This is a genomic window from Nostoc sp. C057, assembly GCF_013393925.1.
GTDB lineage: Bacteria > Cyanobacteriota > Cyanobacteriia > Cyanobacteriales > Nostocaceae > Nostoc > Nostoc muscorum_A.
On sequence record NZ_CP040281.1, the window covers coordinates 1,345,589 to 1,576,274 of the forward strand.

General features: G+C 42.4%; 250 protein-coding genes and 11 pseudogenes (1 of these 261 only partly in view). 137 read left to right on the plus strand and 124 right to left on the minus strand.

Annotation, left to right across the window (positions count from 1 at the left end):
• Positions 1-492: 492 nt before the first annotated feature.
• Positions 493-771, minus strand: coding sequence for a hypothetical protein (locus tag FD724_RS05795; protein WP_179071899.1), 279 nt, complete (start codon positions 769-771; stop codon positions 493-495).
• A 659-nt stretch (positions 772-1,430) separates the two neighbouring features.
• Between FD724_RS05795 and FD724_RS05800 the strand changes: the two genes are divergently transcribed.
• The 4 genes from FD724_RS05800 to FD724_RS05815 all read left to right on the plus strand — a co-directional run bounded on the left by FD724_RS05800 (position 1,431) and on the right by FD724_RS05815 (position 9,567).
• Positions 1,431-3,983, plus strand: a complete 2,553-nt coding sequence (locus FD724_RS05800; RefSeq protein WP_179071900.1) for a CHAT domain-containing protein — start codon at positions 1,431-1,433, stop codon at positions 3,981-3,983.
• Between the two features lie 263 nt (positions 3,984-4,246).
• On the plus strand, positions 4,247-5,299 hold the full coding sequence (locus FD724_RS05805) for a DUF928 domain-containing protein (RefSeq protein ID WP_179071901.1): 1,053 nt from the start codon (positions 4,247-4,249) through the stop codon (positions 5,297-5,299).
• 75 nt (positions 5,300-5,374) lie between these two features.
• The gene (locus tag FD724_RS05810; RefSeq protein WP_179071902.1) at positions 5,375-8,227 is read left to right on the plus strand and encodes a CHASE2 domain-containing protein; all 2,853 of its coding nucleotides are present in this window, start codon (positions 5,375-5,377) and stop codon (positions 8,225-8,227) included.
• Complete coding sequence (locus FD724_RS05815; protein ID WP_179071903.1) at positions 8,224-9,567, plus strand: response regulator; 1,344 nt, start codon at positions 8,224-8,226, stop codon at positions 9,565-9,567. The genes FD724_RS05810 and FD724_RS05815 overlap by 4 nt, the downstream gene beginning before the upstream one ends.
• A gap of 159 nt (positions 9,568-9,726) precedes the next feature.
• Here FD724_RS05815 and FD724_RS05820 read toward each other — a convergent pair whose 3' ends face one another.
• Entirely contained in the window at positions 9,727-10,182 is a 456-nt protein-coding gene (locus FD724_RS05820) for a DUF1499 domain-containing protein (protein ID WP_228038297.1), read from the minus strand.
• A 515-nt stretch (positions 10,183-10,697) separates the two neighbouring features.
• On the opposite strand from FD724_RS05820, the pseudogene FD724_RS41685 reads away from it, so the two are divergent.
• The 3 genes and pseudogenes from FD724_RS41685 to FD724_RS05830 form a co-directional block, all read left to right on the plus strand.
• Positions 10,698-10,780 (plus strand): annotated as a pseudogene (locus FD724_RS41685) (bidirectional hydrogenase complex protein HoxU); the annotation flags it as partial.
• A 124-nt stretch (positions 10,781-10,904) separates the two neighbouring features.
• Positions 10,905-11,357: a hypothetical protein gene (locus FD724_RS05825; RefSeq protein ID WP_179075420.1), complete on the plus strand. Its 453-nt coding sequence runs from the start codon at positions 10,905-10,907 to the stop codon at positions 11,355-11,357.
• 229 nt (positions 11,358-11,586) lie between these two features.
• Positions 11,587-12,447 (plus strand): sulfurtransferase, encoded by an 861-nt coding sequence (locus FD724_RS05830; RefSeq protein WP_179071904.1) that lies wholly within the window; start codon positions 11,587-11,589, stop codon positions 12,445-12,447.
• Positions 12,448-12,584: 137 nt separating this feature from the next.
• On the opposite strand, the gene FD724_RS05835 is transcribed toward FD724_RS05830, so the two are convergent.
• Positions 12,585-12,758: a hypothetical protein gene (locus tag FD724_RS05835; RefSeq protein ID WP_179071905.1), complete on the minus strand. Its 174-nt coding sequence runs from the start codon at positions 12,756-12,758 to the stop codon at positions 12,585-12,587.
• 40 nt (positions 12,759-12,798) lie between these two features.
• On the opposite strand from FD724_RS05835, the gene FD724_RS05840 reads away from it, so the two are divergent.
• The 7 genes and pseudogenes from FD724_RS05840 to FD724_RS05870 all read left to right on the plus strand — a co-directional run.
• Positions 12,799-13,194 carry a hypothetical protein gene (locus FD724_RS05840; RefSeq protein ID WP_179071906.1) on the plus strand — a complete coding sequence of 132 codons (396 nt, stop codon included), beginning with the start codon at positions 12,799-12,801 and terminating at the stop codon, positions 13,192-13,194.
• Positions 13,195-13,606: 412 nt separating this feature from the next.
• Positions 13,607-15,370, plus strand: a complete 1,764-nt coding sequence (locus FD724_RS05845) for a WD40 repeat domain-containing protein (protein WP_179071907.1) — start codon at positions 13,607-13,609, stop codon at positions 15,368-15,370.
• Between the two features lie 66 nt (positions 15,371-15,436).
• Positions 15,437-17,332 carry a response regulator gene (locus tag FD724_RS05850; RefSeq protein WP_179071908.1) on the plus strand — a complete coding sequence of 632 codons (1,896 nt, stop codon included), beginning with the start codon at positions 15,437-15,439 and terminating at the stop codon, positions 17,330-17,332.
• Positions 17,333-17,489: 157 nt separating this feature from the next.
• Complete coding sequence (locus FD724_RS05855) at positions 17,490-20,111, plus strand: PAS domain S-box protein (RefSeq protein WP_179071909.1); 2,622 nt, start codon at positions 17,490-17,492, stop codon at positions 20,109-20,111.
• A gap of 52 nt (positions 20,112-20,163) precedes the next feature.
• A complete protein-coding gene (locus FD724_RS05860) occupies positions 20,164-20,541 on the plus strand; it encodes a response regulator (RefSeq protein ID WP_174710419.1) in 378 nt (125 codons plus the stop codon).
• Positions 20,542-20,693: 152 nt separating this feature from the next.
• Positions 20,694-20,903: a hypothetical protein gene (locus tag FD724_RS05865; protein WP_256874459.1), complete on the plus strand. Its 210-nt coding sequence runs from the start codon at positions 20,694-20,696 to the stop codon at positions 20,901-20,903.
• 328 nt (positions 20,904-21,231) lie between these two features.
• Positions 21,232-22,488 (plus strand): annotated as a pseudogene (locus tag FD724_RS05870) (pyruvate:ferredoxin (flavodoxin) oxidoreductase); the annotation flags it as partial.
• 177 nt (positions 22,489-22,665) lie between these two features.
• Here the strand turns inward: FD724_RS05870 and FD724_RS05875 are convergent.
• Entirely contained in the window at positions 22,666-23,151 is a 486-nt protein-coding gene (locus tag FD724_RS05875) for a phycocyanin subunit alpha (protein WP_114080581.1), read from the minus strand.
• 60 nt (positions 23,152-23,211) lie between these two features.
• Positions 23,212-23,730 (minus strand): phycocyanin subunit beta, encoded by a 519-nt coding sequence (locus tag FD724_RS05880; protein ID WP_114080582.1) that lies wholly within the window; start codon positions 23,728-23,730, stop codon positions 23,212-23,214.
• A 558-nt stretch (positions 23,731-24,288) separates the two neighbouring features.
• On the opposite strand from FD724_RS05880, the gene FD724_RS05885 reads away from it, so the two are divergent.
• The 6 genes from FD724_RS05885 to FD724_RS05905 all read left to right on the plus strand — a co-directional run bounded on the left by FD724_RS05885 (position 24,289) and on the right by FD724_RS05905 (position 29,328).
• The gene (locus FD724_RS05885) at positions 24,289-24,522 is read left to right on the plus strand and encodes a response regulator (RefSeq protein WP_179071910.1); all 234 of its coding nucleotides are present in this window, start codon (positions 24,289-24,291) and stop codon (positions 24,520-24,522) included.
• Positions 24,523-24,711: 189 nt separating this feature from the next.
• Positions 24,712-24,846, plus strand: coding sequence for a hypothetical protein (locus FD724_RS40625; protein WP_256874460.1), 135 nt, complete (start codon positions 24,712-24,714; stop codon positions 24,844-24,846).
• Between the two features lie 724 nt (positions 24,847-25,570).
• On the plus strand, positions 25,571-25,780 hold the full coding sequence (locus FD724_RS05890; RefSeq protein WP_114080584.1) for a hypothetical protein: 210 nt from the start codon (positions 25,571-25,573) through the stop codon (positions 25,778-25,780).
• Positions 25,781-25,844: 64 nt separating this feature from the next.
• Positions 25,845-27,509, plus strand: coding sequence for an FAD-dependent oxidoreductase (locus FD724_RS05895; protein WP_179071911.1), 1,665 nt, complete (start codon positions 25,845-25,847; stop codon positions 27,507-27,509).
• A gap of 31 nt (positions 27,510-27,540) precedes the next feature.
• The gene (locus tag FD724_RS05900) at positions 27,541-28,947 is read left to right on the plus strand and encodes an ATP-binding protein (protein ID WP_179071912.1); all 1,407 of its coding nucleotides are present in this window, start codon (positions 27,541-27,543) and stop codon (positions 28,945-28,947) included.
• 228 nt (positions 28,948-29,175) lie between these two features.
• Complete coding sequence (locus FD724_RS05905; protein ID WP_179071913.1) at positions 29,176-29,328, plus strand: hypothetical protein; 153 nt, start codon at positions 29,176-29,178, stop codon at positions 29,326-29,328.
• A 492-nt stretch (positions 29,329-29,820) separates the two neighbouring features.
• On the opposite strand, the pseudogene FD724_RS41940 reads toward FD724_RS05905, so the two are convergent.
• From FD724_RS41940 to yidD, 4 genes and pseudogenes are all read right to left on the minus strand, one after another.
• Positions 29,821-30,163: pseudogene (locus FD724_RS41940) on the minus strand (transposase); the annotation flags it as partial.
• Positions 30,164-30,397: 234 nt separating this feature from the next.
• On the minus strand, positions 30,398-31,489 hold the full coding sequence (ychF, locus tag FD724_RS05915; RefSeq protein ID WP_114082439.1) for a redox-regulated ATPase YchF: 1,092 nt from the start codon (positions 31,487-31,489) through the stop codon (positions 30,398-30,400).
• Between the two features lie 45 nt (positions 31,490-31,534).
• The gene (locus tag FD724_RS05920) at positions 31,535-31,762 is read right to left on the minus strand and encodes a hypothetical protein (protein WP_179071914.1); all 228 of its coding nucleotides are present in this window, start codon (positions 31,760-31,762) and stop codon (positions 31,535-31,537) included.
• A 187-nt stretch (positions 31,763-31,949) separates the two neighbouring features.
• Positions 31,950-32,186: a membrane protein insertion efficiency factor YidD gene (gene yidD / locus FD724_RS05925; RefSeq protein WP_179071915.1), complete on the minus strand. Its 237-nt coding sequence runs from the start codon at positions 32,184-32,186 to the stop codon at positions 31,950-31,952.
• Positions 32,187-32,247: 61 nt separating this feature from the next.
• Here yidD and FD724_RS05930 point away from each other — a divergent pair, with 61 nt between their 5' ends.
• Together FD724_RS05930 and FD724_RS05935 are read left to right on the plus strand one after the other, a co-directional pair.
• Entirely contained in the window at positions 32,248-32,949 is a 702-nt protein-coding gene (locus tag FD724_RS05930) for a diacylglycerol/polyprenol kinase family protein (protein ID WP_179071916.1), read from the plus strand.
• 112 nt (positions 32,950-33,061) lie between these two features.
• Positions 33,062-33,748, plus strand: coding sequence for a Uma2 family endonuclease (locus FD724_RS05935; protein WP_179071917.1), 687 nt, complete (start codon positions 33,062-33,064; stop codon positions 33,746-33,748).
• 52 nt (positions 33,749-33,800) lie between these two features.
• Here the strand turns inward: FD724_RS05935 and miaA are convergent, their stop codons facing one another.
• Positions 33,801-34,709 (minus strand): tRNA (adenosine(37)-N6)-dimethylallyltransferase MiaA, encoded by a 909-nt coding sequence (miaA, locus tag FD724_RS05940; protein WP_179071918.1) that lies wholly within the window; start codon positions 34,707-34,709, stop codon positions 33,801-33,803.
• A gap of 197 nt (positions 34,710-34,906) precedes the next feature.
• Between miaA and gyrB the strand changes: the two genes are divergently transcribed.
• Together gyrB and rpoD are read left to right on the plus strand one after the other, a co-directional pair.
• Positions 34,907-36,844: a DNA topoisomerase (ATP-hydrolyzing) subunit B gene (gene gyrB, locus FD724_RS05945; RefSeq protein ID WP_114082444.1), complete on the plus strand. Its 1,938-nt coding sequence runs from the start codon at positions 34,907-34,909 to the stop codon at positions 36,842-36,844.
• 1,618 nt (positions 36,845-38,462) lie between these two features.
• Positions 38,463-39,632 carry an RNA polymerase sigma factor RpoD gene (gene rpoD / locus FD724_RS05950; protein ID WP_012412585.1) on the plus strand — a complete coding sequence of 390 codons (1,170 nt, stop codon included), beginning with the start codon at positions 38,463-38,465 and terminating at the stop codon, positions 39,630-39,632.
• A 148-nt stretch (positions 39,633-39,780) separates the two neighbouring features.
• Here rpoD and FD724_RS05955 read toward each other — a convergent pair whose 3' ends face one another.
• Together FD724_RS05955 and gyrA are read right to left on the minus strand one after the other, a co-directional pair.
• Positions 39,781-39,966 (minus strand): chlorophyll a/b-binding protein, encoded by a 186-nt coding sequence (locus FD724_RS05955; RefSeq protein WP_069073374.1) that lies wholly within the window; start codon positions 39,964-39,966, stop codon positions 39,781-39,783.
• A 731-nt stretch (positions 39,967-40,697) separates the two neighbouring features.
• Positions 40,698-43,202 (minus strand): DNA gyrase subunit A, encoded by a 2,505-nt coding sequence (gene gyrA / locus FD724_RS05960; RefSeq protein WP_179071919.1) that lies wholly within the window; start codon positions 43,200-43,202, stop codon positions 40,698-40,700.
• 326 nt (positions 43,203-43,528) lie between these two features.
• On the opposite strand from gyrA, the gene FD724_RS05965 reads away from it, so the two are divergent.
• Complete coding sequence (locus FD724_RS05965; protein WP_012412589.1) at positions 43,529-43,936, plus strand: response regulator; 408 nt, start codon at positions 43,529-43,531, stop codon at positions 43,934-43,936.
• A gap of 247 nt (positions 43,937-44,183) precedes the next feature.
• Here the strand turns inward: FD724_RS05965 and FD724_RS05970 are convergent, their stop codons facing one another.
• Complete coding sequence (locus FD724_RS05970) at positions 44,184-45,071, minus strand: tetratricopeptide repeat protein (protein ID WP_179071920.1); 888 nt, start codon at positions 45,069-45,071, stop codon at positions 44,184-44,186.
• A gap of 145 nt (positions 45,072-45,216) precedes the next feature.
• On the opposite strand from FD724_RS05970, the gene FD724_RS05975 reads away from it, so the two are divergent.
• The 6 genes from FD724_RS05975 to FD724_RS06000 all read left to right on the plus strand — a co-directional run bounded on the left by FD724_RS05975 (position 45,217) and on the right by FD724_RS06000 (position 52,247).
• Positions 45,217-45,855, plus strand: a complete 639-nt coding sequence (locus tag FD724_RS05975) for a TetR/AcrR family transcriptional regulator (RefSeq protein ID WP_179071921.1) — start codon at positions 45,217-45,219, stop codon at positions 45,853-45,855.
• A gap of 268 nt (positions 45,856-46,123) precedes the next feature.
• Positions 46,124-46,681, plus strand: coding sequence for a hypothetical protein (locus tag FD724_RS05980; protein WP_179071922.1), 558 nt, complete (start codon positions 46,124-46,126; stop codon positions 46,679-46,681).
• A 100-nt stretch (positions 46,682-46,781) separates the two neighbouring features.
• The gene (locus FD724_RS05985) at positions 46,782-48,377 is read left to right on the plus strand and encodes an efflux RND transporter periplasmic adaptor subunit (RefSeq protein WP_179071923.1); all 1,596 of its coding nucleotides are present in this window, start codon (positions 46,782-46,784) and stop codon (positions 48,375-48,377) included.
• A gap of 155 nt (positions 48,378-48,532) precedes the next feature.
• Complete coding sequence (locus FD724_RS05990; protein WP_199346161.1) at positions 48,533-49,813, plus strand: ABC transporter permease; 1,281 nt, start codon at positions 48,533-48,535, stop codon at positions 49,811-49,813.
• Positions 49,814-49,836: 23 nt separating this feature from the next.
• Positions 49,837-50,508 carry an ABC transporter ATP-binding protein gene (locus FD724_RS05995; RefSeq protein ID WP_306297081.1) on the plus strand — a complete coding sequence of 224 codons (672 nt, stop codon included), beginning with the start codon at positions 49,837-49,839 and terminating at the stop codon, positions 50,506-50,508.
• Between the two features lie 326 nt (positions 50,509-50,834).
• Complete coding sequence (locus tag FD724_RS06000) at positions 50,835-52,247, plus strand: TolC family protein (RefSeq protein ID WP_179071924.1); 1,413 nt, start codon at positions 50,835-50,837, stop codon at positions 52,245-52,247.
• A gap of 235 nt (positions 52,248-52,482) precedes the next feature.
• Here FD724_RS06000 and FD724_RS06005 read toward each other — a convergent pair whose 3' ends face one another.
• From FD724_RS06005 to FD724_RS06015, 3 genes are all read right to left on the minus strand, one after another.
• Positions 52,483-53,115: a cupin domain-containing protein gene (locus FD724_RS06005; protein WP_256874461.1), complete on the minus strand. Its 633-nt coding sequence runs from the start codon at positions 53,113-53,115 to the stop codon at positions 52,483-52,485.
• Positions 53,116-53,324: 209 nt separating this feature from the next.
• Positions 53,325-55,586: a cation:proton antiporter gene (locus tag FD724_RS06010; protein ID WP_179071925.1), complete on the minus strand. Its 2,262-nt coding sequence runs from the start codon at positions 55,584-55,586 to the stop codon at positions 53,325-53,327.
• A 172-nt stretch (positions 55,587-55,758) separates the two neighbouring features.
• Positions 55,759-56,577 carry a class I SAM-dependent methyltransferase gene (locus tag FD724_RS06015; RefSeq protein ID WP_306297082.1) on the minus strand — a complete coding sequence of 273 codons (819 nt, stop codon included), beginning with the start codon at positions 56,575-56,577 and terminating at the stop codon, positions 55,759-55,761.
• A gap of 6 nt (positions 56,578-56,583) precedes the next feature.
• Here FD724_RS06015 and FD724_RS06020 point away from each other — a divergent pair, with 6 nt between their 5' ends.
• Together FD724_RS06020 and FD724_RS06025 are read left to right on the plus strand one after the other, a co-directional pair.
• Positions 56,584-57,333 carry a class I SAM-dependent methyltransferase gene (locus FD724_RS06020; protein ID WP_179071926.1) on the plus strand — a complete coding sequence of 250 codons (750 nt, stop codon included), beginning with the start codon at positions 56,584-56,586 and terminating at the stop codon, positions 57,331-57,333.
• 91 nt (positions 57,334-57,424) lie between these two features.
• Positions 57,425-58,096, plus strand: coding sequence for a Uma2 family endonuclease (locus tag FD724_RS06025; RefSeq protein WP_179071927.1), 672 nt, complete (start codon positions 57,425-57,427; stop codon positions 58,094-58,096).
• A 45-nt stretch (positions 58,097-58,141) separates the two neighbouring features.
• Here the strand turns inward: FD724_RS06025 and FD724_RS06030 are convergent, their stop codons facing one another.
• Both FD724_RS06030 and FD724_RS06035 read right to left on the minus strand, forming a co-directional pair.
• Positions 58,142-58,438 carry a hypothetical protein gene (locus FD724_RS06030; RefSeq protein WP_256874462.1) on the minus strand — a complete coding sequence of 99 codons (297 nt, stop codon included), beginning with the start codon at positions 58,436-58,438 and terminating at the stop codon, positions 58,142-58,144.
• A gap of 28 nt (positions 58,439-58,466) precedes the next feature.
• The gene (locus FD724_RS06035) at positions 58,467-58,934 is read right to left on the minus strand and encodes a VOC family protein (protein ID WP_114084012.1); all 468 of its coding nucleotides are present in this window, start codon (positions 58,932-58,934) and stop codon (positions 58,467-58,469) included.
• A 77-nt stretch (positions 58,935-59,011) separates the two neighbouring features.
• Between FD724_RS06035 and FD724_RS06040 the strand changes: the two genes are divergently transcribed.
• The 5 genes from FD724_RS06040 to FD724_RS06060 all read left to right on the plus strand — a co-directional run bounded on the left by FD724_RS06040 (position 59,012) and on the right by FD724_RS06060 (position 65,527).
• Entirely contained in the window at positions 59,012-59,494 is a 483-nt protein-coding gene (locus FD724_RS06040) for a DUF4385 domain-containing protein (protein WP_179071928.1), read from the plus strand.
• A gap of 664 nt (positions 59,495-60,158) precedes the next feature.
• Positions 60,159-60,692, plus strand: coding sequence for a translation initiation factor IF-3 (gene infC, locus FD724_RS06045; RefSeq protein ID WP_012412604.1), 534 nt, complete (start codon positions 60,159-60,161; stop codon positions 60,690-60,692).
• Positions 60,693-61,100: 408 nt separating this feature from the next.
• Positions 61,101-64,124 carry an MFS transporter gene (locus FD724_RS06050; RefSeq protein ID WP_179071929.1) on the plus strand — a complete coding sequence of 1,008 codons (3,024 nt, stop codon included), beginning with the start codon at positions 61,101-61,103 and terminating at the stop codon, positions 64,122-64,124.
• A 92-nt stretch (positions 64,125-64,216) separates the two neighbouring features.
• Positions 64,217-64,894: a TrkA family potassium uptake protein gene (locus FD724_RS06055; RefSeq protein WP_114084009.1), complete on the plus strand. Its 678-nt coding sequence runs from the start codon at positions 64,217-64,219 to the stop codon at positions 64,892-64,894.
• A gap of 75 nt (positions 64,895-64,969) precedes the next feature.
• Positions 64,970-65,527 carry a DUF3124 domain-containing protein gene (locus FD724_RS06060; RefSeq protein ID WP_179071930.1) on the plus strand — a complete coding sequence of 186 codons (558 nt, stop codon included), beginning with the start codon at positions 64,970-64,972 and terminating at the stop codon, positions 65,525-65,527.
• 219 nt (positions 65,528-65,746) lie between these two features.
• Here FD724_RS06060 and FD724_RS06065 read toward each other — a convergent pair whose 3' ends face one another.
• Positions 65,747-67,300, minus strand: coding sequence for a sodium:proton antiporter (locus FD724_RS06065; protein WP_179071931.1), 1,554 nt, complete (start codon positions 67,298-67,300; stop codon positions 65,747-65,749).
• Between the two features lie 70 nt (positions 67,301-67,370).
• Positions 67,371-68,372: a DUF389 domain-containing protein gene (locus FD724_RS06070; protein WP_179071932.1), complete on the minus strand. Its 1,002-nt coding sequence runs from the start codon at positions 68,370-68,372 to the stop codon at positions 67,371-67,373.
• A gap of 274 nt (positions 68,373-68,646) precedes the next feature.
• Between FD724_RS06070 and FD724_RS06075 the strand changes: the two are divergent.
• Positions 68,647-68,871 (plus strand): annotated as a pseudogene (locus FD724_RS06075) (sodium:proton antiporter); the annotation flags it as partial.
• A 54-nt stretch (positions 68,872-68,925) separates the two neighbouring features.
• Here FD724_RS06075 and FD724_RS06080 read toward each other — a convergent pair.
• Both FD724_RS06080 and FD724_RS06085 read right to left on the minus strand, forming a co-directional pair.
• Positions 68,926-69,942: pseudogene (locus FD724_RS06080) on the minus strand (transposase).
• Positions 69,943-70,388: 446 nt separating this feature from the next.
• Entirely contained in the window at positions 70,389-71,306 is a 918-nt protein-coding gene (locus tag FD724_RS06085; protein WP_256874463.1) for a polysaccharide deacetylase family protein, read from the minus strand.
• Between the two features lie 623 nt (positions 71,307-71,929).
• Here FD724_RS06085 and FD724_RS06090 point away from each other — a divergent pair.
• Complete coding sequence (locus tag FD724_RS06090; protein ID WP_256874464.1) at positions 71,930-72,442, plus strand: DUF3122 domain-containing protein; 513 nt, start codon at positions 71,930-71,932, stop codon at positions 72,440-72,442.
• A 132-nt stretch (positions 72,443-72,574) separates the two neighbouring features.
• Here the strand turns inward: FD724_RS06090 and FD724_RS06095 are convergent, their stop codons facing one another.
• Together FD724_RS06095 and FD724_RS06100 are read right to left on the minus strand one after the other, a co-directional pair.
• Positions 72,575-72,868, minus strand: a complete 294-nt coding sequence (locus FD724_RS06095; RefSeq protein ID WP_179071934.1) for a hypothetical protein — start codon at positions 72,866-72,868, stop codon at positions 72,575-72,577.
• A gap of 294 nt (positions 72,869-73,162) precedes the next feature.
• Positions 73,163-74,002 (minus strand): prephenate/arogenate dehydrogenase, encoded by an 840-nt coding sequence (locus FD724_RS06100; protein WP_179075426.1) that lies wholly within the window; start codon positions 74,000-74,002, stop codon positions 73,163-73,165.
• 69 nt (positions 74,003-74,071) lie between these two features.
• Here FD724_RS06100 and FD724_RS06105 point away from each other — a divergent pair, with 69 nt between their 5' ends.
• The 3 genes from FD724_RS06105 (at position 74,072) to FD724_RS06115 (ending at position 77,281) form a co-directional block, all read left to right on the plus strand.
• On the plus strand, positions 74,072-75,640 hold the full coding sequence (locus FD724_RS06105) for a pentapeptide repeat-containing protein (protein ID WP_179075427.1): 1,569 nt from the start codon (positions 74,072-74,074) through the stop codon (positions 75,638-75,640).
• Positions 75,641-75,735: 95 nt separating this feature from the next.
• Complete coding sequence (locus tag FD724_RS06110) at positions 75,736-76,326, plus strand: DUF1517 domain-containing protein (protein WP_179071935.1); 591 nt, start codon at positions 75,736-75,738, stop codon at positions 76,324-76,326.
• Positions 76,327-76,396: 70 nt separating this feature from the next.
• Entirely contained in the window at positions 76,397-77,281 is an 885-nt protein-coding gene (locus tag FD724_RS06115) for a hypothetical protein (RefSeq protein ID WP_179071936.1), read from the plus strand.
• A 669-nt stretch (positions 77,282-77,950) separates the two neighbouring features.
• Here the strand turns inward: FD724_RS06115 and FD724_RS06120 are convergent.
• The 5 genes from FD724_RS06120 to FD724_RS06140 all read right to left on the minus strand — a co-directional run bounded on the left by FD724_RS06120 (position 77,951) and on the right by FD724_RS06140 (position 82,012).
• The gene (locus tag FD724_RS06120; protein WP_179071937.1) at positions 77,951-78,724 is read right to left on the minus strand and encodes a hypothetical protein; all 774 of its coding nucleotides are present in this window, start codon (positions 78,722-78,724) and stop codon (positions 77,951-77,953) included.
• A gap of 417 nt (positions 78,725-79,141) precedes the next feature.
• Positions 79,142-79,549 (minus strand): hypothetical protein, encoded by a 408-nt coding sequence (locus tag FD724_RS06125; RefSeq protein WP_179075428.1) that lies wholly within the window; start codon positions 79,547-79,549, stop codon positions 79,142-79,144.
• A 180-nt stretch (positions 79,550-79,729) separates the two neighbouring features.
• On the minus strand, positions 79,730-80,350 hold the full coding sequence (locus tag FD724_RS06130) for a J domain-containing protein (RefSeq protein WP_179071938.1): 621 nt from the start codon (positions 80,348-80,350) through the stop codon (positions 79,730-79,732).
• A gap of 262 nt (positions 80,351-80,612) precedes the next feature.
• Positions 80,613-81,224 carry an ATP-dependent Clp protease proteolytic subunit gene (locus FD724_RS06135; RefSeq protein ID WP_012407740.1) on the minus strand — a complete coding sequence of 204 codons (612 nt, stop codon included), beginning with the start codon at positions 81,222-81,224 and terminating at the stop codon, positions 80,613-80,615.
• Positions 81,225-81,349: 125 nt separating this feature from the next.
• A complete protein-coding gene (locus FD724_RS06140; protein WP_114080125.1) occupies positions 81,350-82,012 on the minus strand; it encodes an ATP-dependent Clp protease proteolytic subunit in 663 nt (220 codons plus the stop codon).
• A 238-nt stretch (positions 82,013-82,250) separates the two neighbouring features.
• On the opposite strand from FD724_RS06140, the gene FD724_RS06145 reads away from it, so the two are divergent.
• The 4 genes and pseudogenes from FD724_RS06145 (at position 82,251) to FD724_RS06160 (ending at position 85,443) form a co-directional block, all read left to right on the plus strand.
• Positions 82,251-83,507 carry a VWA domain-containing protein gene (locus FD724_RS06145; RefSeq protein ID WP_179071939.1) on the plus strand — a complete coding sequence of 419 codons (1,257 nt, stop codon included), beginning with the start codon at positions 82,251-82,253 and terminating at the stop codon, positions 83,505-83,507.
• Positions 83,504-84,784: a VWA domain-containing protein gene (locus tag FD724_RS06150; RefSeq protein ID WP_179071940.1), complete on the plus strand. Its 1,281-nt coding sequence runs from the start codon at positions 83,504-83,506 to the stop codon at positions 84,782-84,784. The genes FD724_RS06145 and FD724_RS06150 overlap by 4 nt, the downstream gene beginning before the upstream one ends.
• A 143-nt stretch (positions 84,785-84,927) precedes the next feature.
• Positions 84,928-85,157, plus strand: a pseudogene (locus FD724_RS06155) (hypothetical protein).
• Positions 85,150-85,443, plus strand: a complete 294-nt coding sequence (locus FD724_RS06160) for a S1 RNA-binding domain-containing protein (protein ID WP_179071941.1) — start codon at positions 85,150-85,152, stop codon at positions 85,441-85,443. Before FD724_RS06155 ends, FD724_RS06160 begins: the two are co-directional and overlap by 8 nt.
• Positions 85,444-85,721: 278 nt before the next feature.
• Here the strand turns inward: FD724_RS06160 and FD724_RS06165 are convergent, their stop codons facing one another.
• Positions 85,722-87,104, minus strand: coding sequence for an esterase-like activity of phytase family protein (locus FD724_RS06165; protein ID WP_256874467.1), 1,383 nt, complete (start codon positions 87,102-87,104; stop codon positions 85,722-85,724).
• 348 nt (positions 87,105-87,452) lie between these two features.
• Between FD724_RS06165 and FD724_RS06170 the strand changes: the two genes are divergently transcribed.
• The 6 genes and pseudogenes from FD724_RS06170 to FD724_RS06195 all read left to right on the plus strand — a co-directional run.
• Positions 87,453-90,476, plus strand: coding sequence for a bifunctional YncE family protein/alkaline phosphatase family protein (locus FD724_RS06170; RefSeq protein ID WP_179071942.1), 3,024 nt, complete (start codon positions 87,453-87,455; stop codon positions 90,474-90,476).
• 122 nt (positions 90,477-90,598) lie between these two features.
• On the plus strand, positions 90,599-92,263 hold the full coding sequence (locus FD724_RS06175; RefSeq protein WP_179071943.1) for an iron uptake porin: 1,665 nt from the start codon (positions 90,599-90,601) through the stop codon (positions 92,261-92,263).
• Between the two features lie 41 nt (positions 92,264-92,304).
• Positions 92,305-92,763 (plus strand): hypothetical protein, encoded by a 459-nt coding sequence (locus FD724_RS06180; protein ID WP_179071944.1) that lies wholly within the window; start codon positions 92,305-92,307, stop codon positions 92,761-92,763.
• A gap of 57 nt (positions 92,764-92,820) precedes the next feature.
• Positions 92,821-93,348 (plus strand): PEP-CTERM sorting domain-containing protein, encoded by a 528-nt coding sequence (locus FD724_RS06185; protein WP_179071945.1) that lies wholly within the window; start codon positions 92,821-92,823, stop codon positions 93,346-93,348.
• 81 nt (positions 93,349-93,429) lie between these two features.
• On the plus strand, positions 93,430-93,816 hold the full coding sequence (locus tag FD724_RS06190; protein ID WP_179071946.1) for a VOC family protein: 387 nt from the start codon (positions 93,430-93,432) through the stop codon (positions 93,814-93,816).
• 72 nt (positions 93,817-93,888) lie between these two features.
• Positions 93,889-94,455: pseudogene (locus FD724_RS06195) on the plus strand (Rpn family recombination-promoting nuclease/putative transposase); the annotation flags it as partial.
• 255 nt (positions 94,456-94,710) lie between these two features.
• Here FD724_RS06195 and FD724_RS06200 read toward each other — a convergent pair.
• Together FD724_RS06200 and FD724_RS06205 are read right to left on the minus strand one after the other, a co-directional pair.
• A pseudogene (locus FD724_RS06200) lies at positions 94,711-95,845 on the minus strand (ISAs1 family transposase).
• A 432-nt stretch (positions 95,846-96,277) separates the two neighbouring features.
• Positions 96,278-97,573: pseudogene (locus FD724_RS06205) on the minus strand (IS4 family transposase); the annotation flags it as partial.
• 347 nt (positions 97,574-97,920) lie between these two features.
• Here FD724_RS06205 and FD724_RS06210 point away from each other — a divergent pair.
• Entirely contained in the window at positions 97,921-98,160 is a 240-nt protein-coding gene (locus FD724_RS06210) for a hypothetical protein (protein ID WP_256874468.1), read from the plus strand.
• A 64-nt stretch (positions 98,161-98,224) separates the two neighbouring features.
• On the opposite strand, the gene FD724_RS06215 is transcribed toward FD724_RS06210, so the two are convergent.
• A complete protein-coding gene (locus tag FD724_RS06215) occupies positions 98,225-99,301 on the minus strand; it encodes a PIN/TRAM domain-containing protein (RefSeq protein ID WP_114080131.1) in 1,077 nt (358 codons plus the stop codon).
• A gap of 405 nt (positions 99,302-99,706) precedes the next feature.
• Here FD724_RS06215 and hemW point away from each other — a divergent pair, with 405 nt between their 5' ends.
• The 5 genes from hemW to FD724_RS06240 all read left to right on the plus strand — a co-directional run bounded on the left by hemW (position 99,707) and on the right by FD724_RS06240 (position 105,139).
• Positions 99,707-100,888: a radical SAM family heme chaperone HemW gene (gene hemW / locus FD724_RS06220; RefSeq protein ID WP_179071948.1), complete on the plus strand. Its 1,182-nt coding sequence runs from the start codon at positions 99,707-99,709 to the stop codon at positions 100,886-100,888.
• Positions 100,889-100,933: 45 nt separating this feature from the next.
• Positions 100,934-101,821: a UTP--glucose-1-phosphate uridylyltransferase gene (locus tag FD724_RS06225; protein WP_179071949.1), complete on the plus strand. Its 888-nt coding sequence runs from the start codon at positions 100,934-100,936 to the stop codon at positions 101,819-101,821.
• A 94-nt stretch (positions 101,822-101,915) separates the two neighbouring features.
• Positions 101,916-103,037: a class I SAM-dependent RNA methyltransferase gene (locus FD724_RS06230; RefSeq protein WP_179071950.1), complete on the plus strand. Its 1,122-nt coding sequence runs from the start codon at positions 101,916-101,918 to the stop codon at positions 103,035-103,037.
• A 312-nt stretch (positions 103,038-103,349) separates the two neighbouring features.
• Positions 103,350-103,616, plus strand: a complete 267-nt coding sequence (locus FD724_RS06235; RefSeq protein WP_179071951.1) for a hypothetical protein — start codon at positions 103,350-103,352, stop codon at positions 103,614-103,616.
• 425 nt (positions 103,617-104,041) lie between these two features.
• Positions 104,042-105,139, plus strand: coding sequence for an alkene reductase (locus FD724_RS06240; RefSeq protein ID WP_179075430.1), 1,098 nt, complete (start codon positions 104,042-104,044; stop codon positions 105,137-105,139).
• A 42-nt stretch (positions 105,140-105,181) separates the two neighbouring features.
• On the opposite strand, the gene FD724_RS06245 is transcribed toward FD724_RS06240, so the two are convergent.
• From FD724_RS06245 to FD724_RS06290, 10 genes are all read right to left on the minus strand, one after another.
• A complete protein-coding gene (locus FD724_RS06245; protein WP_179071952.1) occupies positions 105,182-106,795 on the minus strand; it encodes an NAD(P)/FAD-dependent oxidoreductase in 1,614 nt (537 codons plus the stop codon).
• A 64-nt stretch (positions 106,796-106,859) separates the two neighbouring features.
• The gene (locus FD724_RS06250; RefSeq protein WP_179071953.1) at positions 106,860-107,885 is read right to left on the minus strand and encodes an LD-carboxypeptidase; all 1,026 of its coding nucleotides are present in this window, start codon (positions 107,883-107,885) and stop codon (positions 106,860-106,862) included.
• 244 nt (positions 107,886-108,129) lie between these two features.
• Positions 108,130-109,614 (minus strand): CIA30 family protein, encoded by a 1,485-nt coding sequence (locus FD724_RS06255; protein ID WP_179071954.1) that lies wholly within the window; start codon positions 109,612-109,614, stop codon positions 108,130-108,132.
• Between the two features lie 254 nt (positions 109,615-109,868).
• On the minus strand, positions 109,869-111,170 hold the full coding sequence (locus FD724_RS06260; RefSeq protein WP_179071955.1) for a response regulator: 1,302 nt from the start codon (positions 111,168-111,170) through the stop codon (positions 109,869-109,871).
• Between the two features lie 81 nt (positions 111,171-111,251).
• A complete protein-coding gene (locus FD724_RS06265) occupies positions 111,252-113,777 on the minus strand; it encodes an S-layer family protein (protein ID WP_179071956.1) in 2,526 nt (841 codons plus the stop codon).
• Positions 113,778-113,992: 215 nt separating this feature from the next.
• The gene (locus tag FD724_RS06270; RefSeq protein ID WP_179071957.1) at positions 113,993-115,786 is read right to left on the minus strand and encodes a ShlB/FhaC/HecB family hemolysin secretion/activation protein; all 1,794 of its coding nucleotides are present in this window, start codon (positions 115,784-115,786) and stop codon (positions 113,993-113,995) included.
• Between the two features lie 1,301 nt (positions 115,787-117,087).
• Positions 117,088-118,764 (minus strand): alpha/beta hydrolase, encoded by a 1,677-nt coding sequence (locus FD724_RS06275; RefSeq protein WP_179071958.1) that lies wholly within the window; start codon positions 118,762-118,764, stop codon positions 117,088-117,090.
• A gap of 27 nt (positions 118,765-118,791) precedes the next feature.
• Positions 118,792-119,376 carry a hypothetical protein gene (locus FD724_RS06280; protein WP_179071959.1) on the minus strand — a complete coding sequence of 195 codons (585 nt, stop codon included), beginning with the start codon at positions 119,374-119,376 and terminating at the stop codon, positions 118,792-118,794.
• Between the two features lie 199 nt (positions 119,377-119,575).
• A complete protein-coding gene (locus FD724_RS06285) occupies positions 119,576-120,925 on the minus strand; it encodes a cytochrome P450 (protein WP_179071960.1) in 1,350 nt (449 codons plus the stop codon).
• 58 nt (positions 120,926-120,983) lie between these two features.
• Positions 120,984-122,876 (minus strand): lipoxygenase family protein, encoded by a 1,893-nt coding sequence (locus FD724_RS06290; RefSeq protein WP_179071961.1) that lies wholly within the window; start codon positions 122,874-122,876, stop codon positions 120,984-120,986.
• Between the two features lie 662 nt (positions 122,877-123,538).
• Between FD724_RS06290 and FD724_RS06295 the strand changes: the two genes are divergently transcribed.
• A complete protein-coding gene (locus FD724_RS06295) occupies positions 123,539-124,576 on the plus strand; it encodes an aldo/keto reductase (RefSeq protein WP_114085828.1) in 1,038 nt (345 codons plus the stop codon).
• Between the two features lie 129 nt (positions 124,577-124,705).
• On the opposite strand, the gene FD724_RS06300 is transcribed toward FD724_RS06295, so the two are convergent.
• A complete protein-coding gene (locus tag FD724_RS06300; protein ID WP_179071962.1) occupies positions 124,706-124,849 on the minus strand; it encodes a hypothetical protein in 144 nt (47 codons plus the stop codon).
• Between the two features lie 13 nt (positions 124,850-124,862).
• Positions 124,863-125,621, minus strand: a complete 759-nt coding sequence (locus FD724_RS06305) for an SDR family NAD(P)-dependent oxidoreductase (RefSeq protein WP_179071963.1) — start codon at positions 125,619-125,621, stop codon at positions 124,863-124,865.
• 434 nt (positions 125,622-126,055) lie between these two features.
• On the opposite strand from FD724_RS06305, the gene FD724_RS06310 reads away from it, so the two are divergent.
• On the plus strand, positions 126,056-131,518 hold the full coding sequence (locus tag FD724_RS06310; RefSeq protein WP_179071964.1) for an ATP-binding sensor histidine kinase: 5,463 nt from the start codon (positions 126,056-126,058) through the stop codon (positions 131,516-131,518).
• A gap of 83 nt (positions 131,519-131,601) precedes the next feature.
• On the opposite strand, the gene FD724_RS06315 is transcribed toward FD724_RS06310, so the two are convergent.
• Positions 131,602-132,678 (minus strand): AI-2E family transporter, encoded by a 1,077-nt coding sequence (locus tag FD724_RS06315; RefSeq protein WP_179071965.1) that lies wholly within the window; start codon positions 132,676-132,678, stop codon positions 131,602-131,604.
• A gap of 252 nt (positions 132,679-132,930) precedes the next feature.
• Here FD724_RS06315 and FD724_RS06320 point away from each other — a divergent pair, with 252 nt between their 5' ends.
• The 3 genes from FD724_RS06320 (at position 132,931) to FD724_RS06330 (ending at position 135,164) form a co-directional block, all read left to right on the plus strand.
• Complete coding sequence (locus FD724_RS06320) at positions 132,931-133,170, plus strand: hypothetical protein (RefSeq protein WP_179071966.1); 240 nt, start codon at positions 132,931-132,933, stop codon at positions 133,168-133,170.
• A 581-nt stretch (positions 133,171-133,751) separates the two neighbouring features.
• Positions 133,752-134,555: a peroxiredoxin-like family protein gene (locus tag FD724_RS06325; protein ID WP_179071967.1), complete on the plus strand. Its 804-nt coding sequence runs from the start codon at positions 133,752-133,754 to the stop codon at positions 134,553-134,555.
• A 243-nt stretch (positions 134,556-134,798) separates the two neighbouring features.
• The gene (locus FD724_RS06330) at positions 134,799-135,164 is read left to right on the plus strand and encodes a hypothetical protein (protein ID WP_179071968.1); all 366 of its coding nucleotides are present in this window, start codon (positions 134,799-134,801) and stop codon (positions 135,162-135,164) included.
• A gap of 103 nt (positions 135,165-135,267) precedes the next feature.
• Here FD724_RS06330 and FD724_RS06335 read toward each other — a convergent pair whose 3' ends face one another.
• A complete protein-coding gene (locus tag FD724_RS06335; protein ID WP_114085823.1) occupies positions 135,268-136,260 on the minus strand; it encodes a pentapeptide repeat-containing protein in 993 nt (330 codons plus the stop codon).
• Positions 136,261-136,327: 67 nt separating this feature from the next.
• On the minus strand, positions 136,328-137,197 hold the full coding sequence (locus tag FD724_RS06340) for a hypothetical protein (RefSeq protein ID WP_179071969.1): 870 nt from the start codon (positions 137,195-137,197) through the stop codon (positions 136,328-136,330).
• 315 nt (positions 137,198-137,512) lie between these two features.
• Between FD724_RS06340 and FD724_RS06345 the strand changes: the two genes are divergently transcribed.
• Positions 137,513-137,677, plus strand: coding sequence for a hypothetical protein (locus FD724_RS06345; RefSeq protein WP_179071970.1), 165 nt, complete (start codon positions 137,513-137,515; stop codon positions 137,675-137,677).
• A 158-nt stretch (positions 137,678-137,835) separates the two neighbouring features.
• Here the strand turns inward: FD724_RS06345 and FD724_RS06350 are convergent, their stop codons facing one another.
• Together FD724_RS06350 and FD724_RS06355 are read right to left on the minus strand one after the other, a co-directional pair.
• The gene (locus FD724_RS06350) at positions 137,836-138,828 is read right to left on the minus strand and encodes a hypothetical protein (protein ID WP_179071971.1); all 993 of its coding nucleotides are present in this window, start codon (positions 138,826-138,828) and stop codon (positions 137,836-137,838) included.
• Between the two features lie 234 nt (positions 138,829-139,062).
• The gene (locus tag FD724_RS06355; RefSeq protein WP_179071972.1) at positions 139,063-140,028 is read right to left on the minus strand and encodes an aldo/keto reductase; all 966 of its coding nucleotides are present in this window, start codon (positions 140,026-140,028) and stop codon (positions 139,063-139,065) included.
• 465 nt (positions 140,029-140,493) lie between these two features.
• On the opposite strand from FD724_RS06355, the gene FD724_RS06360 reads away from it, so the two are divergent.
• Together FD724_RS06360 and FD724_RS06365 are read left to right on the plus strand one after the other, a co-directional pair.
• Positions 140,494-140,997: a HugZ family protein gene (locus FD724_RS06360; RefSeq protein WP_179071973.1), complete on the plus strand. Its 504-nt coding sequence runs from the start codon at positions 140,494-140,496 to the stop codon at positions 140,995-140,997.
• A gap of 377 nt (positions 140,998-141,374) precedes the next feature.
• Positions 141,375-142,262 (plus strand): alpha/beta fold hydrolase, encoded by an 888-nt coding sequence (locus FD724_RS06365; protein ID WP_179071974.1) that lies wholly within the window; start codon positions 141,375-141,377, stop codon positions 142,260-142,262.
• An 84-nt stretch (positions 142,263-142,346) separates the two neighbouring features.
• Here FD724_RS06365 and FD724_RS06370 read toward each other — a convergent pair whose 3' ends face one another.
• Positions 142,347-145,064, minus strand: a complete 2,718-nt coding sequence (locus tag FD724_RS06370; protein ID WP_179071975.1) for a zinc-dependent metalloprotease — start codon at positions 145,062-145,064, stop codon at positions 142,347-142,349.
• A gap of 497 nt (positions 145,065-145,561) precedes the next feature.
• Positions 145,562-145,900, minus strand: coding sequence for a hypothetical protein (locus FD724_RS06375; RefSeq protein WP_179071976.1), 339 nt, complete (start codon positions 145,898-145,900; stop codon positions 145,562-145,564).
• A gap of 581 nt (positions 145,901-146,481) precedes the next feature.
• Between FD724_RS06375 and FD724_RS06380 the strand changes: the two genes are divergently transcribed.
• Positions 146,482-146,883, plus strand: a complete 402-nt coding sequence (locus tag FD724_RS06380; protein WP_179071977.1) for a hypothetical protein — start codon at positions 146,482-146,484, stop codon at positions 146,881-146,883.
• Between the two features lie 669 nt (positions 146,884-147,552).
• Entirely contained in the window at positions 147,553-149,001 is a 1,449-nt protein-coding gene (locus tag FD724_RS06385) for an AAA-like domain-containing protein (protein ID WP_179071978.1), read from the plus strand.
• A gap of 169 nt (positions 149,002-149,170) precedes the next feature.
• On the opposite strand, the gene FD724_RS06390 is transcribed toward FD724_RS06385, so the two are convergent.
• The 4 genes from FD724_RS06390 to FD724_RS06400 all read right to left on the minus strand — a co-directional run bounded on the left by FD724_RS06390 (position 149,171) and on the right by FD724_RS06400 (position 153,152).
• Positions 149,171-149,548: a hypothetical protein gene (locus tag FD724_RS06390; protein ID WP_114085814.1), complete on the minus strand. Its 378-nt coding sequence runs from the start codon at positions 149,546-149,548 to the stop codon at positions 149,171-149,173.
• A gap of 262 nt (positions 149,549-149,810) precedes the next feature.
• Entirely contained in the window at positions 149,811-149,942 is a 132-nt protein-coding gene (locus tag FD724_RS40635; RefSeq protein WP_256874469.1) for a hypothetical protein, read from the minus strand.
• 24 nt (positions 149,943-149,966) lie between these two features.
• A complete protein-coding gene (locus tag FD724_RS06395) occupies positions 149,967-152,720 on the minus strand; it encodes a CHAT domain-containing protein (protein ID WP_179071979.1) in 2,754 nt (917 codons plus the stop codon).
• A 129-nt stretch (positions 152,721-152,849) separates the two neighbouring features.
• A complete protein-coding gene (locus FD724_RS06400) occupies positions 152,850-153,152 on the minus strand; it encodes an acylphosphatase (protein WP_114085812.1) in 303 nt (100 codons plus the stop codon).
• A gap of 215 nt (positions 153,153-153,367) precedes the next feature.
• Between FD724_RS06400 and FD724_RS06405 the strand changes: the two genes are divergently transcribed.
• From FD724_RS06405 to FD724_RS06420, 4 genes are all read left to right on the plus strand, one after another.
• A complete protein-coding gene (locus tag FD724_RS06405; protein WP_114085811.1) occupies positions 153,368-153,745 on the plus strand; it encodes a DUF1823 family protein in 378 nt (125 codons plus the stop codon).
• A 325-nt stretch (positions 153,746-154,070) separates the two neighbouring features.
• Positions 154,071-155,729 carry an alpha-amylase family glycosyl hydrolase gene (locus tag FD724_RS06410; RefSeq protein WP_179071980.1) on the plus strand — a complete coding sequence of 553 codons (1,659 nt, stop codon included), beginning with the start codon at positions 154,071-154,073 and terminating at the stop codon, positions 155,727-155,729.
• Positions 155,730-155,929: 200 nt separating this feature from the next.
• On the plus strand, positions 155,930-156,985 hold the full coding sequence (locus FD724_RS06415; protein ID WP_114085808.1) for a 3-deoxy-7-phosphoheptulonate synthase: 1,056 nt from the start codon (positions 155,930-155,932) through the stop codon (positions 156,983-156,985).
• A 734-nt stretch (positions 156,986-157,719) separates the two neighbouring features.
• Entirely contained in the window at positions 157,720-158,610 is an 891-nt protein-coding gene (locus FD724_RS06420) for a hypothetical protein (RefSeq protein WP_179071981.1), read from the plus strand.
• Between the two features lie 510 nt (positions 158,611-159,120).
• Here FD724_RS06420 and FD724_RS06425 read toward each other — a convergent pair.
• Positions 159,121-159,597, minus strand: coding sequence for a MerR family transcriptional regulator (locus FD724_RS06425; RefSeq protein WP_179071982.1), 477 nt, complete (start codon positions 159,595-159,597; stop codon positions 159,121-159,123).
• 395 nt (positions 159,598-159,992) lie between these two features.
• On the opposite strand from FD724_RS06425, the gene FD724_RS06430 reads away from it, so the two are divergent.
• Positions 159,993-160,187: a hypothetical protein gene (locus FD724_RS06430; RefSeq protein WP_179071983.1), complete on the plus strand. Its 195-nt coding sequence runs from the start codon at positions 159,993-159,995 to the stop codon at positions 160,185-160,187.
• An 87-nt stretch (positions 160,188-160,274) separates the two neighbouring features.
• On the opposite strand, the gene FD724_RS40640 is transcribed toward FD724_RS06430, so the two are convergent.
• From FD724_RS40640 to FD724_RS06445, 3 genes are all read right to left on the minus strand, one after another.
• Positions 160,275-161,360 (minus strand): ERF family protein, encoded by a 1,086-nt coding sequence (locus tag FD724_RS40640; RefSeq protein WP_256874470.1) that lies wholly within the window; start codon positions 161,358-161,360, stop codon positions 160,275-160,277.
• Positions 161,336-161,467 carry a hypothetical protein gene (locus tag FD724_RS40645; protein WP_256874471.1) on the minus strand — a complete coding sequence of 44 codons (132 nt, stop codon included), beginning with the start codon at positions 161,465-161,467 and terminating at the stop codon, positions 161,336-161,338. Before FD724_RS40645 ends, FD724_RS40640 begins: the two co-directional genes overlap by 25 nt.
• Positions 161,468-161,544: 77 nt before the next feature.
• Positions 161,545-162,375: a hypothetical protein gene (locus tag FD724_RS06445; RefSeq protein WP_179071985.1), complete on the minus strand. Its 831-nt coding sequence runs from the start codon at positions 162,373-162,375 to the stop codon at positions 161,545-161,547.
• A gap of 211 nt (positions 162,376-162,586) precedes the next feature.
• On the opposite strand from FD724_RS06445, the gene FD724_RS06450 reads away from it, so the two are divergent.
• Complete coding sequence (locus FD724_RS06450; RefSeq protein WP_179071986.1) at positions 162,587-162,895, plus strand: hypothetical protein; 309 nt, start codon at positions 162,587-162,589, stop codon at positions 162,893-162,895.
• A gap of 90 nt (positions 162,896-162,985) precedes the next feature.
• On the opposite strand, the gene FD724_RS06455 is transcribed toward FD724_RS06450, so the two are convergent.
• From FD724_RS06455 to FD724_RS06465, 3 genes are all read right to left on the minus strand, one after another.
• Positions 162,986-163,180, minus strand: coding sequence for a hypothetical protein (locus FD724_RS06455; protein ID WP_179071987.1), 195 nt, complete (start codon positions 163,178-163,180; stop codon positions 162,986-162,988).
• A gap of 262 nt (positions 163,181-163,442) precedes the next feature.
• Positions 163,443-163,667, minus strand: coding sequence for a hypothetical protein (locus FD724_RS06460; RefSeq protein WP_179071988.1), 225 nt, complete (start codon positions 163,665-163,667; stop codon positions 163,443-163,445).
• A 207-nt stretch (positions 163,668-163,874) separates the two neighbouring features.
• Positions 163,875-164,333: a hypothetical protein gene (locus tag FD724_RS06465; RefSeq protein ID WP_179071989.1), complete on the minus strand. Its 459-nt coding sequence runs from the start codon at positions 164,331-164,333 to the stop codon at positions 163,875-163,877.
• Between the two features lie 298 nt (positions 164,334-164,631).
• On the opposite strand from FD724_RS06465, the gene FD724_RS06470 reads away from it, so the two are divergent.
• Positions 164,632-164,862, plus strand: a complete 231-nt coding sequence (locus FD724_RS06470; protein ID WP_179071990.1) for a hypothetical protein — start codon at positions 164,632-164,634, stop codon at positions 164,860-164,862.
• Positions 164,863-165,180: 318 nt separating this feature from the next.
• Here FD724_RS06470 and FD724_RS06475 read toward each other — a convergent pair whose 3' ends face one another.
• Positions 165,181-165,537 (minus strand): helix-turn-helix domain-containing protein, encoded by a 357-nt coding sequence (locus FD724_RS06475; protein WP_179071991.1) that lies wholly within the window; start codon positions 165,535-165,537, stop codon positions 165,181-165,183.
• 357 nt (positions 165,538-165,894) lie between these two features.
• Here FD724_RS06475 and FD724_RS06480 point away from each other — a divergent pair, with 357 nt between their 5' ends.
• The 12 genes from FD724_RS06480 to FD724_RS06535 all read left to right on the plus strand — a co-directional run bounded on the left by FD724_RS06480 (position 165,895) and on the right by FD724_RS06535 (position 172,912).
• Positions 165,895-166,257, plus strand: coding sequence for a hypothetical protein (locus FD724_RS06480; protein WP_179071992.1), 363 nt, complete (start codon positions 165,895-165,897; stop codon positions 166,255-166,257).
• Between the two features lie 57 nt (positions 166,258-166,314).
• Positions 166,315-167,673 carry a hypothetical protein gene (locus tag FD724_RS06485; RefSeq protein ID WP_179071993.1) on the plus strand — a complete coding sequence of 453 codons (1,359 nt, stop codon included), beginning with the start codon at positions 166,315-166,317 and terminating at the stop codon, positions 167,671-167,673.
• Positions 167,670-167,870 (plus strand): hypothetical protein, encoded by a 201-nt coding sequence (locus FD724_RS06490; RefSeq protein WP_179071994.1) that lies wholly within the window; start codon positions 167,670-167,672, stop codon positions 167,868-167,870. Before FD724_RS06485 ends, FD724_RS06490 begins: the two co-directional genes overlap by 4 nt.
• Positions 167,870-168,469, plus strand: coding sequence for an alpha-ketoglutarate-dependent dioxygenase AlkB (locus FD724_RS06495; RefSeq protein ID WP_179071995.1), 600 nt, complete (start codon positions 167,870-167,872; stop codon positions 168,467-168,469). The genes FD724_RS06490 and FD724_RS06495 overlap by 1 nt, the downstream gene beginning before the upstream one ends.
• Before the next feature lie 21 nt (positions 168,470-168,490).
• Positions 168,491-168,919: a hypothetical protein gene (locus FD724_RS06500; protein WP_179071996.1), complete on the plus strand. Its 429-nt coding sequence runs from the start codon at positions 168,491-168,493 to the stop codon at positions 168,917-168,919.
• A 97-nt stretch (positions 168,920-169,016) separates the two neighbouring features.
• Positions 169,017-170,120, plus strand: a complete 1,104-nt coding sequence (locus tag FD724_RS06505) for a hypothetical protein (RefSeq protein ID WP_179071997.1) — start codon at positions 169,017-169,019, stop codon at positions 170,118-170,120.
• Positions 170,121-170,122: 2 nt separating this feature from the next.
• Positions 170,123-170,611: a hypothetical protein gene (locus FD724_RS06510; RefSeq protein WP_179071998.1), complete on the plus strand. Its 489-nt coding sequence runs from the start codon at positions 170,123-170,125 to the stop codon at positions 170,609-170,611.
• Positions 170,611-171,198 carry a hypothetical protein gene (locus tag FD724_RS06515; RefSeq protein ID WP_179071999.1) on the plus strand — a complete coding sequence of 196 codons (588 nt, stop codon included), beginning with the start codon at positions 170,611-170,613 and terminating at the stop codon, positions 171,196-171,198. The genes FD724_RS06510 and FD724_RS06515 overlap by 1 nt, the downstream gene beginning before the upstream one ends.
• On the plus strand, positions 171,195-171,620 hold the full coding sequence (locus FD724_RS06520; protein WP_179072000.1) for a hypothetical protein: 426 nt from the start codon (positions 171,195-171,197) through the stop codon (positions 171,618-171,620). The genes FD724_RS06515 and FD724_RS06520 overlap by 4 nt, the downstream gene beginning before the upstream one ends.
• Entirely contained in the window at positions 171,610-171,777 is a 168-nt protein-coding gene (locus tag FD724_RS06525; protein ID WP_179072001.1) for a hypothetical protein, read from the plus strand. The genes FD724_RS06520 and FD724_RS06525 overlap by 11 nt, the downstream gene beginning before the upstream one ends.
• Positions 171,774-171,989 carry a hypothetical protein gene (locus FD724_RS06530; RefSeq protein WP_179072002.1) on the plus strand — a complete coding sequence of 72 codons (216 nt, stop codon included), beginning with the start codon at positions 171,774-171,776 and terminating at the stop codon, positions 171,987-171,989. The genes FD724_RS06525 and FD724_RS06530 overlap by 4 nt, the downstream gene beginning before the upstream one ends.
• Positions 171,986-172,912: a hypothetical protein gene (locus FD724_RS06535; RefSeq protein WP_179072003.1), complete on the plus strand. Its 927-nt coding sequence runs from the start codon at positions 171,986-171,988 to the stop codon at positions 172,910-172,912. Before FD724_RS06530 ends, FD724_RS06535 begins: the two co-directional genes overlap by 4 nt.
• A 104-nt stretch (positions 172,913-173,016) precedes the next feature.
• Here the strand turns inward: FD724_RS06535 and FD724_RS41945 are convergent, their stop codons facing one another.
• Positions 173,017-173,163, minus strand: a complete 147-nt coding sequence (locus FD724_RS41945; RefSeq protein ID WP_179072004.1) for a hypothetical protein — start codon at positions 173,161-173,163, stop codon at positions 173,017-173,019.
• 548 nt (positions 173,164-173,711) lie between these two features.
• On the opposite strand from FD724_RS41945, the gene FD724_RS41950 reads away from it, so the two are divergent.
• From FD724_RS41950 to FD724_RS06555, 3 genes are all read left to right on the plus strand, one after another.
• Positions 173,712-174,260, plus strand: coding sequence for a DNA cytosine methyltransferase (locus FD724_RS41950; RefSeq protein ID WP_179072005.1), 549 nt, complete (start codon positions 173,712-173,714; stop codon positions 174,258-174,260).
• Complete coding sequence (locus FD724_RS41955; RefSeq protein ID WP_179072006.1) at positions 174,217-174,669, plus strand: hypothetical protein; 453 nt, start codon at positions 174,217-174,219, stop codon at positions 174,667-174,669. The genes FD724_RS41950 and FD724_RS41955 overlap by 44 nt, the downstream gene beginning before the upstream one ends.
• A gap of 111 nt (positions 174,670-174,780) precedes the next feature.
• Positions 174,781-175,041: a hypothetical protein gene (locus FD724_RS06555; protein WP_179072007.1), complete on the plus strand. Its 261-nt coding sequence runs from the start codon at positions 174,781-174,783 to the stop codon at positions 175,039-175,041.
• Here FD724_RS06555 and FD724_RS06560 read toward each other — a convergent pair.
• From FD724_RS06560 to FD724_RS06635, 17 genes are all read right to left on the minus strand, one after another.
• Positions 175,038-175,571: a hypothetical protein gene (locus FD724_RS06560; RefSeq protein WP_179072008.1), complete on the minus strand. Its 534-nt coding sequence runs from the start codon at positions 175,569-175,571 to the stop codon at positions 175,038-175,040. The two genes, FD724_RS06555 and FD724_RS06560, sit on opposite strands and share 4 nt — an antisense overlap.
• 7 nt (positions 175,572-175,578) lie before the next feature.
• Entirely contained in the window at positions 175,579-176,367 is a 789-nt protein-coding gene (locus tag FD724_RS06565) for a hypothetical protein (protein WP_179072009.1), read from the minus strand.
• Positions 176,346-176,480 carry a hypothetical protein gene (locus FD724_RS40655; RefSeq protein ID WP_256874473.1) on the minus strand — a complete coding sequence of 45 codons (135 nt, stop codon included), beginning with the start codon at positions 176,478-176,480 and terminating at the stop codon, positions 176,346-176,348. The genes FD724_RS06565 and FD724_RS40655 overlap by 22 nt, the downstream gene beginning before the upstream one ends.
• 50 nt (positions 176,481-176,530) lie before the next feature.
• A complete protein-coding gene (locus FD724_RS06570) occupies positions 176,531-176,737 on the minus strand; it encodes a hypothetical protein (protein ID WP_179072010.1) in 207 nt (68 codons plus the stop codon).
• 90 nt (positions 176,738-176,827) lie between these two features.
• Positions 176,828-177,169 (minus strand): hypothetical protein, encoded by a 342-nt coding sequence (locus FD724_RS06575; protein ID WP_179072011.1) that lies wholly within the window; start codon positions 177,167-177,169, stop codon positions 176,828-176,830.
• Between the two features lie 118 nt (positions 177,170-177,287).
• Complete coding sequence (locus FD724_RS06580) at positions 177,288-177,476, minus strand: hypothetical protein (RefSeq protein WP_179072012.1); 189 nt, start codon at positions 177,474-177,476, stop codon at positions 177,288-177,290.
• A 311-nt stretch (positions 177,477-177,787) separates the two neighbouring features.
• The gene (locus FD724_RS06585) at positions 177,788-177,976 is read right to left on the minus strand and encodes a hypothetical protein (protein ID WP_179072013.1); all 189 of its coding nucleotides are present in this window, start codon (positions 177,974-177,976) and stop codon (positions 177,788-177,790) included.
• Between the two features lie 665 nt (positions 177,977-178,641).
• Positions 178,642-179,010 carry a hypothetical protein gene (locus tag FD724_RS06590; protein WP_179072014.1) on the minus strand — a complete coding sequence of 123 codons (369 nt, stop codon included), beginning with the start codon at positions 179,008-179,010 and terminating at the stop codon, positions 178,642-178,644.
• A 7-nt stretch (positions 179,011-179,017) separates the two neighbouring features.
• Complete coding sequence (locus tag FD724_RS06595; protein ID WP_179072015.1) at positions 179,018-179,719, minus strand: hypothetical protein; 702 nt, start codon at positions 179,717-179,719, stop codon at positions 179,018-179,020.
• A 144-nt stretch (positions 179,720-179,863) separates the two neighbouring features.
• Complete coding sequence (locus FD724_RS06600; protein WP_179072016.1) at positions 179,864-180,295, minus strand: hypothetical protein; 432 nt, start codon at positions 180,293-180,295, stop codon at positions 179,864-179,866.
• A gap of 12 nt (positions 180,296-180,307) precedes the next feature.
• A complete protein-coding gene (locus FD724_RS06605; protein ID WP_179072017.1) occupies positions 180,308-180,457 on the minus strand; it encodes a hypothetical protein in 150 nt (49 codons plus the stop codon).
• A gap of 21 nt (positions 180,458-180,478) precedes the next feature.
• Positions 180,479-180,757 (minus strand): hypothetical protein, encoded by a 279-nt coding sequence (locus FD724_RS06610; protein ID WP_179072018.1) that lies wholly within the window; start codon positions 180,755-180,757, stop codon positions 180,479-180,481.
• Between the two features lie 143 nt (positions 180,758-180,900).
• Positions 180,901-181,770, minus strand: a complete 870-nt coding sequence (locus tag FD724_RS06615; protein ID WP_179072019.1) for a hypothetical protein — start codon at positions 181,768-181,770, stop codon at positions 180,901-180,903.
• The gene (locus FD724_RS06620; RefSeq protein ID WP_179072020.1) at positions 181,736-181,951 is read right to left on the minus strand and encodes a hypothetical protein; all 216 of its coding nucleotides are present in this window, start codon (positions 181,949-181,951) and stop codon (positions 181,736-181,738) included. The genes FD724_RS06615 and FD724_RS06620 overlap by 35 nt, the downstream gene beginning before the upstream one ends.
• Positions 181,935-182,795, minus strand: coding sequence for a hypothetical protein (locus FD724_RS06625; RefSeq protein WP_179072021.1), 861 nt, complete (start codon positions 182,793-182,795; stop codon positions 181,935-181,937). The genes FD724_RS06620 and FD724_RS06625 overlap by 17 nt, the downstream gene beginning before the upstream one ends.
• Positions 182,777-185,212 (minus strand): hypothetical protein, encoded by a 2,436-nt coding sequence (locus FD724_RS06630; protein ID WP_179072022.1) that lies wholly within the window; start codon positions 185,210-185,212, stop codon positions 182,777-182,779. The genes FD724_RS06625 and FD724_RS06630 overlap by 19 nt, the downstream gene beginning before the upstream one ends.
• A 48-nt stretch (positions 185,213-185,260) precedes the next feature.
• Complete coding sequence (locus FD724_RS06635) at positions 185,261-185,743, minus strand: lysozyme (RefSeq protein ID WP_179072023.1); 483 nt, start codon at positions 185,741-185,743, stop codon at positions 185,261-185,263.
• Positions 185,744-185,893: 150 nt separating this feature from the next.
• On the opposite strand from FD724_RS06635, the gene FD724_RS06640 reads away from it, so the two are divergent.
• Positions 185,894-186,172, plus strand: a complete 279-nt coding sequence (locus FD724_RS06640; RefSeq protein ID WP_179072024.1) for a hypothetical protein — start codon at positions 185,894-185,896, stop codon at positions 186,170-186,172.
• 482 nt (positions 186,173-186,654) lie between these two features.
• Here FD724_RS06640 and FD724_RS06645 read toward each other — a convergent pair whose 3' ends face one another.
• From FD724_RS06645 to FD724_RS06695, 12 genes are all read right to left on the minus strand, one after another.
• On the minus strand, positions 186,655-186,840 hold the full coding sequence (locus tag FD724_RS06645) for a hypothetical protein (RefSeq protein ID WP_179072025.1): 186 nt from the start codon (positions 186,838-186,840) through the stop codon (positions 186,655-186,657).
• A gap of 738 nt (positions 186,841-187,578) precedes the next feature.
• A complete protein-coding gene (locus FD724_RS40275) occupies positions 187,579-187,782 on the minus strand; it encodes a hypothetical protein (RefSeq protein WP_218651500.1) in 204 nt (67 codons plus the stop codon).
• Between the two features lie 1,630 nt (positions 187,783-189,412).
• The gene (locus FD724_RS06655; protein WP_179072026.1) at positions 189,413-189,619 is read right to left on the minus strand and encodes a hypothetical protein; all 207 of its coding nucleotides are present in this window, start codon (positions 189,617-189,619) and stop codon (positions 189,413-189,415) included.
• Between the two features lie 379 nt (positions 189,620-189,998).
• Positions 189,999-190,232 (minus strand): hypothetical protein, encoded by a 234-nt coding sequence (locus tag FD724_RS06660; RefSeq protein WP_179072027.1) that lies wholly within the window; start codon positions 190,230-190,232, stop codon positions 189,999-190,001.
• A 79-nt stretch (positions 190,233-190,311) separates the two neighbouring features.
• Entirely contained in the window at positions 190,312-190,458 is a 147-nt protein-coding gene (locus FD724_RS41960; protein WP_372726503.1) for a hypothetical protein, read from the minus strand.
• Positions 190,459-190,892: 434 nt separating this feature from the next.
• A complete protein-coding gene (locus FD724_RS41965) occupies positions 190,893-191,084 on the minus strand; it encodes a hypothetical protein (protein WP_372726521.1) in 192 nt (63 codons plus the stop codon).
• 211 nt (positions 191,085-191,295) lie between these two features.
• Complete coding sequence (locus FD724_RS06665; RefSeq protein WP_179072028.1) at positions 191,296-191,445, minus strand: hypothetical protein; 150 nt, start codon at positions 191,443-191,445, stop codon at positions 191,296-191,298.
• Positions 191,446-191,535: 90 nt separating this feature from the next.
• Positions 191,536-191,715 carry a hypothetical protein gene (locus FD724_RS06670; protein WP_179072029.1) on the minus strand — a complete coding sequence of 60 codons (180 nt, stop codon included), beginning with the start codon at positions 191,713-191,715 and terminating at the stop codon, positions 191,536-191,538.
• A 6-nt stretch (positions 191,716-191,721) separates the two neighbouring features.
• Complete coding sequence (locus FD724_RS06675; RefSeq protein ID WP_179072030.1) at positions 191,722-191,874, minus strand: hypothetical protein; 153 nt, start codon at positions 191,872-191,874, stop codon at positions 191,722-191,724.
• A complete protein-coding gene (locus FD724_RS06680) occupies positions 191,871-192,206 on the minus strand; it encodes a hypothetical protein (RefSeq protein ID WP_179072031.1) in 336 nt (111 codons plus the stop codon). The genes FD724_RS06675 and FD724_RS06680 overlap by 4 nt, the downstream gene beginning before the upstream one ends.
• A 319-nt stretch (positions 192,207-192,525) precedes the next feature.
• Positions 192,526-192,684 carry an HNH endonuclease gene (locus tag FD724_RS41970; protein WP_179072033.1) on the minus strand — a complete coding sequence of 53 codons (159 nt, stop codon included), beginning with the start codon at positions 192,682-192,684 and terminating at the stop codon, positions 192,526-192,528.
• A 638-nt stretch (positions 192,685-193,322) separates the two neighbouring features.
• Positions 193,323-193,610, minus strand: coding sequence for a hypothetical protein (locus FD724_RS06695; RefSeq protein WP_179072034.1), 288 nt, complete (start codon positions 193,608-193,610; stop codon positions 193,323-193,325).
• A gap of 546 nt (positions 193,611-194,156) precedes the next feature.
• On the opposite strand from FD724_RS06695, the gene FD724_RS40660 reads away from it, so the two are divergent.
• The gene (locus FD724_RS40660; RefSeq protein WP_179072035.1) at positions 194,157-194,357 is read left to right on the plus strand and encodes a hypothetical protein; all 201 of its coding nucleotides are present in this window, start codon (positions 194,157-194,159) and stop codon (positions 194,355-194,357) included.
• A 1,045-nt stretch (positions 194,358-195,402) separates the two neighbouring features.
• Here FD724_RS40660 and FD724_RS06705 read toward each other — a convergent pair.
• Positions 195,403-195,804: a hypothetical protein gene (locus FD724_RS06705; RefSeq protein ID WP_179072036.1), complete on the minus strand. Its 402-nt coding sequence runs from the start codon at positions 195,802-195,804 to the stop codon at positions 195,403-195,405.
• Between the two features lie 51 nt (positions 195,805-195,855).
• Here FD724_RS06705 and FD724_RS06710 point away from each other — a divergent pair, with 51 nt between their 5' ends.
• From FD724_RS06710 to FD724_RS06720, 3 genes are all read left to right on the plus strand, one after another.
• Positions 195,856-196,059 carry a hypothetical protein gene (locus FD724_RS06710; RefSeq protein ID WP_179072037.1) on the plus strand — a complete coding sequence of 68 codons (204 nt, stop codon included), beginning with the start codon at positions 195,856-195,858 and terminating at the stop codon, positions 196,057-196,059.
• Between the two features lie 178 nt (positions 196,060-196,237).
• Positions 196,238-196,465 (plus strand): hypothetical protein, encoded by a 228-nt coding sequence (locus FD724_RS06715; RefSeq protein WP_179072038.1) that lies wholly within the window; start codon positions 196,238-196,240, stop codon positions 196,463-196,465.
• Positions 196,466-196,926: 461 nt separating this feature from the next.
• The gene (locus tag FD724_RS06720) at positions 196,927-197,070 is read left to right on the plus strand and encodes a hypothetical protein (protein ID WP_179072039.1); all 144 of its coding nucleotides are present in this window, start codon (positions 196,927-196,929) and stop codon (positions 197,068-197,070) included.
• 664 nt (positions 197,071-197,734) lie between these two features.
• Here FD724_RS06720 and FD724_RS06725 read toward each other — a convergent pair.
• The 6 genes from FD724_RS06725 to FD724_RS06750 form a co-directional block, all read right to left on the minus strand.
• Complete coding sequence (locus FD724_RS06725) at positions 197,735-198,016, minus strand: hypothetical protein (protein ID WP_179072040.1); 282 nt, start codon at positions 198,014-198,016, stop codon at positions 197,735-197,737.
• Positions 198,017-198,076: 60 nt separating this feature from the next.
• The gene (locus FD724_RS06730; protein ID WP_179072041.1) at positions 198,077-198,241 is read right to left on the minus strand and encodes a hypothetical protein; all 165 of its coding nucleotides are present in this window, start codon (positions 198,239-198,241) and stop codon (positions 198,077-198,079) included.
• A 32-nt stretch (positions 198,242-198,273) separates the two neighbouring features.
• The gene (locus tag FD724_RS06735) at positions 198,274-198,555 is read right to left on the minus strand and encodes a tape measure protein (protein WP_218651501.1); all 282 of its coding nucleotides are present in this window, start codon (positions 198,553-198,555) and stop codon (positions 198,274-198,276) included.
• A gap of 182 nt (positions 198,556-198,737) precedes the next feature.
• Positions 198,738-198,890 (minus strand): hypothetical protein, encoded by a 153-nt coding sequence (locus tag FD724_RS06740; RefSeq protein ID WP_179072043.1) that lies wholly within the window; start codon positions 198,888-198,890, stop codon positions 198,738-198,740.
• 612 nt (positions 198,891-199,502) lie between these two features.
• Entirely contained in the window at positions 199,503-199,766 is a 264-nt protein-coding gene (locus FD724_RS06745; RefSeq protein ID WP_179072044.1) for a hypothetical protein, read from the minus strand.
• A 170-nt stretch (positions 199,767-199,936) separates the two neighbouring features.
• Positions 199,937-200,182: a hypothetical protein gene (locus FD724_RS06750; RefSeq protein WP_179072045.1), complete on the minus strand. Its 246-nt coding sequence runs from the start codon at positions 200,180-200,182 to the stop codon at positions 199,937-199,939.
• Between the two features lie 1,233 nt (positions 200,183-201,415).
• Between FD724_RS06750 and FD724_RS06755 the strand changes: the two genes are divergently transcribed.
• Positions 201,416-201,628 carry a hypothetical protein gene (locus FD724_RS06755; RefSeq protein ID WP_179072046.1) on the plus strand — a complete coding sequence of 71 codons (213 nt, stop codon included), beginning with the start codon at positions 201,416-201,418 and terminating at the stop codon, positions 201,626-201,628.
• A gap of 360 nt (positions 201,629-201,988) precedes the next feature.
• Here the strand turns inward: FD724_RS06755 and FD724_RS40285 are convergent, their stop codons facing one another.
• The 9 genes from FD724_RS40285 to FD724_RS41975 form a co-directional block, all read right to left on the minus strand.
• Positions 201,989-202,186, minus strand: a complete 198-nt coding sequence (locus FD724_RS40285) for a hypothetical protein (protein WP_218651502.1) — start codon at positions 202,184-202,186, stop codon at positions 201,989-201,991.
• 450 nt (positions 202,187-202,636) lie between these two features.
• Positions 202,637-202,774 carry a hypothetical protein gene (locus FD724_RS06760; RefSeq protein WP_179072047.1) on the minus strand — a complete coding sequence of 46 codons (138 nt, stop codon included), beginning with the start codon at positions 202,772-202,774 and terminating at the stop codon, positions 202,637-202,639.
• Positions 202,775-202,879: 105 nt separating this feature from the next.
• A complete protein-coding gene (locus tag FD724_RS06765; RefSeq protein WP_179072048.1) occupies positions 202,880-203,098 on the minus strand; it encodes a hypothetical protein in 219 nt (72 codons plus the stop codon).
• A 751-nt stretch (positions 203,099-203,849) separates the two neighbouring features.
• Positions 203,850-204,077: a hypothetical protein gene (locus FD724_RS06770; RefSeq protein ID WP_218651503.1), complete on the minus strand. Its 228-nt coding sequence runs from the start codon at positions 204,075-204,077 to the stop codon at positions 203,850-203,852.
• A gap of 263 nt (positions 204,078-204,340) precedes the next feature.
• On the minus strand, positions 204,341-204,481 hold the full coding sequence (locus tag FD724_RS06775) for a hypothetical protein (RefSeq protein WP_179072050.1): 141 nt from the start codon (positions 204,479-204,481) through the stop codon (positions 204,341-204,343).
• A 311-nt stretch (positions 204,482-204,792) separates the two neighbouring features.
• Positions 204,793-205,050 (minus strand): phage terminase large subunit, encoded by a 258-nt coding sequence (gene terL / locus FD724_RS06780; protein ID WP_179072051.1) that lies wholly within the window; start codon positions 205,048-205,050, stop codon positions 204,793-204,795.
• Positions 205,051-205,083: 33 nt separating this feature from the next.
• Positions 205,084-205,251 carry a hypothetical protein gene (locus FD724_RS06785; RefSeq protein ID WP_179072052.1) on the minus strand — a complete coding sequence of 56 codons (168 nt, stop codon included), beginning with the start codon at positions 205,249-205,251 and terminating at the stop codon, positions 205,084-205,086.
• Between the two features lie 772 nt (positions 205,252-206,023).
• The gene (locus FD724_RS06790; protein ID WP_179072053.1) at positions 206,024-206,257 is read right to left on the minus strand and encodes a hypothetical protein; all 234 of its coding nucleotides are present in this window, start codon (positions 206,255-206,257) and stop codon (positions 206,024-206,026) included.
• 364 nt (positions 206,258-206,621) lie between these two features.
• Entirely contained in the window at positions 206,622-206,762 is a 141-nt protein-coding gene (locus tag FD724_RS41975) for a helix-turn-helix domain-containing protein (RefSeq protein ID WP_179075431.1), read from the minus strand.
• Between the two features lie 388 nt (positions 206,763-207,150).
• Between FD724_RS41975 and FD724_RS06800 the strand changes: the two genes are divergently transcribed.
• Entirely contained in the window at positions 207,151-207,381 is a 231-nt protein-coding gene (locus FD724_RS06800) for a hypothetical protein (protein ID WP_179072054.1), read from the plus strand.
• A gap of 915 nt (positions 207,382-208,296) precedes the next feature.
• Here FD724_RS06800 and FD724_RS06805 read toward each other — a convergent pair.
• The gene (locus FD724_RS06805) at positions 208,297-208,485 is read right to left on the minus strand and encodes a hypothetical protein (RefSeq protein WP_179072055.1); all 189 of its coding nucleotides are present in this window, start codon (positions 208,483-208,485) and stop codon (positions 208,297-208,299) included.
• 98 nt (positions 208,486-208,583) lie between these two features.
• Here FD724_RS06805 and FD724_RS41980 point away from each other — a divergent pair, with 98 nt between their 5' ends.
• The 4 genes and pseudogenes from FD724_RS41980 (at position 208,584) to FD724_RS40665 (ending at position 209,248) form a co-directional block, all read left to right on the plus strand.
• The gene (locus FD724_RS41980; RefSeq protein WP_372726504.1) at positions 208,584-208,733 is read left to right on the plus strand and encodes a DUF6464 family protein; all 150 of its coding nucleotides are present in this window, start codon (positions 208,584-208,586) and stop codon (positions 208,731-208,733) included.
• A 35-nt stretch (positions 208,734-208,768) separates the two neighbouring features.
• Complete coding sequence (locus FD724_RS06810; protein WP_179072056.1) at positions 208,769-208,972, plus strand: hypothetical protein; 204 nt, start codon at positions 208,769-208,771, stop codon at positions 208,970-208,972.
• A 38-nt stretch (positions 208,973-209,010) separates the two neighbouring features.
• Positions 209,011-209,112, plus strand: a pseudogene (locus tag FD724_RS06815) (DUF6464 family protein); the annotation flags it as partial.
• 4 nt (positions 209,113-209,116) lie between these two features.
• Complete coding sequence (locus FD724_RS40665; protein WP_256874474.1) at positions 209,117-209,248, plus strand: hypothetical protein; 132 nt, start codon at positions 209,117-209,119, stop codon at positions 209,246-209,248.
• Here FD724_RS40665 and FD724_RS06820 read toward each other — a convergent pair.
• From FD724_RS06820 to FD724_RS06835, 4 genes and pseudogenes are all read right to left on the minus strand, one after another.
• A complete protein-coding gene (locus FD724_RS06820) occupies positions 209,245-209,499 on the minus strand; it encodes a hypothetical protein (RefSeq protein ID WP_179072058.1) in 255 nt (84 codons plus the stop codon). The two genes, FD724_RS40665 and FD724_RS06820, sit on opposite strands and share 4 nt — an antisense overlap.
• Before the next feature lie 337 nt (positions 209,500-209,836).
• Entirely contained in the window at positions 209,837-210,268 is a 432-nt protein-coding gene (locus tag FD724_RS41985; RefSeq protein ID WP_179072059.1) for a tyrosine-type recombinase/integrase, read from the minus strand.
• A 446-nt stretch (positions 210,269-210,714) separates the two neighbouring features.
• The gene (locus FD724_RS06830; RefSeq protein ID WP_179071152.1) at positions 210,715-210,918 is read right to left on the minus strand and encodes a hypothetical protein; all 204 of its coding nucleotides are present in this window, start codon (positions 210,916-210,918) and stop codon (positions 210,715-210,717) included.
• Between the two features lie 55 nt (positions 210,919-210,973).
• A pseudogene (locus tag FD724_RS06835) lies at positions 210,974-211,245 on the minus strand (HU family DNA-binding protein); the annotation flags it as partial.
• Positions 211,246-213,010: 1,765 nt separating this feature from the next.
• Between FD724_RS06835 and FD724_RS06840 the strand changes: the two are divergent.
• The 3 genes from FD724_RS06840 to FD724_RS06850 are packed head-to-tail and all read left to right on the plus strand — an operon-like array spanning position 213,011 to position 213,757.
• Positions 213,011-213,193 carry a hypothetical protein gene (locus tag FD724_RS06840; RefSeq protein WP_179072060.1) on the plus strand — a complete coding sequence of 61 codons (183 nt, stop codon included), beginning with the start codon at positions 213,011-213,013 and terminating at the stop codon, positions 213,191-213,193.
• A gap of 13 nt (positions 213,194-213,206) precedes the next feature.
• Positions 213,207-213,503, plus strand: a complete 297-nt coding sequence (locus FD724_RS06845; RefSeq protein ID WP_179072061.1) for a hypothetical protein — start codon at positions 213,207-213,209, stop codon at positions 213,501-213,503.
• Positions 213,504-213,541: 38 nt separating this feature from the next.
• Positions 213,542-213,757, plus strand: a complete 216-nt coding sequence (locus tag FD724_RS06850) for a hypothetical protein (RefSeq protein WP_179072062.1) — start codon at positions 213,542-213,544, stop codon at positions 213,755-213,757.
• A gap of 11 nt (positions 213,758-213,768) precedes the next feature.
• On the opposite strand, the gene FD724_RS06855 is transcribed toward FD724_RS06850, so the two are convergent.
• Complete coding sequence (locus FD724_RS06855; RefSeq protein ID WP_179072063.1) at positions 213,769-213,915, minus strand: hypothetical protein; 147 nt, start codon at positions 213,913-213,915, stop codon at positions 213,769-213,771.
• 54 nt (positions 213,916-213,969) lie between these two features.
• On the opposite strand from FD724_RS06855, the gene FD724_RS06860 reads away from it, so the two are divergent.
• The 7 genes from FD724_RS06860 (at position 213,970) to FD724_RS06890 (ending at position 215,842) form a co-directional block, all read left to right on the plus strand.
• Positions 213,970-214,194 (plus strand): hypothetical protein, encoded by a 225-nt coding sequence (locus tag FD724_RS06860; RefSeq protein ID WP_179072064.1) that lies wholly within the window; start codon positions 213,970-213,972, stop codon positions 214,192-214,194.
• Positions 214,178-214,372 carry a hypothetical protein gene (locus FD724_RS06865; RefSeq protein ID WP_179072065.1) on the plus strand — a complete coding sequence of 65 codons (195 nt, stop codon included), beginning with the start codon at positions 214,178-214,180 and terminating at the stop codon, positions 214,370-214,372. The genes FD724_RS06860 and FD724_RS06865 overlap by 17 nt, the downstream gene beginning before the upstream one ends.
• Before the next feature lie 220 nt (positions 214,373-214,592).
• The gene (locus tag FD724_RS06870; RefSeq protein ID WP_179072066.1) at positions 214,593-214,853 is read left to right on the plus strand and encodes a hypothetical protein; all 261 of its coding nucleotides are present in this window, start codon (positions 214,593-214,595) and stop codon (positions 214,851-214,853) included.
• A 74-nt stretch (positions 214,854-214,927) separates the two neighbouring features.
• On the plus strand, positions 214,928-215,113 hold the full coding sequence (locus FD724_RS06875; protein ID WP_179072067.1) for a hypothetical protein: 186 nt from the start codon (positions 214,928-214,930) through the stop codon (positions 215,111-215,113).
• Entirely contained in the window at positions 215,110-215,256 is a 147-nt protein-coding gene (locus FD724_RS06880) for a hypothetical protein (RefSeq protein ID WP_179072068.1), read from the plus strand. The genes FD724_RS06875 and FD724_RS06880 overlap by 4 nt, the downstream gene beginning before the upstream one ends.
• A 132-nt stretch (positions 215,257-215,388) precedes the next feature.
• Positions 215,389-215,565: a hypothetical protein gene (locus FD724_RS06885; protein ID WP_179072069.1), complete on the plus strand. Its 177-nt coding sequence runs from the start codon at positions 215,389-215,391 to the stop codon at positions 215,563-215,565.
• Between the two features lie 13 nt (positions 215,566-215,578).
• Positions 215,579-215,842, plus strand: a complete 264-nt coding sequence (locus FD724_RS06890) for a hypothetical protein (protein WP_179072070.1) — start codon at positions 215,579-215,581, stop codon at positions 215,840-215,842.
• A 33-nt stretch (positions 215,843-215,875) separates the two neighbouring features.
• Here FD724_RS06890 and FD724_RS06895 read toward each other — a convergent pair whose 3' ends face one another.
• Positions 215,876-216,169, minus strand: a complete 294-nt coding sequence (locus FD724_RS06895) for a hypothetical protein (protein WP_179072071.1) — start codon at positions 216,167-216,169, stop codon at positions 215,876-215,878.
• A 45-nt stretch (positions 216,170-216,214) separates the two neighbouring features.
• Between FD724_RS06895 and FD724_RS06900 the strand changes: the two genes are divergently transcribed.
• The 9 genes from FD724_RS06900 to FD724_RS06940 all read left to right on the plus strand — a co-directional run bounded on the left by FD724_RS06900 (position 216,215) and on the right by FD724_RS06940 (position 220,279).
• Positions 216,215-217,018 carry a hypothetical protein gene (locus FD724_RS06900; RefSeq protein ID WP_179072072.1) on the plus strand — a complete coding sequence of 268 codons (804 nt, stop codon included), beginning with the start codon at positions 216,215-216,217 and terminating at the stop codon, positions 217,016-217,018.
• Positions 217,018-217,293: a hypothetical protein gene (locus FD724_RS06905; RefSeq protein ID WP_179072073.1), complete on the plus strand. Its 276-nt coding sequence runs from the start codon at positions 217,018-217,020 to the stop codon at positions 217,291-217,293. Before FD724_RS06900 ends, FD724_RS06905 begins: the two co-directional genes overlap by 1 nt.
• A gap of 32 nt (positions 217,294-217,325) precedes the next feature.
• Positions 217,326-217,709: a hypothetical protein gene (locus tag FD724_RS06910; RefSeq protein WP_179072074.1), complete on the plus strand. Its 384-nt coding sequence runs from the start codon at positions 217,326-217,328 to the stop codon at positions 217,707-217,709.
• 11 nt (positions 217,710-217,720) lie between these two features.
• Positions 217,721-217,969: a hypothetical protein gene (locus tag FD724_RS06915; RefSeq protein ID WP_179072075.1), complete on the plus strand. Its 249-nt coding sequence runs from the start codon at positions 217,721-217,723 to the stop codon at positions 217,967-217,969.
• A gap of 3 nt (positions 217,970-217,972) precedes the next feature.
• Positions 217,973-218,260, plus strand: coding sequence for a hypothetical protein (locus FD724_RS06920; protein WP_179072076.1), 288 nt, complete (start codon positions 217,973-217,975; stop codon positions 218,258-218,260).
• Positions 218,257-218,868, plus strand: a complete 612-nt coding sequence (locus FD724_RS06925) for a hypothetical protein (protein ID WP_179072077.1) — start codon at positions 218,257-218,259, stop codon at positions 218,866-218,868. The genes FD724_RS06920 and FD724_RS06925 overlap by 4 nt, the downstream gene beginning before the upstream one ends.
• A gap of 231 nt (positions 218,869-219,099) precedes the next feature.
• Positions 219,100-219,402 (plus strand): UPF0175 family protein, encoded by a 303-nt coding sequence (locus tag FD724_RS06930; RefSeq protein ID WP_179072078.1) that lies wholly within the window; start codon positions 219,100-219,102, stop codon positions 219,400-219,402.
• Positions 219,395-219,784 (plus strand): hypothetical protein, encoded by a 390-nt coding sequence (locus FD724_RS06935; protein ID WP_179072079.1) that lies wholly within the window; start codon positions 219,395-219,397, stop codon positions 219,782-219,784. The genes FD724_RS06930 and FD724_RS06935 overlap by 8 nt, the downstream gene beginning before the upstream one ends.
• 195 nt (positions 219,785-219,979) lie before the next feature.
• Complete coding sequence (locus tag FD724_RS06940; protein WP_179072080.1) at positions 219,980-220,279, plus strand: hypothetical protein; 300 nt, start codon at positions 219,980-219,982, stop codon at positions 220,277-220,279.
• An 18-nt stretch (positions 220,280-220,297) separates the two neighbouring features.
• Here the strand turns inward: FD724_RS06940 and FD724_RS06945 are convergent, their stop codons facing one another.
• Positions 220,298-220,483, minus strand: coding sequence for a hypothetical protein (locus tag FD724_RS06945; RefSeq protein WP_179072081.1), 186 nt, complete (start codon positions 220,481-220,483; stop codon positions 220,298-220,300).
• Between the two features lie 15 nt (positions 220,484-220,498).
• Between FD724_RS06945 and FD724_RS06950 the strand changes: the two genes are divergently transcribed.
• The 4 genes from FD724_RS06950 to FD724_RS06965 all read left to right on the plus strand — a co-directional run bounded on the left by FD724_RS06950 (position 220,499) and on the right by FD724_RS06965 (position 222,650).
• Complete coding sequence (locus FD724_RS06950; protein ID WP_179072082.1) at positions 220,499-220,921, plus strand: hypothetical protein; 423 nt, start codon at positions 220,499-220,501, stop codon at positions 220,919-220,921.
• 28 nt (positions 220,922-220,949) lie between these two features.
• Entirely contained in the window at positions 220,950-221,648 is a 699-nt protein-coding gene (locus tag FD724_RS06955) for a hypothetical protein (protein WP_179072083.1), read from the plus strand.
• A gap of 248 nt (positions 221,649-221,896) precedes the next feature.
• Positions 221,897-222,037 carry a hypothetical protein gene (locus FD724_RS06960; protein ID WP_179072084.1) on the plus strand — a complete coding sequence of 47 codons (141 nt, stop codon included), beginning with the start codon at positions 221,897-221,899 and terminating at the stop codon, positions 222,035-222,037.
• 1 nt (position 222,038) lies between these two features.
• Positions 222,039-222,650, plus strand: coding sequence for a hypothetical protein (locus FD724_RS06965; protein WP_179072085.1), 612 nt, complete (start codon positions 222,039-222,041; stop codon positions 222,648-222,650).
• 25 nt (positions 222,651-222,675) lie between these two features.
• Here the strand turns inward: FD724_RS06965 and FD724_RS06970 are convergent, their stop codons facing one another.
• Positions 222,676-222,957, minus strand: a complete 282-nt coding sequence (locus FD724_RS06970) for a hypothetical protein (RefSeq protein ID WP_179072086.1) — start codon at positions 222,955-222,957, stop codon at positions 222,676-222,678.
• A gap of 63 nt (positions 222,958-223,020) precedes the next feature.
• Complete coding sequence (locus FD724_RS06975) at positions 223,021-223,179, minus strand: hypothetical protein (RefSeq protein WP_179072087.1); 159 nt, start codon at positions 223,177-223,179, stop codon at positions 223,021-223,023.
• Positions 223,180-223,623: 444 nt separating this feature from the next.
• On the opposite strand from FD724_RS06975, the gene FD724_RS06980 reads away from it, so the two are divergent.
• Positions 223,624-223,935 carry a hypothetical protein gene (locus FD724_RS06980; RefSeq protein WP_256874475.1) on the plus strand — a complete coding sequence of 104 codons (312 nt, stop codon included), beginning with the start codon at positions 223,624-223,626 and terminating at the stop codon, positions 223,933-223,935.
• A gap of 70 nt (positions 223,936-224,005) precedes the next feature.
• Here FD724_RS06980 and FD724_RS06985 read toward each other — a convergent pair whose 3' ends face one another.
• The 4 genes from FD724_RS06985 to FD724_RS07000 form a co-directional block, all read right to left on the minus strand.
• Positions 224,006-224,257, minus strand: coding sequence for a hypothetical protein (locus tag FD724_RS06985; protein WP_218651504.1), 252 nt, complete (start codon positions 224,255-224,257; stop codon positions 224,006-224,008).
• Positions 224,258-224,319: 62 nt separating this feature from the next.
• Positions 224,320-224,649 (minus strand): hypothetical protein, encoded by a 330-nt coding sequence (locus FD724_RS06990; RefSeq protein WP_179072089.1) that lies wholly within the window; start codon positions 224,647-224,649, stop codon positions 224,320-224,322.
• 6 nt (positions 224,650-224,655) lie between these two features.
• Positions 224,656-225,171 (minus strand): transposase, encoded by a 516-nt coding sequence (locus tag FD724_RS06995; protein WP_179072090.1) that lies wholly within the window; start codon positions 225,169-225,171, stop codon positions 224,656-224,658.
• Positions 225,171-225,377, minus strand: coding sequence for a hypothetical protein (locus FD724_RS07000; RefSeq protein ID WP_179072091.1), 207 nt, complete (start codon positions 225,375-225,377; stop codon positions 225,171-225,173). The genes FD724_RS06995 and FD724_RS07000 overlap by 1 nt, the downstream gene beginning before the upstream one ends.
• Between FD724_RS07000 and FD724_RS07005 the strand changes: the two genes are divergently transcribed.
• From FD724_RS07005 to FD724_RS07055, 11 genes are all read left to right on the plus strand, one after another.
• A complete protein-coding gene (locus FD724_RS07005) occupies positions 225,368-225,682 on the plus strand; it encodes a hypothetical protein (protein ID WP_179072092.1) in 315 nt (104 codons plus the stop codon). The genes FD724_RS07000 and FD724_RS07005 overlap by 10 nt on opposite strands.
• Before the next feature lie 81 nt (positions 225,683-225,763).
• Positions 225,764-226,126, plus strand: coding sequence for a hypothetical protein (locus tag FD724_RS07010; protein WP_179072093.1), 363 nt, complete (start codon positions 225,764-225,766; stop codon positions 226,124-226,126).
• Positions 226,095-226,439: a hypothetical protein gene (locus FD724_RS07015; protein ID WP_179072094.1), complete on the plus strand. Its 345-nt coding sequence runs from the start codon at positions 226,095-226,097 to the stop codon at positions 226,437-226,439. The genes FD724_RS07010 and FD724_RS07015 overlap by 32 nt, the downstream gene beginning before the upstream one ends.
• 11 nt (positions 226,440-226,450) lie before the next feature.
• On the plus strand, positions 226,451-226,690 hold the full coding sequence (locus FD724_RS07020; protein WP_179072095.1) for a hypothetical protein: 240 nt from the start codon (positions 226,451-226,453) through the stop codon (positions 226,688-226,690).
• 80 nt (positions 226,691-226,770) lie between these two features.
• On the plus strand, positions 226,771-227,589 hold the full coding sequence (locus tag FD724_RS07025) for a hypothetical protein (RefSeq protein WP_179072096.1): 819 nt from the start codon (positions 226,771-226,773) through the stop codon (positions 227,587-227,589).
• Positions 227,590-227,592: 3 nt separating this feature from the next.
• Entirely contained in the window at positions 227,593-227,979 is a 387-nt protein-coding gene (locus tag FD724_RS07030) for a hypothetical protein (protein WP_179072097.1), read from the plus strand.
• Between the two features lie 5 nt (positions 227,980-227,984).
• Positions 227,985-228,266, plus strand: coding sequence for a hypothetical protein (locus tag FD724_RS07035; protein WP_179072098.1), 282 nt, complete (start codon positions 227,985-227,987; stop codon positions 228,264-228,266).
• Positions 228,256-229,728: a hypothetical protein gene (locus FD724_RS07040; RefSeq protein WP_179072099.1), complete on the plus strand. Its 1,473-nt coding sequence runs from the start codon at positions 228,256-228,258 to the stop codon at positions 229,726-229,728. The genes FD724_RS07035 and FD724_RS07040 overlap by 11 nt, the downstream gene beginning before the upstream one ends.
• Positions 229,725-230,162, plus strand: a complete 438-nt coding sequence (locus tag FD724_RS07045) for a hypothetical protein (protein ID WP_179072100.1) — start codon at positions 229,725-229,727, stop codon at positions 230,160-230,162. The genes FD724_RS07040 and FD724_RS07045 overlap by 4 nt, the downstream gene beginning before the upstream one ends.
• A complete protein-coding gene (locus FD724_RS07050) occupies positions 230,159-230,560 on the plus strand; it encodes a hypothetical protein (protein WP_179072101.1) in 402 nt (133 codons plus the stop codon). Before FD724_RS07045 ends, FD724_RS07050 begins: the two co-directional genes overlap by 4 nt.
• Positions 230,557-230,686: the beginning of a hypothetical protein gene (locus tag FD724_RS07055; RefSeq protein ID WP_179072102.1), read on the plus strand. The gene runs 227 nt beyond the window's last position; only the first 130 of its 357 coding nucleotides appear in the window; the start codon lies at positions 230,557-230,559; its stop codon lies off the right edge, out of view. The genes FD724_RS07050 and FD724_RS07055 overlap by 4 nt, the downstream gene beginning before the upstream one ends.

A 230,686-nucleotide genomic window follows, 5' to 3' on the forward strand; every position in this document is an offset into this window, starting at 1 on the left:
ATAAAATATCGACGCAGCTACAGTGCCAAGTTGCAAAACCTGGGATTATAGCTGCGTCAATATGTTGATAAGTAGAATTGTATAAACTATGTTACGTGGAAAAAGAGTAGCCCTAAGCAGTTGCAGATTGGTTTTCGAGGGGAAAATCTGGCTTTTAAATATAATTGCAACAATTTCGAGCAATTGTCATTCTAGATAAACCTTTAGAATGCGTTCACCATTTCGACAATTTTGTAAAGATACCCGATAGAGTTGATTTGTCCATGAGTTTTAGGGATTCCCAACTGGCTAGTTTTTTTATGGTTCTTCCAGCGTCGGCTTTATTGTATGTTTGGAAAAGTTACAGTTTAGCTGAGATAGCGTACTAAATAACCATAATTCTGCTTAATGATTAGGACTTACGCACACTCTACAAATTATTCTCTTCTCTGCGAGAAATTCAGCTTTTTGGCAATTTTTGCGTAAGTCCTAAATCTTAAATTGCTGAGTCCGTTATGAATACTGAATTTTTAATGCAATAATCCCAATTAATACAGCAAGACCTAACGCTCTACGGAAATAATTAACGCCTTGAAATAATTCTAGCCACGCCCAAGTAAATAAAGAGCCATTTGCTAGTACGTCTAAAACTGTATTGATTTTACCACTTGTAAAAATTAGAGCGAGTAAACTGGTTACTATCCAAACAATCAGTGGTAGGTTTGGCATCTGAACTAAAACAATTTTGCCATCGCTATCACGAAAGGTTTTATCAATTAATGTATTTTCCATTATTTAAAACTGCTACCTAGTTACAAATGATTAACTTACAGAAACTATTGGAAGGTCTATTGAGAATAGGATTACATTGAGTTGTAAATTCCTTAATGTTATTAAATCATGTGGGGAAATATTTTTCCAAGCATCTAACTGCTGAGATTCTGACTATGCTAATAGACATAATCACATAACAATATATCTGTCGTAAGAATGAATGCAATTTAGAGCAGTGAAGATTAGGGATGCTCACATCATGATTATTTGGAAGTAGGAGATGCCGCAGGCAAGGGTGACGATTAAACAGATTACTGAGTCGTTGAATTAGCGTGGTTACTAGCTCATTGCTAGCGATCGCAAAATAAGATTAGTCGAAGATTTCGATCTCAGATAAAAACACAGAAATTGCAAAGTAGGAGCAATGCATTAATCGCCCCTACTTGTCTAGTTAATTGACATGATCGCTGAATTTATGCTAGCTATTACAGCACGGCTTTTTTAGGGCTTAAGATCGCGGCAATTTCCGTCCAGAATAATACAGTACAGTATTTAAGTTTTATGCTATCGCTCAACAAATAACATTCCGTGAAAGCTAGAAGTGATAGATTGCACGATCAGTTGGGCAATATTTAAGTAAGTGGTGTGACTATCCTTTAAGGTATTAGTAATTATTTATGGCTTTCCCAATCAAAGAACGTCGTTGGCTATATATTGGTCTGAGTATTTTGAGCTTGTGTTTGGCAGTTACTATTACTCCTGTTAAAGCATCTGTGCAAGTATCAGCAAAATCTACTCTGAATACCCCAGCATCTACTAACCAGATAGAACAGGGACGAAACCTCTACCGTTCAGGACACTTTGCAGAAGCCGTAATGATTTGGCAAACGGCAGCACAAGGCTACCATACTCAAGGCGATCGCCTTAACGAAGCCCTAAGCTTAAGTTACCTTTCACTGGCACAACAAGAACTTAACCAATGGAAAGCAGCCGAAGAGTCTATTGAGCAAAGCTTAAAACTCTTACAAACCTCTATTCCCTCTGCTGATGCGATTCTCTGGGCACAGGCACTCAATACCAAAGCAAATTTGCAATTGCACAATGGCAAAGCCGAAACTGCTCTCGAAAGTTGGCAACAAGCTCAAAAATATTATGATCTAGCAGGCGATAAAATGGGCAGCTTGGGTAGTCAAATTAACCAGGCACAAGCTTTACAAAGTTTGGGATTTTATCGTCGTTCTAAACAGCAGTTGGAGGAGCTAAATCAAAAGCTAGGAGCAATGCCAGATTCGGAAATTAAAGTTAGTGGGCTAAGATCGCTTGGTTTAGCTCTGTTGATGATTGGCGACTCTGGCAAGAGCCAACAGGTGTTAGAGCAAAGTTTAGCGATCGCTCGTAAAATTGAAACTACACCTCAGTTGAGTTCCATCCTACTAAGCTTAGGAAAAACCGCCGCAGACTTAAAAGATCCAAAGGCGGCATTAGATTACTTTGAACAAGCAGAACAGGTAGCGACAAATCCAGGCGATCGCTTACAGGCACGTTTAGGGCATTTTAAACTTTTCCTCGACTATGACAAGCCTGAATTGGCTACCCCACTCGCGCCTCAATTACTAAAACAACTCACAGAGCTGCCCCCGAGTCATACCTCTCTCTACGCGGCTATTAATTTTGTTGCCTCACTGAATCGGCAGTCAAATTCTAGCCAAATCATACCGATGAAAGACCTGGCGCAACTCATGGCAGTCACAGTCAAGTCTGCACAGCAGATCCAGGATGCTCAAGCAGAAGCTTATGCACTGCATCAGTGGGGAAAACTTTATCGTCGTACACAGCAGTTATCACAAGCGCAGGAGTTAACTCAGAAATCCCTCAACATTGCACGTCAACTCCAAGCTGAGGATATCATTGCTCAATCTGCATGGCAGGTGGGACAGTTGTATAAAGAACAGGGCGATCGCCCCGAAGCAATTACTGCTTATACTGAAGCAGTCAAAGCTTTAAAGTCAATCAGGGGAGATTTAGTTTCAGTCAACCCCGATGTTCAGTTCTCCTTCCGTGAAAGTGTGGAGCCTGTTTACCGAGAACTTGTAGGTTTACTCCTAGATCAGCAACCCAGTCAAGCAGAACTAATGGAAGCTCGTGACTTGATTGAGGCACTGCAAGTTGCAGAACTCGATAACTTTTTCCGGGAAGCTTGCTTAGATATATCTCAGCAGATTGACCAAATTGACCCCAATGCAACCGTTGTTTATCCGATTATCTTGCCAGATCGCCTAGCGGTAATCCTTTCCAAAACCGGACAACCGTTGCGTTACTATGTCACACAAAAATCTCAAGCCGACATCGAACAAACTCTAGAAAAATTATTAGTTGCCCTAAATCCTGTCTCCAACTCCAAAGAGCGCGATCGCTTGTCCCAAGAAATTTATAGTTGGTTAATTCGTCCTGCCGAAATGGATCAAGCTTTTAAAGATACCCAAACACTAGTATTTGTTTTGGATGGTCGATTACGTAATATTCCCATATCAGCTTTGTATGACGGGAAGCAATATCTGATCGAAAAGTATGCTGTTGCCCTCTCACCGGGAATGCAATTGATGAGTGCGCGATCGCTCCAAGCAAATCACATTAATGCGATCGTCGGCGGTATCAGCCAATCTCGTAATGGCTTCAGTGCTTTGCCTGCTGTAGAATTGGAAGTTAAGCAAATCTCGAAGGCAGTCCGATCTTCGATGTTGCTCAACCAACAATTCACTAGTCAAGCTCTTGCCAGTCGCGTCAAATCTAGTAGTGCCGATATTGTCCATCTGGCAACCCACGGACAGTTTAGCTCCCGCCTTGAAGATACCTTCCTACTGACTTGGGATGGAGAAGTCAACGTTAAGGAATTGTCAGAACTTCTCAAAAATCGGGGTGGTGAATCATCAAAAGCAATTGAGTTGTTAGTCCTGAGTGCCTGCGATACAGCAGCAGGTGACGATCGCGCCGTTCTTGGACTAGCAGGCTTGGCTGTAAAATCTGGTGCCCGCTCAACCATTGCCACTCTCTGGCCCGTCAAAGATAAAGCAGCCGAGATGCTGATGACGCGCTTCTATGAGCAATTGCGACAGCCCAAAATTACCAAAGCCGAAGCACTGCGACAAGCCCAAATCAACTTAATCCGTCAAACTGATTTCCGCGATCCTTTCTTTTGGTCTGCCTTTGTTTTGGTTGGTAACTGGCTGTAAAGAAGGTAGCAGGAAAAAGATTTAGTGAGGGATTTAAACCGCAAGCTTCGCTCTACTTTCTGCATCTCTTTTTTACTAAGTAAAATTACTTAGTAAAATTTTAGTAATTTGTACAAACTTTTACGGTATAAAAGTCAGGTTTCGTTTATATTTTTAGTAGGTATTGAAGCCTTTGACTCTCAGCCAAAAAGATTTATCCAGCTTTTTCCCACAATCAGAATCAATGTATTTAGTATTAATTTTCTCAAATGAGGTGCTACATCATGAAACGTCGATATTTAGCTAGTACATTAAGCGTCATCGCTCTATTCACCAGTACTACATTGAATAGTGCCAATGCTGTTACATTTACCCCACCAATCAACAATGGCGCTCCCAACCAAGCAACCGGAGGAGCTTCCCGTGGTAATTTCTTTATCCCTGCTTCTAGCAAAAGCGCTCCCAGCCAAGCAACTGGAGGAGCTTCCCGTGGTAGTCTTTTTACACCCAGTGCCGGCAAAAGCGCTCCTAGACAAGCAACTGGAGGAGCTTCCCGTGGTAGTCTTTTTACACCCAGTGTCGGCAAAAGCGCTCCCAGACAAGCAACTGGAGGAGCTTCCAGAGGCGACCTCTTTACACCTAACGCTGGTAAAGGCGCTCCCAGGCAAGCAACCGGAGGAGCTTCTAGAGGCGAACTCTTTACACCTAGCGCAGAGAAAAACGCTCCTCAACAGGCAAGTGGAGGAGCTTCTCGGGTTGGTACTTACTACTTAAATCCTTCAACTGTAGGTGCAGCAGGCCCAGCGGCCCTAATTGCACTCCTACCCGAAAGCTTCTATGGCACAACAGTGTCTGAACGTCCCACAATTCTGGTATATCTTCCTGCTTCTAATGCAGAAGAAGCCGTGTTCAGCCTCAAGGATGAAGCTGGCAATACACAGTATCAAATGACCATTCCTGTTGCTCTCAAAGCTGGAGTAGTTGCTGTCAAATTACCAGCCGAAGCACCCGCTTTAGCAGTTGGAAAAAACTACCATTGGTTTCTAGCTGTCAAACTTGATGGACAGCTCGGCCCAAATACGCCTTATGTCGATGGTTGGATTCAACGCATCCAGCCGAATGCTGAACTGACAACAGCAATGGAGCAAAAAGATGCTCTGAAGCGAGCGGCGGCTTTTGGTAAACATGGCGTTTGGTATGACTGCGTAGAAACACTTGCAGCCCTACATAGCACTCAACCTAGCAATGTAACTCTTAACAAGCAATGGGAAGAACTACTCTCCTCAGTTAGCTTGAAGGAGATTGTCACAGCTCCGTTATTAGTATCTACGAAGTAATTTTAGGCATGGGGCATCGGTTATTTTCACCCTGCTCCTTGCTCCCTACTCACTACTCCCTAATCCCCAGTCCCCATGTGGCGTAGATTCCAAACCTTTATCCAACATACTCGTAGTGTTTTGATTATTACTCCCACTGTTGCCCTGACTGTCATTGTCGGGCAATCGTTGGGATTTTTCAATTTGCCTGAATGGAAAATTCGTGATGAATGGGTTCGTCAGCGATGCCAACGGCCGGCTACGCCAACGCAAGAGACGATAGCGGATGAGATTGTGGTTGTCACAATCGATGAACGCGATATTCAATCGGTGCGTAAATGGCCAATTCCAGATTGGGCATTAGCAAAATTACTAGAAAAAATTCGGGCGCAGCAACCCAGAGCCATCGGACTGGATCTCTATCGAGATTTACCAGAGGGAAGCGGACATGAAGAACTTGTAAAAATCTTTCGTAGCACTCCTAATTTAATCGGTGTTGAGAAAATCACCGGGGAGCGCGTCAATCCAGCACCAGAGTTGAAAAAACTTAATCAAGTAGGGTTAGCAGATTTAGTGTTGGATGGCGATCGCTTTGTCCGTCGCGCCCTCCTGACGGCAGTTGATGCCAAAGAGCAAAACACGCTTAAAGCTGGGCTAGCAACTCTTGTAGCCCTCAAGTACCTAGAAGCTGACAAAATTACCTTAGAAAGCATTGACCCCAAGCAGCAAAAGTTTCAGTTGGGTAAAGCAATTTACCTACCACTAGACAATCAAGAAGCAGGCTACTCCGATGCTGATTTAGGCGGCTATCAAATTCTGCTCAATTGGCATGGTTCAGAAGCGGCATTTCGGACAGTTGCCATGCGCGATGTCTTAGCAGGGAGAATTCCAGCCAACCTAATGCGCGATCGTATGGTGTTTATTGGATCAGCCGCCGCTAGTACCAATGACTTCTTCAACACACCCTTCAGTTCCTCCTGGGTCTCTGCCCAAAAAACGATGCCTGGGGTTGTTGTCCATGCCAATATTGCCCATCAACTGGTGCAAGGGGCAAAAACAGGGAAGACAAACCTGTACGGCTTTTCTGGCGGTGCTGTGTCGCTCTGGATTATTTTTTGGTCTGCGATCGGCTCTAGTGGTAGTTGGTTCTTATCCAGTCGCAGGATGCGGATTCCTGGTGGCAAAATTCTCTGGGCAACTATAGGCATCTGTGGACTGTTTGTGGGGGGTGGCTATGGGATGTTTTTACATGGCATTCTGATTCCAGTTACACCTGCTTTAGCCGCATTCATAAGCAGTGTAATTGCAACAACAAATGCCTATAAACAGAGGCGTTTAGAAGAAGCAAATCAGCAACTAGAAATTGCCAATGCTCAACTATTAGATTATTCCAAAACTCTGGAGTTCAAAGTTGAAGAGCGAACTCATGAACTGCTTGAGGCCAAGCAAGCTGCTGATGCTGCTAACGAAGCAAAGAGCGAGTTTTTGGCAAATATGAGCCACGAACTACGCACACCGCTTAATGGCATCCTTGGTTTTGCTCAGGTGCTAGAAGTATCGCCAAACATGACAGAGAAAAATCTGGAAGGTGTCAGCATTATCTATCAATGTGGGACACACCTACTGATGCTAATCAATGATATTCTCGACCTTTCAAAAATTGAAGCTCGTAAATTAGAATTGGTTACGACTAATGTACATCTGCACACTTTTTTACATGGTGTCACCGAGATTTGCAGTATCCGAGCAAAGCAGAAAGGGATTTCATTTAATATTTTAATCAGCGATCGCCTACCAGTTGCCATTGAAGTGGATGAAAAGCGACTAAGGCAAGTTTTGATCAACTTACTAGGTAATGCTATCAAATTCACAGACACCGGTAGCGTCACCTTCAAAGTAGATGTCATGAGTCATTCGTCATTGGTCATTGATCAAGAGTTGAAACCAATGAGAAATGACAATGGACAAATGACACATCAGAAGATTCGCTTCCAGATTGAAGATACAGGTATTGGGATGTCACCAGACCAATTAGAGAAAATCTTTTTGGCTTTTGAGCAAGTAGGTGAAGCAGGGCGGAAATCTGAAGGTACTGGCTTGGGATTAGCAATCAGTCAAAGAATTGCGGCATTGATGGGCAGCCAAATTCAAGTACAGAGTCATCTGGGTGAAGGTAGTCTCTTTTGGCTAGATTTAATCGTACCAGTACCAGTTTCCCATGACTGGCAAATAGAAGCGATATCTACGACGAGCGTAGCAGCAGCTCTAACCCATCAAAAAATCACTGGGATTAGGGGTACTGCACCTCAAATTCTCATTGTCGATGATGATACTAACCACTGTTCTATGTTGATCAGTTTGCTCCAAGAAATTGGCTGTCGAACCTTGGAAGCAAGTGATGGCAAATATGCACTACAGATGGTAACTGAACATCACCCAGATGTGATTCTCCTTGATTTAGCTATGCCTAACATGGATGGCTTTGAGCTAATGGTTCATTTACAAGAAAATCCACAAACTCGTTTTATTCCAATTATTGTCTCTAGTGCCAGTGTCTTCGAGGAAAATCGGCAACGAAGTTTTCAGGCAGGGGCCACAGCATTCTTGCCGAAACCTCTGCAAATTGATGAACTATTTAATGCACTGAAATCGCTGCTAAAAGTGGAGTGGATTTACGATCAATCCATACCTCAAAAGTCATTTTACCAGTCTGAGCAGAAAGCTGATGCTGAATTGGTTCTGCCATCACCAGATGTTTTGCAACAACTTTATCATCTGGCAATGATGGGAGATATTCCAGCAATTGAGGAAATCATAAAAGAGTTAACTAAGCAAGATAGTCAGCTAACTCCTTTCGTACATGAGTTGAGCAAATTTACTGCCAACTTCCAAACCGGAAAAATCCGTAAATTCCTTAAATCTTTTGTAACCACTGAGTCACGTCAATGATGATCGAATCTCTCTTAAAACCAATGCATATCCTTTTGGTAGATGACAATCCCAACAATCTTAAAGTGCTATCAGAAGCGATTCAGGGATGTGGTTGGAAAACACTCATGGCAACCGATGGAGAATCCGCCATCGAACAAACAGAATACTCTGCTCCCGATCTCATTCTCCTAGATGTCATGATGCCGGGTATTGATGGATTTGAAACTTGCCGCAGGTTGAAAGCCAATTCCATCACTCAGAATATTCCGATCATTTTTATGACTGCCTTGGCCGATGCCACAGACAAAGTGAAAGGACTAGAAATTGGTGCAGTTGATTATATTACCAAACCCTTCCAGCAAGAAGAAGTCATTGCTCGATTAAAATTACATTTGAAAATTTCCTATCTTACCCGTACCCTCGAACAAAGAGTGCAAGAACGCACCGCAGAATTAACCCAATCTCTCCAACAGTTACAAAACACCCAACTACAACTAATCCAGAGTGAGAAAATGTCCACCCTTGGACAACTTATTGCAGGGATAGGTCATGAGATTAATAATCCGATTGGTTTTATTAGTGGAAATTGCTCCCATATTGAGGAATATGTCAAGGATCTCCTGCGTTTGGTGAATCTCCAACAGCAAAAGCTACCACATCCAGACCCAGAAATTGAAGAACTTGTTGAAGAAATTGACTTAGAGTATCTAGTTGAAGATTTACCAAAAATTCTGGGATCAATGGATCAGGGAATTGGTCGTCTGAAGGATATCAGCCTTTCTCTAAGAACCTTTGCTCGATCTGATATCTCATCTATGGTGGAGTTTCAAATTCACGAAGGAATTGATAGTACCTTAATGCTATTAAAACATCGACTCAAAGACCAAGGAGAACGCTCTGTAATCGAGGTTGTTAAGCAATATGGTGAGTTACCTCCAATCACTTGCTATCCTGGACAACTGAATCAGGTATTTATGAATATTATCGCCAATGCCATTGATGCATTTGATGACCTCTATCAAAACCGCTCAGTTGAGGAGATAGCTGCTGCTAGCCCTCACACTATCACGATCGCTACATCAATCCAGCATGAGCAACAAACCGTGACAATTTGCATCGAAGATAACGCTCTTGGTATGCCTCCTGAAGTGCAAGCGAGAGTTTTTGAGCCATCTTTTACAACTAAGCCCGTGGGAAAAGGAACTGGGCTAGGATTAGCTATTAGCTACCAAATTATTATCGATAAACATAATGGACAAATCAACTGCTCGTCAACCTCTGGTCAGGGAACGAAGTTCATTATTACTCTAGCAACTTCAGTTGCCCGAAAGAAAATTTCTGCGATCGCTTTAGGCTAGTGTTCCAAGTACCATCTTGACTTTAATACTGAAGAACATTGGTAAAAAGGCAAAGACTAAAAATTTTTAATATGACACATGGGTAAATGCTTAATGGCTGATAATAAGAACTTTAGTTCTTGGCTTTCAAGTACTAAAGTCCTTAGTAGAAAACACAAATTAAATTTTTAAATCGCGTAGTGCTAGACGAATTTGCTCCAAGCGCCTACGGTTTACACCAAAATCTGAGTCTCCAAGACGTGATGCGGAACGCAGATGAATTACTGATTCATTAGCAGGGAAATAAAACTCGACATCATCCACAAATTGGAATATCCGACTCTTAGAAAGAGCATGGATGTAATTATCTGTCTGTTGGATAACCTCTGTACGTGGAACAACACTAAGAACTTTGAGTAAAGTTGCTCGTGCTGTCTGGAGGTCTACATGGTAGGCGATCGGGTCAATGCTATGTTTGGAATCAGCATCTTGACTGACAGCACAGTTCGGAGAAGGCGGACAGGGAGCAAGATGGATATTGTCAACTCCCAAGCCAGAAGTGGCAGCCCAAGTAGCAGCAGGAAGTATGAAGCTGCTAGTCAGGCTGAAGAATATTACAAAGATAATACTCCACATAAGTCGCTGCACGTACCTCATTTCCCCGTTCACGGAGCGTTCCGTAGGAAAGGGGTATGTTTTTAGCAGACGGAACATGATCTATTTACTCCTTGTTAAGAAACATAAATATACCTGAAACACTCACCAATGACAAACAATAAATGACCAATGGATCTTCACAAGTTCCTCAAACTCTTTATATGTAATTGAAAGCACAGCGCATTCCAGAAGCTAAAAACTAATTCTGATACCAATCCTGTATGAAGATGCGCTAAACCATATTTAAGTACAAGACAGAAGAAAGAGAAACGAACCGCATACTCCTACGAAGAAGCAAGCTACGCGCAGCGTCTCGTTAGAGAAGAACGCAAAGGACACAAAGAAAGAAAGAAGTTAAAAAGGTTTGGCGCAGCATCACAAAGAAATGGTATGAGGACTTACGCAAGTTTCATTTTTTCGCCAAAATCGTCCAAAGTCAAAAATCCGAAAAGCTTGACTTTTGACCCTTGACGCGAAGATATGTAGCATAGCGAAGCGATCGCCTGCAAAAATACCGCCGCACAATTATAGAAATGCTGTTTGCTCGGTCTGCGTCGCTAATGCTAACTGTGAATTGTAAGCCTTGAACCACAAGAAGGACGCGAATTTTTTAAGTTCGCTTAACTTCACAAGTTCCTCAAATTCTTTATATAAGTTGAAAGTGAGACAATTACACAATAATTTTAGAATCAATTATGGTTATGGCAATTAATTATCGGGAAAGAATCATTACTCTTTGGGCAGTATTTCTACTAGGAACCTTGTTTCATACACAACTGGGGTTAATGCCGCTTTTTCACGGTTTATCAGTTATTGAATCTCAAAAAGCTACAACTATCAACGATATTTCTGGAATTATGTGGTTGATGTTAGGCTTTTTTGTGCTACCAATGCTGGCAATTATTCTCACTATTTTTACCGATTCAAAGCGTTATCGAATCATTCATTTTGGCTTAACTGTCTTTTACAGCATCATGAACTTACTACACGTGATTTTAGATTTATTTGTCCAGCCAGTTCTCTGGTATCAGATAGCCTTGATGGTGTTGTTATTTTTTGTGGGTTTATTATTAAATATCACTGCTTTTAAATGGATGCAAATACATAACAGGTCTAATAAATCACAAATACAATTAGAAAGTTCACATTTGTAGATTTTATTAAACCCGTATTCTAAGCTTTATTATAAATTTGATTTTGAAGAATTTTTGAATGAATATTCAATATCCATATTTTTTAACTTGATTTAATCAGTTTTAAAACAACCAGCGACAAAAGTTATTTTGTAACATTCAACATTCATTCTTCTGTAATTTCCATTCCAAAATGCAAATCTACCGAGCGCGATAATGCTTAATGGTAGGATAACAGAAGCATGAAATTGTGAATACAAAAGCCCTCATTTCTCCTCAAGAACTCACGTCCATATTAGCAGAAAAGTCATCACAGGCTGTCATTATCGATACACGAACTCCCGAAGATTATGCTATTTCTCATATTCCTGAATCCATAAATATTAGAGATTTTTTCACCTATCTTTTAGAGAGTTCCTATCCAGCAGGATTAAAGGAATTACAAGAGTATTTTGCAGAAATTATGAGCAAGCTGGGAATATCGGGTGCGGAACGGTTAATTGTGTACGAAGATGCCTTAAATAAAGGTTATGGTCAATCTTGTCGAGCAGCTTTTTTACTGAAGTATTTGGGTTGCGCTGAGGTATCTATCTTACACGGAGGATATAGAGCATGGCTGACAGAGGGATTACCTACAACCGATGAAGTACCATTATGTGAAAGTAGCATATTTAGATTGCATCCCAACACTGACATGATGGTGACTACCGCCGAGATGTTGCAAGCAATTAATAATCCAGCAATTATTAAATTAGATGTGCGCGATCGCAACGAATGGCTTGGGCTGAGTTCTTCTCCCTATAATCCTGACTTTTGCCCTCGCAAAGGTCGAATCCCTAATGCTGTATGGTTAGAATGGCATCATCTGATGAATTCCGAATCGGAAATCCCCACATTCCGATCGCCAGATGAAATCCGAGAGATTTGTCAGTCAGTAGGTATTACTCCAGAGTCCATTGTGTATATTTACTGCTTTAAAGGTTCAAGGGCTGCTAATACATTAATAGCCCTTGAACAAGTAGGAATTTCTGCTAGAAATTATTTTGGCTCTTGGAATGAATGGTCTCGTGATTTTTCGCTACCCATTGATAGCAGAGTCATCAGCGTGTAGGCATCGCAGGCTCGGTTTCTTGCTGTTACATAATTGACGTTGGGTTTTCGAGACGCGATAAATCGCCGTCTCTACAAGTGTTTTGGTCTTATCTGAACTGTATTGCTTTATAACTCGGAATCTGTTTTGGGAAAAGGTTACTGGATTTGGGTTAAAGGTTTTTTCTTTACCATTACCCCCAGAGGACGACACCACCTTCCCCTTTTCCGCAAAATCCAAGAAGTATTGCCTGTTTGGAAAAAAGCATGAACTGCGATCGCTAGCAGAGCAATTATACTTAACCCAATTGTAGGAAGTATTTTGGTGGGCAATTGTGCCAATCTAGCAAATAACTTTTGTTTGGATAGACTTATGGCTAAAAAATCTCAACCAAATGTAGAACAATACCAAGATGTCAGATTATCTGCCACTACAAGAATTTGGGTAATTACAGTCGCCATTCTCGGAGTTTGCGTCCCACTCTCAGCCGTTACTAGAAGTGGCGCTATTCTTCCTTTAGTTGCTATTGGTGGTGCAGCAGTTGGTACAGTTGCTGTTTGGCGTTCTGATGAGCAAAAATCAAAAACTAACTATTTGCAACAGCAGCAAATAGAACTGTTAGAGCGGAGATTAGCGAATTTAGAAACAATTGTTAGCAGTGATGACTTGAACTTGCAAATGAAAATTAAACAGATTGAGGCAAGATATACTTTTGGTGACTCGTCTGATGTAAGTACTATACCCAGACAACCAAAACGCAAAGGTTAAAATTAGCTAATATTCACCATTTATGCCAATTTCAGATGATATACCCGAAAATCATCGTTACTAAGTCATTTTAGTGGGGATATTTGTTGACTTAACGTTGCCGCAACCTTTAAAATGCCTTTCACATTAAACTTTCCTTTGCATCTAGAAGTGTTTCCTTAGAAACAGTATCTTGTTGTCCATCTTCGTTAGAATTGACTGACATCATTTAATTCTATATACTTCAACTGCATCAGTTCATGAAATGTCTAAGTGCTATCCATCTCTATTTTTCCCGGAAACATCTGCCAATGGCTGTGTTTTATTAGACTGCTAACATTACTGAATTTTTAATTAACTAAGGTTATAAACTTGAGTAATTGCATTGGTATAGCTTACCGTAGGTATGCAATAGTTTGCCGCAGGAATGCAGATGGATTGGATTAGCTTACTTAAATTTCAACAAGCTGACTTCCTTCAACGTGTGAAGAAACCTAAAACTTATGACTTATCTTTATTGGAAAGTCAAGTCAAGGGTTGTCACACTGAAATGATGGCTTTTTGGGGCGAACCATTGGCTAGACTCCAAGAATTTTCTCGCCAACAAGCAGAAGTTCTTGCCAAAAATCCACCGCCTACGCCACCAGAATATCCTGAGCCTCCCGACTGGACGATACCTTTTCCCAAATACTTCCAGCGCCAAGCGGAAGATTATCTTTTGCGGGAAAAAATCGTTGACCTGGTGATAGCTGAACGTTTGGGGAAGTTGGTAAAAAAGGTATCACAAGATACTTTGCAAAATATGATTTTAGATGATGAGGGAAATTTGTGTGGCGAAAGCAAATTTTCTTATGTACTAAAAGATAATCCTCAGCTAAGTGTTCAAGTTTATGTTGCTGATGGAGAAAGTTTTAATGGTATTAAGAAAGACAAAATTAAATGGTCGGTTACTCAAGAAGATTTAAAAAATCACCAAGTATTAATTTTTCTCTGTTTGTTTTATCCATCAACAGGTCAGTTAGGATACGAAAGACAGAGTATAATTACAGGATTTTTACCTGCAAATCAAATTGAACTTACTGAACCAAAACTGTATATAAGTCCGAGTAACTTGTTGTATGCCGGTGGTCTGAGTTGGTATTTAGAATCACTTATTGGCAAAAAAGACACGTCGCCAGTAATTAATGAGAAAGCGATCGCAGATACAATACAGACTCTACCACCAGAGCATTGTCTTAAGGGTATAGTTGGTGACTGGGAATGCTGGCAAACTTTACAAGGGCACAATAGAGGTATTAATTGCCTAGCTTTCAGTTTTGCGTGCAAGAATGGTAAAGCCTTACCCATATTGGCAAGTGGTAGTCGTGGAGAAACGAAACTCTGGGATTTAAGCAAGGGTGAATTAATAGATACATTATCAGAATATCCTTGGGTGATACCTGGGCTAGTGGATGAAGTGAATTCCCTGGCTTTTAGTTCAGATGGACAGACTTTAGTGAGTTGCGGTGCTGATTCCACAATTAAACTTTGGCACGTAGGTGCTTTAGACTTGATAGATATTTTGCATAAACATAATGGGATAGTGCGGTGTGCTGCCTTTACTCCAGATGGCAGAATGTTAGCTACAGGCGGAGATGACAGAAAAATTTTGTTTTGGGATTTGATGCATCGTCAGGTTACGATCGCACTTTCTTTAGATGATACAGCTGCTCATTCTCTGGTTTTGAGCCGAGACGGGGAAACTATAGTTACAGGTAGCTACCGTAAAATCAAAGTCTGGCGAACTTCACCCCAGACCGGGATCAAAAGTTTAAAGGATGCACAACCTCTGCATACCCTTATGGGTCATTCTCACATCGTTCGTTCGTTAGCAATCAGTGCAGATGCTAAACTGCTCGTGAGTGGTAGCTGGGATCAAACAATAAAAATTTGGCAATTGGAAACTGGAGAATTACTTCATACACTTAAAGGACATAGAGATAGAGTATATGCGATCGCCTTAAGTCCTGATGGACAAATTATCGCCAGTGGTAGTGCTGATAAAACCATCAAATTATGGCATCTACAAACCGGAGAGTTACTGGGTACGTTTACAGGTCATGGAAATATAGTCACAGCATTAGCCTTCACAGCTTCTGGCGAGATGTTGGTTAGCGGAAGTTTAGATAAGACAATTAAAATTTGGCAACGGAGTTAAGAATTTAAAATTAGAGGCTGATTGCGATCACGAAGGTGTCATAAGCATCTTCTTTGGATGCAACTTATGAAAATTTTGTTGGTAGAGGATGATGTATTACTTAGTGCGGCATTGGCAGAGTTGTTAAGTGCAAATCGTTATACTATCGACGTAGCAAGCAATGGACAAACTGGGCTAGACCTAGCAATATCGGTTGAATATGACTTGATTTTGCTGGACTGGTTAATTCCTAAGCTGGATGGGATTAACTTGTGTCGGCAACTAAGAAGGCAAGGCTACCGTAAATCTATTCTGTTATTAACAGGCAAAAATTCTAATGCAGATATTGTAGCGGGTTTAGATGCGGGAGCAGATGATTACGTCATTAAGCCCTTTGACCAGGAAGCATTACTAGCAAGAATTCGGTCTTTGTTGCGGCGGAGTGGAGTGAGTGATTCATCTACGTTAACCTGGGGAAATATCTGTTTAGATTTAAGTGCCGGCAGAGTGACTTGTAATGAGCAAGAAATTTTGCTTACGGTAACAGAATACAAACTGCTGGAGTTATTTTTGCAAAACCCAGATCGCATCTTTAGTCGTGCAGTGATTCTAGATCGGCTTTGGGGATTTGATGATGCACCGACTGAAAATGCGGTTACGACTCATATTAAAGACTTACGAAAGAAACTGAAAACAGGAGGTCTAACAGAAGAATTTTTAGAAACAGTATATGGCATGGGCTATCGCATCAAGCCTGTACCTAATCCTTCTATCGCTGTTGGGGAAACAAATCAAGATGGGCAGAAGAAACCCGGCCCCAAAGATATAACTTCTGTGAATCGAGTGCTGGAAAGATTTCGTAATTCCTTTGGCGCACAGGTTGTAGTACTAGAGCAGGCAAAAATTGCACTCTTAGCAGGGAATCTAAATAAAGAGTTATATCAGCAAGCATTGCACGAAGCCCATAAGCTAGCAGGTTCGATGGGAACGTTCGGTTATGCAGAAGGTTCCCGGCTAGCACGGAAAATAGAGCATTTGCTGCTTGCAAATTTCCCCCTCTTAACAGATAAAATCTCTGATTTTTCGCAATTGCTAGCAACATTACAGCAAGAATTAACTAAGCCTGCTGTCACTTCCACCGCTCAAAGCGTCCCGATGAAGCAAACTTATCGGCTGTTAGTAATTGATGATGATGCGACGTTGACGGAGCAGTTGCAAGCAGAAGCCGACTCATGGGGGATCAGGATGAAGGTTGCACCCAACTTAGCAGAGGCCCGATCGCGTCTAGCTTTAAAAACTCCTGACGCAGTTTTACTCGATTTGAGTTTTCCGGGAACAGAGGAAGACGGATTAATATTATTGAGCGAGATTGCACAGCGATCGCCAAATATCCCAGTGATTGTCTTTACAGGACGAGATACCTTGGCAGATCGATTGGCAGTATCGCGTTTAAGAGCTAGACAATTTTTGCATAAGCCTGCGACAACCGAGGAGATTTTTCAGGCGATCGCTCGTGTCCTACCTCAACCGAAAATTTCTGAAGCTAAAGTCTTAATCGTAGATGATGACCCTGTAATCCTGGCTGGACTATCGGCGTTGCTAACCCCTTGGGGAGTGGAAGTAACAACCCTCTCCCAATCACAGCAATTTTGGAAGGTTTTGATGGCAACATCTCCAGATTTGGTAGTACTAGATTTAGAAATGCCAATAGTTAATGGATTAGAGTTGTGCCAAGTCGTGCGGCAGGATGCCCATTGGGGAGATTTACCTGTTTTGGTAGTAACAGCCCATACTGAAGCAGAATCCCTTCAGCAAGCCTTTGCTGCTGGAGCCGATGATTTTATTAGCAAGCCAGTGCTAGGGCCTGAACTTGTAACAAGGGTACTGAGCCGCATTCAAAGAACGCGCTGGCGCTCTCAGGTAGGGAGAATTAAGGAGGCAGGAGGGGGAAGGCAGGAGGCAGGAGGTAATCTCCATAAATAGATTTATAATAGACGCTGTATTTTTTGCGCTGCGCGTCTCAAAATACACTTTTTATCTTTATTCATAAATAAATTTAGGGGCTTTAAACCCCCGTTTGGCAGAGAACAAAAAATATATTTTCTTCCTCCTGCCCTCTGCCTTTCTTCGGTAAAAAATAATGAGAAATTATCAGCGATTATTAGTCTATGGTGTCGCTATTGGCTCAACTGCGATCGCCCTAATGCTATCGCTCTGGCTAGAACCGTTTATATCTCCAACTATTGGTGCTTTTTTTTATATAGCTATCATCGCCAGTACTTGGTATGGTGGCTTTCGACCAGGAATCGTTACAGTTGTGCTTTCGACACTGGCGATTGATTATTTTTTTATCCTTCCACGATATCAACTGGGGATTAATCAACCAGAAGATATATTGCGCCTAAGTCTTTTCCTAGTGGTTGCCTTGATAATTAACCTGATAACAGGCAATCTTAAGTACAGCACAAAGAAGATTCAACAACTCAACCAACAATTGTCTCAGGAAAATGCCGAGCAATTGCGGATGACTCTTGACGATCGCAAGCTGGCACAAGCAAAGCTGCAACAGCAATTTGAGCAACAACGCTTAGTGATGGAGATGAGCCAGCGCATCCGGCGATCGCTCAAGTTACAAGATATCTTGCAAACCACCGTCGATGAAGTGCGGCAGTTTCTTAAGTGCGATCGCGTCATTATCTTCCAATTTTATCCAGGTTGGGGTGGAACAGTCGTGGTTGAGTCTGTTGTACCGGAATGGATGGCGATTTTACCACTCCAAATTTACGACCCTTGCATTGGCGAAGAGAACGTTGAACCCTTTAAACAAGGCTTAGTTACTGCGAAAGCTGATATTTATACTGCCGGAATTAGTCCGTGTCATGTTGAATTTTTGGCAAGTCTCCAGGTAAGGGCAAATCTGGTTGTTCCTGTTTCATTAGGAGATGAATTGTGGGGATTACTAGCAGCTCATCACTGTGCAGCTCCTCGTGAGTGGCAATCTTCAGAAATTGTCCTGTTGCGACAGTTAGGAGCGCAGGTAAGCATTGCTATCCAGCAAGCAGCTTTATTTGAACAGTTACAAACAGAACTGATGGAGCGTAAACAGGCACAAGTTGCCCTGCAACAGCTTAATACCGAACTTGAGCAACGGGTACTAGAGCGCACTGCACAACTAACAGAGACAAACGATCGTCTGCAAGAAACAGTGCGAGATCAGCAACAAACCCAACTCATACTTTTAGAACAGGCGCATAAGCTAGAGCTTCAAGCTGTAATCACCCGAAATATGGGGGAAGGGATTTGCTTAGTTAGAATCGATAATGGAATCATTGTCTATGCCAATCCGAAATTTGAGCAGATGTTTGGCTATGACTCTGGTGAACTCAACGGTCAGGACGTTTCGATTGTGAACTATACCAGTGAATCGTTAACTGGTGAAAATGTAAATCAAGCCATTGTATCTGCCGTCTTACAAAATAGTGAAGCCACTTATGAAGTCCATAATCTTAAAAAAGATGGGACACCATTTTGGTGTAGTGCGACGACTTCTATATTCAATCATCCCGACTACGGCGATGTTCTAGTTGCAGTTCATCAAGATATCACTATTCGCAAACAAACTGAAGAAGCTTTACGCCAAAGTGAAGAAAAGTTTCGTCAGTTGGCAGAAAACATCCAAGCAGTATTTTGGATGACCGATATTCAAAATCAGCAAGTTCTCTATGTGAGCAGTGCATACCAAACCATCTGGCAAAGCAGTTGTGAAAGTCTTTACCAAAATTATTCAGATTGGTTCGATGCAATTCACCCAGAAGATCGCCAGAGCGTCGAATTTGAAATCGTTGAACAGATGAGAACAGGGCAATACGATAAAAAATATCGAATTATCCGTCCTGATGGCTCAATCCGTTGGATTCGCGATCGCGCATTTCCGATCAAAAATGAACTAGGAGAGTTAGTTCGGATTGCTGGGATTGCCGAAGATATCAGTGAACTACAGCAAATTGATCTGATCAAAAGTGAGTTTATTGGCATCGTTAGTCACGAACTCCGCACCCCCTTAACTGCAATTCGCGCAGCACTGGGTTTACTACAAAGTGGGATCTACGACAAAAAACCAGACAAGTTTAAGCGGATGATTGAGATTGCAGCCATCGACAGCGATCGCTTAGTGCGTCTTGTCAACGATATTCTCGATTTGGAACGCTTAGAGTCGGATCGAACTTTGTTAGAAAAAACAACCTGCAATGCGGCTGATTTAATTCAACAAGCAGTAGCGGGAGTGCAAGCGATCGCCAATCAGCAAAATATTACCTTTAAGATCCACCCCACCAATGCTCAAGTTTGGGCGGCAGCTGATGCCATTGTTCAAACACTCACCAATCTCTTAGGTAATGCGATTAAATTCTCGCCTGCCGATTCTACTATTACTCTGAGTGTCCAACAGCAAACAGATCGCGTCCTGTTCCAGATAACCGATCAAGGACGAGGCATCCCATCAGAAAAGTTAGAAACAATCTTTGGACGATTTCAGCAAGTAGATGCTTCTGATTCTCGCACCAAAGGCGGCACAGGCTTAGGATTGGCAATCTGTCGTAGTATTATTGATCAGCATGATGGGCAAATCTGGGCTGAAAGTACTCTTAGTGTCGGCAGCACGTTTTTCTTCACTCTGCCATTGCCAGGAAATTATGCAGGGGAGCAGGGAGCAGAGGGGCAGAGGGGCCGGAGGCAGGGGGAGCAGGGGGAGAATGACCAATGACCAATGACCAATGACAAATGACAAATGACAAATGACAAATGACAAATGACAAATGACAAAAAAATTGTTAATTGTGGATGATGAAGAACGAATCCGCGAATTAGTACAAGCTTGTTTAGAAGACTTGGGAGGATGGGACACACTGACAGCTGCATCAGGGGAAGAAGGATTAAAAATCGCCCAGACAGAACCCATTGATGCGATTCTGCTTGATGTGTCTATGCCTGACATGGACGGCTTTGCAGTATACGAAAAACTTCAGGCAAATTCCGCAACTCAAGCAATACCAGTGATTTTTTTAACTGCGAAAGTCCAAGCAAGCGATCGCGCCCGTTTCGCTCAGATTGGAATTGCCGGGGTGATTACTAAACCTTTTGAACCCACCTCTATTTGCGAAGAAGTTACTGAGATTCTTGGATGGGACGATTAATTTTGAAGTTTTAATTTTTTATTTTTGTAATTTATTTTTCTAAATATTACCCGTCAGTTTCTGATCTCTCCAACCCTCTTAAAAATACTACCGCGTCGTCGTCTACATAGAAATCTTTGAGAGTTGTTGTGTAATATAGCGTGGGCTAATCTTTGCAAGTCCATGCATTAGCATTGCAAGTCCATGCATTAGCATTGCAGGTCCATGCATTAACATTGCAGGTCGATGCATTAGCATTGCAAGTCCATGCATTAACATTGCAAGTCCATGCATTAGCATTACAGGTCGATGCATTAACATTGCAGGTCGATGCATTGGCATTCCTCCCCAACAGTGGCGACAAATTGCAGACAATTATTTAAATCAGAGGCAAATATGCATTCTGAAAATGAATGATATTTCTCAAAAACTATATCTGGCAGTAAAAACTGTTAAAACCCATAAAGGTATCGCTTCAATATCACATTTTTAACTTCAAACCCTTTGATCTAGTTAGCCTCTTTTATCAGGTTGCTACACTGCTGGGTTTGCGTCTTAACTTCACGAATAGATTAACGAATGCGCTCTACCTAATTATTTTTTTTGTAAAAAAACTAGAATCCTCACCAAATCTTTAGATTTAGAGATTATTTTTTGAAAGTCTCAATTTAATTGTGACTAGCGCTTAGAGAATCTCGCAGGTGTAAGAAGATGAACAACAGAAGTTTTGCAACTATAGACGGCAATGAGGCTGTTGCCCAAGTCGTCTATCGACTAAATGAAGTCATTACTTACTCGCTTACTTCTTCTTCACCAATGGCTGAGTGGGTGGATGCTTGGGCTAATGAAGGTAAACGCAATATTTGGGGTACTGTTCCCTCAGTGGTACAGATGCAGAGTGAAGCAGGTGTTGCTGGTAATGTACATGATGCTTTGCAAACTGGTTCACTGACAACCACATTTACAGCATCGCAGGCGTTATTGTTGATGCTCCCCAATATGTACAAAATTGCCAGAGAATTCACACCTACAGTTTTTCACATAGCAGCGCGATCGCTAGCCGCGCAAGCTTTATCTATTTTCGGCGACCACAGCGATGTTATGGCAGCACGTGATACTGGTTTTGCCATGTTGTGTGCCGCATCAGTGCAAGAAGCACAAGACTTTGCTTTAATCGCAACACGGGCAACTTTAGAATCACGAATACCCTTTCTGCATTTTTTTGATGGCTTTCGTACCTCCAATGAAATTAACCAAGTAGAGACTTTAACAGATGATGACCTGCGAGAATTCACTCCCAATGAATTAATATTCGCCCATCGGTCACGCACCCTCACCTCCAATAAACCTGTTTTGCGCGGTAGAACACAAAACCCTGATGTTTACTTCCAAGCCAGTAAAACTGTCAATCCTTACTATTTAGCTTGTCCAGACATTACCCAGAAAGTCATGGATGAATTTGCTGCGATGACAGGGCGACAGTACCAACTATTTGAATACCACGGCGACCCAGAAGCCGAACGAGTTATTGTGCTGATGGGTTCCGGTTGCGAAGCTGTACATGAAATAGTAAATTACCTGAACACCCTTGATCAGAAAGTGGGGGTTTTGAAAGTTAAACTATATCGCCCTTATGATGCCAAATGTTTTGTCGCTGCTTTGCCAGAAACTACCCGTAGCATCGCAGTTTTAGATTGCATCAAAGAACCAGGCGCATCTGGTGAACCATTGTATTTGGATGTAGTCGCTGCTATCCATGAGTCATGGGGAGTAGGGGAGCAGAAAAGCAGAGGATCAGAGGTGAAATTAGAGTTAGATTCTCCCTTACCTCTGCGCTCCTCTGCATCTTTGCCTAAAATTATTGGTGGTCGCTACGGTTTATCTTCCAAAGAATTCACGCCAGCCATGATTAAAGCTATCTTTGAAAACCTTGCTCCTACTCAACGAAAAAAGAGAGTAACGCAAGGCAAACGCATCTAAATATTGACGATATCCTGTGTTTAGTAATTTACCAACCCAAAATTGCCAGGTGGAGGAAGGAAGGCTCTTGAGCAGGGAAGCAGAGGAATAGAGGAGAGGCAAATACCAAGTCTTTTTTCCTCTGCCCCTCTGCTGAGAACCAAACAAAGTTTCCTTAGCAGACTACTAGAGCGCGTTGATAATGTAATCTATGTAGGAATTAATCTCAAGTCCAGGATCGCCTGTTAAACCATGATTAGCCTTGATATACTTGAGCGCTTCAGCATACCAACTGGGAACCAATTCAAAGCTACTGTGCATTTCAGCCAGACCTGCCAACATATAATCATCAGCAGGGCCTGTACCGCCTGCAATCAGGCAGTATTGAATTATTCGCACATAATAGCCGATATCACGTAAGCACTTAGCTTTGCCGCGACCATCAGAAGCATAGTTGTTGCCTTGCATGGTGGTGGTATAGGGGAACTTTTGGTAGACCGCATTCGCAGCACCTTCAGCCAACTGTTGAGCTTTCAAACCCAGCTGCTTTGCTGCTTCCAGGTCTGCGGTAGCCAAGCGCAGGCGACCAAATGCAATTTGAAGTTCGACGTTGCCTAAGTAACGACCTTGAGAATCAGCAGATCCAACCGCTTCAGTCAATTGTGTTTTCATTTAAATGATATTTTCCTAATGTTTCAAAAAGTTTTATCTGGACAAAGAGCCTACGAACTGTTAGCTTATTGCTGCTGCCGCCCGATCAAAGTAGCTGGATAATTCAGCCATCAAAGAGCTACAGTCACCTGGTTGGATATTGTTGCGATCGTTGGCGATCGCAATGGCAGCTTCTTTCATCTTGATAATGCTGATTCCGGTGGAAGGTCCAGGAACACCCAAAGCCAAATAAGTTTCACGCAGACCATTCAAACAGCGATCGTCCAGAACGCTGGAATCTCCCAGGAACATCGCATAGGTGACATAGCGCAAAATGATGTCCATATCGCGCATACAGGCAGAAACCCGACGGTTAGTGTAAGCATTTCCACCAGGAGCAATCAACTGGGGCTGTTCTGCAAACAATGCACGAGCTGCATTGGTGACGATCGCTGAAGAGTTACTTGTAATCCGGTTCACAACATCGGTACGCTTCGCACCATCTTTAACCACAGCCAACAAAGCATCAATTTGCTCGTTACTGACTAACTGACCACGAGTATCGGCCTGGGAAACAACCTTGGTAAAGGCATCTAACATTAATCCAGTCTCCTAAATTTGTTCAATTGAGTAAAGTTATGTCTCAAAACTGAGAGGTTCAGTCTGTGTAATCTGTTTGTACAATGCAGTGAGAAACATTTTTATGAAAAATCATTGATACCTTTCGCATCAATGAGAGTTGAAGGTAATTGCACTAATGTCTGCGAGGGTGCAGAAAAAGGAGACAAATCCAGCTTGGAAACTGCGTTTCGGACAGAGAACTCAGCAGTTCATCTCTTACCCTTAGCTGCAATTTTTGTTTCATTGATACTATTCTTTACACTCTAATTATTTCAAAAATGTTACATTCGCCATTATTTTCTGGCTAACTCTCGCGATCGCACCCGTTTCCCTCAAATCGGAATTGCCGGGGTGATTACCAAACCCTTTAAACCCAACTCTATTTACAAAGAAGTTATAGAAATTCTGGGTTGGGACAATTAATTTTGAGATTTTGTAACAAATTCTATATCTTCATTAGTTTTTTATGTTTTGGATTTATCTTTCTTAGTTACAGATAAAAATATTTTGAATGATAGGAAAGTCTAATTAAATGAAATGAATATAGTAAAGGAGGTAAATACAATTAGCAAAACGATATTGCTAATTGATGATGAATTGAATGTACGTGAGATAGTAAAACTTTGCCTCCAAGATTTAGCTGGTTGGAATGTGGTGACAGCAGATTCTCCATTAGAAGGATTACAGAGTGCAGTACGCGATAGTCCCGATGCAATTGTATTAGATATCTCAATCCATGACACTGCCAGGGCAAACGCATCTAAAGTATAAGAATCCTTTAATAGCAAGGGTTTTGGCGTTTTTTAATTTAGCCTATTTTTTCATCAAGATCCTTGCCCAGCAAGGGTTTCAGAAATCCCGTGCGTTCGCCCTGATGACACTGCTAGTTTTGAACTTATAAATAAAATCAGAAATAATCCAGAAACTCAAGCTATTCCTGTAGTCCTGCTTAGTGCTAAAGTGCGATGGCTGAATTCGCAAATTCTGCGACAGTATGAAGTTGCAGGTGTAATCCTCAAACCTTTTGATCCAGTTACCCTGCCTGCTCAGATTGCTACACTGCTGGGTTGGGATTTTACTTCACTAATAAATTAAAGAAGTGTCGCTTTTGCACCCCTGGTTAAAGCCGACGGGCTACCAAGCTCCCGGTTGTTTTACGTGTAAGAGGAATACGGTTTAGTTAGTGCCAAAACCCTTAAACTGCATAGTGTTCTGTCCCATTAATTTTGCGAGGTTTGATTTGAGCGATAAATCGCTCAAATCAAGGACTAAAGTCCTTACTACGAACTTTTATAACTCTTCAGAATTAATGAGACAGACCACTATTGGTCTGTCCCAAAAGTTTTGATAGGTGAATCACTTTTAAATTTCTCTTCTTTACCTCTTCTACTTTGCGCTCTTTGCGGTTCGTTCTTTTATCCCTCGCAATTAATGGGACAGACCAATAGTGGTTCATATCATTCATTTTGACGAGTAGATAAATTCTTCTATTTCTCTTCTTTCCTTCTTCCTTCTCTGCGAAACGCTGCGTGTAGCTTGCTTTTGCAGGAGTACGCGGTTCATTCTCTTATCCCTCAAAATTAATGCGATAGACCAGTAATATTCCCCATGCTGTATGGGCTGTGAAACCGCGCGTTACCCGGAATGACCAAAATAGCTTTATGATTCTCTACAAAACCATATTTGAAAATATTGTGGTAGTAAACCTAAATATTCTCAAGCTCAGTCTGAAACATAGTAAATTACTTAAAAGTGATTCGTGCAATCTGGGTATTGAACGTTCTTCCAGGGTCAAATAAAGTGCAGGGAGATGAAAAGCATGGCTGAACACCCATTTCATGACCAACTGAGTTTAGAGGAACAAGCTGAGAAGCTTGGAAAGCAAGCAGTAAGTTTGGGTCTGATTCCCAGTTTTGTGGTGCATTACTTTCCTGATACTTGGGTATTTTATATACCTAATGAAAGTCAATCAGAAGCGCTGACACCAGAAGAGGCATACTTTCGTTTAAAGCAACTGGTTAAACAGTAGATATTTTAACGACAAATTTTTGAAGATAACAGCTAAGTACTGTAATTGTTAAGTAACAGTAGTTATGGCGAAACCTGCAATTTTAACCGTCGATGACGATCCAGAAGTGTTGCAAGCAGTGTCACGAGACTTGCGACATCAGTATGGCGATCGCTTCCGCATTGTCCGGGCAGATTCCGGTATTACCGCTCTGGACGCAGTGCAGCAACTCAAATTACGGAATGAAGCAGTTGCTTTATTCTTGGTGGATCAAAGAATGCCCCAAATGGGAGGTGTGGAGTTCCTTGAACAGGCAAAAGTCATCTTTCCTGATGCCAAACGTGCTTTGCTGACGGCCTATGCAGATACAGATGCAGCCATTAAATCAATTAATAGTGCCAGGCTTGATTATTACTTACTCAAGCCCTGGAATCCACCAGAAGAGCGGCTATATCCAGTTTTGGATGATTTACTAGATGACTGGCTAGCAGGATTCCGTCCACCCTTTGAAGGGATTCGAGTCATTGGTAATCGCTGGTCGCCTTTTTCCCATCAGGTAAAAGATTTCCTGGCGCGTAACCAGATTCCCTACAAGTGGTTGGATATTGAACTGGAGCCAAATGCAGCCAAATTAATAGAATACGCCCAAGCTGATGGCAGGCAGCAATTGCCCTTGGTGCTGTTTCCCGATGGTTCCCGATTAATCCAACCATCTAATTTAGAGATTGCCGCTAAAATTGGGCTGCAAACCCAGGCAGAGCGACCATTTTATGACTTGGCGATCGTCGGTGCTGGCCCTGCTGGACTGGCAGCCGCAGTCTATGGCGCTTCTGAGGGATTGAGTACAGTGTTAATTGAGCGTGAAGCACCAGGCGGTCAAGCAGGCACAAGTTCGCGCATTGAAAACTATTTAGGATTTCCTGTTGGCTTGAGCGGCAGCGATTTAGCCAGGCGGGGAGTCACTCAGGCGCGGCGATTTGGGGTAGAAATCCTCACTCCTCAAGTAGTAACTGGAGTTAAGCTGCAAGATCCTTATCGGGTTCTGCAATTGGCGGATGGCAGTGAGATTAGTTGCCATGCACTTTTAGTTGCAACCGGAGTTTCCTACCGTTGGCTAAATGTCCCAGGAGCCGAAAAGCTGACAGGAGCCGGAATTTATTACGGTGCTGCCATGACTGAGGCGATCGCCTGTAGCAATGAAGAGGTTTACCTCATAGGTGGGGCAAATTCTGCCGGACAAGCAGCAATGCACTTTTCTAAATATGCCAGCAAAGTGATTATGCTGGTGCGGGGCGAGTCGCTTTCATTGAGTATGTCCCAATACTTGATTGACCAAATTGCGGCGACTGCAAATATCCAAGTTTGTACAGATTGCAGCGTTGTGGAAGTCAAGGGAGATGAACATCTAGAAGAAATTGTGATTGCCCATGCCAAGACTGGACAAACTGAAACCATGCCAGCGCGATCGCTTTTCATCTTCATTGGTGCTATCCCCAAAACTGATTGGCTCGATGGTATTATTCGACGCGATACTCAAGGATTTATCGTCACAGGCCCCGACTTAACGCAAAATGGCAAATCTCCTCTAGGTTGGCCTTTGGAACGCTCACCTTTCTTGCTAGAATCCAACGTTCCTGGCATATTTGCAGCCGGAGATGTGCGATCTGGATCAATTAAGCGGGTGGCATCCGGTGTGGGTGAAGGCTCGATCGCTATTCAATTCGTTCACCGCTACCTGAGCAATGTTTAGCTGGAACAGGAAAAACTAAGGAGGTTGATTCATGTTGTGTATTGAAGAATTGATCAACTTAGACCCGTTTCAACAGCTTTCTCAAGAGCAATTGGAGTGGGTTTGCGATCGCGCTCAAACAGTTGAACTTTCTGGTGGAGAAGTGTTGTCTCATGAGGGAGACCCTGCATGTCGCTTATTTATCTTAGTCAAAGGTAAAATCAACATCACCCGCCGCAGTGAAGGAGTTGAAATTCCCATCGGGCAACACGAAGCCCCATCCTTTTTTGGTGAAATTCCAGTCCTCACAGATGAACCTGCACCTGTCACAATGCGGGCATTGACAAATTGCCACCTCTATCAATTAAAAGGAGAAGATTTCCGTAAACTGCTCCATGAATGTCGTAATTTTGAGCGGATGGTCTTCCGCATTATGGAACGTCGGATGCGGGGATTAGAGTCTTTTATTCGGGGACGGGAAAAGATGGCGGCTTTAGGGACACTTTCCGCCGGTCTAGCTCATGAACTCAACAACCCAGCTTCAGCCCTCGTTCGGACTTTAGGGGAAATGCCAGCCGCTATCCTGGAACTACAACGAATGAACTTAGTTTATGGGCAACGCAATGTTGAAGAAGCCCATACTCAAGACTGGTTGAGAATCCGGGATCAAGGCTATGATGCGATTTTAAATAATCGCCTAGATCCAGTGACATTAAGCGATCGCGAAAATGTCTTGCTGGAATGGTTAGAAGATTATGGTGTGAAGCAGGCATGGAAATTAGCCGAACCTTTAGCAGAAGGTGGTGTTGAGGTCGAAACCCTAGATAAGATGATGGAACGTTGGCGCAACGACGAGACTGAATTGCGAGAAATGGGATTGCACTGGCTATCGCTCTCATTTGAAGTCATGTCAATGATTAAACATGGTTTACGAGGAGCCGAGAGAATTTCCGAACTTGTGCAAGCGATGAAGTCATACTCTTACCTCGATCAAGGCGTTCAGCAAGAAGTCGATGTGCATCAAGGTTTAGAAGATACATTGCGACTGTTTGTTCATAAACTCAAGTGCGGCATCCAAGTACAACGTAATTACGAGCAACATCTTCCCAAAATTCTTGCTTATGGGAGTGAACTAAATCAGGTGTGGACGAATTTGATTGATAATGCCATAGATGCAATGGATGGTAAGGGACTGCTGGAAATTACAACACACCATTGCGATCGCTTTGCCCATATTGACATCATCGATTCTGGTAGTGGAATTCCACCTGAAATTAAAACCCGCATTTTTGAACCTTTCTTCACCACCAAATCAGTGGGGCGTGGTTCTGGACTCGGCTTGGAAACTGTTCGCCGGATTGTAGAAAATCGTCATCACGGTACACTCTCATTTGAATCACAGCCAGGTAGAACTTGTTTCACTATTTGCTTGCCCAAGTCAGCCCCTTTAGGGAATTAAAAATTAAAAATTAAAGATTAAAAATTAAAGACAATCAGTGGGAGCCTGTCTGACTTTTCACGGCATCTGGAAAACCTCACTTCTATTTCTCTCTCCAACTTAGCTACGGTGTACACACAAGTACTATCTGAAAGGGTTTCAGGCGTTATAGACCCCTTAAATTGTCATTACGAGCGCAGTGATAACGGAGCGAAGTAATCACATAATCCTGTAGTTAAAGTCGATTGCTTGTCTGCGACACGCTCTTGCGAACGTCGTTCCTCCTCTCTACGAGACGCTGCGCGAACGCTCCGGACAGGCTTCAAGAGCGATCGCAGCCCCGGCGGATACCGTTGGCGAATTCCCCAAACAGCTAAACTGAACCGATTAGTTCAGCAATGAAACGATTGAGAACCTTGCACAAGTCAAGCTACGTGGCTTGGTTTGTGCGCGGGTGCAGTGAGAGCGAACAGGACAAATTGAACAATCGCCAGCACGGAAGTTAATACGAATTACTTGGTTTCCATCAGCATCTTGAGTTTTTTTCCAACGGATACTGCGCTTGTAAACAAAAGCCATATGCCCCAATGAGGATAGCCAATGCTTCTCGCTCACTCGTAGTTTTGGGCAGTCGATAATCTTCAAAACGTTTTGAATATCGGTCGTACCACTCAGGAGGAGCCAGTAACTTAAGCCAACCTGGGTCAACTTCTGCTACAGCATTCAAAGCATACCTGAGAGTTTCCCCTAGATTTTCTAATCGACTTAATTCTCTGACTACTGCCAGAATATGGGTAGAATCGGTGCGCTGTTTTCCTCTGGCTGATAGTAGTTTTAATTCCTGAAATCTTGAGAGCATTTTATCTAGTATTTGCTGCTCGATACCCCCACAGATTAGTCGGTCGCGGAATTCACTTAAAACACTAAAATCAAAGCCTGAGTCCGTTAATTCTAACGATAAAGCATATTTCCAATCAATTCTTGCTCGTACTGAAGAAGCTGCTTGTCTATCAGACAGGTTTTCTAAGAATTGCATTATCAGTACCATCGCTAGTCGCCACGGTGCTTGTGCTAACTGCCCCCTTAGAGGATATACAGATGCAAAGTCTTCATCCTGAAACAAGATTCCCAGTTCGTCGCGCAAGCGCATATATAAATTACCTTTTGGAAATGCAGCCTTGGCTACACGTACCGTTTCATCGGGAATAGGAGGAATTTCTTCGAGATGTAAGCACATATACTGCCTCCAAAGGTATTTCTTCTAGTTTATTGATAATTGAGGCAGCTAACGTAATTTTTTATTACCGTGTAATACATGGAAAGGTAGAACTATCTTTCCATGTATTACACGGAAAAATGACTGTTTTTATATTAAGTAATATTTCGCCAACGGTATCCCCACCGTAGGCGATCGCAATTTGGTATAAGTTGACCATTATCTGATTGATAACGGCCACTTAATTAATTACCCCTACACATTAAATCGGAACAACATTACATCCCCTTCTTGCACAACATATTCTTTTCCTTCACTGCGAACCAACCCTTTTTCCTTCGCAGCATTCATCGAACCAGTTGTTACCAAATCTTTATAAGCGACAGTTTCAGCGCGAATAAATCCCCGCTCAAAATCACTGTGAATTACACCAGCAGCTTGAGGTGCAGACATTCCGGCATTAATTGTCCAAGCGCGGGTTTCTTTGGGGCCGCAGGTAAAATATGTCCGCAAGCCGAGAAGCGAGTAAGTTGCCCGAATCAACGATTTCAAACCGCCTTCTTCCACACCTAAAGATGCAAGAAAATCAGCTTTATCTTCCTCTGGTAATTCCACTAATTCAGCTTCAACTTGAGCCGAAACTATCACAACTTGGGCATTTTCTGTTGCTGCGATTTGCCGCACTGTTTCCACAAAATGATTACCAGTTGCCAACTCATCTTCAGATACATTCGCGGCGTAGATAATCGGTTTATAAGTGAGCAAATCCAGCCCTTTAATAATGACTTCTTCTTCTTCATTCAAACTTATCTGACGCACCGATTTACCTTCATTTAAAGCCGCAGCTAATTTTTCTAAAACTGTGATTTCAAACTGTGCATCTTTGTTGGTACGAGCTTGTTTGCGAGTGCGATCAATTCGCCGCTCAATTTGTGATAAATCTGATAAACCCAATTCTATATTAATGATTTCAATATCTCGTGCTGGATCAACAGAACCAGCAACGTGGATAATATCGTCATTTTCAAAACAACGTACCACATGGACAATCGCATCAACTTCTCGGATGTGGGACAGGAATTGATTTCCTAGTCCCTCACCCTGACTTGCACCTTTAACTAAACCGGCAATATCTACAAATTCCACCCGCGCCGGGATAGTTTGTACCGAAGTGGCAATCTTAGCAAGAACATTTAACCGTTCATCCGGTACTGCGACAACGCCGACATTCGGTTCAATCGTGCAAAAAGGGAAGTTAGCTGCTTCTGCCTTGGCATTAGCAACTACAGCATTAAATAAAGTAGATTTTCCGACGTTGGGAAGTCCGACAATTCCGGCTCTTAGCATTTTGGATTTTAGATGTGAGATTTTGGATTACATTACCAAGGTAATCTAAACAGGTTCCGGTATGGTTTGGGGAATTGGCCCTGGAACCGTCTGAGGAATAGGAGCAGGTACTGTTTCTGGTACAGGCCCCGGCAAGGGTTGAGGAATCGCTGGTCCCGGTACAGGTTCAGGACTAGGTAGCGGATTCGGCTCAGGATTGGGGCTAGGTAGCGGACTCGGGCCAGGAGTAGGAATTTGTGGTTCTGGTATAGAAATCGCAGTAAAATTAATCATCGTAAGTCTAAATTAAATTATTCAACCTTCCCACGCTAGATGACAACCTCATCTGTTGACATCTCCCCAAATACCTATACTCACGAACACATCCTTTAATAATTTACCCCTCTTCTCATTCTCTGCGTCCCTCCGCGCCCCTTTGCGTTTAAACTCCACCCCTCAATTCCCTACCATTTGCACAAAACTACTCCTCCTTAACCTTTTCCACCACCTCCGGCACTGGATCGTAACCACCTGGATGAAACGGATGACAGCGCAAAATCCGCCGAGTTGCCATCCAGCTACCATGTAACACTCCAAATCGTTCAATGGCTTCAATAGCATACATCGAACAAGTTGGTTGAAAGCGACAAGTCGGGAGAAACAACGGCGAGATAAACATTCGGTAGCCCCGAATCAGCCAAATAAATAATAGTTTCATTGCAGTTACCTAAATCTTATAAATTAGTAACAGAGGTAAAATTTTTCATTTTGTTACATCTTTGTTGATTACATTTTCTGACTTCACCTCAATTCCGATTTTATGGCTGCAAATTGCGATTACTGCAATTTGGGTGTTAATCATCCTCGTGATTGCAGGGGTGGTAAACCGCTTTGCCGACAAGCCAGAAATCGTGCGGAAGATAGTTCATATTGGCACTGGTAATGTAATTTTACTTGCTTGGTGGCTAGATATCCCCGCTAGTGTAGGGATTACAGCTTCCATTCTAGCGAGTGCAATCACCTTATTATCCTACCGATTGCCTATTCTTCCTGGTATTAATAGCGTTGGGCGGCAAAGTTTCGGGACATTTTTTTACTCTGTTAGTTTCGGTATTTTAGTTGCCAGCTTCTGGTACTTACAACAACCTCAGTACGCAGCACTAGGAATTTTGATCATGACTTGGGGAGATGGACTAGCAGCCTTAATTGGACAACGCTTTGGTACACACAAATATAAAGTCTTTGGTACACAAAAAAGTTGGGAAGGCTCCCTAACTATGATGCTGGTTAGCTATTTCATCAGTATTTTGATTTTAGTTGGAACTCAAGGAAACAGTTGGCAAACTTGGGTAATATCACTTGCGGTTGCATTTATCGCTACAGTTTTAGAGGCTTTTTCTTTTTTGGGTATTGACAATTTGACAGTCCCTTTGGGTAGTGCAGCTCTTGCCTTCTTTTTAAGTCAGTTAGTCTATTTCTAATTGAGAAAACAAGAGATACTTGCCCGATACGTTTCTCTAAATATCTAGTTCAGCACTCTTCTATCCCCAATCAATTAACCTAGAAATAACGCTCTTAATACTGGATAAAGTCATGGTTCAGCAAGTTCTAATCAATGATGATGATTACTATGTGCCAGATGCCAACCAGCTAGTAACTGAAAATGATACACCTGTGGACAATTTCGCATCTGCCAAACAACAACGCCTTTTAGTCGGATCTCTTTACAGTTCTCTACAAAACCAAACTTTTTTAGCTGAAGCGAATGTAGGTATTTACTACACAGACCTTCAACCACCCATTGTACCTGATGTCTTTCTCAGCTTAGATGTCCAAGTACCTCAAAATTGGTGGGAGAAACAAAATCGTTGTTATATGGTTTGGCGTTTTGGCAAACCTCCCGAAGTTGTCCTCGAAATTGTCTCTAATAAAGAAGGTGATGAACTGGGCAAAAAACTACGAATTTATGAACACATGCGGGCTAGTTACTACATCGTATATGACCCAAATCAGCAATTAGCAGAAAAAATCCTGCATGTTTATGAACTGAGAGGAACACGCTACTTTGAAACTTCAGAAACTTGGTTAGAACAAGTTGGTTTAGGTATAACCCTATGGGAAGGTAAATTTGAAGATAGACAGGATAATTGGTTACGCTGGTGCTACCAAGATGGTACTGTTTTGCTAACTGGAGATGAACGCGCCGAACAAGCTGAACAACGCACTCAAATTTTAGCAGAACGGCTACGAGCTATGGGCATCGATCCCGAAACTCTCTAGGACACTCATGTAAAAACGCGAAAATTTTTGCGTCTTTACATGAGCAAAAATCTCACGAAGAATGAGCGCAATTTGTAAACTCATTTATCCTGTGCCAAACCTTATCTAATAAATCAGGATCATTCGCATCAAACCATTCAATTTGGGGATATGCACGAAACCAAGTGCGTTGTCGCTTGGCAAATTGTCGTGTATGCAAAACTATTAACTCTTTCGCTTCATCTAAGGAAATATCCCCAGCTAAATATTGCTTGATTTCTTGATAGCCTAAAGTATTCAACAAAGACAAATCAGCGCCATATTTTTGACAAAGATATTCCACCTCCGCAACCAAACCATCTGCTATCATTTGGTCAGTACGCTGTTTAATCCGATTCTCCAACTTTTCAACATCGCAATCTAAACCAATTTGCAAAATCGGATAATTCGGTGGATTCTCCCCTTGTTGTTGGGAAATCGGACATCCAGTAACATAATATACCTCTAAAGCTCTTAGAGTTCGTACTGAATCATTAGCATGAATTTTTTGTGTTGCAACGGGGTCAACTTGTTGTAACATGGCGTAGAGTTGAAGCTGACCTAGAGATTCAAGTTGCGATCGCAATTCTATTTGTGGTGCAACTCTCGGAATTTTCATCCCTTGAACAATGGAACGGATATATAAACCAGTACCACCAACTAGCAAAAGTGGCGTAACATCAACAGAAGCAATTAACGCTTGTGTTTGTTCCTGGTAGTCTGCTACTGTCATCGTGTCTGTGGGATCGCAGATATCTATTAAATAGTGCGGCACTAATTTTTGTTCAGCCACAGTTGGTTTTGCCGTCCCAATATCAAACTCACGGTAAACTTGACGAGAATCGGCACTAATAATTACAGAACCCAACCGCATCGCCAAAGCCAAAGCCAAACTCGATTTACCCGTTGCCGTCGCCCCACAAATCACAATTAATTTAGTCATTAGTCATTAATCATTAATTTTCTTCTCTTTCTCCCATGCCCAAGTTTGGCCTTATTGCACGGTAGTGCAACCCTAGTATAAACTTCTCTTGAAAATGCCCTACAGACGCTAGCAAGGCTTTTGTGTTACAATTTTGGAGTGTTTTTGCTTTTATTTATTTTTAGGCGAGTTTAACCCCACGCATCAGGAGAGTTTACATGACGAGCAGTTACAGTGCCGATCAGATTCAAGTTCTGGAAGGTCTGGAAGCCGTCCGCAAACGACCAGGAATGTACATTGGTACCACCGGGCCGCGAGGACTCCACCATTTAGTTTACGAGGTGGTGGACAATTCAATCGATGAGGCTTTGGCGGGTCATTGCACTCATATAGAGGTGGATATCAACGCTGATGGTTCCGTAACTGTAACAGATGATGGTCGCGGTATTCCCGTCGATACTCACTCGCGCACCGGGAAATCAGCTTTAGAAACCGTGATGACGGTACTACACGCTGGTGGTAAGTTTGGCGGCGGTGGCTACAAGGTTTCTGGAGGATTGCACGGGGTTGGTATTTCTGTTGTTAATGCCCTATCTGAAGTTGTAGAAGTTACAGTTTGGCGAGATAAAAAGGTTTATCTCCAACGCTATGAACGCGGTATCCCAGTTAGTGAACTGCAAGCAAAGCCTTACAAGGAAGCTAGAACTGGAACTTCTGTCACCTTCAAGCCAGATACTCAAATCTTTACAACTAGCATTGAGTTTGATTACATCACTTTATCAGGTCGCCTACGGGAATTGGCGTATCTGAATGCAGGTGTCAAAATTACCTTTACTGATAATCGGCTAGAACTACTAAAAAGCGATACACCGAAGGTAGAATCCTACAATTACAAGGGTGGGATCAAAGAGTACATTGCTTACATGAACCGTGAGAAGCAACCCCTGCATGAAGAAATTATCTATGTACAGGGCGAACGCAACAACGTACAAGTGGAAGTTTCTTTGCAATGGTGTACTGATGCCTATACGGATAATGTGCTAGGTTTTGCTAACAATATTCGCACGGTAGATGGTGGTACGCACTTAGAAGGGTTGAAGGCGGTTTTGACGCGGACATTAAATGCGATCGCACGCAAGCGCAATAAAATTAAAGAGAATGAACCTAACCTAAGTGGTGAACACGTCCGCGAAGGTTTGACTGCGGTAATTTCCGTTAAAGTGCCAGATCCAGAATTTGAAGGACAAACCAAAACCAAACTCGGTAACACCGAAGTACGAGGAATTGTCGATTCTCTGGTGGGAGAAGTCCTCACCGAATATCTAGAATTTCACCCGGCGATCGCAGATTCAATTTTAGATAAAGCTATCCAAGCTTTCAAAGCCGCAGAAGCAGCGCGTCATGCGCGGGAATTAGTTCGACGCAAATCTGTACTAGAATCTTCGCCATTACCTGGTAAATTAGCAGATTGTAGTTCTCGTGATCCTAGCGAATCTGAGATATTCATCGTGGAAGGGGACTCAGCAGGCGGGAGTGCCAAACAAGGACGCGATCGCCGCACTCAAGCTATCTTGCCTCTACGTGGTAAAATTCTTAACATTGAAAAAACCGACGACGCTAAAATTTATAAAAATAACGAAGTTCAATCGTTAATTACAGCCCTCGGTTTAGGTGTCAAAGGTGATGAATTCGATTCCAACCAACTGCGTTATCACCGCATAGTCATCATGACGGATGCTGACGTAGATGGAGCGCACATCCGTACTTTGTTGTTAACATTCTTCTATCGATATCAACGAGCGCTCATCGAACAAGGCTTTATTTATATTGCTTGTCCCCCACTGTTTAAAGTAGAACGGGGACGTAATCATGAGTATTGCTATAGCGATCGCGAAAAGAATCAAGCGATCGCCAAATTCCCTGCTAACGCCAACTATACCATCCAACGCTTCAAAGGTTTGGGTGAAATGATGCCACAACAACTCTGGGACACCACCATGAACCCAGAAACCCGCAAAATGAAGCAAGTCGAAATTGAGGACGCTGCTGAAGCTGATCGCATCTTTACAATTTTAATGGGCGATCGTGTCGCACCCAGACGAGAATTTATCGAAACTTATGGTTCTAAACTCAACTTCACCGATTTAGATATTTAATATCAATTCCCTACCACTACTCTAATAATTTGTGACATTGGTAATGAGTGATACGTTTTCACCCATTACCTTTTTTATTTCCTAGGCTTCTATAAAAATACTTCTTTTGGGTGATGACAAAGCAAGATTTCATAAATGCTTTATACAACTGTACCTCTGCGGTAGCCTTCGCCAAGCCGCTTCTCTACGAGAGGCTACGCCAACCGTCTATGTTATTCCGTAACTCTTACGTAAATTTGAAATTTTTGATAACTCATATAATTTGCTTATTGTCAATATCTGACGAAAATTCAATCTTCTAGTGTTAGCAAAACTACCAACTTTACTGGAAAGCTAGTTGGCACAATACTTTTTGCACTGACTAGCTAATTAATTTTGTCCACCAACTAGAAACACATTTGTTATGCTTTAAGAAAATCACTGAATATCATCTATCAAACAGCAATTAATAAGTATTTTGAGGATTTCTCATCATAAGATGACAGAAAGTTACCGAAATATAAGTATTGAAATTTACAATTAAGTTACGCAATCCAGCTTTGTAACTAAAATTATCAGGTAATTTTCTGGGTTCTCTCGGCTTCAGATAATGCTACTGGAAGCACACACCATCTGGCTGAAAACTTGTTAATATCTTCATGTACTGCCGTAGCGATCGCGATTGTATCGTATGTATCTAATGAAGTTTTGCCAGAAATAGGACTATACTGGCAAATCCACAGGACAAATTGTTTTTGAATTGATTAAAATATCCTTGTATACAATAAGAAGAGTTTGTCAAGTTTCATAGGGCTGAAATTGCCACAGTGCGCTAACGTGTGAATAAGGCCGAATTAGTTAAACCTAAATTGATCTGCCATCAGGTCGATATGCTACAGCCTCAACTCCTCAGTTAAGGTAATTAGTAAGCAGAAGGTTAACTCTTTAAGGCAAGCACCGCCACCCTGGTTGTATTTACCCAATCGAGAGACTAGCTTTAATCTCAGGAATGCGTAATTTATGAAGGAAATGTAAAAATGGGTAGATTAATACTTGTCGTCTGAGTTAACATACAATGCACTCTTCCTAAGTAATTAATGTTGTGTAAAATACATGAAATCGAGCAGGAGCAAGCGTACTTACTTTGTAATGTAATAAGAACGTCACTGCAATTCCGAAAAGTGGAGAAAAATTTCAGGGTATAACTCTTGTTTTTAATGTCTTTTTGGTAATAGTGGCTAATAATTACTCTGGGAGTTCATGATTAATACACAAAAAGAGTGCAATTTCTGTGAAACAGGCTACAATCGGAAGAGTCTTTATAAGAAAATCTGCCAGCAGTCTGAACTCATTAGTATAGAGTGGCAAATTTTTTCCGAAAGACGAGTATTTTTTTTGACCAGTTAGTTGAAAGCAGTATGTGATAGCAACACATATAACATTTACTAGGGCGAGCAAATCACTTTTAGGAATGGCTTAAACTAAAGTAAAAAAACCTCCTACCGGAGGTGCAAAAGATCCGAAAATATTTCTGGCAAATCTGCCAAAAAGCTTATTTTCGGTTGACAATTGGCTCGTTTAAAAGAGCAGTAAACACATCTTGAGTAATTGATTCTGCAAGGAGCATGAGGAACGCGGCATGAACCAGGCTAACAACGTACTCGAAAGCATATATCAGCCTGACCTAGAAATAATGAATCAGCCTGAGCTCGAGTTAGAAGAACTCTTAATAGATGATGAAGAGGACTTGCTTATCATCGATGAAGGTGACGATGAATTTTTAGAGCCTCAGTCTGATGAGGACGACGCAAAGTCTGGAAAAGCCGCTAAATCGCGTCGTCGGACACAAAGCAAGAAAAAGCATTACACAGAAGATTCCATTCGGCTTTACTTGCAAGAAATTGGTAGAATTCGGCTGTTGCGGGCAGACGAAGAAATCGAATTGGCGCGGAAAATCGCCGATTTGCTGGAATTAGAGAGAGTGCGGGAAAGACTCTCGGAACAGTTGGATCGCGATCCTCGAGATAGTGAATGGGCAGAAGCAGTACAACTGCCCTTACCAGCTTTTCGTTATCGCCTGCATGTTGGTCGCAGAGCGAAAGATAAGATGGTGCAATCTAACCTCCGTCTTGTGGTTTCAATTGCTAAGAAGTACATGAATCGTGGTTTGTCGTTCCAAGACTTAATTCAGGAAGGCAGTCTCGGTTTGATTCGTGCCGCTGAAAAGTTTGACCACGAAAAAGGCTATAAGTTCTCAACTTATGCTACATGGTGGATTCGTCAAGCAATTACCCGCGCGATCGCAGATCAATCCCGCACAATTCGTCTTCCAGTTCACCTTTACGAAACCATCTCTCGGATTAAGAAAACTACCAAGTTACTGTCTCAAGAAATGGGTCGCAAACCAACCGAGGAAGAAATTGCCACTCGGATGGAAATGACCATTGAGAAATTGCGGTTTATAGCAAAATCTGCCCAGTTGCCTATTTCATTAGAAACGCCTATTGGTAAAGAAGAAGATTCTCGATTGGGCGATTTTATTGAATCCGATGGTGAGACACCAGAAGACCAAGTTTCCAAAAATCTTCTGCGCGAAGACCTGGAAAAAGTCCTCGACAGTCTCAGTCCCCGTGAACGCGATGTCCTCAGACTACGTTACGGCTTGGATGATGGTCGCATGAAAACCCTTGAGGAAATCGGCCAGATTTTCAACGTCACCCGCGAACGGATTCGTCAAATTGAGGCTAAGGCACTTCGTAAGTTACGCCACCCAAATCGTAACAGCGTTCTCAAGGAATATATTCGGTAGTCAATTAGTTAACAGTCATTAGTCATTGGTCATTAGTAAATAAACAAAGGACAAATGACAACTGAACTAATGACAAAAAAATAAAAAACCTGGTAGTGAATTAGCACTCCAGGTTTTTTTATTTATAGGTCATCTTAGATATTAAAAGTTATAGGATGCCCCAAAAGTGTAGGAAGCCTTGACCAGAAAAAACTTCAACCAAAATAGCTGCTGAAAAGCCAATCATTGCCAAGCGACCGTTCCAAATTTCTGCTTGTGGGGTAAAGCCCCAGCGCCAAGCGTTGCGATCTTCAATTACAGGAGTAGTGACTTTTGTTGTGCTTGCATTTGTCATGGTTCGGACTCCAAAGTTTATTTTTAAGGTTTATTGCCTTATGTAAACTAATATAACAAATATTTTTAGAAAGGCAACATTTTTTATACTTTTGTTTCCATACCTTGACATAAATAGATATAGCTATTTATACAGATTAAAACATCAGCCTTCAGTAAGATTTACACAGATCGAAGAAATGTTATCTAGACTTTTACCTTTATAAACAATAAATCTTATTAAGATTAATTATCAAGTAATTTAGTTATATTGCTTTATTCACTAAAGTTTTCGGATTTTAAAATAAAAATTTATTGATGATTTAAATCATTACAGACCAAATCCATTTCTTTTGAAGTCGAAACAAAACCAAGCTGCTAGTAGATACGTTTACCATCCTCAGTGGCGTGAAGCCAGAGGCGTTTTGCCTCAGTTTCTCTCATAAAGCTGTTGCAATTCCCTGTCCTCGCCACATCGGAATTGTATAAACGTTCATAATATAAGCTTCTAAGCCTGAGAGATTGCTGTTATAAGGCAATAAGGTTCAGTTAAGGGTCACTGACAAAAATTTTAGGTTTTTGAGACGCGATAAATCGCCGTCTCTACAAGTGTTTTGGTCTTATCTGAGCTAGGTTTGTGGTGTCAGAGTCACCTTTAATATCGCCAGCCTCCCGCAGGAGTTCGAGACACAATTGGATTAGCGCCTCTAAATCCTGCAAGTTGGCTTGTCGCAAGTTGAACATCACTCTGATTTACGATCGCACTTCAGCCACAGTGATAATTTTTTCATCGCGGTTGAGTTGGATGATACTTTCACCTTTGATATCCCGGCCTAAAATCGGTACTGTTTCCACAGGTATCCGCACTACCCGTTCCTTATTCGTCACTAAAGCTATCTCGCCAGATGCGTTGGCGTAGCCCGCCGAAGGCATCGCTATGACCATACCAGCTAAATTATCAGTTTTGCTAGCAAATTTCAGCGCTTGCGTCCCCAAATCGCCGCGATTAGCCGCTCTTAACTGACTCGCAGCCATGCGCTTGGCATATCCTTCTTGAGTAACTAGCAACAGATGGTCATCTTTACCGACAGTCACACAGCCAACCATTTGCTGATTTTTCAATAACCGAAACGCTTGTAAACCCATCGCTGTGCGACCCATGATCGGTAATTGTTCATCATTGGTTGCGAAGCGCAATACTCGTCCACCGGAACTAGCTAAAATCAGATGTTCCCCTGGTTTTGTGAACTGGGTAAATGACAATTCATCATCGTCTTTGAGCTTTAAAATCGTGATTCCGCGCCGCGTCAAGTTTGTGAATTCTCCCAGAGACAGACGCTTAATTCGTCCCTGTTTTGTTAAGAGAATCATCTGCTGAGTTTCGAGATTGTCCGGCAGCAAAAAGCGGCTGACTACAGCTTCTTGAGCGCCTTGAGCAGTATTACTGAGCATAGTAATCAAAGGTTTTCCCCGTGGAGAACGCCCAGTAGTTGGCGGAATTTCTCCCACATTCACAGGGTAGACTTTGCCGCCACCAGTTAGTATTAGCAAGTCTTTTTGAGTGTCAGTCAACACGGTTTGGATAATAAAGTCATTATCGTGCAAACCATTTTCAGCTTTTGACTTTCTCCCAGATGGTTGGGTGCGGCGGACATAACCCCGTTGGGTAAATTCTAAAATTGCTTCTTCTGCCGGTTCAGAAGATTTAAGTTCCTCCTCCTCTGCCCTAGACTTCTGCTCCTCGGCTCTAGACTTTTGCTCCTCTCCAATTTTTGTTCGCCGGGGATCGCTGTACTTGCGCTTGAGCGATCGCAAATCTTTTTTCAGCGCCTTGAGTAATTCACGGCGATCGTTGAGTAATTGCTCCAGCACACTAATTTGTCCGCTTATCTGCTCAAATTCCTGCTGCAAATTTTCCTGTTCTAAACTGGTGAGGCGACGCAATGGCATAGCCAAAATTGCATCTCCTTGTACCTCACTCAAATCCAGTCGGCTACAAAGGGTTATTTTTGCCGTACTCCCATCGGGAGCTTGTCGCAAAATTTGAATTACCTCATCCAAATTAGATAGCGCTTTCAGCAGACCTTCCACCAAATGCACGCGACTTTGAGCCTTACCCAACTCGTAATTGTAGCGACGGTTCAGCGTCTCTTCTCGGAAACTCAAAAATTCTTGCAACAGTTGACGCAAACTTAATTGGCGGGGTTGTCCATCCACTATTGCTAGGAGAATTGCCCCAAACGTCATTTGCAAAGCAGTTTGGTGATATAAATGCTGGAGAACTTCTTGGGGATTGGTATCGCGCTTGAGTTCAATTACTACTCGCATCCCTTCGCGATCGCTCTCATCCCGCAGATCAGAAATTCCTTGCAAACGACCTTGATTTACTAAGTCTGCTACCTTCTCAATCCAGGCTGCCTTATTCACTTGATATGGCAATTCTGTAATGATAATTGCCGTCCGTCGCTTGCTTCCCCTACTGGCTGGAATTTCTTCTAGAGTCGCAACTCCCCGCAGCAGAATTCCACCTTTACCTGTGGTGTATGCTTCCCGAATTCCAGTCTCACCAATTATTTCTCCACCGGTGGGAAAGTCTGGCCCTGGAATTAGCTCGAATAACTTTTCATCTGGCAAATCTGGGTTGTCGATTAAGGCAATTAACCCATCCACAATTTCCCCCAAGTTGTGGGGTGGTACATTCGTCGCCATTCCCACGGCGATCCCAGAACAGCCATTGAGCAACAGAAACGGCAATTGAGCAGGTAGCACTGTTGGTTCTTGCTGGGAATTATCAAAGTTCCCGACAAATTCCACCGTCTCTTCGCCGATTTCTGTCAGCATTCCCTCATGGCTGATCGGTGCGAGGCGCGTTTCTGTGTAACGCATCGCTGCTGGCGGGTCATTATCGACGCTACCAAAGTTACCGTGTCCTGCTAGCAAAGGATAGCGGCTAGAAAAATCCTGCACTAGCCTGACTAAGGCATCGTAAACTGATTGGTCGCCGTGGGGATGGTATTTACCCAACACATCACCCACTACACGCGCACATTTTCGATAGGGTCTATCTGGTACTAAACCGAGTTCGTGCATTGCATACAAAATGCGCCGATGCACTGGTTTTAAGCCATCACGCACGTCTGGTAGCGCTCGCCCGACAATCACGCTCATGGCATATTCGAGATAAGACCGTTGCATCTCGGTGTGCAGGGCTGTTGGAATTACCTGTCCCGTTGAGAGAAGGTTTAACTGTTTTGCCATGAGTTTTTTCCCTGAAATTTAACTACACAAAAGCCGGCAGAACTCAATATTGCAGCAACCACAGCATAACGGATGAAATGGGATTCCTAACAAAATATTGATAGTCATAGAAGAAAAAGCAGTAGTATCATCCTTGATGACAAGGAGGTACATACACTATTAAAAAGGAAACAGATAGCAGGTAGCTGTTTTAATCGAATAATAATCTGCTGCACATTTAATTTGTATAGGCTTTATAGCCAGGATACCTGCCATGACTGCATTTTCTCATTTTTAATTTTGAATTGCTTAATCCCCTCACCTCTACCTCTATAACTAAAATTCTCATGAAAACTGTTTTAATTGTCGAAGACGATCTAATTAATGCTCGCGTTTTTTCCAAGATTTTGTCCAAGCGCGGCGGCTTGGGAGTGAAACATACTGAAAATGTGGAAGAAGTAATAAAAATTGCCCAATCAGGAGAAGCCGACCTGATTTTAATGGATGTTTCTTTATCCAGAAGTGTTTACCAAGGGAAATCTGTTGATGGAATCAAGATTACACAGATGTTAAAATCCGATCCAAAAACAGCGAACTTACCTGTTATTTTGGTGACGGCACATGCTATGGAAGGCGATCGCGAGAATTTTCTCAAGCAAAGCGGCGCTGATGGCTACATTTCTAAGCCAGTTGTTGACCATCAACAGTTTGTTGACCAAATCCTCGCACTTCTACCCACAGACGGCCAATCATAATTGACGACTGATTCCAGGAATATTCGCCCGCAAAGGTTTTTGGGCGACTATTTCCTGTATTTAGTTAGTATAGATGTACTACGAAAAGGTACTATTAGGCAAGTGGTAATAGGAAAGTCAATTGACAATGGGGAATTGGGCATTGAGCATTGAACATGAAGAAGAGACAAGGACTTGTTCAATAATTCCCCCTTGTCCCCTTGTCCCCTTGTCCCCTTGTCCCCTTGTCCCCATGTCTCGCCTGCTCCTATTGAGTAGGCTGTTTTCCAGGAGCTGATGATGAGTTTTCTGGTTGCTGTAAAGCTGCTTGAATACGGGGTAATTCTAGGAATTTTTTCGTATCAGACAGTAGGCGATCGCCCCAGAGATTTTCTTTAAGAAAATTCAAATTAGCATAGCGCTGATCGATGCGGAGTGCAGCTTCTCCCATTGTTATACCTTGTTGGCGATCGCCTTTCGTATAGAGTGCCACTGCCAAAGCCAATAAAGGTTCTGCGGCTTGCTTATCAAGGGTTACAGCAGATTGCCATCGTTTAATCGCTTCAGAGGTATTACCCTGTTCGTAGTTGATTAAGCCAATATTGTTGAGCGCTGGCCAGAATTTTTTATCTTGAGAGACTGCTTTATCGTACTGTGCGATCGCATCTGGCAATTTACCCAGTAGATAGTAAGCATTACCCAAATCAAATAACCCTTCTGGATCGTTGGGTTTTAACTTCAAGCCGTCTTGGTAATTAACAACCGCCGCTTGGTAATTTTTCTGCTGAAAATTAGCTGAACCCAAAGCAAACAAAATATCACCATTTTTGGGGTTGATAGATTGCGCTTTTTTTAAGCTAGCGATCGCCCCGTCAAACTCTTTGGTTTGTAGTTGCAATCCACCTAAAAGCAACCATACTTTATCATTCTTCGGAGCCAGTTGACTAGCCAGCCGCGCTCGTGGCAAAGCTAATTCAACCTGTTGAAACTGAGCTAGTTGAGCCGCCTCTTGTGCCAGACTCAACCCCTGCTTCTCTAACTTTGTCCCATCTAGTTGCAGTGTATGGGGTATTAATGCCTGCGCGTTAGCGGCTTTTGGCATACTCCACAAACTACAGACCATTAGCAAAGAAATCAAACGAACATGTTTAGGCACATTACCGCCTTTAAGCCACTAATCAAAGAATCTTTCAGCTAGCTTAAACGATCTCCGCTCTTGACGGCTGCAAAATATTACGTCATTAGTTATTGACATTCCCATCACAAAGGCAATATATTAATAAGTAATTACTCACTTATTTATGGCTCGTGTACCCAAAATCACCAATCAGCAGATATTAGAAGCGGCTCGTCAAGTTTTCCTGCAACAAGGATTTGGTGCTTCAACCTTAGAAATTGCTCAACAGGCAGGTATTTCTGAAGCTTCAATTTTCAAGCGATTCTCAACCAAAGAAGAATTATTTTTTGCGGCGATGGGAATTCCAGAAAAACCTGTGTGGGTGAGCGAGTTGGAATCTCTTAGTGGCAAAGGCAATCTCAAAGAAAACCTAATCAATATTTGCCTCCAGATTATGGAATTTTATCGTGAGGTGTTGCCTCAGATTGTGATGCTGCGATCGCGAGGCAATGCGTTTCCAGAACTTGGAGGTAAAGAACCAAGACCCATACAAGATTTCAAAGCACTGACCGCTTTTCTAGAGTATGAAATAAACCAAAATCGGCTTCGCCCTTGCGATCCCCAGACAGTGGCTCATATTTTACTCGGATCGTTGATGAACTATGTTTTCTTAGAGCAGATTTCGTCTCAACAAAGTATAAAAACAGACGTTTTCCCCATAAAAACTTACTTAAACTCTGAAGATCGTGGTACAGAAGTATCAGCATTTATCCAAAATTTTGTGGACATTATCTGGCAAGGAATTTCGCCAATTCAGGATTAAATTTAAAAAAATTGGGCGTTGGATATTAATTATTTTCCCTCATCTCCCCATTGAAAACTGATGACTTTGGTCATACATAAGTCTCGAATTACTAATGACTTTCGTCATACATTGGTTTCAACTTTTTGATCGATAATTATTATGTATGAATTTATACGATGAGGAAAACATCAAACATATTGATACCCAACTAAAGGCAACTATCTAAGTATTGCTGAATCTAAACCTCAGCAGAATAGAAATTTAATACCAATAAGGAGTTAATTTCATGTTGAAGCCAAACCGTGTGTCGATAGTCCTAGCTGCTGCTGCCCTGATAATTGTTCCTACTCTTTTGACTGCGCCTGCAAGTGCCCAGACGAAAGTCTATGTTGTTGGCGATCGCGATCAAAATTGGGATCGCGACGGCAGATCCTATCCTGGAGAAGTCAGAAACCCTAGAGATCGGGATAATAATTGGAACCGCAACAACAGATCCTATCCTGTAGAAGTCCGAAACCCTAGAGATCGGGATAATAATTGGAACCGCGACAACAGATCCTATCCTGGAGAAGTCAGAAACTCTAGAGATCGGGACAATTGGAACCGCGACAACCAATCCTATAGCAGAGTAGTCAGACTTGGTAATGGTGACATCAGATATCCCAATGGGCAAATTATTCCTGCTAGATCCATAGTTAGACTGCGTAACCAAGGTTACTTCAGACTTCCCAACGGAGATATTCTTCTTCCCAGTCAGGAAATTGTTCCTGCTGGAAGATTAGTGAGAGTGCGTGATGATTATTTCAGACTTCCTAGTGGGTTGGTACTGCAAATAAACCTTTAAAACACTAAACACTCAAAATCATTGTCAGTATAGGGCTACCAGGCTATAGTTTAGCCGTGAATAACTGGCTCGGTAGCCGTTCCTTATAGACAAAATGGATATGAAAATTGATACACAAAATGCCGTAGATTCATCAGTTTTAGTTCCAGAGGTAAAGAAAAAAAAGGGCAAACGAAATTGGCTTTCTTGGCTAATTGCTTTTTGCCTTTTGGGTGGAATTGGCTATGCAGTTTATTACCAAGTAGCCGTTGTTTCCCAGCAACAAGCCAGTCGTCGGGTACTGACAAGACCTGTACAAAGGCAAAGTTTAACAATCACAGTTTCAGCAAACGGAACAGTAAAACCTGAGCGGTCAATCAACCTCAGCCCGAAAAATTCCGGTATCTTGAAAACACTGCTAGCGAAAGAAGGGGATCTCGTCAAACAAGGACAGATTGTCGCTTACATGGATGATTCCAACCTGCGGGGGCAACTTACTTCTGCTCAAGGGCAATTGGCACAAGCCGAGGCGAATTTGCAAAAAGCGATCGCAGGTAATCGTCCTCAAGATATTGCTCAAGCACAAGGAGTATTAGACGAAGCCCAGGCGAATCTACAAAAGGTACAAGCAGGCAATCGCTCTCAAGATATTGCCCAAGCACAGGCACGCTTGCAAAGCGCTCAAGCCACACTTCGCCAAGCAGAAGATGATTTTGTTCGCAATCAACAGCTTTACAATGCAGGCGGTATATCCCTTCAGACTCTTAACCAAAACCGTGCCACTCGTGACAGCGCCCAAGCTAGTGTAAATGAAGCACAGCAAGCACTGGGATTGCAAAAAGCTGGGTCACGTCCAGAAGACATCGAGCAAGCACAAGCTGTAGTGAAGCAGAGACAGCAAGCTTTGGCACTTCTGAAAGCAGGAACGCGCCAAGAAGATATTAATGCAGCCCGCGCCCAGGTAACATCTGCTCGTGGTTCGCTGCAAAACATCCAAGCCGAAATCAATGACACAATTATTCGCGCCCCTTTTGATGGGGTAGTGACAAAGAAATTTGCCGATCCCGGCGCTTTCGTGACACCTACAACTGCTAGTAGTGAAGTAGCTTCTTCATCTTCTTCTTCGATCTTGTCTCTAGCTTCAACCAATGAAGTTGTCGCAAATTTAGCGGAAACAAATATTTCCAAAATCAGCCTTGGTCAAAAAGTCTCGATTACAGCAGATGCCTACCCAGGAAAAACCTTTGAAGGTAAAGTCAGCCAAATCGCAGCCCAAGCAATAGTAGAACAAAACGTTACCAGTTTTGAAGTGAGAATATCACTTTCAGACCCTCAAAGATTACTGCGGTCTGGGATGAATGCGGAAGTAGATTTTCAAGTCGGTCAAGTTGAAAATGTTTTAGTAGTACCAACTGCTTCAGTTGTGCGCCAACAAAATGCCACAGGTGTATATGTGGCTGGAGCAGATAACAAACCTGTTTTTACTCGCATCGAGACTGGAGTCACCGCAAATAACTTTACCGAAGTTAAGTCTGGATTGACAGGAAACGAGAGAGTATTACTCAGTTTCCCACCAGGGTCACGTCCCCAATCAACACCACGAGGAGGAGTTTTCCCTGGTCTAGGAGGAGGTGGTGGAACTGGCGGTGGCGGTGGTGGAAGAGGAGGCGGTGGAGCCGGTGGCGGCGGTGGTCGTTCCGGTGGTGGTTCCCCTTAAAGTGAGTTTTAACAAGAAAGAATTCAGGAGTCAGGAGTCAGAATTCAGTATGAATTCGAGCCTGACTGACGGATAAATATGTGGGTTTAATTCCCCCACTTATTGATTCTGAATTCTGGATTCTGAATTCTGCATTCTTCTTTAAATAAAACCTTATGTTTAAGATATTTAAGGGCTTTTATAAAGCTAAGAAGACCCGCACAGTACCGTTGCTGGAAATCTTGACAATGGCGGCAGAGACTTTGTGGAGTAACAAATTACGCACAGGTCTAACGATGTTGGGCGTGATTATTGGGATTTCCTCAGTCATTGCCATTACTTCTGTCGGTCAGGGAGTGCAAAAAGGTGTAGAGCAACAGATACAAGCATTGGGTACAGATGTGATCCAAATCTTAGCGGGTGCTGCAAGAAGCGGGAATGTCCGTCAAGGAGTCGGTTCTAGCAGCACCTTGACCTGGGAAGATGCAAAAGCGATCGCTACACAAGCGCCATCAGCACAGATGGTTTCTGCTTATCTCCAACGGACTGCCCAAGTTGTGTATGCAGGACAGAACACCTCAACAACCATTTATGGCACAGATTTAAATTATCCAGAAGTCAGAAATACTCACCCCCAGCAAGGGAGATATTTTACTCAAGAGGAACTAGATACTGTCGCACAGGTAGCTATTCTTGGCCCTACAGTTCAAACCACGCTCTTTGGACAGGGTGTAAATCCTATCGGCGAGAAAATTCGCATTCAGGGAGAGGCTTATCAAGTGATTGGGGTGATGGAACCTAAAGGCTCTCAGGGGCCGATGGATCGAGATGACCAGGTTTTCATTCCTCTAACTAGTATGTCGAAGAGACTAGTTGGGAACAATGCTTTGGTAGGCGTTTCTGTAAATGGAATTTTAGTCAAAGGCGCTAATCAGGAGGAGTTAGAAGCTGCTCAGTTTCAAGTTACCAATCTCTTACGTCTGCGTCACAATATTTATCCGCCACAAGCTGATGATTTTCGGCTGACTAATCAAGCTGATATTGTTAGTACTTTTACTAGTGTTGTAGGCTTATTTACAGTAATGGTAGTAGCGATCGCTGGCATTTCGTTAGTGGTTGGTGGAATTGGTATTGCCAACATTATGCTAGTTTCCGTAGTTGAGCGGACGCGAGAGATCGGGATTCGCAAAGCTGTAGGAGCCACGAATTCGGCAATCCTTAATCAATTTTTAGCTGAAGCGATCGTAATTTCCATTGTCGGTGGAGGTATTGGGATGGCCACTGGGATTTTATTAGCCTTTATAGCTTCAAGCATTTTCAAATTTCCCTTTATCATTTCTTTCTTGTCGATTATTGCTGGATTTGTACTCTCATTGAGTGTTGGCTTAGTTGCTGGGGTAATTCCAGCACGAAACGCATCTAAATTAGATCCAATTAATGCTTTAAGAAGCGACTAAATAATTCGTAATTCGTAATTCTTATGCCAACAATGATTTGGATGGAATCTATTACTAAAACCTATCACTTGGGAGAAGTTAGTGTTCCAATACTCAAGGGAATTCAACTCTCTATTGAGGAAGGGGAATATGTCTCGATTATGGGTGCGTCAGGTTCGGGTAAATCCACGCTGATGAATATTTTGGGATGTCTGGATCGTCCGACAACTGGAGACTATATTTTTGAAGGGAGAAACCTGACAACTTTTGATGATGATGAATTAGCCTATATTCGCAACCAAAGAATAGGTTTTGTTTTCCAACAATTTAACCTATTGGCGAGGGCAACAGCACTGGAAAACGTTATGTTACCGATGGTTTACGCTAACTTACCCAAGCCAAAACGCCGTGAAAGGGCATTAGAAGCCCTGGAAAAGGTAGGATTACATGGACGCATAGCTAACCGTCCTAGTCAACTATCTGGAGGACAACAACAACGCGTAGCGATCGCTCGTGCTTTAGTCAACCGACCTGCATTAGTTTTGGCAGATGAGCCAACAGGAGCTTTAGATACTGAAACTTCTCATGAGGTGATGAATTTGCTGACAGAACTTAATGACCAAGGAATCACAATTGTAATTGTCACTCATGAACCAGATATCGCTGCTCAAACCAAAAGGATTATTCGAGTTCAGGATGGCTTGATTGTTGGCTAATTTGTTAATATCAACTCTTAGAGGATGTTTGAAAAGTCCTCTTCTCGGTAAAAAAACGTTTAGATCCCCCTAAATCCACGCCACATGCTCCACTTGGGGAGACCCCAAGACCGCAGTGGCTCCCCTTAAAAAGGGGGACTTTGACTCCAGTTCCCCCCTTTTTAAGGGGGGTTAGGGGGGATCAATGAGTACCTAAAACCACAGCCAATTACTTTTCAAACAACCTCTTAGAGGAGGAATTTCAAATTTAAATTTCTATAGGTCAATCAGGATAAAAAATTTTGATTGTGTCCTCAAAAAACCTAATTAATGACTACATCTAGATTATGAATTTTAGCTTATTATTTGTGCATTCTACCTGGGTTTGTGTTGCGTTTGCGATTCTTTTTCCAGCTTTAGCAAGTGCAGTAACTCCGCCAAAACCGCAGAATAACTCAAGCTCTGTGCAGGTTCCTGATTACCTGAACCCTAATCCCAATCCTCTGCAATTTCCTACTAAACCCCAGGAAGTAAGGATTCAGGGAACTGTGCCAATCACTTTGGCACAAGCTTTGGAACTAGCACGACGCAATAATCGAGATTTACAGGTAGCAATATTACAGCTAGAACGCAGTCGTTCAGCCCTACGCGAGTCTCAAGCTGCCTTATTTCCTACTTTGGGTATCAACAGTAATTTGACTAATAGTGGTAATGGTTTTACTAATAATTCATCTCAATCCAGCACCTCTTTTAATGGTTCAGCACAACTAAATTACAACCTCTATACCTCCGGTAATCGACAAGGGGCAATCCAAGCAGCTGAAGAACAACTACGTGTGGATGAATTGAATGTTGAAAGCCAGTCTTTGATAATTAGATTGAATGCCACGACCCAATACTACGATTTGCAACAAGCAGATGAACAAGTAAGAATTAACCGAGCTGCTGTGGAGAATGCCCAAGCTAGTTTGCGGGATACTCAAGCCAGAGAACAGGCGGGAGTGGGTACGCGGTTCGATGTGCTACAGGCTCAGGTGAATTTAGCAAACGCCCAACAACAACTAACTAATGCTATCTCGCAGCAGCAAATTGCCCGTCGCCAGCTTGCCACCACGTTAAGTTTGTCGCAGTCAGTTGATATCAGTACCGCAGATCCTGTACAGTTAGCGGGTCTTTGGCCGCAGACCGTAGAACAAAGTATTGTCCAAGCGTTTCAAAATCGTCCAGAATTGCAACAGCAATTAGCACAACGAAATATTAGTGAGCAACAGCGACGACAAGCACTTTCACAGTTAGGGCCGCAAATTAGTTTGGTCGGTAACTACAACCTCCTAGATCGCTATGATGATGGTGTCAGCATTACTGATGGCTATTCAGTGGGGCTCCAAGGAAATCTCACTTTGTTTGATGGAGGAGCAGCAAGAGCAAGGGCGGCTCAGTCGAGAGCTAATATTGCGATCGCAGAGAGTCAATTTGCCAGCCAGCGTGACCAAATTCGCTTTGATGTAGAACAATTCTATTCTCAATTGCAATCTAATTTAAATAATGTGCAGACTTCTAGTGTGGCTTTAAATCAAGCCAGAGAAGCTCTAAATTTAGCAAGGCTGAGGTTCCAAGCTGGTGTGGGCACTCAAACAGAGGTGATCTCTGCTGAAAATGACCTGACAAGAGCAGAAGGTAATCGAGTCACAGCTATTTTGGATTACAATCGCGCTCTAGCTAATTTGCAAAGATCAGTTACTTCTAGAGGATCGCGCTAAGATCAGCCCCTTTGGGGCTTCTATTTGGGGATAGGTTTATATCATCACATGGCTATTAAGTACAACTTCATAGAGAATTGGTATTAGCCACGGACAGAATGCCGGAGTTTCCATTAAAGAAATGCATTCTAAGCTAAAACACATCAATTTGCAGATGAAAATTTTCTCAATATCTTGTGGGGTGGGCATCTTGCCCGCCCTGATTATGCAACTTGAATGCTGATTAGCTTACCTGTTATGCCTTCTTACCTGCTACTGGTTCAGCTATATTTTCCATATCGACCAGATTCCATTTTAAACCTTTACTCCTATATATACGTTTCTGCAAATTTGGATAGTCACCAATATCATGGTCTAGCCTTTGACCAACTACTATACATTTGAATATAGAATTGCCCGTGTTTGTCAGCTTATGCGGCTTACCACCAGCGCGATATCCAATAAAATCTCCTGCTTTAACTGGATAAATGCTTTCTCCAATTGTTGCCTCAGCTTCTCCCTCAAGAACGTATACGCACTCTTCTTCGTGATAGTGCATGTGAAGCTCAGTTGATTCACGTCCAGGCTCTACTTCAATGATGTGGAAACCGATATTTTTTAAACCTGTCAAATCTCCTAAAGACTTATTCAGTCTGCGAGCATTGGAGTTGAGAAAATGTGTTTTTTCTAGTCCTTCATAAGACTCAATCTCTTCTTTGGTGACTAAATACTTTTCCATTTCTTGATACCAAGGTGCTAAGAAAATTTGATGGTGAACAAGCAAAGGGCCTAAACCTGGATTTCTCACTTGTGAGAAATGAGCGTGAGTGTGGGGAGTGTGGGGAGAAAGAGGAGGAATTGAATAACTGCACATCAATGAACGCTGCATTACCTCCCACACCCCCCACCTGAACCACACAATACGTGAGAAATTCGGGTAAAGATGAATTAAGACGGAAGTTAAAATAGGTTCAAGGGTTCCATCTCAGCAGAAGCGATCGCTTATATTTGTGGATGGGATTATATCATCACCTCCTTATTAAGTGCAAGTTAATAAAGAATTGGTATCAGTCGTAATCTAGCTAAAGCTGAGAACGCCTATGGCGTAGTAATTACTGCTACTGGGCAATGGGCTTTACTTAATATTGCATCCACTCTGTGACCAAAGAAAACGCGACCCGTAACCATTCGGATACTACTCCCTAAAATAATTAGGTCAACTTCTTGGGTTTGGGCAAACTTGAGGATTTCTCTTTCTGGGCTGGTTCCTTGAAGAATATATGTTTTGACATCAGCACCTAGATTGCGGCCAATTGCTGCTTGCTGTTCAAGCAGATCGTGAGCAATTTCCTTCACTGGAGTTAGCGATCGCTGTTCGTATAGAATATATTCAACTTGTGGCAAATTAATCACGTTCACGATCATAACTAATGCTCCCATTTGAGCAGCGATCGTACTTGCCATCTCTACAGCATTTTTACTATATTCTGTCCCCACAGTTGGCACCAGAATCTTTGTCAGCTTTTGTTGAGCGATTTTGCATATCTCGCCTTTAGCTTGGGGTAGGTGCGATTTGACCACCATCGTTGCACATGGCGCTTCTTGTACTACCCGATCTACAAGCAAATTAAACAATGTTTTCTGAGGATGTATCTGTTCAGAAGCTCCCAATACAATCAAGTCATAGTTTTTATTCGCTTCATTCAAAATTACCTCCGCTTTACTACGCCCAGACTCCATTTTTGTTTGCAGGGTCGTATTATCAGGTAGCTGCATTTCCTCAGCAACAGAAGCCAGAGCTTCCTCGGCGGCGGTATCTTTAACCTGGGTCGCTGCCCGGCGGCCTTTCTTTTGGGGCTGCTTGTCACTCAGGGCATATAGAGATGTCACTTCTATCGAGTTTTGGTGAGCCATGTAGCCCACTAGTTGCGCTGCGAGTTGGATGTTGGGGCCACCGCTAGTAGGTATTAAGACACGGTGGATTTGCTTGATAAAGCTGCGGCTATCCTGCTCTTCTTGTTCCAACCGTTGAGCTTCCTCTTCACTCATAACCACTTTTGATAAAGTCCAGCGCAGAAGGGGTGGAGCCATTAGGGAAGTGACGATCGCCACCATAACAATAATTGAGTACATCTGGGGATTCAGCACTCCCAAAGATAAACCAATCGTAGCAACGACAATTTCCATTGCCCCGCGAGCATTCATCCCGGAACCCATCGCCAAACCTTCCCAATGACTCAAGCCACCGACGCGAGAACCAAGGTAAGCACCTGTAAATTTGCCAACACAGGCGACAGCGAGAACAATCAAGCCAAATAGCAGCGTTTGGGGGACTAACAGAGTTAGCAAATCAACTTTCAAACCAGCCCCAGCAAAGAAAATTGGCGCTAGAAAGGCTGCTGTGAATACTTCTAGCAGATGTCCAGCTTCGTTACTAAAGCGGCGGGATTGACCCGCCAGAATCCCCAGCACGAAAGCACCTAATGCTGCTTCCAGACCTAATGCGTGGGTAAGTGCTGCTGCCGAGAGCGAAAGAATCAGCACAGCCGATATACTAGCTGAAATTCCACCAACGTAGTCATCAACCCACCGCAAAATCTGGTCTACGATGGTACGCCCAATTGTGAAAGCGATCGCTAAAAACAATATAGCTGCACTCACAGAATGAAAAATTGTCCCGAAGTCAAACTTGCCGCTACTAGCTAGACCGGAAACCACAGAAAGTAAAATCCAGCCGATGGTGTCGTCAGTCATCCCAGCCGCTAAGGTTACTTGACCAATGTCACGGCGAATCAGGTTTAAGTCCATCAGCACCTTGGCAATCACTGGTACTGCCGAAATACTCATTGCTGTGGCGATAAATAGACTGAATACTAGTCGCTTTTCTGGGTTGGCTAAAAAACTATCTGGCAATAGCCAACCTAATCCAAAGCCTGTGATAAACGGGACAATAATTCCGCCCAGTGAAATCAAAAGAGCCGTTTTACCCTTACGAAGAATCAGCTTGAGATCCGTCTCCAACCCAGTTACAATCAGCAAAAATAACACACCTAACCAAGAAATCACCGAAAGTAAATTAGACTGTTCTTGACTTTTGGGAAAGATATGCGCCTGTAAGTCTGGAAGAAGCAAACCAAAAAGAGAGGGGCCAAGCAGCACACCCGCCAATAATTCCCCAACAACAGGCGGTAGATTAATCCGGCGCATTAACTCACCTAATCCCCGCGCTACGAGCAGCAATAGTGACAGTTGCACCAGCACCAACAGCAGTTCATGATGACCGAGAGGTTTAATTACACCGTCACCTACTACTTTCTGTACGGCGAGTACAGGCACTAACATTAGGGGCAGGTTTTGCATATAAGCGTCCAAAGGTTGGATTACAAATTTTTAAACAGGCTGTTTAAGTAAATCCTGAAAATATTTACTTCCACATCGGTCTAGAAGCTTAAACTGTGATTGTCATTATTAACCGCAAGATTATCATGCGCGATCGCACTAAATTGTAAGTTCAGCAGCAAAGCTCATCAATTTATTTTTGAGCGCGAACAAACAACTTTGTAGTATCTTCCCAAATACCTTGCTCGGTTGCTAGTTTCTCTATTTCTGCTTTGTACTCAACTTGCAACTGATTTAATTGTTCTTGTGATAATTTTGACAACAGGGGATTACCTTTAAAATTTATATTAATTACTATCTCAGATAATCTGTTATCCCTAAGAGGGCGATAACGTCCTGATGGTTCAATTTTAATTTCGATATCTCTAAAACCTGCCTGATTAAGCAAATTCCGACACTTTTCTGGAGTTCCCACTGGTTCAAGGATATGTGGTAGCGATACGCCTAAAACTCTAGTGCAAATCCTCTGCTGAAGAGAGGCCATAAAAGCAGTTTCGGGAGGGCAGGTGAATGCCACAAAGCCTCCGGGTTTCAAGAAGAGATACCACTTTTGCAAAATAGCAAGTATATCAGGAAAAAGTACAATTGCCTCACAGCAAAAGACAACATCAAAACTACTATCAGTAAAGTTGAAATGTTCTGCATCCGCCTCAATCAACTCGATATTTTGTAATTTTGCTGCTGCAATTTTTTGTCTTGCTTGATGCAACATTTCAGGGGTCATGTCAATCCCAATCACGGAGCCATCTGAACCAACTTTTTCAGATGCGGCTATCGCAACTAAACCTGTTCCAGTCGCCACATCAAGGATTTTTTGTCCCGAATTTAGTGGAACAAATTCAAGTAGAAGCTTGGCTTCTAGAGGATGGCGAGTACCTTTCTCATGGTCATAAGTCGTTCTACTACCATAAAATTCTTTTAGTTGCTGCTTATAATTATCCAGATCAGTCATAAACAAATGTCAAAATTTCTCCACTTTATAGTATCTCTTGTTGTAATACTGAGTTACTCGCTGCTAAACCCAACCTTGACAGCACAAGCCGCCAATGGTGCGAGCGCAGTTTACGAACAACGGATAATCCACAGTCCAGATGGTATTGGCAAATATTACAGGGGGCGCGAAATCGCCAAAGTTATGGGATACACTGGCGCTGGCTGGCTAGAACGTCCCAGCCGAGAGGGAGAGGAACAGCCAAGTAAGATAGTCAGCCTTCTCAACTTGAAACCTAACGATGTAGTGGCTGATATTGGCGCTGGTACAGGTTACTTGAGCTTTCGCATTGCGCCCTTATTAACAGCAGGTAAGGTGTTAGCTGTAGATGTTCAGCCAGAAATGTTAGAAATAATTGAGTTGTTCCAAAAAGAGAAAAATATCACCAATGTTGAGCCTGTTTTAGCAACCCTTGATAACCCAAACTTACCATCTGAAAGTATCGATTTGGCGTTGATGGTAGATGCTTATCATGAACTTGAGTATCCGCAAGAAGTGATGCAAGGAATTGTGAAAGCACTAAAACCAGGTGGTCGGGTAGTCCTGGTTGAGTACCGGGGTGAAAACCCCTTTATTATGATTAAAGGTCTGCACAAAATGACTCAAAAGCAAGTCCGCAAAGAAATGCAAGCCGTTGGTTTGGTTTGGCGTGAAACTAAAAACTTGTTACCTCAACAGCATTTAATGGTATTTGAGAAACCCAACACTAATTCGTAATTTGTAATGACGCTCGTGGACTCGCTAACGTAATTCGTAATTAAGGTTTCAAGTGATAATAAAGTAAGACTCCTAGCCAGAGCAGAAAATCATGGTTAACTTATCACTCAAGCAACGAATTCCTCCTTTAGAAAATGGCGATCGCCTCACTCGCTACGAATTTGAACGACGCTATCAGGCAATGTCCCGTCATCAAAAGGCAGAATTAATTGAAGGAGTTGTATATTTGGCATCCCCATTACGCTTTGAAAGTCATGCTGAACCACATGGTCATCTAATCGGCTGGTTGTGGACTTACCAAATTGCCACTCCTGGGGTGAGATTGGGAATTGAGCCAACAGTCCGCTTAGATCGAGACAATGAACCCCAACCAGATGGAGTGTTATTAATCACACCAGCAGCTAAAGGACAATCTCGTTTGAGCGATGATGACTACATAGAAGGTGCGCCAGAACTCGTAATAGAGATAGCAGCTAGCAGTGTTGCTATTGACTTACATGACAAGAAAAAAGTCTATGGTCGTAATGGGGTAAAAGAATATATTGTTTGGCAAATATTTGAAAATAAATTAGATTGGTTTAGCCTGCAACAAGGAGAATATGTATCCTTAGAAGTGGACGCAGATGGAATTGTTAAAAGCCAAATATTTCCTGGTTTGTGGTTGTCAATGTCGAATTTACTTGCTGGCAATATGCAGCAAGTATTGGCTGTGTTGCAGTTGGGATTAAATTCACCAGAACATCAAATATTTGTGCAGCAATAGTAGGGAAGGGGAATAAAATTCTATGACTATAGCGCTTTTTTGATATCAGTCTATTTTTTGGGGAATGAGACTGGCGCTTTTAGTTACACTATCCCAAACTATCCAGCTAACAGAATTATCTAAATCATCGGGGCTGTTTGAAACTTTAAAATATAGCTTTTCTTCACGTTTTCTTTCAATGGCAAAGTCAGCATTTTGAGCATAAGCGACTATAAAACCTTTGTCTCGTAAACAATACATCGCCCAGGCTTTCAATGATTGCTTGTATGGTTCGTGTGGAATTGGCGGTTTTGTGATTGTGTCTTCAATTACTTTAAATATTTGGATGAGTTTCGCGGTCATGGTAGATACTTTTGTTTTTACCCCTAAGTTAACTAGCTTCTGGATCGCAACGAATTTCAATCATAAAGCCATCTGGATCGTAAAAATACACACCTCTACCAGTAGGACGAGTGACTGGGCCATGTGCGATCGCTATTTTATTTTCACTGATCACTGTCACCGCGCGATCGAATAACTGCGGATCGATGTCAAAAGCCAAATGGTAGGCTCTGGTGAATGTCTTCTCTGGATTGGGATCTGGTGGTGATAATTCTGGTTCCCCAAATAAATCCAGTATTGTCCCATCCGGGGTAATAAAATTGGCTACTTTCCCTGATGCGACAAGTTCCGTCAGAGTTGCGGGTACTTCGTCGCCTGTAAGTTCGTGTAAACCCAAGATTGTGCCATAAAAGTAACGGGAAGCTTGCATATCCTGGACATTGAGGGCAATGTGATGCACTTTACGCAAATTTCCTGGCGCAAGGACACTGTTCACAGATTGGGTGCTAGATAGCATAGTAGAAGAAAATCTCCTTACTAGGATAGAAGCTGAACTTTTTACTTAAAGTTTACTATTCCTAATAAAAATCTATCATGCCATTTGATTATTCTTTAGACTTTAAAAATATCGATTTTCGCCAACATCCTGAACTATATCGCGTTGGCAAGGGTGAACAGGGCGTACTTTTGGTAGAACCATACAAATCAGAAATTCTTCCCTACTGGCGGTTCAAAACTCCTGAGATTGCCAGAGAATCAAGTGAAAAAATCTACGAAATGTTTCTTGGTTATCTAAAACAAGATGATTTTATCGGCGCAGATATGGCACGAAAGTTTATCCAAATGGGTTATACTCGCTCTCGCCGTTATGCTAATCATAAAACAGGCAGAAAATATAAACAAAATTCGGAAACTTCAGGGTCGAAAAAAGAGATTCTTCCTTACGAAGAAGACCCTGTTAAAGCCGAGTCAGCAGCAATTTTTAAAGCCAAGTGGATACAAGCAAAGACAAATGAGAAATATCAAGAGCTTTTAGCCAAGCATAAACAGATGTATGAAAGCACCTCACCTTTGTAAATCAATATACCTGGCCATTAGAAATCGCGGTTCATCTTGCATGATAAACGAAGTCCGCCTGTGTGTTATTGCTTTTCCTCTAACTTTGAGAACGCTCACAAAGCTAAAGAGGGAAGGGGAACTTGACTTGGAGAATCGAGCGTGTCTTTAAACCTGAGAGTGTCAATCTGATTACTACCTTGTTCTATGAGCAGCTATACAAACGTCAACAAAGCCTTGCCGCAGGGTAGTCTCAGGAAAAGGGAGGGTTTGCAACCCACGCAGGTGGGTAAAACCTAGTGTAGCTACGGTTTCTAACTGCCCTTTTAAATGCTAAAATACTTAATGTAAGGTAATATGCTACATAAGTTTTACTAGATGTATCTACATACTGTAAGCTTGGGATTCTGGAAAAACAGTGCTTAATTCGACTGTCAACATTATTGAGCAAAAGTTGTAATAATATTTAACATGTGTCTAGGTTGTGTAATTTAGATTAACTATTGCAGAGAAATTCTCTCAGAGTTAGTAAAATGACAAATACAACGACGCAACTATTTTATGGATTAGTTACTCTAGAACTGTAGACTATGTTTTCAGTCCTGAGTTATTTCCGTATTTTGCCTCTGAGGCATACCAATCAAGACCACACCAAATCCTTCATTAAGAGCTCCCACAAATCATAATGCCTGTGATTGAGAAGAAAAGAACTCGCGATCTGCCCCAAATTAACGAACGAATTCGCTTCCCGAAAATTCGGGTCATTGATACTGACGGTGCCCAATTGGGAATTATGCCCCCACAGGAAGCACTACAACTAGCAGAAGAGAAAGAGTTAGATTTGGTGCTTATAAGTGACAAAGCTGACCCGCCAGTTTGTCGGATTATGGACTACGGGAAATATAAGTTTGAGCAGGAGAAAAAGGCGCGGGAAGCCCGGAAAAAGCAGCACACGGCTGATGTCAAAGAAGTTAAGATGCGTTACAAAATAGAAGAACACGACTACAACGTGCGTGTTAAGCAAGCAGAGCGCTTTTTGAAAGATGGCGATAAAGTCAAAGCGACTGTGATGTTCCGGGGTCGAGAAATTCAACACAGCGACCTAGCAGAAGATTTGCTCAAGCGAATGGCAACGGATTTGGAGCCTTTTGGTGAGCTTCAACAAGCGCCTAAAAAAGAAGGGCGAAACATGATGATGCTTATCTCGCCCAAAAAATAATCCTCTAACTGTTTAATAGACCAAGTTTGAAAACCCCTGCTTAGAAGTCAGGGGTTTTTTCGTTTGGATGCAAGATACGCCCAAAGCTTTGAGGTCGTTTAAATTTATCTCAAATCGATAGTCTTGAAGGCTGAGTGGGAAACATAATACTCAGTTGCTCAGGACTTTTGCTATTTCCAGGGGATGAGGGAATGGGGAATTGGGAATGGGGAATGGGGAATGGGGAATGGGGAATGGGGAATGGGGAATGGGGAATGGGGAATGGGGATTGGGCATTGAACATGAAGAAGAGACAAGGACTTGTTCAATAATTCCCCCTTGTCCCCTTGCCCCCCTTGCCCCCCTGCCCCCCTGCTCCCCTGCCCCCTGCCCCTATTGCGCGGTGATACTACCAGAAAATAAAACTGCATGGAACTGAAAAATCACTGGTTTGCTGTAAATAAAGTTGTTTTACCACGACTACTACAGTGGGTGAATCTCCGGCCAGAGGAGAGTGAACGAACTCAACTAATGTTTATTTTTTACACAACTGTATGTGTAGGATTGCGGTGGGCAGAAGACAGTACGGTGGCGCTGTTTTTGGATGAATATGGGACTCATCTATTGCCGTGGATGTATATTGCCAGTGCCGTTATGAGCGCAGCATTGGTTTTTTTATACTCTTGGCTGCAAAGAATTTTTCCCTTACGCCGGGTGATTGTGGCGATCGCACCTTGCATGTTGATGCCATTACTTCTATTAGTTTTATTACGTTGGGGATCTCATGTTTCTTACCTCGTAGTTATTTCGGCCTTTCTGCTGCGGCTATGGGTAGATGCCCTTTATGTAGTCAACGATCTCAACACCTCCATCGTCGCTAACCAAATATTTAACATTCGAGAGATTAAGCGGACTTACCCACTGGTGAGTAGTGGACTTTTGGTAGCAGATGTGATTAGTGGCTTTAGTTTGCCTTGGCTAGTGCAATACACCTCGCTCAATAAGATCATCTTCATCGCCTGTTTTGTGATTTTATTAGGATCGGCGATTTTATTCTATTTAACTAATCACTATCGAGCGGCTTTTCCTGAAACCCCACAAAAACTAGTTCCTGAAGAACAAGCTTCACGAGAGCGCTTTATTAAAAGTCCTCTGAAGCGCTATGTTTGGCAATTGTTTGCTTTTGTTGGTCTATTGCAAGTCATTGGGTTGTTAATAGATTTTCAATATCTGCGCGAACTCCAATCCAATTTGGGCGACCGAGAACTCGCCAGTTTCTTGGGTCTTTTTGGTGGGATGTTGGGACTGTGTGAGTTGTTATTGCAGTGGTTTATTTCCAGCCGACTCATTGAACGGATGGGGGTATTTTTCACAGCGACACTTTTACCAATCACCGTAGGCTTTTCACTACCAGGAGTGCTGGTATTTTTGCATTTAATTCCAGCCATCCAATCGCAAAGCTTTTTCTGGGGTCTGATAATTGTCAAATTTTGCGATGAACTTCTGCGCTACACCTTTGTCATGAGTAGCGGCCCCATCCTGTACCAACCGATTCCAGAGTCAATTCGCAGCCGGATGCAGACTTTATCTGGCGGAACAGCCGAAGCGATCGCTACAGGTTTGACAGGAGTACTAATTTTTGCAACTCTATTGTTTTGTAACCGCTTTGTACCCGTATCGCTGCAAAAGTGGGTGTTGGTGGCAGAAACAATGCTGATAGCTAGCACCTGTGTAAAAGTAGTTTGGGAATTGCGATCGCGTTACGTTGAACTGTTAGTCTTGAGTGTGGCACGGGGTCAGTTGAGTGCAACCAATGTCGGCTTACGATTCTTCAAGCAGGGGGTAGTCAAAGCTTTGGGAGAAAAAGGCAGCGAGGCTGATAAACGCTCTTGTATTGAGCTTTTAGCCCAAATTGACTCTCAAGGAGCGGCGGAAGTTTTAGCACCCCTGTTAGTTAAGTTAACCCCAGATTTGCAGCGCCAAAGTTTGGAAGTGATGCTGACAGCCGGTGCAAATCCCGTTTATCTATCCGCCATTCGTCCTTTGTTAGAACAACCCCAAGAAACTAACCCCGAAGTTTTTGCCCTAGCTCTGCGCTACGTTTGGCTAGCCGAACCAAATCCCAATTTAAGCATCCTAGAAGAATATCTCAACCCCCGCCAAAACTCACTCATCCGCGCTACCGCCGCCGCTTTAGTCTTACGTCAGGGAACGCCGATGCAAAAGGTAGCAGCTACCCAAACCATGCGCCGGATGTTGACTCATAAGAAAGAACGGGAACGAGTGAATGGAGTTAGAGCGCTTAGAGAAGCAGTTTATTTGCAGGCGTTACGGATTCACATTCCGAATTTATTACAAGATGAGTCGTTACGGGTGCGCTGTGCCGTATTGGAAATGATTGCAGCAACCCATTTAGAGGAATATTATTCGGCGCTGATTGCAGCACTTTATTACAAATCAACCCGCACTATAGCAATGTCATCCCTAGTGCGACTAGAAAATGAAGCGATAGAGATGCTGTTGCGGTTAGCTACCAATATTTACAAACCAGAAGTAGTGCGGATGTACGCTTGGCGTACCATTGCTCAAATTGGCACTCAGGAAGCATTAGAGACTCTATGGGAAAACTTGGAGGCATCCTGGGGTATAACTAGGGATCATATTCTTCGGAGTTTACTAAAAATACATAAACAACCAGGAATTAGAGGTTTAGTAGATCGGTTTTATGAAAGTCGGGTAGAAAATTTAATTGAGCAGGAATTAAAGTTTTTAGGCGAGATTTATGGTGCATATATAGACTTGAAAATATTAGATGAAAAAGAAAATCATCAATCAAGTGAAAGGATTGTGATTGTCTCTGAGTTACTGCAACGCGCCCTTTTAGAATTGGAATTGGATGTCAAAGAGCGGCTGCTACTGTTACTCAGACTGCTTTACTCACCAGAAAAGATGCAGGCCGCAGCGTTTAATCTGCGATCGCTCTCAGTGGTAAATTTAGCACGGGGTTTAGAAATCTTAGAGCATACCGTAACTTTGCCTTGCAAGTCTCTGTTGCTGAATATTTTAGATAACCGACCGCAGTCAGAAAAATTGCAACATCTTGTAGAAGCCAAGATCGTAGAATATGAGAATATGCTAGTTAGCGATCGCCTCCACAGATTGCTGATGTTAGGTAACTTCCTTTCGGATTGGTGTCTAGCTTGTTGTTTCCATTTTGCTCAAGTGACTCGCATCCGACTTACCAGTTCTGAGATTTTAGTGAGTTTGCGTCATCCAACAGGCTTTGTTAGAGAAGCTGCGATCACATATCTAAATATGGTTTCACATCGCGTCCTCCTGCAAATCTTACCCCAGTTACAAAAAGATCCACATCCTTTGGTGGCCGCTCAAGTTAAAGAGTTACTCGAAAAACACAACTTTAAAAATTCAAAAATCTCGACAATTAATGAATAGTAGGGGCGTACATCTGTACACCCTTACTACCAATGTATGTGTTTGTTAACCTGTAAAGTGAAGTAAAAATTCCAAGAATATCAGGAACAGCCATGTACGTACTAATAGGTGGAGCAGGCTTAGTGGGCTTAAGTTTAGCCCAAAAACTAGTAGAGCTAGGACATACTGTTGCTGTAATTGATATTGACCCTATTGCTTGTCGTTATGCCCGTGAACAAGTAGGAGCAATGGCTTTTGAAGGCAGTGCTGTAAGTACAGAAGTATTGTTAGAAGCTGGGATTCGCAAAGCAGGCTCCTTGGCAGCTGTCTTAAGAAGTGATGCCTTAAACTTGGCAATGGTAACTCTTGCTAAACACTATGGTGTCACCCATATTTTGAGTCGGATGCGCCACCCCGATTTTGCCGAACCACTGCGGATAGCTGGAGCTAACCATATTATCAGTACTGTTGAACTATCAGTTTCAACAATGGTGAATGCCATTGAGTATCCCCAAGTGGAATCAATGATGCATTTTGAGCAAGGACAGATTGAGGTTCTGAAACTTGCCATCCCAAACAATTGCTATGTTGCCGGTCGTAGTGTTGCCGAAATCGCTCAGGATGCCCGATTTCCTAGTGGTTCGCTAATTATTGGTTATCAATCCCATCCCCACGAAGATTTGATGATTCCTAATGGCAGTACAATACTGGAACCTCATTCAACAGTGTTGATTGTAACTAAACCAGGATCTTTACATCAAGTCATTGATTTTATTGAGCAAAGATGTTGAGCGTAGTCTCTACCGAAACTCTTGATTAAGTGGGATTAGCTACCGTTGTATAAAAAATGGGTGTAAATAGTTTTGATGAAGCTTTATCCATATATTTTAGCGATCGCTGTTATTTTTCTGGCATCTTGTCAATCAACAAATATTTCACCCAAATCACAACCCGATGGTATTCAAGCAACCCCAGTTCAAAAAATAGTAACGCTAGATAAGACTTTTAAGATAGCAAGCGGTCAAACTGTTTATGTTCCTGTCTATTCACATATCTATCATCACAATAAGCAGGAGATTTTCGAGTTAGCAGTTACACTCAGTATTCGGAATACAGATTTGACCAATCCGCTCGTTATTACTTCTGTGCGCTACTACAACTCAGAAGGGAAATTAATTAAACAGTATTTGGAGCGTCCTATTCAACTTGATGCCCTTGCTTCTACAGATTTTTTTATAAATAGAAATGATACCAGTGGAGGTTTAGGCGCAAACTTTATTGTCGAGTGGGTAGCTCAAACAGAAATATCCGAACCTATAGTGGAGGCAGTCATGATTGGTACTGACTTCCAGCAAGGAATTTCTTTTATCAGTCCTGGTAGAGTGATTAAAAGTCAAAATAACGATAAGCGATCGCCTTCGTAATTCGTAATTCATAATTCGTAATTAAGTTTTTCCTCGTTTCCATGCTCTGTATGAGAATGCACTCATTGAGTCTCTGACTTAATATTTAGCAGGAGGCAGCAGATTTTAATCAATCAGCAAAAGCTCAGAGGTTCATCGACAAAGCTCAGACTATTCTCCATGCCCAATTCCCAATTCCCAATTCCCAATTCCCAATTCCCAATTCCCAATTCCCAATATTCAATCATCATCTAACTTCAGCAATTGTTCATCAAGATTTTGTATCCGTCCGCGCACAATTTCTTCTGAGAGAATTCGCTTCCGCATCGCCTCATTAAGCGCTCCTTTTTCTGCCAGTAGTAAACGGCGGCGAATGGCATCAAGTTTACCACTGCTGTTACTTTTGCCGTCTAACTCATCAGGACGACGATTATATAGTTCCCGCAATGTCTTTTCTGCACCAGCAATTCGCACTTGATAAGCTGAACGCATCTCTTCATAAACAGCTTTTGGTAACACTCCTGATTTCAACAAACTATCTAATTCATCTTGTGCTGCCTTCCCTGTCATCAACTGAGCTTGCAATTCTTCAACCTGTTGTTGAGTTTCTGAAAATTTAGATAATTGTAAGCGTTTTACCACCCAAGGCAAACTTAAACCCTGTCCCACTAACGACACTAGCACACTACCAAAAACTAAAGCGATGAGAACATCTCGCCCTGGTAGTGTTTCTGGCAAACTCAACGCCAGAGCCATCGAGAGCGAACCTTTGATATTACCTAAAAAGAGTAAATGTTGCCAGCGCAATGGAATTGGACGGTCGATCAAACGAATCCCTGCTAGCAGAGGATAGACTGTAAGAACTCGCCCAACTTGATAAGCCAAAACTGCAAAGAGAATTGCAGGTAAAGTTCTCCAGAGGGTTCCCAGGTCTATTTCTACACCAATTAGCAGAAAAATAAAGGTGTTGACGGTAAAACTGGCATACTCCCAGAAACTCAACAAGGTGATGCGACTAGAAGCAGAAGTATTCTGAGAAAGCCCTAAATTCCCGAAAATTAATCCAGCGACAACTACAGCTACCGCACCCGATACACCAAGAAACTGCCCAACCTGAAAAGTTCCTAATGCAACTGCAACTGTTAGTAATAAGCTGCTAAGGGCATCATCTAAACGGGCGAATACAGGTATGCTCAAGTAGCCCAAGACTAACCCTACTAGGCAGCCTCCTAAAGAGATAAATAGCAGTTGTTGGATTCCCTCGACAAAGGTGAGTGAACCTGTGGAATATACTTGCAAAATTAGGTTGAATGAAACTAGGGCAGCTGCATCATTAAATAAAGTTTCTCCTTCAACGATGGTGGAAAGTCGGGAAGGTACTGGTATTTCCTTAAAGACGGCAATCATGGAAACTGTATCAGTATTTGCCAGAATTACTCCGACAAATAACGCAGGTATCCAACTCAGCCCCAGCCCAAATTTTAATAAGGCGGCAATAATCCCACTGGAAAGCACAGCCCCAGGGCCAGCTAGCAGGGCAATTGGTTTAAAGGTGCTGCGTAGGCGGCTGACATCTGTATTAATGCCAGCTTCAAAGATGAGAATTGGTAAGAAAAGATTCAAAACTAGGGTTGGATTTAAACCAATGGGACGAGATAATAGCTCAGTGATTGGCAAACCTGCCAATACTAAACCCGTCACATAAGGGATTCGCAACCGCCGGGATAGCAAAGCTACACCTGTAGCAAGGAGCAAGAGAATGATTGAAACTTTAACTAATTGAGTTACATCCACTATTACGTTTTAGAAAGTTAGTTTGACTTGACTGATAGATTCTCTCTTCATTCATGCCAAATTAGCAACTTCAGGGTGTGGGTTCAGAACTTCTAATTTCCTCTACTTGACCAACTTCAAAAATCAAAGTGAATGCTTGCCCCATTTCTCGCTTGATAAATTCTTCTAATAATTCTACTTGCCGAGGTGTGACAGGTTCCCTTGCCCGGACACTCAAACGGACTTCTGGGGGATTTGTCAACCAATTGGTATTACTGTTAAGTAACTGCAATCGCCCAAAAGTGACAGTTCGATTCAATAATGCTTTTCGTAAGCTGGTTTCTAGTTGCGCTTGTCGTACAAGTCGGGCAAAGCTTACTCCCAAAGGAATTAGCAGGATAGCTGTCAAAGCCATAGTCCAAATTAGGGGTTGACGTGCCCGCGCCATTGAAGTGTAACCTGCTACCACAAATGTCACCATACAGGAGAGGGCAATACCTAGCAAGTTGGTGAGATAAAGTAGGGTTGCCCCGAAACTGAGTGACCAATTCCCTTGTGCCAAGCCTAAGCCAATCACACAGACGGGAGGCATCAGGGCAACAGCGATCGCAGTTCCCGCTAAACTACCAGAGATTTTTGTCTCAATTTTGGCGTAGCCACTAATACCACCAGCCACTACCGCAATTCCCAAATCTAGCAATGTTGGTCTAGATCGGGCTAGCACTTCACTACCGTAACTAGGCAACCCCACCAGCCAACCCAGAGTCGAGGCGATCGCCACCGCTAACAGCGTGCCCACTGCGACAGCAATTAGTCCCTTGCGAAACAAAGTAATATCTGCTTGCAAAGCACCAAAAGCTAACCCGCGAATCGGCAACATTAAAGGAGCAATAATCATCGCGCCGATAATCACGGCTGCACTGTTAGACAATAAACCCAAAGTTGCGATCGCACAGGAGCTAATAATCAATATTATGTAAGCTGAGTCTAGAGTTGATTCAGCCAGCAACTCTGTTTGTAGCTGTTGAAGTTGTTCCGGTTGCGAACCCCGGCGGCGGAAATTTTTAAATCGGTCTCGAATGTTATTACCCAAGACCTTCCTCCTGAATGCTCGGTTATGTCTAAGTGAACTACCCCACCGTAAGACGGACGGGGCTTCCCAATTCATCAGGAATAGCCTCCAGAACTTCGTAGTACTAGAAAGTCTTACATTCCCTCCAAGGGCAGGAGTCCTGGTTCCCAAGACCCAAATCTTTTTCTTGCAACATATACCTGTTAGCTTGGTTTTCGCTTATGGCATTGATGGTCAAGATGATAATACTTAGTTTACAAGAATTGGTGATTCGTCATACATCTGGAATTTGTTTTTACTTATTCGTCATATTGCCTTAGAACGCGTTTTGCAACACCTCCAGGCAGACAAACGCCCCGGCATCGACCCAGAGTTTCGCCGTTATCAGGAGACACTAATCAAAAGCGAACTGGCAGATTTACGGACAAAAATTGACAAATTACAGGATGAATATCCCAATCTTCAGAGTTTTACAACAGAACAATTCCGAGGAGAATTGCTGGCAATTGAGGCAGATACTTAGGGCTTGCTGAAAAAGTCATAAAAAAGCAATTCTTTTAGGTTGACTAGTTATTTAAGCAAGCTCAAAGATAAGTTTTTGTTGCCTATAGCTAGCAAAATCATAACGCTCGATTATGTAAAGCGCTAAAAAAGGTCTATTTTGGAAAAATAGACCTAAAAAGGCACAAAAAACCCGTGACAGGTGAGTAGAAAGATTCATGACTAAAAAAGTAATAGCAATCACAGCTAGAGTTGTATGAGGAAGTTTCGCCATCACTCTACTCAAGCTAAATCTTCTTTTAGCTTGTCCAAACTTGCCCTCAATAGAATTACGAATCCTTTCATCTTCTAAAGCTTGCTTCTTTTTTTCTTTACTAATATTCTTCTGAGGTCTACCTAAAGGGGAAGCACTAATTCTAATACCTCGTTCTTTGCACCAAACTCGATTTTCCCTTGATGCGATAAATTTTATCAACATGAACTGATTCTGGATAATAGCCAGTGTAGCTTTTAAATGATTCTACTTGTGCTTTTAAGTCTCCTGATTCATTAAAATTATCCCAACTAAATATGGTCTAAAAATGCATAGTAATCATTGTAACTAGTAGATAGTTTAGCGCCAAATTCCACGGCTTTACCCGCTTTTCCTCGGACAATTGGACGGATATGTGGTTGGCTTAAACTTACAATCCGGTCATCAATGCTCTGCTTTTTATTTTCATACAACCATAATTGTTGACGATATACTTCTGCGACTACCAGTAACATCTTATGTTTTATTACTATAAGATGACATCCCTACAAAGTACTGTAGATAAGGATTATCCTTGATTTGTTCTATTGTTTACCTGTCGCTTATACCTAGTTTCTCTTTAATGATTAATGCACCTAACGCCATCCGAAATGACTTTGCTGGTGCCCCTATCTCTGCGGAGAATCCGGCAGAATATTCCGACTCAAATTCTGTCCAGGGTATTAAATCGGTCATTATTACCCAACGATTATCTGATGATAACTTTCCCTCAAATGGAAACTCAAAACTTTCTGCTGGAATTGGAGTTGATTCTTCTTTTCGGCACGTAGTTAACAATGATACACTGTGTTGGGAATAACCACTGTGATGCAAGCATTTTGGGCTATTCTACCTTCAAGTCTTGCACCTGAATATACTTCTTTGGTCTGAGAATCTAGAGAATGTAACCTTTTCTTTTTTTTCAGCAAGCCCTAGATATATTTTAAAAAACTCTAGGTTTCAACATAGATTAGGTTTAAGCATTTCTTCTTTCTCTTGCTTTGCGTCCTTTGCTCATTCTGCGGTTTGTTAAAAAAATTACTTTGACAAAAAGTTAAGCCTTAACCCAAGCCTATTAGATTTTAGATTGCTGCAATGTTAATGCAGACCGATACAATGGCATTTCCAGTCGATGCAATAGCATTGTCAATCGATGCAACGTTAATGCAGACCGATGCAATAGTATTGTCAGTCGAAACAATGGCATTGTTACCCAATAGTTTAGTGTGTCACTGATGATTAAACTAATGGTCTGGATGTTCATGATTTGTGACTACAGCTGATACTGGTGTTACTGTACTTTCTTCTTGGGCTTGCATTTCCAGCAATTGGGGAATTGTTACAAATCGATAGCCTTGGGCCTTCAAACCTGCGATCATTTCTGGTAAAGCTTTGACAGATTTAGAACGATTACCGCCCCCATCATGCAACAGTACGATCGCACCTGGCTTTGCATATTTCAGCACATTTTTAACCAGCATTGGCACTTGAGGCGAATGACGTTCAGCATCTCCCGACTGTTCTGACCACATCATGACAGCGTACTTCTCGTTTCTGGCATATTGGGCTAGTCCATTATTTAGAAAGCCTCCAGGGGGACGAAACAGAGTCGTTTTCTCTCCTGTCGTTTTGGAAATAATATCTGCTGTGCGGTCAATTTCACTAGCCGCAGTCGCTTCATCCATTTTAAAATACCAGTGATGCCATGTATGATTACCAATTACATGACCATCAGCAGCCACTTGCTTGGCAATCTGGGGAAAATATTTCACCATTTCTCCAACCATGAAGAATGTTGCCTTAATATTATTTTTCTTCAAAATTTCTAAAACCTGCACCGTATTTTTTGGGCCAGGGCCATCATCAAAAGTTAAGGCGATGACTTTCTCATTTGCTTTTAGTTTTGCTTGATAAACAATTGTTCCCTGAAAAGGCTTTGGTACTTCATTCATCTGGTCTGTAGCTGAGGTGATAGACTGTGCATCTGCACTCATTGCCCTACCTAAACTCGTTTTAGCACTCTCACCTTTTGGCTTTTGAATTCCCAACAGACGGTCAAGTTTAGTTGTGCCTGCAAGCAGACTGATACCCACACTACTTACACCAGCAATCAATGCAATAGTTATTACCTTTAGGAACGGCGATAATTTACGATTAGACACATTAAATCTCCTTAAATATTTGGGATTGGGCATGGGGCATTGGGCATGGAGCAAAACAGTTCCGTTAGCGGTAGCGGGGCGTTTAGCCCGTGAGGAGTGCTGTGGGAAAAATTAGGAGTTACGAATTCTCTCCCTACTCCCCTACTCACCACTTATATCACTCGTACTCGGTTGTAAATTAATATATCTACTGCTAAAAGAAAAAAGAATAAAATATCTTGAAACATCCTAGCTAAAGCTAAAGGAAGTCTTAATTTAATCTGCACTAATTTGCTGCTTACTTACAAAAGTGCCATAAGAAGACTGGATAAAATAATACTTGATGGGTTTAACCAACCAATAAAAGCAGCAATGATGGCAGTATAACCGTAACCAGAAGAAATGCTAGGGCGGAGTTGACCAATAGGGCCGAGACTTCGCACACACCAGCTAAATCTGATAATCCACTGCTAATTAAGAAAGTTAGCCAAATGATGCTTAAGCATAGGCCATCGTAGACATCGCTATTTATCCCAGCATACAACGCAGCCTTTAGACTAGAATGGTTGCTTTGACAGTTAATTCTGACATCTTGGTGAAGCTTTCCCGGCTCTGCTTCTGAATTCTGCGGTAAAATATGTTAGATGAAGCGAAAATTTCAACAATATTTTTGGCGTTGTGCCTTAATAGTGTTTTTAACATTAACTGGATGTGGATGGGGTGTGGAGTCAGCGCAAGCACTGTTGCGTCAACATCATGATTCTCCCGGTACTTTACGCTACCATTCACAAGTATCTGTCAAAGATGAAAAAGGATATGCTTGGCAAGTACTGCTGTTCAAACAGAATTACACCAGTGCAGTAAAAGATTTACGGTTACGCTTAGTTGCTTTTCCGGGTGTCGTTGAAATTGCTCACCCCCAACCATTATTGATTGAGACAGTAGCCGGAAAATTACTTAGTGCATCGGATGCATACTCTTTAACTGCACCCGTTCCCAATGTGGGGGAATATAACTTAACTGATATCTTACCGAAATTGCCAACAACTGATGCGCTCAAAGTCTATGTGCCTCTCTCTAATGGACAGCAATTGGTTCTCAACATATCCAACACTGTAGTCACTGAGTGGCAATGGCTAGTTACAGAAATTGATTAGTAACAGCATTTCAATATAAAAATAACCCAATGGTGATGGGGGGCATAATTACTGCCTGCGGAGGCAGAAATCCTGTCTTCATATACTTATAACGACGAGTTAAAGCCTCCCATATCACACGCAGGAGTAATGTTAGTCTTGAGACTCCTCAGGGATAGTTTCCGATTCGGTTTCCAGTTCTTCTGTTTGGACTTTGGCGACTGGAGGTTTAACGGGTTTTGGACCACGTGCTAGAGCAGGATTCCCCTGCTGCCTGTTTTCATCTCCGTAAGATGCTTTTTTCCCTTTGTCAGACGAGCGGTTACGGCTCGGTTTTGAGCTTTTGGGGTTGGATTCAATAGGAGTTATAGAATCCTTATTTTCGGAATTGTTGTCAGTATTTGCTTGGGACTGACGTTCCGATTTTTTGATTGGACGTTCTACCATTGTTGATTTTTGTAAATTTATCTGTATAGTACATCGGTTTGGTGACTGTCAAACTGTTAAGTAGCATTTTTTTAAAGATTTTATCGAACAGAATTCAGGAGTCAGGAGTCAGGATTCAGAATTAATTCTGAGCGAAAAAACGGCTGAATAATCGGCGTTTTTGCACCCCCACAAAACAAGAAAAATTGGTGGTGCAACAATTCAGTCACTGGTCTGAATCTCCGACTCCTGTTAGCGGATAGCTAGGGTTTAGCCCATTCTGACTTCTAAATTCTGACTCCTGATCCCTGAATTCTAATCAACAAAATCAGGTCGTGCCTTACCTGTTGATTTCAACTTTTGCTCTAAAACTGTCCAATTTTCTTGCTCAATTAAATTAGTTAATTCATCAAGATTGTGACGATACTGTTGCAGCGATCGCAGCAATGCTTGACGATTATACCGCGCCATCATCACGCCCAACTCTGGATTCCCACCACCCACACGGCTAGTATCCCGAAAACCCGAACTAGCTAACTTTTGGGCTAGTTCCAAAACATCGGGGTCAGTTTCACTCAAACAAGCAGCAATCAATGAGGAACTGACCATTACAGGTAAATGGGAAATCCAACTAACAGCGCGGTCATGTTGCTCTGGTTGACAATAGTAGATATTAGCTCCTAGCGATCGCACAATTTCTTCTACAACTGCAATTGCATTAGTTGGCGTTGTCGCTATCGGTGTTAATACATAAGGTTTATCAACAAATAAATTCCGTTGTGCAGCTTCTATGCCACTATCTGTTCTTCCCGCCATTGGATGACCGCCGATAAAATTATCCCAAAGGGGAGAAATAGCTTTGACTATCTGTGCTTTTGCTGAACCCACGTCAGTCACGATGGTAGCTGTAGACAAATGAGCGATCATTTGATCCAATTGGGGCACAATAAGCGCTAGAGGTGTACAAATAAATACAACCTCTGCGGCTGCTAACAGACTCAGATCAACTGATGCTTCATCAACACTGCCGATAGCAACTGCCTTTTGACAGGTAGATTCACGGCGACTGACTCCTAAGATATGATGTCCTTGCGATCGCAAATCAAAACCCAAAGATCCGCCGATCAATCCCAACCCTAAAATCCCAATATTCATTTTTAATTTTGACATTCCGTTTTTATGACTTTACCAACTATTAAAGTTGGCATCCAAGGGGTAGCATCGATGACTGTAGAGGAATTACTAGAAAAGTACGCAGCAGGAGTCTTAAACTTTAGTGGTATTGACCTTGCGGAAGCTAATCTGAGTGGGGTTAAACTCAGTGGCGTGAATCTTAGCGATGCTAATTTGAGTATAGTTAACCTCAGTGGCGCGAATCTGAGCGAAGCTAACTTGAGCAATGCCAAGCTAAATGTAGCCAGACTCAGTGGCGTGAATCTATCCAACGCCATCTTAAATAACGCTAGTCTCAACGTCGCTAATTTGATTCGAGCCGATCTCAGTCGCGCTCAACTTAAAGGAGCCTTATTGATTCGCGCTGAGTTAATTCGCGCTGACCTCAGTCGCGCTGACCTGTCGGAGGCTGACCTCACCAGTGCTGATTTGCGAGAGGCTACACTCCGCCAAGCGAATCTCCGCCACGCTAACTTGAGTGAGAGTGTCTTGAGAGGCGCTTCCATCACGGGAGCAAATTTAGAGATGGCTAACTTAAATGCCAGTGACCTCAGTCGTTGCGATCTCAGTGGTGCAAATTTGCGAGATACTGAACTCAGACAAGCGAATCTTACCCATGCTAACTTGAGCGGAGCAGATTTGAGTGGGGCGAACCTCCGGTGGGCAGATTTGAGTGGGGCGAACCTCCGGTGGGCAGACTTGAGCGGCGCAAAATTGAGCGGAGCTACTTTAATTGGCGCAGATTTAACCAATGCGAATTTAACGAATACAATTTTTATCCACGCCGATTTAACTCAGGCAAAATTAATTAGGGCAGAGTGGATTGGTGCTGACTTAACTGGAGCAACATTAACTGGGGCCAAGCTTTACGCCACTTCCAGGTTTGGTTTAAAAACCGAAGGTATGATTTGTGAATGGGTCGATCTTAGTCCAGCCGGCGATCGCTCCATTATCCAAAAGTTCCATTCCGAAGACTCACGAGACTTTTTTAACGAAACACCGCCCACAATCCGCATTATTGTTGATGCAGCCTTAGAACACGAAGCCAATTTTGCGATCGCAGGCGCTTACTATCAAATTGCTCAGGAATACCGGATACTAAAACAACCCCCAAGCATCGAAAGTGGTCGTCGTCGAACTGTTTTCACCTTTTATGTAGATAGCGACGAAGCATTATTTTCCACTGCTTACATTGTAATTCTTCCTTTTCTAGATGCGGCATCTACTCAAAATAATATTTCCAGTGTCGTGGAAATGATTAACAGTGAAATTGTTGCAAATCAAGATTTAAAATTGCCAAAATCGCCCCTAATTGTGAAACAATTAAATATTCTTTTAGAGCAAGCCATGAGTCAGGCGGCAACAATTAAACAAACTAAAAAAAATATTGACGTAGCCACAAAGTTAAATTTTTGTAAAGCCCCAACTCAAATAGTTTTAACAAATTCTAGTGCCCACACATTGATTGTCCATGACCATCCCAACTTTGGGAAAAGATTTATTAATCGCTCTGCTCTTAATGCTTCAACTTATGATGATATATCTAATGAACCGACAAAACACATCTTACCTTCGTCAAGTATGGTTATAGATTTCGTCAAAGGATTTCACTATATTTAGTCATTAGGAATGGGAAATGGGGAATGGGGAATGGGGAATGGTAATTAATTATTAGACAAATGACAAATGACAAATGACAAAATTTTGGAGGAAAAATGAGCAATCTTTTTAATAAAATGATCGGTCGAACTCGCTATGTAGTCTTTCGCCTATTTCTGCACTTGGGGGGAGGCGAGGTAGCGCCAATTTTGGGAGTATTAAATAGTGCTGGGCGAGATGCCATCGATGCTGATGGCGACTTAGAAGTTTTGGGAGAAGGATTGGTAGAGATTAGCCAAACTCTTCTACAATACGATGAATATTGGCTTTCTGCTGCCAACGAAGGCGACGTATTTTGGAGTGAAGGCGAGGCGGGAGATTATGTTAATGAATTATTTACTGACTCTGCCGAAAGATATCTCAGTGAACCAGATTACAGTTCTGATGGATTGAATGAACCTTTGTCTATACCTGTAACTCGCAACGTCATTGTGATGATTACAGTAGCTTATGAAGGAGAAGTACCAGAGTTAGAAACCGATCTTTCTAACATTCAGGCGCTTAAAGAAGGATTGAAAGCATTGATAAATCTGCATTATAAACATAGATTTAAGGCAATCCAAGTGCATTTCTCCCCAGCACAGTTAGGCGATGAACTCACTAGCGATCAACTGTTGCAATATTACCCAGAATTGATTCCTTTATAATATGTTGGGTAGTCCGTACTTACTACTCACATCGATAAATTGTTAAGCTCAGAGATAGGACAATAATCCAATGATCATGACCATAGTACGTAAATTTACAGCCGTTTTTTTAGCTCTGAGTTTGTGTGTCACAACTGTCGCTTGTGGTGGGGGAAACGAAGCTAATCCTCCCGCTAAGAACGTTAGCCAAAGCTCTACTAACACAAAGCTGAGTGATGGAGAGTATAAAATACAACAAGCTACTTATGACGATGCAACTGGTGAATACAGCTTGTTTTTACTTAACAATAATCCCCCAACTTTTGCAACCGAAAATTTGCAAATGGCACGGTTAACTGATGATGAAATCAAGCAAGGTAAAAAGACCTATCTGAAGGTAGAAAAAGGGCAACCTATTTTATATCTAACGGAAGACTTTAAAATAGATTACGTCCACAACGTTACCGAGAATAAAACCAATCCCCAAACAGGACAACAAGAGACGGTTGTAGTCCGTCGAGAAAATAGCTTCTGGGCACCATTTGCTGGGTCTGTGGCTGGGAGCTTGGCGGGACAGGCAATTGGTAGTATGTTGTTTAGACCCCAGTATTATGTACCCCCTGTCTATCAATCAGGGCAAGGATTAAGTGGCTTCGGTGGATATGGCGGAAGTTATGGCCAAGCAGTTCAAAACTACCAAAGTCGCTATAATGCGCCACCCGCAGCCGTGACAAATCGGACTGCGTTCCGCAATACAGGGACGATTAGAAGGTCATATCCTGGAAATACAAATATACGCAATACACCGCGTAGCACTACAGGTAATAACCGTCCTTCTGGTTCTGGTTTTGGTGGTAGTACGTTGCGACCCTCTGGTAATTCCAGCACTACCAGACGCAATTCTGGCAGTGGTTTTGGTAGTGGACGTAGTACAGCACCCCGCCGCTCAAGTGGTTTTGGCAGCAGACGACGTTAGAAAATTTTCAATTTAATAAGTAGACTGCCTAAGAAGTTAAAGTAATGTGTTGCATAAAGAAGCCGGAGGGTCACAAGTCAATCCTCCGGCTTCTCTTTATATCTATGCAATTTGTGATCAGAAATTATGAATTATTCGGTCAAATAATAGGAAATACTAAATATAAATATTGCTAAGAGAACAGGAATCATTTTATTAAAGTCTATTTGCTTTTTTTGAACTATTTCTAAACAAGACATCGGAATCATCAGGGGCCAGAAGATAGTTGTTACCACAAACATCACAACTGATAAAAATTTATCTTCTGGAGTGGAAGCAGGATGACGTAGAGCAAATATTAACCAATTGATTAAAAAATAACATGTCATTAACAGATAACCAATAGTTAAAGTCAGTTGTATCTGATTCACCGTAAGTACTCCTGAAGTTATGTGAGCTTCACCAAACATCATCCGTACAAAGTTATAACATATTTGGTTTTCTTCCTTGCTCTAGAAAACCATAGTATCCTTATATACTAAATAAGTAACATTCTTGTTATGTCAAACTTCTCTTGCTGTTTGTAGAGCCTCATTAACCCTCTATAAAGAAACTTTTTAAATTTTGGATGATGAATATTTATATAGCACGCTCCAAAATTTAAAATTTGGTTAGCTATGAGAGTAATAATTAAGCAGTCTTGAAAAATCGAATAATTTCACGGACATGATCGAGAAATTGCCCGTCGGTGGAAAGTTGCGCGATCGCAGTTCGTGCTTCTCTTGCCAAACGCTCATGTTCAGTTTGATTTGTCGCCCGCAATTCTTCAAAATTAGCTGCAATCCGGGCTAAATCTCTGCGAGTCTCTTCGGCGAAGCGTTGTTGAGTTGCGGGTAATGAATAGGGTTGTTCTGGGTTGAGTTGATCTTCTAACGACTGGATTTTTTGCTCCAATATCGAGAAGCGATCGCGCAATTCAAAAATATCTTCGCGTGGATACTTCCATTCTTGGCGAATCATCGCTAATCGCGCATATAAATACTCATAAGCTCGAATAGCTGGACGCAGAATCGTTAATAACAAAGCCGCACCAGAACTTATATATCCCACCGTACTAATGCCAGTGGCAGCCAGGGTATAAAGACCAACGGCTGAGAATAAGTGTAAAGCAATGGCAACCCAGAGCGATCGCTTTGCCAACGATGTGACATACTTCACTTGTTTCTCATCGACTGGAATTCCTTTTTCAGTTGATTGTGCTGCTTCTGCTAATACTTCTTTGGCTTGAAAATGCACATTCCACGGGACGGTAACAATTACCAACAGCCACCAAAAACTTGCACCACCAATCACCCAATCAAGAAAGTTACCAGCAGGGATGTGCAACCATTGCAGTAAGCCAAAAGCCGCTAGTACCACAACCACAATTCCAGCGATGGAACTAATGAAAAAGTTAATATACATCTTGCCCTGTCTCCGATGAAACCATCATCTCGATCATGACGATATCCCAGCAGTTATACGGAAATGCTTGTGATGGTTTTTCTATTTGCACACACTAGTTTTTGAGTGATATAGCTACGCTAATTAGGTTAAGTCTCTTTGCTACCTTTTTCTTGGAAAGTCGCAGAGGTAATGATTGTGATGGTTTTTCGAGTTGCACATATACAATAAATAAAATGAACCACTACTTAGAAACAAAGAAGAGAGAAATAATGCAATACTGCTTTGTAGAGTTTCAAGTAGATGATTCAACAAGATTCAAGCCTTAGTTGAATCCTTCGATTTTATAATTCTTGCAAAAGATGACGGTACAGGATACACAAAATTTAACCTGTAGTTTGGGAAAAGAGTGAGACAATTCAAACCTTTCCCCCGTCTCTATTGGATGAGATAACTACGCCAAATTGATTGAGTATTTTTACTACCCTTTTCTGGAATTAGCGATCGCCAAGTTTTACCTTCTTGTTGAATTTGCAAGTAAACATCAAAGGGTTGTTTTGGTTGCGTCAAGCGCCGTTTTGGTAGCTTGAGAATCAAGTCGTAGGTTCCCCGAACGTGGAAAGCTGGTAAATTTTCAATCGTTAGGGGTTGTTCTTGGGTAATTGATAGCCGCTTGATTTCAAATCCTTGAAAATCTAGATCCAACTGTTGGCTAAGTTTTTGTTGAGTTTGCTCTAGCCCAAGTGCGATCGCTTTTTGCACTAACTCGCTAGTCGGTAGCAATCCAATACTGCCACAGGCTGTAACTAGCATCAGCAATATTGCTGTCAAAACTAACCGCACTATGTTATTCACTGCCTAATCTGCTATTTTCTTCCTTATCAGTTTAACCGGACACGCTGCTGCTTTTTCCGCGTCGAGTAACTTAGGAATTCTGCAAACAATAGCCGAAAATTTTAATTACAGATAGGGGCAATTCATGAATTGCCCCTATTGTTAGAACTTTTCAATAAATTTTGTAAATCTTTAAAAAATTTGTTCTAAGCGTTGGAAATCGCGTTGTACTTCATACCAGAGACTTTTATTATGGGGGTCTGTTTTCAAAGCTTTTTTGAGATAAATTCTGGCTTTGAGCAATTGGTTTTCAGAAATTAGCGCCCGTCCCCAAATTTGATAAGCGATCGCTTGCCATTGGCGAACTTCTGGATCTGTTGACAAACGATCTGCTAAAGCTTCCACTAGTGCGATCGCTTGCGGAAACCGTTTCTCTTGCAAAAATCGCTGCAATTGCTCATAAGTCTTCCACTTCAGCCGTTCTTCTATTTCCAACAGATTAGGCGGTTTTGCTTTCCCTGGTTGTTGGTTTACCACCGTTGTGACTGGTGTTTTCTGGCGCTGCGTTGTCTTAGCAGCATCACGCCCAGTTGACACCTGAGTTGAATGTGCAGCAGTTTCCTCTGGCAGTACTACCGTCAGCAGGAGTTTGTAAGCCTCTGTCAAGGCAATAAACTTATCTTTGGCTTTGTTGTCATCTGGGTTGATATCGGGATGATATTGCTGCGCCAATCGTCGATAAGACGCTTTGATTTCAGCAAAAGAAGCTCCCGATCTTAAACCTAGCAAACGGTAGCAATCTCCAAGATCCATCTTGAGCTATGAGCTATCGAATATTTAGCTATCGGCTATTATCTGTCAATATCAGCTTTAAGCCTGGACTATTAATGATAAAGGCTAATTTTCTATTTTAAAGTTCAATGTTGACAGTTTGTTTTGGGAATGGGGAATGGGGAATTGGAAAGAGGACTTGGGGACAAGGAGAATTGGGGACAAGGGGAAAGACTTATTGTAAGTTCTAAACTTTTGTCACCTTGTCACCTTGTCACCTTGTCCCTCTGCTCCCCCTGCTTCCCTACTCCCCTGCTACTATAGAGGTTCGTTCTTCAATTACACGGTCAATTAAACCGTATTCTTTAGCCTCTTCAGCAGACATGAAAAAGTCACGATCCATATCTTTTTCAATTTTTGCTATGGTCTGACCGGTTTTATCGGCATAAATGCCATTAAGCTGGTGACGAATCCGCAGAATCTCTCTAGCTTCAATTTCGATGTCGGTTGCTTGTCCACGGGTTCCACCTGAAGGCTGGTGAATCATAATCCGTGAATGAGGCAATGCTAGGCGTTTACCTTTGGTGCCAGCAGCCAACAGGAAAGACCCCATTGAAGCAGCTAAACCAACGCAAATAGTCACTACATCTGATTTTATATGTTGCATGGTGTCAAAAATAGCCATGCCAGATGTAACCATTCCACCTGGGGAATTGATGTATAAATAAATATCTTTACCTGGATCGTCTGAGTCCAGATACAGCATTACAGCAATTATTTGATTGGCAATTTCATCATCAATATCTCGCCCCAAGAATATAATCCGTTCCCGGTAAAGGCGATCGTAGATGCTAATCCAATCTGTATATTGTCCTCCGGGCATCCGGTAAGGAACTTTAGGAACGCCTATAGGCATGACTTACTCCGTTTTTAATTAGTCTATTAGTCATTAATCATTGGTCATTAGTCATTAGTCATTGGTCATTAGTCATTGGTTATTAACAAAGGACGAAGGACAAAGGACAAATGACAAAGAAAAAATTAAAGGACACTGGCTGGAAGGGGGGGATTTGCGAGTTCTTCTTTCTCAAAAACTCGGTCAATTAGCCCGTATTCCTTCGCTTCGTAAGGTGTTAGATATAACAACCTATCCATATCTTTAGCAATTTTTTCTGGGGGCTGTCCGGTGGTGCGATTTAAAATATCAACCAACGCCCCTTTATTTACCAAAACTTCCCTTGCCCGAATTTGAATATCCGTTGCTTGACCTTGGGCGTAGCTCTTGGGCTGATGCAGGATAATCGAAGAGTGAGGCAAACTAGCGCGGCAACCTTTTGTACCAGCACTGAGAAGCATGGCTGCCATACCCATCGCAGAACCGACGCAGATGGTGTGGATAGGAGGCTTGATATATTTCATGGTGTCGTAGATGGCAAAGGCTTCGGTTTCAAAGCCAATGGGTTCGCCACTGTAACCGGAAGTGCCGGTGGAGTTGATATAGATTTTAATGGGCTTTTCTGGGTCATCGGATTGCAAAAACAGCAACTCAGCCACGATTAATTCCGTGACAGCAGGCACCAGTGGCATCCCAATATAGACAATTCGCTCCTTCAATAAGAGGGAAGGTAAATCTGGCGGTGGTGTCCGGTAAGAGCTATCGCCGTAATATGGGGCTTGAACAGCTTTGATTGGGGAAATGTCCATAGCAACTGATCGCCTGAAACTATGCCGTTAACTGTAATACATCCTAGCGCGATGCACGCTTCCCTCAAGGTGCGGATTTCTCCCTAATGCTTCAGGTGGCTTTGCATCTGCCAATGTTTGGCTTCTAAGATATTCTGATTATATTCATGTATTTGTGTTGGATAGGTTTTCCGTAGAGCTAAAGTGGTGCTTTGAAGTTATTTATTAATATGTATATCCTGAATAAGGACTTTAAGTTATGAAGGTTAGCTTGCAGCCTGCCTTGAATGATGGTAATTTGGACGCGAATCAACTGAATAGTCAACGTCAGTTGGGAATTTCGATTTCAGCGATCGCAGAGACTCAAGACCGCCATGTGCCCTTAAATTTATGTTTAATTCTGGATCACAGTGGTTCTATGAATGGGCGATCGCTAGAAACGGTTAAAAAAGCAGCGAATCGTCTGGTAGATAGACTTAATCCTGGCGATCGCCTCAGTATTGTAGTTTTCGATCACCGTGCCAAAGTCTTAGTACCTAGTCAAAGTGTCGAAGATCCAGAAAAAATCAAACAGCAAATCAACCGCCTAGCAGCCGATGGTGGGACTGCGATTGATGAAGGATTGGGTTTGGGGATTGAGGAGTTGGCGAAGGGAAAGAAAGATACTGTTTCCCAAGCCTTCTTATTAACCGATGGTGAAAATGAACATGGTGATAATAATCGTTGTTTGAAATTTGCCCAATTAGCTGCTAGCTATAATTTGACTTTGAACACTCTGGGCTTTGGTGACAATTGGAACCAAGATGTTTTAGAAAAAATTGCTGATGCTGGTTTAGGTACTTTATCTTACATTCAAAAGCCGGAAGAGGCAGTGGATGAGTTTAATCGCCTGTTTAGCCGCATTCAAACAGTGGGATTGACTAACGCTTATCTGTTATTGTCTCTGATGCCCCATGTCCGGCTAGCGGAACTTAAACCCATTGCTCAAGTTTCCCCAGACACAATTGAGTTACCACTGCAACAAGAAGCTGATGGACGTTTCGCTGTGCGGTTGGGAGATTTAATGAAAGATGCAGAACGGATAATCTTAGCTAATATTTATTTGGGACAATTGCCAGCAGGTGAACAAGCGATCGCTAATGTGCAAGTCCGCTACGACGATCCAGCTGCCAACCAGGTAGGTTTAGTTACACCAAATATCCCAGTTTATGCCCATGTAGTGAGAAACTACCAAGCAGATCCGAATCCCCAAGTGCAACAGTCTATTTTGGCATTAGCTAAATATCGCCAAACCCAGCTAGCCGAAACGAAATTGCAACAGGGCGATCGCAGTGGTGCAGCGACAATGTTACAAACGGCTGCTAAAACTGCTCTGCAAATGGGAGATACTGGGGCAGCGACGGTGTTGCAAACTTCTGCCACTCAGCTACAATCTGGTGGAGATTTATCTGAAAGCGATCGCAAGAAAACCAGAATTGTCTCCAAAACAGTTTTGCAAGATACCCCTCCTCAATGAAAGTTAAATTGCTCTCGGCGTTAAATGACAATAATGTTGATCTGGCTCAAACAAGTAGCCAACGTCAACTAGCAATGACGATTTTTGCGATCGCTGGCGAGTTTGACCAAAATCTCCCCCTTAACCTCTGCCTGATTCTGGATAGAAGTGGTTCTATGCATGGACAACCGATTAAAACGGTGATTCAGGCAGTGGAAGGATTAATAGATCGGTTGAAAGTTGGCGATCGCATTTCAGTTGTGGCTTTTTCCGGTTCTGCGGAAGTCATTATCCCCAACCAAGCGATCGAAGACCCCGAAAGCATTAAATCCCAAATTAAAAGCAAACTCAGCGCTAGTGGCGGCACTGCGATCGCTGAGGGTTTGGAATTGGGAATTACAGAACTGATGAAGGGCACAAGAGGAGCAGTTTCCCAGGCGTTTCTGCTGACAGATGGGCATGGTGAAAGCAGTTTGCGGATTTGGAAGTGGGATATTGGGCGAGATGACAATAAGCGCTGTCTCAAACTGGCGCAAAAAGCTGCCAAACTGAACCTAACTATCAACACTTTCGGATTTGGCAATAGCTGGAATCAAGATTTGCTAGAAAAAATAGCCGATGTCGGTGGTGGTACTCTAGCTCATATTGAACATCCTGAACAAGCTGTGGAGCAATTTAGCCGACTCTTTGGAAGGATTCAGTCAATTGGGCTAACTAATGCCTACTTGCTGTTATCTCTAGTGCCAAATGTCCGATTAGCAGAATTGAAACCCATTGCCCAAGTTGCCCCAGACACAATCGAGTTACCAGTGGAACGAGAAGCTGATGGTAGCTTTGCTGTACGTTTGGGAGATTTGATGCAGGATGTAGAACGGGTAGTTTTGGCAAACATTTATTTGGGACAATTGCCAGAGGGGAAACAAACGATCGGGCATCTGCAAATTCGCTATGATGACCCATTAGTTAACCAAGAAGGCTTACTTTCCTCCCTGGTGCCGGTGTATGCAGATGTGGTGCGGACATATCAACCAGATTCTAATCCCCAGGTGCAACAGTCTATTTTGGCATTAGCGAAGTATCGCCAAACCCAGTTAGCCGAGGCGAAATTGCTACAAGGCGATCGCACTGGTGCAGCCACAATGCTGCAAACGGCAGCCAAAACCGCTTTGCAAATCGGAGATAAAGGGGCGGCGACAGTATTGCAAACTTCCGCCACTCGCTTGCAAGCTGGGGAAGAACTTTCCGAAGCAGACTTGAAGAAGACTAGAATTGCATCAAAAACCGTTTTACAGGAATAGTAAAAATCCAGCGTTGCTGATTAACGGCATAAAAGTTTCGCGCCAAGGCGCAAAGCGAGAAAAATATTTTATTCCTCAATTGAGCAAGAAAGTAGTCGCATATTCCTAACTTATTGATTAACAACCACCGAAGAGTTTGACTTATGCTGATCCAGAAGATTGTCCAAGAATGCAAGACATTCCTGAAGACAAACTAATAGAAATTTATGACCTAATTCACTACTTTCGGCTAGGTTTAAGTCAAGAACATACACAACCCCTTGCGGTGAGCGAAGTCGAACCGCGCACCCCTGGTTTATTGAAAGGGCAACTCGGCAATGCTTTCTTTCAACCACTGCCAGAAGATGAACTCCAGCATCATACGTATGAGTGATATCGATAAACAATGGGAGAATTTCAAAAAGGAATTTTATATTGGGTATAAATTTTCTGGAGAGATTACAAGGATAAAGCGTTTTGGTATTTTTGTGTACCTTGGCTATCAAGTCATTGATGGTTATAAACTAAGCGGAATTATAGATATTGCTACAAAACCCGATTATCATTCATCTGGTTTACCGACAGACACTACTTTGTGGCCAAAAGTTGGTCAACAAGTTCATTGTAAAGTCATCGCTTACTGGGAATACAACAAGGAAGTAGATTTAACATTGGTTTAATAAAAAACATAAATTTTTTGTGTCTTCCATCCTCTAGTGTTGTTAAGCGAGAACGTTGCTGCCGCAGAGAGTAGTAATTTCTAATCAAGCAAAGGTTTTATAGCAATTTTAATTTTTTACTTGTGCCCAATTTTATAAGCAAATTCCTGTTCAGGTACAAGAATACTATGTATTTGGTACTCACAATCAGTGTAAGTAGTTGAGCTTATGAGCTTGTAGAGTAGGTGTCTTACCTACTCTAGCAACTCATAGCGATCGCTATTCAACAGAACTGAATATCAATCTTCTCCTTTGATATCCTGGGGTACGAAACTTGGTAAGTCAGTAGTGTCAACCGCAAAGACGAAAAATTTGTTTGGGTTGTCAATACCCGGCGCTATAGTACCTACGAAGTCGTTGTCATTGGCGATAAATAACGTATGCTTTTTCACACGGTTGATAACCACATCTTCTCCGAAGGCTAAACCTTCAAGCTTGGCGGGAATGTCCTCTTCTTTGATGCCGTTTTGAGTTAGCGCAGTCACCACATCAAGGAACAGGGTTTTGCTAACCGCCTTGCCAACAAGGTTGCTTTCCCCGGTGATATTGCTTACTTCTTGAGCATTCGTCAGATCGATCCGATATATTTTCTTGAAGGCAGCCTTTGAGCCGTCGCCAAAGCCCTTGCCATCGCGTTCATCTACTAAGAATTCGCGATCGCTGATTGCCAAAATCTCGCTGACGGTGGGATACTTCGGTTTAGCCAAGGTGCCAATATTATCTAGCTGATAAGCGTATTCCTGGGTGACACCTGTTTCTATGTCAATCTTAACGATTCTGGTATAAGCACCATTAGTACCACCGTCTTGGAGCAGTGGACTCTGCAAAATGCCAACCAGGGTTTTACCGTTGGGAGTAATCGCAAGTCCTTCCATGCCTTTGTTAGCAACCCTACCAGACGTGTTGCCAGTGATTTCTGTATCACTAACGGGACTTAAGTTGCTGACTGCAAACTTGCTAGGTAGGTTAAAGACCCTAATCCGCTTACCTGTATTGCGGTTAAATTGATATACATAAGGGCCATATTCATCAGAGATAAATATCTCCTTGCCATTATTGGATACACGCACCCCTTCAGGGTCGAAACGGGCATTGTTGGGATATGTCGAGATTTGAGTGGGGTTGAAGTTGTCTGAGCGTCCAGTGAAATAGTTTTTATTCTTAGTATTCAAAGCTGGGACACCACTGCCTAAACCCAATCCCGCACCATTCCCATAGTAAAGAGGCTCATTGCTGAATAGCAGAGTCGTGTCAATTAAGGAAGGGGTAAGTGTGAAAGGCAACGCTGAACCAATCTTGCTTGGTGAGAGTTTCACTTTGATAGTTTGGAAGCGGTTGATATAGGATGCTGTGTCACTGACAGCGCTGTTGTATGACACGGCATTTGGCCCTCGGTCTGGGATAGCGATAAAGGTGTTACAGCCAGCGTAGGCCAATCCCGACCCTAAACCACCCAATAGGTTGCCCGGAACGCCGTTTTCAAGGGGAGCAGATGTTTTGTTGGAGCGATCGCTAATATTACCATCTAGACTCCCAATTGCAATTAATTTAACCTCTGCATTGGCGGCAGGAGCCACAGCAAATAACGTCAACAAGGACAAAATTAGACTTTTGTTGAGCATATCAGTTCTATATTCTAAAAGACAGTATTTATTGAGGAATATTGCCAGTTTTTTTACTTTTACTAGTATCTATTTTTCATAGTTAAGCGAAAACTAAGCTTAGATTAAGCAAAGGTTATTAAAGCCCAGATAAAAACCCTCAGTAGTAGTATTCTCAATCTGCTAGCGAGATAGAAAAACCACACAAAAGCATAGGATTTAACGGTAACTGAATAGGAAATAAAGGGTTTAAAAAACTTAACTAAATACGACTTGCTACTACCAAAACATAACCAAAAATTACTGATGGCTTAACTATTGACTATCAATATTTTTATTTGATGGTTATCCTAATTATAGAAAAATTGCATGAAACCTAGCAAAAATCAAGGGTATCTATTAAGTCTTTTGTTCCTAAGTAGCTTGAGTGCAAATATACAATCAGTTAGCGCTCGAACTACCAGCCCCGTTGGTAACTTACAGGGTGGGGCAGCTTTATTACCCACAGGTCAAACTATTACACCCGCAGCAGCACCAGGTTCAACGTTTGCACCTTTAGCAACTGGTTTGCGTACGGATGATAATGCTGATGCGGCTGAAGCAGTAAGCACAGCCCTCAGCCCTGATGGAAAAACTTTACTGGTGCTTACCAGTGGCTATAATCAAAACTTCAAAAATGAAAACACGGGCAGTACTTTCACTTATCCTGTATTAGACCCACAAACTGGCAAGTCAAGTAGTACAACAACTCCAAAAGCAGAATGGGTTTTTGTCTATGATGTCAGTAGCGGGAAGTTGGTTAAAAAGCAACAGATTAATATTCCGAATACCTATAACGGTTTAGCTTGGGCCAAAGACGGCTCACGCTTCTTTGTATCAGGTGGGATTGACGATCGCGTCTATGTTTATGCGTCTAACGGCAGCCAGTACCTACCAGATGCCCCCTTTATTTTACTAGGTCACAATTCTAACCAAACTGACCCGTTTCCTAAATATGATGGCGGTTTGTTAAAAGATACGCCAGCGAAGGCTGTGGCAACGGGAGCAGTTGTAGCGGGTATTGCGGTTAGTAAGGATGGCAAAACCTTAGTGGCTGCAAACTTTGAGAATGACTCAATATCAATTGTTGATACTACTACCCGTAAGGTAACTAAAGAAATTAAGTTTTTTAGACCAGGCGATAAAATAGCAACCGGGGAATTTCCTTTTGATGTAGCCATTAAGAGTGCAGAAAACGGTCAAGCTGCTAAAGTCTTCATTAGTAGCCAGCGCGACAACGAAGTCCTTGCTGTTGACATTACTTCTGGACAAATTACGCGTATACCAATTGGTAGCCAACCAAATAAAGTACTGCTCTCGTCTAGCCAAAATCGACTGTATGTAGCTAATGGTAATGATGACTCGATTTCCGTCATTGATACAAATAACAATCGGGTTATTCAAACCATCTCTTTGTCTCGCCCTGGTGAGAAATATAAAGGTGCAAATCCTAACTCTTTAACCCTCAGTCCAGATGGACGAACACTTTACGTTACTCTAGGGGGCGAGAATGCGATCGCTGTTGTGGACTTGCAAGGTGGTAGAGTAAATGGACGCATCCCCACTGGCTGGTATCCCAATTCTGTAAGCGTCAGTCAAGATGGTCAAAGACTTTACGTTGTCAATGCCAAGAGTAATTCTGGCCCCAACCCCGCAGGAAACCTGACAACTACAGCAGGACTAGCACGCAATACTAATTTTAAAAATGAGTACAACTGGGCTTTAGAAAAAGCTGGTATCTCAATTATTCCAGTGCCCAAGGGTGCGACTCTGGGTACACTTTCAGCGCAAGTGGATAAAAATAATGGTTTCTACAATCGCCGTCCTGACCGGACGATGAGGTATTTACAAGGCAAAATTAAGCACGTTATCTACATAGTTAAAGAAAACCGTACTTATGACCAAGTACTTGGTGACTTGCCTGTCGGTAATGGCGACCCAACACTTACCTTGTTTCCCAACAATATTTCACCAAACCATCACAAGCTATCCTTTGGCTTCGCAACTTTTGATAATTTTTACGACAGTGGCGAATCGAGTGGAGTTGGTTGGAACTGGTCTACCTATGGTCGTACTACAGATTACACCGAAAAAACTCAATCAGTTCTTTACGGTAACGCCGGCTTTAACGGCTTAACCTACGATTACGAAGGTACAAATCGGAATATCAGTCTCGCACTGTCCCAAACTTCCTCAAATAAATCGCCAATCAATACCCGTATCACAGGTATTTTAGATCCTTCTGGGCATTCTTCCATATTGCCTGGAGACAGGGATGTTGATGCTCCTGAAGGTGATGGTAATCTCCAGCCGGATGCCATTGGTGGTTATCTGTGGGATACAGCGCTACGTGCTGGCAAGACTGTACGTAATTACGGTTTCTTTGTTGATAATGCAGTTCCCTACACTACTAGCCAAAGCGATCCTACTAAACCCGATCCAAAAAACCCGACTTATATCCCCATCTCCCCAACTCCTTACGCTGACAAGATTCCTCAAGCTCCTGTTACCAAAACTGTACTGTTGGATAAAACCGACCTTTACTTCCGGTCATTCGATCAAAATAATGCTGATACTTATTTGTACAGCGAATGGGAAAGGGATCTGAAGCAAAATGGACTACCCAATTTAATGCTTGTGCGTTTATCTCACGATCATTTTGGCTCCTTTGGTACTGCTTTGGCTGGACTAAATACTCCTGAATTGCAAATGGCAGATAATGACTATGCTATTGGCAAATTGGTAGAGAAAATTTCTCATCTGCCGGAGTGGAAAGAAACGGCAATTTTCATCATTGAAGATGATTCCCAAAATGGGCCAGATCACGTTGATTCTCACCGTTCTTTAGCCTACATTATTTCGCCCTACACAAAACGGGGTGCGCTCGTCAGCACTAACTACAACACCATTAGTGTATTGCGGACAATGGAGGATTTGTTAAACATTGGCTATTTGGCAATTACTGATGCTAATGCTGAACCAATGTCAGATGCTTTCACTAGAGAACCCAATTTTGAACCTTACACAGCTATTGTGCCAGGTAACTTGTGTACCAATCCTGTAGATCCAAAACTAGTACCAGCTTGCCAAGATCGCAATGTTGAAAAGACAGCAGCTATGCCGATTCTAAATCCTAAAAAATGGTGGGCTGCTATGACCAAGGACTTCAATTTTGTAGGTGAAGATAAGCTCGATCCAGAAGAGTTCAACGAAATTCTCTGGGCAGGAATTAAGGGCGATGGCATTCCTTATCCTGAAGAACGTAACCGTAAAGACTTGCGGCAAAATCGCGCTCAAATGCTAAAGCATTGGGAATTAAGTCAAAGAGATAACTCTACTGAAGCGAAGAAGTAAGTATTAGAGGTTGGATATAAAGACGTAGCACTGCTACGTCTTTACAAGGATTTTAATAGGTCAATTTTCGTGTGATTGCCTGTTTTTGAATTGATAATAAATGGTGTGAGGATTACAGAAAAATGGTCAAAATGTTTTGGAAGTGGTTGCCGATTTGTCCAGTGACTTTGGGGCTCTTCTCGGTAATCACTACCACAACTGGGGCGATGCCTGCGGCGGGCGATGCCAACGCACTTCCAGCTAAAACGGGAACTGTTCAAGAATCAGCAGGACAGGTAACATCTGTTTCTCAACTGTCGGATGTACAGCCGACAGATTGGGCATTCGGTGCATTGCAATCTTTGGTGGAGCGTTATGGGTGTATTGCAGGTTATCCTAATGCAACTTATCGCGGTAATCGGGCTTTAACTCGTTACGAATTTGCGGCTGGAATTAATGCCTGTTTAGATCGGGTCAATGAACTAATTTCAACTGCAACAACTGACATCGTTAAAAAAGAAGATTTAGCAACTCTGCAAAAATTACAAGAACAGTTCGCGTCTGAATTGGCAAGTTTGCGGGGTCGAGTAGATGCTTTAGAACCTCACTTAGAAACTCTGGAAAAACAGCAGTTTTCAACCACGACAAAACTTCATGGTGAGGCAATTTTTGCTCTATCAGGGTTTGCATCTGGACAAGATGCCGATAATGCTGATATTCCGAGAAGCACGACTTTTGGCGATCGCGTTCGCCTCAACTTTGACACCAGTTTCACTGGACAAGACTTACTCCGAGTTCGCTTACAAGCCCTTAACCTCAATTACTTCTCTAGTGAAGGTGGCACTGGAACTAGATTACCAGAAGGGACTCTAGCTTTTAATGCAGAAATTGGAGATGAAGATCCTGAAAATAATCAAGTTGGAGTTGAGACACTGTATTACAGATTTCCTCTAGGCAAAAAAACCGAAGTTACTTTTTTTGCCAACGAAGGGGAAGTTGAAGATTTTGTGGATACAATCAACCCCTTTTTGGATGGGGATGAGGGAGCCAGTGGTGCTTTATCCAAGTTTGGCAGTCGGAACTCAGTTTACTACTTTTTACCTGCTGGAGCCGGAGTTGGGTTGACACACCGCCTCTCTGACCAGTTGGAGTTGAGTTTGGGATATTTGTCTAGTACAGCATCAAACCCCAACGCTAACAGAGGTTTATTCAATGGTTCTTACGGTGCGATCGCTCAATTGACTTTCCAACCTAGCGATCGCCTCAGTATCGGTTTAACTTACGTCAACGCCTACAATAACTTGGGTGAAGATTTGGCAATCCCAGGTACTGGTAGCCAAAAGGCTAACTTGGGCTTAGTTACTGATTCGCCGACTTCCACCAACGCTTACGGCTTGGAAGCATCCTATCAAGTAAATTCCGGCTTTTTGATTAATGCTTGGGCTGGCTTTGCCAAAACCCGCGTTTTGGGCCTAGGGAATGCCGATATTTGGAATTATGCAGTTGCTTTAGCTTTCCCGGATTTGGGTAAAAAAGGCAATCTCGCGGGGATTGTTGTGGGTATGGAGCCGAAAGTAACCGGTGCTGATGAGGCGATTGCGAATGTATTTACGGAGATAGTTGCACCGCAAAACCGCGACTCTGCTCAAGACAGAAATACCTCTTTACACGTTGAGGGTTTTTACAGCTATGCAGTTTCAGACAATATTACCATCACCCCTGGTTTAATTTGGCTGACTGCTCCCAACCATGACGATCAAAACAGTGATGCTGTACTGGGAGTTATTAGAACTACCTTTACCTTCTAAATTCTGCTGTGGTTTTATTCAAGACAATTGAAGGATTTGTTATGCACAAAATACGATTGAGTTCCATCTTTTTCAGATATAGTCTGACCTCTGTTATATTATTAACAACACTTTCTGCTGGGTTAATTCGCCCAATCAAAACCCTAGCTGAATGCACCCCTGGTACTAATAACTGCGAGAAGAAAACAGATAATTCTTCCTGTGATTCTAGAAATCCACACAACTTGGTTGCAGACACTGCAAGAATGCGAAGAATTAAGATTGCTTGGGATGTATGTCAAAAAAATGATTTTTATCAAGTAAGTTGGGGCAACGATAAAGATGATATGACGCAAATTGATGACCCAACAGCACGTAGTTGGACTTATGTGGGAGCCAGGGATCTTGTTAAGTACACATTTAAAGTCCGTGGGTGCAATGCTCGTCCTACTCAAGATGCTGCTCAAGAACCAGATTGCACCCCTTGGACAGAATTACTTGTAACAACACCTGATTGGTAACTCTTGCTGGTTGTTTCTAGAGATCACTTACACAAATCTATTTTGAGGATAATCGATATGAAATTGTTTCCACAATTAGCGATCGCTACTAGTCTTGTTTTGAGTTTGGCTATCTTAAGCACTAAATCCGTATCGGCTGCAATTGTTAATTATGCTTTCAGTGTTGATAGTTCTACAGCTAAGGGGAACGGTTTATTTAGCTTTGATGACTCAACTTTCAGTAATGATAATATCCCGGTAGCGCCACTTCAGGCGTTGACTTTTCAATTTGATAATGACCCCAATATTTATACTGCAAAGGATGATATTGAATATCCAGATTATCCCGTTACATTTCCAACAGTGTCATTAGCAGATAACGCATCGATTGGATTGCTGTACAACTTCCTTGACAAAGTTAATCCTTCTAAAAGTTACGAAATTGCTGGAACATTATTTTCCGTATCCTCCGAAACTCCTGATTCCGGTACAGTTTCTTATCGAGAAGTACCTGAACCTAGTACTTTAGATAGCACACTTCTGGTTGGCGGCATTGGCTTGTTCTTGAACAGAAAGTTAAGATCGATCAAAAAGATTAAAGCTTAATTTTCACTTAAGAGAGTGTAATATGGTTGTATTCGCAACTGCATATACTCTCTTAATAATCGTATAAAAAACAAAATATCCATGAAAATTACTGACATTCATCATATAGCTATTATTTGTTCTGACTACAATCGCTCTAAAAGTTTTTATGTCGAGACTTTAGGCTTTTCGATTATTGAAGAGACTTTTCGTGCCGAAAGGAATTCTTATAAATTAGATTTAAAAGTTGGCGAAAATGGTCAGATAGAGTTATTCTCTTTTCCCAATCCTCCGCAACGATTTAGTAGTCCAGAGGCTTGTGGGTTAAGACATCTTGCTTTTAAAGTTGACAATATTGAGGAAACTGTTTTTTACTTAAACTCCCAAGGTGTAGAAACAGAGAATATCAGAATTGACGAAATCACAGGTAAGAAATTCACTTTTTTTAAAGATCCAGATAATTTGCCGTTAGAAATTTATGAAAATTAGAAAATATAAATTTTTTGATTAAATAATTGTAGATAAATAGCAAATGAACAAGCTATTTGGTAAAATTCTCAAATGTTTGAAAATATATGTAAATTTTTAGCTGAAAATTTCTCCAGCGACTTCGCCACTTGGTTATTAGGCGAACCCATTACCTTAACCGAATTAAGTCCAAAAGAATTATCTATCGAACCCATTCGTGCTGATGCCTTAATCCTGCTACAGTCGGAGCAAACCATCTTGCATTTGGAATTTCAAACCCAAGTCGATGCAGAAATTCCTTTTCGGATGATTGACTATCGATTGCGAGTGTATCGCCGTTTTCCCCACAAATCAATGCATCAAGTTGTAATTTACCTCAAGCAGACAAATTCGGATTTGGTGCAACAAAATACATTTACAATTGCTGGAACACGCCATGAATTCACAGTTGTCAGACTTTGGGAACAACCAACCGAAGTATTTTTGAGAACACCTGGACTTTTACCTTTGGCAGTGTTGAGTAGTACAATTGAACCAGAAGTTATACTAAATGAAGTGGCGCGTGAAATTAACGGTATTACAGAATCAAGAACTCAAAGTAATATTGCCGCTTCCACGGCTATTTTAGCTGGTTTAGTATTAAATAAAGAGGTTATTAGACCAGGGCAAACGCATCTTATTTACTAATAAAAACTAAGGGAGATTCCAAAATGACATAGATAATTGCAAAAATCGGTGAAATGATAAATAAAATAAATCAAATATTTTTCAAAATTTGAATTAGCTTATCTTCAACTGAATGACTAATCGTCAATACTAAAATAATTCAATTATGAGCTACATAAGAATATATTTACTTAGAGAATAAATAAAACTTTTATGTAAAACATTCAACTCAAGTTTTGATGTACTATTTTAAGCTAACGCTAAAATACTTAGTAAGTATTTGTTATCCATCGCCGCGAGAAACTGTTTATTTTTGATTCCACGTTTGACACGCTTCTCTTGACTTAAAAGATTGACTGCAAGATGTCTGAGAATTGCAAAATTATGTGGGGCATTATCTTTTCTAATTCGACAGTCATCTTCTCTTAAGGCAACATCCAATAGCCAATGCAATGAATTTTCAATTCCCCAATGACTGCGAATAGAATTACCAAACTGTTTAGCATCTGACTCAAGGCTACTGATAAAATACCGAGTTTCAAACCGTTGTTTCACCATTGAATGAACGGACAGATTCTACCATGCCAACACTATTAAAATTTGACCAAATTGAATCTGGGTTAAGCCGAGATTCAATTTGAGAGAACATTACGTAATTGCGGATTTCATGACGACCATGCCCTGTTTCTTCTGTTTTATACGTGCTATGTGCAATCCCCTCAAATCCTGTAGCTATGCCTGAAGAGAATAGTTTTTCTACTTCATCATAAAGATTTCCTTGATTCTTCTTTAACCCAATTACATAATCTGCATTTTGCTGTGTGATTAGCTTCACAATCTCCTTCTGGCAGCCAATTGCATCAATGGTCACAATACATCCTGACAGTTCTAATACCTTTAATAATTCTGGAATTGCTGTAATTTCATTTGATTTTTGATCTACTTTTACTTGTCCCAGCACTAATTTATTTGTAGTTGCCCAGGCACTTACCATTATAATTGCGCTTTGGTCACTACTTGTATCATAAGAACCACGTAAAGTTTTCCCATCAAGCGCGACAACTTCACCATCAGTTATCTTCTGTATTGATTTCATCCAGCTCAGAAAACATTCCTGGAACTGTTGAGGATTTATTTGTGCAAATACTCTTGCAAATGTATCGTGGGACGGAATCCCATTTGGTAATTCTAAAAATGTTTTTAACCATTCATACTTTGCACAACCATAAGTCTCTACGGCTACCCAACCATCCGCACCACAAATCACAGCACATACGGCAATGGTCATGATATCGATTAATTTATGTCGTTTGGTGCGATCTACTCGTGGATCTTGTATCACCGCAAAATGGTCAGCAATCGTAATTTTGGGTTTCAGCTTCATAGAGAGGAGAATAAGAACGTAATTCTTCTTTCTGATAAATGTGAGAATACCACGTTCAATGAAGGCCAGCCGTCCTCACTTTCACAGCATCTGTAAAAGTCACTTTGATCGGAAGGGCGATGGTGTAACCGTCCTTCCCGGCGGCGATCGCATAAATTGAGCTTTTCTTTGTGCTGATCTTCTCATAATTCCTAGTCATTAATCTAAAACTATTGAGAATCAGACTGTGAGAAAACCTACGCTAGAAGAGTGGAGAACTGACCGTGAAAGCTCAGGCAGCCGTCGGCTGCCTCTAACTCCCCCCTCGTAATGATTATCATTTTTATAACGAGTGAGATTTAATTTCCTCAAAGCCTTATGTAGTTTGAGTCTTGGTGTATTTCGCCCCATCAGTGAGAGGTTAGAGTGATTGCACTTTTGTCAAGAGGGTGCGGGAAAAGGCGATAAATCCAGCTTGGAGACTGGTTTTCGCAGGGCTTTAACTACTCCTAAATCTTGATTTTCTTTGGCAGCGAAGTACTGAATTGGGTCATCCGCCTTACCTTTGTCATAGGCGACGCTAAAATGATATAAACCACGAAAAATCATCTCTAAAGAAATGCGGTCAAATGGCAGAGATAATTCGTCTGCAACCGCATCTCCCAAGTCAACCAATACTGCATAAAAGAGCCAAGTTGCCCACACTTGTAACTTCACACCATTAATAGAACCAGTCCATAAATACGAAAGTCCCAATAAACGTTTGACCACATAGAAAGCTTCTTCAATCCTCCATCTTTTCCGATATAAGTCAGCAACAACGTAGGGAGGTAATATTTGCGGGTCTAGGACAGAAGTAATGTAAGAATAGCTAGTTTTACCGACTTTTATTTCAATTAGACGTAAAGTCAGTACTGGTGCGCCACGACGAATAGTACCAAGTTGAATTAATCGGTCTTTAAGCGAATGGTCATAGCTAAAAATCTTTAAGTATTTAATAGATGCTTTAACTTTTAAACGTGTAACAAAATGAACTTCTTGGTTAATAAGTTGTTGCAAAAATTGAAAATGATAAAAACCTCTGTCAAGTAAAATCAGAGTTTTAGCAGGCAGTAAATTTAGTAATGCCGCTTCAAAATTAGTGTCTGATGCTGCGGGATTAGTGTGAAACCAAACTTCGACAGGTAAGCGAGTTACCAAATCAATAATTGTACAAATCTTACCTGCTAGTTGCCCTGCTTTCAAGTCTTCCAGGCTTTTTAACTTCCGAAATAAAGCTTCTAGAGTTGACCCATCAGCAATCCAAATTCGTTCAAAATTACGCAGTGTAAACTTAACACTATCTGGTAGTGGCCGCCTGAGCCGTTGCTGCCAATTAAATTGCAATTGAGGGAGCAGATCTTTAAATACTCGCTCAAATAATTCAGATGGAAATACTAAAAATCTTTCAGAAAGAGATTGTTGGGCAACTTTAGTAACAGGACACCATAATAAACCTTCTCGTGCTAACAGACGATTCAACTCTTGAATGCCAGGAACTTGTCGCCACAACAGTGTTAATACTGCTGCCACCATTAAGGATAAATTCAGAATTCTATCTCGTAATCCTAATTGCTTGTAATATTTTTGTTGAGCAAAAACTGCTGGTGTTAATAAAGCTTCTAAGTGTTGAGAAATCGCCTCATTATCTATAGTAGGAGTATTATGTTTGTGCGCGTGGTCAGAGTTTTGTTTTTGTCGCTTGGGCATAATGGTAGACCAAACTTTTCATTACCTCATTTGATAATTGAATTTACCTAACAATGCTGCCCACTTTTTACGTCGTTACAATACTTTTTCATCTCCTATAAAAGCAGTTAAACATTTTAAAGATAATGATAATCAAATATAGGTGGGGGAGGAGGTGAGCGTCGCTCACCTCCTCCCCCTACCCTCAACACGATTATCATTCTTGTTTAAGATTTTTTGAGTATTTTAACTGATTGACAAAAAACACTTTGTTCTAACCTCTCACGGATGATTTCGCCCTGATTCAGGCTCGTCAATATTTAGATGCGTTTGCCCTGGTTATTAGACGAGTTTTGAGGTCAGACATTATGCGCGAGTCAGCGATTTATCAAGATATTTTACAAGAAGGGAAAGCTGAAGGGAAAGCTGAAGGGAAAGCCGAAGGGAAAGCCGAAGGGAAGGCTGAAGGGAAAGCTGAAGCTTTACTTGAAGTGGCAAGTAACCTTTTTAATACTGGTATGCCATTAGAACAGATAGCAAGATTGACAGGGTTATCAATTGAGCAGTTACAGTATTTGCAGGTAAGCAAATCTGGTGATTCAAAATAAATAATCGGTGCAGGTTGACTGCACCGATTGCACAATTTATATTTAATTGCACCGAACATTTCCCTCACGCCAATGCTGATGCTTGGGGTTTGGCAAAAATCATTCTTCCTGCGGTGGTTTGCAAAGCACTGGTGACTACTACTCGCAGTTCACCACCCACATAATTGCTGCCTTCTTCAACTACTACCATCGTGCCATCATCTAGGTAGCCAATACCTTGACTGGGTTCTTTGCCTTCCTTGAGAATTTTTAAATCCAGGTTGTCGCCAGGTAAATAACTGGGACGGACGGCATTCACTAAATCATTCACATTCAAAACAGGGACTTTCTGAACGCTGGCTACTTTAGACAAGTTGTAGTCGTTGGTTAGCAATGTACCGCTAATTTCTTGGGCAAAGCGTACCAACTTGGCATCCACTGTGGGGATATCTTCGTAGTCAACTGCATTAATCAAAATGCGATCGGGATATTCTTCCTTAATACGGTTGAGAATTTCTAGTCCTCTCCTTCCCCGCACGCGCTTTTGATCTTTGCTAGCATCCGCTACTTGTTGGAGTTCTTGCAAGACAAATTGCGGTACGAGAATTTGTCCTTCCAGAAACCCTGTTTCTAATAGCGCTTCAATGCGACCATCGATAATGCAACTGGTGTCTAAAACTTTGGTATTAGCTGGTTTTAGCGTTCCTTCCACAACCATCGATTCGACAGTGTTGGGATTAATGAACCGCAATAAACCTCGCCCGTGGGTGTCTGCCAAATTCATACCAGTGACGGAGAGGATAATACTACCGACAACTGCCACAAGCGGCTTAATAAATCCAAAATCCGCGGGGATGGGTAGTAAGAATAGTGGGGCTAACATGAGGTTAGCTAGCAACAAGCCAATTACTAACCCAATGGCACGAGTTAAGATCACTTCCAGAGGCATTTCTTTGACTTGTGATTCTAGACGGCGATATGTCGTCTGGAAACTCAGCCCGATCGCACCACCAATAATAGCGGCAAAGACGGCAACAACTAAGCGTAAAGCTTCTAGATTCGTTACCTGATCGAGAGTGCCATTGGGTAGTAGTTCAGTGCTGTAGAACCCTATTCCCGAAGCTGCCAGGATAAATGAGAAAATGATAATTGCGTCAAGCATGGTTATGTTGTTTTCCTGCAACTGTGTTCACCGACAAACTTAAGTATTTTTTATTTCATCGGTAAGATAAACTAATCAATATTGACTTAGACTAAGGGTTTAGGCTGACAATATCTGCAATTATTATAACTAAAGGCTTTTATCTTAATATTTTTCATTGTTTCTTTGTAAAACGACAAAAATTTGTAAATTAACTGCTCATTTTGCAAGAATTCAGAATCCAGAATCCAGAAGTCAGAATTAAGAAGACTTTGATACCCAAACTTAATAATTTTAATAAAATCAAGAAGTTATTGCACGCTTGCTTTTACGATTATTCTGGCTCCTGACTCCTGACTCCTGAATTCTTTCTTCATTTTCATTGTCTCTAATTCGCAGTTGGCTTAACTTAAACCTTTTCTCAAAATGAGTCAAAAATTTAGTGTTTCTGGAATTGCGAGTTCTGCTTATGTGCATATTCCCTTTTGCAGACGGCGATGCTTTTATTGTGATTTCCCGGTGTCTGTTGTGGGCGATCGCTTGCGGGGCGAAACATCTGGTACTATCTCCCAATATGTTGAGGTGCTATGTAAAGAAATTGCCATTACACCAACCTTTGGTCAACCCCTAAAGACAATTTTCTTCGGTGGTGGTACTCCTTCGCTGCTATCAACAGAACAGCTACAACGGATAGTGGGAGAATTGGAGAAGCATTTTGGTATTGCATCTGGGGCAGAGATTTCTATGGAAATTGACCCAGGTACCTTTGATTTAGCGCATATAGTAGGCTATCGCAGTGCAGGTGTGAACCGGGTAAGTTTGGGTGTACAAGCCTTTCAAAAAGAATTATTGCAAAGGGCGGGGCGATCGCACTCAGTTGAAGATATTTTCGCAGCTGTGGAGTTAATCCACCAAGTCGAGATTCCCGAATTTAGCTTAGACTTAATTTCTGGGTTGCCGCATCAGTCTTTGGATCAATGGCAGGATTCTCTAACTAAAGCGGTAGAACTTTTACCCACTCACATTTCCATATACGATCTTACCATCGAACCAGGTACAGCCTTTGGTCGTTACTACAAACCAGGTGATACTCCTTTGCCTACGGATGAAGCCACAGTCAAAATGTACCAGATGGCGCAGCAGGTTTTGACTAGTGCGGGTTATGAGCATTATGAGATTTCCAATTATGCTCAACCTAAGCATCAGTGTCGGCATAATCGAGTTTATTGGGAAAACCGCCCTTACTACGGCTTTGGTATGGGTGCGGCGAGTTATGTTGAGGGGAAACGTTTCACTCGTCCGCGTAAGACTAGGGAGTATTATCAGTGGGTACAAGCTGGCGGTGTAATTGATTGTGATCTTACCCCCCCAAAGGAAGTATTGTTAGAAACGTTAATGTTGGGGTTGCGTTTGGCGGAGGGTTTGAGTTTGGCGGCGTTGGCGGAGGCGTTTGGCGAAGAGAAGGTGGAGGAAGTTTGCAGGTGTTTGCAAGGATATTTTGATAAAGGTTGGGTAGAAGTTACAGAGGGAAGGTTGCGTTTGATTGATCCCCAAGGGTTTTTGTTTTCTAATGTGGTGTTGGCGGAGTTGTTTGAGAAGTTGGGGTGACGAACCGCAGAGGCGCAGAGTCCGCAGAGAGAGGAGGCGAGGTTTATGCAGAAAAATCAAGTTAGAAAAGCTGTAATTCCGGTAGCTGGTTTTGGGACTCGGTTGTTTCCAGCGACTAAGGTTGTGAAAAAAGAACTTTTCCCGATTATTGATCGAGATGGGAGGGCAAAACCTGTGATTCTCGCAATTATCGAAGAGGCAATTAGTGCTGGAATTGCAGAAGTGGGGATCGTGGTGCAACCGGACGATCAAGAAATATTTGCAGATTTATTGAAAAATCCACCCAAAAAAGAACTTTTAGATAAACTTTCACCGCAAAATCAAGAATATAGCCGATATCTTGAAGATTTAGGTAGCAAAGTCACCATCTTATTGCAAGAGGAACAATTAGGTTATGGTCATGCGGTATTTTGTGCTAAAGATTGGATAAAAGATGAGCCATTTCTGTTAATGTTGGGCGACCACATTTATACATCTGATATTGAAAAATCTTGTGCTAGTCAAGTTTTAGGTACTTACGAACAAGTTAATCAAAGCGTTGTTGGTTTAACTACAATGCCAGCAGAAATTATTCATAAAGCTGGTTGTGTTACAGGAGTTTGGCAAGAGTTAAACTCGATTTTATCAGTCACACAACTCTATGAAAAACCTACTATTGAGTATGCACAACAACATTTGCGTGTAGAGGGAATGTCAGAAAATGATTTTTTAGGTATATTTGGCTTATATTTACTTACGCCGAAAATTTTTGACTTTCTAGCAGAACACATCAAGCAAAATTTCCAAGAACGAGGTGAATTTCAGTTAACATCCTGTCTGGAAAGATTGCGTAAGGAAGAGGGAATGACAGGATATATTGTTAAAGGTAACTGTTTTGATACAGGTTTACCAGATGCTTATCGTCAGACAATGATTGATTTTAGAAATTTCTAGATTAATCTGAGTTTCAAAACAAAAAGATCCCCGACTTCTTCAAGAAGTCGGGGATCTGAGCGTCTCAGTAGCCTTTAATTACGAATTACGAATTATGAATTATTTTGCAACAGTTGCTCGCGGATTAGAAACCCTGGCGGCTCAGGAGTTAGAGCAACTGGGTGCCCATTCTGTGGAGCCAGGATTTTGCGGTGTTGCCTTTGAGGGCGATCGCACTTTGCTTTATCGCGTCAACCTCTGGGCTAGGCTACCGTTCCGAATCTTGGTGGATATCCATGAGTTTCCATGCCTTGATGCTAAGGATCTTTATCGCGGCATTCAGACTATCGATTGGCAAAACTATCTTACGCCAGACATGACGCTGGCGGTGAATGTCACAGGCAAAAACGATCACCTCAACCACAGCCATTTCACATCTCTACAGGTCAAAAATGCGATCGTCGATCAGCAGCAGGAAAAGCTGGGTGAGCGTTCAAATGTAGAACTTCATGAACCAGATGTGCGGGTTAATGTTCACATTGAGCGCGACTTTTGTACCGTTAAACTCGATAGTTCTGGAAATAGTCTACACCGCCGAGGCTATCGCCCTGCGGTTGGATCAGCACCTCTCAAGGAATCTCTGGCTGCTGCTCTGATTCAACTTTCGGGCTGGCAGCCAAACCAAATGTTCTACGATCCTCTCTGTGGATCTGGGACTTTACCCCTAGAAGCTAGCTTAAAGGCACTGAACATAGCACCAGGGCTGTTTCGTGAGTCCTTTGGATTTGAAAATTGGCTCGATTTTGATCTGTCCCTTTTAGAAAAGCTGCTCCAAGAAGCTAAGGACAGCCAACTGGATACCCTTCCCGCACCTATTTGGGGAAGCGATCGCGATGAAAATATAATCGAGCAAGCCATTAACAATGCCCAAAACTGTGGCGTTGATAATCATGTATGGTTTTCTCAAATGGAGCTTGCTGATGTTGTCGCCCCCGCAGACAGTGGGATTTTATTCTGTAATCCACCTTATGGCGAACGGCTAGGGCGAGATATTGATTTAGGGGCATTTTATAAACTTTTGGGCGATGTGCTGAAACAACGCTTCAAAGGCTGGACTGCATTTGTGCTGAGTGGCAACAAGGAATTGTCTCAATGCATTGGGCTGAAATCATCCAAGCGAATTGCGGTGTACAACGGAGCGCTGCCTTGTCAGTTAATGAAATATGAGTTGTATTAAGGGCGATTTGTAGTATGGTTTAGCGATCGCTCTCAACTACTTCTGTTAGATCACAAAGACGCGATTCATCGCGTCTTTTGCCTTAACCGAACCACAACCTAAACCTGCTGTTGCATAGCATTGCTTATCTCCATAGACTCATCAGTGATGTTTTTAACACTATTTAATAAAATTAAATTTAGCCAAAAAAAGTTTGAAACTACCTCTGGATATATATTGCAGCAGTTAGCATGGCATCTTTTGAAAAAAGTGGCAGTATAATCGGTGACTGACAATCTGCAATTTATTTATCGCTAAAAGGCAGGGCCATTTATGTCAGATCAATTCACCTTTACTGTTACCAATGATACCGAACAAGCAATTACAGAGTTGTGGGTATCTGTCGATGATGAAGATTGGGCTTCATTTAACTTGAGTGATTCAGGGATTCCATCGGGTGAAACAGTAACAATTGCTTGGGCTGAATATACGAATGATTCGCCCTGTGAATGGTACATCTCTGCTGTATTTGAAGATGAATCAGAAAGTGAGTCAGCCCTATTTAACTTCTGTGAAGAACCAGCTTTAACGTTCGGCTAAATTTCCCATTGCGATCGCCACCGGAAAGTGCGTGTACGCCATCGCGCTTGAGGCATGATTGCATATCGACTCCAGGCATAAAAACCAAAGCCCTGCCTCGAAAGTATCTAGGTAGGGCTTGATATTAAAAATAATGGTGTAAAAGGCAAATGACAGGCATTGGCTGTAATGCTCTATTTGTCGTCATCAAGAAAAAGATTATATGCAAGCTTTCCATACTAATAAGTAGTGATGCCGCAAGGCGATCTATGGAGGCAATTAATCAGAGCTATTTGTCAGCGTTCCAGATTCAGTTATCTTGAAGTTATCTGTAGGGCAGTATTTATTGAGGTTGTCGATGGAGCGTAGTTTACCGCCGCAGGCAGACGCTCCTGGACTCGCTACCGCTACGCTATCGCCCTGGTTCTAGAAGAGGAAAAATGCCAATGCCAGAAAAATCAGGACTGTTCGCGCCAGTTAGACTAGGTTCGCTCGATCTTCCCAACCGCATCATCATGTCTCCGATGTCCCGTCTCCGGGCAACTACTGAGTGTGTACCTACCCCCCTAATGGTCGAATACTACACCCAGCGAGCTTCGGCGGGACTCATTATTACGGAAGGGACGCATCCAAGTCCAATGGGGCGAGGTTACACAACCTGTCCTGGGTTGCACAACGAGGAGCAGGTTACAGGCTGGCGAAAAGTGACAGATGCAGTTCATGCTGCTGGAGGTCGGATATTTGTGCAACTGATGCACGCTGGACGGGTGTCGCATTCCTCCCTATTACCTAACCATGCCCGACCGATCGCACCTTCGGCTGTCCCGGTGGTGTCCGAAGAAGTTCACGTTTGGGATGGCAAAGTCCCTTTCGAGATACCCCGTCCGTTAGAGTTGGACGAAATACCCGAAATAGTAGAGGAGTACCGCAGAGCGGCAGAACTCTCTATTGAAGCAGGTTTTGATGGTGTGGAACTTCATGCAGCAACTGGATATCTACCCAACCAGTTCCAAGTCAGCAGCTCCAACCAACGCACCGATGCCTATGGTGGTACATTGGAGAATCGAACTCGCTTCACGCTCGAAGTAGTCAATGCTCTGTGTAGCGTCCGGGGAGCGGAGCGGATTGGGGTCAAGATTGCCCCCGGCTTCACAGTTAACGACACATTTGATGACGATCCTGCCGAAACTTACACCTATGTCGCAAAATCACTCAGTCCATTGGGTTTGGCATACTTGCACGTAGGGTATGACCAAGGTTACGCCAGAGGAACTGCACCGAAGTTTAACCCCATTGATCTCCTACGTCCCGTTTACCAAGGAACACTGATAGCTGTGGGTGGATTTGATCGACAACGAGGTGATGAAGCAATTACAAGCGCGCGGGCTGATGCCATCGTTTTCGGGCGACTGTTCATCTCTAACCCTGACTTAGTGGATCGGCTACGGCTCAATGCCCCCCTGAGCGAAAGTGATGTCAGAACGTTCTATGGTGGTAGTGAACATGGCTACACAGACTATAAAACCCTGTCGCAACTCCATTGAGTGGCATAACAACGCCCATGCGAGTTGTGTTGCAAAAACTTTTTAAACTACGCAATTTTTCAAAATACTTAAAGCTACCGCCTCCGCTACCTTAATCCCATCGATACCCGCCGAGAGAATTCCCCCTGCATATCCCGCGCCTTCACCAGCCGGATAAAGACCGACTGTATTTAAACTTTGATAATCCTCTTTGCGTTTAATCCGAATCGGTGATGAGGTGCGGGTTTCCACCCCAGTTAAAACGGCATCATCCATCGCAAAACCTTTGATTTTTTTGTCAAAAGCGGGAAGGGCTTCGCGGATGGCTGCGATCGCATAATCTGGTAAACTCTGGCTCAAATCGCCCAAGTGTACCCCTGGTGTATAAGACGGTTTAACAGTGCCCAATGCTGTAGAGGGGCGATGGTTGAGAAAGTCACCTACCAACTGCCCTGGAGCTTCATAAGTTCCACCGCCTAATTCAAAAGCCTGTTCTTCCAAGCGCCGTTGGAAGTCAATTCCCGCCAAGGCATTGCCCGGATAATCTTCGGGTGTGATGCCCACAACGATCGCACTATTAGCATTACGCTCATTGCGAGAATATTGGCTCATCCCATTGGTGACAAGTCGCCCCGGTTCAGATGCAGCTGCAACCACCAAGCCTCCTGGACACATACAAAAACTATAAACAGAACGACCATTTTGACAGTGGTGAACCAGTTTATAATCGGCAGCACCTAAAAGCTTATGACCAGCTTGAGGGCCAAAACGACATTGATCGATGAGAGACTGGGGATGTTCGACCCGAAAGCCGATGGAAAAAGGTTTAGGCTCGATGTAAACGCCGCGATCGTATAGCATTTGGAAGGTATCGCGGGCGCTGTGTCCCACTGCCAGAACTACATAATCGCTGGCGATATATTCCTTACTGGCAAGGGTGACTCCCCGCACTTGTCCATTTTCGATGTTAATATCTTCCACCCGACTTTCAAAGCGAATTTCGCCGCCGAGGGATTCGATTTTGGCACGCATACTTTGGACGATTCCCACCAGTTTGAAGGTGCCGATATGTGGTTTATTGATATAGAGAATTTCTGGTGAGGCTCCGGCGTTGACGAGTTCGGTTAATACCTTACGCCCATAATGTTGAGGATCTTTGACTTGACTGTAGAGTTTGCCATCGGAAAATGTACCCGCTCCACCTTCGCCAAACTGGGCATTAGATTCGGGGTTGAAGTCTGATTTTTTCTTCCAAAAGCCAAAGGTATCAGCAGTGCGATCGCGAACTTTTTTCCCACGCTCTAAAATGATGGGACGGAAACCCATTTGTGCAAGCATCAAACCTGCAAATAACCCACAAGGCCCAGTACCAATGACAATGGGGCGAATCGCCAAATTGCTCGGTGCTTTGGCCACTGGGCGATAACTCATGTCTGGCGTAGCCATCAGATGGGGATCTTTCTTCAGGCGCTTGAGTAGATGAGTTTCTTGAGTTGTTTCTACATCCAGAATATAAACAAGAGCGATCTCTCCTTTCTTACGGGCATCGTAGCTACGCTTGAAGATGGAATAACCGATCAATTCTTCGTCCGTAATTTGCAGCTTTTTGAGGATGGCAGTCTTGATCTCATCTTCAGGATGATCGAGCGGGAGCTTTACTTCTGTTAGTCGTAACATGGCGAGGAGAAATTCATACTATCTATCAAAATTTTAATCAAAGTCACTGTGGTAGAGCTGATGCTTAAACCAGACTGACAGCCGACTCTAACATTCGTATTATCCCAAGTTCAGCATCTATTTCCACTTCCACACCGATTGGCAAGGTAAATTTATCTTTAATATGACCAATCATTGAACCATACCAAGCAGGAATCCCTAAAGGAAGTAGGTGTTGTTGCAATACTTGCATTAATGTAAATGATGGTTCATCCCCAAGACTACATTTAGTGCATTGCCCAAAGATAAAGCCAGTAATTTGATTAAGTATCCCAGCAGTTTTTAATTGCGTCAGCATTCTATCTATCCGGTAAACATCCTCGCCAATTTCTTCCACAAATAGGATGCTTTTGTTCCAAGAAGGTAGATAAGGTGAACCTACCATCGCTGATAGCACTGATAAGTTTCCACCGATGAGTTTACCCGTTGCCTTTCCTGGTGCTATTGTCTCCACCCGCACTTCGCTAGGGTTGAGATTTTGCATAGTCACTGCTTCACCATTAAATAGGATGCGTTTGAAGTAATCGACTGTAAATTGATTCCAGGTAGATGTGGCAACTGGCCCATGAAAAGTAATCATTTTACTACGGGCGTTAATTGCCAACAACAGCGTCGTAATATCGCTGTAGCCGATGATAATTTTTGGATGGGAGCGGATTAGTGAGTAGTTGAGTAGGGGTAAAATGCGATTACAACCCCAGCCACCACGCATAGGGATAATTGCTTTGATGGTGCGATCGCTAAACATCAAGTTTACATCCTGGGCGCGATCGCTATCTTTACCCGCTAAATAGCCGTAACGGTCTAGAATATGCTTCCCCAACTTGACTTTTAACCCTAATTGGGAAAGTGATTGCTGTGCTGCTTCGATATCTTTAGCATCAACAATACCCGCAGGGGCGATTAATCCTACAGTATCACCCACTTGTAGGCGTGACGGTTTGCGGATAATGTTTGGAGATGCCTTACCTTGGGCAGTAAATGATGGTATCTGGGTGGCTAAGGTAGCTAGTCCACAGGTTGTAATAAATTCCCGACGTTTGATATTCATGCTCTTTTTGCCTACAAGCGAAATCCAGCAACTGGGTAAGGTTCAGTGGCGATGCGAACATCTTGACCAAGAGCCACAAGTCTTTTTGCCCGTATCAGGCACCACTGAATCGAGCGCAGCATTCCCCTGTTGCGTCAATCTTCCCAGTTGCTATTTTTTGTTAACGATCGCTTGACTTTTAAGACAGTTGCTACTATTTTTATTAACCCAAGGGTATTGGAGTATAAGTCTGTAGTCAATTCACTTATTTATCCTTTACTAAGTTAGAAAATAGCCTCTGCCAATCAATAGAGTTAACAGTATTGTCTGTCTGTTTTACCTCAAAGGTGATATTACAAGCTGGTGCTATTTTTAGCGCTTGCACGCAAAGTTCTGCCACATCTTCACGGCTGATTTTGCCCTTAATATTATCGCCTTGCTCGAATATTAATTCCTTACCTCCTGGTTCTTCAGTTAAAGCACAAGGTCTAATAATCGTATAAGGAATTCCGCTTTCTCTTAAACTATCTTCTCCCTTCAACTTCCAAGTTAGAATTCCTCCTAATTGGTCATTTAACTTCACTGCTGGCGGTTCTTCATCTAAATTAATGCCAGGGCGACCGGGACGAGTTACGCCTGCTGAACTGACTAGGATAAATTGTGGTAAAGTTGTACCGCCGTAGGCTTTAATTGATTCCAATTGCAAAGTAAAACCACCAGGGGAAAATTTGGGATTCAAAGCCCCATCATATTCAAATTTGCTCAACATCAATTGGTATGAACAAATTCTATTCTGCTCAATAGGCGGCGCATCTTTGACAACTTTTGCCCGAAAGACGGGAATCAAATCTGCAAAGGGAATGTGAACATCTATCCAAGTATTAGCTACTGTGTCAAAAGAATAGCTGTAGCCAATGCCATCCCATTTTGTATCTGTTCGTAGGAATATTTTATAACGTTGTCCATCACCTTTGACGCGCAATTTCACACCTTCATAACCGGATAAGTTGAAGGGCGGATCAAAATTCTTAGTTCTAACAGATGCAAATCCGCCAGAGTTAGCGGTGGAGACATTACCAGCAAACAAAGCTGTATTTTCTACTAATTGAATATTACTGGCACTCACGCCACCCATAACAACATCATCCAACGCCCCCCAGTTATCTTTTAATTCTGCTGATGGCTTGGTGAAATCAAATATCGGTTTTTCGTTTGCTTGGGGTAAATATTTTGCAGCCGCTTGGACTAAGTTTTTGACACCTTGATATTCTACATTTTCTGGGGTGTCGCCAACAATTTCTGGCTGGTAAAATTTAACACCTTGATAATATTTGGCTCTATCGGCTGTATCTCCTTCAACTGGTTGCACGCGCACTGCTGTGCAGCAAACTACAGCTTGGATATCAGCCATAACTAAAGGAGTTAAAGTTTCTGGTTTTGTGATATCCGCAACTACTAAGTCTATATCATTACCTAGAATCGACCGTGCTTTGTCAATGTCTCGAACTAGGGCGCGAACTTTATAACCCCGTTGGAGCGATCGCTGCACCACTCGTTTACCTACACCACCTGTTGCACCTGCTACTAGTATTACACCCACGTTTCTTCCTCCATTGGGTCTATCTTGATTATCCTTTGGACGGCCTTGGATTAACTGCTGTACCCAGTTAAGGAAAGGAATTACCTCAAAGTAAGTCAGGGTTTCGATAAACCTGCCTAAGTCCCATTGAGAACGATTTTTGTCAGTCATATTTGCGTCCTCATAACTACCTCTAGTCTAGCCCAATGAGCTAGTTCCCAGATTTATCACGCATAGTGTAGGCTTCAGGGGAAGAGGAGTGTGGGGAGTGTGGGGGGGTAAGACTTCTTCCCCATCCTCCCACACCTCCCAACCTCCCACACATCCCACACCTCCCACACCCCTTGGATTTCTCACAAGTGAGAAATCCAGGTTATGTTGTCTCTCAGCCAATCCCCACATTTTTAATAGTATGTTTTTCCCGCTTACTGTCGAACTGGAATTAAGATCACAAATTCTGTACCTTGCTCTGTAGAAGAGTTGCACTCGATTGAACCACCATGTTTTTCCACTATAATTTGTCGAGCGATCGCCAGCCCTAATCCTGTACCTTTACCAACACTTTTCGTAGTAAATAAGTGATCAAATATTTTTTGTTTGACTGATTCGCTCATGCCAATTCCATTATCAGCAATCTTCACCTCAACATTTAACTCTTTCAAGGACGTGGTAATTGTAATTCGGTTAGGATGAGATTTAATTTCCTCAAAACTCCGATCTGTATTTGATTCATCCAATGCATCTATAGCGTTCGCTATTAAATTCATAAATACTTGATTTAATTGACCAGGATAGCAAGTAACTAGAGGTAGCATCCCATATTTTTTAATAACCTCGATTGTCGGGCGATCTCCTTGGTCTTTGAGTCGATGCTTTAAGAGCATTAAGGTACTATCAATTCCTTCATGAATCTGAAACTCTACCAGAGATAAAATATCGGATCGAGCAAAGGTTCTTAGAGAAAGGCTAATGTCCTTAAGACGATCGATTCCCTGGTGCATTGATTCCATAAGTTTTGGTAAATCTTTAGCCAGATAATCTAAGTCAATTTCTTCAATGAGTTCTTCAATTTCTGGGTCTGGGTGTGGTAACTTTTGCTGTTGGAGATTCACCAAACGCAGGAGATCATTCATATATTCCTCAATATGAGAGCAACTTCCACTAATAAAACCAATTGGGTTATTAATCTCATGGCCTATGCCTGCAACAAGTTGTCCAAGAGTGGACATTTTCTCACTCTGAATTAGTTGTAGTTGGGTATTTTGTAACTTTTGTAGAGATTGAGTTAATTCTATGGTGCGTTCTTCCACTCTTTGTTCGAGGGTATGGGTAAGATGGGAGATGTTCAAATGTAACTTTAATCGAGCAATGAGTTCTTCTTTTTGAAAAGGTTTGGTAATGTAATCAACTGCACCAATTTCTAGCCCTTTTACTTTATCTGTGGCATCGGCCAAGGCAGTCATAAAAATGACCGGAATATTCTTAGTGATAAAATTGGCTTTCAGTCGGCGGCAAATTTCAAATCCATCAATACCCGGCATCATTACATCCAGGAGAATGAGGTTAGGATCACAGTATTCTGCTTGCTCAATGGCGGATTCTCCATCGGTTGCCATGAGTATTTTCCAGCCACATCCCTGAATTGCTTGTGATAGCACTTTGAGATTATTGGGATTGTCATCTACCAAAAGGATATGCATTGACTTCAAAATAGGTTCGAGCATCATTGATGTGATTTATTTGGTACAAAATAAAAATTTCTCACAGTATAAGGGCTTAAAAGATAAGTTTACTTATCCTCCCTAACTCTATAATTTCGATGTATATAGATCGGCAACAATTGATGGCTGCGCGATCGCTGACTTTTTCAAAAATTCGGGACTCTGACCTAAATTTTTCTTAGGAAGTACCGCACAGGTTAAAGATGGTTGCATTTTAGTAGAAGGTTGATTTGCAACTAACTCGATTTTGCCTTGAGCATTGCGTCTCCAGCCTGTGGCTTGGAGGAGAGTTTCTGGCGTGGTTGGAAGTTGTGTCATGATTTCGCCAGTTTTGCGGTATGCAGAGATATCGCGGATATCAGACCAAGTGCGATCGCTCGTCACTTCTAGATTTGGATTTTGCGGTACACCACCCCGTCCCGTGGCGATAAACCGACTACCTTGATTTGCAGAACAACCACTGGCTATTTGCTGTGATGAATCAGTGACATTCGCTGGTAGTTCCACTAAGCCAGAATTGGGATCGACACCAATATTATTAACTTGAACCGTACCGTTAACCCCAAACTGAGAACTGGCAGTGATATCGTTTTCGGAAGTCAATTGAGGACGATATTTCAGCCCAATAATTCCTTGAGTGGTGATTTGAATATTGCCACCTTTTCCTTGGACTGCATTGGCAATAATGTCACTGTTTTCTAAACCCACGATGTTCGGAGCATTAAGCGTGATATTGCCACCATTACCACTGCCCCCTGCTTCTGCACTGATAAAGCTACCATGACGCATCAGTAGTAGATCCCGCAGTTGTAAATTAGTGTTACCACCACCGCCTGCTTTTGTGGATGCTGAAATACTGGCCCCATTATCAAGTCGTAGGGTGTTCGCCTGAATGTTTAAAGTACCAGCTTTACCGGAGCCAAGGTTTTGGACAAAAACTGTTGCACCATTCCTGATGTTAAGAAGTGGGGTGTTAATCGTGGTGTTACCTGAAGTACCGCTGGAAACTCCAGAAACAGGACGAACTGCCGTACCAATATAGCTGGGATTTTGTGCATCTGTTATACCATTCACATCAATTGATTCAGACGCATTAATAGTCAGTGAACCCGCATTTCCTGAAGAAACTATGCTAGAAGCTGACACTCTGCCGCCAGCTTGAACCGACAGTGTGCGGGTATCGATTTTCAAATTCCCTGCATTACCACGCCCGAATGTGGCAGTAGACAACAGACTAAAATACAAACCCTTTGGCGCTCCCTCATTTGTCACCTGAATTGTATCTGCCTTGACGATGAGATCGCCGCCATTACCTGAAGCGTAGGGTCTTGCTGCTATATTGCCGCCAGCTAAAACAGACAGGTTTTGAGTAGAGATGTTGACATTTCCACCTTTCCCAGTCCCATAGGAAGCAGCTAATATCTGGCTGACTGATCGAAAAGCATTAGGATCGCCAAATGCAAAACCATTCACCCGCATTTGCTCGGCATTGATTGCTATATTGCCACCCGGTGCTGTGCTAAAGGTACGGTTTAAGATATACCCACCCCCGTCAATATTCAACTGTGGGGTGGTAACGATAATATTCCCTGCTGCACCGGAGGATATAGTTTCATTAATTAAACTGCTGGAACTTTTAAAATCAGGAGACTTGCCGATAATGTGGAGGAACTCTGTGGCATTGATTGCAATATCACCAGCAGTTTGGTTGCTACGATTTTGCATTAATATCAGTGAACCATCTCGGATGCTGACCTGTTTTCCCTGAATTTGGATGGCTCCTCCCCGTTGCCCAGTGAGGTCGCGTGTAGATGCTAAAGCTCGTTGGGTTATCTGAATATCGCCAAAATTTGAAGCATTAGGATAACTCAGCGCAAATCCTTCAGGGATGGAATTGAGGGCGACGCTTCCGTTAGTAATGCTACCCAGTTCTATTTGTCCTCCTGGTGCGGAGAGCAATCCTCCATTTAAGGCAACATTCCCACCCAGCAATGCCAGCGTCTTTCCAGATTGCAACTGTAATCCTCTGGTACCGAGGTTTAATCCAGAAACCTGAAGTGATTCGCCTAATTGAGCATTGTGTCCTGACCCTTGAACAACAATCGCACCTGGATTGCTACCCATCTGCAAACCAATGGGCACATTCATGGTTAACAATGGAGCATTTTGGGGACTAATTGCGCTAAATTCAGCACCATCGCTAAATTTGATGCTCTGAGCAGTTGTCCCAAAAAAGGAGCCGCCAATATTAAGTTGGGCATTTGCACCGAAAATAATCCCACTGGGATTGAGCAAAAATAGATTAGCGTTACCATTGGCTTTAATTAAACCATCAATGTTGGAAACACTGCTTCCAGTAACGCGACTGAAGATATTTTGCACATCTGCGGCATTGTTGAAAAAAGCCGAGCCGTTGCTAGGAACTGAAAATTGGCTGAAGCTGTGGAATAAATTGTTGCCAACTCGATTACCGTTAATGATGGTAAAGTTATCGCCGCTTTGAGAGACAGTAGTATTTAAAGTGCTATCACGAGTTACCTGGGCACTCACAGGCATTACCATCAACGGCACTATTCCAGCGCACAGACCCAACCAAATAAAGTTCGTTGTCATTGCCAAGCCTTTATTTATACCTTGCATTTTAGGTTGCCCAAAACGGTATAGTTTGAAACATCGCCTCAAACCCGGATTTCTCACGATACTTTAGGCAGAGGAGTGTGGGGAGTGTGGGGGAGTATGGGGAGTGTGGGGGGTAAGATTTCTTCCCCATCCTCCCACACCTCCCAACCTCCCACACTCCTTGATTTATCACAAGTGATAAATCAAGGTCAAAATGGCGAATAGCGCAGTGAGAAGTACAAACCATTTTCTTGGAGCGATCGCTTTTCACCATCCACCGAGATTAAAGGAATGCCCCAATCTAAACGAGCCGATAAGTCATCACCCTGCTTCCACAACAGCCCCAACCCAGTACTCACAAGGGTACTTGGCGATGGATTTTCGCCGTTGACGTTCCAACCTTTACCCACATCAATGAAGGGTGTCAGTTGCAGCACCCCGTCAATCTTGTTCACGCGAACAATTGGGACTCGAAATTCTGCCGAAAACAACAGACCATTATCTGTAAGTAATGCGTCTTGGCGATAGCCCCGGACACTTAGTTGTCCACCAAGACCAAATTGCTCTAAAGGTACCAAGGAATCTGCCGCTAATTGGAAATCGCCCCTAACTAAAAATAGGGTGTCTGGTGCTAATTGTCGTACCCACTGCGTCTGTCCCCGCCACGCGAAAAAGCGGCTATCTGGTTCATTTTCACTGACATTGGCATCGAACCAATCTACCCCAAAACTCAATTGCGATCGCGCCGCAAACACATACTGGTTACTTCGCTGGGTATATTCTTGAAAAAAGCGCAAAGCCGAAATATTCGTTTTTCCGTTCTCATCTGCACCTGGGGAGAGGCGAAACGGCCCAATATTATCAATACCCAACTCAGTTTGGCTTGATTGACGCGAGAATGACACCCCGACTGCCAACTCTTGAGTTGGTTTTTGCACCAGTGGTTGCCGATATCCCAATTCATAAGATTGAGAATCTGACTGGATATCAAGGACACTGAATGGTTTTTCAATAACGTGGTTCCATCCTTGGCTAAAGCCAAAGGAGATAGTACCATTGTGGGCATTAATCGGTAGTGTGTAATTGGCATTAATGCTATTACTGCCATCAGTATTGGCGTATCCTACACTCAGAGTATCACCCAAACCTAATAAATTGGCTTCTTGCAGATCCACTCCCCGGCGAAAACTACCCACACTTGGCGATCGCCCATTATCTAGGCTTGCCGTCAGTTTAAAAGTGTCTGCTTCTTCAACCTCAACTTGCAATACATTGCTTCCCGGATGCACGCCTGTTTGTAATTCGGCTGAGAGGTTTTGGATGCGTGGATCGAGGCGGAGTAGTTGGAGTTTTTCTAGGAGGCGTGGTACGTTTAGGGGTTTGCCAGCACCAAGTTGAATGCGATCGCGAATGTATTGACTACGTAATCGTCTGTTACCAATGATTTTGATTTCTTGCAGACTGCCTTCGATTACCTGAATTTTTACTGTTCCTGCTTCTAGTGTCTGCGGTGTAATCAATGCTCCTGTGGTTACATAACCGTTATCAATATAAAGCTTAGCGATCGCATCTTTGATTTGCAATAATTCTGCAAATGTCACTTCTTTGCCGACAAAGGGATTGGTAATCGTGGCAAATTGCTCTGGTTTGAAAACTGTACTACCTACAACTTCAATCCGATCTACCCGAAATTTCGCATTCGAGTTATCCTGACTTGGAATTGACTCATCTGGTATTGTGGGCAAAGGGACTAATTGATTGTTATCTGTTGGTGGCAACACGTCAGTGGGTAAGGGTGTTACCGGAACTTCTTCTAAGCGACCAGGTGGTAAGGTATCAGGATTTGGAGTTTGGGCAATGACTTGCTGATAATTAGATAATACTGCTGCTAAAACAAAGCCGAATGCCAGAGGTCGTAGTCCAGAGATTATACTTACAGGCTTGGTTAATATTTGTTTCTTAGAAATATAGTTCTCAATAATAACTTGTTTCACCAACACCATTCTCCTTAAATTTACAAAAAAGAATTCAGGAATCACGAGCAAAGCCTGAGACGCTCCGCTAAGGGGTCAGAATTCAGTTGGTTATTCCGACCGAATAAGCGGTGCTTCTTAGCGGTAGGGAGTCAGTAAATATCTGAATAAAGGGGTTTAAGTATCTTGTGTCACTTTAGGAGAATTCAATCAATGAAAGGATTGCAATGTTTTGAATTCTATTTTTTTGTCTACAAATCTTAGTTTTTATTAGAAAATAAAGCCTTAGTACTTGATGAAATCAAATTCTCAGAATCTGGCTTCGATTATTATTTTCTAAAAGTGACAAAATAGAGTTAATACTGACACTAAACAGGATTATTTAGTAGTATTAATTTTGACTTATAAATTCTAGATTTTGAATTCTTATTCAATGATTATTTATTTATGTTTATCTAGTTAATCCCCGATAGCATATTGTAATAAGTAATATCTCGCTAATTAATGATGACTATCTTTTTTACCGCTATCATCAGGGTAAATACTGTTTTTGTCCCAATTTTTAAAGCTAAAAGATTATTTAATTTGAGGGCGGCTATTTTATAAAAGACTAATTTTATTTGGGTATAAAGCCATCTTGTTCTGCCGGAGAACCAGTAAGCGTAGTTGCGCTTACAGTGGTCAAGATAAGCTGTTGCACTCTATAAGATAGTTTAGTCAGTAAATTAACAACCCAGCCTGACAAAAGCTTCTTAAAAGTGATTTAAGCTATAAATTTACTTAATGAAAAATTTATTTGGTCATATTTTCTAAGACTAACTTTGAATACAAAAAATTCAAATTAGGAAAATCCTTAAATATTGTAGGGATTTTCCTTATTAGCTTTTTAACTGTATCCTCCAGCGAATCGGAATACACTCGACAGATGCGATCGCTTGAGAATTGGCACTGATTGAAGCAATCATTGTACCGTGTGGCTTATGTGCCATCGATTGGGACAGAGAGTGGTGTTGATCGTCGATCTAATAGCTGGGGTTGAGATTAAAGGCGACGAGGGGATGATTCTGGTTTCGGCGGAATATCTCACGTTAGGGGATTCTCAAACTGACCATCCCACTTGATGAATGTCCTCTGTGGATTTTGGGAAAGTATCTCACTCAATTTGGACTGTCTTAGGACTTACGCAAATTATCTCTCAAACTCTGATTTCTCTGTGCCCTCTGTGCCTCTGTGGTTCGTTATTCCGTAACTCGTGCGTAAGTACTATCGGTTTAATACTGAGGATGTCGCGTTTGCCAACCCGTATCACCAATGATTTCGGAATCTCTTGTCTAACGTTGAGTTTTTTGTTGATAAATTTGCGGCGCAAGAATCACTTGAATTTGCTTTTCTTGGCATCTTTGAGAAAAAACGCTAATTTGCTCAGATTCGTCTCCTTCAATTGACAAAGATCGTAAAAATCCTTGAAATCCTAAAAAAGCTAATTCGTAAATGGCTTTTTGACTAAAACCGCCTCCAAAATAGCCTGTGTGGGTATCAATACCTTGAGGATCTCTATTGTTAATAGACTTCCGAATAAATGCCAAGGTTAGGAGAATATAATTTCCAAAATTTATCGCTGGCTTTTGGATGGCAGAACTAACAATTCCGATCTTATCCATCCGATCATCTTTATAATCTGTACAGTCAAAATATGTAAATAAATCTGCGGGTTGTACCCACTCTTCTGACATTTTAGTTATCTCTTCAATTTTTCTATGTTCGCTACTAGAAAAACGGATTTCTAAATATTTATAAGGGTTGTCAAGTCTATAACCTTTGCCATAGTCTTGCTTTTGCAAATTAACAACTCCATATCTAGGTGCGTGACCCACTAAATCATTTTTATTGTTGAAATGCTTAACTGTTATATTACCAAGCCTGTATCCACTAATACGAGTTCGCGCTGGGAAACTAAAATAATTTGCGGCAGTAGAGGTAAATCGTAACGCTAAGTCTCCCTCATTACAAAATATATAAGCTTCTTCGCAGCGACGTAAAGATGAACGAAGAAAATTAGCACGTCCTGGGAAAATACTTTCTACAGGAATATCAGGTGCAACTAGCACAAGTCTGCCTAATCTAAATACATTACCAATATCCGAATCCGGTTTTTTATTAATAGATTTTACATCAAAAACATCAGAGAGAATACGAATTACATTTGTAACTACAAAACATCCCATACTATGACCAATAAAAGATAATTTAATCCGTTTATTTCGAGGCAGCTTTACCGTATAATCAAGCTGTCTAATCAATTCAACTAAATCTGTCACTCCGTAATTAGTCGCTCTATAAGTATCACGAAAATAAGTAGATAATCTAAGAATAATTAATGTAAAAATAATTGCAGATACAATGCCAGATAAAATTAACATCGCCGTGAAAAAATGGACAGCACTATTACTCAAAATATTTAGGAACAATAAAGCTATAGCAGACCATATACTAATTGTTAGTCCCAGAGCTAAATTGATAGCTAGTAAAGTTGGTAGAGAAGAAAGTGCGTTGATTAGCTTTTGACCAAAAGAACCAGACTCATCCGTTTTGGTGGGATTTTCTGATGGCCATCTATATCCAATAAAAATATACTTATTTGGTTGCTGAATAGACGTATTAATATATTCATAAATCTTTTTGCAGCCTGTCTCTGTATCCGATGGTGTAGAACTATATCCATGAATATTTATAATAATTTCTGGTTCCGGGCTTGATTCCAAAGTTTTAGCAATTTTCTCAATCATTTCTTGGGTTGAAGGTTCAGCTTGTCCATCATTGATATTAAAAAGCTTTTTATTAGCAACTAATGATAAATACCTATTAGAATTATGTTCTTCTGTTTCAACGTTCAGTTTGGCAGTACTAACTACTAAATAGCCAGGAATTTTTTCCTGATTAGTTTTTTTAAATTCATAAATTTTATACGGTTGATTGTCTGGCAGATTTTGATTATCACAATAGTTCATCAGGTATATTTCCTTTTACAATTTAGGTTAAGATATCGTAATCGCTTTTTGTTGATTTGAGTGGTGTACAATCACTAAACACTCATTTTTCACCCTAGAAAGCATATCGTTAAAAGCAGGAGTATAACAACCATCTTTATCAACAACCTTACGGAGAGTATACTCACCAGCCTTAGAAAGTCCGCCGAACCAAACGTTTTTTCTGTGCCAAATATCTCCATTAAGAGAATTTTTGTCTTGGGACATTGTACAACTTACAATCAATGTTGAAATTGGTATTCCCAGCAAAATAGGGATGATTTGAGCTTGTTGCAACGTTTCATCTTCAAATTGAATTTTATAAGTTACTTGAAACCATTGAATTAAACGTAGTAATATCCAACCCGCAATCGAGTTATGAAAAGTCCACTGTAACGGTGAAAAAATTGGTAAAATCAAAGTTCTATTCTGTGTGTCCCATTCCAAATTGTACATAGTAATGCAAGTATCTGGAAGGGGATTACCATCCATAAAGAACACGCCCTTCAGGATAGATGGTAAGTTTGTTTCTTTGATTGGAATCATCCAGGTTGCAATATTATCGAGTTGCTTTTTTTCAATTAATTCAGCCATACTGATTTTAATTCATAATGAGCTACGCCCCGCTACCGCTAACGTAATTCGTAATTATGCTCGTGCTGCTAAGAGAAAGTAAGCTAAGTGTAAAGTGTCGTGGACAAGACTTGCTAACGAAATTCGTAATTAATACACATCCAAAAATAACTTTACAAACATCCTCTAATTCAAAAGTTCCAACTCCTAACTTCATTACTCACAGTCGTTGAGTAAAACCTTGTATTACTAAATTATTAGGAGTAACGGCAGTCACTTTTTCAAAATCCCATTTGACTTCTGTAATTGAGTCCCATTGATAGTTCTGGAAGAGATGTAAACAAAAAATCTTGATAAAACCAATTGATAAGGATTTACCAGGACAAGCTCGCTCATGCCCTTCACCATTCCAAGATAAAATATCTGAAAAATTCCGTGTTAGGTCAAAATCATCTGGATTTTGGTATCTGTTGGTATCCCGATTAGCTGTAAGAATAGAGCCAAGCAAACGAGTACCTTTTTGGAATGGACATTTTTGTTCTCCAATCTCGACTTCGCCCCCTTCAGTAGTGAGTTGGCTAACAAATCGCACAGGTGGATAGAGACGAGCCGTTTCTAGAATCACTTGATTGAGAAGTGTTAACTGTTCTAGAGCGTCTGGGTCTAAAGTTTTCTTATCATTCCAGGCTGCATTAATTTCTGACACTACATCATTTCTGAGGGCATTATTCAAGCAGAGAACACCAATCACTGATCCTAAAAGCGCACTCGTGCCAGCAGTACCAGCGATATGAATCATATCGAAAAGGGTATTAGCAATTTGGTGTTCGTTCAATTGATACTGAGCGCCTGTTTCAAAGTAAGATGCCCATTTAGCTGATTGTTTATATCGCTTAGTTAAATATTGACGATGCCGAATTTTTGGCGCTGTTAATATTGCCAGCAGATACTTGTTAATAAAATTAGGCAAGGATGCGAGAGCCAAACCTTTAATGTAACTATCGGATGCTGTGATTTCTTCCTTAGATAAAGATATCTGAAAAACCAGTTGATGCAAAACTGATAGCATGATCTTTGGCAAATCGTTGCCGATGTGTAATTTGCCTTGTTTAGCAGCTTCTAACAAGCTTTGCTCAACTAGATTCCCTAAGAAGTCTATCTTTTGGGACGGTTCTGGTAATGCTTGTAAGATTACACTACGTAGTCCTGTGTGTTCGTTACCGTTCGTTCCCAAGCTCAGAGGATTATCGAGCAGGTAGCTAGGAGCTAATATTCTGATGATGCCTAAATCATTTCCTCGCAGTTGTGGTTGGGTTTGCATTAGTTCCCTCACCTGGGAGTGAGAGGAATGTATAATTGCTTGGTCTACTGCAAAATATTTGTCTCCAATATTGTCCTTACGAATGTAGAGAAAGTCCCGCCATGCTTTGAGTATGATTGAGGCATCTGTATAATAGAAAATCAAACGCAGAAACTTGCCGATCGCAGTGTCATAACCTACTTTGGCTAGTATCGGTGCAAGCCATAGCTGGCGATCGTGACCTTTGAGAACTTTATCTTTAAGTGTCATAGTATTTATTTTGAGTTATTTGTCATTGGTCATTGGTCATTAGTTATTTGTCCCTAATTCAGATATTGATGCTCTGAGGAATTTTAGAAGGAAGTAGATACTCATAGGGTGGACGGTGCAAATTACGTTGCTTGATGGTATTTTCTACTTGCTGAAGATTACTTTGGAATGCCTGCAACAATGGTTTTATTTTTTGGTCTGTAAAATATCCTTGCTGATATTCGCCCAGCTTGTTGTAATACACAGATCCCAACAAGCTGAGTAGGTTGTATTGCCGTTGTGCCTGATCTAAAGGGGGGAGCAAATTAAGGTAGTCTTGTTCAGTAACTTCTCTTTTAAGAGTTGAGGCTGGTAAATAACCTGCCATTGGTATAGCTGCGGCGTAGCCCATCAAATCTTTTTGCGGAAAGTTAACGGCTGCATGTTGGGCACTGGCAGTAAAAATAATCAGTGTAGTGGCATCAATCAGGTAATTTAGCGTTTTGATGCTTCCATCTTCGCCAAAATCAGGGATACGACCACCATCGTAAGCTGAGATTTCGGCTGCCCACGCTTGTAGGGCTGTGTCTTGATGAATGTCTTCATCGGTGGTGTAGTAAAGGTTCAGGTAGTCCCAAACCCATTGATGAATAGCATCCCATACTAATAATGCGTCATCCCGGTAAGGATAAACAGGCAAGAGATTTGGATCATCTACACCGCGCTGTTGGAATTGCTTAGGTAAGATGGCGCTGTTAAAACCATAGCTTTGCAACCCTAGCACTGCTAAAACGCGAGAGTTATCGATTGATGATGAGAGTAATCTATCGACACCACCACCTGGAGCTATGAGAATCCGTTGGGCGGCATCGTTAATTGCTAAGGTGCTATCAAAATGCGGGCGCAGCAGGATTCTGAGGGGATGGGTGAGTGGCAGTTGTCGAGCAGTGGCGATCGCAAAAACAACAACTAAAAGATGAGTTCTTGCTAGGTGAGTAACAGCTTCGTGGATATTGGCATCTGCTATTTGGACAACTGTTTTGGCAAAAAGCCAAGCGTATTTACCGGAGTTAGGGGTAACAATTGGATAATCTGGGCCTGGGGTTTGACCGCATTGAATGGCTATCGGACGCAATAGACGGGTGGGGTCTGAACCTTTGGGTAAGGCAAACAGTGCTAAGGGAGCATAGAGATATTTTTGCTCGTGTGGGAATGTACCGTTGATCGCACCATCTAAAATTTTATAGTCAGCTAAGTAGAGCCTGCCTTCAAGCCCGGCTGCTGCTAATGAATCGTCAGTTCCCATCACCGCTTGGTAATGTTCGTCTGTGACTGGGAAGCGATCGCTTAGAGTAGTTACTCGCTCAATCATTACGGGATTGTAGCCAGCGACTCTCATGTACGCAAATACTTCATCTTCTTGGTAAGTTTTAGCGATGCCTGGTAGACTAATCACCGGAAACAAATTTTCGTAGTCCTTGAGACTGGTTGCATGTCCTGTAGGCTGTCCTTCATATAGAAGGTTAATTATCCTATTTAGAGCATCTCTAAGGATCACAAGTCCGTTTTCTTTCAGAATAGAATGAAAAAGCTCGTCGAGTTCTCTAAAATCCTTAGATATTCCTTTGAGCAAAAGCTGAGGGATAATTTGCAGGATTCTTGCCAGGATGCTGATTCGGGCTGGTACTGCTCCCTTAAGCAAGGCTTCTAAAATAAATCTTTCGACATCATCACGAATCGATTTAGAATCTTGATTGCCTCTGTTGACAATCAAGGTATTGATAAAAATAACTCGTAACTGCTGGGCTAATAAAAAATACCAGTTAGTGGTGAACTCTTCCGTAATAGAAAGCTGATCCACCATCGCAATAGATGGAATATGGTTGTAGTTATATTGATACTCTTGCCTAGCTATATCTAAAGTATGAGTACTTGATGAACTGATTGAATGATCTGGTGATAAAGCAGTCATTGGCTCTACTCATGTGTAGTACTGGAAAATTTAACACTTGAGGATAAACAGGTTTGAGTTACTAACTTTCGGCCAAAGGAACAGGCAACAGTGAAGATTTTTGGTTAGATGCGGATCTTGTTCGCTCGACCTTTCATCGGGTCAGAAGCCCCGTCCCAATGACACGATTGTGTTGGACGGGTTAACAGTACCCTTCCAACTCCTGCCCTATTCTCTATTGCCTTTACCTAAACTTATTATCGCAATCAAGTTTGAAATTTTGATTTTTCTAAAGAAATTTTCTGGAATTTCTCAACTTCTGAGCCACACGCTAAATGTTTCGAAATTTTGCAAGGAATATTTAGCACTACAAATGATACTTGCCAAGATTTAGAAACAATTCTCTAATAACACTTTCGGACTAAGGCACTGTGTTGGAGTTGACATTTTAACTACTGAAACAACATCAGGAAGACGACTATTAGATTCTTCTGCTTCCTATGTCTCCAATTTTTCCTTTACTTACACAGTGATGGAATATTCTTTTCTCTTACCCTCTCTTATCAAAAATCTATCTCTACTTGACAGCTTTTCTCCTTCAACAGTTAGAAGCAGCGAATTTTGCTCCCATGCAAAGCTAGCTATCAGGGCAAGTTCTCATACTGTGGCAAAAGGATTAATTTGTGGATATTAACAGACGAGATTTACTGAAGCTAGTTTCTGCTTCTGGTTTAGGTGGAGCTGGGGTATTTGCTTTACAAGGTTTCACTAAACAGGTTTTAGCGCAAAATCAGCCTACCCCACTCCAGATAAAAAAAGGTGAAATGCTCTACAGGCAACTAGGACGCACCGGAGAACAAGTATCTGTAATTGGTCTAGGTGGTCATCATATTGGTAGACCAAAAGATGAGCAAGAGGGTATTAATCTGATCCATACTGCCCTCGATCGCGGGATTAATTTTATGGATAATAGCTGGGATTACCATAACGGAGGTAGCGAAATTCGTATGGGTAAAGCTCTGCAAAATGGTTATCGTCAAAAAGCTTTTCTGATGACTAAAATTGACGGTCGCACAAAGGCGGCCGCTACTAAACAAATTGATGAATCTTTAAAACGTTTGCAAACAGACCACATTGATTTATTGCAGCATCATGAAGTCATTCGTATGGAAGACCCAGACCGGATTTTTGCCCCTGGTGGTGCGATGGAAGCAGTTGTGGAAGCCCAAAAAGCTGGCAAGATTCGCTACATAGGCTTTACTGGACACAAAGACCCTTTAGTACACCTGAGAATGTTGGAAGTTGCCAATCAGAACAACTTCCGTTTTGATGCAGTGCAGATGCCGTTAAATGTTATGGATGCCCATTTCCGCAGTTTTGAGAGGCAAGTTTTACCCAGATTGGTTCAGGACGGAATTGCTGTACTGGGGATGAAATCAATGGGAGACCAAAACATCCTCAAAAGCAATGTGGTCAAGCCTATCGAATGTCTGCATTACGCGATGAATCTGCCAACTTCAACGGTGATTACAGGCATTGAAAGTATGCCCATCTTAAACCAGGCTTTCGAGGCAGTACGTACTTTTACACCTATGAGCCAGGAACAAGTTAAAGCATTACTGAATCGGACTCGCCAAGCTGCTCTTAAAGGTCAGTATGAACTGTTTAAAACCACTAGCCAATTTGATAGTACAGCCAAAAATCCTGAGTGGTTAGGATAAGTTTTAACCAAACGGATCTTGGGTTTAAGACCCCCACTCAATCAAACGCGGGCTTTGGTAATACGACTATTTAAAAAAGCCGCAGCAGATTGTTGTACCCAATTGGTTAAGACATGAATGGCACGTTTGTTAATCGCAAAACCCTGATATAACTTGCTTTTTGAGTGTGGGGAGTGTGGGGAGTGTGGGGGTAAGACTTCTTCCCCGTCCTCCCACACCTCCCACACCTCCCACACCCTGCCCTGACGAGCTTTCAGCTTTTCTTAGTGCCATTCGGTTAAGACATCTAAGCATTCATACCGCCATCAACATCAAGTGTTGCACCGGTGATGAAAGCCGCGTCAGGACTAGCGAGAAAAGCGACCGCAGCTGCAACTTCCTCTGGCTTACCGTAGCGGTTGAGCGCTGTGGCTGCTTTTTGGATTACCGCAAAATCACTATCAGATGGGTTCATATCAGTTTCAATTGGGCCTGGCTGTACAACGTTAACTGTGATCGCCCTCGATCCCAGGTCACGTGCCCATCCGCGTGTGTAGCCAGCGATCGCAGATTTAGTTGCTGAATAATCGGAGATTCCTGGCCAAAGCGAATGGGTTCCAACACAGGAGCCGATGGAGATGATCCGTCCACCTTCAGTCATGAGTGGTGCAGCCGCGCGGACGGCAGCCACTACGCCACCAACATTGATCGCAAACTGCCGTTCTAAGGATGCAATATCGCTTGCAGGATCGCCAACTACACCAAGGACAAATACACCAGCGTTGTTCACGAGAATATCGAGACGACCAAAGCGTTCGGCGACCATCTTAACCAAATTCCCCACCTGGAGAGGATCGGCTTGGTCGGCTTTGAAGGCGGCGGCCCTAACGCCTTTTTCTTCGAGTTCCCGGACAACGATCGCGGCCGTTTCGGACGAGTTGGCGTAACTGATGGCAATGTCTGCGCCGTCTTCAGCCAGACGTTTAGCGATCGCAGCACCAATACCCCGTGAACCACCTGTAATGAGGGCAACTTTACCTGTGAGTTTCTTAATATTGCTATTCATGATTTTTGCTCCTTTGTCGTTGAACCTGTCACCTCAGTTATTTGACAATCGGGTAATTTTGTCAAGATTTTGACAAAGCTATCAATAAATCAGCAATAATAACCAAGCCTGATGTGTTTTACCCAAATTTGAAAAATCGCAATGCGTATTTGCTGATGATCGTTCACTTCAGTACAAATCTGTATTTGTGGCTCTTAGATTGATGCAAGTAGGTAAATTCGCCAGTTATTTAGCATAACTAGACTTAGACTATTACGTAAATAAACGAACTGTACACACTGTCAGAGAAAGTTTATAGTCATTGCGTGGTGCTAAAGATTAGCGAGGCTAATCTTTATTTAATTAGCATTTTAAGAGTTAACTTGACTTGAATTCTGGGAACTATCATAGTAACTACCAAAATTTATTAAAAAACAACATTCAGACAAGTATTAATGTTTAAATTAATTGCTCACATCCCTGACTATAGTATTACAAGTTTAATTTATGAAGCTGCTGCCACAGTAATTTATCGAGCATACTCCAAGGCTAACGGACACTCAGTTGTTATCAAACTGCTCAAAGCAGAGTATCCCAGTATCAAAGAGATTGCCCAACTCAAGCACGAATACGAAATCATCCAAAATCTGAATATTGCAGGTGTAATTAAAGCCCATGAATTAATCAGTTATGACAACGGCTACAATAATGGTCTAGCACTGGTTTTAGAAGACTTTGGTGGAGAAAGCTTAAAACATCAGATATCTAGGACAGGGATTGAAATTACAAAATTTCTTAATATTGCCAATCAAATTACTGAAACATTGGGAGAGTTACATACCCATCACATTATCCATAAGGATATTAAGCCCGAAAACATTCTTTATAACCCCAATACCGAAAAAATAAAACTGATTGATTTCAGCATCGCTTCGCTGTTATCCAAAGAAAGTCCAGAAATTACTAGCCTCAACCTTCTAGAAGGAACACTGGCTTATATGTCGCCAGAGCAAACCGGACGTATCAACCGAACCTTAGATTATCGGACAGATTTTTACTCATTAGGTGTCAGTTTCTACGAAATGCTGACTGGTCAGCTTCCCTTCCCCAATGCTCAAGACTCAATGGAGTTGGTGCATTGTCACATTGCGAAAATTCCTGTAGCTCCGCACGAGATTAATCCTAATGTACCATTGGGAATCTCTGCGATCGCTATGAAACTTCTAAGCAAAACTGCTGAAGACCGTTACCAGAGTGCTTATGGGTTAAAGGCTGACCTAGAACAAGCAGCAATACAACTACAAACAAAAGGCAGCATTGACCTTTTTAGCTTAGGTCAGCAGGATTTTTCGCATCAATTCCAAATAGCTCAAAAACTTTATGGTCGAGAAGTAGAAGTGGCAGCTTTAATGGCTGCATTCGATCAAGTTAGTCTTGGTTCCAGCGAAGTTGTGTTGGTAGGAGGATACTCAGGTATCGGCAAATCCTCACTAGTTAACGAAGTTCACAAACCGATTGTGCGGCAACGAGGTTACTTTATTGGTGGCAAATTTGACCAACTCAAGCGAGATATTCCTTATGCTTCTTTGATTCAAGCATTTCGAGAATTGATGCGACAACTATTAGCTGAAAGCCAAGCCAGAGTTGAGGTTTGGAAAAATAAATTACTACAAGCATTGGGAGCTAATGGTCAAGTTATTATTGATGTCATCCCGGAAGTAGAACTGATTATTGGGCAGCAAGCGCCTGTACCGCAATTGGGGGTTGCTGAGTCTCAAAACCGTTTTAATCGGGTATTTAAGCAATTTATCCATGCCTTTACTGCTGCTGTTCATCCCTTAGTACTGTTTTTAGATGACCTCCAATGGGCAGATGCTGCCTCTGTGAAGCTGGTGGAAAATTTGATGACTGACCCAGAAAGTCAGTATTTATTGCTAATTGGGGCGTACCGAGATAACGAAGTTAGTCCCACTCATCCACTGATGCTAATGCTAGAGGCAATTCGAGCATTTGGAGCAACCGTTGAAGAGTTACTTTTGAAGCCATTAGCAACATCTCATATTACTCAACTACTTAGTGACACGTTCAACTGCGAATCATCTCAGGCAGAACCTCTAGCTGATTTGCTATTTCAAAAAACCCAAGGTAATCCCTTTTTCTTGACTCAGTTACTAAAAGTATTGCATCAAGATAATCTCTTGACATTTGATTATCGTTTAGGCTTATGGAAGTGGGATCTCAAGAAAATTCAAGAACAAGCCATTACCGATAATGTAGTCGATTTAATGGTGAATAAAATTCAGAGATTGTCATCACCAACGCAACAAGTTTTACAATTAGCTGCTTGTGTTGGAAACCGTTTTAATTTAGAAATGCTAGCTGTAGTCAACGAAAAATCTCCATCAGCAACAGCAATTGATTTATGGTCAGCTTTGCAGGCGGGATTAATTTTACCTTTAAGCGATACTTACAAAATTCCTCAGTTGTTGAATCAGTCAGAATTAGCAACATACTGTGATAAGGCGGTACAAGTTGATTATAAGTTTTTGCACGATCGCGTTCAGCAAGCTGCCTATTCTTTAATTCCAACCGACCAGCAAAAACAAGTACACCTGAAGGTAGGAAAATTACTATTACACAATACTGAAAAAGCCCAGTTGGAAGAGCATCTTTTTGAGATCGTCAACCACCTCAATGCTGGCAGTTCATTGATTGTGGAACCAGCAGAAAGATATGAACTGTCAGAATTAAATCTGAAAGCAGGGCAGCGAGCAAAATCATCTTCGGCGTTTGTAACTGCGCTCAAATTGCTAGAAACAGGGATGAATTCTCTACCTGTAAATAGCTGGGAAGATAAATATTTACTGACATTAACTTTATATTTACAAGTTGGAGAAGCAGAATTTTTAAATGGTAACTATGAAAAAGCCTTGCTGATTTTTGAGCAGACTTTCAACAAGGTTCAAACTACTCTTGATATGTGCCGAGTAAATGAATATCGGATTATGTGTTATCGCATGGAGAATGATTTAAACTCCGCATATAAAATTGGGTTAAACACCTTGGAACTTTTAGGTTTTGAGTTTGCAGCTTATCCCGATGATGCATATCTATTAGAAAAACTCAATCAAACAAAAAAAGTTATTGGCGATCGCTCAACTTTTAGTCTCGCAGAATTACCACAAATGCAAGACGAAGAGAAGCTAATAGCTCAACGCATCTTAAAAGAAGTTTGGCCCATTGCCTACTTTTTAGGATCTAAAGCGTTGCATATTACATCAATGAATATAACTCAACTTTCAGTTCAGTATGGCAACTCAAGAATTTCTGTATTTGGTTACATGCTGTATTCTTTCAACTTAGTATTTGAATATGGTGAGGTAGATTCAGGTTATGAATTTGGTGAATTATCTCTGCGTTTGCATGAGATTTTAAGAACGAAGGAATTGGAAGCGAATATTTTGAATATGTGGGGAGGTTTAATCTGCCACTACAAAGACCATATTAGCCAGGGTAAGCCTTATTTATTAAAAGGATTTAATAGTGGTTTAGAAACAGGTTCTTATCAATGGTCTGGTTATTGTTCAGTTAATTTTTTATGGCAATGCTTATTTGGCAATGAATCTTTAGAAAAAACCGCAGAAGTAGCCAAAGATTTTATTCCTAGCCTCCGCAAGATTGACAAAAATATGTTGAACTACCATCTGCTGGCGATGGAAGCGATCGCTAACTTGACTAAGCCAGCAGGCAAGATTGACGAACTTGTTGGCACTTGGGCAGATGAACGGCAAGTGCTAGAGTTTGCGTTAGCATCTTCGGATATGTTGAGTGCATTTGTGGTTTACATCTATAAACTGGCAATCTGTAACTGGTATGGAGAGTATACCAAAGCTGTTGAGTATGCAGAGAATGCCGAAAAATTTGTTGCGGGAGCGCGAGGAATTTTTATTAATCCTGTTTTCTATTTTCACCAAAGTATTGCCTTAGCAGGGGCTTATGCGGAGGTAGATATCGCAACTCAAGTCATTTATCTGCATAAACTAAATGCCAACTTAGAAAAATTCCAGCAATGGGCAATGCACTGCCCAACCAATTATCAACACAAGTTTCTGCTGATTCAAGCTGAAATTGCTCGGATTTCTAAACAAGATTATCAGGCAATGGAGCTGTACGATTTAGCGATCGCTTCTGCTGCCGAAAACGGTTATTTACAAAATGAAGCCTTAGCAAACGAACTCGCATTTCGATTTTACTTGGACAAGGATAGAATAAACTTTGCCAAAGTTTATTTTAAAGAAGCCCGCTATCGCTATCTCAAATGGGAAGCTACGGGTAAAGTTCGGCAACTGGATGAACAATACTCCCAACTTTTTAGAGATCCAGCCGGGGAGGTAAATGGGCGTAGTACGGCTACAAAGCAGATTCGGGATATTTCTGAAGCTAAAACCCAAACTTTAGATTTAAGCACAGCAATTAAAGCGTCTCAAGCACTCTCAAGCGAGATGGAGTTAAATCCTCTGCTGGAGAAAATGATGACGATCGCGATCGAGAATGCTGGTGCCCAAATGGGTTATCTACTTGTAAAACGAGAGAACCAGTGGGTGATTGAAGCCGAAGGAAGCATTGATCGAGATGAGGTGACAGTGCGATCGTCTAGTCTGTTTCAAGTAAAGCATAAGCTACCAGTTTTGCTGATTAACTATGTTGAAAGAACAAAAGAAAATTTGGTTTTAGACGATGCTAGCCACACAGAGCGTTTTGTAAGTGACAACTATATTGTTGCCAATCAACCCAAATCAATTTTGTGTTTGCCTTTCTCTCATCAGGGTAAGCTAACTGGAGTTCTTTACCTGGAAAATAACCTCACTACTGGAGTCTTTACCGCAGATCGATTAGAAGTATTAAACTTATTAACTTCGCAAGTTTCCATCTCTATAGAAAATGCTCGGCTCTACACAAATTTGCACATATACTCCCAGGAGTTAGAAATTTCGGAAACACAAGCGCGTGAGAAAGCAAAGCAGCTAGAACACACGCTTGATGAATTGAAGCTTACCCAGTCTCAGATGGTGCAAAGCGAAAAAATGTCTAGCCTAGGGCAGTTAGTGGCAGGTGTTGCTCACGAAATTAATAACCCAGTCAGCTTTATCTACGGCAACCTGACTTACGTAAATAATTATGTCAAAGACTTGATGAGTGTAGTACAACTTTATCAGCAACAAAACCAGAATTTACCACCTCAAGTTCAAAATGAAATAGATGAAATAGACTTAGATTTTTTGATGGAAGACTTACCGAAGCTGTTAGCTTCCATGCAAGTGGGAACCGATCGCATTCGTCAAATTGTATTATCTTTACGAAACTTTTCCCGCCTAGACGAAGCTGATGTTAAAGCCGTTAATATCCATGAGGGCATTGATAGTACCCTAATGATTTTGCAAAATCGGCTCAAACCCCAACCAGATTCTCCCGGAATTCAGGTAATACAGGAATATGGCAACCTGCCACCTGTAGAGTGCTACCCTGGACAACTGAATCAGGTATTTATGAACCTGCTCGCAAATGCGATCGACTCTTTAGAGGAATTTAACGAACATCGGACTTATGCCGATATCGCACTTCAGCCAAGTATCATTACAATTCGTACTACTGTTGAAGGCGATTTCGCCGTCATTCGCATTGCTGACAATGGTTCTGGTATCAGTGAAAATGTGCGATCGCAACTCTTCACACCCTTTTTTACTACCAAAGCTGTTGGTAAAGGCACTGGTTTAGGGCTATCTATTAGTTACCAAATTGTGACTAAAAAGCATCGAGGACAGTTAGAATGTGTATCCCTTTTAGGACAAGGGGCTGAATTTATTGTTTCTATCCCCCTTCAGGCAAGGCTAGTACCGCAAGGCGGAATTAAAAATTAAAAATGAATACAGCGTAAGCATTTCATTGATTTAGAATGGGTGGTTTATTTCCGCCGTGTTGTACTTGAAGCAAGAAGGCTTATTTAATCGTTCGATTGAACATCTATTCTAGTTTCAACTCCTACTGGCTCTATCAGGTTTTCTTCAGGTGTAAACTCATCAATAAGCGTAATTATGACTGCTGCCGCAGGCACTGCAAGCAGCACACCAATAAATCCAAATAGCTTACCCATTACCAAAAATGTCACAATCACCATTACTGGATGGATATTAACTTGCTGACCCATCACCAAAGGCTGAACAACATGGGCATCTATTTGATTCATTAAAAAGAAAAGTATCAACACAAATACTAGTTTTAGCGGTGAAATACTCAATGCTACTAATGCTGGTAAAAAAGCACCAATGATCGAACCAAAGTAAGGAATTATTTCAAATAATCCTGCAATAATACCAAATGGTAGAGCTGACGGAATCCCCAAAATAAAAAGTCCAAATGTTGCTCCAGCACCCAGAAATATCATCGCTATTCCTGTCCCAAAAATCCAGCCTCGCAATCTTGTCTCGCAAGCCTTAAGGATTCGTTTAAACCGTTGATGATGTCGCCTTGGTACTAATCTTAAAATCCCTTTCACTAAGGAATTAGGATCGTAAGCCATGTAAAGCGCTAAAATTAACGTCGCTACCAACTCAACGGTTAAATTTAAAGCTTCACCTAAGAAAACGGGTACTCCTCCTAGTAACTGGTTGGTTAAATTTTGTAATTGTATTAGTGCTTGGGAAATGTCAGGAATAAAAGTGAATTTCTGACGCAGTTGCTCAACATCTCCTGTCAATCTATTGAGATAAGTTGGTAATGTTTTGATTAATTTCTGAGATTCAAATGTCACACTAGGTAGAACTACAGTAGCTAATACCACAACAAATCCGATGATTAATCCAATTAGTAGCAAAACAGCAATATCCTGTGATTTGACTAACTTTTGCAAAAACCTTAATAGCGTTCTTAAAATTAAAGCAATCAATGCTGCAACAACTAAAAGTTCTAATACTGGTAAAAGTTGATATAAAATGTAGAGTGCTGCTGCTAACATTACTGCCAATGGCGCACCACGAGTTAACTGCGACCATCCATTCTCTGTATCTCTGAGATTTGTCATTACTATCACTTATTCTTCTGTTTTAATTTTCCAAATTTAGTGCCTGGGATAGCACAGAATTTTTCTTTTTAAAGGTAGCTGTAAGCCTGATCGCCACAAGTATAGTTTTTCTCTCCTGTTTGTGACCATATAGTCAAGTCAGTTTTAATTCGCTCAGATATTTTACTCCCTAGCTTTACTTTTATTCTATTTATCCTCAGAGAGGTCTAGACATTCAAGTCATCTTTCTTGAGAAGGAAGTTTAACTATTTTGTGCGTCTGTATGAAAAAGATGATTTCTCAATTTACCTAATAGTAGTTTGTTCCTTTGACGAATCCAACGGGCTGAATCTCAAAATTATCGCCTCTAGGAAAGGCGACTTTTTAACACAGCAAAATCCGGTGGCAGATGCGATCGCTTTCATACAACGAGTTAATTTTTGCTTTGTGCCTTTTGCAGCAAATATTGACGCTTCTTCTATTGTCAAGGCAGTGAGTGCGATCGCTCTTTAGACAACTTGCTTAGGTATCAACCAAGGGTATTGGATAAATGCAGGATGAATCAGTTACTTTTAACCTGCTATATTCGGTTTCCTCAGTTAAAAGGCATTGAAGGAATAAACTCTGAGCTTGAGAGGTAGATAAATGTTCTATGAATGACTCTCAAATACACAGTTGTTATCTTTCACTAGGAAGACGCGATGCCTACGGCGGGCTGCGCCTACGCACAACTGCTTCCGTAGGATGGTAAAAGTTGAAAGATTGTAATCGGCTTTGATCTGGTTGTCACAGCTACCGGCTCTAGCATTAATGAAGCGGCTGGTGCTTTTGAAGAACTAGGTGCCAAGGTTGAAACCGTACAGGCGGATCTCGCCACATACAATGGAGTCGAAACCCTCTATAACCAAATTCAAGCTATTGGAAGACCAGTGGAAGCGATCGCCATTAATGCCGGAGTTGTGTTCAGTTAAGGGCTACTGGTAAAAATTTTGGGTTTTTGAGACGCGATAAATCGTCGTCTCTACAAGTGTTTTGGTCTTATCTGAACTGTATTGAGTTAAAATCGACTAAAATTGAGCAGTTAATACTTTGTAATGAATCCCTACGCTATCCTTAATCAGACCAAACTTCAGCGTGTTAGTGATGGCATAACCCGACCTCTACTAGAAAATTGCGAGACTGCCTCACATATCCTTATTTTAGTCTGGCCACAACTTGGGGATTTTGATAGTCTTGAATATGCGTGGTGGTTACAGCGCGAAGCTAAAAAATTGCCTCCTGAAAAACTCGCTATTCGTGCAGTCGGAATTGGCGATCGCGCTTCTGGAACAAAATTCTGCGAATATACAGGATTTCCAGCCGAAAATTTATTTGTTGAACCTAATGCAGAACTACATCAACAACTCAAACTTTATTCAGGTCTAAATCTCCCTATCCCTGGAATTTCCCCTACTCAGAAAGCTTGGCTAAATCTACTGTTTATGTGTGCAGGGTTTGGAAGTCCTGGAACGCTAAGAGAAGTTTTTCGGGGATACAGAGGCGATCGTCAAGCCCCTCAACTCATTGAAGATGATGAAATTATTCAAGGTACTCCTCTACCTGCGTTTCAAGGCTCGTTTTTCCAATTAGCTGGAGGAATTGGGTTTCAACGTCCCTTTGAATTAGCTACTCTACGGCTACGGAATATGGTGGAAGTTCTGAGAAATTGGCATACTTATGTACCTAATTCTGCCTACTTAACTCAGCGTGGTGGAACTTTTCTGTTTGATACCCAAGGTCAGTTACTTTACGAACATCGAGATCCAGGAATTTTGGGCTTTGCTGCTAATATGAGTCAGCCCCTATCATTTTTATCCCTTATCGAAACAGATAGCTTTACCTCAATTCATAATTCATAATTCATAATTGCTATTTCAATAATATCTAACCTAACAAAGTTGTGAAATTGAACGATTTTGTGTGCATTTGCCCCATAACAGATGTACATCATCTGGTTGCCTGTTGTAGTTAACTATCTTCATATTTCATACAAGTACTTTTATTACTTTTGCTCTCTTCAAGTTTGTGAAGTATGAACTATATGGTTACTCAATTTAAGTATTAAATAAAATCATTACCAATAGTTTAGGAAAAGCAAAGACGTGAACCGTTTCAAAAAGCTATCCTCAATTGTGTTCTTGCTATTAGCTTTTATTTATCCATCTGGTTTGGCTGAAGCCAAGGATAACACTCTCAATAATGTTCTTAATGAACAGGCTCTTGACGCACAGACAAAATTAGTTGGAGAGCAAAGTGAAGAGCTTTTGTTAGCTCACCGACGGACTCGACGACGTTATCATAGACGGCAACGAACTGGAAAATATTATTATCAACGCCAGAGGAATCGACGACATTATTATAGACGACGCTATCGCTCTGTAAATTATCATGGGCAACCATATCGTCATGGAGAATGGGAACTTGTGCGCGATCGTCATGGACGATTAATATATGATTGGCAGCGTTAATAGTAAACTTTACAGCCAATTTTGCCAGAGAATCTTTATGTGTAAATCCTAACTTAAGCAGACTTGTTCGAGACAAAATAGTGAGTATTGCCCATGTATATTTTTAGTCATTAATTGTTCCATCAGGCATGACTGCACCACGCAGATTTGCACCCGTCAGATTTGTACTACTCATTTCTGCTCTGATCAAATTTGCCTTACTTAAATTAGCACCAGTCAAGTCTGTCCTGGCAAGATAGGCATCAACCAAGTCTGTTTCTGTGAGGTTAGCCTGACGCAGGTTAGCCCGACTTAAATCAACTCTATTTAGCCTTGCAAAACTTAGGTTTACTCCACTCATCTGACATCTAGTCAGTTTAGCATCTGCCATAATTGCACCATACAAATTAACACCTGTAAGTTCGGCATCAATGAGGTTTGAACGTTCCAATCTAGCGTTCATCAGGTTAGCACCTTTCAAATTAGCACCCCCGATGTTAGTATCTGCCAGAGATGCATTATGCAAAATCGCTTCACTCAAATTGGCATCACTCAAATCGGCATAACGTAGCGTTGCCTCACTCAAGTTAGCACCACTCAAATCAACTTTAGATAAGTCTACACCAGTTAAATCAGCGCCCCGCAGGTCAGCCTTATGAAGATTAGCACCCCGTAGACTAGCAGAGTACATTCTCTTTTCTTCTCGCAGGTTAGCCCCACGCAGGCACGCACCAGTTAAATTTGCACCACTCAAATCTGCACCACGTAAATCGGCATTCATCAAGTTAGTATCTAACATATATGCCAAAGTTAAATTTGCATTACGCAAATCAGCACCCTGCAAAGTTGCACCATGTAAATTAGCATCATGCAAGTTGGCGCTGATTAAACTTGCCTGATTTAGGTTCGCACCACTTAGCTTTGTACAAACTAGGTTTGCGTGATTCAGAATTCCCCGACTTAGATAGCTAAAAATTAGGATGGCATTACCCAAATCTGCTTTATTTAAAGCTATGCCAATCAAGTCTGCACCAAACAAATTTATTCCATTTAAGTTGGCCTCAATAAATTTTGTTTCTCCATTCTCATAGCGCTTTAGAAGTTCATTGGCATCCATGTTTTTTCCTATCAATTACCACAAATATTTAAATTTTTCTCGGATTAACAATAATCAAAAATTACCATTATTCTTTGGGAGGAGGTGCTAGAAATTGACAGGTATTACCATCATCATTGAGTCCAATTCGATGATAAGGATTAACTGGTGTTTTCGTTTCTGGAGATGAATCGTTGTTAAACGGGTTATATCCATTGGCGCTGGGTGATATATCGCCATATAAAGCTCGCATAGATTGGATAATTGCACTAGCTGCTTGAATATTTTCATCCGGCTTCCCTAGAGATATAACAGCACTATTTAATTTAGATTCAAGCTCTCTAAGAGTTGGACAGATATTAAATAATTTCAGCAATAAATCATCAAGTTTTTGAGTCTTGAGTTTCAACCAGTCTTCTTCATTGAAAGTAAATTTTTTGTCAAGTGCGGAAAATAGAACTATTTTAGCCCTAAGTGGGTTAGTATACTTCATAATATTTTGTCGTAAATCAAACTGATTATATTGATATTTGATTTGACTGTTTGGAGATTTATATATAGAATCTAATGATATTGGTTCCTCGTTTCGAGGTTGATTTAAAAATATTCCTGTTGATTCTTCTTGATGAGGTTTATTTAAAAATATTCCTGTTGGTTCTTCAGGCGTTATATATAGCTTCTGCATTTGATGAAAAATAACATTGGCGATTATGGCGTATTCAGCTTGTTTGTTAAGAGTTTTTACAACTTCAGATAAACTATAATTTAAGTTGTTGGTAGTAGGATTCAATCTAAATAATTCTTGAATTAATTCTTGTAATTTAAACCTATCTAGCGTCTCTTCATCATTCTCCCAAATATTTTTACAAGCTGAGTATATTAATTTTTTAATCCGTTTAGAGTTTTCATGCTGTTCTAAATGTTTCGTTACTGCATCGAGACTAGATATAGTTTTCATCGGCAAATCTCCAGCACAAGTATTAAATAGGAACAAATGATAAAGTTAACCTTTTCAACGTAACTCGTAAAATCTTTTTCTCGGAACATTGTCTGTGTCAAAAGTGGCTTATAAGTTATTTATTTAACCGCAGAGGCACAGCAGAAAGTCTGAGAGCAGGCATCAGATTTTCTAAAATAGAAAAGAGATTTAGAGAGGAATTCACTTTTGATAATTTCTACTCACTTTGAAAGGGCTGGTCTTATGTTATACCCTTTTTATCTAGCTTGTGTAGTCATGTCGAAGCACTTTGCCTAGGGTTGGCACAAGGTAAGGATGCCTACAGTTTCAAGGCAATCCCAAGTACTACCGCATCCATTGACGACATCCGCAATTGCCGAAAGCCTTGCTGATATGGGCTATTGGAGTTATGAGTGGCGTGTTGGTGGTAAATCTGGTGCGAAGTCGCAGAAATTGCCTGAAAAAATGCGAATCATCTAGCTCAAACTCTAAATTGGCTGTTTTAGTAGGTAGCTGCTGATATTGTCGCTATTTTAAGTACAAGCTCCGGTTGTATAAATATTCTAATTATTTGAGCCAGGTTCCCATAGCTTACACTGACTTGTTATATTACAGCTAATAGTTATGTGTTACTTAGATTAGTATTGGTTGACAAGTTGTTGGACATATTGCTTGGATGAGCCATAGCTTACGATCGCTACATCAAGATCAGCATACTTGTAAAGGTTCAAGGCACGTTGGATTGCTCCAATAATCCAATCGGTTTCGTTGCCAAATGCTCCACCACCGAGAAGCGTAAGAAACAATCTGTTGTTTCCATTTCTGATTGAATTCAAGATTGCAGTACAAATAGTTGCCTCATAGGATGCCTCTAAAACGAGGCGTGCAAATTCCGTCCAAAGATTTGAGGAATGACGAGAGTAGTTAACTGGCAAGGCAGAGCAATAGGCTTGTGATATCGTATGCTTGCAATCATTGAGCGTTACTTGCGTACTCCATTGAATGCCGATTCGTAACAACTCTCGCAATCCATCAAGTTCAGTCTCGCTTGCGGCTCGAAGTCGATTTGAAATCTCAACCAAACCGTTATGTGATGCCAAAGCATAACCGTTTCTCATTTCCCAAAGACGGTTTTTGGAATTTCCCAATGCTACTCCCATATCTGCAAGACAATCGATTTGGTTTGTTGTTGATTGTCCGGTCTGCCCATTTACAGTTGCAAAGTAGTTTCGATAAATTGTTCCTGCACCAGCCGCGATCGCACAGGCTGGCCCCTGGGTAGGATCATTCTCATAAATCCCCACACCACTCTCAGGCGTTACATTTGGAGATACCATTTCAAGCAGATTGAATTGGGAAGCTACTTGAAAAAGCGAATCAGCATTCGATTCATTTATGTGCAAATGCTGGACGTTGGCAACTATTTCGCGTACCGATATTTTCCCAACCTGATATCCACTCGCATGGACACGTTCTCTGAGTTCGGCTAAAGACGGTGTTTCCAACTGACCGCAAACCATTACTTTCCCATTCACATGAGATTTCAATACCTTACCGTCAACAGTGATATTCTGCCAAACCTGCTGTGGGGACTCTTCAGGAAAACCGGTCAATGTTTCAAACCACGTCATTGGATGAAATCAAACGACATACATAACTATTTATTGTACGGAAAGTTTTCGTATAATTTTTTTCTTTTTGAAGGACTTGCCAAACGTGATAGACTTCCCCAGCGATCGCTCTTATGACTAATATCCACACAGGACTGCACCAAACAATCTACTAAATGCGACACGCCCTTTTTCAAAAAAGAAAGCTCTTGTCCGGCGGAATAACTGTTGAGTGTTGACTTTCAAGTAGCCGTACTAGGCGTTTGAGGAACTGGCTTGATTAAGAAGGTCAATAGCATCTTGGTCGAGCTTTATATTGACAGCTTTGATGATATCGTTGAGTTGCTCAACCTTTGTTGCACTAACAATAGGAGCAGTAATGCTGGGATTAGCAATGAGCCACGCCAGAGAAACTTGGGTGGGAGTAGAATTATAAGTCGTTGCCACCCGATCAATTGCCTCTAGAATTCGCAAGCCACGAGGGTTCAAATATCTTTTTACAGAATTACCACGAAGACTAATAGACAAATCTTTCTCTGAGCGATATTTACCAGAGAGAAAGCCGCTGCATAGAGAGGAATAGTTAATCACACCAATTTCCTGTTCTTGGGAAATTTGTTGTAAATCCTGTTCATAATCATCTCGATCATACAAGTTATAACGGGGCTGAAGGCTTTCGTAGCGAGGATAGCCATGCTGACGGCTAATTTCTAATGCCTGCCCCAAACGCTCTGCACTATAGTTTGAAGCACCAATCGCACGTACTTTTCCCTGACGAGTCAATTCTGCGTAGGTTTCAAGAGTTTCTTCAAGTGGAGTGTTTTCATCGTCGATATGCGATTGATATAGATCGATGTAATCGGTTTGTAACCTCTGCAACGAGTCTTCCACAGCTTGTTGAATGTGTTTACGAGAAAGCCCTTGGCCTCTAACACCCATATCGTTGCCAACCTTAGTTGCAATCACCACTTGATCGCGATGACCGCGCTGCTTGAGCCATTTTCCTAAAATTGTCTCAGACTCTCCACCTTGATTTCCTGGAACCCACTTGGAATAGACATCAGCTGTGTCAATAAAATTACCTCCAGCCTCTATGAAACTATCTAAAATCTCAAATGAACTATTTTCATCAATAGTCCAGCCAAATACGTTACCACCAAAAGATATTGGTGATACTTCTAGTTCTGAACGTCCAAGTTTACGCCTTTGTGTAATGACCATGAGTTTTTTCTTCAGACAGTTTTAGAATTACTATGTGCTAACTTAAATTAAAAATACAGTATGCTATTAAAACTACGATAAATCCATTAATAAACCGTAGTTTAAAAGATAAACGTAGGTTATCACGGAAAATCATTTCAAATCAAGTCTTCTTATCGTTGAGCGTTCTTCAGCATACTTGTTCTGGATGTTACCACTTACTTGGTCTGCATTAACAGTGTTGGCAATATAGCAATCCTAGCCAATACTTGTTGGATTTTTGGGGAAAGGGGAAAAACCTTATATATCAAGTCTTACACTCCTTTTCCTGTTACGCTTTTCTCTTTATCCGAGCAGTATTGCAATTCTACTTATTAAACATCTAAGGAATGGGGATTCAGTCCAATCCCGGACAGTAGCCCATCGTAGACATCGCTCAATCACGTTACAATAATTAATTGTTACTAATTAAACGGTAATTTACTTATGAGTCAACTTGAAAATATTCAAGCTGAGTATGAAAAATTTACTGAAGAATTTGAGAGTGTAATCATTAGCACCGTGAACGCCCAAGCAATACCCAATGCTAGTTATGCTCCCTTTGTAATGGATAATTCCAAAAACATCTATATTTATGTCAGTGGTCTTTCAATTCATACCAAAAATATCTATACCAATCCTCATGTAAGTGTCTTATTTATCGAGGATGAAGCCAAGAGTAATCTAATTTTTGCCCGTCGTCGTTTGAGTTTTGATTGTACGGCAACTTTGATAGAGCGTGAAACTGACAAATGGAATCAAATTGTTGAGCAATTTCAAGGGCGATTTGGTGAAATTATCGAGGTTTTGCGCGGCTTGTCTGACTTTCGGATTTTTCAGCTAACTCCTAGTGAAGGGCGTTTTGTAGTTGGTTTTGGGGCAGCCTATCATATTAGTGGCGAGAACCTCCATCAACTTGTTCAGATCGCAGGAGATAGTAATCAAAAGTGAGAATAAATTATGAATTAGTTTGACTGTATAAAAATTAAATATGAAATAGCTGATACAAATTTTTTATGAAGCTGCATAGAATTCGATCCCTCCTAGCCCACGCCAGTCTCTCCACTACAGCGCTTCGCGCATCCTGCGGCGGGGGAGACCCCAAGACCGCGCTGGCTCCCCTTAATAAGGGAGGAACCGGAAAAACATCTATCAAAGTCCCCCTTTTTAAGGGGGATTTAGGGGGATCAAGATATGTGCAACTTCACATTAAATTGGTATTAGGACACAAAAATTTTACTTACTCTGATATTTATCAGTAAGCTTGAATTTATACCTTTTAATTTTGCCTTAGGGTAAAGTGCCATTAAACTATACTTTTTAATTTTATGCTTCAGTTTCAACCTCCTGGCTTTGGACATAAACTTATCCATACATCCTTGGGGGCAATGGTTTACTATACCCAAACTAATACACCTTGGGCGTTCGGTGATACTGAAGATTTACCTCCACTACTGTTTCTCCATAACTTTGGTGGTGGGGCATCTGCGTATGAATGGTCTAAAGTTTACCCGGCTTTTGCTTCTAAGTACCACATTTTAGCTCCCGATCTAATCGGCTGGGGAGAATCGGCTCATCCAGTCCGAGATTATAAAATTAGGGATTATCTCAGCACGATCGCAGAGTTTATCATCGAAACTTGTCGTCAGCCAGTGACAGTGGTAGCCTCTTCTCTAACAGCCGCTTTTGCTATCCGCCTAGCTATTGTTCAACCCAATTTATTCAAAGCACTGTTTTTGGTTTCCCCATCTGGATTTGATGATTTTGGGCAGGGTGCTGGACGCAGACTTCCGCTTTCGGTAATCAATACGCCTCTGTTGGACAATTTTATTTATATGCTTGGTGCTGAAAATGAAATTGCAGTCCGAAATTTTTTACAAAGTTTTCTGTTTGCTAAGTCAGAACGAGTATCTCAAGAAATAGTGGATGCTTATTTAACCTCTGCACAACAACCTAATGCCAAATTTTCCGCCTTGGCATTTTTACGGGGCGATCTTTACTTTGATCTGAGTTTATATATTCAGCAACTGACAATTCCCACTGTGATGTTTTGGGGAGAGAAGGCACAATTTACCAATATCAAACTAGGACAACGCTTGGCAAATTTAAATCAAAGGGCAATTCAAGATTTTTATGCGATCGCAGATGCAGGAATATTACCTCATTTAGAAATACCAGAAGTTGTCATTGGTCTATTGCAACGATATCTTCGGTAACTGGGGATTGGGGACTGGGGAAGACGAGGGGGATGAGGGAGACAAATGACAAATGACAAATGACAAATGACAAATGACAAATGACTACTTAGAGAGTAAATGTGCATTTAATGCTTTGGTGATGCGATCGCCAGAAGCTTCTAAGTGGGCTAAGGTGTAAATATCAAAGCTTTCACTTAGTTGTTTGAGTCTGACATCAATGGCTTTTTGCAGTTGGCGCAATTCATACCAAGCCAATGTCCGGCCATCTTCAGGTGTATCGGTAGTACCCAACATCATTTCTAGCAAAATATTCAGATATTCCCGTTGCAATGAACGACGGATGCTAGAAATTGGCTTTAGTTCTCCTGGGGTTAAGACTTCTGCCCAGATGCCTGTTTGCAGGGTATCGAACAGTTCCGGGATAGAAAGTGCTTCTCCAGGCAGAGTTTTTAATTCTATATCTTGTAAACGATTGAGGCGATCGCTGTCTAATAGCGATCGCAGCACCGCACTTTGAAACTTCAAAATATTTTCGTGAATTGGATAATCAAGGCGGTTGTTAGGTACAGAACTACCCCAATGTTCCCAGCGTGACGGTGCTAGTTGATTGAGTAATTGTGGTGAAAAACTGAAAGCATTTTCGACAAATACATATTCTTGCAATTTTGTCAATGCTTGGCGTTGTTTTAAAAGTGAAACAGGTACAAATGTCCAAGAAGCATTATCATTATTATGGAGACGCAGAAACGATTGTCCACCAATATATTTGGAAAGCAAGGTGGCGTTCCGAAAATAATATTTAAGCACTCTATTGAATGAGACGCGCAGGTTACTATAGCTTTCTCCTTTTGATAGATAACCCTTATCAAGGCGCTGCCACATAACGCGGGCATTATCCATTTGCCATTGCGAATAAAGTAGCACATCACTACTCATATCCCAAACATTCGCCAAAGGATTAATGTCCCAGATATCCTCATCAGTTGCATAAGACAATTCTGGTTGAGGCGACGCTAGTGCAATCTGCTCTAAAAAACTTTTTTCTGATTCTGGAATTATCCCCTCAAGCGTTGCTGATGGGCTTGTTTTATAACCATACTCAATTGCCCATTCGTCATAAGGCCCAACAACTCCTGGAAAATAGTCACCTTGCTGTACTCCCTGCGGTGCTATATTCACCGGTAGATAGTCCATCACCGAACCCACTAAGCCTTTAGTATGAGTGATTTCAGTATTATTTAATTCTTCAGGTGCTAACATTGTGCTGCCATGAAAGTTGTGGCGCAAACCGAGAGTATGCCCAACTTCGTGAGCAATGAGAGAACGCAAATATTGATGCACATACTCCTTCATCATTTCACTACTAGCTGTAGTATTTGGCAAAATTGACAACGCCAGCGCTCCCATCGCGGCTTGATTTGAAGACTCCATACCATAGCAAAACTCAGAGTCCGGTAGAAGAGAATTATTAACTCCTGGCTTTTGGCTTCCCCAAAGGGCTTGACATGGATTTTTGCCCACTAAAGATGGATTTACTTCCATCAATGCGTGATATTCTTGCTGAATTGATAGCACCATATTGGCATCTACCATAATGTCTGCATCCAATATTTCCCCAGTGAATGGGTTGACGCGCATTGGCCCTCTAGCAAAACCTGCATCTAAAGAGTTGAACCAGCGAATAGTATTGTAATGTACATCTGCGGGTTGCCAATCAGCATCATCTGGCATTTGCTGTACTTCAATAGCATTTTGAAATCCAGCTTTTTCAAATGCTTTGTTCCACATCAAAACGCCTTCACGAATCGCATCGCGGTACTCTAGTGGCACAGCATTTTCAATCCAATACACAATTGGCTTTTTAGGCGGAGATAAGGGAGAATTCGGATCGGATGGCTCTAAATGCCAACGATTGATATAACGTACAAATGATTCATGAGGATTCTTATTAGATAAATCTTGAAAAGCAGTAATAAAATATCCCACTCTATCATCAGCAAGTCTGGGAATATAATCATTATTTTCTCTAAGTTGAGAAAAACTGTAGTGTACTTTAAGAGTGAGTGCCCTACTATCAGGTACGGTAACTAAATTTGCTCCTTCTAATGATGAAAAACCGTAAATAGAATCAATCTCTATATTTTCTGAGAAGCTGTTAACATCACCAAAATATGACTTGTGTGCATCCAAGTGGTAATCAGCCTGCAAAGAGTATTTCAAAATGGTAGTTAATCCAGGTAAATCCTGCATTAGTAGTTCATTCAGGTTGATCAGAATATTTTTATTCTGTGGATCGATATTGGCTATTTCGAGTGAATAAAGAACAGAGTCGCTAAATGAACGAGCAAGCGATCGCTGTTCTGGTCTACTTTCTGCATGAAATTTCACATTACGCACCACAAAGTGCAATCTATTGTTTACTCGTTGGAAGTAAAAGATAAAATCAGAAAGAGGTAATCCACTATAAATTCCACTTTCCCCAACACCCGATTCTAATGTCACTATAGCTAGATAGTTTTTATTTAGCTGTTCTGGTTTAATTTCTAAGTAAATTTTTCCCGAATTATCAGTGCAATAAAGTGTGAAGAGTCCTTCTACTTTATTTATTCCTTTGACAACCTCATTAAATCGGCAAAAATTTTCCTTTGTACTCTTAGCAAGATCGTTGTCAGTATTTGCTAAGTTTTCAACTGCTGGGAGTGCATTTACTTGCTGTGCATCAATATTTGAAAGTTGATTTGCTCCTGCATAATCACTACAGATGAACAAGTTATACAGTAATACTATAAAGATTGCTAATTTCCTGATCCAGTATTTCATCCTTTGGCTTTCCAGGTGAAGCAGTTCTTGTATTGAGGAAAAAATGTGGATTAATTTGTCCTCTGTAAGCCCTGCAAATATCTAGGGATTACGGTATAAATCCACTCAGTCAGACAATATCTCTAACCTAAAAGTCCTGTGACTATTGATTGTTATTGGTAGCTATTTAGGAATTTTCCGTCAATTATCTGTATCTTTAAATAGATAATTTTTATAACTACAGATATATGTTTTTTTAAACTATATCTGTATTAAAAACCAAATGTAGCATTAAAAATGTATTTAGTGCTACATTTGCCAACCGAAGGAATCTTAAGCATGATTTATAAACAAAGAGTAAGAATCCTAAAAAAGCTGTTATTGAGCATTTAAATACTTTTTTAGGATGAATTATGGAGATTTATGGTAATCCCAACTGTTTTCTCACGCGGTCAATTGGTTCTTCCCAATGGTCTTCAAAGCGTTAGCCCAAAAAAATCAGCTTTTTTACCTAGTTCTCACCCTTTCACCAGGTTGACGAAAATCGCTTTGGTTTGTTGAGGAGCCAGGATGGGATAGAGCAATCTAGCCAACCACAAACCGATTTGGAGTGATTTGCCGTAATTTTGTGTAGCAGCAAAAGAAAGTACGCCAATCTCTCCCGCATAACTAGTGTCAAAATCGAGCAAATAGATTAGTTTAGCAATGTCTTCTAGTTCAGGGCTGATATTTAAAGGTTTTAGTTGATTTTTCACCATATAAACCTCGTCTACCTTGAGAACCGTAGTTTTGTAAGTTGGGTGCAGCGATCGCGTAATCCAACATAAATAAGGTGGTAATGTTGGGTTGCGTTTCACTCCACCCAACCTACATAAATATATCTTTTAAAAAACTCTAGGTTTCAACATAGATGAGGTTTAATTGACATATTATCCTCCAAAGTAGCCTTGAGGATATTGTCTTAATTGATTAAAATAATAATATCCCATTACTACTTTTAATCTTGAAGTAATTTTTGATAAACTTAAATACCCAAATAATCAGATTTTAGAATAGCAATATCAACCAAACTCACTGAGTTTCTGTAAGTTATAATCACTTGGAATTGTGGGAGTTTTTTAGCATCATGATTTTACTGATTAGATTGACAAGACTTGATAATAGTGAAGTGTAGCCCTTTATCTTATTTCTCACAACAGTTTAATTTATTTAGCAGTGGCTCTCTCTCGCTTATTATGTAAAATATCTAGGGAAAGGCAGCATTGCTCGTTGCTCTTGCACATAAATGAATGCAAATATCTATTTATCTCGCAAACCACCTCCTCCCCAAGGTTTAAAAAGTATTTCTTCTTTCTAACTGAGATATGCCTTTTGTTAGAAGGATAATTACCCTTTTATAGTTAATGTTTATTTGTACTCAAAAAACAAGCTAATTGGCATGATAAATTTGATTTCTAGAAAAATTGGTCACATCAGTTCCGTGCTTAAAGGACTTCAGGTAACACGTTTTTTGGCTGTTGTCCTAGTTGGTTTTCTAGTGCTGACAACCAATGTTAATTATGAGCAGGGGCAGAATGATAAAGGCTTAAAGGAGAGAGTCCGCGAACAGGTAGAGCAAAATGATGCTGAAAGACCGAAAACAGTAGGGCAGTGGTTTAAGGATGCTCGTGAAACCGAAGATTCTCCTGGTGAACGACTTCAGAAGATTGGGCAACAGTCAGGAGAAGCCTTTAAAGAGTTTGGAGGTGGATACGTAAAGGGCGCTAAAGACACTGCAAATGATGTAGGGAACAGTGCAGCACAGACAGGCAAAGATATCTCTAACCAAGTTCGACGCTAAGAGGTTGTTTTAAAAGTGTTTCACTGTAACTTTAGGCACTTTTAAATCTCCCTAATGCCCTTAAATAACGAATTCTAATACTTGGATAACGCCTTTACCCTTGCTGGTAAAAGATTGTAGCGTTTTTCAGGTGTATAAAATATAGGCCTTTGGTAGGGGCGTACAGCTAGCTGTACGCCCCTACTGTGTGTTACATCTAAAAAAATTGCTAATTTTGAGAAGCGTAGGTGGCGTAGCAATACTTCTCGCTTTGTGCATTTTTAACTCGGAATCGGGTTTGGGTTAAAGGTTTTTTCTTTCCCTTTTCCCCAAAACCCGAGAAGTATTGCACTCCAAAATCCAGATCAATACCAGATAAGAAATAACTTTAAGTAATATTTAGGCACTTTGCATAAATAAAGTGAACTATTAAGGCAAGTCATTTATTATTTGCAACTAGTAAAAAACACTTGATGTGTAAGCATCGCAGCTTACCGTAGTGGAAAGAAAAGAGTTATGTTTGTTTATACCCACTTATCTAAATCTTATAAGATAATTAAGTATCTTTTTTTACCAAGAATTGAACATTTTAATAACAGTTAAGTAACTGTTGAATAACTGTTTTAAAACATGAAACAATGGGGAGATAGTTAAGGCAGTAAAGAAAAAAACAGATAGATGATTAGCAATATGAAGCAATCTAAGAGTACGCGAAAGCGAGGAATTGTCCTAACGATCGCTGGATTGAAGCGTTTACAAGCTGCGATTCTGGCTATGGAAAAGGTTCAAAACAATGGCAATCACTTCACTCTAGAAGATTTAGGCGATCGCATGAATGTTTCAACCAAAACTCTGAACCGATTATGGTCGTTGAATACAGGCGTGGATCAAAAAACCTTAAAATTGTGCTTTACCGCCTTTAACCTAGAATTACACAGGGAAGACTACACAATTTTGAGTGAACCGAATACTACTGTAGTCTCTCCAACTCGATTGTTGAGTTTAGATACAGGAGAAAAGAAATTATCTCCGCCTTTCTCCTTAGAATCCTTTGTTACTCAGCACCATAACCAACTCGAAAATCTTTGGTCATACCCAGATGGCCCCGTAGCTCTAGATTCCCCCTTCTATGTCGAACGTCCTCCCATTGAAGAACTAGTTTATCGAGAAATAATTCAACCAGGCTGTGTGATCCGAATTCGAGCGCCAAGAGAGATGGGAAAAACTTCTCTTGTGTTGCGGCTATTGGCTTTTGCCCAGATGCAAGGTTATCGCGCTGTGAACCTGAATTGCAAGCAAATGGATGCAACCTGTCTGACAGACTTAAACAAGTTTTTGCGTTCTTTTTGCTGGCAAATTGCAACAGAATTAGGCATAGACCCCAAGCTAGATGAAAACTGGGATGAGGAAATAGGCTGTAAGTTAAGTTGCAGTTTATACTTACAATCATACTTACTGAAGCAGAGTAAAAGTCCAGTAGTTTTAGTGTTAAATGAGGTTGACCACTTTTTTGAATATCCTCAAATTGCTCAGGAGTTCTTTGGTTTGTTACGCTCTTGGTATGAAGAAGCGCGACAAGACGCTAACTTGCAGAAGCTTAGGCTACTGGTGGTTTATTCTACAGAAGTTTACGTTTCTCTAGATATCAACCGTTCCCCATTTAATATTGGACTACCGATCCGTCTGCCAGAATTTACTAAGCATCAAGTAGAGTATTTGGCCCAACGGCATGGGCTAAACTGGACTTCTGAGAACGAGGTTACGCAACTGATGTCTCTGGTGGGGGGACATCCAGCACTAATTCGGATTGCTCTGTATTATATATGCTGTCAAGGAATCACCTTAGAGGAAGTAATAGATGAGGCGATCGCTAACGGCGGTATCTACCGTTATCATTTATGGCGACACTGGGCAATTCTGCAAGAAAATTCCAGTTTGGTAAAGGCATATATTGAAGTTGTTAGCTCAAAGCAAAGCGTTTCTTTGAATCCCATTGATGCTCATAAACTCGAAAGCTTGGGATTAATCACTTATGAAGGCGATAGCATCCTACCGCGTTGCCAACTCTACCGCGCTTACTTTAAAAAACAACTAGATGTTGCTGAATTTGAATATAACTCATTGCAAAAACGTGCTTGAAAAACTATCAGGTACATTTTCTCTCACGCTTCGATGCTTACCGAAATTATGGGCGGAGTTCTTCTTTGCTCAAATTTATCTGAAGCGTGAGTTTTTTTATCTTGAAATAGCAACACCAAGAACTATCTACATTTTTAAATGATGGTGGCTGGAAAAGATTTTAAACTAATTAACTAGCTGACCAATAAAGTTGATAATCCTCGATAAAAAATATTCCATTATTAGAAGACATTTTGAAAAAGAAGTAATAATCTCCTGGCTCCCAAATACCAAATTCTTGTTCTTGTTCTTGAACAGTAGCTGTAGAGCCACCGTTGGGAATAGTCATGCTAGCAGTTTGTGTTCTGTTCTGTGCTTTGAGCAGAAAAACTTCCAGTAGGCAAAAACCCTGTAGTTCGGCAGAATAACGAATTTTGAAGCGGATTTTCCCTCCATCTCGGAGAGTATTTTGAATAAAAAATTTTTCAGTTTGAATAGGATTACCAGACAGTTTAATATCTTTATCTTGTGTTAAGATATAGGTATATTTTTGCTCTAACGAACTCACTAATTTTTCTCCTTAAAAATAATCAACTCTATTGGGATAATTGCATTTTTGACAAATAATTTTTGCTGTCACGTTGTATTCTGCCGTCATCGCCAACAAAATGCAATGACAGATAAGACAGTTAAGAAAATAGTTAAAAAATTGATTGCAACAAACAAAAATAATTGAAATTGGCAACAAATTTTAAATGTATAGACTACATCTAGGGCAAGGAGCAAGGTGTGGTATAGTCTCTTAATTTGAAAACTACTGTAAGTGTTAACTAAATAGTTGCGACCTGACCAAGATTGCCAAAACTCCATGTTGCCAGTCCTACCACTTGCGGTATCGACAGATTTGGCATTTTCTCTGAAACTATTCTTGTCCACTGCTTGAGGTACTCATTTTTTACCATTTGAGCCTCTGCTCCCTTGCCTCTTTATTTCCATTCGCCTTGTAGAGTGAAAGGTGCCCAGTAATAGGGTGCGGCATATTTTGGAGTGCGCCATATTTCTATTTGTGCTGTCCGCAAAGCTGCTGCTGGCTTTAATCCTTCTTGCAGCATCTTTTTGTAAAATACCTTCATAAGTTCAGATGTTGCCTGGTCATCTACACTCCACAGGCTGACTACGACTCGCGGGCTGCCTGCATACATAAACCCTCTGGTTAATCCTACTAATCCTTCTCCCTTAACTTCTTCTCCCAGTCCGGTTTTACAGGCGCTGAGTACTACCAGTTCCGCTTGCAGGTTGAGGTTGAAGATATCGTGCAAGCGCAAAAAGCCATTTTGTGGCATTCCCTTGTCGTCAAATAGCGATAACACCACTCCTGATAATTCTGGATGCTTGCTGTTGAGAATGCCATGCGTGGCGAAATGGATGATACGATATTGACTCAAATTTTCGCTGCTAGCAGTGGTACGACTGGCGGTAAAATCAAAGGCTTGTTTGCGATCGCTAATTGGTACAAGAGAAAGAATTTGCTCGGCTTCTTGACGTGTAAAGCGCAGACGTTCAAAGCTAATGTCTGAGTCTTGGGCGGATCTGGTTAAAGCCAGGTTGTCTAAATTGCTCTCTGGCGCAGGTAGGCGAGATACTTGTGCTTTATTTTGGAAACGCTCATCATCACTATTAAAAATCGGATCTGCCAATACAACTAGGGTTTTAGGAGCAGATTTACGTCCTTTGTGTTCGCTTCTGAGGATAGCTAATGTAGACGCTGAAGGGAGAGTAATGATTTCGTGGTTGAGCAGTAATGGTTCATAATTGCGACTGCTACCTGTTGTGAGGACAGCAAATGGCACATATTGCAAAGCACCATCGCTGGCGATCGCTAAACGCTTCTTTTGCAGTTGCTGGGCTACTGGTGCAAGTATTTGTTGAGATAGAGCATCTAGAGACGGACTATGCTTTAGATACGGGGTAGTGATTTCTTGACGGAACTTTTGCACTGTAGCTTCAATATCTGCACGCTTGGGTAGTTCGTAACTGGTAATACTCTTATTAGTAACTGCCCAAAGATAACTGCGCTTTTCCCCTAAAGAATATTCTAAAAGCAGAGTGTTTTCATCAAGTACTTGCTGTTGAATTTGCACAAGTGAGAGAGGCTGAGGTTGAGTCAGCGCTGCATAACGCGGACTAGTGGCACGGATTTGTGTCTGGACTTGTTTATACTGTTCTAGAAGTACCTCGGTGTCTTCTTCTAAAGCTTGCACCTGCGCTTCGGTATGCTTACCGCCTAATACTTGTATCCGACGTTTTTCTAAAACATCGAGTTGTTGCTGCAAGTTACGTTCTTGAGCAAGTAACTTTGGCTCTACACCTTGGCGAATATCAGCGTTGGCTTCTGCAAGTAGTTCCAAAAGACTGCGGGCGCGGGCGCGTTCGCTGGCTTGCAGTGCTAAAGCATCATATCCTTGAGATGGTTGCTGTTTGTGTAACTGCATCAGCAAATCGACATAAAACTCATAATAATTCTGCACTGTGGCAAAATAGGAAGTGCGGAGTTCCTGAGAGTCAATTTTGATACGAAGGTCTTCAACAATTTTGATGACTCTCTCTATCTGAGTCAGGGCAGACTGAAAATTGCCTGCGTCGTGTTGAACAAAAGCGATGTTATAGAGTGTACGTGCTTCCCTTGCCTTGTTCCCTGTCTGTTGATATAGCAGCAAAGATTGGCTGTAATAATCTAGCGCCTTTTGGTGTTCTCCTAAATTTGAGTAAGCTTTGCCAATATTGTTTAGAGCAGTTGCTATCCCTCCTTTGTCTCCCGCCTGTCGGTATAAAATCAGGGCTTGGCTAAAGTATGAGAGTGCTTTTTGCTGTTCTGCTAACTCTAAATAAACTGTGCCAATATTGCTCAGAGCAGTTGGTATTCCTTCTTTTTCTGCGTCTTTAGCCTGTTGGTATAAAGACAGGGCTTGGCTGAAGTATGAGAGTGCCTTTTGCTTCTCTCCTAAATCTAAGTAAACTTTGCCAATGTTGTTCAGAGTTGTCGCTATCCCTGCCTTGTTTCCTACCTGTCGTTTGAGAGACAGCGATTGGTTGTAGTAATCCAGCGCCTTTTGCTTTTCTCCCAGGAAATGGTACACAGAGCCGATATTATTGAGACTAATAGCTTCCCCATTTTTGTCTCCCACTTGTCGCCTTAAGGATATGGATTGGTTGTAGTAATCCAGCGCCTTTTGCTTTTCTGCTAACTCTGAGTAGATTTTGCCAATGTTATTTAGCGTAGTACCTTGGGCTTGTTTGTCCCCCACTTGTTCAAATAGAGGTAAGGATTGCTTGTAATAATCCAGTGCCTTCTGCTTTTCTCCTAAATTTGAGTAGATTTTGCCAATATAAACGAGGGTGTCAGCTTCTAAGGAGCGTAGGTTTTGCCCATTGGAGCGATCGCTCGCTTGACGATATAGTAAAAGTGCTTGCTCAAATTTTGCGATCGCTTTTAACAGAGATTCTGCTGTTCCTTGCTGATATAGTTGCTTCCCTTCCTGATATGCAAGTTTAGCAACAGCCAGAGTTGCATCTGGCGAACTTGTCTGCGTCATCTGTGCAACATTTATCGGATGCTGCCTAGCAATTGCCACATTTGATTCTGAAAATAACAAAATGCTGCTAAAAATAACAATAGTGCGACCCATTACCAAGGGCAGAAATTGCCATTGTCTTGAGTCATGTATATTAAATTGAGTCATATACATCTGCGGTTTCTATAGCTGATTAGATTTAGAATTCCCAAAATCAAGCAAAAAAACCGTAGATTAACTAATTGTATGTAATAGGCTTATACACGGCGAGCTGGCAGAGGTTTTCCATATAATTATCTAATCAACCCGCTTAACTTCAAATCCTCGTAACCCTTCCGGTACTTCATACTCAACCACAACATCTTTAACTACAGCAGCAGGCGGCCCAGAGTGACACCAGCGAACCATATCATCTACAACCTCTCGCGCTCCCTCAAAAACTGCCTCTACTCGATTATCAGGGAGATTTCGCACCCAACCAGTTAATCCCAACTGCCTAGCTGTATCGACAGTGGAATAGCGATAACCCACTCCTTGGACTCGGCCAGAAATGAATACATGGGCGCGGATGATCTTTGGCAGTGCTGTAGAATTCTGCATAAACTGGTCTAATCTTTACGATTCCAGTTTACCTAGTTTGTGTATACACAATCTGTTTTTACCTCTAAGCGTTATGCCCTGAAGGTGCGATCGCAATTATCCCTATATTTGGGAGTGTAGCAGAGTAATGATAAAGTATTTTTCACTACTCTGCTAATTGTTGTGAATTTAATTAATTAGTAGTCCGTTTTTCAACCTGGAATTTTGAATTGCTTATGTCTAACCTGCCACCACTCAATACAGCAACAATTTGGGCAATTCTTGACGATAAACTTGATGATGCCACAGTCAATCAGTTGCTATGGCATTATTTAGGCTATCGCTATGATTCTTCAACTGCACAATGGGACATTAGCCAAGTTGCACCAGAATGGCAAGATGAGTACCCACAACCACCAAATTTTATAGAATCTCGCCCTGCAACAGTGAAGTTAACTCGTTCCATCCCTGCTGAAAACAAACAAATGCTAAAAGAAAAGCTGGGTTTCAAAGGGTACAAAATTGGTGAATTTGGGCCACGGCAAACTCGCAGAGCAACGGCAGCTAATTGGTTTTTAAGTTATCTACAACAAACTAACGGCAAAATTGAATAATCTGATGCAGCAGATATTTAGACAAAAACATATTATTTTTACTAAATATCTGCTATTTTAAAAAAATCATAAGAAAGTCATTAACTTATTTATATAAATTTTGTAACTTGATTAATAGCATTTTAGCTTTAGTAGTTTTATCGGTAAAAAGTAAATGCGATAAACAGTCAAAAATTGCCAAAAAATAGTAATTTTTACGAAATATTTATAAATTCATCCTCAAGAGAGAAGCGCTGGTTAAATAATTATTTCTCTAGACCGATTTGTAAATTCAATTAAGCATCAGAGAATACGTCTATCAACCCTTGATATTACAAACACTTCTATGGCAAAGCCAATTGAATTTAATTTATTTGCACCATACAATAAGGGAGCCGCATTAATTGGTTCTTTTTCTGATTGGCAAGAAATACCAATGGAAAAAGGTGATGATGGTTATTTTCGCACAAGTGTTGAATTAGAAGACGGCGCTTATCAATATAAATTTCGCATCCAGTCAAATTCATGGTTTTTTGAACCAGAACAATGGGTTGATGTTACAGACCCTTATGCAACTGATATAGATGAACTGAGTGGAAAAGATGATAGTGTTATCCATGTAAAAGATGGTGAAAGAATTACTGATACTTATGTCTGGCAACATGATGATAAACCTTTACCTGCTGACCACGAATTAGTAATTTATGAATTGCACGTTGGTGACTTTTCTGGCGGCGAGGATGATCCTTATGCACGAGGCAAGTATAAACACGTCATTGAAAAGTTAGATTATTTGTGTGAACTAGGAGTCAATGCTATTGAGTTGATGCCACTTAAAGAATATCCTGGTGATTATAGTTGGGGTTATAATCCTCGCCACTTCTTTGCAACAGAATCAAGCTATGGTTCTACTGCTGAGTTAAAAAAATTGATTGATGAGTGTCATGCCAGAGGAATTCGTGTAATTCTTGACGGTATTTATAACCACTCAGAAGCATCTGCTCCTCTAACACAAATTGACCACGATTATTGGTATCATCACGAACCTCGTGACCCTGATAATAACTGGGGGCCTGAGTTTAATTATGAACATTATGACGAAAAATTAGATATTAAGCCAGCCTGGAAATTTACTGGTGAGGCAATCCGTTTTTGGATATCAGAATATCATCTTGATGGTATTCGCTATGATGCAGCACGGCAAATTGCAAATTATGACTTCATGCACTGGATTGTTCAAGAAGCCAAAAAAACTGCTGGTGCAAAGCCTTTTTACAACGTTGCTGAACACATTCCTGAAACTACCAGCATTACCAATGTAGATGGGCCAATGGATGGTTGCTGGCATGATAGTTTCTATCACTGCATTCTAGAACATATCTGCGGTGATACATTTGATTTAGAGCGCCTCAAAGATGTTATTGACTGCAAACGCCAAGGCTTCTTGGGTGCTACGAATGTAGTAAATTACCTCACCAACCATGACCATAACCACATTATGGTTGAATTGGGGAACCGTGAGATTTTTGACGAAGAAGCCTTTAGACGGGCTAAATTAGGAGTAGCCATCCTAATGACTGCTGTTGGCGTACCTTTGATTTGGATGGGAGAGGAATTTGGTGAGTACAAACCCAAACAACCCGAATCATCAAAAATTGATTGGACACTGTTAGGTAACGATCTCAATCGTAGTTTATTTGAATCATACAAAGGTTTAACCAACCTGCGTAAAAGTAATCACGCTCTCTACACAGAAAATATTGACTTTATCCACGAAAATCCAGAGGCAAAAGTATTAGCTTATACTCGTTGGAATGATGAAGGTTCTCGTGTCGTCGTAATCGCAAATTTCTCAGAAAACTTCCTAGCTGGCTATCATGTTCCTAACTTTCCTAGTGCTGGTACATGGCATGAATGGACAGGCAATTATGATGTCGAATCTGGTGATGATGGTATACTAACTGACTTAGGGCCATACGAAGCCAAAGTGTTTGTATGGCAGTAATTATATACACTAAAACTGAGTCAGTAATCCAATAGCAAAAAGAAAGGGGGGAAATATTCTCCCCTTTTTAAGTTATTACATTTCCCGAATACAGTGTAATTAGAAATTTGTCAAGCACAAAATAAGCTATTTTAAAATTTCATTGGTTTGTGTTACACTTTTGAGTTGAAGTGCGTATATAAAATTGCCAAAGCATCCCCATGCACAACAAATTATTTAATACTAATATCGACAACGCTAACATTGAGAACGATCGCATTTTATTAACTCCCAATGAAATAAAATCAAAATTACCTTTAACACAATTAGCCGAACAAAGAGTTTTAGCATACAGACAGGAAATAGAAGATATCCTGGATTTTCAGGATCGGAGAAAGTTTATAGTAGTTGGCCCATGCTCAATCCACGATCCAAAAGCAGCGCTCGAATATTCTGAAAGGTTGAAAGCGTTGTCTGAGCAAGTTAAGGATAAGCTGCTACTAATAATGCGTGTATACTTTGAAAAGCCAAGAACAACCGTCGGTTGGAAAGGATTAATTAACGATCCAGATATGGATGATTCTTTCCATGTAGAGAATGGTTTATTAATTGCACGCGATCTGTTATTAAAAATTACAGAATTGGGATTACCTGCGGGTACAGAAGCATTAGATCCAATCATACCTCAATACATTAGTGAACTGATTACATGGTCTGCTATTGGGGCACGCACGACCGAATCACAAACTCACCGTGAAATGGCAAGTGGACTTTCGATGCCTGTGGGTTTTAAAAACGGAACTGATGGCAATATTCAAGTAGCTTTGAATGCCCTACAATCAGCTAGAAACCCGCATAATTTTCTGGGAATTAATCAAAACGGACAAGTCAGCGTCTTTCAAACTAAAGGGAATGGCTATGGTCACGTAATTTTAAGAGGTGGTAGTCAACCCAACTTTGATGCAGCAAATGTCAAATTAGTAGAAGATAAATTAAAACAGGCGAATTTACCACCAAGAATTGTTATCGACTGTAGCCACGGAAATACTAATAAAGATTACAAATTACAAGGTGCTGTTTTAGAAAATATTATTCAGCAAATAGTAGATGGTAATACATCAATAGTTGGCATGATGCTGGAATCACATTTATATGAAGGTAGTCAACCAATTACTGGTAAAGAAGAATTAAAATATGGAGTTTCTGTAACTGATAAATGTATTAGTTGGGAAGAAACCGAAAAAATTATTTTGGCTGCTTACGAAAAACTTAAGTAAATACCATAATTGGGATTTCCAGAGGGTTTGAATCTTAATCACCAACGCTTGTAGTAATAACGTGTAAAATTTTACACGTTATTTAGTATTTATCAGAAACGACTATGAACACAATAACTTTTTTGCTTTCCTCTTTTTTCCTATAGATGCTGTTTCATATCTATTGGTATTGTGATATCAGTCTATTATTATTTGCTGTAAGAATAAATCTCGGTTTTCCAGCCAGGTATAACCCAATACGGTTCAGTTAATAAAAATAGTAGGTTGCCTTGAGGAATAGCGAAACCCAAGCTACACCACTTTTGGTTTTTACCCTTAACTAAACCGTATTTAGGTATAATCTGGCTTATCTAATCTTTTAGAACTCAAAAATATTGCTACCTGCTTCACCTACTATTATCTGAAAACTACTTGTAGATAAAATCATTTTTCAGACTATTGATAGACCCTCATATCAGTATAAAGATAGAAAGAATACTTTTAGTCAATCAGGTAATATCAATTTTAATCCTAATAATTGCTGTGTTTCTTAAAATTTTATTTAAGTGATGTTACACAACAAATGTAGGTAGCGGTAAATATTACCCCGTTTCTCCTGCGGGGTTTTTCTTTGAGGGTAAACGCACCAAATACTCCAGTTACGAGATTTTTCTACGATTTACCACATTATAAATACCTCAAAATACCCTAAAATACCCTAAACTACAGCCAATAATTAGGGCATATTTAGGGCAATGCGTTACTCTTTAGAGGAGATAAATAAGCGGCTTAAAGTAAGAAGACTTGGGGTATCTCTCCGACAAAGGGGAGATACCCTAAGTCTTAGGGCAACACTACCGCCACGACCAGGTAGCGAGAAAAACCAGCCTTATCAACAAGATTTAGCATTGAAAATGTACGCTAATCCTGCTGGTATGAAAGCAGCAGAGGATAAGGCAATAGAATTAGCATCAGATATTATTAAGTGGAAATCTGGACAAAATTTTCCTTGGAGCAATTGGATTGAAGGAAAGCCCAAGCCAGGGAACACTTGTCAGTTTTGGATAGATAATTTTAAAGCGGAATTTTTAGAGCGGCAGGAAAAATTTTCACCGAGAACTTGGAAGCGGCATTATCAACCAATGTTTAATCGGCTTCCGTCAACAGCTGAATTAAATGGGGATTTGCTGTTGCGGACGGTGCTATCTTTGCCGAACGACACCTGGACTAGGTTGCGTGCTGCTTCTATCTACCAGCAGCTAGCATCTCACGCTGGGCTAGAGATAGATTTACGCCCATACAAGGGCAAGTACGATCACACCGATACTATTAAAAACTTGCCATCTGATGAATTGATAGCAGGTGTGCGAGATAAAATTACTTCCCCTCAATGGCAGTGGGTTTATGGGATGTTATCGTCCTATGGTTTGAGCCCCATGAAGTATTTTTTTGCCACAGTTGAACCCAAAGCACCTTACAAATGTCATATAGCAGAGGGCAAAACTGGGGCGAGAATCGTACAGCCCTTCTATCCTCAGTGGGCAGAGCGCTGGAAGCTGTGGGAAACTAAAAAACCTAGAACTAAACAAACAGAATATGGGGAGTTAGGCAAGGCAGTTTATCTGGCGCTGCGACGACATTTTTAGAGACAAACGAGCCGATTTCACTCCCTACGACTTACGCCACTGCTATGCAATTAGGGTTAGCGTAGTTTTTGAATTACCAGTAACGACATCGGCGAAGCTAATGGGGCACTCGGTGACGGAACACCTTAAAACCTACCAGCGCCATATTGACGAGAAAACTAATTCTCTTGCTGTGGAGAGAGCGATCGCCCGGTTTGATGGTGAAGCACCGTAGTTATTGAAAAATTTTTCACCTTTCGGGTGACGCTCCTACGTCCCTACCACTACGCTAACGGCAGTCGCTCATGGGGAAACCCCCATCGCGCAGCGTCTCGTAGAGAAGACCGCGCTGCCTCACAATGTTTCGGCATGGGAACAAGGCTTATTTGTTAGCAGCAACTACCGGACATACTCCAGTTTTGCTTGCTCAAATGCGATGTTAACCGCTTTCATGCGTTCTGAATTTGGAAGAAGTCCACTGTCTGGATGGTAAATTTTGGCGTTACAAAAGTTCGCTTCCTGAAATATTTTTCAGTTAACACCAGCAGGTGTTTTCTGATTAGATTTTTTAGAGCTTGCTGATTCCCTACGTTGAATTTCTTTTTCTAGGTCAGAGAGTATGTCCCCAATAGGATGAATCGCTTTTATAACAACCTGCCCCTTATTTTTTCCGCTAAGTTTGACAATTGTTTCAACGGATTCATCTGATTTGACCCAATATAGATGCTCGTTACAAAAAATCAGAAATTTTCCAGAGAGAGATTTGTCAAACCCATGCTTTCGGATGTAATCAACTACCTTCCTGATTTCCTGCATAGATAACTGCTCTCTGAGTCTTGCGATCGCCCTCAACTCAAGAACCTGGTTTAAGGTGTAGAGAACTACTGGATGACTTTCACTACCCAGCTTTGTTGGCTCCACAACGCCAGATTTATCAAGCCGACTGAGCTGCCCTGAACTTAGTCCAGTCAGCTTTAGAACCTCCTGCCTTGAAAATAAGTTGCTCACTGTGTTCTCCTCCTTTAAAAGCAGATAAAATACCTGCTTTCACAGATACTGCTTCATTCTTGAAGCCTAATGTTCCAGATTTATTTGGAATAAATTCATTATATTGCTATCGCAGTATCTATTTACAGTGTCTATAGCCATAATTTTTTTCGATACTTTGTTTCGATAGTTAGCAAAACCGAAATATCGTTGTTAAAATAGAAGCGTCGATAGTTGCACCTACCGACGCTCCAAATGCTAAAGGCTAACTAATCGCTGGAAGCCCGCCTTTAGCAGCTTAACCATGAGGCTTCCTAAAAACCTTCTATGAGCATAATTTTAGTATCCTACGACCTAAATGGGAACAGGAAAAACTACCAAGAACTGTTTGATGGCATCAAGACTTTAGGAGACTGGTGTCATTGCTTGAAGTCTTCTTGGTTGGTACACACCAAAAGACTCCGGCACAAGTTTACAATTACCTAAGATCAAACTGTCTTGACGACGACGATCACATCTTTGTCACCGAAGCTGATCTGTCTACTGCGATTGGATGGCTTCCTCTAGAAATTTGCGACTGGATTAATGCTCGCACACCCATTTATCGATAAGAAGATGCGTCTTCTGTCATAAAGATAAACCCCTAGCACAAAATTGCGTTGGGGGTTTGTTTTTCACTTCGACAATCCATCGGTCATTTAGTCGCTTCCGCCTGTGCAAGTTTTTTTAGGATCGCTCATCACGTAATTCACCCAATCTCGAATCGCCACCACCTCATCAGCACCACTCGCAACAGCATCAGCAACATGCTTTTGGTAAGAGTTGGCGGCATGATTAGAATGGTCAAACTTATCTGCTGCCCAAGTAAGGCAGATGGTTTTTACCAGTTCGCCAACGATTCTTGGCTCTAGCTGACTTGGGCGCTCAACATTTTGAAATTGCAGCCACTCCACAACCAAATCTCGTGGGTAATTCAATATTTCACGAATTTGCTTAACTCGTGAGTCTTGCGGATGTACTGCTTCAAAGATATCAGATGGAGATTTTCTACTTCTAGACTCTTTCTGAGATGCATATTTTCTGATTTCTTCAGTAACCGCATCGTATTTATTGGGAGCGATCGCCCTCATGTCCGTATAGCCAAATTTTTCAATCACCCGCAGCATATCATCTTCACTCAGATGAAGTTCATTACGTGCGATCGCCCACAGTCTTTTTGCTTGAGGTTCGGTAATTGTCTGAGTGGGACTTACCCCAGCCATGTCATGCAGGATAGAGCCTTCTTTATCCTTTCTAGGCTTTTGGGCAAAGCCTGCCTCGACCTTGATTTCTTTGGCAATCTTACGCTTGGTTTCCTCCCAATCTTGGCTATCTGGCTCCACTATTGTTACGTCTAGCAAACACAAAGTACTGTATCTGCGTCCATAGGTTATTTTCGCTCCTAAATCTTTAGGATCGTTAAAGTCCGATGGCAGTAAAAACAGCGATTCTAGCTGTTCTCCGCTTTCGTGGCGGAGTGTGGAAATGAGGCAGTATTTGCCTTCTACGAAGCCCATTTGATGAGCGATCGCCATTCCATACTGCGACAGAATTGGGGTAATGGCAGGCAAAATCTCTTCTAATTCTGCATAAGTAAAACTGATTTCCCTGCCTGCCTTGGTGGGGATCTTTACTGTGCGATTAGCCAAGATAGTCGGGATTTCTGCTTTGGCTTTTGCGAGGGCCGCATTAAGTTGGGGTGTTGGTTCCATCTCATGTTCTAGTGGTTGATTGAAACTGGACATCCTTCACGTCTACTTCTAGCTTTACCACACCAGTCTTCTTGGGTATAGGCAGGTAAACAGAGGGCAAGCAAAGCTAACGCTATCAATGCCGATAGTCTATATTTCATAGTGTTCATTCCTTTGTGTTGGCGTGGACAAGGTGCGATCGCCGTTCTTGACGAGGCAGGCGATCGCACTTAAAAAACTAAGCCGCAACTAACCGTTGTTCTAAAAAATTCTCTACTGCTATCTGGTGCTTGCACTTTGTCCCTCGATGACGACAATCAGCACACTCACACCGCCAATTTGGATCTTGGTGCTTTGGGCGAACAATGTAGCGATTTTGGTTAGTAGAGTTCTCCACCACAAATTCGTCGCCCTGCTGTTCAAGCACAGTGATTGCTTGGGCACGTGGGGAACGTACTGCTGATTCCAACTTTTGCTTTTCTTGTATCTTCGCAACAGCAACCAAAGTCTCTTTAATCATTGATCCAAAATCTTCTATCAGTCGCACGCCCGTAAGATTGGATTTGTAGCCGCCACTGACTCCAATAATTAGGATTTGAATCCCATCAACAACCGATTCCCACACACCACCGCGTATTGTCTGCCCGATTTTTTCAAATGCGATCGCCTCCGAGTCAGACTGCTTTGGCATTGGGGAAGCATCACGCAATCCGCGATCGTATCCACTGCGATAACAAGGGTCATTGGACTGCATTTTTAACCCGTTGATGGCATCTTGATAGCCTTGATGGTTATTCTCCATACGTTGCAAATCGGGGGCAATAACATCCGCTTGCTCCTCAATGTGTGCAACGAATTCAGCTTGAGCAACATCCTGCTCATCTATCTGGCGGATTCCGCCAGATAACTTTTTAACCTGCGATTTTTGATGCTTAATAATCGCGTTAACCCAGATATCTTTATTGCGCTTGTCACCCTCTGGAGCGATACCTAGCTGATTGGCGATCGCTTTGACTTCGGCTAACTTGAGTTCTTGAAGCTGTTGAAGAGTATAGATTGAGTGTGTCATTATGGTTTTACCTGATGTTGTTTTACTAAGGTTCCAAGAGCGCCATTTTTCTTTGCCGGAGGGTGGCGCTTTTTGGTGCATAGACAACAGTATATACAGTAGCCAGACAAACGTCAAGGCAGTGCATAGACAAAGCGGCATTGTCTAGGCAGTAGAGCTAAGATAGGCTAATGTATATACATATAGGCAAATAGAAGGAGTCAGGCTTGCGATGGCAGCTCGTGATAGTAATCAGCTAAATATCCGCGTTGAAGAAGAAATAAAAAAAGAATTCATCCAGAAAGCCAAAGCAGATGGTACAAGCGCAACAGAACTGCTCGTTACGTACATGAAGCAATACCTAGGAAAGCAGCCCAAGAATAGCGAAGAAGAGTGGCTGCCTAAGCTAGAAGAAAAGTTGGAAGAGAGATTCGCCAGTTTCGAGAAAGAGATGCTTGCTAGGCTCCAGACAGCCCTGGGGAATAGAGCGCCTGAGAGAGGAAAACGAATCTCTCAGGCGTTGGCGGCAACAAGTTCTTAATTTAGATCCCAAAAGACAAAGCCCTGCTTCAACAGAAAAGCAGGGCTTTTAATTGCCTATATAATTCCTATGCGTTGTCTTGATATTTGCCTATATATGTGTATATACTCTAGGAAAGTGATCGCACTTGGTGATGACAAAGCGATCGCAATCAAGCCATAAGCAGCTAAAGCGATCGCCCTCACCAGCAGTTACAGGCAAAGAGTCACCTTTGTCCAATGTCTGCTGTCCAATCAGGTGCGATCGCGTCTTTGCCGGGGAGATTGCACCAACCGCAAACAGCATTTACTGACGACACTTGCTGTTAGCAAAACTGAAGCACGAGGGAGAAAAGATGGTAAACACTGTCCTTTATCAGTTGGCAACAGACTGCTCTGAAGGGTTACAGCAGATGCCATCTTCCCTCAACCTTCAGTTCTCAAGCTTTATTGCGATCGCCTTGATATGACCAAGTGCGTTAGCGCAGCTCGCCGTAGGCATCGCTCTACAGAACCTTGAAAATTAAACAGCGTCCTATCCGCACTCCAAACTCCGTAGGACGCAAACCTTATTTTCTCAACACCTCCCTCAAAAGCGCCATCGTTGGCTCTAGAACTTTCGTCATAACCAACCCAGATGGATTAACTTGAGGATGAGCAGAAGAACTGACTAGATACTTCGCAAGTAACGCTTGGCGTTGCCTTTCTTGTTCAGTAACAAATTTTGCAAACACTGTTTGGCGTTGCTTTTCTTGCTGGGTGGAGAATTTTAGAAATGAGGCAATGATTTTCATGGTTTTACCATAGTTGTTTACAAATCCCTCCAAGAGATTCCAACTTTACTGGTGCGCCTGAAAGTGCGGTTTTTGTCCTTATGCCCTCAATGTAACGCTTTACCTTGCTGATTCACAAAAATGAGGAAAATAATGAATTATCTTCATACCGGACGAGCGCGATCGCCTTGCATTGGCAAAAGTGATCGCTTGCAATCAACGTATAATTTATTCCAGAACTTCTCTTTTTAGTCTTGTTAGTTCTTCATCTACATCTCCCTCGTCCACCTGAGAAAGTTCGTATTCTAGCTGGGCTTGGCGTTCTAGTCCGTTAGCCCTCATCATTGCCTCACTTGCTGCAAATACCTTTTCCCAAGTCTCCCATCTATCCAATGGTTCTTCGATTTTTGAGATTAGTGATTTTACATCGGGTGAAGTCGAGCATTTTATTGGTCTACACAAAACTCGAACGGTCTGATTCTGGAAATCATAGACAACATCAAACACCTTAAATTTGCGCCAAGAATCAGGTTTACGCGTCTCATCTATTGGTAAAACGAGAGTTTCGCCAATTCGGGGAAGCCACTTACAGTTTGAAAACTCAGCCACCATTTTGGTGACTGAATCAATACTCCAAACAATGCGGAGTTTGAAATCTTGAGGGTTGGGCGTGACAAAAGGTTTCATTGTTCACCTGCAACTATTAGCCAATTCGTTTGCATAGCGTTCGACATCAGAGCGATGAATCGCTCTATTGCTTTCGCGTTGTCCTATGCCTTCTGCCGCCTGGTCGTAGCAGCTACTGGATTTAAAAAAAGTTCCATAAATCCAAGCACCTACAACAAGCGAAGCAATTATTGCAGCCGTAATGTTTCTGCTTTTATGATTTTCAGGATTAGTCATGTTTTTGAAATAGGACTATACCTAGCAATCCCAAAACCAACCCACGTCTAACCAGTTGTTGAAAAATTTTTCATAAGGTCTTATGACTGAAAAACCCGACTTACGCATTATCAATCAAGAAGCTGGAAGAAACGCCGCACAACTTGCCGAACAATTCTCTGATGAAGAATTGCGGCAAGCGATTCTGAAAGCCCTCAAATCCCAAGGATATCCAGGCGATGATTTACCACCCGGATTAGACACATCTAGAGAGGGGCTGCTGGATTTAATTGCAGGCATGGCAGCGATCGGGCAAAGTGCCCCAGCAGATTAGCGACCTCTTGCCAAAAAATCATGTACATTTCTACGAACACCATAAAAGCAAGCAATAAAGATCATCCAACTCCCTCTTTTTTGGCAGATAATACGGCTATTACAATGAGTGAGCTATTGTCACTTATTCCAAAAATGCAGAGCTTCCGAATGATATTTGCACAAATGCGGATAAAAGCCCTTTCAGGATTCATGTCTAGTCTAATTTCCGATCTAGAATCCGAGGGTTTTACATTCCGCGATTTACTTCTGGCCCTTGCTGATTGGTCAGAAAACCAAAATAACTGGCAAAGTGCTGCTTATTACCTTGAACTTGCCGCTAGTCCGCCTCCCCAATCTCAACCCCAGCGTGAATCGCCATCTGAGCAATCAAAAGCTGAACAAGCCTAAACTGCTCGACTTTTTCCAACTTGAAAGCGATCGCCATTACATCTTCTGCAACACGAGGCTCTGGTAATGCCTCAATTCCGACTCCAGTCAATTCCGCAATTAGCTGGAGCAAATTTCTGCCGGTTGCATCGGCGATCGCTTTCAAATTGTCCAAACTTGGTTCGCTGTCCCCTAACTCCCAATTTCTCAAAGTACCAGGATTTACGCCCAAATCCCTAGCAAATCTTCCCTGGCTCCTATCCCCCCTAGCTTCACGGATTATCGCCGCCAGTTTTTTCCTATCCATTTAAGAGCGCAAATTCTACTTGTAAAGATTTTGCACTTTATTGCCATGTAGCGCTACGTGGTTTACACTTAACACTAGACTAATGAGGTTTAGTTACTAAACTAATGGGCAAAACTACCACAAGAAGTTTACGACTACCTAATGAAATTGATGAAAAACTACAACTTGAGTCACAGAGAACGGGCATCCCCTTAACCGGAATCATTCTTGCTGCCGTACAAAGCTGGCTTGAATACAAGGATATAACTTACTCGCTCAGGCTGCCTAGCGGACAATTCATTGAGATAACGGCAACAAGTGGAGCGACTGATACCAGAAAGACAGCTTAATGGCTGCTGCATCTACTCAGGCATAACTATGGAGCAATCAGGGAGCTACAAAATCGCAGAAAGACTCATCCCCGAAAGCCAACTTAAGGCAATCGTCGAGGATATTGTCAAACAGACCCTAGCCGAAATGCTAGGAGTCAACACTACTGCCCAATCACAAAAGCGGTGGCACGACACAGAGCAAGCTTTTTCCCCATTGGGGCTGAATTCAGCCGAACAATTGCGGGAGATGGTGCGGAATGGATTATTGAGAATTGGGCATGAAGTGCGTGATGTATCTTCACCCGATTCTCAAATCCCCCGCTATCAGTTTCACATTGAAAAGTGTGAGCTTAGATTGTCTTTGCCCCCTGAAAAGCGGCAAACAAAAAAGGACAAAAAAATAGCGTAACTTTGACGAGCTACGCTGAACAAATCTTTTTTATTAAGTACTTAATAGGACTTAATCATGACACAAAAATTCAATAATTTCAAGCCCTGCAATCCTCACGAGATAAAGGTTCCCAGCAACTTAAGTGCTGATGAGTCTGAGGTACAAAAAGTTATATCCAGTTTTCACGCTGATGGTACAATTCCCGACATTATCATCAATGAAGATGGAGAATTGACTGAGGGAATCAATGCGCTCATTGCTGCTATTCGGCTGGGACAGAATATAATTCCGACAATAGTAGAAGTACAACCAAAACTAGAGTTATCAGTACCATTACTAATAAATACTGAGCTGCTTTATATCCATCCCCTCAACAGCACAATTTATGGCGAGAATGAGGACTTGAGCGGACTTGAAGCCGCAATACGAGAAACAGGCTGGATCAAAACCCTAGTTGCTACTCCAGATGGAAATGGAAGAAATAGGATAGTGAGCGGCAACAGCTGCTTCAAAGTTGGCTGCAAGCTGGGCAGAAAAGAGTTCTCTGTTGAACTAAAAATTTTCAACACCCCACAAGATGAACTCAGAGCGTTGCTTGCAGGCAATGTTGGGCGGGAAAAGACAATAGAGCAGAAAGCAAGAGAAGGGCTACTCTGGGAGGAGATTGAGCGCGAGGAAGCTAAATCTCGGCAGGGGAGAGCCGGACTTGGTGAGGGAACGGTTCGCGATCGCATTGCTACAAAAGTAGGGTTGGGCAGTGGGGTCAATTACGAACACGCGGCGGCAGCTGTAAAAGCCCTGGATGAAACTGCCGATGCACCCATTGGCAGCGTGCGACATCAGCAGCATCAGCAACTTAAACAGATACTCTCGCGCCCCAGAGGTGTAGATGCGGCTTACAAGCTGATTAAGCCAGCAGTACCCTCAACCAATCAAGCACAGCAGCGCTGGACACCCAAAGAATTTGAGCGAGTGAAAATCATCGGTGGCCCGCACAAAGGTGCGATCGCAGTTGTGCGAACAATAACGGGCCCATTTTCTGCGGTCTGCTATCTGGAAGGCGATCCAGAAGATAAGCGGCATCAAATAGCCTTCAATCAAATGGAAGCCTTGCCGGTGACAAAACCGCCGACATCGGTGACGGCTGAATTGGAGCAAAAGCAGGAAGAATTGGGCTTTGGAAAAGGAAAGCGATCGCAATTACTCCCGGATTTGACTCGCAATGAGGGCCCACCAATAGAGCAACAATCTGCAACAATCACTAACCTCAACGCCACTGGTGATGTGCTGGTGACTGAGGTGGCGATCGCGCTTTCTCGCCTGACTCCAGAGCAGCTAAATCAGGCGATAAGCAAAGCCTCCCAAACCTGGAGTAAAGCTCAGATAGAAGCTGCATACCAAGCCCTACACGAACACACCAGAGCAGTAGCATGATGACGATGAAAAATACCGCTCCCACTATTGAATTGTCGCCAGATGCTTACATAAAAATCATTGCAGGCAAGCCAATCGAAGCTCCCGCAACCAGCTTAATGCTGGGTAAGCAATACAAGCTAGTAAACGCGGCCACAAAAACTCACATGTTTCGCTGCTTGGATTTAGTCCTTGGAGATTTGAGCTACTGGAAATAATGCAACAACTAACTTTATTTGATGTCCCCAGCACGTTGCCAGTTGAGCATTATCCCGGCTTTCTGCATCACAGTGAAGCTGATGCTCTAATGGTTCACTGTAAAGCTTTGCAGTGGCAGCAAAACGAGATACGAATGCTAGGAAAACCACTTCAAGTCCCAAGGCTTGAGTGTATGTATGGCAAGGATGGGGCGAGTTACCTTTACTCTGGCAGTGTCAACCTTAATGCTCACCTTTGGACACCAGAATTGCTATCTTTACGCGATCGCATCACCGCTTTCTGCGGTCATGAATTCGATATCGTCATTGGCAATCGTTACCGCACAGGTCTTGATTCTATCGGTTGGCACAGTGACGATGAGCCATCAATGGGGTATCGGCCTGCGATCGCCTCTATATCTCTTGGAGCTTGTCGCAAATTTTCCATCAAGTCCAAAGTCAAAGGCAGCAAAGCCACTCATTTTTGGCTTGAACATGGCTCATTGCTATTGATGTTACCTGGTTGTCAAGAGGGGTATGTTCATCAATTGCCCAAAGATAACAACTGTTTTTTAGAGCGAATTAACCTAACCTTCCGACCTTACGGAAGGCTGAAGTGAAGTGACGGACATTATTTTTAAATGAGCAGCAGACCTGATTCACCCTGGCACTATGCCCAAACTTTTTACGCATTGGTGAAAGCTCAGACGAAGCTGCACGCACTGATTCGATTTGTTGGGAGAACTGAATCTTATAGCAAATCTGATTCTGATAATGAAGTGATTAATAGCCAGCTTGACGAAATTGAGCAGCACCTAACTTCTGCACGCCAAAAAATTTTGGTAATTAAAATTATGGATTCAAATTTAACCCAAAAAATTGAAGCTGAATTAGCTAAAAAAGATTGCAATGCTGGGGAAATAAAAGATGCTACTGGTGCTAGTTATCCTGAGATTTTTACAAGCCTCAAGCAGCTTTCAGATACAGGGAAGGCAGAATACTACTTCATTTACACCATGCCTTTACCCGTGCTGACATATCAATTGAAAAAGCCTTTTTGGAAAATTTAATACTGAGCGTAGTCGAAGTGTAAATGGTCATCTTCCCAAAAAAAGATGGCTTCCTCGCAGATAGCGCACTCTTGCATCGGAAACCAATCAAAGCAATATGATTATATCAATTCCCAAGCCCCAACGTGACGAAAAGGGCAAAATTCGAGGTGAATTTTACCCTTTGCAACGTGCAGAGTTGCTAGCACTAAGAGATTCAGAATTAGCCAGAGGCCCTTTTTATGTTCACCTGTGCCTAAGATTTGAAAATCCCTGGTGCGATCGCCCATTCTCAGTTTCAGTTGTGCAATTTTGCAAAAGATGGCATATTCCCGAAAGCAATTTTTATCGGGCGGTCGGTAAACTCCAAGAGATGGAAATTTTAGATTGGGAGCCAAGAGAAATATTTTTTTACTGGAAAAGTCCCACTAGTGAGAGTCAATTCCCAGTAGTGGGGGATAGTCCCAGTAGTGAGAGTCAATTCCCAGTAGTGGGGGATAGTCCCAGTAGTGGGAGTGAAATTCCCACTAGTGAGAGTAACAGTCCCAGTAGTGGGAGTGAAATTCCCACTAGTGAGAGTAACAGTCCCAGTAGTGGGAATTTACAAAGCTCAAAACCCTTGCTGGACAAGACTTCTGGCGATGGGTATCAACAGACTATTCAGACTTATTCAGATTTAGAAAAGACTCTCTCAGACCGGGGGGAGTGTGAAAAACTTTTGGATCAAGAAGAAGATATCAAAACTGAACATTTAACTTCGTTGTTCTCCAAAACGAAAAATAACGCACAACCGACAAACCCTCATCTAGATAATTGTTCCGCCGCCGCGACGAGCAAAATTTCTCCAGCAATCAAATATGATGCTGCTTTGGGTATTAAACCACCTAGCCAGTCAGATGCCCATTGGACACTGATTTACGATGGTGGTAACACGCCTTGGCTTGAAGCTCCCAAAGGAAGACAACTTTGCTGGAATCAGGCTTTCTTGAGATGGCAGGGAGAACGCTGGATGCAGAAGTATTCCAAGGCTGATATTTATGAAGCGATCGCTGATTTTCGCGCCAGCCTGCTCAACAATCCAGAGCGAATCGTCAATCGCTGGCAAGAGTATCAAGACCACATGACCCATCATGCTGTGGTTGCTCAAGTTCGGGTTGAGAACGGAATTGAATTAACGCAGACAGAAACGAAAAAGCTGCAAACCCATCATCGGGGACCATAGAGATGGGATTTAGTACTCATGCAAGGGATAGCTTGCCCCAAGTCAAAACGATTAATGTCTCTGCACTTCCATCTGTTGATATCCCTATGGATGGCAAGGAATTGGCGGAAAATCCGCAGGCTTATGCACCAGTTGCGATCGCCCCAGAGCTTTCGAGCTTCTGGAAGTCTCTGGTATCAGATCAAAAACCAGATATTCAAGCCAACCCTGAAGATATTCCGATCCCTACATCAGACGAAATGACTGCAAAAATTCAGAGTCTGTCCCAAAAAATGACTATTGGTAAAAGTAAAAAGCAGGTTGAGATACCTGCTGATGAGCCATTTGAAAGTACTTTTGCCAGAATGCAAGAACTGGTTAAAAAAGGTAATCCTTGGCATCGTAAGCAAGCCTTAGACTGGGCTTTTGATAACTGCAAACAAGTTCGGACTATTTACGATGAGAAATTTAAACTTGCCGTGGATATTGAGTTGATAGAGGTTGATTTTTAATGAAAGCCATCACAGTTAAGGGCCCAATCGCCTGGGCAATATTCAATGCCAACTACACCACCCTTCTTCGTTACGAGCCTGTTGTTGATTGTCCCGCCAAACTAGCAATTCACGTCGGAAAGTCAACATCTAGCTTAGATGTTGAAAGATTTTTCAAGAACACAGGAATTGTTACACCTCCTGCTAGTCGGCTGTTTCTGGGTCAGGTTGTCGGAGTCGTGACAGTTGAGGCATCTACTGATTGCTTCTCCCATTGGGGTTGGGAAATCAGCAACGCCACCCCCATCAAGCAGTTTGACTACAAAGGGCAACCTGGAATATACGAAATTCCAGATGACCAAATTGATTACGATTGCTCCAAAAACCCCATCATTGAGGAGTCTGGCTATAAATCAAAGGGCAATCCCAGAGGTCAATGGCGAGTCAATGTGTGGCCGCATCCCCATGTTGAAAATCATTATTCTTATGCGGTGGCGATCGCTGGCGGTGTAATGGGCGGTGGCATACCTGGGCATACACTTTTGCATGGATGCTATGCAGATCCTGAAGTTGCACTCCAGGCTGGAATAGAGGAGCTTTATTCATGAAGGCTATCCAAATAATTGAATTTGAGATTGCTGCTGATGTTCGGCGGGCTGGAGGGTGCATAGGCAAGGGCGATGCAAAATTGGTGGCTGATACCATCAATCAATGGAAATGCGGTGCGATGGCGATCGTTTATTACTCCTCTTTTGGGATGTCTAGGGACGTAGAAAAATTTCGTTCTTCTGTGAAACCAGTGGTAGAAGCGGGCGTTCACGATGCTTTAATAACTGGCCGCCAAGTATTTTTATTGAATATGCTGGGGAATTGGCCAGCTTACCCTGAACTTGAAGAGCCAAAAGAACCTGAAGGATATTGGTGGATGAGTATTTTGTACGAGCGCTCGACCTTGCAAGTTTCTATTCTCACGCCTGCTTATCGGGCATACAGAAATCAAGATTTTTGGAGTATTAATAATGCCAATTGAGTCCTACCAAAATAGGGAAATTGAGACAAGTTGGGAGCCGGGAAAGGGATGGTATTACAGGCTTGATTCTGGTAAGTGGTGGGGCGCGTTTGATAGTGAAGAAGAAGCGATCGCAGAAGCAGAACACAGGATTGACTCGGAGGATTATCAGGAATGACTAAATCCTGCCTCAATTGCCTCATGGGAGAATTTCACCCAATCATTGATAGCGGTTTGTATTCCTACTCTGGTGAATGCTGTCATTTTGAAACTGGCATCCGTGAGCAAGTTTTACCAATTATCGAAATTGAGAGCGAATATTTGGTGGAGGTTGAGCAGATGTTTGAGCGGGTGGGACAGCAATGCCCAATGTGGGAGCCGCAGCCATGACTACAGACTGCGCTGCCTCATTAAAACAAGTCTCTCTATTTGCTGTGAAGTGGCAACCCAAGAAAGATCAGCCATTACCTTGGGAGATTAGGCGGAAGCTTTGCAAACCCAAAGGAGGACGGAACAAGAAAGGCGATAATGATAATTTTCATAACCGTGACTATGACTTTGTTTCTCCGTCTGGTGAAATTTTCACGGGTAAAGGAGTTCGTCAATTTGCACTATTGCACGGTCTGAATGAAGTTTGCTTGTATGCTGTTCTGAATGGCAGGCTACATAGTCATAAAGGATGGACAAAAGTTGTTGGCGGCAGGAAATTACCTGTACCACCTACCTACCACTTTCTCTCACCATCTGGAGAAATTCACACCACAACAAATTTAAGTGAGTTTGCCCGTCAGCACAGCCTAGACCCGATCGCATTATCCCGAATTTCCAGATGCCTCAGAGCGATACACAGAGGATGGCGACACTGCACACCAGACGGACAGCCAATTGTGCCACCGGATATCAAGCACAGAAAATTTACACTACTTTCACCCACTGGTGAAATCATTGAAGGCAGTAATCTAAAAGCATTTGCCGAACAAAACGGACTATCCCGCACTTGTTTGATGAATGTTTTGGATGGCAGAAGTAAAGAGCATAAAGGATGGAAACTTGCTGCAACTAGCACCATGACCACTACAGCCGCAACCTTGAAAAATTTTCCAACTATGACTGCAATTGCACCGAACCTCGGCAAATTATTCACCGGCTGCACCAAACGCCCAGCCACATCAGAAGATATCGCCCTACTCGCTCCTGGCGACTGGATTAGCGAAAGGGAGTGCCCTTGGTCTTGGCAGTTCAAGAACTCTTGTCAGGATATGGCGGTGGGAGTGTGGGAGGGTAAAGAGTTTTTGTACCACATCACTTATTGATGGTATGCGAGATCGTTGAGGGTCGGGTTGTTGAAAAATTTTTCAAGAAGTCTGAAGTTCAGGATTTCAAGGCAGATCATGCTGACTTGAAAGTAGGCGATGGTCTACGACCGACCGTAGGCGATCGCATTCGCATCACCAGAACCAGAACTCAAAACCTCAGCCAATGGATAGGTAAAACTGCCATCATTACAGCTATCAACGGCGAAACTATTAGCGTAGCGGCGGGTGAGGGTAAAGAGAAAAAGCATCTTACTCTCAAAAAAGGGTGGTATGAAGTTGCACCTTGGGAATTAGCCAAAAGCGAGTGTACACAGCAATCGCAGGTAACTAAAACTATTTCAGAAAAATATCACAAAGGCTATCAAATAGAGTTTTTTGTTTTAGAAGACGGGGAGACAATTAAGTTCAAAATCTTCAATGACCAGTGGCAGATTTATGATTATTGGCACGAATACGAGTCTCTGGATGCGGCAGAATTGGGAGCTATCGAGTGGCTTGATAAGGAATATCCAGGAGAAAGGATTTCACCACTTAGTAAAGATGCGCTTGAGCGAATGGGTCGGGCTGTCGGACTACCAAGCAATGCTTACACACGGCAATTCAAGGTAGGCGATCGCATTATCTCCAAGCACCCCCTAAGTTTGGGGCAAATCTTTGTGATAGAGGAATATCCGTCTGTGTTTGCCGATTCATCGGTCAGTTACGAATGGCTTGTAACTAATACGAATTTGGTGCTTCGCATCGATCAAGTAAGTCCAATTGAAGAAGCTGAAAAATTTTTCAACAATCAAGAATTATGCTTACAACCGGACATATCTATTGTGGAGGTGGCGGCGATACAGAAGGAGCGATCGCCGCAGGATACAGACCTATCTGGGCAGTTGACAACGACTCAAGTGCAGCAAGTGTTTACAGGAAGCGATTCCCAGGAGTCTTGCTCATTGAGCAAGATATCCGATCCATTGCAGATGAGTTTATTGCCGGACTCCCAATACCAGATATCTGTTTACTCACAACACCTTGTCCAGATTTTTCCTTGGCTGGTAAGCGAACTGGGCTTACTGGAGTTCGCGGACAACTGTTTTTTGAAGGACTCAGATTTATTCGACTCCAACGCCCAAGTGCATTTGTGTTTGAAAACGTTGACGGACTCCTTAGCGCAGACAAAGCAACTGCCTTCCCGCAAGTCATTGAAGCGTTTACAGGTCTGGGGTATCGCTGCACCTGGCAACTTAGGAATGGTAACAGGCACGTCCCCCAAAACCGAGAACGGGTTTTCATCGTGGGCTATCACGGCAGATGTGAGAGCGACGCAGCCCAAGCAACAGAAGAAATCTTTAGCTGAGATTATTGGGGAAGGTAACGCTATTGTTTATCGCGCTGCTGGGGGCGATCGCATCTACACAGAAGAATCGCCTACATTGCGAAGCCTCTCAAATACTGGCAATCATCAAGCAGGTAGTGGAGCCTACAAAATCCGCGAATACCAAGGCGAAAACTACATTGAGCGCCCCATTAATGCGACCGAAGCAGAGCAATTAATGGGGTGGGAGGTTGGTTCGACTGCGATCGGTATTAATAAAGAAGGAGATGAGATTGCTATTAGCCAAACTCAGCGAATTAAGATGCTGGGGAATGGTATAATCCCTGGCGAAATAACCGATATTTTAACCGCAATTAAACCGATGCTGGAGCGTAAATTAGAGAATGAAGTGAGCGCAAATATGCGGTTTGCTTATCGGCAATTGCGGTAAAAAAGGAATGTCTCATCAAGAGACATTACAATTAATTAGTAAACAGTAAAAGGGGATTGACGTTTTTTTTCTAAGTGCTAACTTTGATTGATTTATTATTAGCAGATAATCATGACAGCACTTACAGACGCTTTAGAAGCTGCGATCGCAGCACGCCAAACTTTGATCGATGCTCAAGCTACTTTTGATGCAGCCGCAGAAACGCTGGCTACTGCAAATACTGATTCCGAAAATGCTAGGTATGCAGTATTGGCATTACTGCCACCAGACTTAATTACTTATGAATATACAGATTCATCTAGTATTCAATGGGGAGTTTCACGAGACAATAATCCCAGTATCACTCTTCGTCCGTTAAACGCACTTCCTTAAGCTGTTTTCTCGGACAATGCAGTAATCCGTATATCGGTTACTGCTCCACTCAAAGTCGCAGTCCAGGCGTTATTTGCGGTGGACTGCTTAAGAATCCCTGCAAAACTAAATGGAATTGTACTAGCAGGTGGAATCCAGGCAGAAAAGCGAGTGGTTCCCCCTGTTGAATCTTTAATATCAACCCTTGTGCCTGTCATTACGGCAGTATTACTAATTATTAAATCAGTGATATCGTTGAAAACACCTGCACCACCAGCCGCGATTAAAGTTGTTTCTGTAGTTGTGGAAAGTGTTAAAGTATCGTTTTGCTGAAGCTCTCGAAGTTGTCCATTCTTAATAATTGTTCTTCCTATTTTATCCGTAATAGGGCGGGATACAGTTGCATCAGTTTGAGAACTTCTTTGAGTAGTTCTTGCTTCCCAGCTAACAGCGATGGGGGGGGCAGAACCGATTGCTCCTCCAGGTACTGTACTTCCAGAAACTTGGGCTTGTAAATTGCCCGGACTTGATTGGGAGACGTTAACAGCCATGCTGCTATTAGATGATCAGTGTGACAATCGAACTTCCTATATAAGGAGAAGTTCTAAATACTGCACTAACAGATACAGTGCCAGATCCAAAAACACTAACTCTGGCACGAAAAAATTTTCCGTAGCATGGGAAAATACGAAATGTTGCTGTTGTTGTTGTTGCAGTTGGAGAGTACGATGAACCAGTTGATAATTGATATCCTATGACAGGATCATAAGTTGTTCCATCCACGCTTGTTTCATAAGTAATTGTGCAAGCAGTTCCGGCGTTAGTCACTTGCACAAATACCGATTGATACCCTGTAGTGTCTTGAGTAAAAATAGCCCCAACACCACTAAGGCTTCCCGATACCACCAATCCATCTTGAACAGTAACAGGTACGGCACTTTGATTGGATGCAATCACGACAGGCAAAGAACTTGCCATTACTGCTTGTCCTTTAGCCAAAGTCACGCTAAGAAATCTCTTGAATAAAGCAATTAAAGAAAAAGTTCCGGTATCAGTGGTGGCTGTCACATCACTATTAATTCCGACACTATTTGTTATGTCTGCTTGAGAAGCTGCGTTTGTCGGTAAAGGTAAACTAGATGCAGAAATCGGTTGAGTGACTGCGCTGTTGTCAACCTTCAATGCATTTCCTACTAAAGTTAGGGTAACTAACCTATCACTAATTAATTTCCAAATCGCCGATAACCAACCAAACAACCCAATGCCGCCTGTTGGCATCGTTGCGCCCGTAATCGGTGTATCTCCGACACGATCGCGCACTTGGGCTAAAGTAACTTCGCTTGCCACGCCATTAGGCAAGCGATCGCGTATATCGGTAAGCCGAGAAATCTCAGTACCTTGATTGACGGCGGAGGCATCACCGCCTCCGTCTCCGCCGCTAATAGATATGATGTTTCCATCAGCATCAACAGGGATGAATTTTTGATACGCCGTTTTCTTGATACGTCATTTACTTGCTGCGCTTGCTGGCTTGGGCTTCCTCTAAGACTGGTTCTTCCAGCTCTGGTGTAGGAGTTGGTACAGGGGTTGGTATTACTGGAAGAATTACGGGTGGCTCTCTCAGCCACCCCGCTTGAATCCAACCTGGCGCGTCAATCGCTGCAATCTCACGAGTGCGCTTTCCATCTGGGCTATAAAGAGTGATTGAGGCGCTCATGCTGTCAAGAAAGCTCCATAATTCAAGTTGCCAGGGCTGCCAGTTTTTGCGGCTTTGGCGCGAACGTAAATAATGTTTGGATAAGAGGCACTAGGAAGATTCTTTTTCTACCCATTCGCCACTAAGGGGAATTTGGAAGCGATTGGCGACACCAGTGGGGATAACAGTACCCACGGGGACAAAAGTAGAGTTATCTGGCGGAAGCTTCAATGGTGATTGTCCATTGTGCCGAACCTGCGACATATCCAGTGTGAGCCGCGACATCCACAACTGCTTTGTAGTAGCAAAGTTCAGCAACATTCGTATTGCTGATTGCTGTCTTTTTTCAGCAGTCGTGGCGCTAATGGCGGTTGCGGTTGTGAAATCCCGCAAAATCAAGCTTGCATCAAGTAAAATTGCACGGCGGTTAGCCAATGGCTCGAATCGAGCCATATTTTTAATCCTGAGAAATTTTCAACAATGATTTAGCTAATTGGCGGAGCGTTGAAGTAATGCCACAAAGCCTTGCGCGCTGCACGACCGTGGTGGCAGAGGGATCGCTGTGTACCAGTCAACCCGTGTTCTGAATACTCTCAGCTTGGTTTCGAAGTTCCCCTAGAGTCGCGGGTGGAGACACCACACACGCTAAGTCAACCGCACCTTGAATGCCATTGAGCATCATTTCCTTAAAGCAAACACAATAAATGCTTTGGCATTGGGTGCTAGAAGTGCCATCGGGACTTGTTTCTGTAAAGTCCATGATGATATTGCCGTTGTTGTCGTAATCGGCGATCAGGATTGGTAAACCGTTGCTTAGCTCATCACGCGGTTGCCAAATTCATCTTGACTAAAATCAACGTCTACCGCTCCACAGTGCAGTTTCTAGTACCCAGTTGGTTACGTCGTGCAGACTTGCCCATAATTAGGTGTGTGGGCGTATCTACTTGGTCTATCAGTTGGTCAAGTTTTCTAAAGAAAGCGGCCCACCAGCATCGTTATTGGAAATTTAATTAGGTTCCAGTTAATCGCACTTGCAACCCGTCAAAACCACGCGGGTCAATATTAAGAGAGTCACCCTTGATGAGATTGTAAGTCCACGACAATGCTAGAGGCGCTTACCTTCATCATTTCATGCACAAAACGAACCTGCTCACCCCGCATATCAATGATGGCGCGGTCTACATCTAGATCGCCGCCGAAAATTTTGAGTGCTTCAGACTGAAGGTTAACTACACCAACTGATTCTTTGTAGAGCTTCATTGATGCCTCGAAAAACCTACGCCAGGGAAGTTTGTCTTCGCGGTTTGTAGTGTTTGCCCAGTCCCTGCTACATCTTCAAAAAGGAATGGCGCGGAGGATATCATAGAGCCGCGTATTCTTCAATAATTGTTGCAGTTTGAACGGAGGAAGAAATCTTTGGCTGCTTCCAAAAGAGTCATTACCATAGGTGTGATGCTTTTAAATTAGATTGTCAGTACGCCTTGGCATCACGCCTACGGCAGACAAACTGATTCACTCAGTTTGAATAATTAGTTTTCTAACTACTTAATTCCCAGTTGCCTTGCTTTTGATATGCGCTCACTGCGAGGTAATGCCATAATTTTGCTCTCTGTACCATTGCGGTATTTTGTGTCCCATGCTGACTTCGCGTCATTCCACTTCCTGCGCCATTGCTGATTGGTTCCAAATAGTGAAGCTGTGAAACCAGTGGATCGCAACTTCAACATCCAAATCATCAACACGTGAAATTTGCGCCCTTAGTGTCCTTAAGCGGCGTTTTTTTATCTCTGGGGTCGATGATGGTGATTTTGCCTTGATCATCAAGGACGATATAATTGGCAGCGCGATTCAGCGTATCAAGTCAAAAATACGTGTAGCCATCTTCATCCTTACCAGACTTGCCTCCGGTGGATAGAAGGATTTTTCTAGGGCGTTAATAATCTGGTTTTGCTTGAGGTTCTCTTGTAGTTGTTGAACTTGAGCAAGCAAAGTTGTTTCCTTGACAGTCCAACGCTCCTTAAGTTCAGAAAAATTGCGCTGTTCTTCCCAGTTTGCGTTCTTCGTAAGTCTGGGCTAATTTTTCTAATTCTTTGATATTTATTGGGGTCAATGCCTTTGATTTTTTCTAAGTTGCCCGAAAGTTCATTAACTTTGATTTCTAATTCTTTAGCCCTTTTAGCTGCCTCGTCTCGTTCTTTGCGGGTAGCTTGGGCTGTGGCGAGGATTCTGCTAATTTCGTCGTCAGAATATTGCTTGGTTTCGGGAGATGGAGTCGAATCTAATTCAGTAACCATAGTCAAGTCAAGCATCACGCTTTACGTCGCCAACAGAATTCCCAAGAGCGAATTTCACGGCATCAACTGGAATACAAAGCAATGCTAAATATTTTCGGATATGCCAAATAAGCAATAAATTCGACGAGCGTTTGACCCCAGTAATCATCCACAAAGAGGCGTGAAGATTGATGGTGTGAGTTAGTTCATCTTCAATAATCGGTGCTAATTTTTCTTGTACTTCTGGCGGTACAAACCTCAAAAGCTCTTTATAAAAGCAATGCTGAAAATCTTCTAAAACGCACATAAAGGCTACGCGATCGCACCAATCGTAAGAATTAGCAGTGCGAAAGCCAAAAAAGATTTTGGCTGATAAATAGCGAGTACTCATCCCATCAACTTGATAGGATTCTAGTGATGAATCCCAATTGACACAGCCCCAATTAAACGCTTGTTTTTCCTCACGGTTCATCAGCCCCGCGCCAGACATATTTAATTTAGAGCCAGTGAGTTGGCAGAATACTTGGGCGTGACTGTACTCAGAAAGCGCTTGCTCTTTTAGGTTCTCATCAAGTCTCCCATAGTAACCTGGAAGGTTTTTGGCTTCAAGATAACAGCGCCAGCAGAAGAAAAATACACCAATTTCTAACTTTTTTAGTAAGGATAAATAATTAGGAAATAAAGTGATTATTCTTGCCAAAATTAGAGCAATTAAATTATCTATCATCATCTGCAACGCATGGCTGATTATTTTTGGCAAGAGGTGCGAATATTAGATGTAGTGGAACAATTATGATGAAGACTGCGATGCCTACGGCGAGCTTCGCTAACGCACACAGGCACGAAATTACTATTTCTGAAATTTTATTAATCATTACGAATACCCCAATAGAGTAATCACATTGCCATTTACCGCAAAGCAAACCCCATCTAAATAATTGCTATTAGCTGGATTTTTGGCAAAAACCGAAATCCATTTATAAGTGGAATCAATTGTGAGATTAGAATTTGCCCCCAGCGCTGGGTATTGAATTATGGGGCTGCTTTCTCTGCCAGTCATTCCAGTGTTAGGAGTCGCGGACCATCTGTAGATGGCGATCGCATTACTACCCGACTGAATGCTGATGCCAAAACTAGGCTGAATTATTAAACCTAGATTGGTTTGGGGTGCATAAAACTGAAACGCTTTCCCGCTTCCTCCTGCCGCAGTAGTGCAGCCAGAAGTACAAATGATTTGCTCCTCCAAAACTTGCACCGCCGCCAGCGCCCCCACTTTTAAGCCATCGTCCAGTACTAGGGCTGTCATTGGGTAGCAACACTAAATCATCGTCGGCGTTGCGGTGCTGGCACTAATGAAGGTATACCAAGCGGGTAATCCTGTAGCATCAGCTTTTGCCTGACGTGAGTAACCATCAGTTCGCTGGCTGGAAGTAAGGGCTTTTATGGCAGATATATCGGCTGATCGCATATCCAGTTTGAATAGTCACTTTTATCTCGGCATAGCATCAATGATTGGTATTCCTCCCACTGGTGCTACTAGGCTTACTTGGTCGCCAATTGCGAACACCCCATTAGAAATCGCCCTGGCTGAAAATATTTGCCCTGCGGTATTTTTTACGTTGTAGTTGCCTAAGTTTGAGTCGTAATTGAGGATTTTTACACTGTTTTCGAGGATGCGATCGCTTTTATGTCGAGCTTGCACTTGACGCGATTGATAACCAGCACGATTAATCAGACTTAAATTAATCAACATTGTGATTTCAGACATAAATAGCAACTCCAGCGATATCGCAGTACTTGGCTATAGTCGCCACAGCAGGCTTGATTTTCGTAGAAATAGTTTTTGATTGATAAATAGGAGAGCAGGAGTTTTGACTTGGGCTAAACCTCCCTCGATTGAAAGGAATTAATTTACTTGCTGTTAAAAATATTTGATCCCCCAGTAGATATAAATCGATTTTTTAAATCTATATGGGCAAATTTGTTTGCCCTAAAGCTATTGACACAAGCAATTTCATCATCTGGAGGGTTAACTAGAAATGAGTGCGTTAGTGATTTTCGCCAGTCTTTGTTATCAGGCAAATCAATAGTTGCTTCTCCCGTATATTCAAAAACTCCCATGCTAATAATATTTAATTTTTTATCAGCAGTAATAATGATAATTTTGGTGCAATAAAAGTCAGACTCGCTCCCAGAGTCTTCTTTGAAAGTTAAGTATATATTTTCTTTGGTATATGACAAAACTGAAAAATAATTAGTCGCAAGCGCTATTTGATTGTTAACTTGGTAAGGCAATTTAATAATTTTATTACCATTGCTCAGGTAATAAAATATTTGATAGACAACGAGAAAGTCTATATCTTTCGATGCTGGTGAGCTACATTCAATATATCCATCTGTTTCTGGCGTTGGAGTATAAGTGAAATTTTCATTAAAAATAATTCCTGAAGTTATTACTTCTGTGGTAAATTCTCCGCCTGGATAAGTAATGTGGATGTAGCCCCCATTTAGTCCATAAAAAGCAATAGAAATTGTTTGAGTTTCAAAGCCGACAAAAAGCCTTACCGTAAAGTTGTTTGAAGCCCGCAAGAATGAGTTACTGCCATTCATAGCTTTTGTTCCAGCAAGGGCAACAAAGCTGTATTTTTCTGCTGATTTTTTAGGAACTATTGCATCAGTTGTCCGGCGTGGCATCTCGTCATATTTGGCAAGCACCCCACCTCGTCGTAACCTAATATTTTTACCCTTACCTACTGCCCCCATTGGTTTGGGCAGTGCCATAAGAAATATTTCCACCGCTATCTTGCAGCCTCCCCAAGCCCAATTCAGCATCAAAGCGACTGTAGATAGTGGGTAAAGATTGTTCGGATTGTGCCTCGGCTACATCGGTAATTTTTTGCTGATATAAATTACGGTTTAATTGCGATCGCCCCCTCAATATCTCATTAGCTTCCTGTGACATAGCCCGAATTCAGCACTACAAGAGGAATTTGATAGCTATAGCCCTGCCCATCTGCAACTGTAATTGGTGAAGTTTCCACCGCGTAGGCAACAATAATGCCGTTGGCGCTCCTGGCGCGGAATGTCCCTGAACCTGTATCTGTAATATCCACGCCTGTTAGCTGAAAATCATTGGTGGTGACACTAGAGACTGTATAGACAGTGCCAGCAGTAATGCCGCCGGGTAGGAATGCTAACGAGTCAGCAGTGAAAACTAACTTATCGCCATTGACAAAACTGTGAGCAGAGATTGTAATGCGATCGCTTGTCGGGTTAACATCGCTGCTGGTGAAAGATTTTGATGAAGCTGCTGATGAGTCAGCAATCAAAAACGCAGTTTGGAACTGGAGAGAACCGCCTGAAGCGCTAAAGCTAGCGCTGATTGTCGGCAGTTCGTGGCGCTGATCTGTGGTGTCGTAACTTCCATCACTTGAGAAATTAGCTACTGCTCTGGCATAATTGTTATTTGGCAAGAGTTCGTTAGAGATGAAATCAGCCAGCGAACTTGTCCGCCCCAATGATGCAGTGTTGACCAGCGCCAATCGAAACTTTGAGGCATCTGGGGGAGTAGCACCCCGGAATAAAATTCTGGCTGATTGTGTTATCCAACTGTTGCTAAAAATTCCGGTTGGCATAGGGGAATGGGGAATGGGGAATGGGGAATGGGGAATGGGGAATTGGACAGTCCGAGAATAGCTAATGACCAATAACCAATAACCAATAACCAATGACCAATGACCAATGACAAATGACCAATGACAAATGACCAATGACAAATGACCAAACGCTACAAAAGTCTGTTCCAATCCGCCTCATCCCAAATTCCTGATTCCCAAGTGGGTGATGGTTGCAGAGAATTCCAGGCGCTTTCATCCACCCCATCCCAGCTAAAATCTTCCCAGTAGAGCGATGAAATAGAGCCTCCGATAAAGTTAGCGCCAAGCCCTATACCCGCAGACAGTACAAACCCACTACTCCATTCCCCACTTTCACCTAAACCCAACTGAATTTCTGATGTAGTGGTAGTTAACAGATAGGAATATGATTTAAATTCAATCCCTAACGCCATGCCTAAGGGTAAATCTTCAATCTCGGTGTATGGCAACGTAACAATGCCAGGAATCACCACACTGCCGTCGGCGGGTAGAGTTACACCGTTGATTATGGTGTTGCCGTCGGGTGTAATGGTCACGTTACCTACTACGGCGTTACCTTCTGGCGTAATCACTGCACCACTGACGATCGCACCATTGATAGAAAGTGTGGTTTCGGTAATTACAATATCGCCTGTAACTGGAATTGCCGATTGAGATTCCCCAACCCAGATGCCATCACAACTCCACAGCGCCTTCTGTGCTGTGACTACCCAACTGCACCCATCGGCTAAATAATTCTGGGCTGTACCATCAAACTCAAGCACATTTACCCCAAATAAGGGCTGGTAGGCATTGAGCAAGCTATTGGGAATTGCCCCCGCCATTTCTTGCCCCTGCCATCTGCCTCTGAGTAATTCGCCTTCACGTTTGGCGATCGCTTTCAATTGCTTGTTCGCGCTACTATCACTGCTTATGAAAAATTTTTCATAAGGGACTGTAATCCCTGCCAAAAATTCCACATTATAAGTGCGCTCCCGTTGCTTGAAGTTGCCGCTACATGGGTCTTGAAATAATGCGGTGTAAGTAACAGGGTTTTCCTCAATGCGCTTTGTGGTTGGGCGGCGCTCGGCGGCGGGTGGCGTTTCTTGTCCTGAATTGGAGCGACGTTTCTCACTTGAATCCCAAGTTAAGCCCAATTTTTGCTTTGCTCTTTGATTCACATCATCAGGATATTCAATCGCAGTACCTCCCTCAGCTTTTACGGTGGGCTTGAGAGTGTAGGTTTCGTACTGCCAGGTGTATTTATCAATTTCCTTCCATTCTTCTGATTTGTATTCCGAAGTGACAAAGTACTCTGGGATGGTTTGCCAGTCGTCCCAATTCTCGCTGCTGCCATTCAACACAATCACAGCAAGTTCTTGAGTCTCGGTGATTTTTTTAATAAGTACTTCTTTGGGGCTGTAGGTATAGGTTTCGGTAATATTTTTGGTGTTTGTTAAACCAACGTAATTACCTACAATAAAATCGGGTCTGGCTTCTTGGATTTCTGCTAAGTATTGGGATTTATCTGTATTAAAAATAGTGGTTTTCTGAATCAGCTTCCCGCCTGAATCGGCATTTTCAAAATTGGATTCTTCGATTCGATTTTCACCCAAAAATAATCTAAATAATTCTGGGGGCAAGTTTGGTGGAGTTGCAAATTTATCCCAAAAAGCCCTTGCTACGATTAACCCCCAAGGTTTCTCTGTCACAGAAATAATTGTAAAAATCCCTTGATCTTCATCCCATTTCTGAGTTTCTGTAACCCTGTTGATTACTATCAGCCCGGTGTAAGTAGGGTCAAGAATCGCAGGTGAGCCGTATTGCTCGGTGACGACAACACTTGCAAGCTCAATCTCCCGCATTACCATCTGCGTGCCGACTACCTTCACCTTCTCGCAAGGTGATTCCGCTCCCCCTAGTCGGCGATACCAAAGCTCGTTTTGACCAGCTATGAGAGAAACCAATGATTGAGTCGATTCGACATTAACAGTAGAAATTCTAAATCGCTCTTGGTTGTCAATCCACCCTACTTGATTATTTGCATAGAGTAATTTACCAACAGATTGTAGATAAGAACCTGAAAGATTTAAAGGGTAGTTGTAGAGGGTGTCTGGCAGAATTCCGGTGAAGTTATTGATTCCTGCCTCATGCAGTAGTTTGGTGATTACAGAATCTGCACTTTGAGAATCTGTGTTTTTATTGTCCGCCTTGTCAGGGTCTGTGGGTTCTTTGAAGTTGAGAAGTGTAATTAAATCAGCCACCTCAAGGGTTAGCTGCTGCTTCTCTGTGTCATATTTTGGGGTAAGAATTCGTAGTGTCCCCCGTGGGTGGCGTGTCAGACTTCCATTGGTATCGGCTATGTCCAGAGTTACCGACTTTCCCCTACAGAAGGCGCTGGGACTTTTGCGATCATCAAGGGATTGAGTAAAACCCAGTGCTTTGCCCAGCAAGATTTGCCCAGTGAAAGTAATCAAGCCAGATTGGTCAAGGTGGCTATCACTGCCTTGAAAGGAGATGAGGCAGGGTGTGAAGTCCGTGCCTCCAATTAGTAGACGGACATTTCTGGCTGATTGGTTGACGGACATGAGTGATGATGCGATCGCTACAATAATGCATAATTCCTGACATTGCTGCTACGAGGAGAGCCAAAGTTTAGCCTCTGCAATCCGCCGCCGACGTAAACCCGCTTCTACTGAAGATCCTGGATTGCAGTACAAGCTAAAAACTCGTGTCACTTCCTTTGTGTCGCTCCAAAGATCAGAATTTTTCAGCAATCTGCTGATACTGCTAAATCCTGAACTATTGTAAAAATTGCTACCCAAGTTGTAACCAAAACTCAAGATTGCCCCTCTCTGGTTTGTCGTCAGGTCATTCCAGGAAGGGATTTTTTGTAGGGAAGGTAGGTAGTCTTTCTCTAGTTGGATGATTAGCATCTCGTCAGCTTGGGCTTGAGTGATGGTTTCCCCCAAGTGCCAATTACTACCATCTAGTTTTTGGTAGTACCCCAGCCGATGGTTATGGGTTTGGCTCCCGGTGAGTGGATCGGGGTAGGCTTTGAGGAAACAGCCCTCAAATTCTTTGATTAGTTCTATTCCTGATGCTGGCAAGTTTGTCATGAATTGCGATCGCGCTTAATATCACGCTCATAATTCCTCCCAAACTTACCGCCCTCAAGCCGGGAAGTGAAACCAATAGTTGACCAATATATACTGGTAAACTGAAATAGCTTTTGGTAGCTTTAGTCAACTAATGCTCAGTAAACAGTAATGCGACTTTTAGTTCAACCAAAAGTAGAGCAACGATTTTGGGACAAGGTTGACAAACTTGAGTCTGGGTGCTGGCAATGGAAAGGTGCTAAAACAAAGTATGGGATCGGGCGATTCAAATACAGAGGTAAACTCAGGTCAGCCCACAGATTTGCTTATGAAATTTTTGTGGAACATATTTCTGATGATGTTTGGATAATCAGAAAGTCATTCTGTCCAACACCTGGGTGCTGTAATCCCGATCATCTAATGATGAGGCGATCGCACAAAAGCCAGTAGCTAATGGCTATCAACGTGGTACTGTCAATCCCCAGACAATACTTTAGTTATTAATAGTCAAGGAAGTAAATCTCAACGGATATTTACTCCTGAGCGGATAAATGAAATTAGGCTGCTTTTGGGTGAAGGTGTCAGGGTTGCAGTGTTGAGTCAAAAATATCAAGTGGATCGCAAGACTATTTACTCAATAAAAAATAACAAAAACTATAAGGACGTGTAACGGCTAGTAAAGCAAAACCGCAAATTGGCGGTTCCACTTTATTTGTGAGACGGGCATGATGCCCGTCCCAAGCATAATTGCCAGACGGACTCCTAACCTCCCTATTATGTCGCCTTGTCCCAACTCCCTTAATACAAAACTCGCTACATAGGGATATAACTGATTCTTCTGCCACTGTGACTTCGGCTCAAACATTCGCGCATGAAACCGCGCTGGGTAAGAAACGCCACCAGTAAAGTTTACTTTTGTTCTCCCCCTGGCACTAAAGCTCTTGAGCGATACTGCTGCTCAATAAAATCTTGAATACTAAATCATCTACCCGTGATGCGGTAATTGCCTTGAGTCCGGCGCCCAGGCGATCACGCATTCCCCAAATATCGCCCCCAACGCCCTCCATTGCTCGATTGTCCACCATTGCCGAGATTGTCCAAAATATGCTTTGGCTCATACACTTCGGGCTAGAATCCAAGGATGTGCCGACGATGCTGTATTCCTGTTTGCCCTGTGTCGGCTGGGATGCGATCATAAGATACGAATCGCTTGAGGGTGAGCAGAAATGCTGATTGAGAGAGAGGGTTAGTTGGCGCATGGTTCATTTTTCAGGTATCGGCTTCAAGCTAGATTTCCTGAATCCGGGCGCGAATCACTATGCAGCTCTGCCTGGTCTAGTGGATACTTAAGTGTCCAAGCGCATGAGTATGCTCTTAAGGCGATCGCTTTCGCTAGCTGAAAAATTTTCATAACCGAGGGCGAATCACTAGTGTTGCTCAGGATGAAATACCGGCTTTGCTTGGAGCAGAAGCCAGCAAATCCACAGTTTACAAACAGTGAATTAAAGCTTTTATCCTCTTCAGAGGCAACATTTTTATAAATATTTTTGTTATCATTTACCAAGCCCCAGAAGCTCCAACCGGAAGCCAAAAACGCATAAAGAAGCGAGCAAAAGCTTGTGACAAATGCTCCCGATACGGAGGTAACTAGCGTAATCTTGGATATGATATTTGCTCAAGAACAGACTCAAGGAAATCGCGTGGGATTTGTATAAACATCGTGAAGAAAATCAACAATTCGATGTTCTGCTGACTATCTCATCAATAGCTTCATTTTTAATAACACCACTGTTTAACATGGCTAAGTTCCACATATATCCCATAGCGGATATCATCACAAACCCTTTCCATCCTTTTTACCACAAGTTTTGCCCACTTGCCCTCATTGCCTTCTTCCCAATCTTTCGGTAGGCGGAAAGAAAGGGTGAGGACATAAAAATAACGTTGCTAACTTTTCCATTTTCTAAGTCGCAAGCTTGAGACATGACCACAACATCAGCCTGGATAGCATCAACCCAGCCCCGTTTTAGGACTAAGGCTTCTGTCTCTGTCGCTTGCAACTTTTTGTGGCATCTCTGGATTCCAGGTGAGGTATCGGGCAGTTAAAATTATATCTCCCTGCGTTAACTTGGCAGTTTGCTTTTACGAGTTCGTACACCAAGCTTCCAGTCATCTTCAGCCTCAATCATGCGACGATCAATTGTTATATGGGGCTTCCAACGTGGTAAATCGAAGTCCGAAGCTCAACAAGGTTTGAAAGTAAAACTTCTGGCTTGTGAGCAACCGAAAACGAATCATCGCGATGCAATCTAAAGAAAGCTCATCTTCTAAATCTTCATCATTGTCCTAAAGATGCTAATTGCAATCGAGCTTGTTGTTACTCCAGTGTCATTTTGTCTAAGCACCTTGCTCCTCGAAGCCTGCAAATCTTAATACATAGTTATTTACTTGCTTTGATGCTAGTCCAGGCTGTTCCAATACTCGCCAGAGAGAAGAAAGAAAGCGCGTTTAGTCAGTCTGGACGGCAAAACATGCTGAAGAATAATCCCTCTAGGTGATTCTTCAGTAACAATTATCCATCTCCTTGAGGAATATGATTAACGTAAGTTAGCTCATACTGTAAAACCACAAAAATAGGTTCTAGGTCTCTTTATTTTTAAAACAACTCAAAGTCAAATATGTGTTGATTTGTTTTTATAACCGTACTGTATTTTTGGATATATATCTTGCGAACTACTTTTTCCAGTTATAGAAGAAACCGATCGCGTTGAATCTGAATAATCCTCGCTGCCATTTTCATTTAAGAACCAGACTCTGGGCAAGGGAGATATATCAATCAGGTCAAACTCTACATCAAGTGATTCACCAAACTGTTCTTATTGCTGGTGCTAATGGCGCGACTTCTTTGACAATACGGGTAATCAAGTTTAAATTTTTTCCCACAATAAACCGACGTGAGGTGTCAAAAATGATTCCAAATTTTGAAGAGTATTCCACAAACTAACTCTGTAAGGGGTGGGTTGTCATAGTCTGGAAAAGATTCTGTACCTGCTATTGCCACATTATTTACCCCGGATTTTGATCACTCTTTTAGTTTTATCGCCAAGTAAAACGCAAATCCATCTATATCTAGAGGATCTTTGACCAGCTTTTAAAGTAGTGCATGACACTGACGACACTAGGCAGTAAAGATATGGGGCTTTACTATACCCAAAAAACCCTTTAACCATATTAAAAATGCTAGGGACATAGGATCGTTCTGCCACAGCCCTCTAATCACAACGGCATGAAGCCGAATTTTTGTCCCTAGCATTAGATATATTATATCTATCTTGCCGTTATAAGCGCACTGCAATGTCACCATATTGCCGTTATAAGTCTATTACAGTGCCACTATCTTGCCGTTATAAGTGCACTGTGATGGCATCATAATCTACGTTATAAGTCCACTGTAATGGCATCACAATGCCGTTATTGGTCTACTATAGTGGCGTATCCGCTTGCTTGTAAACCCACCCACAATCCAAGTAATACAGGCGATACAGTCTTAAAGAGTGACTTTTTAGCTTCGGTTCTGAAAAATTTTCACATTCCCGTCTCGCATAACCTGCCCCCTTGAAAAATTATTTATGATCTTCGCTGCATCATCCACAAGGGTTAGCTGTAGAAACGCTAAGAGAGCGCGGCGTGTTAGCCAATGTAATAATCGCACTGTTTAGAGCATCTAGTCTTTGCTCCAATGCCTTGATTCGCCATTTCTTGAGCGCCTTCCACAAACTGATTACCTCCAGATCTCTCACGCGGCAGAACAGTGGTTGAATTTACGGCAAGAGCGGTTTTATCAACTGGCGGCATATCAACCTTGCTGCTGGGCAATTGCGCCCCTGATGTTGGCAACCTTCATTCCCCTCCCGTTGTCGTACAGATAAGCGTCAAACCAAGTTTTCTCCGGCAAGGGTTCCAGCGGGGGCATCTGGTTGATATCAATCCTTTGGGAAGCGCAAATTGGGGGCTTGCAGATCCAGTTTTTGCCTCCGCTTCCGACAGGTTTATTGGCTTACCTGGCGGGGGCGCTGGATTCACACTAAATTCAGTGAAGCTCCACGCCTACGTCCGATCAATGGCAGCTTGCAAGCGAGAAGTTTCCGCGCCCTGGACTGCATTTTTATGAAGTTTGAATTAGCAGCAATCTCTGGCTGATCGTTGGGGTTAGCTTGGGCGCTGGCAATGCGCTCATTACTGAGTCCAATTTGTTTGTTGGTAATCTCCAGATTGGTCAGCGCCGTTTCAATGGCGATCGGGTCTTTGCAGCGATCGCAATTTTGAGCGCAACCTGTGCCCCATTTTTAGCTTTTACCCGCATCATTACATGGTTAGCGTGTAGGAGTTCCCAGGTATACTGCTTAATAAAATTGATTGAGAATAAATCTTCTCCACGTTGTTCGTATAATCCTTTGATATTTCCTAGCCCAAGAAATGTAATCAGAGTCACTAAGCAGACAAATTTCATCAAGAAGACCTTTCAAGCAGGTTTTCTGACTGCGCGATAATCTTGAAGTTTAACTGGGGTCGAGAGAGCAAGAGTGGCTTCAGTATTGGGGATGCTCCCCTTTTGAAAGCAACATTCTTCCATTGCCTTCAGCGCCTTCATAGTTTAATGAAGAAATTGCATTGCAAGCCTCAAACAGCCCATACCAAGTACCCAACTTACCACATCCAAAAAGAGGTTTGTACATCAAGTTTTTGCCTGCTGCTCAGATGATTTCATCAGGGTCACGCTCGAAAATCCGCCTCAAACTAGAACCTGGATATGGTTTTCCTAAAGCTTTAGCACACTCCTGAAAATACTACCTCCAACAGTGGCATCTAGTAAGAGATTTATTGATAGTGAATATGTTAGATTTAGTTTTGGTGAGAGCATATTAGGGCAAGATATATCTTACGATTGAACTGAAGAACAACAATGACCCAGTATTGCTCTACGAATACTGGGTAAGAGCAACAAAGAAATTATGTTGTGATATTCAGCTCCACCACTCACAATTTGATGTACCGCAGTTTTTAAAGCATTCAGCTTGAGATTTTGCTCATAATCCTTTTGAGCGTTCGGATCTCCATAAAAGTACATCTCTTTCTGAATCGATTGCCTCGAAGTGTTGTGCCAGCTTTTTTACGTCTGCAAATTGCTTAGGCATATAACCACAGTTTTCAGGTTCAAGCAAATGGGATGACAATCATCTCGTTTTTCATTCAAAACACCAACAAGAAACACATGAGGTTCAAGGTTACTGGCTAACTGTGAAAAAATATTTTTAGCTTCTCTTTGAGCAGACCTCTGAAAAGAATGCTGATAGCCCCACATAGAAGAGTTCAATGCGTTTCCCCAACTTTCAGAGATTTATCCTGATTTTTGATGCACAATACAGCACTACCAGGTTTAGCTTACGGATCAACTATTGTAAGTACTGCGCCAAGGTATAGCGATCGCTGAAAACCGATGATTCCCCCAACAAAAAACCACTCGACGATTGTCGGGTGGTGATAATAACTTTCTCGTTCAGTAGGGCTAGTTATTAAGCTCTCGGTTTTTTGGAAAAACGGCTTAGTTCTATCGCCGCTTCTTCTAGGTGTTTAATTGCCGAGTCGGGAACTGTCTTCTGCTCCAAATTTTTAACTAGAGCGTCTAACAAATCTTCAACCGAAAAACCCTCGCTTGCTAGCAACTTGATGAAATCTCCCAAGAATAGGTTCCAGCGCTTCTATCCTGGAATCCCGTAAAGCATTACGAATTGATTGCTGTTCAGAGTCATAAATCATGGTTGCTCTACATAGTTTAGTTGTTGGGTAGAGCCGCTATCTTGTTTTGATGAAACTCCAATCTCAGCTTGGATTTTAGCAAGGAGTTCTTCTGGCGCTGGTGGCAAGATTTCACTTTGGGCAATAACGTAACCGCTATCAGAGCCTTTATCTTTTATGACAACGCGTAAGCCCAAGGCTCATTACCCAAAGTCAAAAGCCATCCCACTGTTTTTCTGGTAGGTGTCTTGTACCAATGATTTCACCCCTGCTTCACTAGTTGCCCAAGATAGTATTTGGGCTGTGTCCCATTCATCCGGTAGGCGGATTGATAAATTTTGTTTGTAGTTAATCATGATTGAAATGCCTCAGTCAGTTGTTCTGTAAGAGCGGTTATTCTACTAGAGTGAAAGTCAACAAGAGCTTGGATTTTGGTTTGTAGCTCTGGGCTTGTTAATGGCGTAATCTCAGATTCAAGGAAATACTTGATGTCCTCAGCGTCAGCTTGTTCGTCAGGAAGCACACAATAGCGCCAAGTCTGTTTGTATTGATAAGCGGGTTTACTGCCAGCGTGATAGTATGTACAGCCAACGATTAAGCCCTCTTTAACCCATTGCCCCAAACGATATTTCAGGGTTGTCCAATCGCTAGGTATGGAGATTGATAGTTGTTGAGGAGAAAGAGTCATGCAAGATCGCCCTCACTCGTATTAGTAGGAACTTGAGCTACTTGACTCAACTGCTCGTCAAGAACAACTAAATTTTTTGGTGAATCTCAACAAGTGATTTTTCGTAGTTGATTTCGTTTTCCAACTTTTCTAATGATGGCAACTCAATCTCTGACTCTTTTAAGCTGGTCGGTATCATATCCCTGGTCATCAAGCAGCACAGCGTAAATCCATCCTTTTCCCAAGTCGAAAGCCCTTCTTGTCCCTGGTGATTGGTATTCAATCCCACATAATTCGACCTTTTTTAACTAACTGCCCTAAATGGTATTTGGGCTGTAGCTTAATGGCTTGGAAAGCGAATGCATGATTTTTCAGCAATGATTTGTGGTGTATCTTCTGGCATAGCGTCACCTCGTTTATTGTTGCAGCCGTAACAGGCTAGTCGCAGGTTTTTAATCTTGTTGCTTCCGCCTTTTTGAGAGCGGAATATAGTGGTCAATGGTTACTGTTTCTGGCTTCAGGTTATGCCCACACCAAAAACACTTCATCCCGTACTTGGCTATCAAGTGTGGGCGTTTACGATCTTTTTTGGTGGTGACTTAGGCGACTGTACCGACGTAGAGGCTTCCGTTTTGGGCAGAAGGACGGAAACAAGGTAGCCAAGATATTTGCGAAAAAGTTTTTAAGCCCTCATGCTTTTTCCTGGCTGATAAAGTTGCTTTTACAAGGTCACAAACCGTATCCGCAGAGTAAGAATTTACCCAGGCATAATTAACCAAACCGTCTAGCACTTCATCAAACGTAAAGCCTTGTCCTTCAAGGAAAGTTCATGATTTGCGCCAAGCTGTTGCATACAAAATCATGTCTTTAATTTTTCTGAGTACGATCTTCGAGCGAGCCTGAATCTTTGCTCATGCTTATCTCCTCCCCTCCTTCCGTTGATAGATGGTATTTAAAACAGGCATTCGTCGTTGGTAGCTTGCGCTTTTGGAGCAAAATACAGCACTAGAAATAAGACCAGCGATTAGCGCTGTTGAAAACTCTTTCAGGATCACAAATTTCTGTTTTTGAAGCGATTATTGGGGGTAAGAAAGAGTGCCAAAATAGACGCCGTCGTTTGATGATGGGATTTATGCTTTATGCTGCAAGAATAAAAGCGATCGGCAAGAGTGTCAGATGAAAAGTGATCGCATTGCTGTCATGTTGCACAGCTGCAGATACCCACAGACCATCTAAGGCATGGTGAAAAGTTACCAAATAGGTTAATGCCCTTTTCACCACTTTAAACTCAGTACAGCATTTGCAGAATACATCGTCTGTAGAATCAATTTCAATATTGAAATAGCGTGGTACAGTTTGCTCAATGAGGTGAGGTTTTAGCTGGAAGTGGGTGATCAGCAAGGTGTCTAGGGTCGCTTGTGCCATGATAATGATCTCCATGAATAACGTGGATGAAGCGCATGAGTTACCAGCCGTGGCCCTTTCTCTATCCTCGTGTACAAAGGTGACTTTCAACTGTCAACATATTGACTTTCATTCTCGACAATCATAATTTCCAATAGGAGAAAGTGGGAAAACACTTGTAATACAGTATCCATCGTTTGATTTAATGATGTCCGGGTTCTTCTGTGTCTGTCAGAACTGACTGGAATCGTCTTCCCTCGCCCCACATTAAGCGCACTACTAAAATGCTTGTTTATTCTCCAATCTCTGCCGGAATCTGCCTTGGAAGAAGCTGCTGAAAGCGAACTTAAAGGAATTTCTGAGTTTTATTCAGATCAACTTTCCCCCAGCTAATCTACCTACTATTCCAGCTAGTAGTATCCAAGGGTAAATTGAAATCTGCAAAAGTCAGACCGCCTATTGTTTTAGAATCATAGCTTGTTAAGGAATTTAGTGCATGAGAAAACAAGCTATCTACCAACCGTCAACTAAATATGGCTCTATAAGGCAAGAGGAATACTGACAAACGTGGTACAGTATAACCCTGTTGCTAATGAACTATCACTAGAGGCACAGGTATCCTTTGAGCCAGTTGTTCATCCTTACGCAGTGTTTTACAAAGATTGTGATTTGGATTGGGATTATAGAGCTAGACAAAGTAGTAATATTCAATCGTCAAAACTGCTAAATTCTGTGATTTTATATGAGATTGCAACAGCGCGAAGTTAGAGACATGAGCAGATAAAAAATACTATGAATAGTGGAGAGTGGAAACTCGTTCAATCTCACCGTCATGAAAGATTTTATTTCTTTGAAACAATTCCTGTTGAATGTGAGTTAGAACAAGTAGGTTTACCTGAGCTAACAGCTGATTTTAAGAAGGTTTTTGGAGATTGATACAGCAACCTTATACCGTCAAATTAGCTTAAAAACCCAACAAAAGCGGCGGGCAGTTTTATCTAATCCCTACTTAGAACATTTTTCTACCGGCGATATCATAGTTTTCATGGCAGAGTCGGTTGCCTTCCCAATACGAAAGCGGGCAGGGAAGTTAAAGTTTTATCTTTAAAGGGCGGGAAGTTGATTAAGTGGAGTAGACAAATCTAGGAAAGTATTATTTTGCCAAGTGAACTGGATTATATGCTGAAAGAGTTACTAAATTCCACATGTGAAGCATCTATAATACTTTGTCCCCGTGACATCCTATTCATCAAGTCCGCCGCATCATCAATCGAGGTTAGCGCTGGAAACTGTTAGACTGCGCGGTGTACTAGCAGCTGTAGCCATGCTTTCAATCAACCTATCAAGCCTTTGTTCAATCCCTGATTAGCCATCTTCAGCGCCTCTACAAATTCAAGATTGCCACTACTAGACTCGCGGTTGAATACTGCTTGAAGTTAATACCGATTGCGTTTTATCAATTGGCGGAATGTCGGCTTTTGGTAGATGTCGGAAATTTTGCTGACTCGCTTGGTAGCTTCATTCCATCCCGTTGTCGTTGGTAAGCATCAAACAGGTTTTCTCCCGGCTTGAGTTCGAGGTTTAGGAATCCTGGTTAACGTCAATTCTTGTCCGGAAGTGCTAGTTCTGGAGAATCGGTTTTCTCAGCTTCCGACAAACTTATTGGTCTGCCAGCACGCTCACTAGTCTCTACCAAATCTATTGCAGCGCCACGTCTACGCCTTGATTCACCAGCTTGCAGGTTTATTCCGTCCCTTGGGTGACTTTCTGCTCTTGGGTCGCGTTAGCAGCAATCTCAGGCTGGTCGTTGAGATTAGCAGGCACTGTCTACACGCTGATTGCTGAGGTCAATTTGCTTGTTGGCAATGTCGAGGTTAGTCTGGGCGGTTTGAATGGTGAGTGGGTCGCTTTGGATATGGCAATCTTGGAACGCTCCCTCAGCTTCGTTTTTGGCTTTTCCAACGGATAGTTGGGCAGCAAGCGCCTCATACAGAAGTGTTTGAGCAGCAATTTTCTGGCGCTTCAGATCATTTTCTAATGCTTTGCGTTGAAATTCCTGCTCTGCTTTCATGCTTAACTCTTTGATTCTGGCAATGTTTTGCTCAGTTTCTTCTTTTCTCTCTTTAATTTGAAGCTCGTAGTCTTCTGGGTTGTCTCCGCTACTGCCTTTTGTGACTGTGGCAGGTGTGACAGTCAGCCCAGTACTGCTGCCCATAGCCTAGCTTCTTAGGATTGAGCCTTAATAGCTGCCTTAGCTTGAGGTTTAATGCTCGGATCTTTGAGCTTCTGTACCAATGCTTCCGCATCATCGGCATCCGGCTTTTGGTTTTCCAGAGGTGCAACAGCGTTAGATAACGCTTTGGATGAGCTGTTGCGGGATTGTTCTAATTTGCCAGTACGCTCAAACTTTGGTTATAAAGGTCAAGTTTTGCTACCAGATTCATCAAAGCTGACTTTGTTTGCTTTTTGAAGCGATTATCCTCAGCTTGCATGATGCGTTGAATGTTATGCTCGACGACTTCCCGGTGTTACTTCTCCTCAGGCGCAATTTTTAGGTCAATTAGTTGCTGGTTGCTTTGGGCTAGCTCAAGGTTAAGAGCCATTTGCTTTTTCCGTGGCTTCTCTCGCGCCACTGGCACCCCTTCTCGTTGCAACTTCTTGGTTTGGGCAATCTTGGTTTTGATGAGGGCAATGTTACTAGTAGCTGCTTTCTGGTCAGTGGAGTTTTGGTCAAAGCAAGTGGTCTTGGGCTTGTGGCGTTAACCCAGAAGCTAAAGTTTTCTTTATTCCCAGTAGTGGCAGAAGTTGAAGAAAGTGCGATCGCACTTTCGGCTTTCTTATTAACAAACTCAATATCTTTAAGTCGTCGCGCCTGAACTGTTTGCTGTACAGCGAGGCGGTTCTCTACCTCTTGGCGGGATTGTGGCGGTTAATTCAGTGGATAAGATCACGCTGGTTTGGTGAATTCCTCGGCAGATACCTTGCCTAGCGCGAGAAGTGGCGGCGGATTCGTCAGTATTGACAGGGAAGTGTCTTGAATTACTTGTTGCAGCTTTCCTTTGGTGTCGGTGGTAGTTTGTTGAGCTTCGGCAAATTTTACCTTGGATTAACGTCCCCCTTTCAGCTTTTCTAATATCCCTTTGTCAGCTTCATCTGAAGTGTTTTTGAGGATATCGTCAATTTTAGTGATTGATGAGTCTGATTGCTACACCTAGTCTCTTTAATGTTGATTTGAAATTCTGGTCTATTGGGTTCTTTATCGTATGCTTTGGTTGCCACACTGCAAGAGTGCTTTCATCAGCAACAGCTGCATTATATTCATCATTAGCATTTAAGAATGCGAGCTTCTTATTGGCTAAGTTATTACTGGAGAATCCAGCGATCGCTTCCTTGGTATTACCTAATTTACGTTGTGAAAGATTCTCCTTATTCTTCTCTTAATCCTTCAGCCAATACCAAGTTCAATCCTCATAATGCTTAGGTAAATGCCCCTTATTGACAGGTCAACTCGGAGTGAGGCTAAAGATGAGTCCAAATCAGCCTTAAATTCTTTGGTTGGGGCTGCTATTTCTTTTAAGCCTAGTTTTGAGTTTTTCTACCGTCCTCTACCCCTCCCAACGCGCTAACTGCCTTGGGATCGTCAGAACCTCTAACAGTGCCTTAATGCTGTTAATATACTGGTCTGTTTTCGTCGAATCCAAGGTAATAGGTTTAGCAATTTCCGCACGCTTGTCATTAAGCTTTTTATTTGCTCATTTTGTTCTTGTTGTTTTTTGTCTGAATTCAGCGGGTACAGCTAAGCCCTTATCCGTGAAATCCCGTTTGACTTGAGCTTGGGTAACTTAGCGTTGCTGTTCGGCACTTAAAAGCTCCGCATCAATTTTTGGTAATTGTCCTGTTTTGCCTGTGCCGTTTTTCAGTCCCTGCAATCGCACACGAGCCGCAGCTAAAAATTCTTCGTTTCATCTGAAAGATCGTTAATATCTTTGATTGTTGTATCGCGCTCTAGCTCTCCAAAAGTTTGAGTTTACTTGCCCCCTTTAGCGCTATGGCTCCTCCCGGTACATAACTAGCAGCCACGGCAGACAAAGCTGAGGTTACAGGATTGCTTTGTAATTTCTGTGCATTATTTCTGATGGGGCTAATTAAAAATCATCTGCCAATTTACCAAAGCTATTTGAAGATTCTGGTTTACTAGCTTTTTTGTATGCGTTTGCAGCTTCCTCTGCTGTTTTCTTAGCTGCCTTAGCTGCCTCGTTAAATGATTTCACTAGGTCAGTATTTACGGCATCATTCAGCAGTTTTACAACTTCCAAAACAGCGAAAATACCAGCCGCCCATTTTACTGAAGCTGAATTATTGATAGTCTGTCCAAAGGCTTTCATTCCACCAGTCAATCCGACTTGTGCAAAATTGACTTTAATCATCTCCAGACAAAACAGCGCCAAGAGCAGACAGCATCTTCCCTGACAAAGCTAGAGACACAGCTATTGGGGCAAATCCAAGCTCTCTGGCAACAGATGTGATTCCTTTGAGTACAACAGCAAAAACATTCCAACCCTGCTGTAGCAGCCTGGTGCAATACCTTCGCCTACACCTTGCTGCAAACTGAGGAATGCGTTTTCTACCCCCAAATATTGCACTTTGGGCATTATTAGAAGCATCCTTAGCAGCATCGCCAAATTCAGATTTTAGCTGGGCAGCAAAAGCGCGGCAAGAAATCCTCAGACAATATAGATCCCGTATCGAGTAGCCTACTGAACTCTGCCTCAGTTACACCCATTGCACGGGCGGCAATGCCCAAAGCGCCTGTCAGCCCTGATTCTGCTAACTGCTGGCGCATTTCCTCGGACGATAATTTTCCTTTACTGAGTGCTTGCTGTAACGCTAAAAATGCCCGTGATGTTTGCTCGCTACTGAGGCTTAATACAGTACTTGCGTCCGCCATTCCCAAAAAAGAGTTCACGAGTACCCTTGCCTTCTAGACTCGTTCCTCTTGCAGCTGCTGCTAATCCCACAAAGCCCTCGGTTGAGGACTTCAAAGGGATTTTCAGATCCTCAACAGTCTTGCGGACAAACGCCAAATTCTGAGCGCCCCCAGCAGATCCCCTGATGCGAAATTTAGGGCAGTTTTGAGGCGATCGAGTTCTACAAATGCTTTAAATGATTCTCTGGGCAATGCTGCCAAAGAAATTCTGTGCCCACATTCCAATGCTGAATGCGAGGAAACCTTTGATTACCCCGCCCAGATTTTTGATAAGCTCCGATCGCACCACCCGCCCCAATACCAATAGATTCCAAGAATCCCTGACCTAGGCAATACTGGCTGCAGATCGCATCGTAAACTTTCTCAAGTTGACTGGTTAACCTATCAAGTTGCTTGACCTGCTTCTCTGTTAAATCCCAGGGAGTTTCTAGGATTTTTAGCTATGCCTTTGGTCGTTGCGCGGGACTGACGGGCTAACTTTTGGTATTGCTTTTGCTCAACCTTATCGCCACGCTGTTCAAGCTGCGTCAGGTGCTTTTTCGCACATCAGCACTTGTTTTAAAATCCGGTCCTGGATTGTTAGTAGTTAAAGGCAATTCGGTTTAAAATTGAATCCCGGATATCGTAGTTTGACTTAATTGGCGATATTTTTTCTACTGAGGTAAAGCTTCTTTCTCCCAGTTCACTCTGCAATGTAGCATGCACCTTCTCAATGGCAGACATTGATGATGCAAGAGTATTTCTAAGGGATTCTTGCAAAGCAATTATTTCTTCAGTAGGTAAGACATGGCGAGCGTGCGCCTTTGTAAAGTAGTGGCTTAAGCTCAGAAAATCCTTTTTCTAGTATTAACTTTTGATGAGCTAGAGATTCTTTTCCCTTCTTTCTCTATACTTATCCCAGACGATAACGCTTCTTAAGTTGGACTTTAGTGTAATGTGTATCTACAAGAGCTATTTATGCCTTTAGCCCTTTGACTTGCTGGAAGTGGAGCGCCCTGCCAAACCTCTTCTGCTTCCAAAGTTGTGAATTGCCTCTTTTTTCTCTCTGTCCGTTTCACTACCTCTGGTGAGAGTCTTAAGTCACCCTGTATGTAAGCATTCGTCTCTAAAGTTCTTGATAAATCTCGTGATTGTCCGAGATTTTTCTGCATCTTCAAATCGAGTCGAGCCTTCACTTCGCCTACCTTCAATCATAGCTTCCTCTGCTGTTGGCTGTATATTCCGAACAGAGTCAGCCGCATCTATCTGAGGTTTTTGCCGAAACCATAATCAATCGCGTGGATTATTTCATGGGTAAGAGTGGATATATCGAGCGATGTTGCAAACTTTCAGACTGCGCTCCTAGAGAATAATTCATTGCTTACCGATACTTGATTTTTGTAGGATCGTATAACCCTGGGTAGCCTAGTTCTTGTTGAGTACCAGATGCTTTAAGTTGTGGGATGTCACGCGATTTAACCTTAATGCCTGCATACAAATCGGCTACGTCTTTAACAATTTCTCTGTATTCTCGTGGTAGCTCAGTCTCGAGCGGTTGTTTGCTATATTTCTTTTTATTTCCTGCTCTTTCTTTTTGCCCTGCTCCCTTTGTAGTATTGCCCTTCACTGTAGTATTCTTTCTGTTCCTGCACTACGGATTTGGGCTTTTGTGGCGCAATTTCGTTAAGATTGCCAACCTTGACTACTTCGTGCGATGCATTACTATACAGGGCGGGAATAGCTTTGGTCAGCCGAGTTTGTAATTCCTGGATATTTTCAGCTAATACTTCGTTAGCCGCCGCCAACTTCCTGTTTAATTTTTTCAATTTCCTTGGCGGGATCGGCAAGTTCAAGCTTGTACAGATCCCAATGCCTTGTTCGCAGCCGCCGCACGTTTTTGAAGTTTTTGAACTTGTTCAGGGGTAGCGTCTGGTGAAACGATCGCGGAATTCTAAATTCGTCTTAGCAGAAGTAGCTAAGTCTGTTAACAGTAAGCTTCTTTGCCCCGGATTGCTATTGCTAGTCTTGGCGTTGGTTTTGACGCTTTACCTTGGGCTATTTAAGACAGATTCTGGGCTGCTGCCATCTGTCCAAAAATTTCCATACTTTTTGAGTAACTCTGCTGACTGAGAGGAACAATTCTTGCTCAATTCCCAAATCAGCTAATAATTTAATTTGACTATTTAACCTCTCAAAATAATCAGCACCAGTTTTCTTGAGAGAGGCAATAGCTTTAATATCTTGTTCAATGCTGAGATTTCCGCCCGCCAATACTTCAGAAAAGCTCAGCCATCTTTGATTTAATCGATGTCTCTGCTGCTCCCCCTTTGTTCGGTGGAAGTTCAGCGATTTTTGTAGTTTCTAATGGCGATCATGTTAGTATGCAACAGAGAAGTTTTGCTTTTGGCTAAATCCTCTTCTTTCTGCTTGATTAGCGGAACAAGTTTCTTAACATCTTCATAGTTTATTGGCGATATCCAGAAGAATTCACTAGCAGCCGATGCTTTTGGCTTTCTTGGTTGCTTTAAACTGGAGCTTCAACATCGGTGAACGCAGCACTGGATGAGCGCAAACCGCCTTTCTTCGTCTGTCGCCAAAGATTTAACAACGTGCAAGGAATGAAATTAATGCTATCCAGCTCAAGAGTTCTTTGCAACAACTCAAGCTGCTTAACTACGACTCCACCAGTAGGTTGCTTTTGATTACCTCAACGATCGCCGATTGTGCGGCAAGAATGGCTTGTAACGACTTCTCTACGGCCCTTTGAGATATCGCTCCAGTGAGCCGATATTTTTGCCCCAGTGTTGATTGGATAACTTTAGATACTCAGACCTGACTGAAACCCCAAGGAATTATGCCAATGCCTTCAAACGCACCTCTGAGTGTGGCTGCTAACGGAATGGTGATTAGTGAGGCCAAGTCCACAAAGATAGCTCCTAAAGAAGTTAGCTTTGGGCTTGGCTTTCTGAATCCATCTTCTATAGACTTGGTTATATTTTTTGCAAAGTCGCCAGCGTTTTTGCGTAGATTTTCAACTAGTGAGCAGGGCTTGTACTTTGACTTTGCCGCCTAATCCCCACTAATCGATCTACATTAATCTTAATTTTGAACGTATTGAAATAGCTCTCAATTTTGTTCGTAACGCCTTTGAGTTTCGATTCATCAACTGAATCTAAAGCCTGCATCAAACCCAGCAGTCTTATACTTGCAATGTCCCGAAAAACTTTCGACGACGGTCAGGTCCTAATTGCTTATTGACCGATCATTTCATCGAATCAATAGCCGATTTCCAGCGTCCTCCTTCAGAGAACCCTTGAGTAAAACCCTCAGCAGCATATTTACCAACTTGCTCAAACTGCTGTCTTACTTTCGCCTCATCGACTTTAAACTCAGCAGCGACGGGAGGAAATATTAGACAAGCGCCGCGGCTTTCTTATGGAAATCTTTGACGTTGGGCGCTAGGTCCCAATTTTGATGGGGTCGATGCTGGTTGATAACTTCTTAATCTGCTGGTCAAGCGGCTAGTATCTATCTCAAGGAATGAAGATGGGTTGTTGCGATCGCCAATCCCTTGAGTTGTCGCTCCGAGGTATGGTATCCAGCTTGATACGATGTACAATCTGACCAACATCTTGCTGTTGCAACAAATGTTAAGTCGCTATCGAACCGGAACGATCAGGGTTAGTTTGATTGAAGCGGAGCCAAGAGTTCCCATGATTGCGATCCGCAGCATTACATCAAACAATGGGTTCCCTAATCAGTAATAAGTAATGAAGTAATAAGTAATGAATCTCCCCCCCACTTCTGTCCGCTACAATATGCTTCAACTGTCTCATGAAATTTTTTCATGAAAGTAACTGCAAACTCTCCATCCAGCACCCAAACTTGGCCCTGGTTCCGGTACTCTGACAACCCCCGCCATCTGTAGAGATCCCTTTACTCACGCCATCAGCAAACCCCTAAAGAGAACCACACCAATCCGTCATCAACAATAGTAACAGCAGTACCAAACCCTCACTAATCCACACAAAAAGGCGTACGTGGGATCGCTATTACAGGAGTTAGCAAGTTTATCCATAGGTCAACGATCGCTACACACACCACATCCAGGCAATTTACCCGCGTCAGCCAACGCAAAAAAGGCATTGGCAACCAGCCTGGAATTAATGCGATCGCCCAGCGCATCATCATCAGCAGGAGTGAAGTAGAAAAAAGTCACTCGGCTTTGCCGCCCTCAGACTTCGGATCGCGGTTGGAGTTGACGAAGCACGATGTCAGAGTGGCGATTCCCAACTCAGCCAGATGCAACTCCTCACGATGCAGTTTAGCTCCGTAATGCAGCGCTTGCAAAGATTACCCAGGTTGGTTGACTGCCAAATCTTCCTTCGCTGAATCTTTCTTCTTGACCAGTAACGGCGGACTCGCCAGTAGATTTCTCCCAGTCAGGATCTCTGGGGTCGGTATCGAAGTTTCCCAATTCTTCTTCTGTGATTGGGGTTGCTTCTGCAGGCCCAGCCAGCTTCCTCGTTTTTGGCGAATTCAATAATCAGAGTCAGTAATTGCGGATGAACTTGATTTGGATCGCCAGTATTTTCAAAGCTTCCAATCCGGTACTAACCGTTGAATTACGGCAGTAGCCAGTACTAAGGTTACGTGCGCTTGCTGTTTCATCCATCAAGTCTTGGAAGGTTACAAACTCACTCTAAATACTCTGCTAGCGACTCGCTATCACCTTGAGTCAGGGCATTGTAAATATCAATTACTTTATTACCTGATTTAGTGGCGATATCTTTCGCTAATTTCACAGCAGCAATGCGAATATCTGTTAGGTTAGTCGATTTTATAAATAGGCGTTCATTGGGGCTGATGTATCGCCGTATTTAGGTATCTCCAAAATACCAGTAACATCGTTGCCGATAATAGCTAGTTCAAATTCTTTTGGCGTTGTCTTAAAAAAGGAAGTTTAAGCATTGTCAGTTATTAGTTATCGGATCGCGGTTCTTAATGAAGGCAGTACTAATTCGGCGGTTGTCTCACGCGTGGGACAAGCTGCAATAATTTTATCCCACTTAGGAACCGATCGTAAGTAGGCGGTAAGCGTGGCTACGAGAAAAAATTACAATTCTCCTCAACCCAGGTTTTAAATTCTCCGTAAGCTAAAGCACCTTTTACAATAATTAGTGATTCACCTATTTGTCTGTCCCGTCTCAAAAGCGCAAGTTTTTAAATATTCAATTCCGTCTTGATACAATTGCCCAGAACGCTCAAAATCCTTGTTAATGTTAATAGCTAATTCAGTTAAATTCATAATTCTTCTTGTGACAACGATATACGTAGCTTGACCAATCCCAGGTTAATATAAGCCTTGATTTTTCAGGAGTTGCTTTTTGGCGTTTGGCAATATCTTGAATTGAGTTGTTGCTGAAAAATTTTTCAACAATGGCAGTTCGCTGATTAGCTTGCAGCTTGCTCAAGTGTTTTAACACCGCTTTATCATCAACCTCATCGTCATCAGCTTGCATGGGTTCATGCAAAAAGCTCGTCTAAACTAATAGTTATATTGCTATCTAAAGCTTCTATTTCACGCCATTTGCTTTCACTTATACCTAGCCCCAATGCGATTTGTAAGGCATCTGTTTCTCTGCCCAGAGATGCAAGCGATCCTTTGTAATCTTCGCACCTTTGCCTTCGTTTCAATAGCGGTGCGCGGCAGTTTTACTGATTGCCATTGGTCACGGAGAAAAGTGTTGAATTTCCCCCTTGAATATAGGGGATAGCGAAAGAGCTAAAAGCATTTTCCCTGTGCTGGGATCAAAGCGATCGTCGCTTTGATTAACCCGATATAACCTAACTGATATAAGTCTTCATAAGGCTCCCGGCACACCTGAGACATCCGGTGGACGACCTTATGGACTAATTTCCTCATTTAATTGAGCTAATAAATTCCGTTCATCAACAGCGATCAACCGCATAAGCTTGCAACCAAATATATTAACAGGGTATTTGGTGGCAAGTAATACAGTCATTGTAGGGAGTACGGAAAGTTGATATTTACTTCATAAAGTGAATAGGAGAGCAAGGCTTAGGTAATTCCTGAGTCCTATTGAGGTCAAATCCAAATTCGGGTAAGAATACTCCGCTATAAAATGCGATCATTATCAGTGTTTGCAAAATCCAAAGAGCGGCATAAAATTCAATTTTCATAGTTGGAAAACTTTTCAACTTCCCCAAGCATTATCATGGCTCCACAGCCCAGTAAGTAACCTTACTCGCTAACCAGTTAATTGCTTGACTAGTGCCGTCTACCTGGTCATCATTACTCCCATTGGGGAAGGTGCTAAATTCACCAACAAAATCACCCACCCATGAAGCGATACTGGGGTCGGGGAGAAATACATTGCCAGCTTCAACAAAAGGTGCGATCGCAACAGCCCGAACTAACTTCCCACCTTCTGGCTCAATGGCAATTAATCCTGGTATCTCGCGCTCCAGCATACTAATTACGGCTAAAGGCCATTCGCTTTATCTTCAATAAGTTTGGCGGTGGAGTTGGGATACTTGGCTGATAGGGCGCGAATTGCTGCGATCGTGGCGTTGATGTCCATGCGATTCGCGTACCTGGTCGAGTAGGTAAAATTCGTCCACCCTGGGCTTACCCCAAACCTGCCCGACTACGAAATCGGATTTTAGAATCATTGAAGGTGCAATCCCAGGACTGAATAATTAGCTCAAAATCGTCCGGGTGCAACCAAGTAATACTTCCACCAAGAGCGCTTGAAGTGTCCACCAAGGCAGGCAAGTGCGGGTCTATGCTGGTGTTGACCCGCATAGCCATAAGAACCGAGTGCTTTCTTTTCCTGCTCCAATATCTCATTTGGAGAAGCGCTCTGGAAACATCAGTTCATCTGGCTCTGTCCTGGGGTCAATCCAAACCTAAAGCAGTTGGTGACTGCGCTTTTTCAAAATCTAGAGGGATAAACTGGATGCTGCCAGCCGCCTTGCTTTAAAACGTGTCCAGCTAAGTCATCGGTAATCTTTGGCATTATCCTGATTCGCACAGCACCATTCGCAGAGATCATTTACCCGGTTCCTGACAGCCATCCCAGCGATCAATAACTCCCCTTTGCCCGATAAGCCCAGAATTAACCTCCTGGGCATCGTGCGGATTGTCCCACAGAAGGTAATCCCCGCGATTCTGCTTTAAGGATCCATACTGTTGAAACCAAACGCACTGCGTGCAATACACTGCCTTTGGGTATTCCAAAAACTCGTTTTAGAATTATTGTCATCTCGTAACCTCTAGTCTGGTGAAAAAGCGCTTCTGATACCAATCGCCTCTCAACTACATCTCGGCAATAGACACTATCTCGTAACGCAACGCGGGGATTAGCTGAAAGGAAGATAGCTCTCCATGAAGGGCAAATCGTCCAAAACCAAGCGGGTGTGCAAACAGACACTACGCGACTTTTTAAAACTTTCCTGGCGGGACGTTGATTAAAAGGTTTTGAATTCGCTGGACGTAATGCGGATTTGTTTTATGCTTAAACCAATCAAGCAGGGTTTCTTTGATATGCCAGCACATTGCATCAATGTGCCAATTCCAGAGTAGTTCCGTACTAGGTTCTAATGTCTCCCAGCTTTCTCGAACAAAGTCTGATAAAGAAAGAGTTATTTTAATTGTCTGCGATGCAAGCTTCTGCATTAACAGCAGCTTGCTCCCCACTGCTGTCTAACGCTTATGCTCTTTTTTGCCACGCATTGTTTAACTCCAGCTAAAAATTCTTCAGAAAACAATACCAAAGCTCAAATCACGCGTTCGACCAAATCAGCCACCGTCTCAGGTTTCAACTTACGCTTGAGTTCAATGAGTTTTACAAGCGCTGTTGCCATACTCCCTTTACCCATTTCCGCGCCTGGTAGTGAAGCATGAATATCAAAGGATCGACACTTTCAACTCACCCAAACATCATCCAGTTCCTCACTTGTGTCAGCGCCGCCTAGCAGCTTCCCGTAGCTTCGTCCCTCCAAGTTTCTCATACGGCTTTGGCTGCAATTGAATGACATTACTAGCTTTTGCCTAATTGTCTGTGCAAATCCCAATTACCATCTTTTGCCCAGCGATCGATAGTGCGACGAGTGACACCAAGGGCAGCAGCTATTTCTTCTGGCGGTTCACCTGTAATATACTTTGCTTCAGCAAGTTTGATTTTGTCGCTATCTTTTCTTCCTGGACATTATTGACAATATAGAAATTATGATTTTATAGACAAATCCAGGATTCCCTACTGAGTAGCGATCGCAACCTTTTTGTCTGATTTGTCTAACGATTTTTTTATGAGTAATTTTCCCCAGAACGCATTGAGGATGCCCTAAAATTTTGCTGCTGCTCACCCTATCAGAACCGCCAAATTTGCATTTACGCCGGGGGAGGGAGCGCAAGTCAGCATGATATGTATTGGGCGTATGCGATTTACAGCGAGGCTGGCGATCGTACGTTTCCGCACAATAACCTGACAAATTGCTTGGATGTAGACGATGGGCTAAGGTTTTGTGAGACGCTAATTGACAGATTGACGCACCTTGAGCTACGAGGATGTGAGATTGTGGCGCGATATCTGTGAGTATCTAAACCGATGGCGATCGCCTCTCTCACACTTTTTGAACATCGCAGTTCCAGGATGCAACTATTTGGTTGACTACGAATCTACCCACAGGCAAAAGCTTTGGGATAAATTCAAAATCCAGCTAATCACTTATGAAAAATTTTCCAAGAAGCATGAGGGTTGGAGGCTGAAAGGCAACTGGGAAGATAAATCGATTTCCTAGAGCAGGTTTACATCTTGGGGCGCGATCCTGATAGCCTACCTTGCCCTTGGCTGGATAAGTGAGAGGAAACAGCAATAAGAAGTATCAGGAATTTAGGATGCTTTGAGTGCTGTAGAGCAGAGATTAAATGTTATTCATAGTTCACATCAGTGGACGCGAACAAGCACAATTGACTACCCAACAGACAGCCCAGATATACTTAAAAGTCAAGCAGAAAACCTAAGTTATCGTTGTAGGGAAGCTAAGGGCTTGTTGTCAGAACTATTAAGAAATGAACCAGATTGAGAGATTTGAAGGGGATGGCTACACGCTGCGCTCTCTGGTCGGATGCTGTGTATGAAGTCAGTACGAGCGCGATTAAAAGTTTGTTGACCCTTAGCAACTCAACGACTGGAAATTCAATTAGAGATTGATGCTCGTTATCATGGTGATGATCGTCTATGGTGGGTTCGCCTTTCTTGGCACTAAAAACTTTCGGGACGACAAGGCTTTGAGCAAATTTTGTGATCTGTAGAGCCAGATTATATGTGCCAATGCCATATTTCTGGAGCGTTTAGCATTCGATCTTAGCTGAACGCATTCAGAAAAACCTGATCCCTCCTGATGACAAAAAATGTGCTGGGTTATTGTCAACTACAGAGAGGGCTTTCATTAAAAAAAATTCATCAGGCAGGAAAATGCACATGACCATTTTATGTAAATGGCAAAAGTAAAGGGGACACATAGACTTCATCCACTAACCCACAGGAGTGATGATTAGAAAAAATCAATCCCAGTAACGCCATTCTAAAGGTGACAGCGTAGAAGTTAAGGGAATGCTGCTGCAAGGTAAATTACTGGAATCGCTCGAAATTGGCGAAGAAAGTTGGTTTCGTTTTTCTCCCACTCACGCAGCAGGTGAATACGTCCGGTAGCTCACCAGACGAAATCCGCATTACCTTCACCACCCGCCCAAGAACTGACAAACGGGCTGCATATTGAAAGAATGAGGCGAATGGTGTTCTGAGCAAGGGCAAATCGAGATACCCAGAAGTGGATATTTTGACCAAACTTTGATGGATTATCCTGTACAGCCTGGAGACAGAGCAAGGATAGTAATGCCATGTCAATAGCCAAGCGCCGAAATAAGATTTATTTTGAGCCATTCAGTAAAGCCAATACAAGAATTGAGAGGGCATCTCGAAGTGGTTAGACAAGAAAGCATGTCTCCAATCGCAAACGCAACAAACGCAATAGGCGATCGCACCTGCAAATATAATGCAGGATCGGCGAATGTTGTACAAAGTAGTCAACCCGGCAGCCCGTGCGAAGGGTGTAATGAACAGGAAAAATTTGACGGTTTACGATACTAGGGATAATCGCTATTAATGAAAACATCATCACCCTAATGATTGCCCAAGGTAAATGGTTGACTGTTGCAGGAGTGATATTTGGCGGGATTTGGGTATGGGTGGCGTATTGGGGCTGGAAAAATAGGCGACTGGTTCAAACAGTTGATTACCTCTCACGCATTAGGGCAAAAATGGAATCTGCTAACTTTTGTCTTCGTAGCCTAGCCGAAGGGGGAATAAATGATTGCCGAGGCGATTGAGGCTTGTAGCCGCCACAGTGAATCTCGTGGTTTGTGGGGGGGATGTGAGTTGCAAGTGGAATGCGCGATCGCCCTATCTCCGGTGTGCTATAAATCCGAGTGGAGAGTGCCAGCAATGCAAGGACTATGAGGGGGTTTGAATTTATGAACTATCAGCAATATCTAGAACTCAAAGGTGAACCGCCCGGCTTGCTTGCCGATGGGAGATTTGGGCTACTTGTTCGAGGTGATGAACAAGAAGCTGGAATTCAAGTCCCCGGAGAGGAGTTAAATTAGATGGATACCGTTGGCATCCATTGAGATTGTCGGGCGATGGTGCGTTGATTGAAACAGCAGACATGAATGAGAAGCTTTGACGGATATCGCCACAGAGAAGCATTCTTGCCTGATGAAATATGCTGCTGAGGATGGCAGCGAGGTGGAGTGGATCTGGAACTCACGCGACGGTGTGACACCATTACTTGTGTGAATAACTGCGCTGGGGGCAAGATGCTAAAGCACATTGACTGGTATTTAGACCGTCGCATCTTGGATTATCAGCCACCAGCGTGTGAGCGCATCTTTGTTGATCTGTCGCCCGAAAGAGCAAGACAGAAAGTACAGCACCGAGTAGCCCCCCCCTAAGATAGGGATGATTGCGCCTCGAAGGCATCTACAAAGTGTATGGCACAAAAGAGAATGCGGTTGAGGGGTTTATCGCTGATTCCAGAGAAAGGGAGGCCCCTGATTTAGCAGAGTTTAGTAGCCTGTCCATCACCTAGTAACGATACCTCAAACCCATCTCAGCACAAATAAGAAACAGTCTGATCGCCATAGCTTCACCTATCTTAATCCCGTGATCAGGCCACTGTATCCAGCCCCCATTCAGTGCCACCTTGTGGTAAACCGCAAAATCCTGGTTAAACCCGGGATTCTAGCTACATAGCAATGTTCGCCCCGGCTAACGTAAAGTCTAGCCCCTGGCTTGATATCGCTGATGGCTGCTTCTGAGGTTCGCAGGTAATTCATAAACCAAGCGTAGTTGCTGCTGGAATCTGTGGGGTTAGCGTGTAAATATTGATTCGTGGTCGATACAGAGCTATGCCCCAACGTATCGCGTACCAGCGCCAGGGGAGCGCCTTTGATGGCGTATGAGTCGCATGCATATGCCTCAACCCAGTGCGCCGACACTTCTGGGTTTATCCCAGCAAGAGTTGCTGCCTCTTTAATTATCCGATGAGCTGCCATCCGGTCAATAGGCAAGCTTTTGCTGTTGGTAAAAACATACTCTGTGGCGCGTAGCTGCTCTAGCTCCATCCCACCGCTATTGGTACAATAATACCGTCCGCATTTTTAGAACCTTTACCTAATACAGCTGAGGCCTGAATTTCACCACTGTCGCAAGCTCAGAAAATCAACCCACTGTTAAGACAACACGCCTCACTTAATTCCGCATTCCAGTAGCGTACATAAGCTTCAACAAAACAACGTGATCGCACTGGCAATGATGGGTGGTTGATTAATTTTAATACCTCAGTTTGTCTGAGGATGCGTCCTGCCAACGAATTTTAGCTTTGTGGGATACGCAGTGTAAGCTCGCTACGTTGAAGGATGCAATTGCTTGGCAGCAAAAGTAAAAAGGACTTCACTACATTTAACTTGGTACGAGCAGAAGATTCCTTGATGCCAAGTTCATTAAGATGTATAGCGTAAGCTTTGCAAGTCTTCAAGGGCGATTTCCCCCAATGACTTACCCACGTAATTTAAAAAGTATTCTGCGTTTCGACGGTAAGCTGATGCTGTAGTGGAGCCGTCTCGCCGTGCAACCACATATTCATTAAAGTTTGGTCGCTGGAAACGCGAGATAGTTCAGACAATTGTGTTTTGGCGCAAGTGCTGGGCAAAGCAGAAGTTCCCTTGTTTTTATTGGCGCGAACATTTGTCCGGTAATGTAACAAGTCCCCCATTCAACATAGGGACTTTCATTCTCAAGCCGCAATCTTCCAACTCTTCAAGGCCACCCGCGACTTTTTCCCCAAAAGCTTTTCCAGCCGAAAACCCAGGCACACGGGTCGCCGCAATCTCCATCTTTTCATTGGTTTTCCGGGTTGCGTCCTTCACGGGCTGCTCTATCTCGTGGATTGAAGCTCCCAAACCCCACCAACGTCACCTTGTCGCCACTGGCTACAGCTTCAATAATCGCTTCCAGCGCAGCAGTCAAGACCGGCATCAGCTTGTTTTTTGGTAACACCAGTTTTGTCAGCGATCGCATCTACTAATTCACCCTTGTTCATTTTCATACCCTCAAAGCACTGGAACAAAGGAACTCTAGCACTGTTACCTCTTTTACAGGGAAGGGGGAAAAGGAATAAAAATACTTGCGTTTTATGAATATTAACAATGGTGAATTACTCTCGCGGCTGTTTGATGAGCCAAAGCTGGTAACAGCGCTAAACCAAGTGATACCCTATTTCAGTATTTAAGGAACAGACTATCTTAAATTTAAGGTCGCGAGTATTTCATCGCTTTTGACTCTGCTGCGATATCGCCAAGAACCTTTTTCTTAAATTAAAGCCACTTCTAGGCTATGAAATATGTTTAGAATGTGAAGAAACTGGAGCGAATAATATGGTTGCAATTGCAGAAAGAATAGCTGTTGATAATAGCGCCACAAAAACGAGATTCTTGAGCCTAGAAACGTTGGCAAAGCTACTACAAGCACATCGCCAACTGAAGTGAAAAACTACTTGGCAGAGCTAAAGAAGTAATTCACCCGATGGAAGACGGATCGGAGATGATAACCGAAAACGCCTTGATAGTGTGGTCTTGCAAGGTCTTTCAAGGATGATACATCTTCTATTACTACAGCAATAACAGAGGCTCCTAGCAAGGCAAAACAACTCGCAATTCTACGACAAAGCTATTAACTCAAAAACTAGCCTCCATGACATTGCCAAAATTATGGGGAACGCAGGTTCTGCTAACTTAACCTCAAAGGGATTCAAATAACTCTTGAAAACTTTTTCAACAAGGTGCGATTAGAGGATACGACCATTGTTGATGCAGTTTCTGCCGCCTTATTGAAGGCACAAGTGAATTTTGGAATGGCACTTAGAAAAGAGCTACTAGCAGCCTTACAAGCGCTCATTCAAGGGTTTTGGACATCTCAGAAGTAGAAACTCTAAAGCTTATTATTGCTGGAGCTCAAGCTTACCTGGAAAAACAAGCACTCAAGAAACAGAAGAAGTTCAGAGTTAATATATAGATCTAATTAAACCCTATCTCTTGACGAAAAAGGGCAAGGATTTAAAGGCATTTTTTTGAGCGTGATGGTTGATATTTCTCGTTAGCATACCGATAGCTGAAAAATAGCAAATAAACGTAATGCGATCGCCTAAACTCTCTATCAAAATGCTTGTTAGCGGTTGCGGACAGGGCGATCGCTAATTAGGCTCGGCTACGCGTGCTTAAGGCAGCGTCCGCACATTGACCAGCTTTATGAGGTTTTAATGATCAAATTTGGTTGCAGCGCTGCAAGGCGGTGGAAATCTATACGGATCCGGATTGTCGGAAGCTAATCTCAATAGGTTGAGTTCAACGATGAACCTATATTTTTTGACTTCGGCTATACTAGGGCATCCTAGAATTATTTGGATTGATTTATACTTTAAGCGAATTTGAAGGAACCCTCTGAAATTGCTACAAATGCTGGATGCAGTTAATGATTCGCTGTAATTCCTTTTATTGACGAAAAGCATGGCGTAACAGGAGAAACGTTAAGGGATTTTCCCGATCGCAAAAGAACCAGCCGCAGGGAATTGAGAGGAACACCATTCTGGAGCTTTCAAGCTAAGACTGAAATCACCAGTCCCAATGATATGCAATTGTTTCTTTCTGGACGAACCGAACAGGAGATTGAGCAATACTCTTCAAGACAAGTGGATTGATCGGGATCTCGGACAAAGCTGACATGCATAAGGGATTTGAGGAAGCGTTAACCCAACAATTGAGTTTGTAACCTTGCAAGCCCAACATGAACTTCTTGAGGGAATTTTAAGCATGTTACACTCCCTAGGAAGTGATGTAGCTCTTGCCTCCCACCAATCTCCAACTACCCATCCTCGACCCTCTCCCTTGCGGCTGCTGCATATTCAGGCACCCAAGGCTTCTGCTGCTGATTGCTGGAATAATTTGGAAGGGCGAGAGGGCTTATCTTCCCAAAGAACCAAGGAACTGCCCTAAGCCTGGAGCGATCGTGATCCGCCGCACCACTTTTGACAATCGCTTCGAGCCTGCAATCAAAGACTACGCAGGACTTTTTGAGTGTATTCAGCCCTCAACGATGATACCGCCCAAATCATCCTGGGATAACCAGAATAACATCGACCTGATGGGCAATGACCTCTGGACATTTTTTTTCACGAGGTTGACCAATATTGCTTGCGCGATGGCTGGTGTGGGTGATGGTGGAACACCCTCCCGAAGACCCAAATATCAATTCTCAGGCGGATTTATTGGAGAGCGATCGCTGCCCATACCTGGTTTTAGTTGACCGCCGCGATATTCTCAACTGGCAAACAACCAAGATAAATGGCAAACCCCCAGTTAACGCGAGTGACTATCCGCGAAACCCGATTAGAGCCAGATGGGGATTGCGGCGAGAAGGAAGCCGTTTATTATCGTGTGCTGATTCCAGGTGAGTACTTCGTTTTTCAGATCATTGAGGGCAAGGGAGAAGCACAATTACTACTGGTGGAACAAGGGACAACGAGTCTTGCAGAAATTCCCTGGTTTATTATTCGGTAACTGAAAGCGGTTTATTCAATGCCAAAGCGCCGTTTCTGAATCTGGCAAAGCTCAACATTGAGCATTTCCAGAAACGCAGCCAGTTGAATGAAGTGCTGAGAAAGTGCAACTTGCCACTTAAGGGGGTGGAAAGGTTTAATCAGAACGGTAGATGACATAAAGAAAGTCCCCCATTGGAGATTACCCCAACTCGGTGTTAGATATTCCGGCGGATGGGGACTTTTTTCTTTGCTGAACCTAGTGGTGTGGCGATCGCAGCTTCCAAGGACGACATCAAAAACCTAGAAGCCGCGATGGACAGAATGACTCTGGACTTCTTGACCAGTGGTGAACATCAAAAAGACAGCCACAGAAGTGCTTTTGGACTCTACCAAACCAGCGCCAACCTCAAAGGCGATGTCCCGCCGGAAGGAATCAGCGATGCAGCAGATTTTTAAACTTTGGGTGGCTTACACCGGGGAAACCGAGGGCGGCGGCATCACCCAGGATGAAGACTTACTTTCTGTGCCACTGACCCCAGAGCAGATAGATAAGTTAGAATCCCTCGCCAATCTTGGATTCATTAGCCAGCGCACACTATTGCTGCTACTGCAACGAGGTAAAACATTGCCCTGACAATTTGACATTGATGCTGAGGTGGCAATGACTGAGAAGGTTCAACAAAAAAGATGAGGTATTAGCGGCGTGATTTTAGAGAATCCCCAGCAGTCTTGCCAGGAATGGCAACGCATTCTCAAGCTTCAGGACTGGGAGGTGTCAGTTATTAAGGATCTGCGGGTTAATAGTATCCCGACTAGATGGGTTTCGACTGCGCTCAACCCTCAGCCATCGAGAGTTGAGCGCAGTCGAAACTCGGTTTACTGGTACTTTATTTTTACGCAAGTCCCTTATCGCCTCTATCGACTCAATGGATGAAGCCGAGGGGCTGGTCACTTGGGATATAAACAAGAAAATTGCTGACATCAAGCTAGTTAAACCCGAAGAGTATCCATTTGATCAAATGCGCCCTTATGAGATGGAAGCAGTGCTGGTTCATGAATTGCTGCATCTGCATTTTGCCCCTTTTGATGCCAAGACTGAACTCCAAAGGGAGTAGCCCAGGAACAAGCAATTAACGCGATTCGCCCACGCATTGGTGAAACTCAAAAATGCGTCACAGCAGCCCACTCTATGACTTACAGACTCATATCCCCAGAAGGCAAAATCGTGGAGTTTAAGAGTGTTACTCGTTTTTGCCGCGAACACGGATTAAATGTCGCCAATGTCTATAACGTTTTGCGCGGCGTAGGTAAAGTTTGCCACGGCTGGCGGCTTGTAGATCCTTCCAAACCTTATCAAGCGCGAAAAAGAAAATGACTATCCAATCTGGACAACCCCTAACCCTAGCCCAACTCCAATCTCTCGCCACCATCCGCCAATCTGATGTTGATGAGATGGTCAAGCGATCGCCACCTCATGAAAAATTTTTCATAAATGCCATACCAGTTCGACCCAAGTAGCCATAGATACCGCGACCTAGAGACAGGGCGCTAGGGCAAGGCTAGATAAAATCGAGGCTGAATCTGAATATTTGGTCAATCAAGTTTTGCAGATAATGGCTGATTTAAAAGCTGTGGAGAGGGCGATTGTGAGTGAGCCGATCGCCTGTCAATTCAGCACTCAAAAAAGCTGATGTCCTGGAGTGGGAGACGGGTTCTAGAAGTGCAGGAATGTTTGCCCAACGTGATGAATTGATTGAAAAGTTAAGATATCAACTAGGTTTACCACCAAGCCCAGATTCGATGGGTGGAGGTGGGGGATGTTGTTGAGGAGTTAGTTAAAATGATAAAACCGATGCGGACTCAGAAAGATGCTTTAGTTTTAGGGGTTATCGAGCTATTTAAATGCTTTAGGTTAAGCCCAGAACAGGCTTATCAAGTACTAGATGATGCGAGAGATGCGATCGCCTTGGCGGTCGAGCAAAAGACAGACAACTCCGAATGTATTGCAAGAGAAGCTGTTTTAACAATATCTTTCTCACCTAATAGCTTGGTTGAAGTTTCATCGCAAGTTGACACTAAAGCCACACCAATACTTCGAGACTAGCGAGATAGTGAAAAATTTTTCAGGTTCTATTTACTAATGCCGATTAACTTTAGCAAAGTCTGCTTCTCTTTGTATGCACCTGGCAGCACACCCAATAACCCTATAAATCTGCTGATGATTTAATCCAGATTTATACCAAAGTTTATTAAAGAATTCTTGCCAATCATGATCGCCAATCCAGTACCAAACCTCGAAGATAAATTCGTTGCCGCGCCAGACACAGAGTGTTTGATATCCACCGTGCCAGTCTTCCTGGTGAAGTTCAGTTACTGTACTTGAAAATCTCTCAAAGTTGTCTGGTAAAGAGTTTAGAAGATTTCTGTCCATAAAAGGGAATCATTGCAATGAAGTTTCTTGCAAGAAATTATACTCATGTCAGGCTCTCTAAGCGATTTTTGCGAAGCACAGCTACTCAATCAACTATTCGGTGGCGTGCCCTACGCTACACCCAATACACTGTATTTTGGCTACATGGTAGGCGTACCTGGTGAAACTGGCCCTGGTGCAGAACCCAATTCCGGCGGATACCAACGCATTGCCGTTACCAACAACACCACAAATTTTGCTGTTACAGCGAACCAAATCAAGTCCAACGCCACAGAAATTCAGTTCAGCGAAGCATCCAGCAATCACGGCTTGGTACAAGCGATCGCAGTCTTCGACTCACCCACCAGTGGCAACATGCTGGTGTATTTTCCCTTGAGCAGCCCCATCAACATCACCGTCGGAGATGCAATGCGAATTCCGGTCGGTTCCTTGACTGTGCAATTTGCAGCCGGCGGTTTGAGCAATTACGTCAAGAATGCGCTGCTCAACCAACTATTCGGCAACGTACCATTCAATGTGATTACTGCTCTGTATACCGCTTACGCTACCAGTAGCCCCACAGATGCACTAGCTGGCACAGAACCTAGTGGCAACGGCTACGCACGAGTTAGCGTAACCAACAATACCAACAACTTCCCCATCGCCACAGTGGGAAGCAAAACCAACGCCACAGACATCGCCTTTGGCGAGTCCACGGGTTCTCAAGGGACTGCAACTCATGTACAGCTATTCGACGCTTCTAGTGGTGGCAATTACCTCGGACGCTATGCCCTATCTCCTACTCAGGTAATTAGCGCTGGCACAATCCCCACAATTCCCGCCACTGCCCTCACTATCACTCTTGACTAATGACAAACCTTGCATCCGGCGTTATTGCATCCACTACCACCGCCGACATCAGCACAATCAAAATCCGCAAGAATTTCGGCAAGCCTGGGGTAATTGCCACAATCACAACTGCCAGCGTGGGGGCATTGGGTAAAAACGTTCTGTTAAGCCCGACGCAGTTGCCTTTACCTCTGGTTTATCCGGCACACTCAAACGGAAGCTACATTTTCCCGCAGGGGCGATCGCATCCGTCACCCAATCTCAAGTCAAATTTTTCCTCAATGTCTCTCCTGTAGCCCCTCCCAAAGGTTCATTGCACAGGGCGGATTTGAGTACTTTGCTGCAACCAGGTTCCTCAGCACCTGTCTTCAGTGGTTCAAGACTGGTGAGGGGAGATTTAACCCCTGTATCGTTCAAGATTCAGGGACAAAAGTTAGATGGCTTGAACGCTGAATTTACCGCCAAGCGCAAAGACGATCCTCTGGCTGCACCAATTATCAAAACTGGGTCAGCGATTCATCAAACAGATCCGGCGGTGGACAATCAAACCAAGGTTGAAACTGTGATGGGGAGTTTCTATATTGAACCTGCCGACACAGAAGACTTTCCCGACTCTGAAGTGGAATTGAGTTTCGTTCTCAAATTCAGCGATGGCAATGGTCGAGTTTACACTGTGGTATCTGGAAGTTTCACAGTTTATTCGGCAGGTTAAGCAGGCACATCATGCCCACCACTTGGAATGAAACGCAGTCCGAACTACCTCAACCATCAAGCACCGTAGTTCTTGATAGCTTTGAAAATCGAGTATTTGCTAAATTCGAGCAAGAACATTGGCTGTTGGACATATCGCCCATCAATAAGCTAATTCATTGCGATCTTGATTGTTTCCCTTTGTGGAGATACCCGACAGAGCAAGAATTACGCGATTTTGAATCTTTAAAGCTTCACAATCAACTAACAAGATTAGGTTAAACCATGCACTCAGAAGAACTAGAACTAGCAAAAATTGCATATAAAGCTTACGGGCAAACAACGGATTTTAAAAACTATCAAGGGTTGCCTATGCCTGAATGGGAAAGCCTACCTGAGAAAATTCAGCAAGCCTGGATAGCAGCATCGCAGGCAATATCCAATGAATTTTATTTGGTGCTTGGTAAAGCTGTCCTTAACAATGAAGTGCTGAGAAACGCAATTTTAAGTCAGCTTCCGCATCAGTCAGAATTCAGAGAAACGATTCTCAGCCAACTTCCTCCTCAGTCATGACATCTCCCTTCTCCAGCTTTGAAAACACCACACTCACTTTTCAGGTTGCTGACGGCACTTACGCCACTAACGCCGTCGGCAACCGTTCTCTTAACACTAAATCTGAAATCATCAAAGCTGTCCTCAAGCCTACAACAGATACCAGCACAGTTAACCGCTATGCCAACGAAATTCAGCAATTTGCTGGCGCTGATGGTCATGCAACGTTGCTAGAAGGTTACTTGGTTGAGCTGCAAGTTTACCCCAAAGGGGTGGAATTTTTAGCAGAAGCTGATATTGAAATAAATGTGATGATCGGCAAGCCAGAAACGGGGAGATTTAAGTTATTGCCAGTGGTGCAATCTCCTTATGTGGTGGCGATGGGGATTGATGCAATTACACCAATTCGGGGGGATATTTCGGAGGAACTGATGCCACTTGCCAAAATCAAAGTTACCCCCGCAAAATACAATCCATTTATCAGCGATTTTCGGCATTACTACCACATTCATATATTTGAAGCCAAAGCCGAAATGTGGGAAACTGGAGCTAAATTATCGCCGTGGGATAAAGATGCTGATGGTGGATATGGAGCTATCACAATCCCAAGACGGCGAGAAAAAATATGATGGCGGAAACTGGATTACTGCGCCAAAAATAGGGGATGTACTTTTTTACAAAGATTGCCTTGGCTCTGAGTGCGTTTCACACGAGGCTGTCCACATGGCAACCAATTATCTTAGATTCAAGAATCAATTATTGCTGACTGACCAAATTGATGATAATGAAGAGAAGTTAGCCTACTGCATTGGTAGCTGCACGCGGCAGATTGTGGATAATTTGTATAAATTGAGAATATTATGAATCTCCATCTTTCAACAGCAAAATACGATAGCGTTTTATCCTATAAAACTTATATCCATCCAGGGAAAGGACATCCGGGAGAAGGGTACACACCTTTTAACGCAATAAAAGATTGGGTTGCGAGAACTACTACAACTATTGAGCTTTATGAAAAACAGCAGATATCTCTTGGAAGGTTTGCAGAGCTACTTGGAATTTCACTAGAAGAAGCAAAGGAATTTTTGAGAGCGGAAAACATACCCCTTGATTTGGGTGTAGATACAAATAAGGAGCTAGAAGAAGATATAAAAAATGCCTAACATCAGTATCAATTCAAGTAAGTTAAACTCCATCATCAACCGCGCTTTTGATGTGGCCGTAGATGCGCTTGCTGATTCATTTCAAAACGCGATCGCTTCCGACATCTGGGAATGGCCGCGTGAAACCCTCCGCAACAATGGTGACTTAGTAGGCAGTCCGCGAAATATTTTGGATGAAGAAGAATTATATAATTCTCTGGTGATTGCCCGAAGCGCCAATGCTGCTGAATACACTTGGGAATCCGATCATGCTGCGATCATTCATGATGGCGCGACTACCAAAAACGGCACAGAACTACCTGCAAGACCTTGGACAAAAGTAGGATTAGAAGAGTGTGACGCAGCAGAATTAATGCAGCAGCAGTTGAATAAACTTCTATGACCAGTCCTTTGTATGAACACCCTGAATATCCAATCGGCAGTCGTTACGAACTAATAGGCTTAAGCGACTCTTTCTCTGTGGTTGAGCATAGCTTTTTATCGCTTAGGGTTAAGTATCAAAAAGCAATGAAACTATATGGATTGGCACTAACGAAATAAGATACTGGCTTGAAAGCTGTCAGATTAGCAAGTTGTTATGAATTCACAATACTTTTTAGAGGCGGGTTACAGACAGTATCAAGAAACTGGCTTTCGCCATGCTGACTTTCTACTGCAAAAACGAATTTATGACGTTATTGGCACAAAATATTTCTTGAACATCTATGTTTACAACATAGAAAGCAGAGAAGCGTTTGACTCAGAGGTAAGGTTTACTAAAAATCTCAAGCTTTATTGCATAACCGTTTCTAAGTTCCAATCAGTAGAGGAAATCGAAAAGATATTTGAGGATTTGTGGGAGCGAATGTGCTTCGACTATCAAGAGCGCACTTCATGAAAAATTTTTCATGTATCATCAAAAATTTGCATCGGCATACTCTTTTAGCCTATTAATAACTTTCTCGTAATCGTTCACAGCAATCATTTTTGTAGAAGTAACGCCAAACTCCAAAAACACCGCCCTTACTTCTCGCTCCCGCAAGCCAAGTTCTTTGTATGCGATCGCCCACAGCCTACCAGCTTGGGCTTGAGAAATAAACATTTAATAAGTAAATAGATGATTGATATTCTTATTTTACGAGCCGACGTGCTGGCAATATTAGAAGATTCATTAGGAACTTACACCTTTCCTGATCGCACCACAGCCCCATCGATCGCCTGTCTCCCCGACCCAGATAAAGGCTGGAATTACCCAGAGAATGGCACTAAAACTTCAGGCTTAGAAGTAGTAATTAAACAGCCATATCCTGACGTGAAATCGAATATTGGGGGCGATCGCACCTTCACAAACACTTGGGAAATTCACCTCAAGCAGTGGGATACAAATAAAAGTTTGGTGGAGGTAATTGGACTATTGAGTGGAGATTTACCTGCCTATTACCTAATAGAAAGAGTCAGTCCAATGCCAGCTTCTGATAAATTATTGACTGTCGAACAATGCAAGATTTTTATTAAAGATTGGCAGGTGAGGGAACCCTGACCCCGGATCAGAATCTCCGGAGATCAGAATGAGCAAGACTTTTCAAGTTGGTGCGGGCAATAAGGTAAAGCTGTATGTGGCGCTGTTACCACTGGGCGATCGCACCGAGCCAGAAGATGTGAGTATTACGGCTGCCAGTGGCATCACCAGTGCAGCAACTAGCGTGACTGTAACTGCTTTGACAGGGGCTATAGCTGGTGGCACACCTTTAACCTTTGACAACGGCACAGACACGCTGACTGTTTATCTAACAGCAGATGCTCTTATTGGAGCTACTACGATTGCGATCGAGCCTGCAACAGCAGCATTAACAGGCAGTTCCACTGCTGAATATGTGGCAAAATTGCGGCTGCTTGGTGGTACTCAATTGAGCGCAAAACTTAACAGCGATCGGGCTGATGTATTGGTTTTTGAAGATGTTCTTGGCTACAAAGACGGTGCAATCACTGGACAATCCTGGGAACTGCCTTGGACTGCGAATTTACTTTCCAGTGATGAAGCTTTCCGTCGAGTTTTTTTTGCTGCAAGCAACGCTGTTTCCGGGCGCGAGGTTTATGTTTGGCAGCAAGATCCACCACCCGCAGGTTATGCCGTGGGCGATGGCTTAAAGGGCGCTACGGTCGTGATGAATCTAGACAAAAGTCTCACCAGTACAGCGATCTGCACAGTTACATTTTCTCTAATGGGCCAAGGTTCACCAACAATTACCCGCTATTCCTTGGTTTAATCCTCCACACACAATACCTGTTCAGAGCGTCCCTGTAATCCAGTGGCGCTTTTTATTTGGGGAATTTTTAACTAGTACACCAACCTTGCCAGAACAATGGCGATGCCTACGGCGCACTAACGTGAACGCACCCCCCAAAAACGACTCTCGCCTCGGCAAAGGATACTCCTATCTATTTGCGCTTTTTTTGACAACCCTGATCGCGGCTCAGTCTACAGATATTTCCTTCAAATTTAGCAAGTCTGGGATTGAATTTTGCGATCGCCTCCCGCGAACTCAATGCCCAAATCTTCTATCCCTGTGTTGTGCTAATCGCTGGAATTTTGGGACTTCCCACAGACACCATTGCACTCGCTTTAGGGCAATTTTTGACCAAGGGGCGCGAGTAATGTGGCAGCTACTTGGCTCACAAAACTACAACGATGGATTAAGCAATTATTCAAGGGAAAGAAAAAGCGTCGCAGTTCCCCAAAAATTATCAAGCGATGGTACGGAAAGGACTGCGCTGTTTTGCGAATTGAACGTACCACGCCAGGGGGACTTAGCACCTATCGCGTCACCTCAATACATGGCGAGTGTGACTACCTCATCACCCTTGACTATCTCCCCGAATTGCTTGCAGAGATGGCTGGGGAATTCAACGGAACCTCTTTCCGTCTGCGATCGCATGATAATCAGTATAATCCTGCGCTCACGCATCGCTTTGCAATATGGCGTGTCTGGCGCAATGGCGATTCTTCTCCTGTTGGTATTTGGGACTGCGATCTTCAGGGGTTCACCCAAGGCTTTGCCCTCAGAGAACTTGCACCCCGTCGCGCAGTCGCGGGTGTTGCCCTAGCGCCGCTTTCACTTATTCATATTCAGAAAAATCCCAAACTTTCATGGCAAAACCAGATGGAGCATATAGACTGGCTTTTGCTCTTAGAACAGAGGATTAGAGGAGAGCTTTCAAATCCGCATCATAACTTGAAAGCGATCGATGTCTTGCAGGATTCTGAATAATTTTTCAGGAGCGACCTGCTCTGTCTTAGTGAATTATAGAGCAGCGATCGCAGCAAGCTATGAGAAATCTACCCCCCGTGATAACTTTTACTGTTGCTAATGGTGTACCAACATCTTCTACCTGGCTGTAGCAAAAAAGGTCTACTTTAGTAACGATTCCGATGTTTCTGATCCCTGAAGATACTTCAATTGAATGAACATATTCATTAAGTGAAGGAACCCTTGCAACAAAAGCAATCTCATTAAGCAAAAACCGTTCGCTACCGTCTTTTTCTTCAAGCCACCACTCAAAACAAACTCTTACCATTTTTATTACCCAAGTGATAGCCCTCACGCATTCCGTTACCTTTCATCCGCTACTCTTTTTCGACTAATTCATAGAGCAGCGATCGCACTTTTTCTTGCCAACCTGGAATCGCTTGAATTTTTCTAAAACAGATGGTTCAATTCTCAAACTCAGTTTTGCGTCTCTCGCCTCTGCTCTGTCTGTAGTAAATTTTCCTTGATTATTTCGTATTTTTTGCATCATTCACCTCCGATTACCTCTATTATATATTAAAACCATGTCCCCGTGGTATAGAGTTTATTGATGGTAAATGGTTAAAAATACAAAACTATTTATACAAAACTCTCTTTACATCCATGTCCCCACGGTATAGAATTAATGTATGAGGGAAAAAGTTACACCCTCAAATTAAGGAGGTGAGAAAATGAGTCAATCAGGAAACGGAAAAAAGAAGATGTTAAGCCATCGGACATTGATATCTTCGAGAAGGTTGAAAACGAAAACCCGTTAACAGAAGACCAAAGGTGGTTCAAGGAGAACCTTGGTACAGGTGAACGGGAAATCGAGATTAACCCACCTGAGTTAGACGGTTCCGAGGATGAACCTCAACAAGGCTAATCCATAGAGAAAACCCCTACCCCAATAGGGGTTTTCAATGTTTTACCCATTTTATCAAATTCAGCGAGTATGAATGATTGCACTATTGTCTATCCAAGCTACTTCCGAATTTTTGAGTGCAGAGTAGGGCGCTGGTTCATTAAAGATACGGAAATTTTCATAGGGGCTGAAAACCCAGTCAAAGATAATGATATTGCTGCACTTTATGGCGTTACTGAGCAGCAAGTGGTTATTAATTTATTTCGTATCAATGGTGGAAAATCCGGCTTTTATTTGGCAAACCTCAGAGAGAAGAAGTATTACTATTGTGGACAAAGCAGGGAAGATGTCAAAGCCCACTTGCGATCGCTTGGCATTGGACGCGAAGATCCGATGGAGTAAGCGATGATTCCCTTGCAAATCATCCTGAAAAATTTTTCAGGATGATTTATGCTGTGTTGTTTTTACGCTCTTATGAAAATCGATTAGCCTCCAACACTTTAGAAAGCCCTGCTCGAAGGTTCTCTGCTTCTTTGCCAGTAAACTCCTGAAACGCCGGACATTGTTTTCCTTCATCTCCTCTTGATACCTGGAAAGAGACTCTTACTCCGCTTTCTTCAACTTCGCGAGGTTCCTTCTGAACGTAGACAACAGCTAGCAGAACCCGCTTCCAGCGAATATTTTTCATTTGATTTGGATATCCAAAAATCAATAACCAATACAACTTTTAACCCTCCTGAAAAACTTTTCAGGAGGGTTTTTGATTACCTAGAGCGATCGCATTAGTTAGTTGAGAGCCTTTGCGATCGCATTCCCTAATTGTCTCAATGTTCTCTCTTTAGCAAAGTCAGCTGCCGCTCGTGCAGACTCAGCCAAAATTGTGTCAGTGTTTGGGGTCAACTTGAATGCACCTCCCAAATATCCCAAAGATTTGCAGTAAGAATCAGCCAAATTAGTTGAGGCAAAACGTTTAACAGTTTGGTAATCACCATTTTGAAAAGCTGTCCAAGCTTCGATTTGCAAATTGTTCTCTGGATTTCCTAAAGCTTGGAGAATTGCATTAACAGCCTGTTGAACTTTTTCTAGTGTTAGTTCTTGTTGCACAGCTTCTACCATTATTATTTATCTCCTTTTAAGCCAGTCGTTAGATGTTTCAGCAGCTACTTGGGCGGCATATAGCGGTTCCCAGTTTCGTTGTAAATGCTCGTAGATAATCCTAGAAAGGTACTGAGCAATTTTTGAGCCATCGTAATAAATGGCTGTTCTGAGCAGTATGTAGTTTTGCTTGGTTAGGAAAATGTAGTTAATGTCTCTCCTATCAACCTTTGTGGGCAAGATGATGTGTCCCAAGGGTGAGGGTGAAATTTCACCATCTACTATTGGATTTTTGTACTCAGGAAGAGCATCAAACCCCTGCCCAACAATTACTTCTGCCCATTCATCCTCATCCATTTCCCTCTTGGCAACATCCAGTCTTGCCAAGGTTTCATAGTATGGGCGGTTACGGCCTAACCATCCCCGCACATACTGATTGATTAAATCCTGTCTAGAGTCTCCTGATGCTTCACTGAACGCATCGAGCTGTTTATCGTGCTGCTCTGTGATGTAGTAATACGAAAGCGAAAACTGATAAGCCATTATCTCTGGGGTTTCATAGAAAAGTACATAGCTTTACCTGTAGGTTTGCCTATAAGTTTACCTTGAAGTGCCATAAACTTACCCCAAAAATTAACGAATGTGATACGATTCAGAAAATCAAAGCGATCGCCCCGGCAAAGACGCGATCGCTTCCCACCTTTCGGCAGTTCCCCCAAATGGTCTTGGAGGCAAATTAATGATCGCACAAATTGATGTTGCTAAAACGCAGCCATGTAACAGCGCTGGTGGCTGTCACAATACACGCAATAAGGAAAAGCTGCAAGAAATAGCTGTATCGCTGCTAGAACAAGCTGGACTTGGAGGCAGATTTTACCCAGAAGAACGGGATTTTGTTTCGACTTCCTCGCGCTTGATTCTGCCAGTAATTGAAAATTTCTTATCCTCCACGGGAGGGCAGCCGCCAGCGCTCGCAACCGTTAGAGACTGGTTTTACAAAGGTTGTTCCGATTTGATGATCGCAGTATTAGCAAGTCAGATTCAGCAAAAATAGTTGTGGGAAAATCCACAATCTTATGGCGCTCATTGAGCGCTTTTTTTATTGTTGGAGGCGTGAGCAGATCGTGAGCGATTCATGAACGCAGCCGTGAGCAGATCGTGGTCGGATATTTACAAAACAGAATGGGCTTTCAAAAGCCTTGATGATGTCCTTCCCAAAGCGATCGCTGAACTTCCAAGAAAAACACTGGTTCAAGAGTTTTACGGAGGAGCAGACAGCACGCTAAGAAGAGACTTGTTATGTCTGGTGCCAATGGAAGTTAGACCCCGTGGATTCAACTTCATCCCTCAAGATGAAAGCTTTAAAAGAAGTTCTATTGAGGTGCTTTTTGAGTTTAGAAAACTGGTTAAAAAGTACCAGTACGATACAGCAGTTCGATTGATTCACCAAACAATGGAGGAGATTTATGAGTTACAAAACTGCACAACAAGCCGCTAAAAACACCGCCAAAGCTCCTGAAACTCAATCTGAGCAAACAGGGCAAGAAGCCGGGTTTAACATGGACGACCAGTTTGAGAGCTTCGACGCTGCCGTTGCAGACAGCATCGTTGATCTGCGCGGCGCTCGGATTATGCAGATGGTTCTGACCCGGATCGGTGGTGGAGATTTGGGGAAAATCGCTCCGCAGATGTTCAAATCCTTTGAGCAAGGGACTTTGGGCGCTTTGGGGGAGCAAAAGAAACAGCTATCAGAGTGGCACGAGAAACCTCTGAAAGCCCTAGCGCCAGCCGCCAAGTCGAGCGCATCGTGACGCTATTTTATATGAAAAAAATTAGCAAGCTTGCTGACACTGTACTTTGGATCTTGATTGGCTTGGGGATTGTTGGAGGGGGACTTTCTGCCTATGTAATGAGTAGTTTCTGGATTCAAGGTAATGGCGGAGAAGCAACAGTTTACCCTGACCGACCTGTTCGGGATGCTAGTGATCGCAGTAACGATCGTCTTTCTCTGGACGGAGAACGCCCGACTAAAGCAGGAAATTCAAACCAAAGAATTAGATAATGCTGCCTGCGGCGCTCGACTTGAGCGCCAAAAAGCAGAATCTGAAGGGCTGATAAAGGGCGTTTTGCTTAGGAGGTGAGATGGACGACAAACCAAAAAGCTTTGCCTCCGCTTTTCGGAGCGCACTGGTAAAGCACAACGACAATGCTCGAAATTCGTCAGGTGCTGACGCTCCTGACACCTCGAAAACCCTTACTGACAGGGCAAATGCTCCCATCGCGCCGTCAGTCGTTGGATTGATAAAATCTTTCGATTCAGCGCCCGAAATGCAGACGCTGCTCAACAGCTATTTTGGGATTGGCGACTTCCTGACCATGCTGCCGGGAATGACCCCCAGCGAAATCGGGCAGATGGCCGACAAGTTAGATCAGCTGAATTTCCTTTTGGATAATTTGCCTGCTATTGAGCAGAACCTGACAAGCTACATCAGTGGGATAACCAAGTATCACGAATTCGTGAATCGCTGCGTCAAGCAAGGTGTCGCAGGCATCGATAAGATTGATCAGTCTGTTGTTGATATCTTCGTTGCCCATAAAGGGCTTCTAGGAAATCAACAAAAACTGGCGGCAGAGAGCGGGACGGCTGTTGCTCAAATTTCCAATGAAGTTGAGCATCACATTGAACTCCAAGAACACAAGCTACAGGCGGCTTTGAAGCGGGCTGCTAAAAAGCTCAAAGCTGATAAGGAAAAGGAGACAGCCAAATCTGAAACCGAACCCAATGAAAAGCCTGTTGAAATGGTCGCTATCTTGGACACGAGGGCGCGATTACGGCGATTAATGCAGTATGGAACGACCAGCCCGAAGGCGTTCGCCCCAACGAAATCGGCTGCTGTTCCTGAAGGTGGGAAAAACGGCACGGCGGCCAATTCAGTTTTTGAATTTTTAGCAGGTAAGTAGCCAATGGCGAAGATATCGAAGCGCCTGAAAATGGTGAAACTTGTACATTTCGGGAGTGCTTATGGCTTCTGGTTTGCGCTTGGTGTGAGTGCTGCACACTTCTCCAGGTTGTTGGTTGGGGGCTGGATTATTTATATTGCCTTGAAGTTGTCGATCGCTGGCTGGCTTCTCCTAATCCCGCCTGAAGATGCAACGCAAGAAACGTTAATGCTTCGGCGGTTGAGCGGGTTAGCAATGGCCCTGAGTATCGCAGCTTTCTGGGATGTTTTGTTTATGCTGCTCAACAACCCGATTACGTTGGGCAGCTTGATTCTTCCAGTTTGGCAAGTTGGCTTTATTGGGCTTGCTGTTGTGCTGGCAATGACGATGCTTTTGGTATTTGTGAAGTAGAAATTATGCTGGACAGGCTTTATGCTCCCGCAAGTGCGGGGCTTTTCATTTGTGGGGCGATCACAGTAATCGGCAGCTTGTCAGGTTATTTCAATTCCCGCCTGGCTTACTGTGATGCGGCGACTAACCCCTGTACCAGAGTTGCGATTTCTGTTGATGTCGCTCCTCCGAAGACAGCACAGGATGTCGTTGTGTTGCCAGGGAATGGCAAAATGCGGCTGTCACTTGGACTGGTAGCGATCGGGCTTTTGGCTGGGGGGCTATGTTGTCTCTGGCTTGGAAATTGAAGGGCTGAGTGCGAAGGCCAAGCAAGAACAAATTGACGCTGACCTTGAAGATAAGCGGCAGGCGATTGTCGCCGACGAGGAAGAAAGGAAACTGATTTTGGCTTCAGGCATCCGGTATCAGGATTTTGAGCAGCAGCTGCTTGATGGGTATGCCATGCTGCTTTTGGAAAACAACCCTGAATTAGCAGAGCAGGTTTTAGCAGAGAAGCCGCCTGTCCAGCAGATTGAGGCTCAGGCTGTTACAGCCACCGCCGCTTTAACGGCTAGCCCCGTCGCAAATGACCAGGAGTTGACTGATACTATCCAGGACACAAATTTACCCATAGTTGTTGACGATAATGCCTTAAGCTCACTTATCGCTGCTGGTTCACGAGCCATTGATGGACTGATCGACACCAGCCAGAGCATGATTTTTTTGGGAACGCCAGGAGCAGGTAAGTCTGTTTCGCTGGGAGTTGTCCTTGGCAGAAAAAAAAAGAAATATGGCGATCGCGCAAAACTCTATGCGATCGCCATGAAAAACGACACATTTTCGGGGGCTGAGGTCGGTCGTCTTAATGCAGATTCTGATGTTTGTTATGCCATTTTGTTGAAGGTCATTACCGAGCTACGCAAACGGGCAGCGCTACCCAAATCAGAAAGAGAAGAATATTGCCAAGGCTCTCCAGTGATTTTGATTTTGGATGATTTTATGTCGCAGCAGAAGCTGTTGAGTTCGTCGCTGAGTAAAAAAATTGTGCGGTATCCCGAAGAATCGGGAGCTTATCAGAAAATCCCGTTGGGCGAAGCTTTTAATGCTGCGATGGCGGAAATTGTTTTTAATGGTCGTGAGTTATGGGTTCTAGGCTATGTTGCAACCCAATCATCTAACATGGATGATTTGAAATTCTTGTCTTCAAAAGGCGGAAGGGCGGGTGTCATTCTGATGTATCAAGCATTCAGAAACACCATAAGCAACCAAGGCAACTACGAAATAATTAGCCAGGCAATCGGGAATCAACACGTAATTGCTGATGCCAAGGAACGGGAAAGGATGCGAGGTGTTTTCCCGCAAGCTAAAGCTTTGTCTGTGCAAGAGCAACGCCCAATGATCTTGTCGTCGAACGCCGACACCGGAGAATTTATTCTTGGGATTGTCCCGGACATTTTAGCCGAGTACAAGGAGTTTGATCGCCTGTACAACAGCGCAGAAGCTGAAGTCGCTAATTTCCCCTGGACGATTCGCAAAGTCAGCGAATTTTACCCAGACACGACACCAGAATCTCTGTTTAACGACATTCGCAATCGAGTTAAGGATGGGATGTCAACACGGGAAATTATTAGAACTGTCCTCAAGTGTGGGGAGAACAAACAGCATCCGACGCGATCGTACAGCGTCCACGGGAAAACGTTGTTTCGTTGGCTGATTGATAACTACGACAATGGCGAGTTGGCAGCAATGTTAAAAGGCGAAGAAGGTTGAAAAAAACCACATTTGAATACGCCGAAAATTGGCGACTGACCTGTAGAAATGGATTACGCTTGATGCCATTTTGTACATGCAATCCCATTCATGGCAGGGCGGTAGTAGTGCATCACGTTAAATACAAGCGCAGCCCACTCCGGCGCTTACTGGGATTGCTTCTATTTCATAGCCCGAAGGCAACTGTGTCTGGTCGGGAAATTATTGGCTATGATGCCTTCCCGCTTTGCGAAAACTGCCACCACAACGTTTATGGCCGGAGCGATCGCCCAAACAGTGTTCACCACCCCAAAGTATGGAAGCAATTGGGGGGCTTGGACAACCATAATGTTCCGGCACTGGCTTGGCGACTGAGGTTCAAGTTTTGGTTTTGGGTAATTGTGTTGCGATCTGGTAGATTTTTTATTTCCTTGTTCCGAAGGGCGAAAAAATGACTTGTTCTCGTTATGAAAGTCTTATTAAAACTGCAACTTGGTGGGCAGTAGTTAACGGTAAAGAATTGCCTTTGTGCAACGGGCATGGACATCCTGAAGTGCTGTCTCCTGAAGGAGAAGAGATCAAAATTCCAGGCGGTACTTCGATTTACGAAAGGAACAAAATTTTTATGTTGAAATTAACCCAAGAGCAACTTGAATTTTTGATAGTTGTAGATGGGCAAAATGATTGGCACCCCGCAGCTTTCCTTGATGTGATTGCGGAGCATTACGAAAATAGTACAGAAAAACCTTTTGACAGACCTGAATTTGAAACTATGATGCAACAGCTACGAAAGCTGACAACAGGAAAGATTGCCAACTTTCAAATTGCACTCAATATTCTGGAGAGTTTATGACTGAACTATCTGAAGCATTAAAAATCTTGGCAACCAGCCCAGTTGCCAAAGACCGAGAAGCGATCGCACGCATCGAAAAAGTTGCACAAGCAGACATCCATGCCATTGTGCAGACACTAGATAATC

Coding starts and splice junctions, on each gene's coding strand:
- FD724_RS06635 (WP_179072023.1), bottom strand. CDS start 185,743: ATGACAAACTTGCCAGCATCAGGAATAGAACTAATCAAAGAATTTGAG.
- FD724_RS06720 (WP_179072039.1), top strand. CDS start 196,927: ATGCGAGCTTCTTATTGGCTAAGTTATTACTGGAGAATCCAGCGATCG.
- FD724_RS06805 (WP_179072055.1), bottom strand. CDS start 208,485: ATGGCATTACTATCCTTGCTCTGTCTCCAGGCTGTACAGGATAATCCA.
- FD724_RS06900 (WP_179072072.1), top strand. CDS start 216,215: ATGTCAGGCTCTCTAAGCGATTTTTGCGAAGCACAGCTACTCAATCAA.
- FD724_RS06245 (WP_179071952.1), bottom strand. CDS start 106,795: ATGTTACGACTAACAGAAGTAAAGCTCCCGCTCGATCATCCTGAAGAT.
- FD724_RS05840 (WP_179071906.1), top strand. CDS start 12,799: ATGGCTAAAAAATCTCAACCAAATGTAGAACAATACCAAGATGTCAGA.
- FD724_RS05900 (WP_179071912.1), top strand. CDS start 27,541: ATGTTGTGTATTGAAGAATTGATCAACTTAGACCCGTTTCAACAGCTT.
- FD724_RS06445 (WP_179071985.1), bottom strand. CDS start 162,375: ATGACACACTCAATCTATACTCTTCAACAGCTTCAAGAACTCAAGTTA.
- FD724_RS06530 (WP_179072002.1), top strand. CDS start 171,774: ATGACTAAATCCTGCCTCAATTGCCTCATGGGAGAATTTCACCCAATC.
- FD724_RS06175 (WP_179071943.1), top strand. CDS start 90,599: ATGGTCAAAATGTTTTGGAAGTGGTTGCCGATTTGTCCAGTGACTTTG.
- FD724_RS05895 (WP_179071911.1), top strand. CDS start 25,845: ATGGCGAAACCTGCAATTTTAACCGTCGATGACGATCCAGAAGTGTTG.
- FD724_RS06730 (WP_179072041.1), bottom strand. CDS start 198,241: ATGCCCAAAGTGCAATATTTGGGGGTAGAAAACGCATTCCTCAGTTTG.
- FD724_RS06385 (WP_179071978.1), top strand. CDS start 147,553: ATGAAGCAATCTAAGAGTACGCGAAAGCGAGGAATTGTCCTAACGATC.
- FD724_RS06290 (WP_179071961.1), bottom strand. CDS start 122,876: ATGACTGCTTTATCACCAGATCATTCAATCAGTTCATCAAGTACTCAT.
- FD724_RS06140 (WP_114080125.1), bottom strand. CDS start 82,012: ATGGACATTTCCCCAATCAAAGCTGTTCAAGCCCCATATTACGGCGAT.
- FD724_RS06420 (WP_179071981.1), top strand. CDS start 157,720: ATGCGTTACTCTTTAGAGGAGATAAATAAGCGGCTTAAAGTAAGAAGA.
- FD724_RS06850 (WP_179072062.1), top strand. CDS start 213,542: ATGGCAAACCCCCAGTTAACGCGAGTGACTATCCGCGAAACCCGATTA.
- FD724_RS06490 (WP_179071994.1), top strand. CDS start 167,670: ATGATGACGATGAAAAATACCGCTCCCACTATTGAATTGTCGCCAGAT.
- FD724_RS06645 (WP_179072025.1), bottom strand. CDS start 186,840: ATGAGCCAAAGCATATTTTGGACAATCTCGGCAATGGTGGACAATCGA.
- FD724_RS06970 (WP_179072086.1), bottom strand. CDS start 222,957: ATGGTAAGAGTTTGTTTTGAGTGGTGGCTTGAAGAAAAAGACGGTAGC.
- FD724_RS06495 (WP_179071995.1), top strand. CDS start 167,870: ATGCAACAACTAACTTTATTTGATGTCCCCAGCACGTTGCCAGTTGAG.
- FD724_RS06555 (WP_179072007.1), top strand. CDS start 174,781: ATGACAGCACTTACAGACGCTTTAGAAGCTGCGATCGCAGCACGCCAA.
- FD724_RS40285 (WP_218651502.1), bottom strand. CDS start 202,186: ATGTTGGTCAGATTGTACATCGTATCAAGCTGGATACCATACCTCGGA.
- FD724_RS06340 (WP_179071969.1), bottom strand. CDS start 137,197: ATGAAAACTATATCTAGTCTCGATGCAGTAACGAAACATTTAGAACAG.
- FD724_RS05935 (WP_179071917.1), top strand. CDS start 33,062: ATGGTTCAGCAAGTTCTAATCAATGATGATGATTACTATGTGCCAGAT.
- FD724_RS06415 (WP_114085808.1), top strand. CDS start 155,930: ATGCACAACAAATTATTTAATACTAATATCGACAACGCTAACATTGAG.
- FD724_RS06260 (WP_179071955.1), bottom strand. CDS start 111,170: ATGATGCTCGAACCTATTTTGAAGTCAATGCATATCCTTTTGGTAGAT.
- FD724_RS05805 (WP_179071901.1), top strand. CDS start 4,247: ATGAAACGTCGATATTTAGCTAGTACATTAAGCGTCATCGCTCTATTC.
- FD724_RS06580 (WP_179072012.1), bottom strand. CDS start 177,476: ATGGACTTTACAGAAACAAGTCCCGATGGCACTTCTAGCACCCAATGC.
- FD724_RS06210 (WP_256874468.1), top strand. CDS start 97,921: ATGCGCGAGTCAGCGATTTATCAAGATATTTTACAAGAAGGGAAAGCT.
- FD724_RS06150 (WP_179071940.1), top strand. CDS start 83,504: ATGAAAGTTAAATTGCTCTCGGCGTTAAATGACAATAATGTTGATCTG.
- FD724_RS06240 (WP_179075430.1), top strand. CDS start 104,042: ATGCCAGAAAAATCAGGACTGTTCGCGCCAGTTAGACTAGGTTCGCTC.
- FD724_RS06190 (WP_179071946.1), top strand. CDS start 93,430: ATGAAAATTACTGACATTCATCATATAGCTATTATTTGTTCTGACTAC.
- FD724_RS06680 (WP_179072031.1), bottom strand. CDS start 192,206: ATGACTCTTTCTCCTCAACAACTATCAATCTCCATACCTAGCGATTGG.
- FD724_RS05810 (WP_179071902.1), top strand. CDS start 5,375: ATGTGGCGTAGATTCCAAACCTTTATCCAACATACTCGTAGTGTTTTG.
- FD724_RS40640 (WP_256874470.1), bottom strand. CDS start 161,360: ATGTCCAGTTTCAATCAACCACTAGAACATGAGATGGAACCAACACCC.
- FD724_RS07010 (WP_179072093.1), top strand. CDS start 225,764: ATGAACGCAGCCGTGAGCAGATCGTGGTCGGATATTTACAAAACAGAA.
- FD724_RS06055 (WP_114084009.1), top strand. CDS start 64,217: ATGTACGTACTAATAGGTGGAGCAGGCTTAGTGGGCTTAAGTTTAGCC.
- FD724_RS06830 (WP_179071152.1), bottom strand. CDS start 210,918: ATGGGGGACTTGTTACATTACCGGACAAATGTTCGCGCCAATAAAAAC.
- FD724_RS06325 (WP_179071967.1), top strand. CDS start 133,752: ATGAATCCCTACGCTATCCTTAATCAGACCAAACTTCAGCGTGTTAGT.
- FD724_RS05800 (WP_179071900.1), top strand. CDS start 1,431: ATGGCTTTCCCAATCAAAGAACGTCGTTGGCTATATATTGGTCTGAGT.
- FD724_RS05885 (WP_179071910.1), top strand. CDS start 24,289: ATGAATATAGTAAAGGAGGTAAATACAATTAGCAAAACGATATTGCTA.
- FD724_RS06465 (WP_179071989.1), bottom strand. CDS start 164,333: ATGAAACCTTTTGTCACGCCCAACCCTCAAGATTTCAAACTCCGCATT.
- FD724_RS06235 (WP_179071951.1), top strand. CDS start 103,350: ATGTCAGATCAATTCACCTTTACTGTTACCAATGATACCGAACAAGCA.
- FD724_RS06535 (WP_179072003.1), top strand. CDS start 171,986: ATGACTACAGACTGCGCTGCCTCATTAAAACAAGTCTCTCTATTTGCT.
- FD724_RS06675 (WP_179072030.1), bottom strand. CDS start 191,874: ATGATTAACTACAAACAAAATTTATCAATCCGCCTACCGGATGAATGG.
- FD724_RS06595 (WP_179072015.1), bottom strand. CDS start 179,719: ATGATGATAGATAATTTAATTGCTCTAATTTTGGCAAGAATAATCACT.
- FD724_RS07050 (WP_179072101.1), top strand. CDS start 230,159: ATGACTTGTTCTCGTTATGAAAGTCTTATTAAAACTGCAACTTGGTGG.
- FD724_RS06380 (WP_179071977.1), top strand. CDS start 146,482: ATGATAAATTTGATTTCTAGAAAAATTGGTCACATCAGTTCCGTGCTT.
- FD724_RS06575 (WP_179072011.1), bottom strand. CDS start 177,169: ATGGCTCGATTCGAGCCATTGGCTAACCGCCGTGCAATTTTACTTGAT.
- FD724_RS06990 (WP_179072089.1), bottom strand. CDS start 224,649: ATGGTAGAAGCTGTGCAACAAGAACTAACACTAGAAAAAGTTCAACAG.
- FD724_RS06725 (WP_179072040.1), bottom strand. CDS start 198,016: ATGATTAAAGTCAATTTTGCACAAGTCGGATTGACTGGTGGAATGAAA.
- FD724_RS06410 (WP_179071980.1), top strand. CDS start 154,071: ATGGCAAAGCCAATTGAATTTAATTTATTTGCACCATACAATAAGGGA.
- FD724_RS06225 (WP_179071949.1), top strand. CDS start 100,934: ATGCAGAAAAATCAAGTTAGAAAAGCTGTAATTCCGGTAGCTGGTTTT.
- FD724_RS06940 (WP_179072080.1), top strand. CDS start 219,980: ATGAATTCACAATACTTTTTAGAGGCGGGTTACAGACAGTATCAAGAA.
- FD724_RS05980 (WP_179071922.1), top strand. CDS start 46,124: ATGTTGAAGCCAAACCGTGTGTCGATAGTCCTAGCTGCTGCTGCCCTG.
- FD724_RS05815 (WP_179071903.1), top strand. CDS start 8,224: ATGATGATCGAATCTCTCTTAAAACCAATGCATATCCTTTTGGTAGAT.
- FD724_RS05825 (WP_179075420.1), top strand. CDS start 10,905: ATGGCAATTAATTATCGGGAAAGAATCATTACTCTTTGGGCAGTATTT.
- FD724_RS06010 (WP_179071925.1), bottom strand. CDS start 55,586: ATGCAAAACCTGCCCCTAATGTTAGTGCCTGTACTCGCCGTACAGAAA.
- FD724_RS06895 (WP_179072071.1), bottom strand. CDS start 216,169: ATGGACAGAAATCTTCTAAACTCTTTACCAGACAACTTTGAGAGATTT.
- FD724_RS06185 (WP_179071945.1), top strand. CDS start 92,821: ATGAAATTGTTTCCACAATTAGCGATCGCTACTAGTCTTGTTTTGAGT.
- FD724_RS06485 (WP_179071993.1), top strand. CDS start 166,315: ATGACACAAAAATTCAATAATTTCAAGCCCTGCAATCCTCACGAGATA.
- FD724_RS06610 (WP_179072018.1), bottom strand. CDS start 180,757: ATGTCTGAAATCACAATGTTGATTAATTTAAGTCTGATTAATCGTGCT.
- FD724_RS40645 (WP_256874471.1), bottom strand. CDS start 161,467: ATGAAATATAGACTATCGGCATTGATAGCGTTAGCTTTGCTTGCCCTC.
- FD724_RS06515 (WP_179071999.1), top strand. CDS start 170,611: ATGAAAGCCATCACAGTTAAGGGCCCAATCGCCTGGGCAATATTCAAT.
- FD724_RS06090 (WP_256874464.1), top strand. CDS start 71,930: ATGAAGCGAAAATTTCAACAATATTTTTGGCGTTGTGCCTTAATAGTG.
- FD724_RS06120 (WP_179071937.1), bottom strand. CDS start 78,724: ATGTATATTAACTTTTTCATTAGTTCCATCGCTGGAATTGTGGTTGTG.
- FD724_RS06525 (WP_179072001.1), top strand. CDS start 171,610: ATGCCAATTGAGTCCTACCAAAATAGGGAAATTGAGACAAGTTGGGAG.
- infC (WP_012412604.1), top strand. CDS start 60,159: ATGCCTGTGATTGAGAAGAAAAGAACTCGCGATCTGCCCCAAATTAAC.
- FD724_RS06615 (WP_179072019.1), bottom strand. CDS start 181,770: ATGGCACTGCCCAAACCAATGGGGGCAGTAGGTAAGGGTAAAAATATT.
- FD724_RS05995 (WP_306297081.1), top strand. CDS start 49,837: ATGCCAACAATGATTTGGATGGAATCTATTACTAAAACCTATCACTTG.
- FD724_RS41980 (WP_372726504.1), top strand. CDS start 208,584: ATGTCTCCAATCGCAAACGCAACAAACGCAATAGGCGATCGCACCTGC.
- FD724_RS06285 (WP_179071960.1), bottom strand. CDS start 120,925: ATGACACTTAAAGATAAAGTTCTCAAAGGTCACGATCGCCAGCTATGG.
- FD724_RS06310 (WP_179071964.1), top strand. CDS start 126,056: ATGTTTAAATTAATTGCTCACATCCCTGACTATAGTATTACAAGTTTA.
- FD724_RS06170 (WP_179071942.1), top strand. CDS start 87,453: ATGAAACCTAGCAAAAATCAAGGGTATCTATTAAGTCTTTTGTTCCTA.
- miaA (WP_179071918.1), bottom strand. CDS start 34,709: ATGACTAAATTAATTGTGATTTGTGGGGCGACGGCAACGGGTAAATCG.
- FD724_RS06975 (WP_179072087.1), bottom strand. CDS start 223,179: ATGATGCAAAAAATACGAAATAATCAAGGAAAATTTACTACAGACAGA.
- FD724_RS06230 (WP_179071950.1), top strand. CDS start 101,916: ATGAATTATTTTGCAACAGTTGCTCGCGGATTAGAAACCCTGGCGGCT.
- FD724_RS40665 (WP_256874474.1), top strand. CDS start 209,117: ATGAACTATCAGCAATATCTAGAACTCAAAGGTGAACCGCCCGGCTTG.
- FD724_RS06470 (WP_179071990.1), top strand. CDS start 164,632: ATGACTGAAAAACCCGACTTACGCATTATCAATCAAGAAGCTGGAAGA.
- FD724_RS06955 (WP_179072083.1), top strand. CDS start 220,950: ATGAGCAAGACTTTTCAAGTTGGTGCGGGCAATAAGGTAAAGCTGTAT.
- FD724_RS06705 (WP_179072036.1), bottom strand. CDS start 195,804: ATGGGCAGCAGTACTGGGCTGACTGTCACACCTGCCACAGTCACAAAA.
- FD724_RS06275 (WP_179071958.1), bottom strand. CDS start 118,764: ATGAACTATTGTGATAATCAAAATCTGCCAGACAATCAACCGTATAAA.
- FD724_RS06840 (WP_179072060.1), top strand. CDS start 213,011: ATGTTACACTCCCTAGGAAGTGATGTAGCTCTTGCCTCCCACCAATCT.
- FD724_RS06775 (WP_179072050.1), bottom strand. CDS start 204,481: ATGAGGAAATTAGTCCATAAGGTCGTCCACCGGATGTCTCAGGTGTGC.
- FD724_RS06890 (WP_179072070.1), top strand. CDS start 215,579: ATGATAAAACCGATGCGGACTCAGAAAGATGCTTTAGTTTTAGGGGTT.
- FD724_RS41965 (WP_372726521.1), bottom strand. CDS start 191,084: ATGTGGGGCTATCAGCATTCTTTTCAGAGGTCTGCTCAAAGAGAAGCT.
- FD724_RS06105 (WP_179075427.1), top strand. CDS start 74,072: ATGACTGTAGAGGAATTACTAGAAAAGTACGCAGCAGGAGTCTTAAAC.
- FD724_RS06810 (WP_179072056.1), top strand. CDS start 208,769: ATGATTGCCCAAGGTAAATGGTTGACTGTTGCAGGAGTGATATTTGGC.
- FD724_RS06215 (WP_114080131.1), bottom strand. CDS start 99,301: ATGCTTGACGCAATTATCATTTTCTCATTTATCCTGGCAGCTTCGGGA.
- hemW (WP_179071948.1), top strand. CDS start 99,707: ATGAGTCAAAAATTTAGTGTTTCTGGAATTGCGAGTTCTGCTTATGTG.
- FD724_RS06930 (WP_179072078.1), top strand. CDS start 219,100: ATGAATCTCCATCTTTCAACAGCAAAATACGATAGCGTTTTATCCTAT.
- FD724_RS06915 (WP_179072075.1), top strand. CDS start 217,721: ATGCCCACCACTTGGAATGAAACGCAGTCCGAACTACCTCAACCATCA.
- FD724_RS05880 (WP_114080582.1), bottom strand. CDS start 23,730: ATGTTAGATGCCTTTACCAAGGTTGTTTCCCAGGCCGATACTCGTGGT.
- FD724_RS05990 (WP_199346161.1), top strand. CDS start 48,533: ATGTTTAAGATATTTAAGGGCTTTTATAAAGCTAAGAAGACCCGCACA.
- FD724_RS06660 (WP_179072027.1), bottom strand. CDS start 190,232: ATGAAATTTGTCTGCTTAGTGACTCTGATTACATTTCTTGGGCTAGGA.
- yidD (WP_179071915.1), bottom strand. CDS start 32,186: ATGAAACTATTATTTATTTGGCTGATTCGGGGCTACCGAATGTTTATC.
- FD724_RS06460 (WP_179071988.1), bottom strand. CDS start 163,667: ATGAAAATCATTGCCTCATTTCTAAAATTCTCCACCCAGCAAGAAAAG.
- FD724_RS06710 (WP_179072037.1), top strand. CDS start 195,856: ATGCTCGGATCTTTGAGCTTCTGTACCAATGCTTCCGCATCATCGGCA.
- FD724_RS06605 (WP_179072017.1), bottom strand. CDS start 180,457: ATGCGATCAGCCGATATATCTGCCATAAAAGCCCTTACTTCCAGCCAG.
- FD724_RS06040 (WP_179071928.1), top strand. CDS start 59,012: ATGCCATTTGATTATTCTTTAGACTTTAAAAATATCGATTTTCGCCAA.
- FD724_RS06855 (WP_179072063.1), bottom strand. CDS start 213,915: ATGTCATCTACCGTTCTGATTAAACCTTTCCACCCCCTTAAGTGGCAA.
- FD724_RS05860 (WP_174710419.1), top strand. CDS start 20,164: ATGACAAAAAAATTGTTAATTGTGGATGATGAAGAACGAATCCGCGAA.
- FD724_RS06145 (WP_179071939.1), top strand. CDS start 82,251: ATGAAGGTTAGCTTGCAGCCTGCCTTGAATGATGGTAATTTGGACGCG.
- FD724_RS06455 (WP_179071987.1), bottom strand. CDS start 163,180: ATGCTGTTTGCGGTTGGTGCAATCTCCCCGGCAAAGACGCGATCGCAC.
- FD724_RS06755 (WP_179072046.1), top strand. CDS start 201,416: ATGCCTTCAAACGCACCTCTGAGTGTGGCTGCTAACGGAATGGTGATT.
- FD724_RS05795 (WP_179071899.1), bottom strand. CDS start 771: ATGGAAAATACATTAATTGATAAAACCTTTCGTGATAGCGATGGCAAA.
- FD724_RS05850 (WP_179071908.1), top strand. CDS start 15,437: ATGAAAATTTTGTTGGTAGAGGATGATGTATTACTTAGTGCGGCATTG.
- FD724_RS06020 (WP_179071926.1), top strand. CDS start 56,584: ATGTCAAAATTTCTCCACTTTATAGTATCTCTTGTTGTAATACTGAGT.
- FD724_RS06130 (WP_179071938.1), bottom strand. CDS start 80,350: ATGGATCTTGGAGATTGCTACCGTTTGCTAGGTTTAAGATCGGGAGCT.
- FD724_RS06785 (WP_179072052.1), bottom strand. CDS start 205,251: ATGATTCTAAAATCCGATTTCGTAGTCGGGCAGGTTTGGGGTAAGCCC.
- FD724_RS06370 (WP_179071975.1), bottom strand. CDS start 145,064: ATGAAATACTGGATCAGGAAATTAGCAATCTTTATAGTATTACTGTAT.
- FD724_RS06880 (WP_179072068.1), top strand. CDS start 215,110: ATGACTATCCAATCTGGACAACCCCTAACCCTAGCCCAACTCCAATCT.
- FD724_RS06405 (WP_114085811.1), top strand. CDS start 153,368: ATGTCTAACCTGCCACCACTCAATACAGCAACAATTTGGGCAATTCTT.
- FD724_RS05965 (WP_012412589.1), top strand. CDS start 43,529: ATGAAAACTGTTTTAATTGTCGAAGACGATCTAATTAATGCTCGCGTT.
- FD724_RS06030 (WP_256874462.1), bottom strand. CDS start 58,438: ATGACCGCGAAACTCATCCAAATATTTAAAGTAATTGAAGACACAATC.
- FD724_RS40655 (WP_256874473.1), bottom strand. CDS start 176,480: ATGGAAACATCATATCTATTAGCGGCGGAGACGGAGGCGGTGATGCCT.
- FD724_RS06005 (WP_256874461.1), bottom strand. CDS start 53,115: ATGCAGCGTTCATTGATGTGCAGTTATTCAATTCCTCCTCTTTCTCCC.
- terL (WP_179072051.1), bottom strand. CDS start 205,050: ATGCTGGAGCGCGAGATACCAGGATTAATTGCCATTGAGCCAGAAGGT.
- FD724_RS06025 (WP_179071927.1), top strand. CDS start 57,425: ATGGTTAACTTATCACTCAAGCAACGAATTCCTCCTTTAGAAAATGGC.
- FD724_RS06945 (WP_179072081.1), bottom strand. CDS start 220,483: ATGTTTATTTCTCAAGCCCAAGCTGGTAGGCTGTGGGCGATCGCATAC.
- FD724_RS06475 (WP_179071991.1), bottom strand. CDS start 165,537: ATGGATAGGAAAAAACTGGCGGCGATAATCCGTGAAGCTAGGGGGGAT.
- FD724_RS06280 (WP_179071959.1), bottom strand. CDS start 119,376: ATGGCTGAATTAATTGAAAAAAAGCAACTCGATAATATTGCAACCTGG.
- FD724_RS41950 (WP_179072005.1), top strand. CDS start 173,712: ATGCTTACAACCGGACATATCTATTGTGGAGGTGGCGGCGATACAGAA.
- FD724_RS06000 (WP_179071924.1), top strand. CDS start 50,835: ATGAATTTTAGCTTATTATTTGTGCATTCTACCTGGGTTTGTGTTGCG.
- FD724_RS06950 (WP_179072082.1), top strand. CDS start 220,499: ATGATTGATATTCTTATTTTACGAGCCGACGTGCTGGCAATATTAGAA.
- FD724_RS07025 (WP_179072096.1), top strand. CDS start 226,771: ATGGACGACAAACCAAAAAGCTTTGCCTCCGCTTTTCGGAGCGCACTG.
- FD724_RS05845 (WP_179071907.1), top strand. CDS start 13,607: ATGGATTGGATTAGCTTACTTAAATTTCAACAAGCTGACTTCCTTCAA.
- FD724_RS07030 (WP_179072097.1), top strand. CDS start 227,593: ATGGCGAAGATATCGAAGCGCCTGAAAATGGTGAAACTTGTACATTTC.
- FD724_RS06115 (WP_179071936.1), top strand. CDS start 76,397: ATGATCATGACCATAGTACGTAAATTTACAGCCGTTTTTTTAGCTCTG.
- FD724_RS06585 (WP_179072013.1), bottom strand. CDS start 177,976: ATGAAGCTCTACAAAGAATCAGTTGGTGTAGTTAACCTTCAGTCTGAA.
- FD724_RS06860 (WP_179072064.1), top strand. CDS start 213,970: ATGGGGACTTTTTTCTTTGCTGAACCTAGTGGTGTGGCGATCGCAGCT.
- FD724_RS41985 (WP_179072059.1), bottom strand. CDS start 210,268: ATGGAGCTAGAGCAGCTACGCGCCACAGAGTATGTTTTTACCAACAGC.
- FD724_RS40635 (WP_256874469.1), bottom strand. CDS start 149,942: ATGGTAAAAAATGAGTACCTCAAGCAGTGGACAAGAATAGTTTCAGAG.
- FD724_RS06100 (WP_179075426.1), bottom strand. CDS start 74,002: ATGAATATTGGGATTTTAGGGTTGGGATTGATCGGCGGATCTTTGGGT.
- FD724_RS06160 (WP_179071941.1), top strand. CDS start 85,150: ATGAGTGATATCGATAAACAATGGGAGAATTTCAAAAAGGAATTTTAT.
- FD724_RS06265 (WP_179071956.1), bottom strand. CDS start 113,777: ATGACAACGAACTTTATTTGGTTGGGTCTGTGCGCTGGAATAGTGCCG.
- FD724_RS06365 (WP_179071974.1), top strand. CDS start 141,375: ATGCTTCAGTTTCAACCTCCTGGCTTTGGACATAAACTTATCCATACA.
- FD724_RS06875 (WP_179072067.1), top strand. CDS start 214,928: ATGACTTACAGACTCATATCCCCAGAAGGCAAAATCGTGGAGTTTAAG.
- FD724_RS06300 (WP_179071962.1), bottom strand. CDS start 124,849: ATGGCACTAAGAAAAGCTGAAAGCTCGTCAGGGCAGGGTGTGGGAGGT.
- FD724_RS06630 (WP_179072022.1), bottom strand. CDS start 185,212: ATGTCCGTCAACCAATCAGCCAGAAATGTCCGTCTACTAATTGGAGGC.
- FD724_RS06770 (WP_218651503.1), bottom strand. CDS start 204,077: ATGCAAGCTGATGACGATGAGGTTGATGATAAAGCGGTGTTAAAACAC.
- FD724_RS06695 (WP_179072034.1), bottom strand. CDS start 193,610: ATGGCACAAGCGACCCTAGACACCTTGCTGATCACCCACTTCCAGCTA.
- FD724_RS05855 (WP_179071909.1), top strand. CDS start 17,490: ATGAGAAATTATCAGCGATTATTAGTCTATGGTGTCGCTATTGGCTCA.
- FD724_RS06640 (WP_179072024.1), top strand. CDS start 185,894: ATGCGACTTTTAGTTCAACCAAAAGTAGAGCAACGATTTTGGGACAAG.
- FD724_RS07035 (WP_179072098.1), top strand. CDS start 227,985: ATGCTGGACAGGCTTTATGCTCCCGCAAGTGCGGGGCTTTTCATTTGT.
- rpoD (WP_012412585.1), top strand. CDS start 38,463: ATGAACCAGGCTAACAACGTACTCGAAAGCATATATCAGCCTGACCTA.
- FD724_RS06135 (WP_012407740.1), bottom strand. CDS start 81,224: ATGCCTATAGGCGTTCCTAAAGTTCCTTACCGGATGCCCGGAGGACAA.
- FD724_RS06110 (WP_179071935.1), top strand. CDS start 75,736: ATGAGCAATCTTTTTAATAAAATGATCGGTCGAACTCGCTATGTAGTC.
- FD724_RS06820 (WP_179072058.1), bottom strand. CDS start 209,499: ATGCGACGGTCTAAATACCAGTCAATGTGCTTTAGCATCTTGCCCCCA.
- FD724_RS06865 (WP_179072065.1), top strand. CDS start 214,178: ATGCAGCAGATTTTTAAACTTTGGGTGGCTTACACCGGGGAAACCGAG.
- gyrA (WP_179071919.1), bottom strand. CDS start 43,202: ATGGCAAAACAGTTAAACCTTCTCTCAACGGGACAGGTAATTCCAACA.
- FD724_RS06400 (WP_114085812.1), bottom strand. CDS start 153,152: ATGCAGAATTCTACAGCACTGCCAAAGATCATCCGCGCCCATGTATTC.
- FD724_RS06255 (WP_179071954.1), bottom strand. CDS start 109,614: ATGACTGACAAAAATCGTTCTCAATGGGACTTAGGCAGGTTTATCGAA.
- FD724_RS06995 (WP_179072090.1), bottom strand. CDS start 225,171: ATGGCTTATCAGTTTTCGCTTTCGTATTACTACATCACAGAGCAGCAC.
- FD724_RS05985 (WP_179071923.1), top strand. CDS start 46,782: ATGAAAATTGATACACAAAATGCCGTAGATTCATCAGTTTTAGTTCCA.
- FD724_RS06355 (WP_179071972.1), bottom strand. CDS start 140,028: ATGGTCATTACACAAAGGCGTAAACTTGGACGTTCAGAACTAGAAGTA.
- FD724_RS07020 (WP_179072095.1), top strand. CDS start 226,451: ATGAAAAAAATTAGCAAGCTTGCTGACACTGTACTTTGGATCTTGATT.
- FD724_RS06480 (WP_179071992.1), top strand. CDS start 165,895: ATGGAGCAATCAGGGAGCTACAAAATCGCAGAAAGACTCATCCCCGAA.
- FD724_RS06335 (WP_114085823.1), bottom strand. CDS start 136,260: ATGGATGCCAATGAACTTCTAAAGCGCTATGAGAATGGAGAAACAAAA.
- FD724_RS05955 (WP_069073374.1), bottom strand. CDS start 39,966: ATGACAAATGCAAGCACAACAAAAGTCACTACTCCTGTAATTGAAGAT.
- FD724_RS06250 (WP_179071953.1), bottom strand. CDS start 107,885: ATGAATATCAAACGTCGGGAATTTATTACAACCTGTGGACTAGCTACC.
- FD724_RS06360 (WP_179071973.1), top strand. CDS start 140,494: ATGAGTCAACTTGAAAATATTCAAGCTGAGTATGAAAAATTTACTGAA.
- FD724_RS06905 (WP_179072073.1), top strand. CDS start 217,018: ATGACAAACCTTGCATCCGGCGTTATTGCATCCACTACCACCGCCGAC.
- FD724_RS06270 (WP_179071957.1), bottom strand. CDS start 115,786: ATGGTGTTGGTGAAACAAGTTATTATTGAGAACTATATTTCTAAGAAA.
- FD724_RS06450 (WP_179071986.1), top strand. CDS start 162,587: ATGGCAGCTCGTGATAGTAATCAGCTAAATATCCGCGTTGAAGAAGAA.
- FD724_RS06180 (WP_179071944.1), top strand. CDS start 92,305: ATGCACAAAATACGATTGAGTTCCATCTTTTTCAGATATAGTCTGACC.
- FD724_RS06560 (WP_179072008.1), bottom strand. CDS start 175,571: ATGGCTGTTAACGTCTCCCAATCAAGTCCGGGCAATTTACAAGCCCAA.
- FD724_RS06620 (WP_179072020.1), bottom strand. CDS start 181,951: ATGTCACAGGAAGCTAATGAGATATTGAGGGGGCGATCGCAATTAAAC.
- FD724_RS06925 (WP_179072077.1), top strand. CDS start 218,257: ATGACATCTCCCTTCTCCAGCTTTGAAAACACCACACTCACTTTTCAG.
- FD724_RS06345 (WP_179071970.1), top strand. CDS start 137,513: ATGCCTACAGTTTCAAGGCAATCCCAAGTACTACCGCATCCATTGACG.
- FD724_RS06165 (WP_256874467.1), bottom strand. CDS start 87,104: ATGCTCAACAAAAGTCTAATTTTGTCCTTGTTGACGTTATTTGCTGTG.
- FD724_RS05820 (WP_228038297.1), bottom strand. CDS start 10,182: ATGTGGAGTATTATCTTTGTAATATTCTTCAGCCTGACTAGCAGCTTC.
- FD724_RS05975 (WP_179071921.1), top strand. CDS start 45,217: ATGGCTCGTGTACCCAAAATCACCAATCAGCAGATATTAGAAGCGGCT.
- FD724_RS06305 (WP_179071963.1), bottom strand. CDS start 125,621: ATGAATAGCAATATTAAGAAACTCACAGGTAAAGTTGCCCTCATTACA.
- FD724_RS07015 (WP_179072094.1), top strand. CDS start 226,095: ATGAGTTACAAAACTGCACAACAAGCCGCTAAAAACACCGCCAAAGCT.
- FD724_RS06035 (WP_114084012.1), bottom strand. CDS start 58,934: ATGCTATCTAGCACCCAATCTGTGAACAGTGTCCTTGCGCCAGGAAAT.
- FD724_RS06395 (WP_179071979.1), bottom strand. CDS start 152,720: ATGACTCAATTTAATATACATGACTCAAGACAATGGCAATTTCTGCCC.
- FD724_RS06015 (WP_306297082.1), bottom strand. CDS start 56,577: ATGACTGATCTGGATAATTATAAGCAGCAACTAAAAGAATTTTATGGT.
- FD724_RS06520 (WP_179072000.1), top strand. CDS start 171,195: ATGAAGGCTATCCAAATAATTGAATTTGAGATTGCTGCTGATGTTCGG.
- FD724_RS06095 (WP_179071934.1), bottom strand. CDS start 72,868: ATGGTAGAACGTCCAATCAAAAAATCGGAACGTCAGTCCCAAGCAAAT.
- FD724_RS06790 (WP_179072053.1), bottom strand. CDS start 206,257: ATGCAGAAGCTTGCATCGCAGACAATTAAAATAACTCTTTCTTTATCA.
- FD724_RS41945 (WP_179072004.1), bottom strand. CDS start 173,163: ATGCTTTTTCTCTTTACCCTCACCCGCCGCTACGCTAATAGTTTCGCC.
- FD724_RS06570 (WP_179072010.1), bottom strand. CDS start 176,737: ATGAGCGCCTCAATCACTCTTTATAGCCCAGATGGAAAGCGCACTCGT.
- FD724_RS06050 (WP_179071929.1), top strand. CDS start 61,101: ATGGAACTGAAAAATCACTGGTTTGCTGTAAATAAAGTTGTTTTACCA.
- FD724_RS06920 (WP_179072076.1), top strand. CDS start 217,973: ATGCACTCAGAAGAACTAGAACTAGCAAAAATTGCATATAAAGCTTAC.
- FD724_RS06510 (WP_179071998.1), top strand. CDS start 170,123: ATGGGATTTAGTACTCATGCAAGGGATAGCTTGCCCCAAGTCAAAACG.
- FD724_RS41960 (WP_372726503.1), bottom strand. CDS start 190,458: ATGTACAAACCTCTTTTTGGATGTGGTAAGTTGGGTACTTGGTATGGG.
- ychF (WP_114082439.1), bottom strand. CDS start 31,489: ATGCTAAGAGCCGGAATTGTCGGACTTCCCAACGTCGGAAAATCTACT.
- FD724_RS06060 (WP_179071930.1), top strand. CDS start 64,970: ATGAAGCTTTATCCATATATTTTAGCGATCGCTGTTATTTTTCTGGCA.
- FD724_RS06505 (WP_179071997.1), top strand. CDS start 169,017: ATGATTATATCAATTCCCAAGCCCCAACGTGACGAAAAGGGCAAAATT.
- FD724_RS06980 (WP_256874475.1), top strand. CDS start 223,624: ATGAATGATTGCACTATTGTCTATCCAAGCTACTTCCGAATTTTTGAG.
- gyrB (WP_114082444.1), top strand. CDS start 34,907: ATGACGAGCAGTTACAGTGCCGATCAGATTCAAGTTCTGGAAGGTCTG.
- FD724_RS06600 (WP_179072016.1), bottom strand. CDS start 180,295: ATGACAGCCCTAGTACTGGACGATGGCTTAAAAGTGGGGGCGCTGGCG.
- FD724_RS06315 (WP_179071965.1), bottom strand. CDS start 132,678: ATGACAAATCTCAGAGATACAGAGAATGGATGGTCGCAGTTAACTCGT.
- FD724_RS05890 (WP_114080584.1), top strand. CDS start 25,571: ATGGCTGAACACCCATTTCATGACCAACTGAGTTTAGAGGAACAAGCT.
- FD724_RS06500 (WP_179071996.1), top strand. CDS start 168,491: ATGAGCAGCAGACCTGATTCACCCTGGCACTATGCCCAAACTTTTTAC.
- FD724_RS07005 (WP_179072092.1), top strand. CDS start 225,368: ATGATCGCACAAATTGATGTTGCTAAAACGCAGCCATGTAACAGCGCT.
- FD724_RS05875 (WP_114080581.1), bottom strand. CDS start 23,151: ATGAAAACACAATTGACTGAAGCGGTTGGATCTGCTGATTCTCAAGGT.
- FD724_RS06590 (WP_179072014.1), bottom strand. CDS start 179,010: ATGGTTACTGAATTAGATTCGACTCCATCTCCCGAAACCAAGCAATAT.
- FD724_RS06935 (WP_179072079.1), top strand. CDS start 219,395: ATGCCTAACATCAGTATCAATTCAAGTAAGTTAAACTCCATCATCAAC.
- FD724_RS06350 (WP_179071971.1), bottom strand. CDS start 138,828: ATGACGTGGTTTGAAACATTGACCGGTTTTCCTGAAGAGTCCCCACAG.
- FD724_RS05920 (WP_179071914.1), bottom strand. CDS start 31,762: ATGATTAATTTTACTGCGATTTCTATACCAGAACCACAAATTCCTACT.